Source organism: uncultured Pontibacter sp., assembly GCF_947492645.1.
Lineage (GTDB): Bacteria > Bacteroidota > Bacteroidia > Cytophagales > Hymenobacteraceae > Pontibacter.
The window spans coordinates 402,712-633,397 of the sequence record NZ_CANLMZ010000006.1 but is presented as its reverse complement, the minus strand read 5'-3'; the positions used below and the strand labels follow the sequence as shown (position 1 = coordinate 633,397).

Annotated in this window: 206 protein-coding genes and 3 tRNA genes (2 of these 209 running past the window's edge); 129 read left to right on the top strand and 80 right to left on the bottom strand. The window is 44.7% G+C overall.

Annotated elements, in window-relative coordinates; all coding sequences use genetic code 11:
• The 9 genes from Q1A23_RS09335 to Q1A23_RS09295 form a co-directional block, all read left to right on the top strand.
• Positions 1-276, top strand: partial view of a ParA family protein gene (locus Q1A23_RS09335; RefSeq protein ID WP_299822281.1) — the final stretch only. Its footprint begins 474 nt before the window's first position; 276 of the gene's 750 nt are visible here — the last part of the coding sequence; its start codon lies off the left edge, out of view; the stop codon is at positions 274-276.
• A gap of 136 nt (positions 277-412) precedes the next feature.
• Positions 413-4,912: a HAMP domain-containing protein gene (locus Q1A23_RS09330; RefSeq protein WP_299822279.1), complete on the top strand. Its 4,500-nt coding sequence runs from the start codon at positions 413-415 to the stop codon at positions 4,910-4,912.
• Positions 4,912-5,499 carry a chemotaxis protein CheW gene (locus tag Q1A23_RS09325; protein WP_299822277.1) on the top strand — a complete coding sequence of 196 codons (588 nt, stop codon included), beginning with the start codon at positions 4,912-4,914 and terminating at the stop codon, positions 5,497-5,499. Before Q1A23_RS09330 ends, Q1A23_RS09325 begins: the two co-directional genes overlap by 1 nt.
• Positions 5,500-5,524: 25 nt before the next feature.
• A complete protein-coding gene (locus Q1A23_RS09320; RefSeq protein WP_299822275.1) occupies positions 5,525-5,887 on the top strand; it encodes a response regulator in 363 nt (120 codons plus the stop codon).
• A 116-nt stretch (positions 5,888-6,003) separates the two neighbouring features.
• Positions 6,004-7,638, top strand: a complete 1,635-nt coding sequence (locus tag Q1A23_RS09315) for a chemotaxis protein CheA (RefSeq protein WP_299822273.1) — start codon at positions 6,004-6,006, stop codon at positions 7,636-7,638.
• 11 nt (positions 7,639-7,649) lie between these two features.
• Entirely contained in the window at positions 7,650-8,324 is a 675-nt protein-coding gene (locus Q1A23_RS09310) for a chemotaxis protein CheC (protein ID WP_299822271.1), read from the top strand.
• Between the two features lie 750 nt (positions 8,325-9,074).
• Positions 9,075-10,406: a polyamine aminopropyltransferase gene (speE, locus tag Q1A23_RS09305; RefSeq protein ID WP_299822269.1), complete on the top strand. Its 1,332-nt coding sequence runs from the start codon at positions 9,075-9,077 to the stop codon at positions 10,404-10,406.
• Positions 10,399-11,469 carry an agmatinase family protein gene (locus Q1A23_RS09300; RefSeq protein WP_299822267.1) on the top strand — a complete coding sequence of 357 codons (1,071 nt, stop codon included), beginning with the start codon at positions 10,399-10,401 and terminating at the stop codon, positions 11,467-11,469. The genes speE and Q1A23_RS09300 overlap by 8 nt, the downstream gene beginning before the upstream one ends.
• A 138-nt stretch (positions 11,470-11,607) precedes the next feature.
• Positions 11,608-11,940, top strand: coding sequence for a phage holin family protein (locus tag Q1A23_RS09295; RefSeq protein WP_299822265.1), 333 nt, complete (start codon positions 11,608-11,610; stop codon positions 11,938-11,940).
• A 109-nt stretch (positions 11,941-12,049) separates the two neighbouring features.
• Here the strand turns inward: Q1A23_RS09295 and Q1A23_RS09290 are convergent, their stop codons facing one another.
• Positions 12,050-12,376: a four-helix bundle copper-binding protein gene (locus Q1A23_RS09290; RefSeq protein ID WP_299822263.1), complete on the bottom strand. Its 327-nt coding sequence runs from the start codon at positions 12,374-12,376 to the stop codon at positions 12,050-12,052.
• Positions 12,377-12,611: 235 nt separating this feature from the next.
• On the opposite strand from Q1A23_RS09290, the gene recQ reads away from it, so the two are divergent.
• Positions 12,612-14,753, top strand: a complete 2,142-nt coding sequence (recQ, locus tag Q1A23_RS09285) for a DNA helicase RecQ (RefSeq protein ID WP_299822261.1) — start codon at positions 12,612-12,614, stop codon at positions 14,751-14,753.
• Between the two features lie 69 nt (positions 14,754-14,822).
• Here recQ and Q1A23_RS09280 read toward each other — a convergent pair whose 3' ends face one another.
• Positions 14,823-16,361, bottom strand: coding sequence for a S8 family serine peptidase (locus Q1A23_RS09280; RefSeq protein ID WP_299822260.1), 1,539 nt, complete (start codon positions 16,359-16,361; stop codon positions 14,823-14,825).
• Positions 16,362-16,903: 542 nt separating this feature from the next.
• Here Q1A23_RS09280 and Q1A23_RS09275 point away from each other — a divergent pair.
• Positions 16,904-17,677, top strand: a complete 774-nt coding sequence (locus tag Q1A23_RS09275; protein WP_299822258.1) for a LexA family transcriptional regulator — start codon at positions 16,904-16,906, stop codon at positions 17,675-17,677.
• A 170-nt stretch (positions 17,678-17,847) separates the two neighbouring features.
• Positions 17,848-18,567: a pirin family protein gene (locus tag Q1A23_RS09270; protein WP_299822256.1), complete on the top strand. Its 720-nt coding sequence runs from the start codon at positions 17,848-17,850 to the stop codon at positions 18,565-18,567.
• A 209-nt stretch (positions 18,568-18,776) separates the two neighbouring features.
• On the opposite strand, the gene Q1A23_RS09265 is transcribed toward Q1A23_RS09270, so the two are convergent.
• A tRNA-Met gene (locus Q1A23_RS09265) sits at positions 18,777-18,850 on the bottom strand.
• Positions 18,851-18,985: 135 nt separating this feature from the next.
• Between Q1A23_RS09265 and Q1A23_RS09260 the strand changes: the two genes are divergently transcribed.
• The 8 genes from Q1A23_RS09260 (at position 18,986) to bshB1 (ending at position 27,597) form a co-directional block, all read left to right on the top strand.
• Positions 18,986-19,390, top strand: a complete 405-nt coding sequence (locus Q1A23_RS09260; RefSeq protein WP_299822254.1) for an START-like domain-containing protein — start codon at positions 18,986-18,988, stop codon at positions 19,388-19,390.
• A 105-nt stretch (positions 19,391-19,495) separates the two neighbouring features.
• Complete coding sequence (locus Q1A23_RS09255; protein WP_299822252.1) at positions 19,496-20,905, top strand: LptF/LptG family permease; 1,410 nt, start codon at positions 19,496-19,498, stop codon at positions 20,903-20,905.
• A gap of 113 nt (positions 20,906-21,018) precedes the next feature.
• Positions 21,019-21,294: a 30S ribosomal protein S15 gene (rpsO, locus tag Q1A23_RS09250; protein ID WP_299822250.1), complete on the top strand. Its 276-nt coding sequence runs from the start codon at positions 21,019-21,021 to the stop codon at positions 21,292-21,294.
• A 132-nt stretch (positions 21,295-21,426) separates the two neighbouring features.
• Positions 21,427-23,556, top strand: coding sequence for a polyribonucleotide nucleotidyltransferase (locus tag Q1A23_RS09245; protein WP_299822248.1), 2,130 nt, complete (start codon positions 21,427-21,429; stop codon positions 23,554-23,556).
• A gap of 188 nt (positions 23,557-23,744) precedes the next feature.
• Complete coding sequence (locus Q1A23_RS09240; protein ID WP_007656436.1) at positions 23,745-24,608, top strand: sigma-70 family RNA polymerase sigma factor; 864 nt, start codon at positions 23,745-23,747, stop codon at positions 24,606-24,608.
• Positions 24,609-24,752: 144 nt separating this feature from the next.
• Positions 24,753-25,691, top strand: a complete 939-nt coding sequence (gene trxB / locus Q1A23_RS09235) for a thioredoxin-disulfide reductase (protein WP_299822246.1) — start codon at positions 24,753-24,755, stop codon at positions 25,689-25,691.
• 129 nt (positions 25,692-25,820) lie between these two features.
• On the top strand, positions 25,821-26,867 hold the full coding sequence (locus tag Q1A23_RS09230) for a M23 family metallopeptidase (protein WP_299822244.1): 1,047 nt from the start codon (positions 25,821-25,823) through the stop codon (positions 26,865-26,867).
• Positions 26,868-26,877: 10 nt separating this feature from the next.
• Complete coding sequence (bshB1, locus tag Q1A23_RS09225; RefSeq protein ID WP_299822242.1) at positions 26,878-27,597, top strand: bacillithiol biosynthesis deacetylase BshB1; 720 nt, start codon at positions 26,878-26,880, stop codon at positions 27,595-27,597.
• Positions 27,598-27,679: 82 nt separating this feature from the next.
• Here the strand turns inward: bshB1 and accC are convergent, their stop codons facing one another.
• Complete coding sequence (gene accC / locus Q1A23_RS09220) at positions 27,680-29,185, bottom strand: acetyl-CoA carboxylase biotin carboxylase subunit (protein ID WP_299822240.1); 1,506 nt, start codon at positions 29,183-29,185, stop codon at positions 27,680-27,682.
• Positions 29,186-29,399: 214 nt separating this feature from the next.
• Between accC and Q1A23_RS09215 the strand changes: the two genes are divergently transcribed.
• On the top strand, positions 29,400-30,638 hold the full coding sequence (locus Q1A23_RS09215; protein WP_299822238.1) for an aminotransferase class I/II-fold pyridoxal phosphate-dependent enzyme: 1,239 nt from the start codon (positions 29,400-29,402) through the stop codon (positions 30,636-30,638).
• A gap of 106 nt (positions 30,639-30,744) precedes the next feature.
• Positions 30,745-30,936, top strand: coding sequence for a histone H1 (locus Q1A23_RS09210; RefSeq protein ID WP_299822236.1), 192 nt, complete (start codon positions 30,745-30,747; stop codon positions 30,934-30,936).
• A 78-nt stretch (positions 30,937-31,014) separates the two neighbouring features.
• Here the strand turns inward: Q1A23_RS09210 and tyrS are convergent, their stop codons facing one another.
• On the bottom strand, positions 31,015-32,319 hold the full coding sequence (gene tyrS, locus Q1A23_RS09205; RefSeq protein ID WP_299822234.1) for a tyrosine--tRNA ligase: 1,305 nt from the start codon (positions 32,317-32,319) through the stop codon (positions 31,015-31,017).
• 162 nt (positions 32,320-32,481) lie between these two features.
• On the opposite strand from tyrS, the gene Q1A23_RS09200 reads away from it, so the two are divergent.
• The 10 genes from Q1A23_RS09200 (at position 32,482) to trmB (ending at position 44,284) form a co-directional block, all read left to right on the top strand.
• A complete protein-coding gene (locus Q1A23_RS09200; RefSeq protein ID WP_299822232.1) occupies positions 32,482-32,937 on the top strand; it encodes a GNAT family N-acetyltransferase in 456 nt (151 codons plus the stop codon).
• Between the two features lie 124 nt (positions 32,938-33,061).
• Positions 33,062-34,108 carry a DNA polymerase III subunit delta gene (holA, locus tag Q1A23_RS09195; protein ID WP_299822231.1) on the top strand — a complete coding sequence of 349 codons (1,047 nt, stop codon included), beginning with the start codon at positions 33,062-33,064 and terminating at the stop codon, positions 34,106-34,108.
• Between the two features lie 232 nt (positions 34,109-34,340).
• A complete protein-coding gene (locus Q1A23_RS09190; RefSeq protein ID WP_299822229.1) occupies positions 34,341-37,403 on the top strand; it encodes a tetratricopeptide repeat protein in 3,063 nt (1,020 codons plus the stop codon).
• Between the two features lie 42 nt (positions 37,404-37,445).
• Entirely contained in the window at positions 37,446-39,128 is a 1,683-nt protein-coding gene (locus Q1A23_RS09185; protein ID WP_299822227.1) for a hypothetical protein, read from the top strand.
• A gap of 6 nt (positions 39,129-39,134) precedes the next feature.
• Positions 39,135-40,298 (top strand): HU family DNA-binding protein, encoded by a 1,164-nt coding sequence (locus Q1A23_RS09180; protein ID WP_299822225.1) that lies wholly within the window; start codon positions 39,135-39,137, stop codon positions 40,296-40,298.
• Between the two features lie 55 nt (positions 40,299-40,353).
• On the top strand, positions 40,354-41,004 hold the full coding sequence (locus Q1A23_RS09175; protein WP_299822307.1) for a MotA/TolQ/ExbB proton channel family protein: 651 nt from the start codon (positions 40,354-40,356) through the stop codon (positions 41,002-41,004).
• A 2-nt stretch (positions 41,005-41,006) separates the two neighbouring features.
• Positions 41,007-41,405, top strand: coding sequence for a biopolymer transporter ExbD (locus Q1A23_RS09170; protein ID WP_299822223.1), 399 nt, complete (start codon positions 41,007-41,009; stop codon positions 41,403-41,405).
• Between the two features lie 9 nt (positions 41,406-41,414).
• A complete protein-coding gene (locus Q1A23_RS09165) occupies positions 41,415-42,323 on the top strand; it encodes a hypothetical protein (RefSeq protein WP_299822221.1) in 909 nt (302 codons plus the stop codon).
• 5 nt (positions 42,324-42,328) lie between these two features.
• Positions 42,329-43,621, top strand: coding sequence for a folylpolyglutamate synthase/dihydrofolate synthase family protein (locus tag Q1A23_RS09160; protein WP_299822219.1), 1,293 nt, complete (start codon positions 42,329-42,331; stop codon positions 43,619-43,621).
• A gap of 6 nt (positions 43,622-43,627) precedes the next feature.
• Positions 43,628-44,284: a tRNA (guanosine(46)-N7)-methyltransferase TrmB gene (gene trmB / locus Q1A23_RS09155; protein ID WP_299822217.1), complete on the top strand. Its 657-nt coding sequence runs from the start codon at positions 43,628-43,630 to the stop codon at positions 44,282-44,284.
• A 147-nt stretch (positions 44,285-44,431) separates the two neighbouring features.
• Here trmB and Q1A23_RS09150 read toward each other — a convergent pair whose 3' ends face one another.
• Positions 44,432-45,055: a hypothetical protein gene (locus Q1A23_RS09150; protein ID WP_299822215.1), complete on the bottom strand. Its 624-nt coding sequence runs from the start codon at positions 45,053-45,055 to the stop codon at positions 44,432-44,434.
• A gap of 238 nt (positions 45,056-45,293) precedes the next feature.
• Here Q1A23_RS09150 and mnmA point away from each other — a divergent pair, with 238 nt between their 5' ends.
• From mnmA to Q1A23_RS09125, 5 genes are read left to right on the top strand one after another with little or no spacing between them, the layout of a single operon-like run.
• Positions 45,294-46,439 carry a tRNA 2-thiouridine(34) synthase MnmA gene (gene mnmA, locus Q1A23_RS09145; RefSeq protein ID WP_299822213.1) on the top strand — a complete coding sequence of 382 codons (1,146 nt, stop codon included), beginning with the start codon at positions 45,294-45,296 and terminating at the stop codon, positions 46,437-46,439.
• A 6-nt stretch (positions 46,440-46,445) separates the two neighbouring features.
• Positions 46,446-47,177 (top strand): hypothetical protein, encoded by a 732-nt coding sequence (locus Q1A23_RS09140; protein WP_299822211.1) that lies wholly within the window; start codon positions 46,446-46,448, stop codon positions 47,175-47,177.
• A gap of 2 nt (positions 47,178-47,179) precedes the next feature.
• Positions 47,180-48,838: a S8 family serine peptidase gene (locus tag Q1A23_RS09135; RefSeq protein ID WP_299822209.1), complete on the top strand. Its 1,659-nt coding sequence runs from the start codon at positions 47,180-47,182 to the stop codon at positions 48,836-48,838.
• A gap of 48 nt (positions 48,839-48,886) precedes the next feature.
• Complete coding sequence (gene rpe / locus Q1A23_RS09130) at positions 48,887-49,543, top strand: ribulose-phosphate 3-epimerase (protein WP_299822207.1); 657 nt, start codon at positions 48,887-48,889, stop codon at positions 49,541-49,543.
• Positions 49,544-49,555: 12 nt separating this feature from the next.
• Complete coding sequence (locus Q1A23_RS09125) at positions 49,556-51,991, top strand: carboxypeptidase-like regulatory domain-containing protein (protein WP_299822205.1); 2,436 nt, start codon at positions 49,556-49,558, stop codon at positions 51,989-51,991.
• Positions 51,992-52,129: 138 nt separating this feature from the next.
• Here Q1A23_RS09125 and Q1A23_RS09120 read toward each other — a convergent pair whose 3' ends face one another.
• Entirely contained in the window at positions 52,130-52,993 is an 864-nt protein-coding gene (locus Q1A23_RS09120; protein ID WP_299822203.1) for a DUF2911 domain-containing protein, read from the bottom strand.
• A gap of 379 nt (positions 52,994-53,372) precedes the next feature.
• Here Q1A23_RS09120 and hisG point away from each other — a divergent pair, with 379 nt between their 5' ends.
• The 4 genes from hisG to hisB all read left to right on the top strand — a co-directional run bounded on the left by hisG (position 53,373) and on the right by hisB (position 57,731).
• On the top strand, positions 53,373-54,224 hold the full coding sequence (gene hisG, locus Q1A23_RS09115) for an ATP phosphoribosyltransferase (RefSeq protein WP_299822201.1): 852 nt from the start codon (positions 53,373-53,375) through the stop codon (positions 54,222-54,224).
• The gene (hisD, locus tag Q1A23_RS09110; RefSeq protein ID WP_299822199.1) at positions 54,221-55,513 is read left to right on the top strand and encodes a histidinol dehydrogenase; all 1,293 of its coding nucleotides are present in this window, start codon (positions 54,221-54,223) and stop codon (positions 55,511-55,513) included. Before hisG ends, hisD begins: the two co-directional genes overlap by 4 nt.
• A complete protein-coding gene (gene hisC / locus Q1A23_RS09105; RefSeq protein ID WP_299822197.1) occupies positions 55,506-56,552 on the top strand; it encodes a histidinol-phosphate transaminase in 1,047 nt (348 codons plus the stop codon). Before hisD ends, hisC begins: the two co-directional genes overlap by 8 nt.
• Positions 56,553-56,636: 84 nt before the next feature.
• Positions 56,637-57,731 carry a bifunctional histidinol-phosphatase/imidazoleglycerol-phosphate dehydratase HisB gene (gene hisB / locus Q1A23_RS09100; protein ID WP_299822195.1) on the top strand — a complete coding sequence of 365 codons (1,095 nt, stop codon included), beginning with the start codon at positions 56,637-56,639 and terminating at the stop codon, positions 57,729-57,731.
• Positions 57,732-57,807: 76 nt separating this feature from the next.
• On the opposite strand, the gene Q1A23_RS09095 is transcribed toward hisB, so the two are convergent.
• Positions 57,808-58,209 carry a hypothetical protein gene (locus Q1A23_RS09095; RefSeq protein ID WP_299822193.1) on the bottom strand — a complete coding sequence of 134 codons (402 nt, stop codon included), beginning with the start codon at positions 58,207-58,209 and terminating at the stop codon, positions 57,808-57,810.
• A 654-nt stretch (positions 58,210-58,863) separates the two neighbouring features.
• On the opposite strand from Q1A23_RS09095, the gene Q1A23_RS09090 reads away from it, so the two are divergent.
• The 13 genes from Q1A23_RS09090 (at position 58,864) to hisIE (ending at position 69,523) form a co-directional block, all read left to right on the top strand.
• On the top strand, positions 58,864-60,276 hold the full coding sequence (locus Q1A23_RS09090; protein WP_299822191.1) for an anthranilate synthase component I family protein: 1,413 nt from the start codon (positions 58,864-58,866) through the stop codon (positions 60,274-60,276).
• 1 nt (position 60,277) lies between these two features.
• Positions 60,278-60,859, top strand: a complete 582-nt coding sequence (locus tag Q1A23_RS09085; protein WP_299822189.1) for an aminodeoxychorismate/anthranilate synthase component II — start codon at positions 60,278-60,280, stop codon at positions 60,857-60,859.
• A gap of 57 nt (positions 60,860-60,916) precedes the next feature.
• The gene (gene trpD, locus Q1A23_RS09080) at positions 60,917-61,924 is read left to right on the top strand and encodes an anthranilate phosphoribosyltransferase (RefSeq protein WP_299822187.1); all 1,008 of its coding nucleotides are present in this window, start codon (positions 60,917-60,919) and stop codon (positions 61,922-61,924) included.
• 38 nt (positions 61,925-61,962) lie between these two features.
• Positions 61,963-62,781, top strand: coding sequence for an indole-3-glycerol phosphate synthase TrpC (trpC, locus tag Q1A23_RS09075; protein WP_299822185.1), 819 nt, complete (start codon positions 61,963-61,965; stop codon positions 62,779-62,781).
• 23 nt (positions 62,782-62,804) lie between these two features.
• Positions 62,805-63,428 (top strand): phosphoribosylanthranilate isomerase, encoded by a 624-nt coding sequence (locus Q1A23_RS09070; protein ID WP_299822183.1) that lies wholly within the window; start codon positions 62,805-62,807, stop codon positions 63,426-63,428.
• 125 nt (positions 63,429-63,553) lie between these two features.
• Entirely contained in the window at positions 63,554-64,744 is a 1,191-nt protein-coding gene (trpB, locus tag Q1A23_RS09065; protein ID WP_299822181.1) for a tryptophan synthase subunit beta, read from the top strand.
• On the top strand, positions 64,734-65,510 hold the full coding sequence (trpA, locus tag Q1A23_RS09060; protein WP_299822179.1) for a tryptophan synthase subunit alpha: 777 nt from the start codon (positions 64,734-64,736) through the stop codon (positions 65,508-65,510). Before trpB ends, trpA begins: the two co-directional genes overlap by 11 nt.
• Position 65,511: 1 nt before the next feature.
• Positions 65,512-66,522 carry a bifunctional 3-deoxy-7-phosphoheptulonate synthase/chorismate mutase gene (locus Q1A23_RS09055; RefSeq protein WP_299822177.1) on the top strand — a complete coding sequence of 337 codons (1,011 nt, stop codon included), beginning with the start codon at positions 65,512-65,514 and terminating at the stop codon, positions 66,520-66,522.
• Between the two features lie 84 nt (positions 66,523-66,606).
• Positions 66,607-66,774 (top strand): hypothetical protein, encoded by a 168-nt coding sequence (locus tag Q1A23_RS09050; protein ID WP_299822175.1) that lies wholly within the window; start codon positions 66,607-66,609, stop codon positions 66,772-66,774.
• A 29-nt stretch (positions 66,775-66,803) separates the two neighbouring features.
• The gene (gene hisH / locus Q1A23_RS09045; RefSeq protein ID WP_299822173.1) at positions 66,804-67,385 is read left to right on the top strand and encodes an imidazole glycerol phosphate synthase subunit HisH; all 582 of its coding nucleotides are present in this window, start codon (positions 66,804-66,806) and stop codon (positions 67,383-67,385) included.
• The gene (hisA, locus tag Q1A23_RS09040) at positions 67,382-68,104 is read left to right on the top strand and encodes a 1-(5-phosphoribosyl)-5-[(5-phosphoribosylamino)methylideneamino]imidazole-4-carboxamide isomerase (protein ID WP_299822171.1); all 723 of its coding nucleotides are present in this window, start codon (positions 67,382-67,384) and stop codon (positions 68,102-68,104) included. The genes hisH and hisA overlap by 4 nt, the downstream gene beginning before the upstream one ends.
• The gene (gene hisF, locus Q1A23_RS09035) at positions 68,098-68,862 is read left to right on the top strand and encodes an imidazole glycerol phosphate synthase subunit HisF (protein ID WP_299822169.1); all 765 of its coding nucleotides are present in this window, start codon (positions 68,098-68,100) and stop codon (positions 68,860-68,862) included. Before hisA ends, hisF begins: the two co-directional genes overlap by 7 nt.
• Positions 68,863-68,914: 52 nt before the next feature.
• Positions 68,915-69,523, top strand: a complete 609-nt coding sequence (gene hisIE, locus Q1A23_RS09030; RefSeq protein ID WP_299822167.1) for a bifunctional phosphoribosyl-AMP cyclohydrolase/phosphoribosyl-ATP diphosphatase HisIE — start codon at positions 68,915-68,917, stop codon at positions 69,521-69,523.
• Positions 69,524-69,629: 106 nt separating this feature from the next.
• Here hisIE and Q1A23_RS09025 read toward each other — a convergent pair whose 3' ends face one another.
• Entirely contained in the window at positions 69,630-70,496 is an 867-nt protein-coding gene (locus Q1A23_RS09025) for an alpha/beta fold hydrolase (RefSeq protein WP_299822165.1), read from the bottom strand.
• A 131-nt stretch (positions 70,497-70,627) separates the two neighbouring features.
• On the opposite strand from Q1A23_RS09025, the gene Q1A23_RS09020 reads away from it, so the two are divergent.
• A complete protein-coding gene (locus Q1A23_RS09020; RefSeq protein WP_299822163.1) occupies positions 70,628-72,334 on the top strand; it encodes a DUF748 domain-containing protein in 1,707 nt (568 codons plus the stop codon).
• A gap of 67 nt (positions 72,335-72,401) precedes the next feature.
• On the opposite strand, the gene Q1A23_RS09015 is transcribed toward Q1A23_RS09020, so the two are convergent.
• Positions 72,402-74,180 (bottom strand): chloride channel protein, encoded by a 1,779-nt coding sequence (locus Q1A23_RS09015; protein ID WP_299822161.1) that lies wholly within the window; start codon positions 74,178-74,180, stop codon positions 72,402-72,404.
• Between the two features lie 205 nt (positions 74,181-74,385).
• Here Q1A23_RS09015 and Q1A23_RS09010 point away from each other — a divergent pair, with 205 nt between their 5' ends.
• Entirely contained in the window at positions 74,386-75,198 is an 813-nt protein-coding gene (locus Q1A23_RS09010; RefSeq protein ID WP_299822159.1) for a metallophosphoesterase, read from the top strand.
• Here Q1A23_RS09010 and mnhG read toward each other — a convergent pair.
• From mnhG to mbhE, 7 genes are read right to left on the bottom strand one after another with little or no spacing between them, the layout of a single operon-like run.
• Complete coding sequence (mnhG, locus tag Q1A23_RS09005; protein ID WP_299822157.1) at positions 75,176-75,622, bottom strand: monovalent cation/H(+) antiporter subunit G; 447 nt, start codon at positions 75,620-75,622, stop codon at positions 75,176-75,178. The two genes, Q1A23_RS09010 and mnhG, sit on opposite strands and share 23 nt — an antisense overlap.
• Position 75,623: 1 nt before the next feature.
• On the bottom strand, positions 75,624-75,893 hold the full coding sequence (locus Q1A23_RS09000; RefSeq protein ID WP_299822155.1) for a monovalent cation/H+ antiporter complex subunit F: 270 nt from the start codon (positions 75,891-75,893) through the stop codon (positions 75,624-75,626).
• The gene (locus tag Q1A23_RS08995; protein WP_299822153.1) at positions 75,890-76,387 is read right to left on the bottom strand and encodes a Na+/H+ antiporter subunit E; all 498 of its coding nucleotides are present in this window, start codon (positions 76,385-76,387) and stop codon (positions 75,890-75,892) included. Before Q1A23_RS08995 ends, Q1A23_RS09000 begins: the two co-directional genes overlap by 4 nt.
• Before the next feature lie 16 nt (positions 76,388-76,403).
• Positions 76,404-77,915: a proton-conducting transporter membrane subunit gene (locus tag Q1A23_RS08990; protein WP_299822151.1), complete on the bottom strand. Its 1,512-nt coding sequence runs from the start codon at positions 77,913-77,915 to the stop codon at positions 76,404-76,406.
• A gap of 14 nt (positions 77,916-77,929) precedes the next feature.
• On the bottom strand, positions 77,930-78,280 hold the full coding sequence (locus tag Q1A23_RS08985; RefSeq protein ID WP_299822149.1) for an NADH-quinone oxidoreductase subunit K: 351 nt from the start codon (positions 78,278-78,280) through the stop codon (positions 77,930-77,932).
• A 5-nt stretch (positions 78,281-78,285) separates the two neighbouring features.
• Positions 78,286-78,831 carry an MnhB domain-containing protein gene (locus tag Q1A23_RS08980; protein ID WP_299822147.1) on the bottom strand — a complete coding sequence of 182 codons (546 nt, stop codon included), beginning with the start codon at positions 78,829-78,831 and terminating at the stop codon, positions 78,286-78,288.
• Positions 78,828-81,146: a hydrogen gas-evolving membrane-bound hydrogenase subunit E gene (gene mbhE, locus Q1A23_RS08975; protein ID WP_299822145.1), complete on the bottom strand. Its 2,319-nt coding sequence runs from the start codon at positions 81,144-81,146 to the stop codon at positions 78,828-78,830. Before mbhE ends, Q1A23_RS08980 begins: the two co-directional genes overlap by 4 nt.
• A 139-nt stretch (positions 81,147-81,285) precedes the next feature.
• Between mbhE and Q1A23_RS08970 the strand changes: the two genes are divergently transcribed.
• On the top strand, positions 81,286-82,206 hold the full coding sequence (locus Q1A23_RS08970) for a universal stress protein (RefSeq protein ID WP_299822143.1): 921 nt from the start codon (positions 81,286-81,288) through the stop codon (positions 82,204-82,206).
• Between the two features lie 126 nt (positions 82,207-82,332).
• Here the strand turns inward: Q1A23_RS08970 and nhaA are convergent, their stop codons facing one another.
• The 6 genes from nhaA to Q1A23_RS08940 form a co-directional block, all read right to left on the bottom strand.
• On the bottom strand, positions 82,333-83,673 hold the full coding sequence (gene nhaA, locus Q1A23_RS08965) for a Na+/H+ antiporter NhaA (protein WP_299822141.1): 1,341 nt from the start codon (positions 83,671-83,673) through the stop codon (positions 82,333-82,335).
• Positions 83,674-83,786: 113 nt separating this feature from the next.
• Positions 83,787-84,413, bottom strand: coding sequence for a carbonic anhydrase (locus Q1A23_RS08960; protein WP_299822139.1), 627 nt, complete (start codon positions 84,411-84,413; stop codon positions 83,787-83,789).
• Positions 84,414-84,518: 105 nt separating this feature from the next.
• Positions 84,519-85,592, bottom strand: coding sequence for an alanine/ornithine racemase family PLP-dependent enzyme (locus Q1A23_RS08955; RefSeq protein WP_299822137.1), 1,074 nt, complete (start codon positions 85,590-85,592; stop codon positions 84,519-84,521).
• Positions 85,593-85,595: 3 nt separating this feature from the next.
• The gene (locus tag Q1A23_RS08950; RefSeq protein ID WP_299822135.1) at positions 85,596-86,048 is read right to left on the bottom strand and encodes a GNAT family N-acetyltransferase; all 453 of its coding nucleotides are present in this window, start codon (positions 86,046-86,048) and stop codon (positions 85,596-85,598) included.
• Positions 85,988-87,724, bottom strand: a complete 1,737-nt coding sequence (locus Q1A23_RS08945) for a sodium:solute symporter family protein (protein WP_299822133.1) — start codon at positions 87,722-87,724, stop codon at positions 85,988-85,990. The genes Q1A23_RS08950 and Q1A23_RS08945 overlap by 61 nt, the downstream gene beginning before the upstream one ends.
• Before the next feature lie 333 nt (positions 87,725-88,057).
• Entirely contained in the window at positions 88,058-88,180 is a 123-nt protein-coding gene (locus Q1A23_RS08940) for a hypothetical protein (protein ID WP_299822131.1), read from the bottom strand.
• A 318-nt stretch (positions 88,181-88,498) separates the two neighbouring features.
• Between Q1A23_RS08940 and Q1A23_RS08935 the strand changes: the two genes are divergently transcribed.
• Positions 88,499-89,755 carry an aspartyl protease family protein gene (locus tag Q1A23_RS08935; protein ID WP_299822129.1) on the top strand — a complete coding sequence of 419 codons (1,257 nt, stop codon included), beginning with the start codon at positions 88,499-88,501 and terminating at the stop codon, positions 89,753-89,755.
• Here Q1A23_RS08935 and Q1A23_RS08930 read toward each other — a convergent pair.
• Positions 89,752-90,054 carry a hypothetical protein gene (locus tag Q1A23_RS08930; protein ID WP_299822127.1) on the bottom strand — a complete coding sequence of 101 codons (303 nt, stop codon included), beginning with the start codon at positions 90,052-90,054 and terminating at the stop codon, positions 89,752-89,754. The two genes, Q1A23_RS08935 and Q1A23_RS08930, sit on opposite strands and share 4 nt — an antisense overlap.
• A 572-nt stretch (positions 90,055-90,626) precedes the next feature.
• Between Q1A23_RS08930 and Q1A23_RS08925 the strand changes: the two genes are divergently transcribed.
• The 8 genes from Q1A23_RS08925 (at position 90,627) to argH (ending at position 99,257) form a co-directional block, all read left to right on the top strand.
• Positions 90,627-91,328, top strand: a complete 702-nt coding sequence (locus Q1A23_RS08925; RefSeq protein ID WP_299822125.1) for a GNAT family N-acetyltransferase — start codon at positions 90,627-90,629, stop codon at positions 91,326-91,328.
• Positions 91,329-91,341: 13 nt separating this feature from the next.
• Entirely contained in the window at positions 91,342-92,550 is a 1,209-nt protein-coding gene (locus Q1A23_RS08920) for an argininosuccinate synthase domain-containing protein (protein ID WP_299822123.1), read from the top strand.
• Complete coding sequence (gene argC, locus Q1A23_RS08915; RefSeq protein WP_299822121.1) at positions 92,535-93,542, top strand: N-acetyl-gamma-glutamyl-phosphate reductase; 1,008 nt, start codon at positions 92,535-92,537, stop codon at positions 93,540-93,542. The genes Q1A23_RS08920 and argC overlap by 16 nt, the downstream gene beginning before the upstream one ends.
• A gap of 250 nt (positions 93,543-93,792) precedes the next feature.
• The gene (locus Q1A23_RS08910) at positions 93,793-94,947 is read left to right on the top strand and encodes an aminotransferase class III-fold pyridoxal phosphate-dependent enzyme (RefSeq protein ID WP_299822119.1); all 1,155 of its coding nucleotides are present in this window, start codon (positions 93,793-93,795) and stop codon (positions 94,945-94,947) included.
• Positions 94,947-95,897: an acetylornithine carbamoyltransferase gene (locus Q1A23_RS08905; RefSeq protein WP_299822117.1), complete on the top strand. Its 951-nt coding sequence runs from the start codon at positions 94,947-94,949 to the stop codon at positions 95,895-95,897. The genes Q1A23_RS08910 and Q1A23_RS08905 overlap by 1 nt, the downstream gene beginning before the upstream one ends.
• 114 nt (positions 95,898-96,011) lie before the next feature.
• The gene (gene argB / locus Q1A23_RS08900) at positions 96,012-96,806 is read left to right on the top strand and encodes an acetylglutamate kinase (protein WP_299822116.1); all 795 of its coding nucleotides are present in this window, start codon (positions 96,012-96,014) and stop codon (positions 96,804-96,806) included.
• Positions 96,807-97,871: a M20 family metallo-hydrolase gene (locus tag Q1A23_RS08895; protein ID WP_299822114.1), complete on the top strand. Its 1,065-nt coding sequence runs from the start codon at positions 96,807-96,809 to the stop codon at positions 97,869-97,871.
• A 54-nt stretch (positions 97,872-97,925) separates the two neighbouring features.
• Positions 97,926-99,257 (top strand): argininosuccinate lyase, encoded by a 1,332-nt coding sequence (argH, locus tag Q1A23_RS08890; RefSeq protein ID WP_299822112.1) that lies wholly within the window; start codon positions 97,926-97,928, stop codon positions 99,255-99,257.
• A 221-nt stretch (positions 99,258-99,478) separates the two neighbouring features.
• Here argH and Q1A23_RS08885 read toward each other — a convergent pair whose 3' ends face one another.
• The gene (locus Q1A23_RS08885; protein WP_299822110.1) at positions 99,479-99,847 is read right to left on the bottom strand and encodes a hypothetical protein; all 369 of its coding nucleotides are present in this window, start codon (positions 99,845-99,847) and stop codon (positions 99,479-99,481) included.
• A 6-nt stretch (positions 99,848-99,853) separates the two neighbouring features.
• Positions 99,854-100,360, bottom strand: a complete 507-nt coding sequence (locus tag Q1A23_RS08880; protein WP_299822108.1) for an NAD(P)H-dependent oxidoreductase — start codon at positions 100,358-100,360, stop codon at positions 99,854-99,856.
• 165 nt (positions 100,361-100,525) lie between these two features.
• On the opposite strand from Q1A23_RS08880, the gene ispG reads away from it, so the two are divergent.
• From ispG to Q1A23_RS08855, 5 genes are all read left to right on the top strand, one after another.
• Positions 100,526-102,499, top strand: coding sequence for a (E)-4-hydroxy-3-methylbut-2-enyl-diphosphate synthase (ispG, locus tag Q1A23_RS08875; protein ID WP_299822106.1), 1,974 nt, complete (start codon positions 100,526-100,528; stop codon positions 102,497-102,499).
• A 197-nt stretch (positions 102,500-102,696) separates the two neighbouring features.
• Entirely contained in the window at positions 102,697-102,861 is a 165-nt protein-coding gene (locus Q1A23_RS08870; RefSeq protein ID WP_299822104.1) for a DUF6728 family protein, read from the top strand.
• Positions 102,862-102,969: 108 nt separating this feature from the next.
• Positions 102,970-103,467 carry a hypothetical protein gene (locus Q1A23_RS08865; protein WP_299822102.1) on the top strand — a complete coding sequence of 166 codons (498 nt, stop codon included), beginning with the start codon at positions 102,970-102,972 and terminating at the stop codon, positions 103,465-103,467.
• A 9-nt stretch (positions 103,468-103,476) separates the two neighbouring features.
• A complete protein-coding gene (locus Q1A23_RS08860) occupies positions 103,477-103,836 on the top strand; it encodes an MmcQ/YjbR family DNA-binding protein (protein ID WP_299822100.1) in 360 nt (119 codons plus the stop codon).
• A 263-nt stretch (positions 103,837-104,099) separates the two neighbouring features.
• Positions 104,100-104,591: a MarR family transcriptional regulator gene (locus tag Q1A23_RS08855; RefSeq protein ID WP_299822098.1), complete on the top strand. Its 492-nt coding sequence runs from the start codon at positions 104,100-104,102 to the stop codon at positions 104,589-104,591.
• Between the two features lie 192 nt (positions 104,592-104,783).
• On the opposite strand, the gene leuS is transcribed toward Q1A23_RS08855, so the two are convergent.
• Positions 104,784-107,552, bottom strand: a complete 2,769-nt coding sequence (gene leuS, locus Q1A23_RS08850; protein WP_299822096.1) for a leucine--tRNA ligase — start codon at positions 107,550-107,552, stop codon at positions 104,784-104,786.
• Between the two features lie 166 nt (positions 107,553-107,718).
• Between leuS and Q1A23_RS08845 the strand changes: the two genes are divergently transcribed.
• Together Q1A23_RS08845 and Q1A23_RS08840 are read left to right on the top strand one after the other, a co-directional pair.
• Positions 107,719-108,390 (top strand): DsbA family protein, encoded by a 672-nt coding sequence (locus tag Q1A23_RS08845; protein ID WP_299822094.1) that lies wholly within the window; start codon positions 107,719-107,721, stop codon positions 108,388-108,390.
• 99 nt (positions 108,391-108,489) lie between these two features.
• Positions 108,490-109,197 (top strand): DUF1003 domain-containing protein, encoded by a 708-nt coding sequence (locus Q1A23_RS08840; protein ID WP_299822092.1) that lies wholly within the window; start codon positions 108,490-108,492, stop codon positions 109,195-109,197.
• Between the two features lie 8 nt (positions 109,198-109,205).
• On the opposite strand, the gene Q1A23_RS08835 is transcribed toward Q1A23_RS08840, so the two are convergent.
• A complete protein-coding gene (locus tag Q1A23_RS08835) occupies positions 109,206-109,844 on the bottom strand; it encodes a spheroidene monooxygenase (RefSeq protein ID WP_299822090.1) in 639 nt (212 codons plus the stop codon).
• Positions 109,845-110,045: 201 nt separating this feature from the next.
• The gene (locus tag Q1A23_RS08830) at positions 110,046-110,549 is read right to left on the bottom strand and encodes a pyridoxamine 5'-phosphate oxidase family protein (RefSeq protein WP_299822088.1); all 504 of its coding nucleotides are present in this window, start codon (positions 110,547-110,549) and stop codon (positions 110,046-110,048) included.
• A 138-nt stretch (positions 110,550-110,687) separates the two neighbouring features.
• Between Q1A23_RS08830 and Q1A23_RS08825 the strand changes: the two genes are divergently transcribed.
• Together Q1A23_RS08825 and Q1A23_RS08820 are read left to right on the top strand one after the other, a co-directional pair.
• Complete coding sequence (locus Q1A23_RS08825; RefSeq protein WP_299822086.1) at positions 110,688-111,272, top strand: ACP phosphodiesterase; 585 nt, start codon at positions 110,688-110,690, stop codon at positions 111,270-111,272.
• Positions 111,273-111,281: 9 nt separating this feature from the next.
• On the top strand, positions 111,282-111,449 hold the full coding sequence (locus tag Q1A23_RS08820; RefSeq protein ID WP_299822084.1) for a hypothetical protein: 168 nt from the start codon (positions 111,282-111,284) through the stop codon (positions 111,447-111,449).
• A gap of 20 nt (positions 111,450-111,469) precedes the next feature.
• Here Q1A23_RS08820 and Q1A23_RS08815 read toward each other — a convergent pair whose 3' ends face one another.
• From Q1A23_RS08815 to Q1A23_RS08800, 4 genes are all read right to left on the bottom strand, one after another.
• The gene (locus tag Q1A23_RS08815; protein ID WP_299822082.1) at positions 111,470-111,985 is read right to left on the bottom strand and encodes a peptidylprolyl isomerase; all 516 of its coding nucleotides are present in this window, start codon (positions 111,983-111,985) and stop codon (positions 111,470-111,472) included.
• Positions 111,986-112,077: 92 nt separating this feature from the next.
• A complete protein-coding gene (locus Q1A23_RS08810; protein ID WP_299822080.1) occupies positions 112,078-114,024 on the bottom strand; it encodes an AAA domain-containing protein in 1,947 nt (648 codons plus the stop codon).
• 129 nt (positions 114,025-114,153) lie between these two features.
• Positions 114,154-114,750 carry a hypothetical protein gene (locus Q1A23_RS08805; RefSeq protein WP_299822078.1) on the bottom strand — a complete coding sequence of 199 codons (597 nt, stop codon included), beginning with the start codon at positions 114,748-114,750 and terminating at the stop codon, positions 114,154-114,156.
• A gap of 55 nt (positions 114,751-114,805) precedes the next feature.
• Entirely contained in the window at positions 114,806-117,070 is a 2,265-nt protein-coding gene (locus Q1A23_RS08800) for an MMPL family transporter (protein ID WP_299822076.1), read from the bottom strand.
• 112 nt (positions 117,071-117,182) lie between these two features.
• On the opposite strand from Q1A23_RS08800, the gene Q1A23_RS08795 reads away from it, so the two are divergent.
• The 5 genes from Q1A23_RS08795 to Q1A23_RS08775 all read left to right on the top strand — a co-directional run bounded on the left by Q1A23_RS08795 (position 117,183) and on the right by Q1A23_RS08775 (position 121,070).
• Entirely contained in the window at positions 117,183-117,452 is a 270-nt protein-coding gene (locus tag Q1A23_RS08795) for a hypothetical protein (RefSeq protein WP_299822074.1), read from the top strand.
• Positions 117,453-117,572: 120 nt separating this feature from the next.
• Entirely contained in the window at positions 117,573-118,367 is a 795-nt protein-coding gene (locus Q1A23_RS08790) for a thymidylate synthase (protein WP_299822072.1), read from the top strand.
• Positions 118,368-118,371: 4 nt separating this feature from the next.
• A complete protein-coding gene (locus Q1A23_RS08785) occupies positions 118,372-118,590 on the top strand; it encodes a hypothetical protein (RefSeq protein ID WP_299822070.1) in 219 nt (72 codons plus the stop codon).
• Between the two features lie 81 nt (positions 118,591-118,671).
• Positions 118,672-119,370 carry an MBL fold metallo-hydrolase gene (locus tag Q1A23_RS08780; protein WP_363322033.1) on the top strand — a complete coding sequence of 233 codons (699 nt, stop codon included), beginning with the start codon at positions 118,672-118,674 and terminating at the stop codon, positions 119,368-119,370.
• A gap of 287 nt (positions 119,371-119,657) precedes the next feature.
• Complete coding sequence (locus Q1A23_RS08775; RefSeq protein WP_299822068.1) at positions 119,658-121,070, top strand: hypothetical protein; 1,413 nt, start codon at positions 119,658-119,660, stop codon at positions 121,068-121,070.
• A 61-nt stretch (positions 121,071-121,131) separates the two neighbouring features.
• Here Q1A23_RS08775 and Q1A23_RS08770 read toward each other — a convergent pair whose 3' ends face one another.
• Complete coding sequence (locus Q1A23_RS08770; protein ID WP_299822306.1) at positions 121,132-121,953, bottom strand: aminotransferase class IV; 822 nt, start codon at positions 121,951-121,953, stop codon at positions 121,132-121,134.
• A gap of 245 nt (positions 121,954-122,198) precedes the next feature.
• Here Q1A23_RS08770 and Q1A23_RS08765 point away from each other — a divergent pair, with 245 nt between their 5' ends.
• Positions 122,199-122,948 (top strand): tetratricopeptide repeat protein, encoded by a 750-nt coding sequence (locus tag Q1A23_RS08765; RefSeq protein ID WP_299822066.1) that lies wholly within the window; start codon positions 122,199-122,201, stop codon positions 122,946-122,948.
• A gap of 13 nt (positions 122,949-122,961) precedes the next feature.
• On the opposite strand, the gene dprA is transcribed toward Q1A23_RS08765, so the two are convergent.
• Both dprA and Q1A23_RS08755 read right to left on the bottom strand, forming a co-directional pair.
• Positions 122,962-124,083 carry a DNA-processing protein DprA gene (gene dprA / locus Q1A23_RS08760; RefSeq protein ID WP_299822064.1) on the bottom strand — a complete coding sequence of 374 codons (1,122 nt, stop codon included), beginning with the start codon at positions 124,081-124,083 and terminating at the stop codon, positions 122,962-122,964.
• A gap of 23 nt (positions 124,084-124,106) precedes the next feature.
• Positions 124,107-124,454, bottom strand: coding sequence for a MerR family transcriptional regulator (locus tag Q1A23_RS08755; protein ID WP_299822062.1), 348 nt, complete (start codon positions 124,452-124,454; stop codon positions 124,107-124,109).
• A gap of 201 nt (positions 124,455-124,655) precedes the next feature.
• On the opposite strand from Q1A23_RS08755, the gene alaS reads away from it, so the two are divergent.
• From alaS to Q1A23_RS08735, 4 genes are read left to right on the top strand one after another with little or no spacing between them, the layout of a single operon-like run.
• On the top strand, positions 124,656-127,286 hold the full coding sequence (gene alaS, locus Q1A23_RS08750; RefSeq protein ID WP_299822060.1) for an alanine--tRNA ligase: 2,631 nt from the start codon (positions 124,656-124,658) through the stop codon (positions 127,284-127,286).
• Between the two features lie 5 nt (positions 127,287-127,291).
• The gene (locus Q1A23_RS08745; protein WP_299822059.1) at positions 127,292-127,603 is read left to right on the top strand and encodes a hypothetical protein; all 312 of its coding nucleotides are present in this window, start codon (positions 127,292-127,294) and stop codon (positions 127,601-127,603) included.
• A 60-nt stretch (positions 127,604-127,663) separates the two neighbouring features.
• Entirely contained in the window at positions 127,664-129,121 is a 1,458-nt protein-coding gene (gatB, locus tag Q1A23_RS08740; RefSeq protein WP_299822057.1) for an Asp-tRNA(Asn)/Glu-tRNA(Gln) amidotransferase subunit GatB, read from the top strand.
• 9 nt (positions 129,122-129,130) lie between these two features.
• Positions 129,131-130,243, top strand: a complete 1,113-nt coding sequence (locus Q1A23_RS08735; RefSeq protein ID WP_299822055.1) for a TlpA disulfide reductase family protein — start codon at positions 129,131-129,133, stop codon at positions 130,241-130,243.
• Between the two features lie 145 nt (positions 130,244-130,388).
• Here the strand turns inward: Q1A23_RS08735 and Q1A23_RS08730 are convergent, their stop codons facing one another.
• The 4 genes from Q1A23_RS08730 to Q1A23_RS08715 form a co-directional block, all read right to left on the bottom strand.
• Positions 130,389-131,033: a hypothetical protein gene (locus tag Q1A23_RS08730; protein WP_299822054.1), complete on the bottom strand. Its 645-nt coding sequence runs from the start codon at positions 131,031-131,033 to the stop codon at positions 130,389-130,391.
• A 6-nt stretch (positions 131,034-131,039) separates the two neighbouring features.
• Positions 131,040-131,573 carry an acyl-CoA thioesterase gene (locus tag Q1A23_RS08725; RefSeq protein ID WP_299822053.1) on the bottom strand — a complete coding sequence of 178 codons (534 nt, stop codon included), beginning with the start codon at positions 131,571-131,573 and terminating at the stop codon, positions 131,040-131,042.
• A gap of 95 nt (positions 131,574-131,668) precedes the next feature.
• Positions 131,669-132,619, bottom strand: a complete 951-nt coding sequence (locus tag Q1A23_RS08720) for a DUF2268 domain-containing putative Zn-dependent protease (protein WP_299822052.1) — start codon at positions 132,617-132,619, stop codon at positions 131,669-131,671.
• Positions 132,620-132,717: 98 nt separating this feature from the next.
• Entirely contained in the window at positions 132,718-133,380 is a 663-nt protein-coding gene (locus Q1A23_RS08715) for a protein-L-isoaspartate(D-aspartate) O-methyltransferase (RefSeq protein ID WP_299822051.1), read from the bottom strand.
• A 198-nt stretch (positions 133,381-133,578) separates the two neighbouring features.
• On the opposite strand from Q1A23_RS08715, the gene Q1A23_RS08710 reads away from it, so the two are divergent.
• Positions 133,579-134,166 carry a riboflavin synthase gene (locus tag Q1A23_RS08710; protein WP_299822049.1) on the top strand — a complete coding sequence of 196 codons (588 nt, stop codon included), beginning with the start codon at positions 133,579-133,581 and terminating at the stop codon, positions 134,164-134,166.
• Positions 134,167-134,199: 33 nt separating this feature from the next.
• Here Q1A23_RS08710 and Q1A23_RS08705 read toward each other — a convergent pair whose 3' ends face one another.
• Genes Q1A23_RS08705 through hemF form a run of 4 tightly spaced genes read right to left on the bottom strand, consistent with a single transcriptional unit; the run spans position 134,200 to position 139,047 of the window.
• On the bottom strand, positions 134,200-135,141 hold the full coding sequence (locus Q1A23_RS08705; protein WP_299822047.1) for a DUF4249 family protein: 942 nt from the start codon (positions 135,139-135,141) through the stop codon (positions 134,200-134,202).
• Between the two features lies 1 nt (position 135,142).
• Positions 135,143-137,518 (bottom strand): TonB-dependent receptor, encoded by a 2,376-nt coding sequence (locus Q1A23_RS08700; RefSeq protein ID WP_299822045.1) that lies wholly within the window; start codon positions 137,516-137,518, stop codon positions 135,143-135,145.
• Between the two features lie 50 nt (positions 137,519-137,568).
• Positions 137,569-138,141, bottom strand: a complete 573-nt coding sequence (locus Q1A23_RS08695; protein ID WP_299822044.1) for a phosphatase PAP2 family protein — start codon at positions 138,139-138,141, stop codon at positions 137,569-137,571.
• A gap of 6 nt (positions 138,142-138,147) precedes the next feature.
• A complete protein-coding gene (gene hemF / locus Q1A23_RS08690) occupies positions 138,148-139,047 on the bottom strand; it encodes an oxygen-dependent coproporphyrinogen oxidase (RefSeq protein WP_299822042.1) in 900 nt (299 codons plus the stop codon).
• 260 nt (positions 139,048-139,307) lie between these two features.
• Between hemF and Q1A23_RS08685 the strand changes: the two genes are divergently transcribed.
• Complete coding sequence (locus Q1A23_RS08685; protein ID WP_299822040.1) at positions 139,308-141,386, top strand: alpha-ketoacid dehydrogenase subunit alpha/beta; 2,079 nt, start codon at positions 139,308-139,310, stop codon at positions 141,384-141,386.
• A 66-nt stretch (positions 141,387-141,452) separates the two neighbouring features.
• On the opposite strand, the gene Q1A23_RS08680 is transcribed toward Q1A23_RS08685, so the two are convergent.
• Both Q1A23_RS08680 and Q1A23_RS08675 read right to left on the bottom strand, forming a co-directional pair.
• On the bottom strand, positions 141,453-147,863 hold the full coding sequence (locus tag Q1A23_RS08680; protein ID WP_299822038.1) for a T9SS type A sorting domain-containing protein: 6,411 nt from the start codon (positions 147,861-147,863) through the stop codon (positions 141,453-141,455).
• A gap of 403 nt (positions 147,864-148,266) precedes the next feature.
• Entirely contained in the window at positions 148,267-150,702 is a 2,436-nt protein-coding gene (locus Q1A23_RS08675) for a BamA/TamA family outer membrane protein (protein ID WP_299822036.1), read from the bottom strand.
• A 13-nt stretch (positions 150,703-150,715) separates the two neighbouring features.
• On the opposite strand from Q1A23_RS08675, the gene Q1A23_RS08670 reads away from it, so the two are divergent.
• Positions 150,716-151,462: an RNA methyltransferase gene (locus tag Q1A23_RS08670; RefSeq protein WP_299822034.1), complete on the top strand. Its 747-nt coding sequence runs from the start codon at positions 150,716-150,718 to the stop codon at positions 151,460-151,462.
• 93 nt (positions 151,463-151,555) lie between these two features.
• On the opposite strand, the gene Q1A23_RS08665 is transcribed toward Q1A23_RS08670, so the two are convergent.
• The 4 genes from Q1A23_RS08665 to Q1A23_RS08650 all read right to left on the bottom strand — a co-directional run bounded on the left by Q1A23_RS08665 (position 151,556) and on the right by Q1A23_RS08650 (position 155,230).
• The gene (locus tag Q1A23_RS08665) at positions 151,556-152,686 is read right to left on the bottom strand and encodes an outer membrane beta-barrel protein (RefSeq protein WP_299822032.1); all 1,131 of its coding nucleotides are present in this window, start codon (positions 152,684-152,686) and stop codon (positions 151,556-151,558) included.
• Between the two features lie 12 nt (positions 152,687-152,698).
• On the bottom strand, positions 152,699-153,583 hold the full coding sequence (locus Q1A23_RS08660) for a hypothetical protein (RefSeq protein ID WP_299822030.1): 885 nt from the start codon (positions 153,581-153,583) through the stop codon (positions 152,699-152,701).
• 16 nt (positions 153,584-153,599) lie between these two features.
• Complete coding sequence (locus Q1A23_RS08655; RefSeq protein WP_299822028.1) at positions 153,600-154,133, bottom strand: sigma-70 family RNA polymerase sigma factor; 534 nt, start codon at positions 154,131-154,133, stop codon at positions 153,600-153,602.
• Positions 154,134-154,522: 389 nt separating this feature from the next.
• Positions 154,523-155,230 (bottom strand): arylesterase, encoded by a 708-nt coding sequence (locus tag Q1A23_RS08650; RefSeq protein WP_299822026.1) that lies wholly within the window; start codon positions 155,228-155,230, stop codon positions 154,523-154,525.
• Positions 155,231-155,356: 126 nt separating this feature from the next.
• On the opposite strand from Q1A23_RS08650, the gene Q1A23_RS08645 reads away from it, so the two are divergent.
• From Q1A23_RS08645 to Q1A23_RS08635, 3 genes are all read left to right on the top strand, one after another.
• The gene (locus Q1A23_RS08645) at positions 155,357-156,061 is read left to right on the top strand and encodes an ABC transporter ATP-binding protein (protein WP_299822024.1); all 705 of its coding nucleotides are present in this window, start codon (positions 155,357-155,359) and stop codon (positions 156,059-156,061) included.
• A 36-nt stretch (positions 156,062-156,097) separates the two neighbouring features.
• Positions 156,098-158,677: an FtsX-like permease family protein gene (locus tag Q1A23_RS08640; RefSeq protein ID WP_363322032.1), complete on the top strand. Its 2,580-nt coding sequence runs from the start codon at positions 156,098-156,100 to the stop codon at positions 158,675-158,677.
• 142 nt (positions 158,678-158,819) lie between these two features.
• Positions 158,820-159,650 (top strand): SDR family oxidoreductase, encoded by an 831-nt coding sequence (locus Q1A23_RS08635; RefSeq protein ID WP_299822022.1) that lies wholly within the window; start codon positions 158,820-158,822, stop codon positions 159,648-159,650.
• A gap of 165 nt (positions 159,651-159,815) precedes the next feature.
• Here the strand turns inward: Q1A23_RS08635 and Q1A23_RS08630 are convergent, their stop codons facing one another.
• From Q1A23_RS08630 to Q1A23_RS08620, 3 genes are all read right to left on the bottom strand, one after another.
• A complete protein-coding gene (locus Q1A23_RS08630; protein ID WP_299822020.1) occupies positions 159,816-160,178 on the bottom strand; it encodes a CoA-binding protein in 363 nt (120 codons plus the stop codon).
• Between the two features lie 125 nt (positions 160,179-160,303).
• On the bottom strand, positions 160,304-161,884 hold the full coding sequence (locus tag Q1A23_RS08625) for an FAD-dependent protein (RefSeq protein ID WP_299822018.1): 1,581 nt from the start codon (positions 161,882-161,884) through the stop codon (positions 160,304-160,306).
• A gap of 165 nt (positions 161,885-162,049) precedes the next feature.
• Complete coding sequence (locus tag Q1A23_RS08620) at positions 162,050-163,015, bottom strand: tryptophan 2,3-dioxygenase family protein (protein WP_299822016.1); 966 nt, start codon at positions 163,013-163,015, stop codon at positions 162,050-162,052.
• A 333-nt stretch (positions 163,016-163,348) separates the two neighbouring features.
• Here Q1A23_RS08620 and sdaAB point away from each other — a divergent pair, with 333 nt between their 5' ends.
• From sdaAB to Q1A23_RS08600, 4 genes are read left to right on the top strand one after another with little or no spacing between them, the layout of a single operon-like run.
• Positions 163,349-164,026: an L-serine ammonia-lyase, iron-sulfur-dependent subunit beta gene (gene sdaAB, locus Q1A23_RS08615; protein ID WP_299822014.1), complete on the top strand. Its 678-nt coding sequence runs from the start codon at positions 163,349-163,351 to the stop codon at positions 164,024-164,026.
• A gap of 15 nt (positions 164,027-164,041) precedes the next feature.
• Positions 164,042-165,517 (top strand): TolC family protein, encoded by a 1,476-nt coding sequence (locus Q1A23_RS08610; RefSeq protein ID WP_299822013.1) that lies wholly within the window; start codon positions 164,042-164,044, stop codon positions 165,515-165,517.
• Between the two features lie 6 nt (positions 165,518-165,523).
• On the top strand, positions 165,524-166,918 hold the full coding sequence (locus Q1A23_RS08605; RefSeq protein WP_299822011.1) for an efflux RND transporter periplasmic adaptor subunit: 1,395 nt from the start codon (positions 165,524-165,526) through the stop codon (positions 166,916-166,918).
• A 15-nt stretch (positions 166,919-166,933) separates the two neighbouring features.
• Positions 166,934-167,923 (top strand): NAD(P)H-dependent glycerol-3-phosphate dehydrogenase, encoded by a 990-nt coding sequence (locus Q1A23_RS08600; RefSeq protein WP_299822009.1) that lies wholly within the window; start codon positions 166,934-166,936, stop codon positions 167,921-167,923.
• A 59-nt stretch (positions 167,924-167,982) separates the two neighbouring features.
• On the opposite strand, the gene Q1A23_RS08595 is transcribed toward Q1A23_RS08600, so the two are convergent.
• Complete coding sequence (locus Q1A23_RS08595; RefSeq protein ID WP_299822007.1) at positions 167,983-168,489, bottom strand: hypothetical protein; 507 nt, start codon at positions 168,487-168,489, stop codon at positions 167,983-167,985.
• Positions 168,490-168,576: 87 nt separating this feature from the next.
• Here Q1A23_RS08595 and Q1A23_RS08590 point away from each other — a divergent pair, with 87 nt between their 5' ends.
• From Q1A23_RS08590 to Q1A23_RS08580, 3 genes are read left to right on the top strand one after another with little or no spacing between them, the layout of a single operon-like run.
• Positions 168,577-169,581, top strand: coding sequence for an acyltransferase family protein (locus tag Q1A23_RS08590; protein ID WP_299822005.1), 1,005 nt, complete (start codon positions 168,577-168,579; stop codon positions 169,579-169,581).
• Between the two features lie 27 nt (positions 169,582-169,608).
• Positions 169,609-170,019 (top strand): (deoxy)nucleoside triphosphate pyrophosphohydrolase, encoded by a 411-nt coding sequence (locus Q1A23_RS08585; protein WP_299822003.1) that lies wholly within the window; start codon positions 169,609-169,611, stop codon positions 170,017-170,019.
• A gap of 39 nt (positions 170,020-170,058) precedes the next feature.
• Entirely contained in the window at positions 170,059-171,447 is a 1,389-nt protein-coding gene (locus Q1A23_RS08580; RefSeq protein WP_299822001.1) for an rRNA methyltransferase, read from the top strand.
• 116 nt (positions 171,448-171,563) lie between these two features.
• Here Q1A23_RS08580 and Q1A23_RS08575 read toward each other — a convergent pair whose 3' ends face one another.
• The 4 genes from Q1A23_RS08575 to pdxH all read right to left on the bottom strand — a co-directional run bounded on the left by Q1A23_RS08575 (position 171,564) and on the right by pdxH (position 175,400).
• Positions 171,564-172,748, bottom strand: a complete 1,185-nt coding sequence (locus Q1A23_RS08575; protein WP_299821999.1) for a class I SAM-dependent rRNA methyltransferase — start codon at positions 172,746-172,748, stop codon at positions 171,564-171,566.
• Positions 172,749-172,860: 112 nt separating this feature from the next.
• Complete coding sequence (locus Q1A23_RS08570; protein ID WP_299821997.1) at positions 172,861-173,442, bottom strand: Maf family nucleotide pyrophosphatase; 582 nt, start codon at positions 173,440-173,442, stop codon at positions 172,861-172,863.
• Positions 173,408-174,706 (bottom strand): DUF1015 domain-containing protein, encoded by a 1,299-nt coding sequence (locus Q1A23_RS08565; RefSeq protein ID WP_299821995.1) that lies wholly within the window; start codon positions 174,704-174,706, stop codon positions 173,408-173,410. Before Q1A23_RS08565 ends, Q1A23_RS08570 begins: the two co-directional genes overlap by 35 nt.
• Before the next feature lie 43 nt (positions 174,707-174,749).
• Positions 174,750-175,400, bottom strand: a complete 651-nt coding sequence (gene pdxH / locus Q1A23_RS08560) for a pyridoxamine 5'-phosphate oxidase (protein ID WP_299821993.1) — start codon at positions 175,398-175,400, stop codon at positions 174,750-174,752.
• Between the two features lie 251 nt (positions 175,401-175,651).
• Here pdxH and Q1A23_RS08555 point away from each other — a divergent pair, with 251 nt between their 5' ends.
• From Q1A23_RS08555 to Q1A23_RS08535, 5 genes are all read left to right on the top strand, one after another.
• On the top strand, positions 175,652-176,221 hold the full coding sequence (locus Q1A23_RS08555; protein WP_299821991.1) for a YqgE/AlgH family protein: 570 nt from the start codon (positions 175,652-175,654) through the stop codon (positions 176,219-176,221).
• A 34-nt stretch (positions 176,222-176,255) separates the two neighbouring features.
• Positions 176,256-178,394: a DUF349 domain-containing protein gene (locus tag Q1A23_RS08550; protein ID WP_299821989.1), complete on the top strand. Its 2,139-nt coding sequence runs from the start codon at positions 176,256-176,258 to the stop codon at positions 178,392-178,394.
• 128 nt (positions 178,395-178,522) lie between these two features.
• Positions 178,523-178,595: transfer RNA gene (locus Q1A23_RS08545), tRNA-Thr, on the top strand.
• Between the two features lie 60 nt (positions 178,596-178,655).
• Positions 178,656-178,728, top strand: a tRNA-Thr gene (locus Q1A23_RS08540).
• A gap of 134 nt (positions 178,729-178,862) precedes the next feature.
• Positions 178,863-180,032 (top strand): hypothetical protein, encoded by a 1,170-nt coding sequence (locus Q1A23_RS08535; protein ID WP_299821988.1) that lies wholly within the window; start codon positions 178,863-178,865, stop codon positions 180,030-180,032.
• A gap of 1 nt (position 180,033) precedes the next feature.
• Here the strand turns inward: Q1A23_RS08535 and Q1A23_RS08530 are convergent, their stop codons facing one another.
• Positions 180,034-180,900, bottom strand: coding sequence for a potassium channel family protein (locus Q1A23_RS08530; RefSeq protein WP_299821986.1), 867 nt, complete (start codon positions 180,898-180,900; stop codon positions 180,034-180,036).
• 284 nt (positions 180,901-181,184) lie between these two features.
• Between Q1A23_RS08530 and Q1A23_RS08525 the strand changes: the two genes are divergently transcribed.
• A complete protein-coding gene (locus Q1A23_RS08525; RefSeq protein ID WP_299821984.1) occupies positions 181,185-182,210 on the top strand; it encodes a metal-dependent hydrolase in 1,026 nt (341 codons plus the stop codon).
• A 110-nt stretch (positions 182,211-182,320) separates the two neighbouring features.
• On the opposite strand, the gene Q1A23_RS08520 is transcribed toward Q1A23_RS08525, so the two are convergent.
• Positions 182,321-183,049 carry a hypothetical protein gene (locus Q1A23_RS08520; protein WP_299821982.1) on the bottom strand — a complete coding sequence of 243 codons (729 nt, stop codon included), beginning with the start codon at positions 183,047-183,049 and terminating at the stop codon, positions 182,321-182,323.
• A 136-nt stretch (positions 183,050-183,185) separates the two neighbouring features.
• Between Q1A23_RS08520 and Q1A23_RS08515 the strand changes: the two genes are divergently transcribed.
• The 5 genes from Q1A23_RS08515 (at position 183,186) to Q1A23_RS08495 (ending at position 189,044) form a co-directional block, all read left to right on the top strand.
• On the top strand, positions 183,186-183,953 hold the full coding sequence (locus Q1A23_RS08515) for an SDR family oxidoreductase (protein WP_299821980.1): 768 nt from the start codon (positions 183,186-183,188) through the stop codon (positions 183,951-183,953).
• A gap of 123 nt (positions 183,954-184,076) precedes the next feature.
• Positions 184,077-184,316, top strand: a complete 240-nt coding sequence (locus Q1A23_RS08510; RefSeq protein WP_299821978.1) for a hypothetical protein — start codon at positions 184,077-184,079, stop codon at positions 184,314-184,316.
• An 82-nt stretch (positions 184,317-184,398) separates the two neighbouring features.
• Positions 184,399-186,939, top strand: coding sequence for a DNA gyrase subunit A (gyrA, locus tag Q1A23_RS08505; RefSeq protein WP_299821976.1), 2,541 nt, complete (start codon positions 184,399-184,401; stop codon positions 186,937-186,939).
• A gap of 75 nt (positions 186,940-187,014) precedes the next feature.
• Entirely contained in the window at positions 187,015-188,148 is a 1,134-nt protein-coding gene (locus Q1A23_RS08500) for a tetratricopeptide repeat protein (protein ID WP_299821974.1), read from the top strand.
• Positions 188,149-188,783: 635 nt separating this feature from the next.
• Positions 188,784-189,044 carry a zf-TFIIB domain-containing protein gene (locus Q1A23_RS08495; protein ID WP_299821972.1) on the top strand — a complete coding sequence of 87 codons (261 nt, stop codon included), beginning with the start codon at positions 188,784-188,786 and terminating at the stop codon, positions 189,042-189,044.
• Positions 189,045-189,129: 85 nt separating this feature from the next.
• On the opposite strand, the gene Q1A23_RS08490 is transcribed toward Q1A23_RS08495, so the two are convergent.
• The 6 genes from Q1A23_RS08490 to Q1A23_RS08465 form a co-directional block, all read right to left on the bottom strand.
• Positions 189,130-189,534, bottom strand: a complete 405-nt coding sequence (locus Q1A23_RS08490) for a phage holin family protein (protein ID WP_299821970.1) — start codon at positions 189,532-189,534, stop codon at positions 189,130-189,132.
• A gap of 75 nt (positions 189,535-189,609) precedes the next feature.
• Positions 189,610-190,272: a peptide-methionine (S)-S-oxide reductase MsrA gene (gene msrA / locus Q1A23_RS08485; protein WP_299821968.1), complete on the bottom strand. Its 663-nt coding sequence runs from the start codon at positions 190,270-190,272 to the stop codon at positions 189,610-189,612.
• Between the two features lie 107 nt (positions 190,273-190,379).
• Positions 190,380-191,357 (bottom strand): cation diffusion facilitator family transporter, encoded by a 978-nt coding sequence (locus Q1A23_RS08480; protein WP_299821966.1) that lies wholly within the window; start codon positions 191,355-191,357, stop codon positions 190,380-190,382.
• Between the two features lie 205 nt (positions 191,358-191,562).
• Positions 191,563-191,847, bottom strand: a complete 285-nt coding sequence (locus Q1A23_RS08475; protein WP_299821964.1) for an excinuclease ABC subunit C — start codon at positions 191,845-191,847, stop codon at positions 191,563-191,565.
• 98 nt (positions 191,848-191,945) lie between these two features.
• A complete protein-coding gene (locus tag Q1A23_RS08470) occupies positions 191,946-192,380 on the bottom strand; it encodes a hypothetical protein (protein WP_299821962.1) in 435 nt (144 codons plus the stop codon).
• 103 nt (positions 192,381-192,483) lie between these two features.
• A complete protein-coding gene (locus Q1A23_RS08465; RefSeq protein ID WP_299821960.1) occupies positions 192,484-192,684 on the bottom strand; it encodes a hypothetical protein in 201 nt (66 codons plus the stop codon).
• 229 nt (positions 192,685-192,913) lie between these two features.
• On the opposite strand from Q1A23_RS08465, the gene Q1A23_RS08460 reads away from it, so the two are divergent.
• On the top strand, positions 192,914-193,660 hold the full coding sequence (locus tag Q1A23_RS08460; RefSeq protein ID WP_299821958.1) for a pseudouridine synthase: 747 nt from the start codon (positions 192,914-192,916) through the stop codon (positions 193,658-193,660).
• Here Q1A23_RS08460 and Q1A23_RS08455 read toward each other — a convergent pair.
• The 7 genes from Q1A23_RS08455 to Q1A23_RS08425 form a co-directional block, all read right to left on the bottom strand.
• Positions 193,647-193,997: a hypothetical protein gene (locus Q1A23_RS08455; RefSeq protein ID WP_299821956.1), complete on the bottom strand. Its 351-nt coding sequence runs from the start codon at positions 193,995-193,997 to the stop codon at positions 193,647-193,649. The two genes, Q1A23_RS08460 and Q1A23_RS08455, sit on opposite strands and share 14 nt — an antisense overlap.
• Before the next feature lie 37 nt (positions 193,998-194,034).
• Positions 194,035-194,964, bottom strand: coding sequence for a J domain-containing protein (locus Q1A23_RS08450; protein ID WP_299821954.1), 930 nt, complete (start codon positions 194,962-194,964; stop codon positions 194,035-194,037).
• A gap of 124 nt (positions 194,965-195,088) precedes the next feature.
• Positions 195,089-195,244: a YqaE/Pmp3 family membrane protein gene (locus Q1A23_RS08445; RefSeq protein ID WP_299822301.1), complete on the bottom strand. Its 156-nt coding sequence runs from the start codon at positions 195,242-195,244 to the stop codon at positions 195,089-195,091.
• A gap of 576 nt (positions 195,245-195,820) precedes the next feature.
• A complete protein-coding gene (locus Q1A23_RS08440; protein WP_299821952.1) occupies positions 195,821-196,549 on the bottom strand; it encodes an N-formylglutamate amidohydrolase in 729 nt (242 codons plus the stop codon).
• Positions 196,543-197,799 carry a glutamate-cysteine ligase family protein gene (locus Q1A23_RS08435; RefSeq protein ID WP_299821950.1) on the bottom strand — a complete coding sequence of 419 codons (1,257 nt, stop codon included), beginning with the start codon at positions 197,797-197,799 and terminating at the stop codon, positions 196,543-196,545. The genes Q1A23_RS08440 and Q1A23_RS08435 overlap by 7 nt, the downstream gene beginning before the upstream one ends.
• Positions 197,792-199,261, bottom strand: coding sequence for a RimK family protein (locus Q1A23_RS08430; RefSeq protein ID WP_299821948.1), 1,470 nt, complete (start codon positions 199,259-199,261; stop codon positions 197,792-197,794). The genes Q1A23_RS08435 and Q1A23_RS08430 overlap by 8 nt, the downstream gene beginning before the upstream one ends.
• A gap of 3 nt (positions 199,262-199,264) precedes the next feature.
• Positions 199,265-199,987, bottom strand: coding sequence for a peptidase-C39 like family protein (locus Q1A23_RS08425; RefSeq protein ID WP_299821946.1), 723 nt, complete (start codon positions 199,985-199,987; stop codon positions 199,265-199,267).
• A gap of 184 nt (positions 199,988-200,171) precedes the next feature.
• Between Q1A23_RS08425 and Q1A23_RS08420 the strand changes: the two genes are divergently transcribed.
• Positions 200,172-200,855, top strand: a complete 684-nt coding sequence (locus tag Q1A23_RS08420) for an MCP four helix bundle domain-containing protein (RefSeq protein WP_299821944.1) — start codon at positions 200,172-200,174, stop codon at positions 200,853-200,855.
• Between the two features lie 62 nt (positions 200,856-200,917).
• Here the strand turns inward: Q1A23_RS08420 and Q1A23_RS08415 are convergent, their stop codons facing one another.
• Positions 200,918-203,110 carry a glutamine synthetase III gene (locus Q1A23_RS08415; RefSeq protein ID WP_299821943.1) on the bottom strand — a complete coding sequence of 731 codons (2,193 nt, stop codon included), beginning with the start codon at positions 203,108-203,110 and terminating at the stop codon, positions 200,918-200,920.
• Positions 203,111-203,376: 266 nt separating this feature from the next.
• Here Q1A23_RS08415 and Q1A23_RS08410 point away from each other — a divergent pair, with 266 nt between their 5' ends.
• The 5 genes from Q1A23_RS08410 to Q1A23_RS08390 all read left to right on the top strand — a co-directional run bounded on the left by Q1A23_RS08410 (position 203,377) and on the right by Q1A23_RS08390 (position 208,505).
• Positions 203,377-205,218: an alkaline phosphatase family protein gene (locus Q1A23_RS08410; protein WP_299821941.1), complete on the top strand. Its 1,842-nt coding sequence runs from the start codon at positions 203,377-203,379 to the stop codon at positions 205,216-205,218.
• Between the two features lie 140 nt (positions 205,219-205,358).
• Positions 205,359-206,678 carry a tRNA (N(6)-L-threonylcarbamoyladenosine(37)-C(2))-methylthiotransferase MtaB gene (mtaB, locus tag Q1A23_RS08405; RefSeq protein ID WP_299821939.1) on the top strand — a complete coding sequence of 440 codons (1,320 nt, stop codon included), beginning with the start codon at positions 205,359-205,361 and terminating at the stop codon, positions 206,676-206,678.
• A 77-nt stretch (positions 206,679-206,755) separates the two neighbouring features.
• Positions 206,756-207,382: an OmpH family outer membrane protein gene (locus Q1A23_RS08400; protein ID WP_299821937.1), complete on the top strand. Its 627-nt coding sequence runs from the start codon at positions 206,756-206,758 to the stop codon at positions 207,380-207,382.
• 135 nt (positions 207,383-207,517) lie between these two features.
• Positions 207,518-208,006: a GyrI-like domain-containing protein gene (locus Q1A23_RS08395; protein WP_299821935.1), complete on the top strand. Its 489-nt coding sequence runs from the start codon at positions 207,518-207,520 to the stop codon at positions 208,004-208,006.
• A gap of 46 nt (positions 208,007-208,052) precedes the next feature.
• On the top strand, positions 208,053-208,505 hold the full coding sequence (locus Q1A23_RS08390; RefSeq protein ID WP_299821933.1) for a GNAT family N-acetyltransferase: 453 nt from the start codon (positions 208,053-208,055) through the stop codon (positions 208,503-208,505).
• 127 nt (positions 208,506-208,632) lie between these two features.
• On the opposite strand, the gene Q1A23_RS08385 is transcribed toward Q1A23_RS08390, so the two are convergent.
• On the bottom strand, positions 208,633-209,874 hold the full coding sequence (locus Q1A23_RS08385; protein ID WP_299821931.1) for an ABC transporter permease: 1,242 nt from the start codon (positions 209,872-209,874) through the stop codon (positions 208,633-208,635).
• 138 nt (positions 209,875-210,012) lie between these two features.
• Here Q1A23_RS08385 and Q1A23_RS08380 point away from each other — a divergent pair, with 138 nt between their 5' ends.
• Entirely contained in the window at positions 210,013-211,278 is a 1,266-nt protein-coding gene (locus Q1A23_RS08380) for an asparagine synthetase B (RefSeq protein WP_299821929.1), read from the top strand.
• 104 nt (positions 211,279-211,382) lie between these two features.
• Here the strand turns inward: Q1A23_RS08380 and Q1A23_RS08375 are convergent, their stop codons facing one another.
• The 3 genes from Q1A23_RS08375 to lpxK all read right to left on the bottom strand — a co-directional run bounded on the left by Q1A23_RS08375 (position 211,383) and on the right by lpxK (position 215,145).
• Positions 211,383-211,991, bottom strand: a complete 609-nt coding sequence (locus Q1A23_RS08375; protein WP_299821927.1) for a tRNA-(ms[2]io[6]A)-hydroxylase — start codon at positions 211,989-211,991, stop codon at positions 211,383-211,385.
• 120 nt (positions 211,992-212,111) lie between these two features.
• Entirely contained in the window at positions 212,112-214,007 is a 1,896-nt protein-coding gene (locus tag Q1A23_RS08370; RefSeq protein ID WP_299821925.1) for a putative porin, read from the bottom strand.
• A 76-nt stretch (positions 214,008-214,083) separates the two neighbouring features.
• Positions 214,084-215,145, bottom strand: a complete 1,062-nt coding sequence (lpxK, locus tag Q1A23_RS08365) for a tetraacyldisaccharide 4'-kinase (protein ID WP_299821923.1) — start codon at positions 215,143-215,145, stop codon at positions 214,084-214,086.
• A 70-nt stretch (positions 215,146-215,215) separates the two neighbouring features.
• Between lpxK and Q1A23_RS08360 the strand changes: the two genes are divergently transcribed.
• The 11 genes from Q1A23_RS08360 to groL all read left to right on the top strand — a co-directional run bounded on the left by Q1A23_RS08360 (position 215,216) and on the right by groL (position 227,294).
• Positions 215,216-216,319, top strand: coding sequence for a Nif3-like dinuclear metal center hexameric protein (locus Q1A23_RS08360; RefSeq protein ID WP_299821921.1), 1,104 nt, complete (start codon positions 215,216-215,218; stop codon positions 216,317-216,319).
• Between the two features lie 3 nt (positions 216,320-216,322).
• Positions 216,323-217,054, top strand: coding sequence for a C4-type zinc ribbon domain-containing protein (locus tag Q1A23_RS08355; RefSeq protein WP_299821919.1), 732 nt, complete (start codon positions 216,323-216,325; stop codon positions 217,052-217,054).
• Between the two features lie 43 nt (positions 217,055-217,097).
• A complete protein-coding gene (locus Q1A23_RS08350; protein ID WP_299821917.1) occupies positions 217,098-218,576 on the top strand; it encodes a tetratricopeptide repeat protein in 1,479 nt (492 codons plus the stop codon).
• A 10-nt stretch (positions 218,577-218,586) separates the two neighbouring features.
• Positions 218,587-219,876 carry an anthranilate synthase component I family protein gene (locus Q1A23_RS08345; RefSeq protein ID WP_299821915.1) on the top strand — a complete coding sequence of 430 codons (1,290 nt, stop codon included), beginning with the start codon at positions 218,587-218,589 and terminating at the stop codon, positions 219,874-219,876.
• 123 nt (positions 219,877-219,999) lie between these two features.
• Positions 220,000-221,433, top strand: coding sequence for a tRNA (N6-isopentenyl adenosine(37)-C2)-methylthiotransferase MiaB (gene miaB, locus Q1A23_RS08340; protein ID WP_299821913.1), 1,434 nt, complete (start codon positions 220,000-220,002; stop codon positions 221,431-221,433).
• Between the two features lie 85 nt (positions 221,434-221,518).
• The gene (locus Q1A23_RS08335) at positions 221,519-222,796 is read left to right on the top strand and encodes a sigma-54 dependent transcriptional regulator (RefSeq protein WP_299821911.1); all 1,278 of its coding nucleotides are present in this window, start codon (positions 221,519-221,521) and stop codon (positions 222,794-222,796) included.
• The gene (locus Q1A23_RS08330; RefSeq protein ID WP_299821909.1) at positions 222,780-223,307 is read left to right on the top strand and encodes an LptE family protein; all 528 of its coding nucleotides are present in this window, start codon (positions 222,780-222,782) and stop codon (positions 223,305-223,307) included. Before Q1A23_RS08335 ends, Q1A23_RS08330 begins: the two co-directional genes overlap by 17 nt.
• Positions 223,308-223,342: 35 nt before the next feature.
• Complete coding sequence (locus Q1A23_RS08325; protein WP_299821907.1) at positions 223,343-224,677, top strand: hypothetical protein; 1,335 nt, start codon at positions 223,343-223,345, stop codon at positions 224,675-224,677.
• A 1-nt stretch (position 224,678) separates the two neighbouring features.
• The gene (gene secG / locus Q1A23_RS08320; protein ID WP_299821905.1) at positions 224,679-225,065 is read left to right on the top strand and encodes a preprotein translocase subunit SecG; all 387 of its coding nucleotides are present in this window, start codon (positions 224,679-224,681) and stop codon (positions 225,063-225,065) included.
• Between the two features lie 258 nt (positions 225,066-225,323).
• Positions 225,324-225,614, top strand: a complete 291-nt coding sequence (groES, locus tag Q1A23_RS08315; RefSeq protein WP_219877071.1) for a co-chaperone GroES — start codon at positions 225,324-225,326, stop codon at positions 225,612-225,614.
• 39 nt (positions 225,615-225,653) lie between these two features.
• Entirely contained in the window at positions 225,654-227,294 is a 1,641-nt protein-coding gene (gene groL / locus Q1A23_RS08310; RefSeq protein WP_299821902.1) for a chaperonin GroEL, read from the top strand.
• Between the two features lie 119 nt (positions 227,295-227,413).
• On the opposite strand, the gene Q1A23_RS08305 is transcribed toward groL, so the two are convergent.
• The gene (locus Q1A23_RS08305) at positions 227,414-228,022 is read right to left on the bottom strand and encodes a hypothetical protein (protein WP_299821900.1); all 609 of its coding nucleotides are present in this window, start codon (positions 228,020-228,022) and stop codon (positions 227,414-227,416) included.
• A gap of 339 nt (positions 228,023-228,361) precedes the next feature.
• Positions 228,362-229,783 carry a peptide MFS transporter gene (locus tag Q1A23_RS08300; RefSeq protein ID WP_299821898.1) on the bottom strand — a complete coding sequence of 474 codons (1,422 nt, stop codon included), beginning with the start codon at positions 229,781-229,783 and terminating at the stop codon, positions 228,362-228,364.
• A 227-nt stretch (positions 229,784-230,010) separates the two neighbouring features.
• Here Q1A23_RS08300 and pckA point away from each other — a divergent pair, with 227 nt between their 5' ends.
• On the top strand, positions 230,011-230,686 hold the 5' end (the start) of the coding sequence (gene pckA, locus Q1A23_RS08295; protein ID WP_299821896.1) for a phosphoenolpyruvate carboxykinase (ATP). It continues 935 nt past the right edge of the window; only the first 676 of its 1,611 coding nucleotides appear in the window; the start codon lies at positions 230,011-230,013; its stop codon lies off the right edge, out of view.

Sequence of the window (230,686 nt, the reverse complement as noted above, 5' to 3'; positions counted from 1 at the left end):
AAAACAGTTGACAGAGTAAAAAAAGCGTTCAATTCGAAACTTAAGGTAAAAGGTATCGTAGTGGTGATGTTTGATATGCGCAGAAAGTTGAGTTTGGAAGTGCTGCATTACCTACAGGAGAATGTGGAGGAAAAGATATTTAAAAGCCAAATCAGGTTGAATGTTAAACTGGCTGAGGCTCCGTCTTTCGGTAAAAGTATCTTAGATTATGATCCAAACTCTAATGGTGCGAAAGATTACCAAGCACTTTCAGAAGAGTTTCTCTCATCAGATTAAGTATAAAACACTACGCGACAGTATTTATTTTAATTAAGTATATTGCAACTATATAAAAAGCATCAACCAGGGATTCACGTGCCCTGTTCGACATACACTCAATCCAACCAACAAATTTATGGCCTTAGGTAAAAACTTGAAGCTGAGTAAAGATAAGCTTATTAGTGATGTGGAAGCCAAACCCGAAAAGGCTTCTGTTACCAAAGCAAAGGTAGATGAAGAAAGCCCTGTAGCCAAGGTAAATGAGATGGACCAGAAAACGCAAACTATCGCTGACAAAGCTGCAGGTAAAATGCCAAACTTGCCAGATGTGCCGGGCAATGTGAAAGAGCGGGGAAATAAAAAGCAAATTCTGCCTAACAACCCTGAGTATATTAGTGAGCAGCTAAATAAAGTGCTTTATGCTCTCGATGCCTTCAAGAAAGGGGATATTTCCGTTCGCCTTACAAAACAAAACAACGACATTTTTGCCGAAATAGCTGAAGCCTATAACTCGATGGTGGAAATGATCGGTGGTGTAGGTGGCGAAGTATCTCGTATTTCTAAAGTTGCCGGAGTAGAGGGAAACTTAAAAGCCCGGGCTTCTGCTGAAAGTGCATCCGGTTTCTGGAAGGATATGATCAATAATATTAATGGTCTTGTTGATTCGATTGCAGTTCCGGTATTAGAGGTGGGCAAGGTTCTTAAAAACATCTCGCGCGGTAACCTGGATGAGACATTCCAGATTCCGGTTTCCGGTGACTTCAAAGTGATGGCCGAAACCATTAATCGCACCATCGATAATCTAAACCTTTTTGCAGGTGAGGTAACGCGTGTGGCACTTGAGGTGGGTACCGAGGGTAAATTGGGTGGCCAGGCTTCTGTTCCAAACGTAGCCGGTGTATGGAAAGACCTGACCTATAATGTGAATACCATGGCCTCTAACCTAACTTTGCAGGTACGAGACATATCTAGTGTAGCAACTGCGGTTGCGAAAGGAAACCTGGCTCAGAAGATTTCGGTGGATGTACGCGGTGAATTTGCCCAGTTAAAGGACAACATGAACCAGATGGTTGACTCCCTGAACGTATTTGCAGATGAGGTAACACGTGTTGCACGTGAAGTAGGTACCGAAGGTCGTTTAGGTGGACAGGCAAAAGTGCCTAACGTTGGTGGTGTATGGAAAGACTTAACGGACAACGTGAACACGATGGCCAGCAACCTTACCTCGCAAATGCGCGACATTGCCAACGTATCTACTGCTGTTGCAAAAGGTGATCTAACCCAGAAAATTACTGTAAATGTAAAGGGAGAGATGGCCGAGTTGAAAAACTTCATCAACCAGATGGTTGACTCCCTGAACGTATTTGCCGGTGAAGTAACCCGTGTGGCACGAGAGGTTGGTACCGAGGGTAAACTGGGCGGACAGGCAAATGTGCCAAATGTTGAGGGAACCTGGAAAGAACTGACCGACAACGTGAACCTGATGGCCGGTAACCTTACCAGCCAGGTGCGTGACATTGCCAATGTAGCAACCGCCGTGGCAAAAGGTGATTTAACACAAAAAGTATCTGTTGACGTGAAAGGCGAACTGGGAGAGTTGAAAGACATCCTGAACGCCATGGTGGACAGACTGAATGTATTTGGTGCGGAAGTAACGCGTGTGGCACGAGAGGTTGGTACCGAGGGTATACTTGGCGGCCAGGCAAACGTACCAAACGTAGCAGGTATCTGGAAAGAACTGACTGATAACGTGAACCTGATGGCCGGTAACCTTACCAGCCAGGTGCGCGACATTGCCAACGTAGCAACTGCGGTGGCAAAAGGCGATCTAAGCCAAAAAATAACAGTTAATGTACGTGGTGAGCTAGCCGATCTGAAAGAGAACCTGAACCAGATGGTGGACTCGCTCAACATCTTCGCTGACGAGGTAACCCGTGTGGCCCGCGAAGTAGGTACCGAGGGTAATCTGGGCGGCCAGGCGACAGTACCAAATGTAGGGGGTGTATGGAAAGACCTGACGGATAATGTAAATACCATGGCTGCGAATCTTACCAGCCAAGTGCGAGATATAGCTAACGTGGCAACTGCGGTGGCCAAAGGCGACTTGACTCAGAAAGTGTCTGTGGATGTAAAAGGAGAGATGGCTGAGTTAAAAGTGAACCTTAACCAAATGGTGGACTCGCTCAACATTTTTGCAGGTGAGGTAACCCGAGTTGCCCGTGAGGTGGGTACCGAGGGTAAACTAGGCGGCCAGGCGACGGTGCCGAACGTAGGAGGTGTTTGGAAAGACCTGACCGACAACGTGAACACCATGGCATCCAACCTGACAACACAGGTAAGAGGTATAGCCAATGTGGCAACTGCGGTGGCAAAAGGCGACCTGACACAGAAAATTACAGTAGAGACACGCGGAGAAATGGCAGACCTAAAGGAAAACCTGAACCAGATGGTGGACTCGCTAAATATATTTGGTGATGAAGTAACGCGAGTGGCCCGCGAGGTAGGTACTGAAGGTAAACTAGGAGGCCAGGCCAATGTGCCAAATGTTGGCGGTGCCTGGAAAGACCTGACAGAGAACGTAAACTACATGGCACTTAACCTTACCTCTCAGGTGAGGGATATTGCTAAAGTTGCAACCGCTGTTGCTAAAGGTGACCTGACACAGAAAGTATCCGTTGAGGCACGTGGTGAGATTCTTGATTTGAAGGAAAACTTGAACCAGATGGTAGACTCGCTCAACATCTTTGCTGATGAGGTTACCCGAGTTGCCCGCGAGGTGGGTACCGAGGGAAGACTGGGTGGTCAGGCCAATGTGCCTAAAGTAAGAGGTACCTGGAAAGAACTCACCGACAATGTGAACACCATGGCCTCAAACCTTACCAGCCAGGTACGTGACATTGCCGCGGTAGCAACTGCCGTTGCCAAAGGAGACCTTACCCAGAAAGTATCTGTGGATGTGAAAGGTGAGCTTGGCGAACTTAAAGAAAACATTAACCGCATGGTTGACTCACTCAACATCTTCGCAGGTGAGGTAACGCGTGTGGCACTTGAGGTGGGTACAGAGGGTAAACTGGGTGGCCAGGCAACGGTGCCGAACGTAGGCGGTGTTTGGAAGGACCTGACCGACAACGTAAACACCATGGCATCTAACCTGACAACGCAGGTACGTGGTATTGTGAAGGTAGTAACAGCCGTATCAAAGGGTGACCTAACCCAAAAACTAACCCTGGAGGCAAGAGGCGAAGTTGCTGAACTTGCTGAAACAATCAACACCATGGTGGTGGACCTGAACAGACTTGCTGGCGAGGTAAGCCGCGTGGCAAGAGTTGCTGGTATCGAAGGTAAATTAACAGAACGTGCTACTCTACAAGGTGTAGGTGGCAGCTGGAAAGAACTAGTAGATACACTAAATGACTTGCTCGAGTCTATTGTGACGCCGGTATTGGAAGTATCACGCGTAGTAAGAGCAATATCGGAAGGTGATCTAACTCAAAAAGTTGAAACTCAGACAGCAGGAGATATCCTTGACATGGCTAATGCGCTTAACCTTGCTGTTGATAATCTTAACTCCCTGCTCGGTGAGATAAACGACTCGTCCCTGGTTGTTGGAAGCTCTTCTGAGGAAATGGCTTCTCGTGGTTTAGATATGAACCGCGTAACACTAGATGTTGCACTTGCAATGCAGCAAATGGCCGAAGGTGCTCAAAATCAAGCGCTTAAAACCGATCAAGCCTTTAAGTTGATTGAGGAAATCATGAAAGCTACGAAGGAAACAGCCAACAGAGCAGAAGTAGTGAACAAGTCTGCAAAAGTAGGTGAGGAAACTTCTCAGCTTGGTCTTAAAACTGTTGCGGAGGTGGTAAAGAACATGGAAGAAATATCAAGTTCTGCTTCCCTTACATCTAAAACAATCGAAGTATTGAGCACGCGTTCTCAGGAGATATCAAAGTCTCTTGGTGTAATTACAGATATTGCCGCTCAAACAAACTTGCTTGCATTGAATGCTGCCATTGAGGCGGCACGCGCCGGCGAAGCGGGTAGAGGTTTTGCGGTTGTTGCCGAAGAAATCAGGAAACTGGCAGAAGGCTCCCGTAAATCAGCAAGCGAAATTTCTACGTTAGTTGATGATGTTAAGAAAGATACAGCGTCTGCTGCGATGGCGATTTCAACCATGGAAGGACGCGTATTGAAAGGTAAAAACGCCACTTTCGAAGCCTCCGGAGCCTTTAAAAACATTGCAGCTTCAAGTGGTGAAACTTTACGTACTGCACAGGATATCCTAACAGCTACCGAAGTACAGAAATCATCTATCGGCGACGTAGTGAAGTATGTGGAAGAAGTGGTTGCCATCGCTGAGCAGACAGCTTCGGGTACACAGCAAGTTGCAAGTACAGCAAAACAATTGTCAGCTTCGATGCAGGCACTTACATCATCTTCTCAGAACCTGAACGATATCGCTGCAGACCTGCAGATCAGTATTTCAGCATTTAAACTGATTGACGGTAACTTGATTTTCAACTCCAAAAACCGTCGGATGATGTCTATCCCTGTGCAATCTAAATCAGAGAGAGTATCTACCGGAAATAAGCGGCTTGCAACAAAAACTAAACCCGGTAGCAACCCAAGAACAGGAGGAGAACAAAACTCTAAGTAATGGCTAAGAATATCAAAAAGGCAGAGGCTGTTGAGCCTGCTGCCAATACCCCTGAAGCTGTAACTGAGACAAATACTGCGCCAGCCCAACCTGCCGCCAATGATGCACCAGGTAAGGAAGAAAAGGTGCATCTCATAGTCTTTAAACTTGGTACTGAGTACTATGCTATCAAAATTGAACAGGTAAAGGAAGTTACAGTAACGCCTACTATAACCCGTATGCCACGCACACCTGAGTTTGTACAGGGGGTAGCCAATATACGCGGTGATATCATAGCTATTGTAGACTTGGAAAAGCGATTTAGCATCAGGCCCGAACCCATGACAGACAGCATGCAGCCCAATACAACTTATACTTTGGTAATCGAAGCCAAAGAGTATAGTATAGGAGTTGTGGTAAAAGAGGTTCCTCAGTCACTTAATCTGCCAATGTCGAAAATAGACAGGACACCATCCTTTTTACAGGACACTAACATTAAGGATAATTACATTGAGGGAATCGCCAAGGTAGATAATCGGCTGATAATTGTGCTAGACATGCTCCGAATATTATCCAGCGATGAGATAAAACAGCTTACCGGTAAGTAATCGACTAAAAAAGGAAAAATAAAGTATGAAAAGGATACTGATTGTAGATGACTCTTTCTACATGCGCACCATGCTAAAGAACATGCTCACAGATGCAGGCTATGAAGTGGTGGGCGAAGCCCCTAATGGCCAAACGGCGCTTGAACTGGCTAAAGAAACGAATCCGGATTTGATTACGCTGGATGTTATACTTCCGGATAATACCGGTTTAGATGTACTGAAAGGTATAAAGAAGGACCAACCAGACATGAAAGTTATTATCGTTAGCGCTGTAGGGCAGGAGGTTATTGTAAATGAGGCACTTGAGTATGGAGCTTTATCCTATATAGTTAAGCCATTCTCAGAAGAAAAAGTGCTGGAGGCGGTAAACAAAGCACTAGAAGAGTAATTAAATAACACTATTTTAAAGCGTCTGATTTCGGTTTTCAGATTATTATAAAACCTGGAACTATTGAAGTTAGAAGCAGATAAAGCTATTGGGGCTGGGTCTTCGGACAACGTTGCATGAAATCGAGAGAACAGGAATACAAGGAAATATTTATTGCTGAGGCACTAGAGTACTTTGACTCTTTAAACAGGCATATCAGCGAACTGGAAAAGCAGCCGCAGGATGATCGTGTTCTGGCGGAGATTTTCCGTTTGCTCCACAACCTGAAAGCTAACGCTAAAGCCATTGGTTACCTGCAAATATCGGATTTATCACACAAGCTTGAAACCGCCTTTAGCCTCATCAGAAACAGAGAGCTGCAGTTCAGCGACGAGGTGGTAACGGTGCTTTTTGATGGCATCGATATGTTGGGTGATCTTATCTCAGGCATTGATAACCCAACACCTGTTGAGCCTGATCCTGTTCTGCTGAGAAACCTCGACATTATTGTAGATAACCTTTCTGACAGCACAATAGAGCTGGCGAAGGTGCAGCGTTTCACCAATAGTAAAAACCTGTCGCTTTCAGATCTGATTTACATTCAGATTAAGAAACTGGACCACATGCTAAACCTCGTCGGAGAGTTGATCATTGACAGAGACAGGATTATGTCGTTGAGCAAGGAATTGAACAACGATGACCTTAAAACGGTGAGTTCGCACCTGTACCGCATTACAGAGGAGTTGCAGTACAGCGTTATGGATGCCCGCCTGGTTAACATCGGTACTTTATTTAATAAATTTCCGAGAATCGTGCGTGACATTGCATTTGCCGAGCATAAGGACATAAACCTGGAACTTAGTGGCCAGGATATACAAATTGACAGGAATATACTTCAGATTATAACCGACTCGTTGCTGCACCTGGTAAGAAATGCCATTACTCATGGCATTGAAAAGCCAGAGCAACGCGCAAAAAGTAATAAGCCCAATGCTGGTTTGCTTATACTTAGCGCCCAAAACGATCGAGATAATGTGGTAATTAAACTGAAAGATGACGGCAAAGGAATTGACTTGAAGCAGGTACGCAAAACTGCAGTAAAGAAAAACCTTGTATCTGCTGAACTGGCTGATGGATTGCCAGATTCTGAAGTTTTCTCATTTCTGTTTGAGCCTGGTTTCTCTACTGCAGCAGAAGTAACAGAATACTCTGGTAGAGGGGTTGGTTTAGATGTAGTTAAAAATGCCATCGATTCGATTGGCGGAAGGTTGCACGTAGATTCTGAATTAGGGCAGGGCACCACCTTTACGTTACATTTACCTACATCAATTGCCGTTAAAGGAGCCTTACTATTTGAGGTTGATAATATTTTCTATGCCATCCCGCTTATACACACCGAGCAGGTACTGGCACTCGACAAAGACGAATTACATGAAGTTGGTGATGTTATGGTTGCCGACTTAAAAGGAGAGACCGTGACGGTAGTTTACCTGAATGAGCTTTTAAATGCTGACGAAGCGACAATGAAACTCGGAGACAAGACCCGGCTTAAAGGACAAGTACAGAATATTGTGGTAGTTTCTTACAACAATAGAAAGCTTGGGTTGATTGTAGACAAACTATACAGGCAGCAGGATATCGTGGTGAAGGCACTAAGTAAGCCACTTGATAAAATTGACCTGTATGGTGGCGTGACGCTTTTAGGAACTGGCAAAGTATGCCTGGTACTTGATGTGCCGGCTATTACCCGTTACTTTATCCAAAAAAGATAAGGCTCGAGGCGATGGAGCATCAATTAAATAAAACAGAAACCATGATTGAACCTCAAATTTCTGAACTAGAGAGGGACATTATAAAAGAGATTTTAAACATTGGTCTCGCTAGAGCAGCCGATTCTTTTGCTGCGATAGCCAAAGATAAGGTTCTGCTTAAAGTTCCGGATATTGAGTTGATAGAACTTAGTAATTTGCTTCAGCTGGTTTCTCATTACGCTGATACACATAATATTATCCAGTCTGACATAAAAGGGGACTTTAATGGGGCTACCTTAATGCTGTTTTCGGATGAACATATCGTGCGCTTATCGGAAGTTTGCCTGAGTATGCTGGATGTAAATAAAGGTGAATTGTCTGTAATGCAGGAGTCGCTTTTACTTGAAATCAGTAATATAATTACAGGAGCCTTGGTTACACAATTAGCAAATATTCTGAAAGCAGATATTTATGGATCTCCGCCTAAAGCTCCTAAATCTCATATTGCTGATTCTCTTAAAGAGATACTAGTGGAGAATCCGCTTTTTAAGCCCTTGGTATTCACCGTGCTCACCCGCTTTACACATAACTCCAAGAGTGTAGAACTTCCTTTGTTCCTGTTCTTCGACTCAAACACATTGATTAAGATGCTTGAGATAATCAGGACGTTTAAATTAGGTAAAAACAACCTTACAGAAACGGAATAGAAGTTTTAAGAATACATACACCTTAAGTTTATTGCATCTGCCAAAACGTAAACTGATCATGTGCAGAGACTAAACTGAAATTTTTATACTTGTAAAAAAGAGGCGTAGTTTGCTCACTTTAAACTTTAAATGCTTGGTTACAGCTTTTCATATCATACTTTATATGGAACAAGCTAACGGCAGCGTTTTATGATGCTCTAATAATTTATACTTTCATCTACAGCAATACAGCAAATTTTCTTCAGGTGTAACAACAAGTATAAGTAGGCATGTAGAATAAAGCCTTCGTTAAGTCAATATTTTCTTCTTCCAAAATTATACTTAACCTAATACCTCAGCATCCTCGCTGCAGGGCATTACTGTGCATCTGGCAATAAGTACCTATAACCCATACTTCCTGCTTCAACACTTCCTATCCAAAATTATTAATCACTTGAAAGTACTTAAGGTGCCTTCACGTTACAAGGGTACTTTCTCTATTATCACTTCATCAAGTATAAGCTTCCCTGATGACTCTGTTTATCGGTTAAGTTTTCATGATGGTCAGGGCTTAGAACTCACAGTACGCAGGGCAGCAAAAAGAAAGGTAGAGACACGTTCCATAAATGTACAGCCTCATAATAATAAATTAAAAACTAACACATTGGTATGCAATACAGTATACTTATGTGCTGCTACATCACTTTTGATTATAGCGCTATATTTCGTTTTTTTGCTGACTTAATTATTTTTAACCTTTCATACCCATTGATGAACGCTTTAGGTAGACACATTTTAGTTGAATTTTACGATTGCTCGCCTGAGCTTATGAACGACGTGGTTCATATCGAAAACAGTATGGTTGCCGCTGCTGAAACAGCTGGCGCTACTGTCATCAACAGCACATTTCACCATTTTTCGCCTTATGGTGTATCTGGCGTTGTTGTTATTCAGGAGAGCCACCTGGCTATACATACTTGGCCGGAATTTGGCTATGCAGCCGTGGATCTTTTTACCTGTGGTGATTCTGTGGATCCTTGGGTATCCTATTCTTTCCTGAAAGAAGCTTTTGAGGCTGGCCATGGGTCGTCAATGGAGTTGCGCCGTGGCCAACTTAACCTATTAAAACGTAACGACTTTAACCTGGACTCGCTTCGTGATGTTACACAAAGACCCAAAGATGTTCCTGGCACAATAACCAGAGATGTTTGGTTTACAGAGCGTGATGAGAACATTGCGTTATCCTTGAAACATTCAGGCAACCAGTTATACAAGAAAGACTCTGACTACCAGCGTGTAGAGATTTTCGAAACATTGGCTTACGGCAACATGCTAACGCTGGATGGTATGGTAATGTGCACGCAAAAAGACGAGTACGTTTATCATGAGATGATTACGCACGTGCCTATGTTCAGCCATCGTAAAGCTAAAAGAGCCCTTGTAATAGGTGGTGGTGATGGCGGTACTGTAAGAGAATTGCTACGCCATGAGCAACTGGAAGAGGTGACTCTTGTAGAAATAGATGAACTAGTGATAGAGGCCTGTAAGCTGCACTTACCTGAAACAGCAGTTGCCTTTGATAACCCGCGTTTAAACCTGCTTGTTCAGGATGGCATTGAGTATATTAACAACTGCGAAGATGGCCGTTACGATTTAATTATCATTGACTCTGCTGATCCGGTAGGCCCGGGTGAGGGCTTGTTTACAGCTGAGTTTTACCAGCAAGTATACCGTTGCCTTACTCCAGATGGTGTAATGATCACTCAGTCTGAATCACCGAGGTTTAACAGCGGCGTATTTGTAGAGATTTACGATACTTATAAAAAGATTTTCGGTAAAGATAAAGTGCATTGCTACCTGGCGGCTATACCAACTTACCCGACAGGTACTTGGAGTTTCTCTTACTCTTCTAAGGGTGATTCCAGTCCGTTAAACTTTGATGAAGTTGCTGCTGCTCAATTCTCTAAAGCCCAAGGCTTAAAGTATTACAACGAAGACATTCATGCTGCAGCTTTTGCCTTACCTAACTTTGTAAAAGAGCTTTTGAATAAAGGATCACAGGAAATAATAGAACAATATTCTGCAGAACCTACAAATGAATAGCAAAGAGCAAAAGATAGCCAGCTTCGACCCAAATGGAGTAGGTGATATAAGTGGAGGCCTTTTCGGGCTTCCATTCACGATCGAAGAATCAGAAATAGTAATCATACCCACTCCATGGGAGGTAACAGTTTCTTATAGCGCAGGTACAGCACAAGGGCCACAGGCAGTAATGGATGCTTCTCCTCAGCTTGATTTGTTTGAACCCTCGATTCCAGATGCCTGGAAACTGGGCATTGCCATGGAGGAAGTATCTGATGAATGGCTGGCAGTAAGTGATAACCTGCGTCAAAAAGCAGAGGCTTATATTAACTGGCTGGAAGAAGGAAGCCCGGAAGAAAGTGCTGCCCAATTCGGAAACATCACAACAGAGGTTACTACAAAAGGGGAAGAGTTCCTGCAATGGTTAAAGCAAAAGTCGCTTGCTTACCTTAATCAAGGTAAAATGGTAGGCGTACTTGGCGGCGACCATAGCACCCCGCTGGGCCTGATGCATGCGCTGGCCGAAAAGCATGAGGAGTATGGTATACTTCAGGTTGATGCTCACGCAGATTTACGCGATGCCTACGAAGGCTTTGAATATTCTCATGCATCCATCATGTTTAATGCGCTTAAATTACCGCAAGTCAAAAAACTGGTGCAGGTGGGTATTCGCGATTTGTGCCAGGCAGAAGCTGAATTGGCATACCAGTCTAACGGGCGCGTGGCTATATTTTATGATGCTACTTTAAAAGAGAACCTGTATGCCGGCGATAGTTGGAAAAAAGAGTGCAAGAAAATAATTGCTCAACTACCGCAGAAAGTATACATCAGCTTTGATATTGATGGCCTTGATCCGAAGCTTTGCCCTGGCACAGGCACACCTGTTCCGGGTGGTTTGGAGTTCGAGCAAGCTGTGTATCTAATTAAACAGTTAGTGAAATCTGGCAGAGAAATCATTGGCTTCGACCTATGCGAAGTTGCTCCTGGAGAAACTGAGTGGAATGGAAATGTGGGAGCACGTATGTTGCAGAAGCTTTGTAACTGGATGGCTGTTTCTCAAGGCAAACTAGAGGCTCAGTACTAATATCAAGTATAATGGTATGATTTAATAGCCCGTAAGTATAGCAGCTTACGGGCTGTTTGCATATGTATAAAGTATACGGATTAATCTTTATATATCAATTTTCGTACGTGCGAATGTGTAACTGAAACAGCGGACACTATGGGATTTGTAATAAAACTTTTGATAACCGGGGCAGCAGCCATGCTGGCTTCCTATATACTGCCAGGTGTAAAAATAGATGGCTTTATAACAGCAATTATACTTGCGCTTGTGCTTGCTGTATTAAATGCGATTGTTCGTCCGGTGCTTGTTTTCTTAACTATACCGGTTACAATACTAACGTTAGGGCTGTTCTTGCTGATAATTAATGCTCTTATTATTTTGTTAGCAGATTACCTGGTGACAGGATTTGATACAAGCGGATTTTTTACTGCTTTACTCTTCAGTTTGGTGCTGACAATAATAGAGTCCATTTTAGATCTGATATTTTAACGTAAGTATATAAAGGCGTTTAGTTTACAATATAACGCTTAAAGTATAACTCTATAGCAAGGCGGCTACCCCAATTGGGGTAGCCGCCTTGCTATAGAGGGTACTAACGTTACATCCAAGCCTCACAGGCTTCGGCACATTCGCGGCAAGCATCAGCACATTTCTGGCAATGTTCATGTTCATGCTTTCGGCACTCCTCTTCGCAAAGTCTGCATAGCTCAATGCATTCTTTCATTACGTGTTTAGCATGTGCTGAGTCTCGGGCAACAAATCTTGCAGTTAGTGCGCAGATGTCAGCACAGTCTCTGTCCAGCATAATACAGCGAACCATCATTTTCACGTTGTCTTCCTGGAGGCATGCTGTAGCGCAGGCCTCACAGGCAGTAATGCATTTAATCAGTACATGTTCCAAATCGTTTGTTCTTTCAGATTTCATAGCTTTTCTATTTCGTTTGATGTTTTTAAAATACGGGACTCAACCGCTAGTGTTATTTAACGTCAAAATAATCGTTGTTGCGAAGCTTCAGATCAATTCTAAATTAAAAGTTAATCTCTTACTTGTGCATAAGTTTTAGAAAAGTATAACTCGTAATTGCGGTCAGTTATGGCTAACTTTGAGAGTTAAATTAATGCAGATGAAGCAGGTACCTACCTGCGCTTGAAGATAAGGTATGGTTACGATACGTGAAGCGAGAGAGGCTCTAAAGTTATACTTTGGTTATGAGCAGTTCCGGCCTATGCAGGAGCAGATTATAGAAGGAGTATTGGATGGTAAAGATGTTGTTGTACTTATGCCTACCGGTGGGGGTAAATCGGTTTGCTACCAAGTGCCAGCCGTTGTGCTTCCTGGGCTATGTGTAGTTATTTCACCGCTTATCGCATTGATGAAAGATCAGGTTGAGGCGCTTTTGGCTAATGGTATTCCTGCTGCCTATATTAACAGCTCCCAAACTGCAGAACAACAATACTTAATAGAGAATGAATGCCTGGAGGGAAAGCTAAAATTACTTTATGTGTCTCCTGAAAAACTACTGTCTTCAGGTTTTATGTCGTTCCTTAAGCGCATCAAGGTCTCTCTTTTTGCTGTTGATGAAGCGCACTGTATTTCGGCATGGGGGCACGATTTCAGACCTGAGTATACGCAGTTAAAGGCTCTAAAGCAGCAATTCCAAACTGTGCCAGTTATTGCCTTAACTGCAACTGCAGATAAACTAACTCAGAAAGATATTCAGGAGCAGTTATACTTACACAACCCTCAAGTATATGTAGCTTCATTTGACAGGCCTAACATAAACCTGATGGTAAAGCCGGGCCGTGACAGGTTCAATAAAATTACGGAGTTTCTGGACCGCCATCATAAGCAGCCAGGCATTATCTACTGCCTGAGCCGCAAAGGAGTGGAGTCTTTAGCTGCCAAGTTAAAAGGGAAAGGATACAGCGTTACATTTTATCATGCAGGCATGTCGGCTGGGCAAAGGGCAAAGGCGCAAGAGGATTTTCTGCGCGATAATGTACAAATTGTATGTGCCACGATAGCTTTTGGTATGGGTATCGATAAATCTAATGTGCGTTGGGTAATTCATTACAACCTGCCAAAAAACATTGAAGGGTACTATCAGGAAATTGGCCGCGCCGGTAGAGATGGTGCTAAAGCAGATGCACTCTTGTTTTATAGTTTTGCTGATGTAATGAACATGCGTAACATGTTACAGGAAAACCAAAGCAGGGAGACGCAAACAGAATTACAACTGGTTAAGTTGGAACGGATGCAGCAATTTGCAGAAGCCTCGGCATGTCGGAGGCGTATACTTTTGCAATACTTCGGCGAGACAATGCAAAAGGACTGCGGCAACTGCGATATTTGCCGAAATCCACCAACTCGTTTCGATGGTACGCTGCTCGCGCAAAAGGCTTTATCAGCTATTGCCAGAACGCAGGAGCAGGTAAATTTAGGTTTATTGGTAGATGTGTTACGCGGTGCACGCACAAATCAGGTTATACAGGCTGGGTTTGATAAAGTGAAAACCTACGGCGCCGGCCGCGATATTAATCCCTTGGACTGGCACCGTTATTTGCATCAGCTCTTGAACGAGGGCTATATGGAGATGGCCTATGACCAAGGCTATACTTTAAAGTTAACAGAACACAGCAAGCAGGTGCTATTTGAAGGACGCAAGGTCCAACTTGTCAAGTTTGAGGATGCAAGGCAGGAGGAGCCTACTATCAAAGCACGCCCTAAGCGGGAATTAATAAAAGATGCATTATTTGATCGTTTAAGGCAACTGCGTAAAAGTATTGCCGATGAGGCAGGAGTTCCGCCTTACGTTGTTTTCACAGATACAACCTTACAGGAAATGGCCGCTGAGCGCCCTACAACTAAAATTTCAATGCTTGCGATTTCAGGTGTAGGTGCACAAAAATTTGATAGGTACGGAGATTTATTTATCAATGAAGTGATCGACTTTGTTAATGAAGAGCAGGCAAAAGGCAATAAAATGAAAGGGGCTACACATCTGGCTACCTTTGAGCTGCTAAAGCAAGGTTATTCCGTTGAACAAATTTCGATCCAGCGCAGTCTAAACCCTGTTACGGTGTATTCGCATTTGGCTACGCTTTCTGAGCAAGGTTATGATGTAGACTTGTACAGGTATGTAACCAAAGGTGAATTCAAAGAAATAAGTAAAGCAATTGCGAAACTTGGGGTAGATGCTAAATTGAAAGATGTATTTGAGCACTTGAACGAGCAATTTGAGTATCATAAAATCAGGCTGTCTATAGCGCTTTACAAGAAAGAGTATAGTTGGCAATTATAAAATGAAGTATAAAATAGAAAGGGCAGCCATTATTGGCTGCCCTTTCTATTTTATACTTCACAAATGAATTTACTTTATAGAAGCAATTGGATCTGGTGTGGCGTCTTTGTCTCCGGTAACAGTTCCTTGGCTATAAACTGTACCTCTAAGCAGAAGAATACCTGCAACATGCGGTGCTGCAAATGAGGTGCCATTACCACCACTAGCAATTCCGCCTCCTACTGATGTTACTGTAACGTTGGCTCCCGGGGCCGCAAAATCAACAGAGGCGCCATAATTCGATGAAGCCCATAAGCGGTTATAAGTATCAATCGCTGATACAGTATACACGCCGTTTGCATCTACTCGTGCAGGGGAAGTGCCAGAGCAATCCACGGCGCTATTGCCAGCTGCTATAGCGAACAGTATTCCTTTAGAGGCAGCAGCTTTAACAGCATTGTCTAAAGTAGAAGATATGCCGCTCCCAAGGCTAATATTGACTACATCACCTGCTTTAGCATTCGTGCTTATATAGTTTACAGCAGCTATAGCTCTTGATATTGAGCCAGCTCCATTGTTATCAAACACACGCAATGCCACAACTGATGCATTAGAAGCAACACCTACCATACCTGATCCATTGTTTTTAGCTGCGATAATACCCGCAACTGATGTGCCATGTCCAAAACCGTCTTCTATAGAAGCAACGCCATAAATGAAAGATGAGCTTCTGTCAAAGTCTATGTTAAGATCAGGATGATCTGTATCAATGCCAGAGTCAATTACCCATACGGTTTTGCCTGTTCCATCGCCATAACCTACGCGTTCAATGTTCCAAGGTAGGTTTTCTCCAGCTAAAGGAATAATTGTCTGATACCCGGCCGGTTGAGAAGGTGCAGGCGTAACGGGTGCGGGTGGAGCAGGTTCTGCAGGTGTAGGTTCAGTTGGTGTAGGAACAGGTGCAACTGGTTCTTCTGGTGTTGGTACAGGCAGAACTGGTTCTGATGGAGTTGGTTCTGCAGGCGCGGGCTCTGATGGCAAAGGTTCAGGTTTGGGTGCTGGTGCTGGAGACGTATTATTTTTAGGCCCTTTAGGTTTATCTGACTTTCCGTTGCCACCCGTAGAAAGGTCCTTGTCTATACCGTTGCCTAGTGTAGGAATATCTTTAAATGGGCTTTTACCATTGTTACTGAAATCACTATTATTTCCTCTGTTTAAAATTACAATTCGATCCTGCTCAATGTAGGCAACATCTGGGTTTTTCTTTAGGCTTTCAAGCTGAGAACTTGTTAATTGTGCTGCAAAACCATTTACCACACCATCAAAATTATGTACTATGTTAGCTGATGCAATGCTCGCTTCATTAACAGTGCGTTCACGTAAACTTTTAAATGAAGCACGCTCAGTTGAAGACATATCATGAGAGGCAGCAGCACTCATACCAGAGGAATGGTTTTTAAATACCACAATGTACTGTCCTTCAATAGCATAACCGTGTTCGGAAGGGGAGGCATTTATACTTGGTTCAAACTGTTTCTCTAGCAGCTCTTCCTTTTGGCAACCTGTAAGGGTAACAGCGAAGGCAAGTGCCAGGCAGGGCACCGTTCTCCTCAGGTGAGTAGTAAACATAAATTTTGGCTAAAAGTTAAATTATTTTCAGATTTCGCAACCTTAGTTCATGAAATTCGTAACTGGCGGGTTATTTAAAAAGTTCATCATGTGCCAAAAATAATGGCTAAAAAATAATTTGACTTTTTTAAGAATAATGAAATCGGTTGAATATTATAACAAAGGGTAAATATCGATTTAAAAATTGGATATGAACGGATAAAATTAAAAATGCCTGGAATCTCGCTTTCAATTTACAATGCCGACTATGCATGAAAAAGGGTTGTTAATCATTAAATATATGGCTTTTACACAAAATGCTATACTATTAAGGATGTGTTTAATAATTTAAAACCATATACTTTTAAAGTAATTATCAAATATGTAAAAGGAATGGTATTTATTTAATTTAAAGTTTAATTAATTGTACTTATACCAGTTGTTTGTAATATTGCTAATTAAATTAGTAATTATTGATTAGTATTCTTATCTTTACAAATGGATACTAAGATTTTATCCAGAAATTCTAATTTATTCGCTAAAAGGATTGGCAGATTAATGGTATGGTGACATCAAACATTAGGCATTTAAGAAAAAACGCTGGTTACACGCAGGCGCAACTTGCCGATAAACTGGATATAAAAAGATCATTGGTTGGTGCTTATGAAGAGGGAAGGGCCGAACCGAAGCTAACTACTCTGGTTAATATTGCCAGGTTATTTGATATTACGTTAGATGACTTTGTAACCAAAGACTTATCTGATCCATCTACTAAACTTGAACCAGCATCTGCTTCAAATGGAGGGAAACTTCGCGTTCTTGCCATAACTGTAGATGAAAATCAACGCGAAAATATTGAGCTTGTACCTTATAAGGCTAGCGCCGGATATTTAAATGGCTATGCCGACTCTGAATTTATAGAGGAGCTGCCGCGTTTTAAACTTCCTATGTTAGGTACAGGCGGAACATACCGGGCTTTTGAAATTAGCGGAGACTCTATGTTGCCTATAGCATCAGGTACCGTTATTGTAGGTCGTTTTGTTGAAGACTGGGCATCCATTAAAGATGGAACACCTTGTGTTATCGTAAGCCAGAAAGAAGGAGTAGTTTTCAAACGCATCTATAATAAAATTAAAGATGCCTCAGTACTGCGCCTGCACTCCGATAACCCCATATACTCGCCTTACGAAATTGGAGTAGAGGATGTAATCGAAATCTGGGAAGCAAAATCCTATATAAGTTCTTCTTTCCCTATAGCCGATTTGTCTTTAGATAAGTTGTCATCTATCGTTTTAGACCTGCAGAAGGAAGTGCAGAAACTTAAGAAGGTAGACTAAGCATTAACATACGCTTTATAAACGACCTGTTCCTGCCAATGCGGCAGGAACAGGTCGTTTATGGCTTATACGCTATGGTAAAGCATACAAATTAACTAGCTATATAGTTTATCCGTAAAGCATAGCGGTTAACATTGCAGATATACATTCGGATAAATTATAACATAACTATGATAAAACTTATAACCGCCAATGAACGCCATCAGTCAAATATCGGAGACTGGCTTTCGTCCTCTTATCTTTTCTCATTTGCGGACTATTATGATCCGACCAATGTGCAGTTTGGCCCTCTGAAGGTTTTTAATGATAATTTACTAAAGGGTAAGTCGAATTTACCTGAACACCCCCAGGCGGAAATGGAAGTTGTTACCGTTGTACTAGACGGTGAGGCAACACACAGGGATAATTTGGGTAATGAAATTAAGCTGAAGGCTGGGGATGCACAACGAATTTCTGCAGGAACAGGCATTTCAAGTTCATTAATTAACGATGGCGATGACGACGCACATTTTCTCCAAATTTGGTTTTTGCCTAATAAAAAAGGAATTGCGCCTGCTTATGAGCAAATGTCAGTTGATTTTTTAGATAAAGATGATCGCCTTACACCCGTTGTTACCGGCCAAAGGGTGCTGGAGAATGTGCTTTATATGAATTCTAACGCTACGGTATACTTTGGCAAGCTGGGCCAGGGAAATGATATCGATTTTAAAACGTATAAAATAAGGAAAACCTTAGTCTATATTTTAAAGGGTAACTTGCTCGTGAACAATCTAGAAGCTGATCAGTTTGACCAGGTGCGAATGGAGGATTACGACTTTGTTAGTCTACATGCTGTTTCGGATGCTGAGTTTATCTTAGTGGATGTACCAGCTCTTGAAGTTAATTACTAGTTATAATACCTTTAGGCACTAAAATTACTTTGTGAACAGTAGCATCGGTTGGTATATTTTTTAGCGATACCGCATTACATCATCTACTGCAAGGGGCATAACTTAAAGATAAGTCATTTATAATTAAGCAATAATTAGTTACAAGCTTATACTTTAAAAACCGAACTAAAACAAAAAGCCTGCTGATATAAACCAGCAGGCTTTTTTAGTAGCGGGGAGCAGAATCGAACTGCCGACCTCAGGGTTATGAATCCTGCGCTCTAACCATCTGAGCTACCCCGCCGAATTGTGGTGCAAATATAGCTGTTTGAAATTCAAACTTGCAAGCAAAATGTCAAAAAAAAATATTTTGTTTTTCAGATATATATAGAATCAAAAATAAATACTATAATTACTCAGACACTTACATTTTCTATTTATGACTAGAGCTACTAAAACAAAGTTTGTGCGCGAGTATCCGATTAACGCATCTGCTAAACTACTGTACCCTTACCTTAGCACGCCAAGCGGTTTGTCACAATGGTTCTGCGACAATGCAATTATTGACGAAGACAAAGTTTTGAATTTTATTTGGGATGGCAGGAGTCATTATGCTGAGATGACCGGTCAGCGCACAAACAAGTCGGTAAGGTTTCTTTTTCTGAGCGATAAGAAAGACCATGTAGCTGATGGTTCTTATGTGGACTTTTCAATAGAGTCGAGTGAGGTTACCCAGGAGCAGTTTCTTAAGATAGTAGATTATACTGACGAAGAGGATGTGGAGGAACTAGAGGAGCTGTGGGATAACTTATTTCAGAATCTGAAGGAAATAGTAGGAGGGTAGTTCTATTACAACTCTGTCTGCTTATCTTTGCACGATTTTTGGAAGACCAATGTTTACTAAAGCATTGGTATGTTCCAAGAGCTACTATGCCTATAACTGGCCCACATGAAGAAACTAGATAAGCTTATAATCAGGTCATTTATTGGCCCTTTTTTACTTACGTTTGCTGTAGTAGAGTTTATACTGTTAACGCAGTATATGCTTAAATACCTTGATGAACTGGTTGGTAAAGACTTGGGTGCTGAGATATTCGCGGAACTCCTGTTTTATTTCAGCCTCAACATGGCCCCGGTAGCATTACCTCTGGCTGTATTGCTTTCTTCGCTAATGACTTTTGGCACAATGGGAGAGCATCACGAACTTACAGCCATTAAAACATCCGGTGTTAACCTTACACGTGTGCTGCTCCCTGTGTTTCTGATGGTATCGGGACTGACAGTCGGAGCTTTTTTCTTCAATAATGTTATCGTTCCTAAAGCAAACCTAAAGGCCTACAGTTTACTGTGGGACATTAGGCAGAAAAAGCCTGCCATGAATTTTAAAGAGGGAGCTTTTTACAACGGTTTACCAGGCTTAAGTATCAAAATAAACGAAAAGGTAAATGATGATGGTGCCATGAAGGACATCATGATCTATGACCATACCAAAGGTGGTTCAAATTCCAGGGTTATACTTGCGGACTCAGGTAGAATGTATACAGACTTTAATGACGCTTACCTGGTGATGGAGTTGTATGAAGGCAATACATACGTGGACGAGCAAACCGGTGGAATGCGGAACTCAAATGAGCAGTTTGTAAGGCAGGAGTTCGAAGAAAGTAAGATAGTGGTAAGTCTTGCCTCTTTTGATCTGGACAGAACCCGCGAAGAGCTTTTCTCAGACAACAAAATGATGAAGAATATCCAGCAACTCGATGTGGTAACTGATTCGTTGCGGAGGTATGCTACGCGCGAAAAAAGTTTGTATTCGCCCAATGTTGATCCATTCTTTATGTACTTTAAAGCGGATACAGGTAATGTTAAGAATGGTATTCCGATAGGCAAGGTAATGCAGAAAAACCTTCCGGAGGTGAGCTCTGACGTTATGGCCCTGGCTACAAATAAAGCCCGTAACATCAAGCAGTTTACTGCAGGTTATGTTGAGCGCCTGAACAACACACTTCGCGATGCTAACAATTATGAGATTGAAATATGGCGTAAGTATACTCAGTCTGCCGCGGTGTTGGTTATGTTCCTGATTGGGGCTCCTTTAGGCGCCATTATTAAAAAAGGCGGACTAGGAGTGCCTGTTATTATCTCTATTATATTTTTTATCCTGTTATATGTTATGGGTATACTTGGTGAGAAATGGGCCCGCGAGAGCTTAATACCAGTAGGAGCCGGCATGTGGGGCGCAAATCTTATACTACTTCCTATAGGTTTGTTCTTTTTATACCAGGCACGCAACGATTCAAGTTTACTTGAAGTCGACTTCTGGCGTAAACTTATGACCCGTATGCGCAGAAATAAGCTGTAATGTGCTCAAAGAAGTATAGGGCAATAGTTTTTATTTAAAAATTATTTCTATATCTTTGCGCCTTATACAGCAGTCTTACGAACGAAAAAACACAGATTGATATTTTATACGCAATGAAATTAACTACTGAAGCGAAACAAGAAATTTTTGAAAAGCACGGCCTTGCAAAGTCTAAGACTGATACTGGTTCTCCAGAAGCTCAGATTGCACTTTTCACTACGCGCATAGCTGATCTTACAGAGCATTTGAAAATTCACAAAAAAGACTTTTCTACTCGTTTAGGTCTTTTAAAGCTGGTAGGTAAAAGAAGAAGACTTCTTAACTACCTTCAGAAAAATAATATTGAAAGATACAGAGCAATTATTGCTGAGTTAGGTATCAGAAAATAAAGCTTTTGTATTAGGGAATTCACACAGGGGATTCCCTAATCTTTTTTAAATGCCCCCTTCTTCCCCCTTTTGCCAGTACCTTACAGCGGCCGCAATGGGCAGCCCTGTTTTTAGATGAAAAAATAATCAAAGATGTCTTATAACGCGATAACCAAAACCATACTTCTTCCTGATGGCAGGGAGATAACAATTGAAACTGGTAAATTAGCCAAGCAGGCTGACGGATCTGTAGTGGTGAAAATGGGTAACACCATGCTTCTTGCCGCTATCGTTTCGAATAAAGATGCCCGTGAGGGAGTTGATTTCTTGCCACTCTCTGTAGATTATCAGGAGAAATTTGCCTCTTCAGGTAAAATTCCCGGAGGATTCCTGAAGAGAGAAGCAAGATTATCTGATTACGAAGTATTAGTGTCTCGTTTAGTTGACCGTGTGTTACGTCCGTTGTTCCCGTCTGACTACCACGCTGAGACACAAATGACAATACACCTTATCTCAGCAGATACAGAGATTATGCCTGATGCACTAGCGGCACTAGCGGCTTCTGCAGCATTAGCAGTATCTGATATTCCATTTAACGGCCCGATTTCAGAAGTACGTGTTGCACGTATCGACGGGCAGTTGGTGATAAACCCGACTGTTACAGATCTGCAAAGAGCAGATATTGACATGATGGTTGGTGCCTCTATTGATAGCGTAGTAATGGTAGAAGGCGAAATGAATGAGGTTTCTGAAGCTGAAATGCTTGAAGCTATTCAATTTGCTCACGAAGCTATAAAAGTTCAATGCCAGGCGCAGCTGGAGTTAACTGAAATGGTTAATAAAACTGTTAAGCGCGAATATTCTCATGAGACTCATGACGAAGACCTGCGCCAAAAAGTGTACGAGGCAACTTATGCCAAAGCATACGAAGTTGCTAAGCGTGGCAATAATGTTAAATCTGAGCGTAAAGAAGGTTTTGCTGCTGTTCTGAATGAATTTGTAGCTTCTCTTGGCGAAGACCATGGCTATGATCTTAATCTCATCAAGGTTTACTACCACGATGTGGAGAAAGAAGCTGTGCGTAACATGATCCTTAACGACAGAGTTCGTTTGGATGGCCGTGCACTTGATCAAATTCGCCCTATATGGTCTGAAGTCAACTATCTGCCTGCTACACATGGTTCAGCTGTGTTTACACGCGGTGAAACACAGTCTTTGACAACGGTAACCTTAGGTACTAAGCTAGATGAGCAGCTGATTGATAGTGCCATGGTATCTGGTACAAACAAATTCTTATTGCACTACAATTTCCCTGCATTCTCTACTGGCGAGGTTAAGCCTAACAGAGGTCCGGGTCGCCGTGAAATTGGTCATGGTAACCTTGCATTGCGTGCTCTTAAGAAAGTGCTTCCAACTGAGAATCCATATACTATCCGTATTGTATCTGATATATTAGAGTCTAACGGTTCATCATCTATGGCAACTGTATGTGCGGGTAGCTTAGCGCTAATGGATGCTGGTGTACCAATCAGAGGTGCCGTTTCTGGTATTGCGATGGGGCTTATTACAGATGAGAAATCTGGTAAATTTGCTGTTCTTTCAGATATACTTGGAGATGAAGACCATTTAGGCGATATGGACTTTAAAGTAGCTGGTACCAAAAACGGTATTACTGCTTGCCAGATGGACATCAAAGTTAATGGGTTATCTTCTGATGTATTACAGCAAGCGCTGGCGCAAGCCAATGCTGGTCGTCTACACATCCTGAACGAGATGAGTAAAACCATCTCTGAACCAAATGCTGATTACAAACCACATACTCCACGTTCTTTCAACATTGTTATTGATAAAGAATTTATCGGTGCGGTGATTGGACCAGGCGGTAAAGTGATACAGCAGATACAGAAAGATACAGGTGCCACAATCATTATTGAAGAAAAAAATGAGAAAGGCCATGTAAGTATCTTTGCCAGCAACCAGGATGCAATGGATAGTGCTATTGCTAAAATAAAAGCTATCGTTTCTCAGCCTGAGATCGGAGAGATTTATATTGGTAAAGTTAAGTCAATCCAGCCTTACGGTGCATTTGTTGAGTTTATGGCTGGTAAAGATGGTTTACTTCATATTTCTGAAATTAAGCACGAACGCCTGGAAACAATGGATGGTGTGCTTGAAATAGGAGAGGAAGTTAAAGTAAAACTTATCGATGTAGATAAGAAAACAGGTAAATTCAAGCTTTCTCGTAAAGCGATTCTTCCAAAAACTGAAGCTTCAGAGCAATAGTAAATTTTAATTACTCTTGGTGCCGCCCGTAAAAGGAAAACGGCGCCAAGAGTTTTTTCTTTTACTGCGCAGCCAATTACCTCTTGATTTTATTTACAAGAAGTAAGAACTTTGCGCGGTTTTTTGATGTTAAGTCACCGAGCCAAATTCTTAATTTTTAACAATTTTTGCAATAATAATATACTCTGATGAGACAACTCAAGATAAGCAAACAGATTACGAACCGCGAGAGCCAATCGCTTGATAAATACCTACAGGAGATTGGTAAAGTAGATTTGCTTACTCCGGATGAAGAGGTGTCCTTGGCACAGAGAATCAAAGAAGGAGATCAGTTTGCGCTTGAGAAGTTAACAAAAGCCAACCTGCGATTCGTTGTATCGGTGGCTAAACAGTATCAGAACCAAGGCCTATCTTTAGGTGACCTTATTAATGAAGGTAACCTTGGTCTCATAAAAGCGGCTAAACGTTTCGACGAAACACGTGGTTTTAAGTTTATATCTTATGCCGTTTGGTGGATTCGCCAATCTATTCTACAGGCATTGGCGGAGCAGTCTCGTATTGTAAGGCTTCCGCTTAACCGTGTAGGCTCCCTTAATAAGATCTCAAAATCATTTTCTGAGCTTGAACAGAAGTTTGAGCGTGAGCCATCGCCTGAGGAAATAGCGGAAGTGCTGGAACTGACAACTGCTGAAGTAGTTGATACCCTTAAAATATCTGGCCGCCACGTATCTGTGGATGCACCTTTCGTGCAAGGTGAGGAAAACCGTTTACTAGACGTTCTTGAAAACGAAGACGAAGAATCACCTGATACAGGTCTGATGAACGACTCGCTTCGCAAAGAAGTACAGCGCGCACTTTCTACACTTACTAAAAGAGAGGCCGATGTTATTACTTTATACTTTGGATTGAACGGAGAGCATTCGCTCACACTCGAAGAGATAGGTGAGAAGTTTAACCTTACCCGTGAGCGTGTAAGACAGATAAAGGAAAAAGCAATCAGAAGACTTCGCCATACATCCAGAAGTAAAGCCCTAAAGCCATACTTAGGTTAAAATATCCTAAAAGTGCAGGAGCCCTGACAGAAATGCCAGGGCTTTTTTATGCCTTCTGCAGTATACTTTTGCACCTCTTGATGCAGGCTTAGGGCTAGAAATTTTGTATACTTGCAACCAAATTTGATTGAGCACATAAATCTAATGGAAATAGAAAAAGTAAAATGCCTTATCATCGGCTCTGGACCTGCCGGTTATACAGCTGCCATCTATGCTTCAAGAGCAGGACTAAATCCTGTTTTATATCAAGGACTACAACCAGGTGGCCAGTTAACAATCACTAACGACGTTGAGAATTATCCGGGTTACCCTGAAGGAGTTATGGGCCCTGAGATGATGGAAGACTTTAAGAAACAAGCAGAGCGCTTTGGTACTGATGTACGCTACGGTATTGCTACAGCTGTTGATTTTTCCTCTCAGCCTCACAAAGTAACGATTGATGATCAAAAGGTTATTGCAGCAGATACTGTCATTATTTCAACTGGTGCATCTGCTAAGTGGCTTGGCCTTGACTCTGAGTCAAGGTTGAATGGTAGTGGCGTTTCTGCCTGTGCTGTTTGCGACGGTTTCTTTTACCGCGGCCAGGAGGTAGCTATTGTAGGTGCCGGTGACACAGCGGCTGAGGAGGCTACTTATCTTTCAAATCTTTGCACGAAAGTATACATGATTGTGCGAAGAGAAGAGATGCGTGCTTCAACGATTATGCAGGAACGTGTAAAGAAAACGAAGAACATCGAGATACTTTGGAATACTGTAACCGAGGAAATTCTGGGAGATCAGACGGTAGAAGCGGTTCGTGTTAAAAATGTTGTAACAAATGAGATGCGCGAAATTCCTGTGAAAGGCTTCTTCGTTGCTATTGGCCACAAACCTAACTCTGATATTTTTGCCGAATACCTTAACCTGGACGAGAATGGCTATATACGTACTATTCCAGGAACCTCAAAGACAAATATAGACGGGGTTTTTGCTTGCGGCGATGTACAGGATTTTACTTACCGCCAAGCCGTTACAGCAGCCGGTTCAGGATGCATGGCTGCCCTTGATGCAGAGCGTTATTTGGCAGCAAACGATTTGCACTAAAAATAATATATAAAGTCCCCATTAATTGCACTATTTTTTAGCGTTTAGGCTTGGGGAAATTACAATAAAATAGCAGAGGTGCAGTTTAAAGTGCGAATGCAAAATATGCCCCCAGCTAAATTTGATGGTATGTCAAAATTAAGATTGCCCTTATTTTTGGTGTTTTACTTACTCTGCAATTTTAGTGGAGTTAATAGTGCTGTAGCACAAAGTAAAGTAAAAGACCTTTTTAAAACTAAGTCTCCTAAGATACAATACGTTAGGCCTGACACCACCATACTTATAAAGTATGACGAATTCCCTGATGATGATTCAGACGCAGATCAATCTATCTTCTTCAACCCGAAGAAAGAGCTCTCTATTGTAAGCGAAGATACCTCAGAACTTGATTTAGGTGAACAACATATCGTGGAAATGTCTGAGGAGGTGCTAGTTGATTCTACATGGGTTAAAATTGCGGGCTACTATTCTATTTGGGATACGCGTAACATCAATCCCTACCGTATGGATGGGCGCCAATTAAAGGATACAATTGACATTAAACTGTACGACCCTCGTAATAACCGAAACTACAAAATGCCTTTGTCTGAAACTCCTATTACAAGTCATTTTGGTAGCAGAGGGGGCAGATGGCATTATGGTACCGATATAGACCTTAACACAGGTGACTCAATATTTGCGGCTTTTGATGGTGTAATAAGAATAAACAAGTGGGATGGCGGTGGCTACGGTAATTATATTGTTGTGCGCCACTACAATGGCTTGGAAACACTTTACGGCCACATGAGCAGAACTATTGCCCAGACGGGGCAGTTTGTTAAAGCAGGCGACCTGATAGGCTTAGGTGGTAGCACAGGCAGGAGCTCCGGGCCGCATTTGCATTACGAAGTGCGATATCAGGGTAACCCCATAGACCCCGAGAACATGTACGACTTCCCGGATTATCTGCTTAAAGGGGAGAGTTTGGTGATAACATCTGCTCTGTTTAATTACTATAACAGAGCAAAAGGCTCAAGTAGCGCTGGCCGCAGAACTGCATACCACACAGTACGAAGCGGAGATACATTATCAGGTATCAGCAAGAAGTATGGCGTTTCTGTAAGCCAGATTGCGAAGCTAAATGGTATGAGCACGCGTACCACATTAAGAGTTGGCCGTAAGCTACGTGTTAGATAAACTGTTAGAGATGAAATTAGATATACTTGCTTTCGCCTCACACCCCGACGATATTGAACTGGGCTGTTCGGGCACATTGATTGCACACATTGCGGAAGGTAAAAAAGTCGGGATTGTAGACCTAACTCAAGGGGAGTTAGGTACACGCGGTACACCGGAAATCCGGTTACAGGAAGCTGAAGAGGCTGGCAAGATTATGGGTTTAGCTGCTCGTGAGAATTTAGGATTTGCAGATGGTTTTTTTCTTAATGATAAAGAGCACCAGCTACAGGTGATTCAAAAAATTAGAAAGCATAAACCTGAGTTAATAATCATCAATGCTATCTTTGATCGGCATCCAGATCATGGCAGGGGCTCTGAGCTGGTTTCTGAATCTTGCTTTAAATCTGGGTTGAAGATGATAAAAACACAGAATGAGGCAGGAGAGGAGCAGGAGGCCTGGCGCCCTAAAGCAGTCTATCATTACATTCAGGATAGGTTTATATCCCCTGACGTTGTAGTAGACGTTACTGCGTACTGGGATAAGAAATTAGAAACAATTCGTGCTTTTAAGTCGCAGTTTTACAACCCTGATGATACGTCCTCGAATACCTACATTTCTTCCCCTGAGTTTTTAGAGTTTATAGAAGCCAGAGCTAAAGAAATGGGGCACTCTATCGGTGTTACTTACGGAGAAGGCTTTACCAAGGAGCGTAATATTGGGGTTAGGAGCCTCTTCGATCTTATTTGATGCATACACTACACATATAAGTATAAAAAGAGGGGCCGCAATATACTTGCGGCCCCTCTTTTTATACTTATATGTGCACCTTTTAGGTTCTGTTCTTTCGCCAGTTAGAAACTTGCTCTGTTACCTGTGCGCCATTCTGGGGCGCAGTTGCAGCTTTACTCTTTTTTGTGTTTAGCAACATCGCTGCCAATGCCACGCCAATTTCCTCTGCTTCATCTGTTAGGCTTAGATCAAGCATTTCTGGGGTATAATAACGTTCAATAAATTTTGTGTCGAAATTTCCACTTACAAAAGCTTCGTGTTGTAGCACAAATTTACCGAAAGGAAGTGTGGTTTCTATTCCTGTGATCTGGTATTCATCGATGGCACGTAGCATCTTATCAATAGCTTCTTGCCTGTCTTTACCAAAAGTGACCAGCTTTGCTATCATCGGGTCATAGTATATCGGAATATCCATGCCTTGCTCAAAACCATCATCAACGCGCACGCCTAATCCCTGAGGACGCTTATAAGTTTCAAGTCTTCCGATATCAGGCAGGAAGTTATTTGTAGGGTCTTCGGCGTAAACACGCAGTTCCAGAGAATGACCATTAATCTTAAGATCATCCTGGGTAAAGGTTAAAGGGTTTCCTTCAGCAACTTTTATCTGCTCACGCACCAGGTCCAGGCCAGTAATTTGTTCAGTTACCGGGTGCTCCACCTGCAGGCGCGTATTCATCTCCAAAAAGTAGAAGTTAAGATTTTCATCTACCAGAAATTCTACTGTACCGGCACCTACATAATCGCAGGCTTTCGCGACATTCACGGCGCAAAGTCCCATTTCGGCTCGCAGTTCCGGTGTAAGAACAGCCGATGGCGCTTCTTCTATAACCTTCTGGTGGCGGCGCTGGATGGAGCACTCCCTCTCAAACAGATGCACAATATTGCCATGTGTGTCGCCTAATACCTGTATCTCGATATGGCGCGGCGATCCGATGTATTTCTCGATAAAAACAGAGCCATCACCAAATGCAGAGGTAGCCTCACTTACTGCCAGTTGCATTTGCTCCTCAAACTGATCCACGCTTTCAACCACGCGCATGCCTTTACCGCCACCGCCTGCACTTGCTTTTATCAGAATAGGAAAACCAACCTGCTGCGCAATATGCTTTGCTTCTTCCACATCGGTTATCGCGCTTTCGGTACCAGGTACCATAGGTATGTTATACTTGGCAACAGCAGCTTTAGCAGCCAGCTTACTTCCCATCAGCTCGATTGCTTCCGGAGAAGGTCCTATGAAAATAATTCCGGCTTCTTCTACTTTTTGAGCAAATCCTGCATTCTCAGACAAAAAACCGTAACCAGGGTGGATGGCATCAACGCCTAGTTGCTTGCAAACATCAATTATCACATCACCACGTAGGTAAGACTCATTTGACTTAGGTCCTCCCACGCAAACTGCCTCATCAGCAAATCGCACGTGAAGGGCATTTCTGTCAGCCTCACTATAAATTGCTACCGTGTTGATTCCCATTTCTTTAGCGGTGCGCATTACTCGCAAAGCAATCTCGCCACGGTTGGCTATCAGTAACTTGTTTATTTTTTTCATACAGGTGCTATTATCTTTCTGTCTTCAAAGAAAACGCTTTACAGGCAAAGTTAAAAGCCGCACGAATAAAAAGGTGCTTCTGATATAGTATATATGCATTGTATATGATGTTGTAAAAGCATAAATTTGCGAAACTTGAAACTATACTTTAGTTTATTAGGTGTAGTATGCAATTATAATCTGAAATTATTCTGATAACCAAATTATTACACAAGTGGATTTATTTGAAAAGTTGTTGACCAACAGAGGTCCATTGGGAAGCCACTCTCATTATGCGCATGGCTATTTTACATTTCCGAAGTTAGAGGGGGAGATTGCGCCACGCATGAAATTCAGGGGAAAGGATGTGCTAACCTGGAGCTTAAACAACTATTTAGGGCTTGCAAACCACCCAGAAGTACGTAAAGCTGATGCTGAAGGAGCTGCGACATGGGGTATGGCTTATCCAATGGGTGCCCGTATCATGTCTGGTAACTCAAACCTGCATGAGCAACTGGAGTCTGAGTTAGCTGAGTTTGTTAGCAAGCCTGATGCATTGTTGCTTAACTTTGGTTATCAGGGGGTAGTATCGATTATTGATGCACTAGTTGACAGACACGATGTGATTGTTTATGATGCTGAGTCTCATGCCTGCATTATCGATGGTGTTCGTTTACACCAAGGTAAGCGCTTTGTGTATGCGCATAACGACATGGAAAGCCTTGAGAAGCAGTTAGAGCGTGCTACACGTTGGGCTGAGAACACAGGCGGTGCCATTCTTGTGATTACAGAGGGTGTGTTTGGCATGTCCGGTAAGTTGGGCAGCCTTGATAAAGTTGTTGCGCTTAAAGAGAAGTTCAATTTCCGATTGCTGGTAGACGATGCCCACGGGTTTGGTACAATGGGTAAAACCGGTGCCGGCACAGGGGAGCACTTAGGTTGCCAGGACGGTATCGATGTATACTTCTCTACATTTGCTAAGTCTATGGCTAGTATTGGTGCGTTTGTGGCATCAAACGAGCAGGTGGTTGAGTATCTTCGTTACAACATGCGTTCTCAGATATTCGCAAAGTCTCTGCCTATGCCTTTGGTGGTCGGAGCTATCAAACGTTTGGAGCTGTTGCGCACAAAGCCAGAGCTTAAAGACCAGCTTTGGACAGTTGTGAATGCATTGCAGTCTGGTTTGCGTGAGAAGGGCTTTAACATTGGTGGTACAGAGTCTCCGGTTACCCCGGTTTTCCTGAATGGCCAGATTCCGGATGCCACACAATTAACGCTTGACCTGCGCGAAAATTATAGCATTTTCTGCTCTATTGTAGTGTACCCTGTAGTACCGAAAGATGTGATCATGCTACGCCTTATTCCGACGGCTGCCCATACTTTAGCTGACGTGGAAGAGACAATTGCAGCATTCGAGAAAATTGCACAAAAATTGGACAAAGGCTTGTATGCAAGCCCTGCAGTTACCGCATAACTTGCTCCAAAGGCATATATTAAAATTTGCTAATTTTTGCTTGTTTGTAACAAATGTGTATATTAGAGCAGTAAAAACAAATGTTTCACTATAACAAATAGCTCTAATGAACAACAACTTTAGCAAACTGAGAGACCTAGTAATGTCGTTGGAATCTGATTTCGAAAAGTTCTACGATAAAGGTAACGCTGCTGCAGGTACTCGTGTACGTAAAGGTATGCAGGATCTTAAGAACATGGCTCAGGACATCCGTAAGGAGGTTCAGGACGCAAAAAACAGCGCTGCTGAGAAGAAATAAGTTTCAAACAAGCTTATCCAAATAAAAAAGGTGACCTGAAAAGGCCACCTTTTTTATTTGCAACAAATTTAAAATCAATTACTTAACTGTTATTAAGTAATAGTTCTTCTTTCCTTTCTGCACTACCAGGTGCTTTTCCTGTAGCAATTCATAAGTTACAGCGTCATCAGCCCCGGCAACCTTCTGGCGGTTTATACTTACCCCACCGTTCTTGATCATTCGCTTAGCTTCTCCTTTCGAATCAAAGATTTGTCCGCCTGTGATGTCTGATAGCAAATCTGTAACAGTACCTGCTGTTTCAAAGCTTTCTTTCGTGATTTCAATTTGAGGAACACCTTCAAACACCGAGAGCAAAACCTCCTCTTTCAAGCCTTTCAGGGTATTAAAATCACCTTTGCCAAATAAAATTTCTGATGCTTCTGTGGCTGCCAGGTAATCTACTTCAGAATGTACACGAATTGTAACATCTTTAGCTAATGCTTTCTGTAAAACCCTTAAATGAGGGGCTTGTTTGTGCTCTTCTGTCAATCGTGCAATTTCATCTTCCGGAAGCAAAGTATAAACCTTTATGAGCTTCTCCGCTTCTTCATCCGATAAGTTAAGCCAGAACTGGTAGAACTTGTATGGAGAAGTAAGTTCAGCGTTTAGCCAGATGTTGCCACCCTCAGATTTTCCGAACTTCGTACCATCTGCTTTGGTCACAAGTTTGCCTACCAAAGCAAAGGCTTTGCCACCATCTATTCGGCGTATCAATTCGGTGCCGGTGGTAATATTTCCCCACTGATCCGAAGCACCCATCTGCAGCCTTACGCCTTTGTTTTTATATAAATGGTAAAAGTCATACCCTTGTATCAACTGGTATGAGAACTCCGTAAAAGATAACCCTTCTGCACGGTCGCCTTCTTCGTCAGCGCTGATGCGTTTCTTAACAGAGTCTTTGGCCATCATGTAATTTACAGTAAGATGTTTGCCCACCTCACGCAAAAAGCCAAGGAAACTGAACTCCTTAAACCAATCGTAGTTATTTACTATCTCAGCAGAGTTTGCACCGCTGTTAAAATCCAGGAATTTCTCTAACTGCTTCTTAATCCCTTCCTGGTTGGCACGCAAAGTCTCCTCATCAAGCAAATTACGTTCTGCTGACTTACCTGAAGGGTCACCGATCATACCGGTTGCACCACCAACCAATGCTACCGGCTTGTGGCCTGCGCGCTGTAGGTGCACCAAAAGCATTATGGTTGCCAGGTTGCCTATATGTAAAGAGCTGGCCGTTGGGTCGAATCCGATATAGCCAGTTGTCATGCCAGAAGCTAGCTGCTCTTCAGTACCGGGCATGAAATCGTGGAGCATGCCTCTCCATCTTAATTCGTCAATAAGGTTCATTTACTGCTGTTTCGTCTGTTCAAGGCAAATATAAAAAAGAGTTGGCAGTTTATCTGAAGCAATTGGCAAATCAACGTAATACCAGAGTTGTTTCGCACTATAGACTACATTAGGTAAGTATACTTTACCTTTGCCCAAAGGAGTCTTTTATAAATCAAATTTATGCAACTGCATATCAGAACAGCAACAGTTCAGGATTTACGGCAAGTTAAACATATAGATGAGGCGCTTTTTAAGGAAGACGCTTACCCGATGTTTGTTTTAAGGCAATTCTTAGATGTGTCCGGACATTTGTTTAAAGTAGCTGTGCTTAATGAAGCAGTAGCCGGTTATGTGCTGGGCAGTTATAATGTTGCTGATACTACAGCCTGGTTTCTGTCTTTGGGGGTGCTCCCAGAATATCGTGGCAAAGGCATAGGGGAGGCACTAATGCATACTTTGATGAACGATGTAAAAGGAAGAGGTGCAAATGCGGTTTACTTAACAGTACATCCTGAAAATGCATCGGCCATCAAACTATATGGAAAGCTAGGTTTCCGTACCGAGTTTACGGACCCTGATTATTACCTGGACGGAAGCCCACGGTTGGTAATGCGAAATATAATACCTCAAGTATAAAATCTAGTTGCATCAGCGACAGAGTTTAAAATAAACTAAGGCTTTTATTTTATTCCTGATGCTTTAAATTTGTAGTAGTAGGGCTAAATCTCAACTGTAAATCAAAATACCTAAGTATAAACTCATGTCGCATACCCCCGAGAGCATTTTAGAGCAATTAAAGCAAAAGCAATTCGCCCCAGTATACTTTCTGCAGGGCGAAGAGTCTTTCTATATCGATACTATTGCAGACTATATAGAACAAAATGCTTTACAGGAGCACGAAAAAGGCTTTAACCAGGTAGTAATTTACGGTAAAGATGTAGATGTATCTACAGTATTGTTGCAAGCCAAGCGATTCCCGATGATGTCGGATAGGTCTGTAGTAATAGTGAAAGAAGCTCAAAGCATACATGATATTGAAAAGGAAGAAGGAATGAAGCAACTGGAAGCTTATCTGCAGAAACCTCTTCCCTCTACCATACTTGTATTTTGCTATAAGCACAAAACGCTGGATGGACGCAAAGCCTTAGCAAAAGCTATAAGCAAGCATGCAATACTGCTTACAACCAAAAAACTGTACGACAATCAGGTTCCGGCATGGGTAACGAGTTATTTAAAGCAGAAAAACATTAGAGCCACGCCACAGGCGGTGCAGTTACTGAGCGAGTATATTGGTGCTGACCTGTCCAGGTTAGCAAATGAGATAGACAAATTGCTGCTAAACCTGAAGCCTGGTGCTACCCTGGATGAAAGTGTTGTGCAGGAAAATGTTGGCATCAGCAAAGAGTATAATGTTTTTGAACTACAGGCCGCTTTGATAGCACGCGATGCTCTTAAGGCCAACCGCATTATACATTACTTTGAATCAAACCCAAAAAACAACCCGCTCATCCCGAACCTCTCCATGTTGTTTAACTTCTTCACGAAATTACTGACGCTGCACACGCAGGCAGACAAATCGGAAGCGGGTTTAAAGAAAAGCCTGGGCAACCAAGCCTGGAAGCTAAAAGACTACATGCAGGCTATGCGTGTATTTCCGGCGCAGCGCTGTGTTGATATTATTCATTTTGTGAGGGTGGCAGACTTACAGGTGAAGGGTATAACAGGGGGAGATATGGCTGAAGCCGACATCTTGCGAGAACTTGTTTTTAAAGTATTGCACCCGGTGCCCAGGGCATTGGCCTCATAATTTTCAAATTTGCAGCAAGGCACACAATATTTTATACTTTGCTACATTCTATAGTTATTATACTATAAACGCTGCCAAACTACTTTTCAAGAAATGCGTTAAAGGCAGCTTGCCCTGCTATTTTTTTAGTAACTTTGAGAATGGCATATACTGATTAAACCCAGTTTTTACCTATAGTAAGAGTATACATCAACGACCAAACCAAATTATCCCGATGGGTAATAAAAAACATATGAAATTTGCTTACAAAGTTGCGCTAGCATCCGTTTTGGCCGGCGGCTCTCATGTGGTAGTGGCGCAGCACTCGCAGGCGTTTACTTCCGAAGAGAGATATTTTCATGAAGGCGTGGAGCTTTTCGACCGTGCAAAGTATGGCGCAGCACAGGAGGCCTTCCGGAAGTATATTGCCATGATAGGCGATAACGCGAAAACTGCTGATGCCCAATATTACTACGCACTAAGCGGTTTATACTTGCTGCACCCAGATGCAGAGCAGTTAATCTTAAACTTTGTACGAAACTACCCGACGCACCCTAAAACGGCGCTGGCAAACTACGAACTGGGTTTATACTATTTTGAGCAGAAGAACTATAAGCGTGCCGCAGAGTTGCTGCAACTGGCACCAACGCACCTGCTTAGTTTAAAGCAGAATAAAGAACTGGAGTTCAAGCTTGGTTATTCATACTTTGCCACCAAAGACTTTGATAACGCTAAAATCTGGTTTGACAAAAACAAAACAACCGGCTTTAGGGAAGATGAACACCGCTTTGCCTATGCCTCGAGTTACTATGCCGGTTATATTTCTTACCGTAAAGGCGACTATGCAGCAGCTAAAGCAGATTTAAAGGTAGCTGAGAAAAACGAAGCCTATGCCAGAATTGTGCCTTACATGATCACAGAGATTCTTTATAAAGAGAATGATGTGTATGAGGTTATCCGCTACGGTGAGGCTGCCCTGGCAATGAAACCCGCTGTACAACAGGCTGATGAAATTGCCTTACTAGTTGGCGACGCTTACTACCAGAAAGCTGATTACAGAACAGCAGACAAATACTTTAACCAGTATGAAGAAGGCAAAAAGACATTAGACCCGGTTGTACAGTACAAATTTGCTTTTACAGATTACAAAAACAATAATTTTAAAGCTGCCATTGTCAATTTTAAGGCAGTAGCGCTTAAAAAGGATGCACTTGGGCAAAACGCGGCTTATTACTTAGGTTTAAGCTACTTAAAAGAAAACAACAAACAATTTGCTTTAACTGCTTTTGACCAGGCTCGAAAAAATGATCATGACAAGGATGTAACCGAAGCTGCGACGCTTAAATATGCGCAGGTAAGTTATGAGCTTGGCAACTTTAGGGAGGTTATCAATTCTTTAGCTGACTTCAACAAAAACTATCCTAACTCCTCTCAGGCCGAAGAAGCAGATAAACTGTTGAGCGAATCATACTTTGGCTCTAACAATTACGCAGATGCTATCCGACATATCGAAAGCCTGGAGAAAAAAAGCTGGCGTATACTTCAAACCTATCAGCGGGTAACGTACCATCACGCTGTAAATCTGTTTAACGATGCTAAGTTTCCTGCTGCAGTAGCAATGCTGGACAAATCGCTGCAGTACCCTTATGATAAAGAAGTAACTGCTGCCAGTCATTTTGTTAAAGGAGAAGCGTATTCTATTGGGCAGCGTTATAACGATGCGATCAACAGTTACGGCGCAGTTTTCCGTACAACTCAAAACGCTAAAGAAGATTACTATACAAAGTCCCGCTACGGCATTGGCTACGCGTACTACAACACGAAGCAGTACGACAAGGCAATGACGCATTTCAAGGCTTATCTGGATGCCATCAAGCCTAGCAACCCAAATTACAACGATGCTACTTTACGCCTGGCAGATACTTACTACGTAAGCAAAAACTATAACGAAGCACTTAGCTTGTATGAGCGAGTACTTTCTTCTAGTTCGCCTGATCGTGATTACGCTTTGTTTCAGAAAGGTGTAATAAACAGTATTGCAGGTCGTAACGATAGAGCAGCTCAAGCTTTACAAGAGGTAATTACAAAGTATCCGCAGTCGCGTTACGTGGACGATGCGCAGTACCAGCGTGCCATAATTGATTTTGAGGGTGGCAACTACAAGGCAGCTGTAAGCGGCTTTACGGCGCTTATCGATAATATGCCTACCAGCCGTTTAGTACCTAATGCCTTGCAAAAAAGAGGTATAGCATATTCCAACCTGGGTCAAAACAACCTGGCCATCGCAGACCAGCAACGTGTACTAAATGAGTTTCCAAACTCTAAGGTAGCAAGTGGTGCACTATACAGTTTACAGGAAGTATTGGGCGCGGAAAATCGCACAAATGAATTTGATGCTTACCTGGACAAGTATAAATCTGCAAACCCAGAAAGCGATGCCCTAGAAAGTATAGAATTCAACTCAGCTAAGAACTTATACTTTGCTCAGAACTACGAACAGGCACTTCCTAAGTTCGAGAAGTTTATAGTGCAGTATCCTAAAAGTTCCTTTGCTTCTGATGCCCGCTATTTCCTGGCAGACTCTTACCTGCGCCTGAACAGAATGCAGGAAGGACTGCAGCGAATGAAGGAGGTGGTTACCGAAAATAAATCCGAATTCGTGAACCGTGCCATCCAGCGTGTTGCTGACTTAGAGTTTGAAGCTAAAAATTATCCGGAGGCTATCAAGTACTATGGCCGCCTGAGAGACCTGGCCACAAACCGAAAAGAACAACAGACCGCGCTTACAGGATTGATGCAAAGCTACTACCGCACCAATGACTATGCCGCAAGCAAGCGGGTAGCGGGTGAGTTGATAAGCCAGGGCAATGCTTCACTAAATGCTTACAATTCTGCTTTACTTTACAGAGGTAAATCAACTTACGGCCAGGGTAATATGGAGCAGGCATTAACTGAACTCCGGGAAACCGCCAAGGAGGCTTCTGATGTGAATGGGGCAGAGGCACAGTACCTGGTAGCGGAGATCTTGTATAAGCAGAAGAAGTATAAGGAGTCGCTTGATGTGGCCTTTGACTTTAACACCAAGTTTGCCAACTACGATTACTGGTTAGGTAAAACGTTTATACTTATAGCAGATAACTATGCTGCACAAAACGAGATATTCCAGGCAACATCTACGCTTAACTCTATTATAGAGAACGCGCCAAACCAGGAGATCGTGGAAGAGGCGAAGCAGAAGCTAGCAAAGCTGGAAGGTCGTAGCACCCAAGGGCAGCAGCCAAAGCAGACACCGGCAGATACTACAGGCCAGCAGTAAACAGTTCGTCCTAGTCAGATTATCAAGAACAGAATCATCAAAATGAGAAATAAATTAAAATTAGCCTCTCTTGCCATCGTTTTAAGCGTTGGCTATAGCTACCTGAACCAGGCGCAGGCCCAAGGCTGGGGCGAAGGTGCTAAACTGGAAGATGCAGAAGTTGTGGTTGAGAAAAACCGTGTTATTGAGTTGCCGCAGGCTGCCCGTAATTTCGAGAAATTCAGAATACCGGCACCAGAGGCAGGAGACAGGAATGTATATTACCGCTTTGTCGATTATCGCTTACCATCGCAGGACATTAATCTGCAGATGAAAGTGCTCACTATAAAGCAGGATGAACTAACAAAACTGTATGGTAACTATCTGAAAGCAGGTATCGGCAATTATGGTAGTTTATACTTAAAGGGCTACTTCCATAACAAGCGCAGCAAGGATACAGACTATGGGGCAGAAATTAGCCACATCAGTTCAGCGCGTGGTCCGGTAGATAAAGGAAACTCGGCAGTCTCCAACAGTTCTATTGGCGTGCACGGAGAGCGCTACCTTAAAGGTCTTACGCTAGGCGGCAGACTTAGCTATGGCCGCGATAAGTATCATTTTTACGGTTATGCACCTAACCAGGAAACGGAGGTTGACAAAGACAACATACAGCAGCTTTTTAACAGAGTAGCTGCTGAAGGTACGCTGCATAACCAAACTTCTGGTGCCCCTTTTCTCTACAATGCTAACCTGAAAGCCACTTACCTCAAAGACCATTATGACAAGTCGGAGGTAAATGTAGCTTTAGGCATGCGCAGCGAGTATGGCATTGATGATGTTTCTGCTTTTAAAGTAGATGCAGACCTTTCATTTCTTACGCATAAGGATGAAGAAAGCGTAACCCGCAATTTCGTGAAAGTTCACCCGCAGTACCAGCGCCAGTTTAATGCGGTACAGTTAACCTTAGGAGCCAATATTGCCTATACCGGCGATACAATCAATGATGCTCGCAAGTTTAATGTATACCCAACTGCCAGGTTAGCAGTAGAGCCAATTAAAGATAACTTGCAGATCTACGCAGGTTTAGGTGGCGGTTTAGAAAGAGTTACTTTATATGGTTTAACTCAGGAGAATCCTTGGTTGGCGCAAAATGTACAGGTAGCCGATATTAACAAAGGATTAGAAGTATACGCTGGTTTCCAGGCTAACATTGCCAATTATGTACACCTAACAGGCCGTGTTGCCTACCAGAACTTTAGAAACCTATACTTCTACAACAACTCTGTTACAGATTCTACCAAATTTGATCTGCTTTATGACGACGGAGTAACAAATGTTTTAAATTTTTATATAGAGGGCTCTTTTAATTATTCTGATGAATTAAGAATCGGATTAAAGGCTGATTATAACAAGTATAACACAAATGACTTGGAGCATCCGTTTCATCGCCCCGAGCTGATGTCGAGTGTTTTTGCCACCTACAACTTCTACGATAAGATTCTGTTTAATTCAGAACTTTACTATATTGGTAGTTCATTTGGCCGTATTACTCGCCCTGATGGAACAACGGTGCTTCGCGAAACAGATTCGATCGTGGACCTGAACCTGAAGGCGGACTATAAATTCACGAATAATTTTACCATTTTTGTGATGGCCAACAACCTGTTTGGGCAGAAATACGAGCGGTTCGTAAATTATCCGAGTAAAAGTATAAACGTGTTAGGTGGTATTACCTATTCATTCTAAAAGCCTATGGTAGAAAAGCACATAAAGTCATTGCTCTATGATCATGACTGTGTCATCATTCCCGAGTTCGGTGGTTTGATTACACGTTATGTGTCTGCCCGAATAAATCCGGTTAAGCACTCATTCCTGCCACCTTCCAAGAAGGTTGCTTTTAACGAGAAACTTGTTTTAAACGATGGTTTGCTGATAAGCACGATCGCGTTCAGAAACAATGTATCTAAAGAAGAAGCGCAGCAAATGGTGGCGGATTTTGTACACCACGCTAAAACAACCTTACAGCAGGATAACAAATTTATACTTCACGATATCGGAGTGTTTAAGTATAACACAGAGCGCCGGCTGGAGTTTGAGTATGTGGAGTCTGATAATATGCTGGAGGCAAGCTTCGGTTTACCAGAATTAACAGCCAGGCCAATCAGGTTTGAAGAGCCTGCGGTGCTGCGCACTCTGAAAAAGGAAATACAGCCCGAGAAGACACAAACAAAACAGCCGTTTAAGAAACGCCTTAAAAGAGCTTATAACGTGGCGGCTGGTCTTGCCTTAACTGGACTATCGGTTTCAGCTTTATACTTCTTGTCGTTGCAGGCCGATTATAACCTAAGCAGCCTGAATCCTATTATGTTGTTCAACCAAAGCTTTAACTCAGGAGCTACGGCAGCAGCTGATAAATATGCACCCGACTATATTCCTTTTACGGAAGAAGAAAGGATGCTAAATTATCAAGTTATACTTCCTGCAACTCAGCAGCCTGTGGCAGTTGCTGAAGAAACGTTGATAGAGGAAGAACTGCTTCAGGATGAGGTTTATAATTGGGATGCAAGTGATGCTTCAGAGGAAACAACAGATCTAGTTGCTACTGAAGTTGTTACAAACGAAATAAACCCAGTTGCTGTGGTTGAAGAACCTGAAAAGGAGAAGACAACAATTAATAAGCAGACCAATCGTTTTTATATTATTACTGGCGGTTACTCTACTTATTTAAGCGCTGAAAATGCCCGTTACGAAGTACAGACAAAAGACTTTAACGATGCTAAAGTGCTGGAGCCTGGCCGTGGAAGCAAATTATACCGCGTTTCTGTAGCGGATTTTGAAACAGAAGAAGAAGCGCATGCCGCTTTAGATAAGTACAGAAGCACATTCGGAGAAACAATTTGGGTATTTAAAAAATAAAATGACGTCACTCTTATTACAAATCACAACTACACCGGTTGATACAACTACTGCCATGGCTGAGGGAGCCGGAGCTGCAGAAACATCTGTATCACTATTAGACCTGGCTATTAATGGTGGCTGGGCCATGTACCCACTAGCTCTTTTATCTTTAGCTGCTTTGTACATATTTTTTGAGCGTTATCTTACGCTTAAAAAAGCAGCTAAAAACCCTGAGGGCTTTAACGACAGAATTAAAAGCATGGTATTGGCAGGTGACATAAACGGTGCTAAAATGCTTTGCGCCCAGGCTAACACACCAGTTTCCAGGATGATCTCCAAAGGTGTTTCCCGCATAGGTAGCCCATTAAAAAACATCGAGACATCAATTGAAAACGTTGGTAAAATCGAGATCAGCCGTTTAGAGAAAAACCTATCTGCGTTGGCTACTATTGCAGGTGCTGCGCCTATGCTTGGCTTCCTGGGTACTGTAACTGGTATGATCGGTGCATTTATCGCTATTGCACAAGCCGAAGGTTCAGTTAGCCCTAAGCTTTTATCTAGTGGTATCTATGAGGCCATGGTAACAACAGCTACCGGTCTTATTATTGGCTTGCCAGCTTATGTAGGCTATAACTACCTAGTTTCTAAAATCGACAGCATTGTGCATTCTATGGAGTATTCATCCATCGAGTTCCTTGATCTGTTACAAGAACCACAACTGTAAGAATGAACCTACGCTCTAAAAACAGGATTAACCCAGAGTTTAGTATGTCGTCTATGACGGACATTATCTTCCTGTTACTTATATTTTTCATGCTTACCTCAAATTTTGTTACACCTTCTGGTTTACCAGTAAGTTTGCCAACAAGCAAAGCTTCTGACATTACAATGCAGAAGATCAGCGTGACAATTACAGAGGACCTGCAATATTACCTGAACGACAAACCAATTGCCCTGGAGCAGATAGAACCACAGTTGGCAACATTGTTGCAGGGAGGAACAGAACAGGGAGCAGTAGTGTTACACGTAGACAAGACAGTACCGGTAGAGCATCTTGTAAAGGTGGCCGGAATCGCTAAGAACTTGAACGCGAGTGTTACATTAGCTACTGTACCAAGCGAATAAGATAAAACTATGGCATTTGCCCAAACACAAGAGGAAGAAAAAAATAAGCGCATTGCAGCCGGTGTCAGCATTGGGGTGCATGTGCTTATCTTGCTTTTCCTGATATACATGTTGGCATGGAGAGCACCTGATCCTCCGGCACCAGAACTAGGAATTGAATTGAATTTTGGCTTAGATGCTGTTGGTAGTGGCGATGTACAGACACAGGCAACTCCAAACGAATCGAAGAATACGGAAGACAGCAAGCCCGCGCCAACGCAGCCAGATCCGCTTCCTGAGCCTGAACCAACGCCTACACCTTCGCCACCTGTTAAGTCGGTAGAGGCGCCTAAAGTTACGACTACTACTGCCGATGCACCTGTTGCAGTTAAAGAAGTAGTTAAGCCACAGCCTAAGCCACAACCTGTAAAAGAAGAGGTTAAGAAGCCAGTAGAACAGCCGCCTAAAGAGGAGGTAGTAAAGAAAGAACCAGAAAAACCTAAGTCTCTTTACCCTGGCAACCCTAGCAATAACACGGGTACAGGTAAGAGCGGAACATCTAATACAGCTACCGGCAACAATAACGGCGATGATGCGAATACTGTAGGCGATAAAGGAGACCCTAGAGGTATAATGCGCTCAAAAAATTACGAAGGAAACTCAGGAGGTGGAAGTGATGGTTTAGATATGCCTGGCTGGAGATTTGATATAAAACCACAAAAAGATCCTTACGAAAATGAGTCAGGTATTGTAAGATTTAGAATTAAAGTCGATTCAGAAGGGAATTTGATTAGTGCTGAAGTTATTGAGTCTACAGTAACCCCGCAAGTTGTAAATTGGTATAAGAATCAACTTTTTACTAAAGCATCCCTTACTCGCACAGGCACAGGTTCAGCTGGGGCTACGGGAGTTGTAACGTTTAAAATAAGTACACGATAGTTTTAATGACGTATCAAGATTGTCTTGATTATTTATACCAGCAATTGCCGATGTACCAACGCATCGGCAATGCTGCTTTTAAGAAGAGCCTGGACAATATTATCGCGCTTTGTGAGGCACTAGGGCAGCCGCAGCATCAGTTCAAAACCATCCATGTGGCAGGGACAAATGGCAAGGGCAGCAGTTCGCACATGCTGGCGGCCGTGCTACAGCAGTCCGGGTACAAAACAGGACTTTATACTTCGCCACACCTAAAGTCTTTTACAGAGCGTGTAAAGATCAATGGCCAGGAGTTGCCGCAAGGTTACCTTATCGACTTCGTTGAACAAAACAAGAACTTATTTGAAAGTATAAAGCCTTCGTTTTTTGAAATGACGGTGGCCTTAGCATTTAAGTACTTCGCAGATGAACAGGTAGATATTGCAGTAATAGAGGTCGGGTTGGGCGGCAGGCTTGACTCCACCAATATCATTACTCCGGAAGTCTCTCTTATAACTAATATTGGCTATGACCACCAGGCATTGCTCGGCGACACGATCGCTGCCATTGCCGCTGAGAAAGCCGGTATTATAAAGCCGAAAGTGCCTGCAGTAATAAGTACCAAACAACCAGAGGCAGAAGAGGTATTCATAGGCAAAGCCAAAGAAGAAGCGGCCCCCCTATACTTTGCTACGGATACGTTTAAAGTTGAATTAACAGAAGGCAACCTGAACCGCCAGGTATTCCAGGTATACAGCAACAATAATTTATACTTATCTAACCTCGAAATAGACCTTACAGGTATTTACCAGAAGTATAATTTGCCTGGGGTGCTTAAAACTTTGGCCTTACTTCAGGAGAAAGGGTATGCTGTTACAGAAGAAACGTTGCGTTCGGGACTAGCGCATGCCAAAGAATTAACCGGATTGAAGGGGCGCTGGCAAAAGCTTAATGATACACCTTTAACTCTCTGCGACACAGGCCATAATGAAGATGGAATTAAACAAATAGTTGCACAACTGGCAGCCCTACAGCCTAAGCATGTGCACATGGTGTTTGGTGCTGTCAACGACAAAGATATTACCAAGGTATTACAGCTTTTGCCTCAAAACTATACTTATTACTTCTGTCAGGCAGCTATACCGAGGGCCTTACCAGTAGAGGACCTTGCAGCAAAGGCACAAAGTATAGGATTACATGGTAACGTTTACACCACCGTAGCGGATGCCATAAAAGCTGCAAAAGCAAATGCTGCTACAGATGAGGTTATATTTATTGGAGGTAGTACCTTTGTAGTCGCAGAGATTGAAGAATTATAAACTTAGATGGGAAGATCAAAATTAGAAAAGTTTAGTGTGATTGCAGCGCGCGAAAACGTAGTGCAGGCAGGCGACGAACTTTATGGCCAATTGGCAGGCAAATGGAATGCGCAATTCTTCGAAAACGATAACCCGATCGTACTGGAGGTAGGTTGCGGGCGCGGTGAGTATACTGTAGGTATGGCTCGCCTGCACCCTGAAAAGAACTTTATCGGCACAGATATAAAGGGCGCCAGAATCTGGAAAGGCAGCTCTATGGCAATAGAGGAGGAGTTAGATAACGTTGCCTTTCTGAGGATTTTTATTGAGCAATTAGAAGAGCACTTTGGTCAGCATGAAGTCGATGAGATATGGATCACTTTTCCGGACCCGCGTCCTAAAGATCGTGACATAAAGCGCCGCTTAACATCACCAAGGTTCTTGGACATGTATAGCCGTATTGTTAAGCCAGGCGGTACTATCCACTTAAAAACGGATAATGAAGGGTTGTATGCCTATACGCTGGAAGTGTTACAGGAAAGAAAAGCAGACAACCTGATTTATACTTCAGACCTTTACAATTCTGATTTGCAGGAGCACACCATGGGGATTTATACCACCTACGAAAAGCGCTACCTTGCCGAAAACATACCAATTAAATACTTGCAGTTTAAAGTAAACTAATCCTATAAAAAGAAGTGGAGTAGATGGTGTTTACAGCATCATTATACTTTAGCCAAAAGGTGCGCTAGTAACAGAAGGGCCTGCTGAAGCATTATTCAGCAGGCCCTTCTGTTATTTTATTAGTGTTGAGCTCTTATAGAGCAAAGCTTAATTTTCCTCTATTTCTTCGAAAATATCCTGTAACTCGTCGAAATCTTTTAAACCTGGCTTTATTTCGTGGCCACCCTGCAATCCAATCCCTTTGGGCTTCACAAGCTTTAAGGTTGCATTTATGTTGTCCTTATCTAACCCGAAGCCAATGTATACATTAAACTGTTTGGCAATCTCTTTCAGGAACTTTGTATTGGTCTCATCAACAGATTTAAAATCATCTGAGTAGATGATAAAAGAGTCAACAACAGAACTGTAAAGCTCCATCATCTCCAGTAATTCGCTGTCAACTGTATCTTTATTGATAAAAACTTTCTGAATAACGGGCCGGTCGATTTCCTCAATCTCATCAATCAGGTAAGGTGTGTTTAGCTGAATGTAGTCCAGGTTAAATTCATTCGCCAGGTCATTGATGATGTCAGGTTTAGCACGCTCGAATTCACCTGCCAGTTTTACTCCCGAAACCCATCCGCTTATTTCTTTCAGCGTATCAGGCTGTACACGCTGTGGGTCATCCAGCATTAGGTTAAAACCTATAATATCAACGCCCATGCCTGCGCAATATCGCGCATCGCTTAAATTATTTATTCTATTAACTATAACTGAGGTACGTAGGGCCATTGCACTATTTTTAAGATCTGTTAATCAATTTATCTGCGTTTTGATATTTCAAAGTAAGTCCCAAAACCAAAACAAAGCTACCTTTTTTGCATATTTTTTATACTTGTTGAAACGTAAAGTCGGGGCGTTTCTTATTTGTAGCTACAATATTTGGGCTCCTGAATCTTTATTACTCTGTTGTTGTTGCTATATTTGTGAAAATTTAATAAAAAATTCGCATTTTAGATTACCTATATAGATGAGTACAAAAGGAAGGGTGTTGGTAGCCATGAGCGGAGGTATTGATAGCTCAGTGGCAGCAGTAATGTTACACGAGCAGGGATACGAGGTAATTGGCATGACCATGAAAACCTGGGATTATGCCTCTAGTGGCAGCAGCAAAAAAGAAACCGGTTGCTGCAGCCTGGACTCTATAAATGATGCCCGTAATATTGCCGTTAGCCTTGGTTTTCCGCATTATATTATTGATATCCGGGAGGAGTTTGGCGATTATGTAATTAATCACTTTACAGACGAGTACCTGGCCGGCCGCACGCCAAACCCGTGTGTGCTATGTAATACGCACATTAAATGGGACGCCTTGTTAAGACGTGCCGACCAGTTAGGCTGCGAATTTATCGCGACTGGGCACTATGCCAACATTCGTGAAGAGAATGGCCGTTATGTTATCTCTAAAGGTCTGGACGAAAATAAAGATCAATCATATGCCTTGTGGGGTATTTCGCAACAAAGCCTGAGCCGAACAATATTCCCGTTAGGCAAGCTGCATAAAACTGAAATACGCCAGATGGCTCTTGACCGTGGCTTTACTGAATTGGTGAATAAGCCGGAGTCTTATGAGATCTGCTTTATTCCGGATAATGATTACCGTGGCTTTTTAAAGCGCCGCGTAGATGGCCTGGAAGAAAAAGTAGCTGGAGGTGAGTTTGTGTTAGAAGACGGTACCGTAGTAGGCACGCACGAAGGCTATCCATTTTATACTATCGGGCAGCGTAAAGGATTGGGCGTAGCCCTGGGTTTCCCGGCGTATGTTACCAGCATCGACAAAGATAACAACAGGGTAGTGCTTGGCAATTATGAAGAGTTAGCCAAAAACGCCATGACGGTTGGAAAGCTTACCATGGGTAAGTATGAAAACCTGATAGACAGGCCATTGGCAACTATTACCAAAGTACGTTACAATGACGGTGGTACAGAAGCTATAGTTGAGCAGGAAGGAGACAAGATGAAGGTGCATTTCCTGAAAGGTGTACATGCGATTGCCCCAGGCCAGGCTGCTGTTTTTTACGAAGGCGATGACGTTGTTGGAGGAGGCTGGATAGAGACAAACTATAACGCTGAACAAGACATTAACTTCGAGTTTAAGCTAAATGTTATTCAATAACTAAAGATGAGAAAAGCGCTGTTATACTGCTTGTTACTATTGGCAGGAGGCCTTACCGCTTGCGAGACCACTTACGTAGAGCAAGACCGCGCCGCTCTGGGGCTTGATTACTTTCCTATTGAAATAGGTGATTACAAGATATATAAGGTTATTGACATCAAGTATCAGTTTGACATACCGGCTAAAGACAGTTTTGAGATGAGAGAACTGGTGGATACCAGTTTTTATGACCAGGCTAATACGCTTCAATACAAGATCATACGTTCTATAAAGCGCTACGGCCAAAGCGAATGGGTAGATGACTCAGTAATGGTGGTAGCTAAAAATGACCAGAATGTAATCCTTACAAAAGACAATACAAAATATGTAAAGCTTGTTTTCCCGGTACAGGATAATAAAGTCTGGTTAGGTGATGCTTTTAACGACCGCGTAGTTAACCCTCTGGAAACTGGCCCTTACGACCGTAAAGAACCTTATACGTATCAGCATGTAGGCGCTCCGTTTAAGTATGGCGATATTACCTATACTAATACAGCAACTGTAGTGCACGGCAGGCCTAAGAATACACCTTTGCAGTTAGATGACCGTAAGGAGGTTTATGCAAAGGGCATTGGCCGCGTTTACAGGCTTTTCAACCGGGTGGTATACTGCAACGACAGTTCTTGCCCACAAGGTGTAGGTTTTAAACAAAACGGCCATGAGCGCCACGAAATCCTTATAACTCACGGTAGCAGATAAAAATGCGTCAGTTATTGCTCTACATATCTATTCTGGTGCTTTCTATAACTTATGGAGCACAGGCACAGGATGCTGAAATAGAGCAAAAAAGACTGCTATACTTTACCGATAAAGCTGACTCGCCATACTCTTTGCAACAACCGCAGGAGTTCCTGTCGGCTAAGGCTGTTGAGCGCAGGCAGAGGCAAAATATAGCATTGGCACAAAGAGACCTGCCAGTTAACCCGTCTTATGTGGATGGGGTGAAAAACAAGGGCGTGAAAGTATGGTATACCTCCAGGTGGTTTAATGCCGCTGTAGTACAATGCTCTGATGCGAAACTGGCAGAATTAGAGGCGCTGCCTTATATAAAGGCTAGCAGGACTTTGAATCGCATGGCCGGCGGCAAATCAACCACCCCTAATCCTAAAACTAATCTAGCATCCCAAAGTATCAGCCAGATTCAAGTTACTGCCTTAGAGGCAGAAGATTATGGGCGTTCTTTCCACCAAACCAATATGCTTGGAGCCGTTGAACTGCATAACAATGGTTTTAGGGGGGCAGGTATGACCATTGCCATTTTTGATGCCGGCTTTCCTGCTGTAAACACAATCAATGCTTTTTCACACCTCTTTCAGGATGATAAAATAAAAGGCACTTTTGACTTTGTATTGAGGCAAGAGAACGTTTTCGGTGAAAGCACCCATGGCACGGCGGTGCTGTCTACGATGGGTGCCTATGAGCCTGGCAAGTATATAGGCACAGCCTACGAAGCAAACTACCTTTTGCTTAGAACAGAAGATGCCGCAACAGAACATAACATCGAAGAGATAAACTGGCTGATTGCTGCAGAGTATGCCGATAGCGCCGGTGCTGATGTAATTAACTCTTCTCTAGGGTATAATTTGTTTGATGCACCATCCAGAAGCTATACTTACAGCGAAATGGACGGTAACACAACATTAGTGGCAAAGGCCGCTGACATTGCGGCGGCAGTAGGTATTTTAGTTGTTACCAGCGCCGGCAATGATGGAAATAACGCATGGCGTTATATTGCCTCTCCAGCCGATGCTGATTCTGTGCTGGCAGTAGGTGCCGTGGATTCATTAGGAACAAAGGCCTTGTTTAGTTCTTTTGGCCCAACTGCAGATGGGCAGGTAAAACCAGATGTGGTGGCGCTTGGGCAGCGGGCTTACGTGCTATCTACTTCAGGAAATGTGGCCAGAGCAAATGGCACTTCTTTTTCGGGGCCGATTATAGCCGGGTTTGTAACAAGTTTGTGGCAGGCCAACAGAAACAAAACTAATTACGATATGATCAGGCTTATGCGCCAGATCGGTAGCCAGGCAGGTATGCCCGACAATAACATTGGTTACGGTATACCACATTATAGCCGTACACTTACTTCTATACCCAAATTATCGGCTAAGAATTCGGTATTAATTACCAACCCTGTAGCCACAGAGCCTATAATACTTGTGTTAGGCCAGGACTGGCATAAGCAACCGCTAGATGTTCAGATAATGGATGCAACAGGCAAAGTAATATACAAGCAGCGTATAACGAACCCAGCGCAGGAGCAGCGCCTTAATCTACAGCCGCAGTTGCTCAGTAGTGGGTTATACTTGTGTAGGATTGGGGCCGGAAACGCTGCCGCAACTGTACGATTTGTAAAGCTTTAAGCCAAATTTCATACTTTACCTTTAACCAAAAAAGTTACCTTTGCAGGTATGAGACCAATTATTGCCCCATCTGTACTTGCTTCCGACTTTGCTAACCTGCAGTCGGAGGTGGAAATGCTAAACAAAAGCCAGGCCGACTGGCTGCACATCGATATCATGGATGGCCGCTTTGTGCCAAATATTTCTTTTGGCTTTCCAGTAATGGAAGCTATCAAGAAGTATGCGCAAAAGCCAATGGATGTGCATCTGATGATCGTGGAGCCAGAGCTATACATTGAGCGCTTCCGTGAGGCGGGTGCAGAAACTATCACCGTACACATAGAGGCATGTAACCACCTGCACCGCACTATTCAGCAGATAAAGGCTACAGGTGCAAAGGCAGGAGTGGCTGTAAACCCGCATACTTCAGTTCAGTTGCTGGACGATGTAATAGAAGATCTGGATCTTGTTTGCCTGATGTCGGTTAACCCGGGTTTTGGCGGCCAAAAATTTATACAGAATACCTATCGTAAAATAGAAGCGCTCAAAAATCTGATCATCAGCCGCAATTCGAACGCTTTAATTGAGATTGACGGCGGAGTTAACGAAAATAATGCACCGCAACTGCTTCAGAAAGGGGCAGATGTGCTCGTAGCAGGCAGCTTTGTTTTCTCATCCGCTGATCCTATCCAAACAATTGCCAACCTGAAGAAATCTTCTATTTAATACATACTTCTGATGCTGAAATACCTGTCGGTATGGTTCTTAATGCTTTTGCCGTTAGGTGTTTCAGCGCAGCAGGCTACTGTTGCAGGTAAAGTTTCTACTACTCTCGGCGAGCCTCTGGAATTAGCCACCGTAAGTATAAAAGGCACTACCACCGCCACCCAAACCAATTCGCAAGGCAGTTACAAAATAACAGTTCCGGCAAACCAGGACTTTATACTTGTTGTGCGCTTTATTGGCTATAAAACGCTTGAGCGTACACTCACCCTAACTGCTAATCAAACTTTAGCTTTAGATGTACAAATAGAGCCAGACCCGCAGCAGTTAGGTATGGTTAATGTACGTGGCAAAAATGCTAGCGACACACGTGATCAGGTAAGCGTAACGAAATTAGATCCGCGCCTTACCCGTAATCTGCCATCTGCCTACGGTGATTTTAATAAGATTTTGGTAACGCTTCCCGGCGTGAGCAGCAACAACGAGTTGTCCAGTACCTATTCTGTGAGAGGTGGTAATTACGATGAGAACCTGGTATATGTAAACAACATCGAGATTTACAGGCCATTCCTGGTTTCAGCGGCGCAGCAGGAGGGGCTCAGTTTTGTAAACCCGGACCTTGTACAGGATATAGAATTCTCTTCTGGTGGCTGGCAGCCCAAGTATGGCGATAAACTTTCGTCAGTTCTAAGTATAAAGTATAAAACACCGGAAAAATTTGCAGCCTCAGTAACGGGTAGTCTAACTGGCGGTTCATTGCACCTGGAGTCTGCCTCAAAAAACAAGAAAATTTCCTACCTACTGGGTGTACGCCACAAAAACGGGCAATACATGCTGCAAGGCCTTCAAACTGAAGGAGATTACCGTCCTAATTTTTCTGATGCGCAAGCTTATATAACATTTGACTTGAGCAAAAGTGGTCGCCAGGCGGGTACAACCACTCTTAATTTATTAGCCGGTTACGCCCGGAACAATTTCCTGGTGATACCAGAAAACCGCGTAACTACTTTTGGAACCAGGCAAACGCCTTTGCGGCTTTATGTTGCTTTTGATGGGCAGGAGCTGATGGAGTATCGTACGTTTCAGTCGGGGCTTAACCTGAACCATCGCTTTACCGATAACTTCACAAGTGAAATTATACTTTCAGGGGTACATTCCAGGGAGCGTGAGTTTAGGGATCTGGAGGCAGGCTACAGGTTAAGCGAGGTAAGCGTCAATTCAAATAACCTGGGCGAAGACGAACGAACCCGCGGTGTTGGCAGTCAGTTTGATCATTCCCGAAATACACTTTTAGCCCGTTTTGGTACGGCAGAATCCCGCAATGCATGGCAGGTTAGCCAGCGTAGCAATGTGCAGTTTGGGTTAAAGGCGCGACTTGAGCGCATCTCCGACGAATTAGCAGAATACGGCTTTGTAGATTCTGCTGATTATGTAACGCAAACATATCATTTAGAATCCGATGTAAACCTGAACAGCCTGCGCTACAATGGCTATGTGCAGCATACTTATGATCTGGATTCCCTGAAAACAATAACCTATGGTATCAGGGCCAGTTACTGGGATTTTAACAAAGAGTTTACCATCACACCGCGTTTACAATATTCATTTATAACCAGGCGCAACCCGGATTTATCCTTCAAAGCAGCAGTAGGTTTATACTATCAGCCCCCATTTTACAGGGAATTGCGTGATTTTTCTGGAAACCTAAACAGCGAATTGGAAGCACAGCGGTCTGTTCATGCCATTGTTGGATCTGATTACTTATTTAAAGCATGGGGCCGCGATTTTAAGTTTACCGCTGAGGCGTATTACAAGCACATGACCAACGTGATACCCTATGATATAGACAATGTACGTTTACGCTATTATGCTAAAAATAATGCTAAAGCCTATGCTGCGGGGCTTGATATGCGAATAAACGGTGAGTTTATTGAAGGGGCGGAGTCTTGGTTGAGTTTTGGCTTAATGCAGACAAAGGAAAATGTCGCCGGCGACTCAACCTTTACGTATTCACAGACGGGAGAAATATCAGGTAAACAGGAAATAGGTTATCTACGCAGGCCTACCGACCAATTAATGAATATCGGGGTTTTCTTCCAGGATCACTTACCAGACAACCCGACCATCAGAATGTACTTAAACATGGTGTATGGCTCAGGTTTACCGTTCGGGCCACCCAGGCAACCCGAATTCAGAAACTCGTTTAACGGCAAATCTTACAAACGCATTGATGTTGGCTTCTCGAAAGTGATTGTTCTGGAGAGTGAGCTAGTAGAGCGTAAAAAAGTATCTCTACAAAGCCTTTGGGTAGGGCTGGAGGTACTCAACCTGATTGATGCAAACAACCGAGTGTCTTATACTTATGTGCAGGATGTTAATGGCCTTACGTATGCTGTACCGAACTTTCTTACCGGCAGGCGTTTAAACCTTCGCTTTGTAGCTACTTTCTAGGTTTTTTATAAATAAGATTTCTACTAGAACACCTAAGATGTGCTTATACTTACCTAAAACAGCTCAAATGCTATAAGATATTAACCTTAAGTATAACCTTAGATAAAGAAGCGCTCTCTAGTTATACTTCCTGCTTATTTAGCGCCCTTTCTTCCATACTTTGTAAGCCGATTCTATCTCTCTGGCATACGTTTTATAACTTTCGGGCTCGGAGCTTCCCAATTGCATCGCTTTAGAAGTTAGATTAGCGGCCATCTCATACTCTTTATTCTGTGCATACAGCCTGGCTTTAATCCAATTATTAAAGAAGTTCTCCTTTATAGCTATCGATTTGTTTATCCACTCCAAAGCCTTTTGATGGTGCTCTTTGCGGGGCAGCATGTATTCTGCACTCTGTGCCCAAATGTACCAATCATCAGGTTCGGCTTTAGCCAAAGCTGCATTAATATTAGCTAGGGCCTTTTTCTCAACCTCTGTTTCAATATTAAGAGTAACTGTTATGTTTTCCCAACGCAGGTTTAACTTACCGGTATTAGGGCCAATATCGGAGAACTGAAACTGCAACGTTTCCTGAAAGCCGGATGCTACAGGTTTTACTTCAAGGTAAGCTACATCCTCCAACTCATTGTAGCCCTCCAAGCCCCAAAGCGTTGTATCCCTATTCAATACTACATTCCAGACTGAATCGCTTTTTGGCAGCAAGAAAAAAGAGTAGGTACCTGCCGGTACGCGTTCATTGTTCAAGAAAAGTTCGTCTGAGAAAGTAATTAAGGTAGCTTCGTTTGCGCCGGCGCGCCAAAGTGTACCATACGGAACCAGCGATCCAAAAATCTTACGCCCCTTTACGCTAGGTGCATGGTACTTTATCTTGATATCCGTCAGCCCGATTGTCTGCTTAACAAAGGCCTCTGGGCTGGCCTGTGGTAATTTTAACTGTGCCTTGGCCGTAAAAGTAGCGAAGGCTGAAAACACAATTATAAGAAGTATAAGGTGGCGATGCATACAAATTTAGTTTAAGCTCATTCTGACAAAATATCCTGAAAAAACTATGCCAGAGAAAGCAGATAGGTGCTTATCTATACAAAAATAAGAACTATTTAAGTCAGGATTCAAGAAAACTTTTCATTCAAAATATAGTTTAAAAGAAAAACCTGCTACCTTTGCTTCCATACATGAACATCACAAAGAGCCATATTATCCTTTCTACCTGTGCAGCTCCCGCTGTTACTGGCTCTACTGTGCATTTCCATCACATCCATCATTCCTCGTAAGAGGAATAAAATAAACATATGGCCCCCGTAGGGTTTCGGTACCCTGTTCTACTTTGCTATTCAGCAAAGTGCTTAAATCATTTGTTTACTTACACCAAAAATCTATACATATGCTTCGTATTGCCATACAAAAGTCAGGCAGACTTAGTGAAGAATCTCTCAAGCTGATAAAGGAATGTGGTATTTCCTTTATTAACAGCAGCCTAAAGCTAAAAACTGAATCAACTAATTTTCCGCTTGAAATTTTATACCTGCGCGATGATGACATACCAGGCTATGTAGCTGATGGTGTTGCCGACATAGGTATTGTAGGCGAAAACGTGTTAGTAGAAGAAGGAATGCAACAACTTGCTGTAGAGCAGTTAGGGTTCTCTAAATGCCGTTTATCCCTGGCTGTTCCCAAAGCCGATAGTTACACAAACCTTTCTGACCTGGAGGGTAAAAACATTGCCACCTCATACCCAAAACTGCTGCAAGCATACCTGGATGAAAACGGCGTGCAAGCGCACATTCACACCATCAGCGGCTCCGTGGAAATTGCCCCAAGCATTGGTCTTGCTGATGCGATCTGCGATATTGTAAGCTCAGGAAGTACACTTATAAGCAATGGTTTAAAAGAAGTAGAGCGCGTATTTAAATCTCAGGCGGTACTTATAGCCAACCAAAGCCTTTCAGAAGAAAAGCACGCCATACTGGATAAGCTCTTGTTTAGAATCCATGCGGTACAGCGTGCCCAGCGGGCTAAATATATTCTACTGAATGCGCCAAACGATAAAGTAGACACCATCATCAAATTGTTGCCTGGCATTAAATCTCCAACTATACTGCCTTTAGCTGAAGAAGGCTGGAGCTCGCTGCACTCTGTTGTAAACGAGGATGATTTCTGGGAAATCATCGAAAAGCTGAAAGATGCCGGTGCTGAAGGTATATTGGTGGTGCCTATAGAAAAAATGATCAAATGATACGCAAAATTGTAAAACCAGCCCAAGACAGTTGGGCAGATTTGGCAAAGCGCCCTGTAAAAGACCTAGAAGAACTGGAGCCTGGCATAAAGCAAACCTTTAAACTGGTGCAGAAACTCGGGGATGAGGCACTTTTGCAACTAGCCGAAAAGTTTGATGGCGTAAGGCCTGCGCAACTGCTAGTCGACTCCTCTGAACTAGTTGCTGCTGAAGATCAGCTTTCTAAAGATCTGAAAGAGGCCATACAACAAGCTTATCAAAACATAAAGGGGTTTCATGCGCAGCAAGCCGAGGCCTCAAGGCCCGTAGAAACGATGCCTGGCGTGGTGTGTTGGCGTAAAAGCGTAGCCATTCAGAACGTTGGATTATACATTCCGGGTGGAACGGCTCCGTTATTCTCTACCTTGTTAATGTTAGGTGTGCCTGCTAAGCTTGCCGGCTGCCAGAATATCGTGCTTTGCTCGCCTCCCGCTAAAGATGGCAGTATACACCCAGCTATACTTTACACTGCGAACCTTTTAGGAATTTCTAAAATCGTAAAAGCAGGTGGTGCACAGGCAGTAGCTGCCATGGCTTTTGGTACTGAAAGTGTACCTGCGGTAAGTAAGATATTTGGGCCCGGAAACCAGTATGTAACAGTAGCAAAGCAGCTTGTAAGCAGGCTGGGCGTTGCCATTGATATGCCAGCGGGTCCTTCTGAGGTGCTTATAATGGCTGATGAGAAGGCAAATCCGGCTTTTGTTGCTGCCGATCTACTTTCTCAGGCAGAACATGGCACAGACTCGCAGGTTGTGCTTCTGACCACCTCTGAGCGTTTACTGGATGCTGTAGGTGAAGAGCTAAGTAAACAACTGGAGCAACTGCCACGTGCAGCCTTTGCATCGCAGGCACTACAGAAGAGTATGGCCATTGTGTTAGACGATGCGGAGCAGATGCTGGCATTCTCTAATTTATATGCACCAGAGCACCTGATACTTGCCATGGAAGCTTATGAAAGTATAGCAGAGGGCGTTATTAATGCAGGATCTGTTTTCCTGGGCAACTATACCCCTGAGTCTGCCGGCGATTATGCCTCCGGCACAAATCATACTTTGCCAACCAATGGCTACGCCAGATCTTACAGCGGAGTATCACTAGATAGTTTTGTAAAGAAAATTACGTTCCAACACATTAGCCCATCAGGTTTACAGCAAATAGGTAAAACTGTAGAGGTGATGGCAGCTGCAGAAGGCCTGGATGCACACAAAAACGCAGTTTCAATCAGACTTAAGCAAATCCGAAATGTTTAATTTAGAAAGTTTAGTACGACCGAATGTACTGCGGATGAAACCTTACGCATCGGCAAGAGATGAATTTAAGGGTGCTGCAAGCGTGTTTCTGGACGCAAATGAAAATAATTTAGGAAGCTTGGCCGGAGAGGATTACAACCGCTATCCCGATCCGCACCAACTGAACCTAAAAGCCACAATTGCAGAAATAAAAGGCGTAAGGCCAAACCAGATATTTTTAGGCAATGGCAGCGATGAAGCAATCGATTTGCTTTTGCGTGCTTTCTGCAACCCTGGTACCGATGCGCTACTATGCCTGCCGCCAACTTACGGCATGTACGAAGTATCGGCCAACCTGAATGATGTACGTATTGACTCGGTTCAGCTAACAGCAGACTTCCAGATTCCGGTAAAGGATGTTATGCAAAGTATAAAACCAGAGACAAAGCTACTTTTTATTTGCTCACCGAATAACCCAACCGGTAATAGCCTCGATCAAGAGAGCATCGAAATGCTGCTTCGGCAGTTCAATGGCATTGTTATCATAGATGAGGCTTATATAGACTTTGCACATTCTCTTAGCTGGACTACGCGTTTAGATGAATTCCCCAACCTGGTAGTGCTGCAAACCTTCTCTAAGGCATGGGGCATGGCTGGTCTACGTTTAGGTATGGCTTTCGGCTCTGAAGCACTTATCGCTGTATTGGATAAAATAAAGCCTCCTTACAACATCAACGCTGCTACACAAGAACTAGTGATACAGGCTTTAGACAAAACGGAGGTGCTGAAAGACATGGTAGAGGAGATCGTACAGGAGCGCGAATTGCTGATGCAGGCGCTGCCACAATTGTCGGCTGTTGAACTTGTGTATCCATCTGACGCCAATTTTATACTTGTTAAAGTAAAGGATGCAAACAGGCTATATAATTATTTGTTAGATAAAGGTATAGTTGTCAGAAACAGATCAGCCTTGAAAGGTTGTGAGGGTTGCTTGCGCATATCTGTGGGCACATTAGAAGAGAACCAGGAATTATTAAACGCAATTGCAGCATTCAACTAAAACATGAGCACATTCCCGCTAAAATTGGCCTTTTTAATTATTAAATAGTCAGGTGGCGGGTAATTTAAGTTACATACTTCAAATATGAAAAAAGCATTATTCATAGATCGTGACGGAACCATACTAGTAGAGCCAAAAACAGACTACCAGGTAGATTCCTTTGACAAGTTTGAGTTCTTACCCAAAGTTATCCGAAATCTATATAAAATATTTACAGAGTTAGATTACGAATTTGTAATGGTGACAAACCAGGATGGGTTGGGCACAGACGCTTACCCGGAAGAAACGTTCTGGCCTTATCAAAACAAAATGCTGCACATCCTTAAAGGCGAAGGAATAGAATTTTCGGACATACTGATTGACCGCAGTTTTGAGCACGAGGGGCTGGAAACGCGTAAGCCAGGCATCGGCATGATGAAAAAGTATCTGTCTGGTACCTATGATCTGGAGAACTCTTTTGTGATTGGCGATAGACTAACAGACGTGACATTGGCAAAAAACCTTGGGGCAAAAGCGATCCTTCTGGCTGATGAACAAAATACGGAGGCTGCGCTTACCACAAATGATTGGGATGAGATTTATACTTTTCTGAGGCTGCCACAGCGTACGGCCACCATTCAGCGTAAAACTTCTGAAACCGACATTATGGTGTCTTTAAACCTGGATGGGAACGGGAAGATGGACATTGATACCGGTTTAGGCTTTTTTGACCACATGCTGGAGCAGTTGGCGAAGCACGGGAAACTGGATGTAAGTATAAAAGTTAAGGGCGATCTGCATATTGATGAGCATCATACTATAGAAGATACCGGCTTGGCACTTGGCGAGGCATTTTTACAGGCACTTGGCGATAAAAAAGGTATCAGCCGCTATGGTTTCCTGTTGCCTATGGACGATGTGCTGGCGCAGGCAGCTATTGATTTTGGAGGCAGGCCCTGGATCGTGTGGGACGCGACATTCAAAAGAGAGAAGATAGGGGACATGCCAACCGAAATGTTCTTTCACTTTTTCAAATCTTTTAGTGATGCCTCTAAGTGCAACCTGAACATAAAGGCCGAGGGAGACAATGAACATCATAAAATTGAAGCCATTTACAAAGCCTTTGCACGCGCTATCAGAAAGGCTGTAGAACGAAACCCAAATGATGCTTCTATACCAAGCACCAAAGGCATTTTATAAATATTACAGTAGCCATAAAAGCAGGAAAGGGAGCCATACTTTGGCTCCCTTTCCTGCTTTTATGGCTTTTTGCACGCTATATTTTAGATCGTAACCAGTCTTTTGCCAGATCAATATCATCAAACACCTGGATGTAATCAGGTCTTTCAGCTAATTTAAGTGTTTTATCTGCAGAAAGCCGGCTAAGTATGCTCGGAGAGTATACCCAAACAAACCATTTTAAGCCAGCTTCACGAAGTGCCGGAAACCAGAACTCGGCCACCCATTTAGCAGCAGCTGACCATTGGCCCTCCACTTGCGAGTTATCATTAAGAATACGATAGCACGCATGTGTCTTCATCACCTCCAACATTTTCTGGCAGCCGTTAACTACCGTATCGTAGTTTTGATAACCACGCCAGTTCACATATATCCAATCGCCAATAGAGTTGTATTCTATGGCTAAATGATCATCGCGATAAAGAAGCTCGTTTCTCATCAATTACTAATTTTATTTACTATGCTTGATGCGAATAGGGGGCACAAAGCTACAACCCATGTGCTCTTAAATGCAACTTTATTTATGAATTTATAACAAAAGGGGTCACAAAAATTGTACTGTCCTGCAAAGGAATTAATATTTAATATATGTAATATGAAATTTTAAGATTTATCAGTTTGTGGCTTCATACGAAGCATTATAGTATAATGAGCTTTGTTTTAAGTTAAATTAAGATGGCGCGATTTGACGGTTAATCTCAGAATATTACCTCCTAGCATGTAACGATGATTTAAGGCTGTATTATACAAAATTTACAATAATTAATTTTGCGGGTTAGGGGCTTGTGTTTAAAAGCAGCGAAGTTCCTATAGAAGCCGCTTCATGTTATGGCAGCATAAAAAAACATTAAAAATTTGCATTTCCAATTTCAGCCACTACATTTGCAACAGGAGAAAGTATAAACTCCGTCAAAAACAGAACAATGATTCAGAATCTTCATATGGCATGGTGGTGGCACGTTACTAAAAGTATCGTGAACAGCCATTGTATGCCTTGTATGAAGTAACGTATATAGCATTAACCCAAAGGTATAAAAGGCCTGCTGTTCACATGAATAGCAGGCCTCTTTGTTTTACATCACCTCAAAGCAAGATGAGCAAGTATAAATTAAGAACAACCTACAAGCAACTTCTGGCTGATACCCTAACCCCGGTTAGTGTATACCTTAAGTTACGCGATAAATTTCCAAACAGCATTCTGCTCGAAAGCTCCGACTACCACGGTGCCGAGAACAGCTTCTCCTACATTTGCTGCAAGCCGATAGCAAGCATAAAAGCACAGAATGAGGAACTGACAGAATCTTTTCCGGATGGCAGCGTACGCACTACCCAAATCAATAAAGAAACAGATGTACCCAATCGGCTAAGCCAATTTTCTAACAGCTTTGAGGTAGCAGAACAAAAGCAGTTCAACTTTATCCATAACGGCTTGTTTGGTTACATGAGCTACGATGCAGTACGCTATTATGAGGATATAGACCTGGCCATAAGAGAGGGCGGTGCGGATATTCCAGATTTATACTACGCTGTTTATGGTCATATCATTGCCATCAACCACTTCACAAACCAGGCTTACATTTTTTCCCATACCTATAACCAAGGCAACGACGATGGCATACTGCAGCTAGAGGCACTACTAAATAGCCGCAACATACCAAGTTATACTTTTAAACCTGTTGGCGAGGAGGAGCACAATATATCAGGCCAGGAATTTCTGGAGAACATCGAAAAGGCCAAGCAGCATTGCTACCGCGGTGATGTTTTCCAGTTAGTGCTTTCGCGCCGCTTTACACAAGGTTTCCAGGGAGATGAGTTTAATGTATACCGAGCCCTTCGTTCCATCAATCCGTCGCCATACTTGTTTTACTTCGACTACGGAAGTTTCAGAATATTTGGCTCATCGCCGGAGGCACAATTGGTTATAAAGGACAAGAAAGCCAGTATTTTCCCGATTGCCGGCACTTTTAGAAGAACAGGAGATGACGCAGCCGATGCTGCCCTCGCTGAAAAGCTTTTAGCTGACCCGAAGGAAAACGCAGAACATGTTATGCTGGTAGACCTAGCCCGTAATGATTTGAGCCGTAACGGCCATAGCGTTGAGGTAGAAACATTTCGCGAAATTCAGTTTTACTCGCACGTAATTCACCTGGTGTCTAAAGTATCGGGTACGTTGCATAGCCAGGAGGACGCGCTGCAGATGGTTGCCAGCACTTTTCCTGCCGGTACGCTCTCTGGGGCACCCAAATACAAAGCCATGCAGCTGATCGACAAGTATGAAACAACCAATCGGTCTTTTTACGGAGGCTGCATCGGCTTCCTTGATTTCAATGGCAATTTTAACAGCGCCATCATGATCCGCTCTTTCCTCAGCAAAGACTATAACTTATACTTTCAGGCAGGTGCAGGCATTGTGGCAGCCTCTATCCCCGAAAACGAACTGCAGGAAGTAGACAACAAATTAATGGCACTACGCCGTGCTCTGGACCTGGCTCAAAACATTAACTGATATGGAAGTACTGGTAATCGACAATTACGACTCATTCACCTATAACCTGGTGCACCTGCTGCAGGAACTAGGGGCAACTGTAACCGTTCGGCGAAACGACAAGACTACGTTAGAAGAGGTAGGCAAGTATGAGAAAATATTACTCTCACCTGGCCCAGGTATACCTGATGAGGCTGGCCTCCTGAAGGAAATCATACGAACCTACGGCTCCAGTAAAGACTTGTTTGGTGTCTGCCTCGGGCATCAAGCAATCGGTGAGGTGTATGGCGGCATGTTAGTGAACAGCAAAGAAGTATGGCATGGTATTGCCACACCTGTAGAGGTAATTTGCAAAGAAGAACTCCTTTTCAAAAACCTTCCTCAGCAATTTGAAATTGGCCGCTACCACTCGTGGTTGGTAAATCAGGAGCTGCCGGATTGCCTTATTCCTACGGCCATTGATGCACAAGGCAACCTTATGGCGCTGCGCCACAAGGAACACCAGGTGCGGGGCGTACAATTTCACCCGGAGTCGGTGTTAACTGCGCACGGCAAGGAAATGATGAAGAACTGGCTAGAAAGCGATAGCCAAAAGAATAGTTGATTAGAACCTAGAAGCTGCAAACCATACTTTGCAGGTGTTCCTTTAACAGAATTTAACATGAAAGATATACTTAATTACTTATTCGAGCACAAAACCCTGACCAAAGCACAAGCGCAGGAAGTGTTGTCAGACATTACCAAAGGCAATTATAACCAAACCCAGATAGCCAGTTTCCTGACTGTTTACATGATGCGCAGCATTACGGTAGAGGAACTGGAGGGCTTTCGGGATGCTTTGCTAGACCTTTGCCACCGCGTGGACCTGGATGCTTATGACCCGATTGACCTGTGCGGCACCGGCGGCGATGGAAAAGACACCTTTAACATATCCACCTTATCCTCTTTTGTAGTAGCGGCCAATGGAGTGGCTGTAGCCAAGCATGGCAACTACGGTGTGTCCTCGTCTTGCGGCTCTTCAAATGTACTGGAGGCGCTGGGCATTAAGTTTACAACCGATACAGATGCCTTAACGCGCAGCATTGAGAAGTATAACATTTGCTTTCTGCACGCACCGCTGTTCCATCCGGCCATGAAAGGAGTAGGGCCTATAAGAAAAGAACTTGGCGTTAAAACTTTCTTTAACATTCTGGGGCCCATGGTAAATCCTGCTTTACCGAAGCGCCAGTTGGTTGGTGTGTTCAGCCTGGAGCTTGCCCGCATGTACAGCTATCTGTACCAGCAAACAGACACGCGTTATACCATTTTGCACAGCTTGGATGGCTACGACGAGGTTTCGTTGACCAGCCCATTTAAAATGATCTCTGACAGCAAAGAGACTTTATTGGAACCGGCAGCACTTGGTTTGCCAACATTGCAGCAAGAGCAAATAAAAGGAGGCGGAAGTATAAACTCGGCTACTGCCATATTTATGAATGTACTGAAAGGAGAGGGCACCGAAGCGCAAAGTGCTGTGGTTACCGCTAATGCAGCCTTGGCACTACAATGTGCACGCCCGGAACTGGCATTAACAGACGCTGTGGCTTTAGCGAAAGAAACACTTCTATCAGGAAGGGCTTACCAGCTGTACAGTAGGCTTATAAACGATCAGAAGTTGGTAGTAGCTTAAACATTTGCAGCACAATTCTAAAAATTAAATCTGACACCATGAACATACTCGATCAAATCATCGCCAATAAGTATAAAGAAGTAGCTGAGCGCAAAGAACTGTATCCGGTAAAGCTGCTGGAGAAAAGTTTATACTTCGAAACACCTTGCATATCGCTGGAGCGCTACCTGCTGCGCCCCGATAAAAGCGGCATCATAGCTGAGATTAAACGCAGGTCTCCTTCTAAAGGCGACATTAACCCTTATGTGTCGGTAGAGAAAACCTCTATTGGATACATGCAAGCCGGTGCTTCTGCGCTATCAGTTTTAACCGATGGGCCATACTTTGGCGGTAAAAACGAAGACCTGACAACAGCACGCAAGTTTAACTATTGCCCGATCCTGCGAAAAGATTTCACCATGGACGAATATCAGATTGTGGAAGCTAAGTCAATAGGGGCAGATGCCATACTTCTGATAGCCGCTGCCCTGGAGCCTGCACGACTTAAAAACCTGGCTGCTTTTGCGCGCTCACTCGGCCTGGAGGTGCTCCTGGAAGTGCATCATCTGGAGGAGTTACAGCAAACACTCTGCGACGAAGTAACGGTAGTTGGGGTTAATAACCGCAATCTGAAGGATTTCGTGACGGACATCAACACGTCGCTGGAACTGGCCAGCCACATACCAAAAGGCATTACCAAAATATCGGAAAGCGGCATCAGTAAACCTGAAACACTTTGTATTCTTCGTGAGGCAGGCTACAATGGCTTCTTGATCGGGGAGACATTTATGCAAAACAGTCGTCCCGGGCAGGCTGCAGCAGCCTTCATCAAAGAATTCAGGCAGCTGCTGGAAGAGCATGAAACATACGTAGCCTAGTGTCCAACTTTTAATTTAGATTGATGAAAATAAAAGTATGCGGCATGCGCAACCCAGAGAATATCCGGCAAGTGGCGGCGCTGCAACCCGATTACATGGGCTTTATCTTTTACGAAGGCTCTAAACGCTATGCTGAAGGTTACATTACACCTGAGTTGCTGGCTGAGCTTCCGGTAAGTATAAAAAAGACCGGCGTATTTGTAAATGCCCCCCAGGAAAGTATAGAAGCCACCATCCGCAAGTATAAATTGGACGCCGTACAGTTGCACGGACGAGAAACTCCAAAAGTATGCGCTGCAATTCAATCCATGGGTATAGAAGTGATCAAGGTCTTTTCTGTGAATGATCGGTTTGTTTTTGAAAACACGCTTCTCTATGAATCCTGCGCCGATTATTTCCTGTTCGATACACGCGGGCAAGCGTATGGCGGCAATGGCATCCCTTTCGACTGGGAATTGCTTAAAGGGTATCTTTCTCCTTTGCCATACTTCCTGAGCGGTGGCCTGAACCTGGAAAATGTTAAACACCTGGGCCAAGTGCGCCCCAAGCCCTATGCCATTGATGTGAACAGCGGGTTTGAGCAGGAGCCAGGCCTGAAAAACATCGACAGCCTGAAGGAGTTATTCCGCCAAATCAGGAGCAAATAAATTACCATTTAAAGCAAAGGGAATGCAAGCTCTAAAGCGATCTGCATTCCTTCCGAAATTTAAAATATGAAACAGCAGGCACGCCATCTTGTGCCTTTCATCAAAAATTTAACGTCTCGAAATACATGAGCTATCACGTTAACGAAAAAGGGTTTTACGGCAAATTTGGTGGTGCTTACGTGCCCGAAATGCTGTACCCCAATGTAGAGGAGTTACGGCAGCATTACCTCCGTATTATGCAGGAACCGGGTTTCCAGGCGGAGTTGCAGGTGCTACTGAAGGATTACGTTGGTAGGCCATCGCCCTTATATTTTGCTCCCCGCCTTTCTGCCAAGTATAATACGAAAGTGTACCTTAAACGCGAAGATCTTAACCATACTGGCGCACATAAAATTAACAACACCATCGGCCAGGTGCTACTTGCTAAACGATTGGGCAAAAAACGCATTATCGCTGAGACAGGTGCCGGACAACATGGTGTGGCCACAGCTACAGTTTGCGCGCTTATGGGCCTGGAGTGCATTGTGTATATGGGCGAGGTAGACATAGAAAGACAAGCACCGAATGTAGCCAGAATGAAGATGCTGGGGGCGCAGGTAGTGCCGGCCACCAGCGGAAGCAAAACGTTAAAAGACGCTACCAACGAAGCCATCCGTGACTGGATTAACAACCCGGAAGACACCTATTATATCATTGGGTCTGTAGTTGGCCCGCACCCGTACCCGGACATGGTAGCGCGTTTCCAGGCAGTAATTTCAGAGGAAATTCGTGCCCAGTTGTTGGAGAAAGAAGGTACCGAACTGCCCAATTATGTCGTAGCCTGTGTGGGTGGGGGCAGTAATGCTGCAGGTGCTTTTTACCATTATTTAGATGAGCCAACAGTACAATTAATAGCCGTAGAAGCTGCCGGGAAAGGAGTTGACTCTGGTGAGTCGGCGGCAACATCTATACTTGGCAAAGATGGTATCATTCATGGCAGCCGTACCTTGCTCATGCAAACAGCTGACGGGCAGGTAACTGAGCCATACTCCATCTCTGCTGGCTTGGACTATCCCGGCGTTGGTCCATTGCACGCCCACTTGTTTGAAAGCAAACGCGCACGCTTTATGAATGCCACAGATGATGAGGCCTTACAAGCAGTACTGGAACTGACAAGGCTGGAGGGCATTATTCCGGCCCTGGAGAGCGCACATGCGCTGGCTGTGCTGGAACGGCTTCAGGCTGCGCCAGATGACATTGTAGTAATTAACCTTTCCGGGCGCGGCGACAAAGATTTATCTACCTATCTAAAGCACTTCCATTTTGATGAACAATAGATTAAAAACCCTGTTTGCAGCAAAGCAAAAAGGGCTACTGTCGGTATACTTCACAGCTGGTTTTCCGGCACTCAATGATACCGAAGAGATTATACTGGAGCTGGAAAGAAATGGCGTGGATCTGATTGAGGTGGGCATGCCATTTTCTGACCCTCTGGCTGATGGGCCGACCATACAAGCCAGTAGTGCCGTGGCATTGAAAAACGGTATGACCATTACAAAACTGTTTGAGCAACTACAGCACATCCGCCAGAAAACGCAGGTACCGCTGGTGCTCATGGGCTACCTGAACCCGGTGATGCAGTATGGTATGGAGCGTTTTGGCCGGAAAGCAAGCGAGATTGGCATAGATGGCGTTATACTGCCTGACCTGCCGTTGCACCAGTATGTGGAGGAGTACAAGGAACTGTTTGAGAGGTATAACCTAAGCAAAATATTCCTTATTACCCCACAAACACCCGAGCAGCGCATACGCGAAATCGATAGCCAAAGCAACGGCTTCATTTACATGGTTTCATCGGCATCCACTACAGGCAAAACAGTTGGGTTAGGTGAACAGAGCCAGGCATACTTCCGCCGTGTGGCAAACATGCAGTTGCAGAACCCGGGAGTGATCGGCTTCGGCATCCATGACAAGGAATCGTTTGCATCGGCCTGTAACCACGCCAGCGGTGCCATTATAGGTAGTGCCTTCGTAAAGGCGCTGCAGCAGGAGGGAAGCCTGCAGAAAAACATCCAATCATTTATCCAAAGCATAAGAAACTAACATGATCATACAACTGCAGCAAGGGATTCCCGCTGAGCTTAAGGAGAATATTCTGAAGCAGGTGCAGGAAATAGGTTACAAAGCCAACGAAGTTAAAACGCAGGAGGCACACTACCTGGTAGCCATCGGCAAGAAGGAGTTCGACATTCGACGGATTGGCCAGTTGCCGGGCGTGGCTGACATACACCGGGTATCGGAAGAGTATAAACTGATCTCGCGCAAGTGGCGCGTAGAGCCGACCCGCATCGATTTAGGTGATGGTGTGGTAGTAGGCGAAGGCAGTTTCAGTATCATGGCTGGCCCTTGCTCTATCGAAAGCGAAGAGCAGATTGAGCGCGTGGTAGCGCACCTGAAGGAAAATAACGTGAAGATTATGCGCGGTGGCGTGTTTAAGCCGCGCAGTTCGCCGTACGCCTTCCGGGGCATGGGCATGGATGGCTTGAAAATGTTCCATCGCATTTGCCGCGAAAACGACATTAAGGTGATTACAGAAGTAATGCAAGTATCGCAGATTGATGAAATGATCGATTATGTGGATGTCTTCCAGGTTGGAGCGCGCAACAGCCAAAACTTTAACTTGCTTGACTCGCTGGGTGAGGCGCAAAAACCGGTATTGCTGAAACGTGGTATTTCCGGAACCATTGAGGAGCTTTTGCAGGCGGCGGAATACATCTTCTCGCATGGCAACGAAAAGATAATGCTTTGCGAACGCGGCATTCGTTCGTACGAAGGTGCTTATCGCAACGTGCTGGATCTAAATGCAGTACCGGTACTGAAAGAGAAAACGCACCTGCCGGTAATCGTGGACCCATCGCATGGCATTGGCCTGCGCGACTACGTGGAAAGTATGGCTTTGGCAGCAGTAATGGCAGGGGCAGACGGCGTGATTTACGAAACACACTATACTCCTGAAAAAGCATTTTCTGATGGTCAGCAAACACTTAACTTTCAGGAATCAGAGCGTGTAATCAAGCGTATGCGTAAAACTTATACTTTGCGGGAAAGCTTTTAATAGATAAAATTAATATTGATTTATACTTCTGATGCTCTATATTTGCACTAATGAAAGGCACCATGGCTCATAAGCATCATCATCATGCACGAAGCATTAGTTTCGGAGCCGTATGCCTATGGATTAGCCAATAGTATAAATACTATAGATATTCAAAAGCCTGACTCCGGAAAGAGTCAGGCTTTTTTGTTTCTGGCTCGGGGCGTTAGGGTTGAAATGTTTACAGCGTTTATACTTAGGCGCATTCCGTAATTGCAGTTAGTCATTCATAATTAAAAGATATGAACCTGGTAATAGTAGATTATAAAGCCGGAAATGTACAGTCGGTGCAGTTTGCATTGGAACGCCTGGGTGTGCAGGCCACACTTAGCGCCGACGCTGAAACAATAAAGGCAGCTGATAAAGTGATTTTTCCGGGTGTGGGGCAGGCAGCAGCTGCCATGGCACAACTAAAAGCACGCAACCTGGATAAACTCCTGCCCACGCTGGAGCAACCGTTTTTTGGCGTTTGCCTGGGTATGCAGCTTTTATGCCAGCACTCCGAAGAAGGAGACACGGACTTGTTAAACATCATTCCGCTGCCGGTTAAGCATTTCGATACAGAACTGAAGGTGCCGCACATGGGCTGGAACGAGATAGAGCAGTTGCAATCACCGCTGTTCGCTGGCCTGCAGGAAAAGGACTATGTATACTACGTGCACAGCTACTACGTGCCGCTTAGCCAGTACACGATTGCCCAAACATATTATCCAGCGCCTTTTTCGGCGGCTTTACAGTACAAAAACTTTTATGCTGCGCAGTTTCACCCTGAAAAAAGCGGACCTGCCGGCTCACAAATACTTAAGAACTTTCTTGCATTATGATGGAGATTATTCCCGCTATCGACTTGATCGGGGGCCAATGTGTGCGCCTGACAGAAGGCGATTTTGCCCAGCAAACTACCTACGACAGTAACCCGCTTGATGTAGCCAAACGCTTTGAAGCTAATGGCATTAAGCGCCTGCACCTGGTAGACCTTGATGGTGCCCGCGCCAAAAAACCGGTAAACCTGGCTGTGCTGGAAAGTATAGCTGCCCATACAAAGCTTACAATTGATTTTGGTGGCGGTTTACAGTCAGATGAGGCCGTGAAACAGGCTTTTGATGCAGGAGCCTCGCAAATAACTGCAGGAAGTATAGCCGTTCGTGAGCCTGAAAAGGTAAAGGCGTGGCTCTTAAAGTATGGCTCTGAAAAAATTATTATTGGCGCTGATTTCAAAGGCACTAATATCGCCATCTCCGCCTGGACGGAAGAAAGCAAGTATCCCTTACAGGAGTTTATTTCAGGCTATGTGCAAACGGGTGCGAAGCTTTTTATTTGTACCGACGTTAGTAAAGACGGCAAGCTGCAAGGCCCATCCACGAACACTTACCGCCACTTAAAACTGACTTTACCTGATGCCGGCATTATTGCCAGCGGTGGCGTAACCACAATAGACGACCTGGAGCAGTTACAGGAGATTGGCGTAAAAGGAGCCATCATTGGCAAGGCCATTTACGAAGGCACTATTCAGTTAAAAGATTTACAGCGATTTGTATGTTAACCAAACGTATTATACCCTGCCTTGATATTAAGAACGGCCGGTGCGTAAAAGGCGTGCAGTTCGAGAACATACGTGATGCCGGCGACCCTGTAGAGCTTGCCAAATGGTATGCCCGGCAAGGTGCCGACGAACTGGTGTTCTTGGATATTACCGCTACAAACGAAGGCCGCAAGACTTTTGCCGAACTTGTGCGCGACATTGCCCGCCACATCGATATACCGTTTACGGTAGGTGGTGGCATCAGTAGCGTTGCGGATGTGGAGGTGCTGTTGCAAAATGGTGCCGATAAAGTTTCCGTGAACTCATCAGCCATTAAAAATCCTGCATTGGTTGCAGAACTAGCCGGGCATTTTGGCAGCCAGTGCGTTACGGTGGCCATCGACACTAAGTATACCCAGGAAACCGGCTGGAAAGTATACACGCGCGCAGGCACCATCGAAACAGCCTATAAAACAGTTGACTGGGCAAAGCAGGTGGTAGAATTAGGTGCAGGCGAAATTTTACTTACAAGTATGAATAACGACGGTACCAAAGCAGGTTTTGCGCTTGATATTACAGGAGAGGTTGCCAAAGCTGTATCTGTGCCTGTAATTGCCTCAGGTGGCGCCGGAAGCATGGAGCACTTTGCAGATGCCTTTCATGTGGCACATGCTGATGCAGCGCTTGCAGCAAGCCTGTTCCACTTCCGGGAACTTGAGATTCCGGTACTGAAGGCCTACCTTCAAGATAAAGGTATAGCTGTTCGTGTAAATAAATAAAAGCACGCATATTTGTTTAAATAAACTGCTTTAACGCTCTTAACTTATAAAAGTGAATTTAGATTTCGATAAAACAGGCGGCTTGATACCCGCTGTGATACAGGATAACGTAACAAGCCAGGTACTAATGCTGGGGTACATGAACCGGGAGGCCCTGGAAAAAACGCAGCAGGAAGGGGTGGTTACATTTTTTTCCCGTTCCAAAAACCGCCTCTGGACCAAGGGCGAAACCTCTGGCAATACGCTGCAGGTTGTAAGCATAGCCGAGGATTGCGACGCAGATGCTCTGCTTATAAAAGTAAACCCTGCAGGCCCGACCTGCCATACCGGTAGCACCAGCTGTTTTGGCGAAGAGGCCACGGCCAAGCGAATAGCTGCCATACAGTTTATCGCGCAACTAGAGCAGGTTATACAAGCGCGTAAAGAAAATCCTGTTCCGGGGTCTTACACCAATTTCCTGTTTGATAAAGGTATAAACAAGATTGCCCAAAAAGTAGGCGAAGAAGCCGTAGAAACCGTTATTGATGCCGTAGCTGGCAAACTTGACACCATGAAAGGCGAGGCGGCAGATTTACTTTACCACCTGCTGGTTTTACTGGCCGCTTCAGGGCTTGAGTTGAAAGACGTTGTTGGCGTTTTAGAGGCCCGGCATAAGAAATAAACCATACCTCTACCCCAATGCTATACTACTGCAACTTTGGGGTAGAGGTACAACTTCCAAGTATGGTGGCTATACATTACTGGTTAGCAGTTGTTAACGCTATACTTTAAATAAACTTCTTTATCTCCTCCGACACATCGCTGCCTTTCTCTTCCTGTAAAAAATGCCCGGCCTTTACCCTAACTACCTTCGCATCCGGAAATTCCTGTGTCCATTTATCCAGGAAATGTAGTGGCAGCAATGCATCTTTCTCACCCCATAGTATAAGTTTAGGTATACTTTTAAGGTTTTCACGGTGCTGCCACAGCGCACTAAAGTAATCATTTGACGCATGTAGTGCCTTTGCGAAATGCCAGGTTCCCAAACGCTTTGCCGCCGATGCCAGGGGTTTTGTATAATGCTGATGCACCTCTTTGGTAAGATGTTTACGTTCGTGGTATCCTTTTCGGAGCAGCACCTTAGCTGAAAAACCTAACTGCAAGTATAAAAAGCGCCCTACTGCACCACTTAGAAACTTACTGGCTTTCATCATGTTGGCTTCGTCCTCTAATGGCCACATCCAGCTGTTAAGTATAACTATCTTCTTTATTTTCTCCGGATAGCGTTCTGCGTAGCGTAATCCGATGGGGCCGCCAAAATCGTGTACTACCAATAGTATGTTTTGCAGTTGGAGGTGGTTCAGAAGTTCTTCCAGGTTTTGGGCATGTGCCGCCGGGGTATAAGCAAATGCATGTTCTGTGGGTTTATCAGATAAGCCAAAACCAAGATGATCGGGGGCAATGCAACGGTAATTCCGGCTGAGCGATTTTATTTGCTGCCGCCACACAAAGGACCAGGTAGGCGTACCATGCACGAATACGATGGGGTCACCGGCCCCTTCATCAACATAATGCATGTTGCCGCCTTGCACCAATGGCAATGTATGGTGTTTAAAAGGATAAAGGAGGGTATCGAGCCAGTTGGACGTTTTCATGGGTCAGGGCTTTTATACATTACACAAAGAAAGCTGCTTTAGATACAAGAAATGAGTAAAAGTAAAGTCCACTATTTAAGAACGCACCTCTCCCTGATGCGTACACATTCCGAAACGAAACGCAACGATACGTGTTTATTAAATCTTTACTGCATAAATGGTGGGTATGGTTATTACTTGCCATCATCATATTACTGCTTATACTTTCCGTTGTCTCCGCAACCTTGTTTTCGCCCTGGCTTAAAAATAAGCTGGAAACTACGGTGCACCAGCAAACCAAAGGAGTTTATACTTTGAAGCTGCATGGCTTAGACGCCGGAATACTTACTGGTAGCATCAGCGCCGATAGTTTATTGCTGACTCCAGTTTTTGCGGCGTGGGAGAAGCTAAACACAGCAGCAAAAACAGACACATCTATCGCCAATGAGGTACCCCGTTCCCTATTACGGTTGGCAGCAGAAGAAACGCAACTGAAAGGCATAAACCTGTTAGGGATAGTTAGAGGTAAACCCTTGAATCTAAACCGGCTGCAAATTAACAGGCCTGTTCTGATATTAACAACAATGCGCCCAGATACAACCAATACGCATGAGCCTTTGCATGTTTCGCTGCAGGGCATTGCTAAAAATCTGAAGATTGGGCGCATCGACATAACCGGAGGCACCCTGGCCATAAGGGAAAGTAAAGAGGCTGAAACGGATGTTTTATCCCTTCAGGATTTTACAGTTAAGGTAAAGGATCTCCAACTCGACAGCACTTCCTTTCAGGATAAAAGCAAGGCATACTATGCACAAAGTATGGAATTTGCATCTGGCAAGGCAACGTATAATCTTCCTGGCAAAGCGTATCGCCTGCAGGCATCAGCACTTAAAGCAAACACTTCGGATGGAACACTTAACGTAGGCAACCTTAAACTTATACCGTTAGTTAATAATGCTGCTTTGGCACAACGTAAAAGTATGGCCGTTACGAGTTTTAATATTGATGTGCCGGAGATAAACATAAGCGGCCTAGACTACAGCCTACATTCCAGGTACAATAATATTGAGGCGGGTAACATGGTTATCAAAAAACCTTCGTTAAGCGCATACATGGATAAGAAAAACTTTAACCCAAAAGGGGAGAAGCCATTACCGCACGACCTTGTACAGCAACTTAAAACGGGACTAAATGTAAGAAAAGTAACTGTGCAGGATATGTACATAAAGTATGAAGAGTTGTCTCCGGAAGCCACAGAAGTGGGTGCGATAACATTTCAGAATGCCGATGCTACTATCACCAATATCACGAACGATAAAAACCTGATGTCGGCTAAAAACCCGGCTGTGATAAATTTTACGGCAAGTATAAACGGTGATGCGCCTCTTTCAGTTGAAGCACGCCTCAACCTGATAGACCCAAACGCTTACCACACGTTACAGGGAACTGCAGGGCCTGCCAACCCCGCTACGCTTAACAGCATACTGGAGCCAACAGCTTTTATAAGTATAAAAGAAGGCAAATTGCAACGCAGCGATTTTAAGATCGAGCTCACACGCAACAAGGCAACCGGTAATTTAAATGTGCGCTACCAAGACTTTAAAGTGGATATCCTGACAAAGGATGCAGACAAACGCCAGTCGTTAGGTAAAAAGATAATCTCTAAAGTGGCGAACAAGGTGGTCATAAAATCGGATAACCCGAAAGAGGGAGAAAACCTGCGGCCAGGTAAAATAGAAGTGGTGCGTGCGAAGTCAAACTCTTTTTTAGCTTACTGGAAAGACTGCCTGGTAAGCGGTTTTAGAACTGCAGCAGGTGTAGAGGGTATTGGCAAAGATTTAAGCGACCCTCAGAGGTGATCGGTGTTAACTAGTAGAAACAGGAGTTAGCAACACAATTAAAGCCCTAACACCAGTCTGCCATACATTAGTTTGCAGTAGTTTTAATGAGCAGTTTTCTATACTTGGTAAAAATGCTTGATTTTGATACAAACCCCAAGTATGATTCACCTTCTAACACAGGTAAGTTCCAGGCACCGGATTCATCGAACTTCTTCATCACATCAGCCATACTATCATCATGCTGCACAAGGGCGGGTGGTTTCAGCATCAGCTCTTTTACTTTAACAGTATCGTATTTCTCGGTTTTAAACATAATCTCCCGAACGTTCTCCAGAAGTATAACCCCTTCCAGATGCTGCTTGGCATTTACTACCGGGAACAGATTTCTGCGGGAGTGGGCTATAACCTGCACCAACTCGCCAAGTGTGGCATCCGGGGATATTTCCTGAAAATCGGTTTCGATCAGGTGCTTAATCTGCATGATGCGCAGTATCGTTCTGTCTTTGTTATGCGTGAGCAGTTGCCCTTTCTGCGCTAGTTTTTTGGTGTCAAGGGAGTATGGCTCAAAGTATTTTACAACTGCAAAAGATGTTGCGGCCACAATCATCAACGGTATCATCAGCATATACCCCCCGGTAATCTCCGCTATCAGGAAAACCGCTGTCAGGGGGGCGTGCATTACCCCGCTAAGTATACCTGCCATGCCCACCATCGAGAAGCTGTTGATGGGCAGGTTGCTCACCTGCAGCATGTTCATCAGCTTTGAAAAAAAGTACCCGGTGCTGGCACCCACAAACATAGAGGGCGCAAAGTTACCACCGTTACCACCAGATGAAATGGTTATAGTTGTAGCAAACACCTTTACAAGCGCCAGGGCACCTATAAAGCCAAGTATAAGCCACTCGTTTGTGCCAAAAAAGGCCAGCCAGCTATCTTGCAGCAGCAGCGCGGCATTGTTGCTTTCCAATAGACTGATGCTGTCGTAGCCTTCGCCAAACAGCGGCGGAAAGAGCATGATTAATAAACCTAAAAGCATGCCGCCAACTATTGCACGCGTGTATACTTTACTTTGATACTCCTCGAATAATTCCTCTACGTGCAAAGCCATGCGTGTGTAATACACCGATATGATTCCGGTAAGCAGGCCAAGCAATACATAAAACGGCAGGTGCCCCGCTTCAAAAAACTCCCGTTGCCCCAGGCTAAAAAGTATGTCCTCGTTAAGTATGATTTTAGAGCAAAGGGCACCAACTACGGCAGAAATAATTAAAGGGATAAAAGCTGTTATACTTATGTCGATAAGCAAAACCTCTATGGCAAACAACACTCCAGCTATTGGGGCGTTGAACACCGCGGCAATACCTGCAGCGGCACCTGATGCCAGCAGCAACGTTCTGTCGCGGTAGTTTAAGTGGTATTCGCGACCAAAATTAGATCCGATGGCAGAACCAGTAACCACGATAGGAGACTCCAGGCCAGCAGAACCGCCAAAACCGGCTGTTATACCGCTTGTTAGTACATGAGAGTACATTTTGTGCCGCTCCACCATACTTGATTTTTGCGAAATATTGAAAAGTATGTTTGCTGTGCCCCGGTCAATTTTACCGTTAAACATCACCCTTACAATAAATACCGTAAGTAAAATACCCACCAACGGGAAAACCACTAACCAGTAGGGCTGGTCGAGCAGGCGGTTGCCATAAGCCAACAACAGGTGTATGTAGTGCACCAGCGTTTTAAGCACAACTGCGGCAAGGCCAGCAGTAAGCCCCACCAGCGCACTCGATAGTAGCATGAATTCCCTGTCGGAAGTATGGCGGCGAAGCCAGAGAAGTGGAATCTTTATTTTTTTAAAGTAGGGCATTTCAGAGGGTACGCCTGAAAAATATATAGAATGAAGTCTGCAAATTAAGCAGAACAACGGCTAAGGCCAATTAAAAGTTGGCAAAATTACCAACTGCTATACATAAAAATACCAGCTTACAGCCTAACCTAAATTGCTGATTTCTGTTTAATTACTGGATAAAGCGATCCTAAACCTAAAATGCAGTAAAAGGAGAGAAGAGTTTATGCCTAGAAAACAAGCAGCTACACAAAGTATTTTAGAGCTACCGCACCTGCAAGGGCCCTTTCATATAATAGGCGATGTGCACGGCTGTTTCAGGGAATTAGTGTCTTTGCTGGAGGAGTTGCATTACAAGGTTGCGTTTGACGAACAAAAGCAACAATACCACATCACACGGCCTGACAGCAGCATTGTGCTGTTTGTAGGCGACCTGGTGGACCGTGGCCCCAACTCGCCGGAGGTGGTGCGGCTGGTAATGAACATGGTAGATGCCGGCCTTGCGTATTGCGTAAGCGGCAACCACGACGACAAACTGTTTCGCATGCTTTCGGGGCGAAGCGTTAAAATTAGGCACGGCCTGGAAATAACAGTAGCGCAGCTCAAAAAATACGACAGCAGCTTCAGGCAAAAAATAAAGAATTTCCTCGGGAGCCTGCCACACCATATCATACTTGACCATGGACGCCTTGTGGTTGCGCATGCCGGACTGGAAGAGGAACTGCACGGGTTAAACACCAAAGGCGTGAGGGAACTGTGCCTTTACGGCCCCACTACAGGCGAGATCGATGATAAAGGGCTACCTGTGCGCCTGGACTGGGCAGCTGAGTATTGCGGAAATGCCATTGTAGTATACGGCCACACCCCGGTACATGAGCCCCTGTGGCGCAATAACACCATTAATATTGATACCGGCTGTGTGTTTGGTGGCCGGTTAACGGCGCTGACTTATCCGGACCATCTGGTGCACTCCGTTGACGCACTTGAAACCTATGCACAGTCAATAAGGCCCTTCATCAGGTATCACCACCACCATTAGGCTTTTGCTCCACCTGCGCCTCCGCCTCCGCTCTGTACATGTCGTGGTTCTTTACCTTTTCAAGGTGTTCCTTATCTAAGTATGGCTTAAATTCTTTCAGGTTGGTTTTGCTCCAGAACGGAGAGCGATTCCTGACTGCTGTTCTGGCAATAACATGTGCTGCTACGGGTGCTGTGATAAAGGTAAATGCAATTATGGCAAGCACCTTCAGCATTATATCCGGTTGGTTAAAATATATGCCGAGGCCAATCAGAATAAGGCCCACACCCAACGACGAGCCCTTTGTGATGGCGGACATGCGCGTATAAAAGTCGGGGAAGCGCAACAGGCCGATGGTGGCAATAAACATAAACGTGACGCCGCCCAATATAAGTACGCAGCTAACAACTTCTTTAATTACTTGTAATTCGTAGTCTTGCAGCATGTCAATGATTAATTCTCATGATATAATAGGCAAACGTAATGGAGCCCAGGAAACCGAATACAGAAAGTATGATGGCCACATCCAGGAAGTCTTCGTTTCCGCTGTACTCTGTGTAAATTGCTATAATACCGATCACATTAGCGACAATTAAATCAAAAGCGGTAATTCTGTCCGGCAGGGTGGGGCCGATGGCAAACCTGATGGCTGTAAGCAGGAGGCACAAACTTAAAACGGCCATCGCGATAGTAAGCGTAATCTGGAACAGGCTCATGATGTTAGCTCTAGTAAAGGCCTTTCAAATCCGTCTTTTATTTTATGTTTCAGGTGTTCTATATCATTTCCTTTTACATACAAAGCATGTATGTAAAGCACTTCCTTGTCTTCACTCACATCTATTGACAGCGTGCCAGGTGTAAGCGATATGATGCAGGAAAGCAATGTTATCTCCAGGTCTGTTTTGGCGGCGAGCGGAAAGGCTATAACCGTGGGCCGCATGTAAAAGTGTGGTGTAACAATATCAAATGCGATCTTTAAATTAGCAACGATCAGCTCTTTTATGAAAAACGCACCGAAAGCAATCACCTTTGGCATTTTTCGGAAGTATACCCGGTTGTAGAAATACGTTGTAAGCCAGAGCATCCAGAAAATAGAAAGGAACACAAACGCTGCCGTAAAAGCATTGTAAGGCAAAGGCGGAGGGTCCCGGTGCGTGATCAGGTACGCAGCGATAAAGGATAGGGCACTATGCAGGTAAAAAGTATTCATTTCGTATAAATTTCAGTCAGTTTGCTCTCTCCGGATTAAGTACGGCATCTATGTAAATTTCGCTGTTAAAGAGCTGATCCGCGGAAAGCTTTGCCATTTGTATAACAGGCTCGGCACTTACTCCCAGTAATAGTATAAACACAAGCAAATAGATAATAGACAGGTACATAATGTAGCTTTTGCCCGTTACTACAGGCTGCTGCTTTAGTTGTCTGGGCCGGGGTTTCCAGAACACTTCGTTCCAGATTTTTGTCATCGAAAACAGCGTCACTAAACTTACGCAGAGCGATGTGCCCACCAGCAAATAATGGCCTGCCTCAAAGCCACCTTTTGCCAGCATCAGCTTGCCCCAAAAACCCGACAATGGCGGTAAACCTGCCAGCGATAAGGCTGATATCAAAAACAAAAAGCTTAGTGTCGGATGCCGCAGGTATACCCCTCCAAGTTTTAACAGCGAAAATGAATGATGCCGGTGTGCCACAACCCCGCTAACCAGAAACAGGTTTGTTTTAACGAGCATGTTATGGATGATAAAGAAAATGCTGCCAGCAACAGCAAGCGGCGTATAAATTGCAAGGCCCATCAGCATATAGCCTATCTGGCTGATAACATGGAAGGATAAGATCTTACGAAAATCTACCTGTGCGGCTGCCCCAACTACCCCTATCGCCATGGTAAGTCCTGACAGCAGGAGCAGGAGCGGCTGAGCAGCTTCGAGCTCTATGGAGAAAATCAGGGTATACAAGCGGAGCATCGTGTACATCCCGATTTTAGAGATAATACCAGCTACAAAAGCAGATATACTTATAGGTGGCGCATGGTAGGAAGCAGGCAACCAGAAAAACAAAGGAAAAATTGCTGCCTTGATGCCAAAACCTGTCAAAAAGAAAATACCAGGCACCAGCAGCAGGTCCAGGTTAGGGTGGTCTGATCGTACAATCCTGGCAAGCTCTGCCAGGTTAAGGGCCCCATAAAGTGAGTACACTACACCAATGCCCGAAAGCAGCAAACCGGAAGCTACAAAGTTTATAGTCAGATACTTCAAAGCACCTTCCAGCTGAGATTTACGGCTACCCAGGGCAATTAAGGCAAAGCAACAAATAAGCAATACCTCGAACCATACATACAAGTTAAAAATATCACCTGTAAGGCAAACACCACTAACACCCATTTGCAGCAGCAGGAACAGCGGGTAATAACCAAAGTGCTTCCGAGACTGATCGAGGGCTGTATGTGAGAACATAAACACACCAAGGCCCGCTATACTTGTAGTAAGCAGCAGCAGCGAACTAAACACATCTGTTACCAGGCTAATACCAAATGGCGCTGGCCAGTTCCCAACCTGCGTTGTAAGTATGCCTGCTTGCAGCACCTGTTGCAGCATGATAACCGAAACAGATATAAAAGCCAACTGCACCACGGCCACAACCACTGCCTGCCATCTTATGCTGTTCCATAAAAACACACTTATAATGGCACCAAGCAGGGGCAGGAGTAAGGGTATAACAAGTAACTGGTTAGCAGGCATGTCAGGTTTCAGGGTCAGATCTTCTCGTTGTTGTTCAGGTCGTCCAGGTTATTGGATTTAAAGGTTTGGTACACCCGCTTGATAAGTACGATGGCAAAGGCCTGTATACCAAAGCCAATGACAATAGCTGTAAGTAAAAGGGCCTGGGGCACAGGGTCTGCATATGGCTCTGAGGGCAAATCGTTTCCTTGGGCTATAATGGCAATCCCGCCACGGGTCATGCCGCCAACCACGAACAGGAAAAGATTTGTGGCCAGCCCGAAAAGTATAATCCCAAGTATAAGCTTGAACAGGTGCCGGTGCAGTATAAAGTATAAGCTTACAGAAAAAAGTATACCGGTTAAAAAAGGAAGTAATATCTCCATTGCGCCTAATCTTTTGAAATCGTAAAAACCATTTTCAATACCATGCCCAACACCAGCAAGTATACGCCGGCATCAAACATAAGCGGTGTGCCTAAGGAGCCGATTACCGGTATTTTGCCCTCTACCCAATAGGCTGTCATAAAAGGCTTGCCTAAAACAAGGCCTACCATGCCACTTGCTACCGCCACCAGTAAGCCTACAGCCATCAGGTAAGTGGGCCGCAGCCGGAGCAGGTAGTAATTCCATATAGATTTTGGCTTCTCTTTTTGCTTGCGCCGGTCTAAATTCTTCCGGAGAAGCCGCAGCGCATGCCGTATAGTGCCGTGGTGCGGTTTTCGGTCATACTTGTAAAATGTTATGCTGAAGTATGATTTAGCTGTTTGCCGGGTTCCAAGCCCCAGTATATGAAAAACAAAGGCAATAGAACCGATAAGGCCACCGATAAAACCGCCGCCGGGGTGGTTGTGCCCCCGAAACAAAATGTAGATCGAAAAAGCCAGGAATACCGGTGTCAGCATGCGGATGGCCGTTGCAAAGATCAGCGTTCTCATGGCTTTTCTCCTTTCTCCGGGTGCAGCCGCATCAGGGCAAAAATACCCAAGGCAGCCACCGCTAAAACCGTAATTTCACCCAACGTGTCAAGCCCTCTGAAATCCACCAGAATCACATTTACGATATTGCGCCCATGTGCCTCTGCCAGGCTTGCTTTGCCATAGTAATCCTTTAACTCAGATGCCACCGCGTGGTCCTGCACCAGCAGCATGGTATAGGTCATCACCGCACCAAAAAGAAGAGCTATGGCTATGTAGTTATACTTCTTAAACTGATGGGATAAATAAATAAAAGCGGGCAGCTTATGCAGCAACAGCACAAATATGACAACTGTAAGCGTTTCAATCAGCAGTTGCGTGGCAGCGACATCCGGTGCGCCAAACAAAATGTAAATCAAAGCAGCGGAATATCCCACCAGCCCCATCACGACAATGGATGTAAGCCTGGACCGGGTACCAAGCAAGTATAAAAGTGCAGCGGCAACTAAAACAAACAAAACCACCTCATGGAAGGATATCAGCTGCAACAGGTGTAGCCTTGACGAGAACAGCACATGGGGAGTTTTAAACCAAAGTACGTACAGCATCAGGCCAGAAAAAAACAGTATAATGTAGATCACGTAACGCCGCAGGTTACCATCCTGGATAGCAGAAGTAAATAATTTGGCTTGATGCAGGAAACCCTGAAATAAGCGGCGGTATAGGCTATCAGGCCCCAGCGCGTAAATGCCCTTAAGCTTGCTGCTGTGTCTTAGTATCCGGTCGTGAATAAGGTATAGCAAGAGTCCCAGCAATAAAGTCAGGATGCTAAGAGCCAGCACTTTCGTAAAGCCATGCCAGATGTGTAGCTCGAGCTCAGTATGAAGGCTGCCGCTTATACTTTGCGCTGCACGCTCCAGCACCGGCGTGATGAGGAGGTTAGGAGCCAACCCAAGTATAACTCCTATGATGCCAAGTATAAGGGGAGGCCCGTAAAGCTTTGGAGTAGGAGCATGGGTAATGGGCATTTGCTTTTTCGTATTCTTCCAGAAAACCTTGTAACCTAATGCAATAGCCACAGCTACGTAAGCCACTCCAGACAGAAATGTGGCTGCAAACAGAAGAGGTACCAGAAAACTGCTCTCCAGGGCAGCCTCATAAAGTAGCTCCTTGCCGATAAAACCCAGAAATGGCACTATGCCAGCCATGGATAAAGTAGCCAACGTAGCTGCTATGGCTACTGCAGGCATACTTTTAGCCAACCCGTGTAGTTTGTTTAGGTTACGGCTACCAGTACTGTGGTCTATTGTGCCTGCTACCAAAAACAAAGTGCCTTTATACAGCGCGTGAGCAAGCAAGTATACCACCATGGCTTTTAGTGCCGCCGGCGTGCCAATGCCCAGCATGGCTACCATCTGCCCAAGAGCACTAATTGTAGTGTAGGCCAGTATAGCTTTCATGTCGGTGTGCTGTAAGGCCAGAAAAGCACCTAGCAATGCAGTTGCCGCTCCAACTCCGGCCAGGGTAAGCTGCCATACTTCTGAGCCTGAAAACACCGGCGAAAGCCTGGCCAATAAATAAATTCCCGCTTTAACCATTGTAGCAGAATGCAGGTAGGCACTAACAGGCGTTGGTGCGGCCATAGCATTTGGCAACCAGAAATGAAATGGGAACTGCGCCGATTTAGTAAAGCAACCAAGGAGTATAAGCAGCAAGGCCGGCGCAAAAAAGGCATGTTGGCTAAAGTCACTTTCCTGCCGGAGCAACTCGCTGAACGTATAACTTCCTGTTCCTATACTTATAAGTATAAAAGCACCCATCAAAGCCAGGCCGCCCATTCCGGTTACAAGTAAAGCCTGCCAAGCTGATGTTCTGGCTGTTTTGTTCTTGTTATCAAACCCGATAAGCAGGTAAGAACTTATGCTTGTGATCTCCCAAAAAAGGAAGAGGGAAAAGAAGTTGTCTGCCGTTACCAAACCCAACATGGCAGCCATAAATAGCGTCAGGAAAAGATAAAACCTGCCCAGTAAAGGATTGTCTTTTAAGTAAGCTGCTGCATAAATCATGATCAGGCCGCCAAAAAAGGTGATGAGCAAGGCAAAAAGCAAGCTCAACCCATCCAGCCTGAAATCGAGGTTAATACCCAGGGAAGGAACCCATGTATGCGTTTGCACGACAGGCACATGATGAAGTACATCAGGGAGCAAAGTGGATAAATAGGCCATTACGCCAAACGGCAGCAATGCCATCGGAATAACAACATGTTTACCTAGCCATTTATAGAGCCAGGGCGCAGAAAAGGCAATCAAAAAACATGTTGTTAAAGCTATAAGCATTTAAATATTATTTTTATATATATATTTAATACATACACTACGTAACTAGAATGTAGTACATAGTTACAGGCAATAAGTTGCGCTAATACGGCCGCAGCCTGTAAATGCCTTTTAAATTTTTCACCACAACCACAATACCATGAATACGCTCAAACGACTAATGGTAGGCCTCGACCTAACTCCCATGGACGACACTCTTATCACCTACGCAGCATTTTTAAGTGCTGAGTTGCAGATAGAAAAAGTCTATTTTATACATGTAGAGAAAAGCCTAGAGATTCCGCAGGAAATTATGGAGGGCTTGGTTCGCAAGGACTTGCCTGCCGATGAAAACATCCGCCAACTTATAGCAGCTAAAGTTGATGCCGCCTTTGGTGGCGCTAACACAAGTGTTGAGGTGCTGGTAGAGGAGGGGGCACCGCTTAAAACCTTACTGCATTGGGCTAAGGTAAAGCAAGCAGACCAAATGCTGGTTGGTCGTAAATTGCGCTTAAGAGGTAGCGGTGTGCTGGTGCAGAAGTTGCTGCGTACTGGCAAGGTAAGTGTTTTGTTTGTTCCGGAAACAGCTGTACCGCGGTTAAATAATGTGATGGTCAGCGTTGATTTCTCAGAGTACAGCGAAATGGCTCTAAACAGGGTGCTCGGTTCTGCGCTTAATAAGCCAAACATCCGGGTAATGTGCCTGCACGTATACGAGGTGCCTACTGGCTACCGCACGCTTGGCATTAGTTACGAAGACTTTGACCAACGTATGCGAGGCTTTGCCCAGCAAAAATACGATAGATTGTTAAGCCAATTTCCGGAACTGCGTGACAGGGCTGAGTTTGTACTTGTTAAGAAAGAAGATGAAGACGATATTGGCGAACTGGTAGTGTTGGAAGCAAAACGTGCCCGCACCGACCTGTTGGTGATAGGTGCGAAAGGCATGACGGCAGCAGCTCATTTTGTGCTAGGCAGCGTTACCGAGAAAGTGCTGCGCCACGACATGGACATTCCTCTGCTTGTATTTAAGGCTGAAACCGAGGAAGTAGGCTTGCTTGACGCTATATTAGGGTCATAGTAATTTAACTTGAAGGAAAAGAGCAGCACAAGCTATATTACTATAGGTTGTGCTGCTCTTTTAATTAGCTCAACAGGTTAATTGTTTTCAATGCCCTAACTGGCTTCTACACCTCTGAAACAGTCTCTACACATCATCCTCAGTTTCTTTTTTACTACCGAAGCGAAGCAGCAAATACCCTAGCAAGCCTGCAGCAAAGGAGGCGCAAAGTATGGCAAGTTTAGCTTGTGGTAGATAGGTGGAGTTTACAAAAGCTAGGTTCGCAATAAATATGGCCATGGTAAATCCGATGCCGCCCAAAAAAGCAACCCCGATGAGTTGTGTCCAGGAGTAAGCTGCCGGCTTACGGGCCAACCTGCTCACAGAGGCCAGAAGCGTGAAGAGAACTATACCAACAGGTTTACCCACCACCAGGCCTAGTATAATGCCCCAGGTCAGCGGGTTCGAAAAACCATCAGTAAGCTCCGAATTGATTAATATGCCGGCATTTGATAGAGCAAATACCGGCATGATGGCATAAGCCACCCAAGGATGCAGCGCGTGTTCCAACCTGTGCAACGGCGATCTCACTTCTTCGCAATTAGTTTCGATGGTGCGCACGGCAGCCTGAAAGTCCTCCTCTTTAAAATTTTCTTGTGGCGGTTTATGTGCAGCGTGGGTAGCGTGTAGTTCGCCAAGTATAGTATCGGTACTGCTGATAAAATCCTGCTCCGAAATTTTTGAACGGGCCGGTATGGTTACAGCCAATAAAATGCCGGCTACTGTGGCATGCACCCCGGATTTGAGAAAGGCGACCCACATAATTAACCCGAACAAGGAATAGAACAGAATATTACGCACTCGCAGCGCATTAAATATTAGCAGCACACCAAAAACAAGTAGAGCAACCCAGAGAGCCAGTAAGTTTAAATCTGCGGTATAAAAAAGTGCGATTACCATTACAGCGCCAATATCATCTACAATGGCATAGGCAACCAAAAACAGCTTAAGCGAAAGCGGCACACGTGGGCCTAATAACGAAAGTATACCTATGGCAAAGGCGATGTCGGTGGCCATGGGTATTCCCCAGCCGTCAAAGCTATCCAGGCCCTGGTTGAAAAGCACAAAAATACCGGCAGGCACCACCATTCCGCCAATGGCTCCCATCACCGGAAATGCAGCGCTCCGGAACGTAGACAATTCTCCTGTTAAGGTTTCCCGTTTAATTTCCAGGCCCACCACAAAAAAGAAAATGGCCATTAAGCCATCGTTAATCCAAAGTATGGCTGCCTTAGATAAACCAAACGCCCCTAACTGAATGGTAAGTACCGTATTCCAGGTTTTAACGTATGACGCGCCCCACGGTGAGTTTGCCCAGGCAAGTGCGATAAGCGTAATAATAATGAGTAAGATTCCGCTGAAGGCCTCGGCGCGGAGAAATTCTTGAAACGGATAGGCAATGCGGCGAAACAGCGTTTTCTTAGGCATGTATCAGGGTATTTCTATATGAATCTATATTCCTGATAAAGACGAGAAAGTATGGCTTTGGGTTTGAATAGCATCCAAACGATCATTTAAACCCAAGGCCATACTAAAATGCTTTACGGAATTATTCCCAATGCACGCCAGTCGTGTATGGGTAATGGTAAATCGATAATGCGCCCTTTAGAAATATCCAGCACCCAGCCGTGCACAGCAGGAGCGGTGCCCGCCTTATTGGCCCGGTGCATAACAGATGTTTTGCAAATGTTCTTTACCTGCTCCACCACATTTAACTCTGATAACTTGTTGGTGCGTTCGGTTATAGTGGGCAAAGCATCAATTTCAGCACGGTTTTTAAGGTATAACTCCCGTATAGGGTTTACCCAGTTTTCTACAACACCAGTTGCGCTGTTTTTATAAGCTGCCTCTACACCACCACAGCAATAGTGGCCACACACTACAATGTGTTTTATCTGCAAGCCTTCTACGGCGTATTCGAGCACGGCCAAAAGGTTCATGTCTGTAAGCGATACCTGGTTGGCCACGTTACGGTGTATAAACAGCTCTCCTGGTTCGGTTTTAGTAAAGCTGTTTAAGGGCATGCGGCTATCAGAGCAGCCTATAAACAGGTAAGGTGGTTTTTGCCCTTTCGCCAGGTTGACAAAGTACTCCGGGTCCTGCTGTTGTTTCTCTTCAGCCCATAGCAGGTTGTTCTCAATTAACTCATGATATTCATGGTAGTGCATAGGCTAAAGATCAAATGTGTTTTTAAAAATTCCCGGTAAATATAATCATATGAAAGTATTTACCGCACAATTGTGCTAGCGGCCCATCGCAGCACCAGAAATAAGTTATTTTACCACCTCCTTCGCAATATAGCGCGAATTAAGTATACTTAGCGCGCCCATATAGCGCAAACCAAACCGAAGCACATCGCCAACTTTATAGTTGTGCTCATTTTCGCCGAGCTCTACTACCAACATATCAGAACTGGCACCAATCACGCTTAGGCTTTCATCTTTCGGTATAAGGAATTTCGGGTTGATGTCGAGCAGCCCCACATCCAGGATAGCACGGTGAGAGGATTTGCCATACAGGCTTTCATCTATCTCGAAACTCTCGCCACTTGGGTTCTCTGCCATTATTCCGCTCGGAACCATAGGTTTTTCTGTCAGCTCTATAATTTCGGTGTAAAGCTCAAACACATCGTCGTGCATGCCCTCAAAGGTTTCGCCTGTAAACAGGTTAAGCCCAAAGAAAAGCGCCTCTCCAATCCTGAAATGGTTTATGCCCTGCGGCATCTGGTGGTTGAACAGCAGCGGAATAGTGACAGATGTGCCTCCCGATACCCAAGGTATTTTGCGGTTAAACTTGGCCTCAATGATCTGCTTGTACAAACTGAGCTGTATGAGTTTATCGCGGGTGGGCATTACACCGTGCAGGCAGTTAAAATTGGCACCTAAACCAATAACTGAGATACCTGGCAATTGGAATACTTTCTCGTAAAAGTTAATCAGGTCATCGCCCATTACACCTTCGCGCAAGTCACCCATTTCAATCATAATAATGATTTTGTGCAACTTACCCTGGTTTACAGCCTCATCTGATAAAAGCTTGATTATTTCAAACTCCGTCTGGAAACTCACATCAGCAAACTGTATAATATCCGGTATACTTAGCTTAGGAGCCGGCTTTATGTATACGGTTTGCACCTGCGGGGCCATGTTTTTGATAACCTTCAGGTTAGTGACCCTGGAGTCATGCACTTCCTGTACGCCAAGCTCCAGCACCTCTTTTAGAAACATTTCGTTGCCGCATAATAACTTTGTTACTATACCCCAATCAATTTCGTGTTGCTTAAATACTTTATCGAGGTGGTTGTAGTTGTGTTGTAGCTTCTGTTTATACAGCTTTAAAACTGCCATCTTTTATCTTTGTAGTCTGTATTCTAAATACTTGTTCGTGAAACCAAGCTTTTCGTAAAGGTGCTTTGCAGGGTTCTGCGGCTCCACGTGCAAGGCAATGCTGCCCTGTGTGTTTTCGATAGCCAGCTGAACAAGCTTTTTACCTACGCCTTTTCCACGCTGACTGTTGTGTACTGCCACATACACAAGTATATTTTCTGGAATGTAGCCGCTCATGCCGGTGTTGTTCAATATCAACGCACCAACCACTTTGCCGTTTTCGCGTGCAACCTCCACAGAGCCTCCTTTACCTTCAGCAGAAGAGAGAGCATAATCCATACACTTCGCGATATCTGCGCGCTGATCACCGTATTCATCCAGGTGCTCAAACAAGAAATCAAGTACTTCGTCGCGGTTTAATTCTGAATCGTTTCCGGGTTTGTAGATCTCGTAGCTGACCGTGTTGTTTTCTGCCATGTTTTGTTTTTTGGTTTATCAGGATATAAATGTGTTAACGTAAAGTATAAAATTGCGGAAGTGATTAGTCCGAATAAATTAGGGTCGAGGTTATAGGGCAACCTAAAGGTCAGGCCCAGCACAGGTATGTGTACTATGCTGTTTGCTGCAATTGTTTGCCTAACTAACTCCTGCAACTCTAGTGTGCTAAGGGCGGCAAATTGGACACCATCGTTGAAATAAGCCTGTAGCTGCTGTGCCAGCATAGCAGCCTCATTTTCTGCTGCCGCTGTACTTAGCATAAATACCTGCAACACAACTGTTACCAAACCGCCCATCAGCATGGCCCAAAAAGCAGCCACGCTGCTGCGCTTGCTCCAGAACAAGGCTCCCAGCACCGGCACAAACAACCCCGACACCATGAAAGCATAGGAGTACAGCATCAGGTCAAGCACGTTCGTCATCATGGTGGCCAGCCACAGCGCAAAAGCTCCAACAAGCAAAGTAACCAGCTGCGAAAGGCGCAGGGTAGAAGGGTGGTCCTGGTCTATTTTCCTGAAATGGCTGATTACATCGGTTACAATGTTACCCGAAGAAGCCATCAGGCAACTGTCTGCTGTAGATAGTATGGCCGAAAAGTATGCTGACAGCATAAGCCCCATTAAACCGACAGGCAACACGGAGCGCAACAGCATGGGCAATCCCGTTTCAGGGTCAACTACTCCGCCTGTTCCCAAGGCATCAAACATGCCCTGCTCGGCAGCAACGCGGGCCAGTATTCCTAAACTAACGCCCATAAAAGCCATGATTGGCCACTCAAAAAAACCGGCAATGTACCAGGCACGCTTTGCTGTTTTGACATCACGGCAAGCGTATATGCGCTGATAAAGAGTCATGCCTACAAACCAAATAGGTATAATCGTGATAGCCCAGTTTACAATCTGCTGCCAGGTTATATTTGTGAGACTCAGGAATTCTGCGGGTAAGGTAGTGCGAATGGCAGCCATACTTTTAGAAGATTGCGCCGCTATAAAATCCGGGTTTATGATCTGGTCAAAGCTCAAACCTTCCATTCCACCGCCGATAGCCAGAAATGAAACAGGTATCCCGATAAAAATCAACCCGCCCATCAAAACAGCCCATTGTATGGTGTCCGTATAAATTACCGCTTTAAGGCCACCCATTACAGTATAAACTACTGCCATAATGCCCATTACAAGTAAGGCGGTATTAAGATCTAAATCAACGAAGGTGCCGCTGGCCAGTTTAGCGCCGGCCAGTATCTGGGAGCTAGTAAAGCCGGTGTACCCAATAGCAGAAATAAGACCGGCAAGCAAAGCGACTCGTGCATTAAAATAATGCCCAAAAATTTGTGGGAAAGTAAGGAAGTTGGCAAACGCTGGGTTCTCTTTAACCTTAGGAATAAGGAAAACTGCCGCCAACCAAGCGCCTAGTAGGCCTGTAAAAAGCATCCAGGAGCCTGATAAGCCCATGGCAAACCCCAAGCCTCCAAGGCCAATAGAAAAGCCACCGCCAACATCAGTAGCCACTACAGAAAGCCCTATGTGTCCGCTGCTCATGGAGCGTCCGCCAACATAGTAATCTTCTGCGCCCTGGTTCTTTTTTAGAAAGTAAAATCCGACTCCCAGCATTGCCAGCATATAAGCCGCAAAAATGGAAAGATCTATGTAGTGCATGTATTAGAAAAGTATAAGTTGTTCGTAAGCGTGGTTTTTACGTTATACTTTAAGATACTTAAATTTTAAGGAAAAAGTAAGTTTTGCCAGGCTTTTAGGTACGCTAGCTGCTTAAGGGGAGTTTTTACTTGCTGAGATTTGTGCAAATTCAATAGTAGCGAGTATATCGGCAGCGGCTTATACTAAGGCTGTAAAGTTGCTGTTATATTAGCTGAGTTCAATTTAACCGAAACATGAATCAGGCTGCAAAAAAAGCGATGTACATGTTGACATTATACATGCCCTGAGGATTTAAATCTAAAGGAAACTTGGAGCTATCACCGCACCAGGTGCTTACCAATAATGATCGTAATGCCTGTTTCGTTTTTTCTTTCCTTTCGCTTTAATATAAACGGCATTGACCAGGTAAGCAACAGCTGCCAGCACGATGATGAGGAAAATTATCAGGACTTCCATCTACTGTTCTACGCAAAAGTATAGCAGCAAGAGGTGCTGCCTATGTAAATTGCTGATATTGTAAAAGCTGCTGCTTTTGTTTATTTGTGCCTCATAAATAATGTAACTATCTCCATCTACTGTTGCGCTTCAAAACAAAGTTAGTTTGTTGCCGGGTTTCCAAATGCATAGCTGTTTATATAAGCAAGCAGCTATATGCGATGTTATACTAAAACCACATAAATTATTAAAGATCAGATTAGAGCATGTAATCAGTTTGGAGTTTTTTACGTATTATTAGGCATAAGCTAATATTAGCAAAAAGTTAAGCGCCATACTATGACAAGAGCCGGTTTCCTCATACTGCTTTGTCTGCTACTCACTCTTCTGCCCGAAACCTCACTTGCCCAGGCACAGTCTAAGTTCGAGCATGATACGGTATACTTTACTTCTAACCGCAAAAAAATAAACATTCCATTTAAGCTCGTTCATAACCTGATCATCATTCCGGTTCAGATAAACGACTCCAGGAAGCTCAATTTTATACTTGACTCAGGGGTTAGGAACACCCTTATCACCCGTCTGTTTTACTCCGACTCGCTAAGCCTGAACTCTGCTGATAAAGTAGCCATTCGCGGGCTCGGCTCCGGCCACGATATAGAGGCCTTGTATTCAAGTGGAAACACCATGAATATGCCCGGCATTCAGGGAGATAACCACCAGGTGTATGTGCTGTTGGAAGATGTGTTTAACCTATCGCATCGTATGGGAATGCCTGTGCACGGTATTATTGGCTATGATATATTCAAGAACTTTATAGTTAAGATAAACTACGGAACCAAAGTGCTCACACTTTACCGCCCCGATGTAAAACTGAAGAAAAAGCGTAAAGCAGAAGAGTTTCCATTACACATAGAGGAAACAAAGGCTTATGTATACGGTAACGTGCGCCAGCAAAACGGGGATACCCTGAAGGTTAAACTGGTATTAGACACCGGAGCCAGCCATACGCTATCGTTGTACCTGCCTACAAACAACAGGCTCACATTGCCATCTAAAGTAATGGAGGCTTATTTAGGGCGAGGCCTCGGCGGGGACATCCATGGTAAAATAGGACGCCTCGATGCTTTCAGGTTGGGCCGTTATGAACTCTCTAATTTACCGGCATCTTACCCAGACGAGGAAGCGATCAAGCTTGCCCTTAATATTGCGAACCGCAACGGCAACCTGGGCTCCGATATTTTAAACAGGTTTACGGTTATACTTGATTACCCGCACAACAAACTAACCTTATTGCCCAACAGTAAATTTAAAGATCCATTTAACTACAACTTAGCTGGTTTCGAAATTACCACACCATTGCCTGGCACCAACATCTATGTTATCTCTAATGTAATTGATAACACACCTGCCAAACTGGTAGGCCTAAAGCCCGGAGACCAGATATTGACCATCAATGGCCAGGAATGTAAAGACCTGCAACTACCCGAGATACTAGATATGATAGACAGCCGGCCAGGCCGAAAGATTCGGATGAAATTGAAAAGAGAGCACCAGGTGTTTAATGTAGATTTTGTACTTGAAAACCGAATTTAAGGCTGAGGAACTGCAGCGGGAGTTGCCTGTTGGAAGTCAAGAAAAACCTGGAATAAAAGAAGCAGCACCGCAAATACAATTAAAAGTATAGCCGTTATTGTTCGCGCTCTCGGGATAGGCTTTTCAAATGTATTTCCGTTTTTGTCTATACCTGACAGTCTTAAATCAGAAAGTATAAGCCCATTACCAAAGCTTAACCAAACAGCGGCCGTAAGTGCTTGTTTAGAGATAAGCAGCGACGCTAGACCAATGGCGGAAAATAAAATTCCAATGATAACCCGGATAGAAATGTTTTTCATGTTTAAGACAAAATTTGATCAGCCGATCTACGGGCAGCTGTTAAAATGTGGCTGCAATTTAAGTATTTTAAACAATTAGCTACAGCCTAAAAAGAACTTGCCAATCATACTGCTAGCTATAAAAAAGCCCTTGAGTTAAAACAAAAACAATAGAGCATATAAACTTTAAAGGTTTTTTAAGAAAGCATTTGGATTTAAAAAAACTTATCTGAAAACTTTGCAAACAAATAAGGGTATAACATTACCTTACCATTTATAAACAGAAATGAAAAAAATGTCGTCTTTATCAACTTTGATAAATCATGCTCCAGCCATGGAGTGTGCGACTTTTTCTATCCTATTAACCAGGATAGTTTTTAGGGCCAACATACTTACGGTCCGCTACAGGCGGTAGCCTACAGCGTTTTTGATTACCTATGCGGTAATCTTCAGTCCCCCTACATATTTTACGTTTACAGTTTATGCAAAGGCAAATTTACAATTGCCGGTAATAACTGTACTTATACTTAAATCAATTTAACTTATTGTGCTGCGTTTAGGCGCAGCTGGGTATATTTATCTTACCATTTAAGATGGATCAATCAGCATTTGTTGTAAGCGTTGCTAACGGGCAACATATCATTCATGCGTTACAGATCTGTAACGAGATGGAGTCTTCTGCTAAGGCGCGTGGCACCGGTATAGCCAAAAGATCACCCGATTACATTGCCCAGAAAATGCTGGAAGGAAAGGCCGTTATCGCGCTCCACCCGGATGGTACCTGGGCCGGTTTCTGTTATATCGAAACGTGGGGCCATGGCAAATATGTAGCAAATTCTGGTTTGATCGTATCGCCGGAGCTTCGCAAGAGCGGACTGGCACGTCAGATTAAACAAAAGGTATTTGAACTATCCCGTACCAAGTATCCGGATGCCAAGATCTTCGGTTTAACAACTGCGCTGGCTGTTATGCGCATTAACTCAGGCCTTGGTTACAAGCCCGTAACATATTCTGAACTTACCGATGACGAAGAATTCTGGAAAGGCTGCCGCAGCTGCGTAAACTTTGAGATTCTGCAAAGCAAGAACCGCACAAACTGCCTGTGCACCGCCATGCTTTACGATCCTGCCAAGGAAGAGAGTTTTATGGCGTTACCAGTAGTCCAAAAACAGGAGGCGCCAAAAGCTGAAAAGCAACCCACAGCTAAAATCATAAGTTTAAACGAACGCTGGATGCGCCACCGTGTGCGTCCTGGCCAGCAAAATATAAACAACAACGAGCGTAACGCTTCTTAAGTAACTCAGCCAAATGAAAAAAGTAGTTTTAGCCTTTAGTGGCGGTTTAGATACATCGTATTGTGCTATTTACCTCGCGCAGGAATTGGGCCTGGAAGTATACTCTGCCATAGTAGATACTGGCGGTTTTTCAGATGAGGAGCTGCAGGAAATTGAGCGCCGAGCCTATGCCATGGGTGTAAAGCAGCACACGCACCTGAACGAGACACAGCACTTTTACAACAGCTGCATTAAGTACCTGGTGTTTGGCAACATACTTAAGAACAACGTATACCCGTTAAGCGTGAGCGCAGAACGCGTGACGCAAGCCATCGCCATTGCACAGCATGCTAAAAGTATAGGTGCAGATTACGTGGCACATGGCAGCACCGGCGCCGGCAACGATCAGGTTCGGTTCGACATGGTATTCCAGGCGCTGATACCAGAGGTGGAGATCATCACACCTATTCGTGATAAGCGTTTATCTCGTGATGAGGAGATTGAGTACCTGAAGCAGCACGGCGTTGAGATGGATTTTGCTAAAGCGCAGTATTCTATCAACAAAGGCATCTGGGGAACATCGGTAGGCGGAAAAGAAACGCTTACATCTAACCTGCCATTGCCCGAAGAGGCTTATCCTACACAACTTAGCAAGCATGAGCCGGAGCGCGTAACGCTGCACTTCGAGAAAGGCGAACTGGTTGGCATCAACGACGAGAAGTATGAAACTCCCGTACAGGCCATTCAACATTTGCAGGCTTTGGCTGCACCCTTTGCCATTGGCCGCGACATCCACGTAGGTGATACGATCATCGGCATCAAAGGCCGTGTAGGATTTGAGGCGGCTGCTCCGCTGGTAATCATAAAGGCGCACCATACGTTGGAGAAGCATGTACTTACCAAGTGGCAACTGTACTGGAAAGACCAGCTTTCGGCATGGTACGGTAACTGGCTGCACGAAGGTCAGCTGCTGGACCCGACAATGCGCGACATTGAGGCTTTCCTGGAGAGTACGCAGCAAAACGTTACCGGTAAAGTATATGTTTTGCTGGCGCCTTACCGCTTCCAGGTAGAGGGTATTGAAAGTGCACACGACCTAATGAGTGACAAGTTTGGCAGCTACGGCGAAATGAACCGCGCCTGGACCTCCGACGACGTGAAAGGATTCGCCAAGATATTCGGCAACCAGACAAAACTGTACCACAGCGTGAACAATACCGAAGAGGCATGGACAACGAAATAAGTATAAAAGCAGGTATAGTAGGTGGCGCTGGCTATACCGGTGGCGAACTGCTGCGCCTGCTCGTAAACCACCCTAACGTAGATATAGCGTTTGTGCACAGCAAAAGCCAGGCAGGAAAGCCGGTTTATGAGACGCATAAAGACCTGCTGGGTGATACCGAATTATACTTTACCGATGCGCTGCAGACAGATGTAGATGTATTGTTTCTGTGCGTAGGCCACGGCGAAGCGAAGAAGTTTGTGGAAGCTGAAAACCTGCCGAAAAGTATAAAGATCATCGACCTGAGCCAGGATTTCCGTTGGAACGAAAGTATAACAAATGCTACAGTTGAGGGTTACGGAAGAACATTTACCTACGGCTTACCAGAACTGCAGCGCAACGAGATAAAAGAGGCACAGAACATAGCCAATCCAGGTTGCTTTGCCACGGCTATACAGCTGGCGCTATTGCCTTTGGCAGAGCAGCAACAGCTACAGCAGGAAGTGCATGTAAGTGGCATTACCGGCAGCACTGGGGCAGGGCAGAGCCTGAGCAGCACATCGCACTACAGCTGGCGCGACGGCAACATATCCAACTATAAAGTACTGCAGCACCAGCACCTGAACGAGATACGACGTACATTAACCGTTATGCAGAAGCAGGAGCTGCCAAGTATAAATTTTGTGCCATACCGTGGACCGTTTACACGGGGTATACTTTGTACGAGCTACCTCAAGTCTGATTTAAGCCTGGAAGAGGCAAAGCAGATGTATAAAAGTTATTACAGAAGCCACCCTTTTGTTACAGTAGTAGACGTAACACCAGACCTGAAACAGGTAACGAATACAAACAAATGCCTGCTGCACCTGGATAAACAAGGGGAAAATCTAGTTATAACCAGCCTGATAGATAATCTGCTGAAAGGTGCATCGGGGCAGGCAATACAGAATATGAACCTGATTTTCGGCCTGAAGGAAACTGCCGGTTTGAAGCTGAAGGCAAGCGCTTTTTAATGGTTTGATGCTCGTTATTGGTTTATGACAAAACTAAAAGCCTGCATCGGCAGCAAAAAGCACAACCTCATTTCGAACGCCTGTGAGAGATCTGAAATATTGCGGGGCTATGAAATGCTCCAGATTTCTCATTGCATTCGAAATGACATAAACCGAAAACAACAATTTAACAATACAACAATCAACAATTAAAAATATGTACGTCGAGTACTTTATTTACTGTCTTACTTCTTACATCTAATTATCAAATATGAATCTGTTTGATGTATATCCGCTTTTCGACATAACTCCTGTAAAAGCACAGGGTGCTTATGTTTGGGATGAGAACGGCAAACGTTACCTGGACCTTTACGGAGGTCATGCCGTTATCTCAATCGGTCACAGCCATCCGCACTACGTTAAAAGAATTGCCCGTCAGCTCTACGACATTGGCTTCTATTCCAACTCTGTTAAAATGCCGCTGCAGCAGGAACTTGCCGATAAGCTAGGCAAACTGAGTGGCTACGACGACTACAGCCTTTTCCTGTGCAATTCCGGAGCCGAGGCAAACGAAAATGCCCTTAAACTGGCATCTTTTCATACAGGCCGAAAAAAAGTAATCGCTTTTAAGGGAGCTTTTCACGGACGCACGTCTGCTGCTGTAGCCGCTACCGACAACCCAAAGATTCAGGCTCCCATCAACGAAACGGATAACATCATTTTTCTTCCATTAAATGATCTGAGCGCTTTTGCTAATGCGCTACAGGAGCATGGCCATGAGTTAGCAGCTGTTATCATAGAAGGTATACAGGGTGTAGGTGGGGTGCAGATACCCGAAGTAGCCTTTATGAAAGCGCTGGCAGCTGGCTGCGACAAAGTTGGCGCGCTGCTGATCCTGGATGAAGTGCAGTCTGGCTATGGCCGTTCAGGCAAGTTTTTTGCGCATCAGAACAAAGATGTGAAGCCGCACCTGATCACGATGGCGAAAGGCATGGGTAATGGTTTCCCGGTGGCTGGCGTACTCATCTCTCCTGAAATTGAAGCAAAACACGGCATGCTGGGCACTACATTTGGCGGTAACTATTTGGCTTGTGTAGCGGCTTTGGCTGTGCTGGAGGTAATGGAGCAGGAAAACTTAATGGAAAATGCCGGGAATATCGGAAATAGATTAATGTCTGAATTGCGTCAGATGCCTGGTGTAAAAGAAGTGCGTGGCAGAGGCCTGATGATTGGCGTGGAGTTGAACCAGCCATGTGCCGGGATACGCAAGCAATTGCTGGATGAGCACGGAATATTTACAGGATCCTCATCAGATAAAAATACGCTGCGCCTGTTGCCACCACTCTGCATCGGGATCCGCGAAGTACAAAAGTTCCTGGAGGCATTCGAAGCAGTTTTATTAAAAGCAGAATTACAGACAGTTTAATGAAGAAGTTTACATCGGTACAAGACGTTGCAAACGTTGAAGAATTGGTAAATGAGGCGCTGCACCTAAAGCAAAACCCCTACAAGTATAAACACCTCGGCGAAAATAAAACGCTGGGGTTGATTTTCCTGAACCCAAGCCTGCGCACCCGCTTGAGCACCCAAAAAGCGGCTTTAAACCTGGGCATGAACGTGATGGTGATGAACCTGGACAAAGAAGGCTGGGCGCTGGAAACTCAGGAAGGCGCCATCATGAACGGCACCACCGTAGAGCACATCAAGGAAGCTGCTGCCGTAATGGGTGAGTACTGTGATATTTTGGGTATCCGCTCTTTCCCGAAGCTGCAGAACCGTGATGAAGACTACAACGAGGAGTTGCTGCAGCAGTTTATCCATTACGCAGGTATTCCAATCGTTAGTTTAGAGTCTGCTACGCGCCACCCGCTGCAAAGCCTGGCAGATTTACTAACGATTACAGAGCAAAAACAAGCTGGTAAAAAGCCTAAGGTAGTTTTAACCTGGGCACCGCACGTTAAATCCATACCGCAATGCGTGGCAAACTCTTTTGCAGAATGGATGGGCCAGGCTGATGTGGAACTGGTGGTAACGCACCCTGAGGGCTATGAGCTAGCCGAAGAATTTACACAAAATGCTACCGTAACCACTAACCAGGACGAGGCGCTGCATGATGCAGACTTTGTGTATGTGAAAAACTGGTCGAGCTACAACGACTACGGTAAAGTGCTGACAGACGGCGAGGGCTGGATGATGAACAACAAGAAGCTTTCGCTCACAAATAATGCAAAAGTAATGCATTGCCTCCCGGTGCGTCGCAACGTCGAGCTCAGCGATGAGATTCTGGACGGACCTAACTCGCTGGTGTTGCAGCAGGCGAATAACCGGACCTACGCAGCGCAGGCTGTGCTGAAGCGTATGCTAGAAGCTCTGTAAGTATACCTGACAAAGGAATTTTTGATAAAAGACAAAGGCGCAGATTTTGTAAATAGAAAGTCTTTTGTCCTTTGTCATATTGTCTTATGTCCAACAATCTTTTGTCAAGAATAAATGATCATAGTAAAAATAGGCGGTAATATACTGGATAACCCTGAGCGGCTTCGTCGTTTTTTGGTTGATTTTTCGAAGCTGCAGGGGCCTAAGTTGTTGGTGCATGGCGGGGGCAAGATAGCCTCTGCTATTGGCCAGCGGCTGGGAATTACACCCGTTATGGTAGAAGGCCGCCGCGTAACAGACGCTGAAACTTTGGAGTTAGTAACCATGGTTTACGGTGGTTTGGTTAATAAGCAGGTAGTAGCGCAACTACAAGCAGTAGGATGTAACGCCATCGGCATGACGGGAGCCGATGCCAATGCCATACTTGCCACTAAACGCCCTGTAAGAGAAGTAGATTATGGTTTTGCAGGCGATGTGGCCGGAAAAGAAAGTATAAATATTACTGCAATCGTTGCCATACTTCAGGCCGGTTTAACACCTGTTTTCGCACCGCTTACCCACGATGGCAATGGCTCTTTATTGAATACAAACGCAGATACCATTGCCTCTGTTTTGGCCACAGCTTTAGCTACAAAGCATAAGGTTACGTTGGTGTACTGTTTCGAAAAAAAGGGAGTACTGGCTAATGCAGATGACGATGATTCCGTGATTGCGCATATCAACCCAGAAAAGTATAAAGAGCTAAAAGAGGAAGGTGTGGTAACAGCTGGCATGGTACCTAAATTAGATAATGCCTTTGCTGCGCTGCACCAGGGAGTAAGCGATGTGCTGATAGGAGAGGCCGAAGCGCTGTTAAGTATAAAAGAAACCGATAAACCATACGCTGGCACTACTATCAGCCTGGAGTAAATGGAGCAGAAAAACTTATATCAGCAGGCAGTACAGCTCTTGCAGCAGCTTATTCAAACACCCTCTTTCAGCAAAGAAGAAGATAAAACGGCTGCCATACTTTCTGACTTTCTAAAACAGCATGGAGTGGAGGTGCACCGGCAGCTGAACAATGTCTGGGCTTTTAATAAGAACTATAACCCAAAGCTGTCTACTATACTTTTAAACTCACACCACGATACAATAAAGCCAAATCCCGGCTATACCCGCAATCCCTTTGAGGCAAGTACAGAAGATGGTAGATTGTACGGCCTGGGCAGTAACGATGCAGGAGGATGTCTGGTCAGTTTGATCTCAACGTTTTTATACTTTTATGCGCAGCCAAACCTAAAGTATAACCTGGTGCTAGCTGCTACAGCCGAAGAAGAGATATCCGGTAGAAATGGTATAGAACTTATACTTCCGGAGTTGGGCAAGCTGGATGCTGCCATTGTAGGCGAACCAACCGAAATGCACCTGGCTGTGGCCGAAAAAGGCCTGCTGGTTTTGGATTGTATAGCAAAAGGAAAAGCCGGACATGCTGCCCGCGAAGAAGGAATAAACGCTATTTACGAGGCGCTGGAAGATATCAGCTGGTTCCAAAAGTATAGATTTGAAAAGGAATCGGAACACCTGGGGCCGGTGAAAATGAGCATTACTATGATCAATGCCGGTACGCAGCATAATGTGGTGCCGGACAATTGTCTGTTCACCGTAGATGTGCGCTTAACAGATACTTATACGATGGATGAGGTGCTGCAAACGATACAGCAGCATGTAAAGGCGGAGGTAAAGCCGCGCTCAACCAGATTAAAGCCATCTTCAATACCGTTGGAGCACCCGCTGGTGCAGGCTGGTTTGCAGCTGGGCCGTAAAACCTATGGTTCGCCAACCACATCTGATCAGGCACTTTTACCGATACCGTCGCTTAAATTAGGACCAGGTTTCTCAGGGCGTTCTCACATGGCCGATGAGTTTATTTACCTACACGAAATTGAAGAAGGTATTAACTTATACATTGAGCTACTCGAAAGAGTAATAAAATAAAGTGAGTGTTTAGCACCCATTCATAATTTGTAATTCTTAATTCATAATTAAAGTATGAAGCTCTGGCAGAAAGAAATCAGCGTAGCAGCAGAAATAGAAAGATTTACAGTAGGCAAAGATGCAGAACTGGACATGGAACTGGCACGCTTTGATGTGCTGGGCTCTTTGGCTCACACGCGTATGCTGCAAAGTATAAACCTGCTTACTGCCCAGGAGCTGGAGGTGCTGCGGGCGGAGCTGAAGAAAATCTACCAAAGTATAGAAGCTGGCGAGTTTACCATTGAGGCAGGAGTGGAGGATATTCATTCGCAGGTAGAACTTGAGCTGACCCGTAGAGTAGGCGAGGCAGGCAAAAAAATACACAGCGGCCGCTCACGCAACGACCAGGTTTTACTGGACCTGAAGCTATACTTCCGCCACCAATTGCAGGAAACAGTACTGGATACAAAAGCGCTGTTTGAAGTGCTGCAGGCGCAAAGCGAGAAGTATAAGCATGTGCTGTTGCCAGGTTATACGCACCTGCAAATTGCCATGCCCTCGTCTTTTGGCCTTTGGTTTGGTGCCTACGCCGAGAGCCTCGTAGACGACATGCAACTGCTGCTGGCGGCGTATAAAATTGCTGATAAAAATCCGCTGGGCTCTGCTGCCGGCTATGGCTCATCGTTTCCATTAAATCGGCAGATGACAACTGACCTGCTCGGTTTTGAAAGTATGAACTACAATGTAGTGTATGCGCAGATGGGGCGAGGTAAGTCTGAGCGTATAGTGGCTACGGCCATGGCCTCTGTGGCGGCCACACTTGCCAAAATGAGCATGGATCTCTGCCTGTACATGAGCCAGAACTTTGGCTTTATTACGTTACCCGCCCACCTTACGACCGGCTCCAGCATTATGCCGCATAAAAAGAACCCGGATGTGTTTGAGTTGCTTCGTGGCAAGTGCAATAAACTTCAGGCCCTGCCAACCGAAATTTCTATGCTGCTGATTAACCTGCCATCAGGCTACCACCGCGACCTGCAGTTACTGAAAGAAAACCTGTTCCCGGCTTTTGCTGAGCTAAAAAGCTGCCTGCAGATGATGGCTTACATGATGCAGGAAGTACAGGTAAAGGAGAATATCCTGGAAGATGAGAAGTATAGATACCTTTTTAGTGTAGATGCCGTGAATGCGCTGGTACTGGAGGGGATGCCATTCCGGGATGCTTATAAAACTGTTGGCGAAAGTATAGAGGCCGGTAACTTTGCAATGCCTGATGCTGTAACCCACACCCACGAAGGAAGTATAGGGAACCTTTGCAACGCAGAGATAGCTGCTCAAATGCAGCAGGTGCTAAATGCTTTCAACTTTAAAAAGGTGGAGCAGGCCTATGAGGCGCTGCTTAAGTAAATATTGCTGCTAATTCACCATCTCCCCGAATTCATTCAAACCTGAAAAGAAGCTGTTAAAGCGAATTCTTGTCAGGTTTGAATGAATATCTTTCAGAAAACAGCTGCCCTTATCTTCAGAGGTTGTTAAGGTAGCAACACCATAGCATTACCAGAATAGTGTGCCAGAGGGCAAGCTGTGTGCTAGCAATTCAATTACAGTAGCGTTAATTTAAGAGGCTGCTAATGCTTTTTAATTGTCCGTACTGCTTCGCCGGCAACTTTGGCAAGTATAACCGGCACCAGAACAAGCGCTATCCCTACAGCAACTATGCGTCTAAGCCCCAGGCGCATCATCAGCGTAGACACAACTTTCCCTCTTAGCTCATTATAGAAAAACTTACCGGCTTTCGTCATGGGTTTGCCTTTTAGCACATCCTGTACTTCTTTCCAGTTGCCTTTTTCGAGTTGCCGTTTCAGAAAACCTACGATACAATCTTTTGTGATGAAGATGGCTTCGCTAAGCTGCTCCTGCCGCAGGTTAGACCAACTTTTAAGCTGCTCTATTTTTAAAGGAGTAAGGTTAGGAATAAAATTGCGCATATGGATCATACGTTCTCAGTTAAACTTAAGTAGTTGCATAAAATCAACAGCACCAGGTAAAGGCCCTATTAAAGCGTTAGTCTGAGCATAATAGCAGCCTTTGTATTGCATATCAAAATAATGGCAGGTCAACTTAAACGGTACTTCAAAGCCTTCAGGCAAAACCGGGTCAGAGCCAACTGCCACGACAAAAGCCTCTTTCCCAGCCATGCGTCTCCCTAATGGTTTTTGCACCGTCACAATATCAGTCAGCCTGTCAAAAAAAACTTTTAAAGGCCCACTCATGGCATACCAGTAGACAGGCGTTGCAAATATCAACTGCTCATGCTGCAGCACAACCTCCAATAGCTCTAAAAACTTATCAGAGGCGGGGTAGTTATTTTCGTATTGATAAGGATAGACCTCATAATCAAGCAAATCAAGCAGCACGAAATCTCTGTTTCCGAACAGCTTATCTATCAGTTTACGTGTATCGCTTTGTTTTCGTGCACTTGCAAGTATAACAAGGGGTTCTTTTATCATCCTCTAATACGATTTTGGCCAGGAATGTGCTTTAAAGTATAAAATTGCATTACTAAGGCTATACTTGTGCCTGATTAAAATAATGATGCTAATTTTACGTAGTTTATCAGTTGAACAAACCTAGCTTAACTTTAGTTAAAGAAGCAAGCTGACGCACACTTTCTTATGAACAAAACGTATTGCCCTAGCCTTACAGCCTATAAACGCAGAAAAACCCGTGTAGTAAACATTGGCGGTATTCCAATGGGTGGTGATAACCGCATTCGGGTACAATCTATGACAACCGTGGATACCATGGATACGGCAGGATCTGTGGAGCAATGCATCCGCATGATTGAAGCGGGCTGTGAGTATATCCGTATTACGGCGCCAAGTATAAAAGAGGCCGAAAACCTCCAGCATATAAAAGAGGAGCTGCGGAAGCGTGGCTATGCTGTTCCTCTTGTAGCAGACATACATTTTACGCCGAATGCAGCCGAGGTGGCAGCACGCATTGTAGAAAAAGTGCGCATCAACCCGGGTAATTATGCTGATAAAAAGAAATTCCAGGTAATTGAGTATGATGATGCCTCTTACCAGGCAGAGTTGGACAGGATCAGAGAGCGTTTTGTACCGTTGGTGCGCATTTGCAAAGAACATGGTACAGCCATGCGTATCGGCACCAATCATGGCTCTTTATCAGACAGGATTCTGAGCCGCTATGGCGATACCCCACTAGGTATGGTAGAAAGCGCCCTGGAGTTTTTGCGCATTTGCGAAGACGAACAATACTATAACATAGTAATCTCGATGAAGGCCTCTAACACACAGGTAATGGTGCAAGCGTACCGGTTACTTGTGCAGAAGCTGGAAGAAGAAGGATTGCAGCCATACCCGCTTCACCTGGGTGTAACGGAGGCCGGCGAGGCTGAAGACGGCCGTATAAAATCAGCGGTTGGTATCGGCACTTTGCTTGAAGATGGCTTGGGAGATACCGTACGCGTATCTTTAACCGAGGCCCCAGAGGCGGAGGCACCAGTTGCCAGGGCCCTGATAGACCGTTATATAAACCGCGCAGAAAAGGCTCAGCCAATCAAAGACATTTGTCATGTGCCGATTGATCCGTTTAAGTACCACCGTCGGGATACGTTTGAGATCGGTAACCTAGGCAATACAAACGTTCCGCGTGTTATAGCAGACCTGAGCAGACTGGATGATATAAAGTATGCTGACCTGAAATGCGTTGGCCACCTGTACTCGATGCTACTGGATAAGTTTAACATGAACGACCTTGGGGCAGATTATATCTATACCGGAGATAAGCCGATCACGTTTATGTTGCCAAATGGCCTGAAGGAGATCGTGAATTTTACGGCATGGCAAGATGCTGAGCAACGCGAAGACAGGCACCCACTCATACCTGCTGCAGTATATGTAAGCGCCCCTGAACGCCATTTAGCCCTAAATTTTATACTTGCCGGCCTAAGCGATCTTACTCCAGCATTATTAGCGCTGCTGAAGGAGGACCCGACTGCTGTACTGATGCTGCAAACCAAGAACGAGCACGCTATGCCAGAGCTGCGTAAATGCTTTTTCAGGCTGATGAACAATGGCGTGCTTAACCCATGCGTCATTAAGCGGGAGTATGGCAACCTTACAGCAGACCAGGTGCAGTTATATGCCGCTACAGATGTTGGAGGCTTGTTGATTGACGGTTTGGGAGATGGCGTGATGTTAAGTACAGAATTATTGCCAGAGCTGCCAAAACAAAACCTGTTAAGCCATATAGAGCAGCTGAATAACCTTAGTTTTGGTATACTGCAGGCAGCTCGCACACGTATGAGTAAGACAGAGTATATCAGTTGCCCGAGCTGTGGCCGTACACTCTTTGATCTCCAGGAAACCACCGCCATGATCCGTAAAAGAACAGACCATTTGAAAGGTGTGAAAATCGGTATCATGGGCTGTATTGTAAACGGACCCGGCGAAATGGCTGATGCTGATTACGGGTATGTGGGCGTAGGTAAAGATAAAATTGCGCTGTACAGGGGGCAAACCGTCATCAAAAAGGCAGTTCCCGCCGACAGAGCTGTGGATGAGCTTATTGAGCTGATCAGGGAAGATGCGAAGTGGATTGAACCAGTAGTACTGGAGGAGTAAAAATTCAATTTTAAATTCTTACATACCAGCACAAGGCAAGTACGAAGTTTGCTATTGCTTGATTACCAGGAGCAAAACTGTTTGGTAGCAGACTGCTAGCCTGACTGATGGTATTAAAACCCGGGGTAACAACGCTACTTTTGTTTCATACTAGATACAAGCAATGCGTTAAATTTTGAAAATGAGGACTTATATACATGAAAGGATTATTTGATTTTACAGAGGTTGCTACTTACTTTTTCCGTAAGAAAGACCCTAACCGCAAAACCAATTTTAATTTGCGTACAATGCACGTCATCAATAAAATTTCTATTTTGATGTTTTTGGCAGGCGCAATATATTTTATATTTACGCACTTGTAAATCTATAACTTTCTTTAAAAGAGAAGTTTAAGATTTTAAATATCATGAGGAGAATCAGCTGATTCTCCTTTTTGTGTATACAGAGAAATTTTACGCCACCCTAAAACTATGAAACTAATAGTCCATCTTGTATATGCCATACTGCTGCTTGCCTTTATAGCATCCTGCGAGCAAAAAAAACGATCTAATGCCGAGCTAGTTGTAATGGAACTGCCGCATTGGTCGCTAGCTGCATTGGAGGCGCCAGCCTTCAAAAACAGTTATGATTTCGATACTTCCATCAATCCGTTTTACTTAACCCTGGATATAGATGGCAACTGCTCGATGGATATGGCAGCTGTGGTGGTTGAGAAAGCATCCGGTAGGAGGGGAATTGCTCTATTGCACCACGAATCAGACTCTGCGCTGGTTTTTGGAGCAGGAAACCCGAACACTTTTGGGGGCATTAACTGGAATTGGCTTGTTGGCTGGAAAGCAGAAGAAAGACTTACAGCCGGAGCTAAGGTATCTGCTCATAAAGGTACGGCCCTAATACTTTACACCGAAACGTCAGGTGCGAACTGGATGTACTGGAATGGCAAGGAGTGGGAGTGGGTAGCGCAATAAACGAACAACATGAATATTGAAGATTTCAGAGAATACTGCCTGGCTAAGAAAGGTGTGACAGAAGAGCTTCCTTTTGATCAGGATACATTGGTTTTTAAAGTATGCGGAAAAATGTTTGCGCTCTGCAGCTTATCGGCATACGAACAAGGCATTGCTTTAAAGTGCGACCCCGAAAAAGCAGTTGAGTTGCGCGAAGCCTATCCTGAAAAAGTAAAGCCAGGCTACCACATGAGCAAAGTACATTGGAATACTGTATTGCCAGAGGCCGGCCTAGCAGATAGCCTTATTAGAAATTGGATCGATGACTCCTACCATTTGGTTGCATCTAAGCTAACGAAAGCACAAAAAGCCACTATCGATTTGCCATAAGCAATACTTGCCGCAGGTTGGTTGGGCATTGCTTTAAACTTTACTTAACTCTCTTTTAGCTGTAGTGGTAGCATCCACATACTTTCTGATCTTAAATTTCATCGAAATATAGGTCTAGTCACTTTATCTTAACATAGTATACAAACAGCATTTTTCTAATGTAGAACGTTGATAAATAAGCATGATATTTTGAAAAATATGGCCTAAAGTGCTGTAAAACCAATTTTTATTTTTATTATTGGTAAAAACTCACCACCAAGCAAATGACTTTAGAGAATGAAGTTGGGTTAAAATCCTTTCGAAACGAATGGCAGAAAGCCGGCATGAGTATCTTATACACACAGGGCTTCTTGTTTAACACCTATGAGAACTTCTTTAAGAAGTATGGCATGACTACCCAGCAATATAATGCAATGCGCATTTTACGAAACCAATATCCTAAACCAGTCTCAACGTCTTTTTTGAGAGAAAAAATGCTGGATAAAATGTCTGATGCATCAAGGCTTGTAAGCAGGCTTAGTGCAAAAGGCCTTGTTGAAGTAACGCAAAATGCCTCTGATAAACGACTGGTAAACATACTTGTATCCGAAAAAGGATTACAGATACTGGAAGTGATAGATGGCACGCTGGAGGACTTAGATGCTAAGCTTCATGGTATAACCGAAGAAGAAGCCGCTACCCTTGTAGAACTACTGGCTAAATTAAGAGGCTCGCTGAAAGAGGCGGCAAAAAATGAACCGGCAAACCTGAACTAGGCTTATGCACTAACGCATACTATCCCATTTGTGAAGCGGTTAAATAAGAAGCTAATGCTCTTGTTTAACCGCTTTTTTTATACTTGCTTCTGCCTGCTGGTGCAGCTGTAAAAAGCATAGAAAAACACAAAGCCGCCAAGTTTGGGGCTTGTGCGGCTTTGTGCTATAGTTAATTGGTAAGATGGAATACACTTATACTACCACGTTGATGATTTTGTTCTGAACAATGATGATTTTTTTCGGAGATTTTCCTTCCATAAACTTCAACACTTGCTCATCATTCAGTACAGCCTTCTCCATTTCATCTTTAGGTGCATCAAGGGCAAAAGTAAGCTTCGCGCGCATTTTGCCATTAACAGAAACCGGGTACTCAAATGAATTCTCTGTCAGGTGTTCCTCTTTCCATTCCGGAAAAGCAGCATGGCTTATACTTTCTGTATAGCCTAGTTTCTCCCAAACTTCCTCGGTGATGTGCGGTGCATAAGACGAAAGTATAATGGTAAGTGGCTCAAGTATGGCGCGCTTATTCGATTTTAGCTGCGTGAGTTCGTTTACGCAGATCATGAACGTAGAAACAGAAGTGTTAAACGAGAACCGCTCAATGTCTTCTTCTACCTTTTTGATCGTTTTGTGCAGCGCCTTCAGTTCCTCTGCGGTTGGTGCATCTTCTGAAACCGAGAAGTAGCCATCATTGTCGTGGAATAGTCTCCAATATTTGCGCAGGAACTTGTGCACGCCGTCCATACCGTTTGTATTCCAAGGCTTAAACTGCTCTAGCGGCCCTAAAAACATTTCGTACATACGCAGCGTGTCGGCACCCATTCTTTCAACAAGGTCATCCGGATTTACTACGTTATACTTCGACTTAGACATTTTCTCGATCTCTACGCCTACGTTATACTTGTCATCCTCGAGTATAAATTCTGCATCGGCATTCTCTGGTCTCCACTTTTTAAAGGCTTCCAGGTCCAGCACATCATTCTCCACAATGTTTACATCTACGTGCAGCTGCGTAGTCTCATGCTGGTCCTTCAGTCCAAAAGACACATACTTATTGGTGCCGTTAATGCGGTACACAAAATTAGAGCGTCCCTGGATCATACCCTGGTTTATCAGCTTTTTGAACGGCTCCTGCTCCACAACCAATCCCATATCGAACATGAACTTGTTCCAGAAGCGTGAATATAGCAAGTGACCAGTTGCGTGCTCCGATCCGCCAATGTATAAATCTACATTTCTCCAGTACTCGATTTTATCTTTTGCAGCAAACTCAGCGTTGTTCTGCGGGTCCATGTAGCGGTACCAGTACCAGCTGCTGCCTGCCCAGCCAGGCATGGTGCTAAGTTCATACTCATATTGGTTTTCGTGCTTCCAGTCTACGGCGCGGCCTAGTGGCGGCTCTCCGGTTTCTGTTGGCAGGTAGGCATCAATTTTGGGCAACTCCAGCGGTAATTCATTTTCCTGGAGTAGCTGCGGAATGCCGTCTTTAAAGTATACCGGTACAGGCTCGCCCCAGTAACGCTGGCGGCTGAACACGGCATCGCGCATGCGGTATTGCGTGCGGCCTTTGCCAACGCCCAATTCCTCGGCTTTGGCTATACCTGCTTTTATAGCTTCTTTAACATCCAATCCATTTAAAAAGCCGGAGTTGATGATCTTGCCCTCTTTAGCAGCATAGGCTTCTTCTTCTAAGTTTCCGCCTGCAACTACTTCTTTAATCGGCAGGTTAAAGTGTTTGGCAAAAGCGTAGTCGCGGCTATCATGGCCCGGAACGGCCATAACGGCTCCAGTACCATAACCAGCCAGCACATAATCTGCAATCCAGATCGGCACTTGCTCTTCCGAGATAGGATTGATGGCATAAGTGCCTGTAAACACGCCGCTAACCGTTTTTACATCCGTCATACGCTCGCGCTCCGAACGGTTTTTGGCTACATTCACATAGGCTTCAACCTGCTGCCGTTGCTCTTCTGTTGTGATCTGTGCTACCAGCTCATGCTCTGGGGCCAGCACAACAAACGATGCACCATATATTGTATCAATGCGGGTGGTAAATACCTTAATCTTATCTTCAATGCCTTCTACAGTAAAATCCAACTCAGCGCCAACCGATTTACCGATCCAGTTGCGTTGCATTTCTTTTACCGGTTCCGGCCAATCAATAGCCTCTAAACCCTGCAGTAAACGCTCGGCGTAGGCTGTGATCCGCATCATCCATTGGCGCATTTTCTTTCGCTCTACCGGATAACCCCCACGCTCTGACACACCACCCACTACTTCGTCGTTAGCCAATACAGTACCCAAAGCAGGGCACCAGTTTACGACTGCTTCCGCTACATACGTTAACCTATACTTCAACAGCATTTCAGATCGCTGCTGCTCGTTATAATTAGCCCAATCCGCAGACGAAAATGCAGGGGTGTCTTCGTCGCAAGCAGCATTCACTTTTTCGTTTCCGCTTTGCTCAAAAACGCGCACTAACGCATCAATCGGTTCAGCTTTATCTGTACTGTAATTATAGTAGCTGTTATAAAGCTGCATAAAAATCCATTGCGTCCACTTATAGTAAGCAGGGTCTGATGTGCGTACTTCACGCTGCCAGTCAAAAGAGAAGCCAATATTCTTTAGCTGCTCCACGTAGCGGGTAATGTTCTGCTCTGTGGTAATAGCCGGGTGCTGCCCGGTTTGGATGGCATACTGCTCGGCTGGCAAACCAAACGAGTCGAAGCCCATCGGGTGCAACACGTTAAACCCTTTCAGGCGTTTGTAGCGGCTTACAATGTCAGAGGCGATATAACCAAGTGGGTGGCCCACATGCAAGCCGGCACCTGACGGATAAGGAAACATATCCAGGGCGTAGTACTTTGGTTTGTCGTTGCTTTCTTTGGCTTTAAACGTCTGGTTTTCTTCCCAGTAGCGCTGCCATTTCTTCTCAATCTGGTTGAAATTATACTCTGACATAGTTGTATCGTGTATTCGCTTGTGCTAAGTTAAGCTGCTAAGATAATCGTTAATCTTGATTGTTTAATTGTTGTTAGGCTGATTTGTTCCATGGTTTGAGCCTGAAGTCCAGAATTTTCAAATCAACGGGCAAGCAATTGAGCAAACGGATAGCTACCTTTGTGCCATGGAAAAGCAGAAACAAGACTTACTGGACGTACTCCACCTGATCTATGTAATGGACCCGATGTGCTCGTGGTGCTATGGCTTTGCGCCTGTTATTAAGAGAGCTGTAAAAGAGCAGGAGGGAACCATGCAGTTTAAGCTGGTGATGGGTGGTTTGCGCCCCGGCACAGAGCAACCCCTTCAGGAAGACATGAAACAAAGCATAAAGCAGCATTGGCAGGACGTAGAAAAGGTAACGGAACAGCCATTTGACTATAGTTTTTTTGAGCGGGATAATTTTGTGTACGACACCGAACCTGCCTGCCGCGCGGTAGTTACCATGCGCTACATGCACCCGGAAAAGGAGTTGGCTATGGCAGCAGCCATACAAACCGCTTTTTATGCCAAGAACAACGATGTTACAAAACCAGGAGTACTGGCAAGTATAGCCTCCCAGTTTGGTATTGCAGAAGAAGATTTTCTGGAGAAGTTTGATTCTGACGAACTAAAGGAGAAGACAAAACAGGACTTCGTGATTGCACGGCACTTACAGGCAACTGCATTTCCGAGCCTATACATTTTGAATGGCACCAACGTACACCTTGTTAACAGAGGCTACAGGCCGTACGATGGTTTAGCAGCACATTTGCAGCGGGTCATAAAAGAGATCGCACCAGACCAAACTCCGTTATAATCATCTAAAAAAGCTGCCTGCACCATCAGGTAGCTTTTTTATTTTAGCTGTTCAATGGCGTCTGGCTTTTACGCGTATGTAAAGCTAAGTCCATGCCACATGAAAACGCATCACAAAACAGGCTATTGCCAGGTTACTAAAAAACAGCTTCCAATGCAGCAGTTGGTAGCCGCCACAAGTATACGCTCCAGCATCCTCAACCTTATCAAAGCAGAACACCCCGATTTTTCTGAGCACCATTTCATATCGCTGGCTGCACTTAACCACTATCGGAAATTATACCTCGAGCAACTGCTAAAGCGCGAAATAGGCGAAATTTCTAAGCTGGAAGATGAGGTTTTACAAAGTATAAACAAGCATGAACTGCTCTCCAGCAACATAGAAGACGAACTTGCGGAGAAGCTGACACTAGGGCAACGCCTATCAGATACTATTGCTTACTTTGGAGGTAGCTGGACGTTTATCAGCCTCTTTTTTCTATTTCTGTTTAGCTGGATGGCTGTCAACGTATTCCTGTTCTCCACAAAACCCTTTGACCCTTACCCTTTTATACTCTTAAACCTCATACTTTCATGCCTTGCTGCCATACAAGCCCCTATTATCATGATGAGCCAAAACCGCAAAGAGGCCAAAGACCGCCAGCGCTCAGAGTATGATTACCAGGTAAACCTTAAAGCGGAACTGGAGATAAGGCTACTGCACGAAAAAATTGACCACCTGATCATTCAGCAGAACCAGCGCCTGATTGAGATACAGCAGATACAGGTAGATTTGCTTGAGGATATCGCTCAGCGGATAAGAAAGTGAGCGACTTACTACAACATCAACTGCGCCAACGGATCTGTTCCATTCCAGGTTCCTTGGCTGGCAATGGGCTTAAAGCGCGCAAAAAGCTCTTCGCTGTACCAGTTCTCGCTTCTGGTGCGGCGCATCACTTCCTGATGTAGCGGGTTTTTATAGGCATACTGTCGCATGGCGTCCATACTTTCCCAAATGCTAAAGGTAGCCTGCCTGATAAAAGGAAGTTCCCCCAAACCAATAGAGCAGATTAAACCCTCTGCAGCATCTAAGGCTTTACTTGTTTTAGGAACAAAGCGCCAGAAACCGGGAAGCGCCATCCAGTTTATACTTGCGCGGGTAAGCACCGCTAGAGGACCATCTGTATAGTTATCTGTTAAAGTAGGAGAGAAAGGCTCCTGCTTGTCCCATTGCCCATGCGCTTGAAAAGGAAGTAGCTTTACAGTCCATGACTCAGAAGTATGGCTTTTGTAATTCTCCATCAAATCAGAGGTGTTGAGAAAAGCATCAGCTGCCTGCTCGTTTTCCCAGGTGCAAAGCAAACCATAACGCTTAAAATTTGGCTTTATGCTGAAGCCCTTCCCATGGCCGCTGCCCAGTAATTTGTAAAAAAGCAAACCGGGTGTTTTGTTAAGTACTGGTACGGACGTTCCCATTTGGGAAAGGCCCCACCGTATATGGCCATCTTTTACTTTAAAAAGAGTTAGGGTAGTAAGGCGTGCTGAAGCGGGTGATGGCGTAGTCAAGTCAGGTTAATTTACAGGGTATGGTCATATAAATGTATACAACAAAAAAACACCTGCCAAACGGTAAAGTTTAGCAGGTGCTGCTTTCAAGCTATAGGCCTCTAGTTATACTTATAAATTTATCTTTTCGTTATCTCCTGGTCTTGCCCTGTCGCCGGTAATAGCTGCTTTAGCCATGCCATAAAGCTGCACAAGAGTACTGTTTGGCGCGTCCCAGTATTCAGCCTTCTCAATCTGCACTCTAATTAAGCTAACATTCGGGTCGTCTTTTCCATTCGGAAACCAGGCCTTCAGCACAGGGCTCCACAACTCCTCAATCTTTTGCTTGTCTTTGGTAAGCGTAGCTTTTCCAGATACCGAAACATACAATTCGTCGCTTGGTTTTGCATAGCTCAGGTTTACATGTGCGTCGTTGTCCTTTATTTCGTGCGATTTGCCAGAGGCATAGCCTGTAAAAAACCAAAGGTCGCCGCTAGCATCCACTTTGCTTGTGCGCATAGGTCTGCTTCTCAGGCTGCCGTCATCGTCAATTGTAGTCATCATAGCAATGTCTACGTCTTTGATCATATCTATTAGTTTGTTCAGGCTTTCTTGTGTGTTTTGATTGTTATCCATAGTTATATACTTTGTAGTAGTGTGTTTTGATTACGCGCCTATACTCGTAAGGGTTTATATTATGGCTTACTGAAGCATGTTGCGCGTTAAACATACGTTACACATATAAGTTTATACTTTAACTAACCACCAACGCCTGTGAATTTTCTGGCACACGCATTTTTATCCGGCGATAACCCTGAGTTGCTTTTAGGAAACTTTATTGCAGATACTGTTAAAGGCAAGCAGGCAACGCTTTACGCCCCTGAAGTGGCAAAGGGCATTAAGCTGCACCGCCTGATTGACAGCTACACCGACAACCATGAAATAGTGGCAGAGACAAAGGCCCGCCTACGCCCTCAGTACCGAAAATTTGCGCCTGTAATCGCCGATATGTATTACGATCATTTTCTGGCATCCAGGTTTGAGACCTATGCCCAGGAGCCTCTTAGAGCATACACCAAAAAAGTATACGCCATTGTAAATGTGCACTACAACTTACTGCCTGAGCGAATGAAGTATACATTAACGCACATGATGCAGCACAACTGGCTGTTAGGGTATGCCGAGTTGGAGGGCATCGGTCGGGCCTTAACTGGTATGAGCAGGAGGGCAGCCTTTGCATCCGGCATGGAGACTGCAGTATATGAACTGGAGCAAAACTATACTTTATACGGCGCCGAATTTGATGCCTTTTTCCCTGAGTTAATGCAGTATGTAGCGGAAGTGAGGCCGCATCTTTAAACAGTAAGTATGGGTAAGGAATCGAAAGCCGAAACTGCAAAGTATAAACCTACCTCAAATTATACTTATTGCTATTATACAGACACAGGAGGGGGCTTAACAAAAAAAGCACAGGAACTATACCTGTGCTTTCTTGTGGCAAAACGAAACTCAACGCAGCGTATTAAGCCAAGTTGAAAGTTTGTTTATTGTATTTCTTAATGATGGTGCACACCGCCTTCGCCGTGTACGTGTCCATGGTCAAGTTCTTCCTGGGTAGCCTCGCGTACTTTGGCAACGGTGCCTTTAAAGTATAACTCCTTGCCAGCCAGCGGGTGGTTAAAGTCCATGGTAACCGCATCAGCCTTAATTTCTTTAACACGGCCCTGCAATTGGTTGCCCTCGCTGTCGGTCATCGGAATAAAGTTACCTTCCTCCAGCATGTTATCCGGCACGCTGCCTTCAATTTCGAATACGCTAAGCGGCAGATCTACCACAGCTTCAGGATTAATGTCGCCGTATCCTTCTTCTGAATCAAGTTTAAAATCAAATGTATCACCGGCACCTAAGCCCGCCAAACTATCTTCGAACTGATCTGGAAGGCCGCTCATGCCATATATAAACACCATTGGATGCTCTTCGTTGGCAGTTTCAACCAGGTTCTGCTCACCGTTCTCGTCTAAGATTCTTAGCTCGTAGGTGAGCGTAACCACTTTGTTTTTCTCTATTTTCATGTTTTAGAGGTTTTGTTTCTCAATTTGTGTAAGGTACAAAAAATATGGACCTTGGTCTAATTTATACTTATGTTTACCTGTAATTGATACTGCTAAGGCATAATTTCTGTTAATTCCCAGGCGCTTCGGTATGCATTTATACTTTCGGCGTAAGCCAGAAAAGCTGCGTAAAACGGGTGGTTGCTTAACGTGGCGCTGTCGCCGACTATCACCAGTTTCTTTTTAGCGCGTGTCATGCCTACATTCATACGCCTGATATCAGCAAGGAATCCGATTTCGCCCTGCTCGTTGCTGCGTGTCATGCTGATGTAGATGATGTCACGTTCCTGCCCCTGAAAACTATCTACGGTACCCACCGATAAAAGGCGCTTTTGCCTAAGTTCGTGCAGCTGCGGAATATGCTCTACTTTGTCCTCCAGGTAGTTTATCTGGGCCCGGTATGGGGCAATTACGCCAATGCGCAGGTGCTCCACCTCTTCATCAGCATGCGTGTAATCTTTAAGTAAATGCACCAGGTGGTTCAGCAGCAGGTCAGCTTCATCGGGGTTGGCAGAGCTTTGCGCCTCTGGGTTCACGATTTCGTTGTAGCCGCATCCGGCCGTATCTACAAACTCCACAGCCAGGCCGGGAGCGAAGTGTGCATTAAACTCATGCAGGTCGCTGCTGTGCACGCTTTCGTGAGCCAGCAATTCGCTGTGGTAAAACTGCTGGTTAGAAAACTCCATGATGTGGTGGTGCATGCGGTACTGCGTCTTCAGCATCACAGCCACATCGGGTTGCCGCTCAATGCACTTCTCAAATAAAGTTTTACCCAAACCGCCCTTCTCAGCCTCAAAAGATTTAACAGTAGGAGGAAGCTGACAATGGTCGCCGGCCAGCACAACACGCTTGGCGCGCGTAATAGGCACCCAGCAGGCTGGTTCCAGGGCCTGTGCCGCCTCGTCAATAAACACGGTATCGTACTCCAGGTGGCGGATGGCTTTGTTAGCTGCACCTACCAACGTACAGGTAATCACCTGCACATTATTTAAAAGATCTTCCGTGATATACTCTTCAATGCGATCGGCTTCTACCAGCATGCGGTGGCTTTCAGCCTTAAAAAACTGGCGTTGTGCCCGTTCCTCGTGGCCGAATTTACGCTTATACTGGTAAGCCATGCGTTTGTATTCTTCAGCTGTTTTGCGGTGGTCTTTCAGGCTTTTATAAGAACGGTGGCTCATGATCTGCGCGTCCAGCGTATGCTCCAGCAACACATCAGACACACGCGACGGGTTGCCAATGCGAATCACGTTTACACCTTCGTTAGCCAGCTTTTCTGTCAGCAGGTCAACAGCTGTATTGGATGGCGCAGTAACGAGCAGGCGCTTTTGTGTTTCAAGTGTTGTAAGTATAGCCTGCACCAGCGTGGTAGTTTTACCGGTACCCGGGGGGCCATGTATGATAGCCACATCTTTTGCCTGCACAATCTTCTGCACCGCCTCGTTCTGCGATGGATTTAGCACAGGAATAGAGGCCATTGTAACGTCTGTAAAACGGGCAGGCAGATCGCCTAAAAGTATATCGCGTAGCTCAGCAAGGCGGGTTTTATAGGCCTCGGTCACTTTTTTCATGGCTATCTCCATTTCCCGATAGCTCATTTCGTCAAAAGTAAGGTCTAAGCCCAAACGGCCATCGTCTACCCATTCCGGCAGGTCTTCGCGGTTGGTGGCAAGTATAACTTTGTTACGCTTAATGCCCACAATCACACCGTTTAAGGTTTGCCGCTCGCCACTCGAATTGCTGAACAGCGCTGCCGTTTTACCAGCCTGAAACAGGTGAAGATTGTCTCTGTCTTTGGTGCGCTCTAACTCTATGACCACCTTGCTTCCAAAGCCGATTTCTTCTTTGGTGATTGTAACAGGATACCAGCAAAAGCCCATGGCTTTACGCTCTGCAATAGTGCTCTTAAGGCTCTTGATCTTGTATTGCTGGCGATCTTCCTCTTGTTCTATCTTCAGCAGTTCCTGTACCTGCTTTAGTTCTAATAATATTTCGCTCATGTATGTAAACAAGAAAGGCTGGTTTTGTCTCGCCAGCCTTCTCTTAAATCTATGTTAATTATTTAATGCAATGCAGTAAGCTAAGTATAACATTGGCCTTGCCTGCAAAATTCAACAAACCGGCTTTGATTATACTTTTTTGCGCGCTCTTGGTTTAGCCGCCGCTGCTTTTGCCTTGCCTAAGCGCACCTGCAAAAACACCGCGTACAGCAGCAGTATAAAACACACCACCGCAAGTATAGAAATCACTTTGTCTTTTCCGTACCGCAGTTCAGCAGACGCATTAACCTGTTCTTCCAGGTCCTTTATCGTGCGCTCACGTTTTTTTAGCTGCGATTGCAGCGTTTTTACCTGGCTCTGCAGATTAGCAAATCGAGCATCAATAATGCGTTGGTCTTCGCGAATGATTTTGCCCTCGCGCTGGGCACCCACGGTGCTCTCGGCTATCTTTTTTATACTTGCCTCTTTAACAGCGGCTATAAGTTCGGTGTCTTTGTTGATGATCTTTTTGAGTGTTTCTACGATACTGAGCAGATCGCTTTTAGACTTTTTGCCCCAGAAATTACTGTTTTGCTGGTTGTAATACTGGTACTCCATTACGAGCTGCTCCCGCTCTTCCATTAAGCGTGAAAGTTTATCTTCCTGCACTTTCTGTTTAGCATCCTGCGCCTGCACGCCTGCAAAAGCCAGGCTAAACAGCACCGCCATCAAAAATCTTCTCATCATACACTCCAATAACTAAGTCTCACAAATTATCTACAAATATGAGCATCTTATCCGATTAACGCTTCACTTTTTTGGCTGGCTTATAAAAATACAGGATAAGCAGGGGCAGTAAATAAAGGTCAGCGACGACAGCAAAAAGCAGCGTGAGGCTCACAAACAACCCAACATAAAACGTTGCATCAAAGGTAGATAGTATAAGCGTCATAAAGCCCCCCATTAAAATGCAGGAAGTAATCAGGATTGCTTTACCTGCAGAGATAAAAGTGCGTTTGATGGCGTAGGGCAACGACCTGCCTGCAGCAAGCTCGAGCTTTAGCTTACTCAGGAAATGAATGGTGTCGTCTACAGCAATACCGAAGGCAATCGTAAAAACAATAGAAACCGATACTGTCATGTTGATGCCCATAAAGCCCATAATTCCGCCGATCATGAGCAATGGTATAATGTTGGGCACCAGCGAGATCAGCACCATTCTCAAGGACCTGAAAATTAAACCGACAATCAACGCAATCACCCCGAAAGCAATCAGCAGGCCCTGCATCATGTTTAGCGTCACGTACTCGTTGTTTTTGTCAAGCAATAAGGCACTTCCGGTCAGGCGTGTCTGCAGGTATTTCGGGTTTATATTCTCAGCTATGAAACTGCGGAGAGAGTCGTTTAATACAGTAGCCTTTGCGCTGCCTATATCTGTCATTTTACCGGAAAGGCGCCCTTCAGTAGCAGCCGGAGTTACAATGCTTCGCAGCTCGCTTCTGTTTTTGAAAGCCTGTAACTGGCGATTTACCCGCTGCAGTTGCTCCGGATTTTCAGGCAAGGTGTAATATTCATTCAGGCCTCCGTTCTGTGCTCTGTTTATGGTCTTTACTATAGTGGCAGGAGAGCTTATAAAGTTGAGGCCGTAGGTAGTATAAAGGTAATTTTCAATCTCATCAATCTCTTGCAGCACTTCTTTATCATACATGGTATGGCCGGGAGCCGCGAGCAGGTGAAGCTCAAACGGGCGAACGCCAGAGAATTTATCTTCAAAGTACTTAAAGTCAAGTATGATCGGGTCATCGTCGCCAAGGTCTTCAAGTAAGGTTGTGTCAACTTTAATCATGCTGATGCCTACCAGGCTGAGAACCGTGACAACAGCACTTAATGATAGTATAATGCCTGGCTTTCGGAAAACGAAGCGCAGCATACGGCGCAGCAGGATGGGCCAGGACAAGCTGACCTTTCGGGCTTTAACCGGGTTGGGTTTCTTGAGGAGCAAAAGTATGGCAGGCAGTACAGAGAAAGCAAGTATAAATGCCAAACCAATGGAGATGGCGGTATACAAACCGAAGTTACGAATAGGTACAATAGCGGTAGTAAGCAGCGTAAGAAAACCTACTGCCGTTGTAACAGAAGTTAGCAGCGTGGCCATACCCACTTCTTTTAAAGTAACCTTCAGCGCTTTTATTTTGTCAGCTCCCTGGCTTATCTCGGTCATGTACCGGGAGAGTATGTGGATCACATCAGACATGCCTACTACAAACATGATTGTTGGTAGCAGCACCGTCATAATATCGATGGGTTTGTTAAACAGCCCCATCACACCAAGGCTCCAGATAACAGATAGCAGCACTACCACCAAAGGCACCAGCACCCCCAAAAGCGTACGGAAAGTGATCCAGAGAAAAATGATCACCAACAGGATGGAAGCAGACATAAAAATGGCCAGTTCCACCTGCATCTTATCTACAAAAACTGACTGTGCCAATGCCTTGCCAGCCAGGTGGTAATCCTGTAATTGTAACTCCTGCAGTTTAAGGTTAAGCGCGGCAATAAGGGTATCGCTTGCTTCTTTTGATAAGTCATCGGTTGTCTGCACAAAAAGCGAGACAGCGGTGGCATCCTCAGAAAACAACGTGCCCACCAACTCTCTGGAAGCGTAAATAAGTATAGAATCCTGCTCAAACCGTTCGGGCTCCGCCACATGCAAGTATGGAATCTCGAAATAACCGAATTGCTCTATAACCGGACTTTTTATGGTAGTAGGAGAGAGCACCGACTCGATATGCCGCTGCCGCTGCAGAAAAGCGGTGAGACTGTCTACTTTCGTCAGGAATTCCGTATCGAAAATGCTTTTCTTATTATCCAGACCGATGAGCAGGTAATCGTTGTCGTTGCCGAACTTATCACGATAGTCAAAATAGTACGTCAGGTCGGGATCACCTTTCGGGAAAAAGTTGTCGAAGTTATAATCGAAGCGCAGCCGGGAGGCAAAAAATATACTTGCAACAGTAAGTATGGCCACCAGCAGCAGCACCAGGTAACTTATTTTTCTGTAGTTCAAGGCAATTTAATAACTGATGAATATCATTTGGCGTATTGCACACTATTTGTACATTTACGATCAAGAAACTAAAGGTAGTTTGTTTTGTTTAAAGTAAATTAAGCTGGTACACATGAAGAAAATAATTCTTGCCCTTGCTGTTGTTGGTTTACTAGGCTCTGCTGCGCCTGCCATGGCCTGTGAAGGCGTTAAATGCACGATGGAACATGCCGCAAAAGATGGCGGTAAAAAGAAGAAAAGCAAAAAGGCCGAGGCCAAAGCCGAAAGCTGCCACATGGCTAAGGAAGCAACTGCTACAGCCGGTACTGCAGCCAAGTCCTGCTGTGCAAAACCTGATGCTGCTAAAGCAGATACATCAAAAGAAGTAAAGAAAGCGCAGTAATTTATACTTTGCTGATCTGGGAGAAGCCTTTTGCCGTTGCGAAGGGCTTTTTTATTTCCGGCATTTAACCAAACTTTATTTATCTTTAACACATCACAATTTTAGGAGAACAAAATTACTATGAAGCAATATTTAGACTTAATGCAGCACATTCTGGATAACGGAGTGAGGAAGGAAGACAGAACCGGAACTGGTACTTTGAGCGTATTCGGTCATCAGATGCGTTTCAACCTTGCAGAGGGATTTCCGTTGGTAACCACCAAAAAAGTGCATTTAAAGTCTATTATACATGAGTTGCTTTGGTTCCTGAAAGGTGATACAAACATTGCATACCTGAAAGAAAACGGTGTGAGCATCTGGGATGAATGGGCAGATGAAAATGGTAACCTGGGCCCGGTTTACGGATCGCAGTGGCGCAGCTGGCCAACACCTGATGGCCGCCACATCGATCAGATCACGCAAGTGGTAAATCAACTTAAAAACAACCCAGACTCGCGCCGGATCATAGTTAGCGCCTGGAATGTAGCCGAGATCGAAAACATGAAGCTACCGCCTTGCCATGCTTTCTACCAGTTTTATGTAGCTGAGGGCAAATTGAGTTGCCAACTGTATCAGCGCTCAGCCGATGTGTTTCTAGGTGTTCCGTTCAACATTGCTTCGTATGCTTTGCTTGTGCTGATGATGGCGCAGGTTACAGGATTGGAGCCAGGAGAGTTTATCTGGACCGGTGGCGATACACACCTGTATACTAACCACCTGGAGCAGGCGCAGCTGCAACTTACACGCGAGCCGCGCCAATTACCAACCATGCTTCTAAACCCAGAAGTAAAAAATATATTCGATTTTAAATTTGAGGACTTTGAATTAGTAAACTATAACCCGCACCCTGGTATAAAAGCGCCAGTAGCAGTTTAAGCTTATGGAAAGAGATATTACCCGTAAACCTAACAAGGCGAACCTGGCGTTCCAGGTGCTGACATGGCTTATTGGCTCGGGGCTTTTGCTTTATGTTACCACCAATAATTTTCAGGTAAGCCCTTTACAAAAGAAAAATTTCCTGCTAGGCATCTTATTTTTGATATCAACTGCATCCACGCTACAAGCAGTAAGAAATTACTTTAGTGTAAAAAAGGTGTAGCATCAATAGGGCTTGCTAACTTTTCGTAAACAAATTGTTAAGGTTTATACTTTAGTGTAAAATCATAAACTAATTTATACTATGAAATTAAAAGCCATTTTATCCGCTATGCTTTTATTGGCGTTTGTACAGGTAAATGCCCAAAAGCAGCAGGCCCAGCAGCAAAAAAAACCTACCCCAGACCAGATCAAAACAGATAAGGGCGCCCTCTTGGTGCAGCCGGTTACACATGGTTCGGTTGTTTTGAAGTGGAACGGCAAAACCATTTATGTTGACCCATACGGTGGTGCCGAAATGTACAAAGGCGTGAGTAAGCCCGACCTGATTCTGATCACCGACATTCACGGCGACCACATGGACCCAAAAACGTTGGACGCTATTGAAACGACAGGTGTAAAGATGGTCGTGCCACAAGCTGTAGCAGATGCTTTGCCAGAAAAGTATAAAGCCCAGACTGTCGTCATCGCCAACGGAGAATCTACCACCCAGCAGGATATCCAGATTAAAGCTGTACCGATGTACAATTTACCCGAAACCGAAGACTCACGTCACCCGAAAGGCAGAGGAAACGGGTATATCCTGACCATAGGAGGCAAGCAAGTATACTTTTCCGGCGATTCAGAGGATATCCAGGAGATGCGCGACCTACAGAACATAGATGTTGCCTTTGTAAGTATGAACCTGCCATACACCATGGACATTACCAGGCGGCCAGCGCCGTACTTGCCTTTAAACCAAAAGTTGTTTACCCTTATCATTACAGAGGAACCGAAGGTTTAGCCGATGTAGCTTCTTTCAAAAAGATGGTAAATGACAAAAACAAAAGTATCGATGTGAGGCTACGCGAGTGGTACCCGCAACAAAAATAACGGTAATAGCAAAAGGCCTGAGCATATTACTCAGGCCTTTTTTAATTTATTATTGAGAAATAAAAAGATACCAATACATTTAGAACCGATCTTTAAATAATTCTTTCTGAACTCAGTTGCAACAACATTTGATTTCATCTACATTAGTGCCAACAATTCCGCCGGTTCTACAGCACATAATCATAAATAATATTGCTCTTGAGGAAGTTTAAGCAGACTTCGCCTTTTATACTGTTCTTCATTGTTTTAACTGTTTTAGTAGGCAATAACGGTTTTTTCTGGGATAGCATTGTTTTAGGTTCAGGGTACGGTCATTGGTACTATACAACCGACTTTAAATACATTTTTGTCCCTGATGATTTGGCAGGCTATCCGCCATTATTTGGCTTCTATGTTGCTATAGGGTGGAAGTTATTGGGCAAAACCCTTCTGGTAAGTCACCTGCGTGTACTGCCTTTTTTGATTGGAATAGTATTGCAAGTACAGTCTCTGGTTAGCAGATATACACCACAACCTTTCCACTTCTGGGTCATACTTCTTCTTTTGATAGAACCTACTTTCTTAGCACAAGCCACACAGATTGCCCCGGATATTGTTTTGGTATTCTTATACCTTTTCGCTCTTAACAGTATCTTAACTGGCAAAAGAATTTACTTAGCGTTGATACTTATTGCTCTTGCTATGTTAAGCCCCAGAGGCACTATCATGGTCGTAGCCTTGTACTTAACAGATTTGCTCTTTGGTTTGCTAAGCACAGGAAACAAGCTGACAGATAATTATTTATTCAGTAAGGCGATTGCATACTTGCCAGCATTTTTTGCTACCTGTATTTGGCTGTACTTGCATTACGAACATTTTGGATGGATTTTTTACAATAAGGAATCTACCTGGGGGAAGGGATCTGAAATAGTCTCATTTGTAGATTTCTTTAAAAACATACTTGTTATAGGGTGGCGCTTCGCTGATTTCGGTAAAGTTATTGTCCTCCTGTTATTGACGTTATCTTTAATTAATGTTTACATAAGCAAACAATTAAAGAGAGAGACTATTGAAGTCTTGTTAATGTTATTGATGCCTTTACTTATACTTAGCAGCTTACTTGTCTTCTTCCAAAACCCTATTGCGCATAGATACTTCATAGTGGTTTTTATGCTGCTGATAGTTCTATTTGGCCATTTATTACAGTTCCTGCCGAAGGTTAAAAGATTAACTTTTTACTGCATTTCAGTTATTTCACTTTTAGCCGGACACTATGTTGTAGCACTTTACCCGGACTGGATGTCTAAAGGATGGGATGCCACGTTAGCTCATTTGCCTTACTATCAGCTTAGAGAAAAAATGATTGATTATATAACAGTAAATGATATACCTATAGACGAGGTCGGTTCAGCTTATCCAAATTTGCGCACATTCAAACTTACAGACCTAGTAAACAGCTCAGAAAAATTTGCAGAAAAGGATTTAAAAAAACACGAGTATATATTTTATTCTAATGTTTTCAACGATTTTTCGGATCATGAACTGGATGAATTAAATAGCAAATGGACAGTAAAGAAGGAGTTTAAAAAGGAATTAGTAGTTGTAAGATTATATCAAAAGGAAACAAAGTAAAGTATTAACTCATAAATGCCCTGGCTAGGAGGCTCAAAAGGAAATACTATACTAAATCATACTAAACTCTCATATCTAAGTCCAGTCTGAGTTGCTCGATGAAGCGCTCGTTTATACTTACTGCTTCCCCGTTTATACTATTAATGCTTTTAATTCCGGTTACGTTAGCGGCAAACACAGCCTCTGCCTGGAGCAAACGCTGCGGAGTAAAGTATGCCTCCTGTAGCTTTATGCTGTTGCTATGGCACCACCTTACTATATTTCGCCGGACAATGCCATTGACACAACCTGTATCTAAGGCAGGAGTGAAAAGCTTGCCATCCATCAACCAGAAAATATTAGAAGAAATCAGCTCTGCTACCATACCCTGAGCGTTCAGCAAAAGCATGTCGTTGTAGTTAGTTTGCTGCTTCTCTACACCAGCCATTACGTAAATTGCTGCATTAGGGCCTTTAAAATGGGAGAGTGGAGAGGAGATGGTTTTTATACTTTGGCAGATACCAATACTTATACTTTTGCCAGAAGTTGGCACAGTTGGAGCAACTGTGGCTAACCATTCAACAGTACTGGTTTCAGGAGTATACAAGCCAGCGCCTGAACGCCATATTTTTAATTTTAAGCGTCCATATTTTCCAGCCCCATTCTGTTCTGCTAATTGTAAAAGTTTATCCTCGAATGCAGCTTCAGAGAAGGAAGAAGGCAATTGCAGTTTCATACTTTTGGCAGCGTCATGTAAGCGGGCCACATGGTCTCCCCAGAAACGCAGTTTACCATTTACGACTACCACCGTTTCAAAAAAACCATCATTATACTGGAAAGCGCGGTTTGATAAAGGAAGCGAAAGCTCCTTTTCAAGTATAAAATCGCCGTTATAAAGTAACATCAAGCAGCATTTGGTTAGGAGTATAAAGTTATGATTTAATTTGAGCACCTGGTATCTTTAAATCACCAATTGCCAGAAGATAATGCCGGTTGAAGGCTAAGGTTTTTGTAGTTCTGATTACGCCTCTTTAACAGAGCCACTTAAAAGATGATCTCTAAAATGCATCGTTAAATTCTATACATTTTCTGCCTACTTTTGTAAGCTCGAATTCATTAACCGCATTTCACAAAACCGCAACAAATAACATGAAACGTTTTAGGCTACATTTTGTAATAGCACCTCTTATTGGCCTGTCGTTGATTGGTTGCAAAGCAACTAAAACTGCCGCATCTAAACCTAAGCCAAAAGTACAAAAAGAAGCAGGAGTGGTAGAACCCACCGTAGGCAAGCAGCCTGAGAAGTTGGCAGAAGATGGCGTTCTTTTACAAATAAAAGCCGACTCGCTGCTGGCAGCAGCAGAAACTAAACTGCAGGAACAGGAACCTACGTCTGCCATAAAAGACCTGGATGCCATCATCATCCTAAATCCTTCAAATGAAGATGCTTATTATACTCGTGCTGAAGCAAAGCTATACCTCGAATATTATGCCGGCAGCTTACGTGACATAAATACGGTACTAGACTTAAATAAAAATTACATGCCTGCTTACCTGCTGCGTGCCGATATTTTTACGTTTATGGAAGATTATGAAAAAGCTATCGCAGATTATACTTATTTACTTGAAAACGCACCGGCTGATCCGATTGCTTTATACAGAAGAGGCCTGGCAAGACTTGAATCAGGTGCACACGGAGAGGCATTAAAAGATTTTAACCAATTTATAAACGGAAACGAAGAAACAGAGGGTATAGACTTTTGTGGTGACTGCTACCTGAACCGTGCACAAACCCATCTATATTTAGGAAACTTAACAGAAGCCTGTGCGGATTGGCAAACGGCCGCAGCACTCGGTAGCCAACAGGCAACTGAAAAATTGGAGCAGCATTGCAAATAATGCTACATGGCATCTAAATTATCAAACCAAACTTCTTCCCCGGCTTAGCTTTAACTATTCCTTTAAACTCCAGCCCCAACAGCACCGAGGCCAGCATACTTACCGGAATCTGCGACTTCCAGCTCAGGTTGTCCATTTGCTCTTCCCCGTTTTGCTGAAGTACCTCTAACACTTTCAATTCATCTGGAGTAAACTCGGCAGGATCAAAGGCTGGGGCTGCGGCCTTTTTAGCAGCAGCTTCGTCCTGCAGGTCCCAGTTTAACAACTCTACCAGGTCCTGCACCGAAGTATAAGCTACTGCTTTAAGCGATTTGATAAGATAATTGGTGCCCTCAGAGACTGGTGAGGTAATATTACCCGGCACGGCCATCACTTCCTTATCGTAGCCATGTGCCAGGTCAGCGGTGATCAGCGTTCCACTTTTTAAAGCTGCCTCTACTACAATTGTGCAGTCCGCCATGCCAGCAATAATACGGTTACGAGCCGGAAAACGGGGAGCATCTGGTCTTGTCCCGAATGAGTTTTCAGTTAGTAAGCCGCCTTGGGTTAGCATCCTTTCCGCATACTTTCTGTGAACGGCAGGGTAAACAGTTTCAGGTCCGCTGGCCATAACGCCAATGGTAGGCAAGCCAGCCTGTAAAGCAGCACGATGGGCAACTACATCAACGCCATAGGCCAGTCCGCTTACAATCAAGGCATTGTAAGGTTTTATACTTTCGATGATCTTTTCAGTTACCGAAGTGCCATAACTGCTTATCTGCCTGGTGCCTACAATGCTGATGATGCGGCGCTGGTTCAGGTTGCTGTTACCACGAAAGTATAAAAGAGCAGGTGCATCGGCAATCTGTTTCAGTCGGTCCGGGTACTTTGGCGAAGTATAAAACAGCAGCTGCACATCCAGTTCCTGGGCCTTTTTAAGTATCTCATCTGCCTGGTACAGCGCCTGTTTGCGGCCTTCCTGAATGTTCTTTAGCGATACAGTTCCTACACCAGGAATCTTACTTAGTTTGGCCGCATTGGCTTCAAACACAGCTTTAGGTGAGCCACAATAACTTACCAGCTGGCGCGTGAGTTGCGTGCCAACCCCGGGCAGCTTCGTAATGGCTACTTCATATAAATTATGCTCCTCTACCATATGGTAAAGTGCTTACGTAGCTTTTAGGCTTTGGTATTCAGCTGTTCTTTTATACCAACCAAAAATGCACGTACCTTCTCCAACGACTCAATAATCTCGATCTTATCCTTTGTCTGAACAGACTTGTTTTTGAGTACTTCTTTTGCTCCCTGTATGGTATAGCCGCGCTCTTTTACGAGGTGGTAGATGGTGCGGAGGGTTTCGATGTCCTTGGCAGTATATTGGCGATTGCCTTTCTTGTTCTTTTTCGGGCTAAGCTGTTCAAATTCAGTTTCCCAAAAACGAATCAACGAGGCGGCTACATCAAACATTTCGGCTACTTCGCCTATCGTGTAATACTGCTTTTCAATTTCTCTTTCTTTATAAGGCATGGCTTTGGTTCTGTTAAAGTATGGCACCTGTGTAATTTTCGCACAGATGCTACTGAATAAGGCTAAAATATGCTACTTTTGCCTTACATGTGCTTTTTGAGCTTCACAAAATAAGTGTGTTTCTCTAGGGCAAAAATTCTATATTTTTTGTTATTAAACAACAAGTATAGCCATAAGTATCTAAAGGCCTAATAATCATACATGAACTCAGCTGAGATTAGACAAAAGTTCCTGGATTTCTTCGCTTCGAAGCAGCACCAGATCGTGCCTTCGGCTCCAATTGTGGTAAAAGACGACCCAACCCTGATGTTTATCAACTCGGGTATGGCGCCGTTCAAAGACTACTTTCTGGGCAACAAACCTGCCCCTCATAAGCGTATTGCCGACACCCAGAAATGCCTTCGCGTTAGCGGCAAGCACAACGACCTGGAAGAAGTAGGTTACGACACCTACCACCATACCATGTTTGAGATGCTGGGCAACTGGTCGTTTGGTGATTACTTTAAGAAAGAGGCGCTGGAGTGGTCGTGGGAACTGCTGACCGAAGTATACGGGTTGCCAAAAGACAGGCTGTACGTTTCGGTTTTCCAGGGCGATGAATCTGAGAACCTGCCAATGGACCAGGACGCCTTTAACATCTGGAAAAGTATGATCGCTGAGGATCGTATCCTGATGGGCTCTAAAAAAGACAACTTCTGGGAGATGGGTGATACCGGACCATGCGGTCCTTGCTCCGAGATACATGTTGACTTACGTACCGATGAAGAACGTGCACAGGTAGACGGTAAATCACTTGTGAATAACGATCACCCGCAGGTAGTGGAGATCTGGAACAACGTATTTATGGAGTTCAACCGACTGGCCGATGGCTCGTTGGTAAAACTGCCTGCGCAGCACGTAGATACAGGTATGGGCTTCGAGCGTTTGTGCATGGCTATCCAGGGCAAGCGTTCCAACTATGATACAGACGTTTTCCAGCCGCTGATCCAATATGTGGCGAAAGAAGCAGGCGTAACGTATGGCGAAAACGAAAAAACAGACATTGCCATCCGTGTAATTTCTGATCATATCCGTGCTATTGCCTTTACTATTGCCGATGGTCAGTTGCCATCCAACAACAAGGCCGGTTATGTTATCCGTCGTATACTTCGTCGTGCGGTGCGTTACGGTTTTACGTTCCTTGATTTCAAGAAACCATTCCTGTATAAACTGGCTGAAGTGTTGGCTGAGCAAACGGCACATATCTTCCCGGAACTAAAGCAGCAGCTGGGCTTTGTGCAGCGTGTGATCGAGGAAGAGGAGAATGCTTTCCTGCGTACGCTGGAAAACGGCTTGAAGCGTTTAGATGCTTTAGAGGAAAACTTTAAAAAGAACAACAATACCATCGATGGCAAAACAGCCTTCGAACTTTACGATACCTTTGGTTTCCCGCTTGACCTGACTGCACTAATTGCCCGTGAAAAAGGCTTTACAGTAGATGAGGCTGGTTTTGGTGTGGAGATGGAGCAGCAGAAAAATCGTTCTCGCAACGCTTCTGCCACCGAGCAAACCGATTGGGTTATACTTCAGCCGGACGTGGTGAACGAGTTTATCGGCTACGACTGTGATACATCGGAGTCTCATATCGTGCGCTACCGCCAGGTAAAGACCAAGAACAAGAGCGAATATCACCTGGTACTGGACAAAACACCGTTCTATGCTGAAAGCGGCGGACAGGTAGGCGATACCGGTTATCTGATATCTGACAACGAGCAGGTAGAGGTATTAGACACGAAAAAAGAGAACGACCTTATACTTCATATCACGGCAAAACTGCCGCAGAACGTCGAGGCTGGTTTTAAAGCTGAGATAGATGCAGAACGCCGTAACATGATCCGCAGAAACCACTCTGCTACGCACTTACTGCATGCCGCTTTAAGGTCTGCTTTAGGTGAACACGTACAGCAGCGCGGCTCTTTGGTTAACGAAAAACTGCTTCGCTTCGACTTTTCACACTTTGCAAAAGTAGAGGAGGCGGAACTACGCCAGATCGAGCACATGGTAAACAAGCGTGTACGTGAGTCTATACCTTTAGAGGAGAGCCGCAATGTGCCGATTGAGGAAGCAAAGAAAATGGGTGCCATGGCCTTGTTCGGTGAGAAGTATGGCGATTTTGTGCGTGTGATCTCCTTCGGCCGCGACCATTCGGTAGAACTTTGCGGTGGTACACACGTGCTGAACACAGGGAATATCGGCTACTTTAAAATTGTATCTGAAAGCTCTGTAGCGGCAGGTGTACGTCGTATTGAGGCCATTACCGGTGACGCAGCTGAAGACTTTATGCAGCAGCAGGTTAATGAGCTGAACGCTATACGTGAGGTGCTGAACACGCAAAGCAATGTATCGGGTGCGGTACAGAAACTGCAGGAAGATTACAAAACGCTGCAAAAGCAACTGGAAGGTTTCGAACTGAAGCAACTAGGTACACTAAAAGATACGCTAGCGCAAAATGCACAGCAACTGAACGGCATTAACCTGGTAGCTGCAAGGGTAGAGGTTAGCTCTGCTGATTACCTCAAAAAACTGGCCTTTGATATGCGACAGGTAGTCGATAACTTAGTGCTTGTACTTGCTGCTGAAATCGACGGGAAACCACAAATTGCCGTGATGCTATCAGATAACCTGGTCTCTGAAAAGAATATGAATGCCAGCCAAATGGTACGTGAATTGGCTAAAGAGATTCAAGGCGGCGGCGGCGGTCAGCCATTCTATGCAACAGCCGGCGGTAAGAATGCAGCTGGTTTGGCAGTAGTGCCTGGCAAAGCAGTAGAACTTGTTAAAAGTTTACTTTAAAATATATGAGTGTGGGGGTGCAAAAATATAATGCTAAGTGGTTTTATAAATACGTAGTGTATTTATTTGGCACATCTATACTTCTAGGACTAGCAGCTAGAGTATTTACTCTTGATAATGATTGGTTTAAATTACTCTTGTCTGCTCCATCAATGCTCGGGTTTATTTTGGCCCCTTTTGGTTTATACTTTGCTTTAAGGCAGTATTTTCAAAATGGAAGAAAGGCTGGTAAAGAGATATTTTATATTTCGGTGCTGGCACTATTAAGCTTAATTGGTGTTACTGCACTTACAATACTTATATTTGATTTAGTATAATTAAGGTATGAACATTTTAAAATTCATGCTACAATTATAATGCTAAAAGAAAACCATATAATGGATAAAGCGATAAGAGATAAATACCAGGCAATCATTGGTCTGGAGGTACACGCACAGCTTTTAACAGAAAGCAAAGCCTACTCATCTGACTCTACGGAGTATGGCATGATGCCGAACACCAACCTGAGTGCCATCACACTAGGCCACCCAGGAACGTTACCGCGTGTAAACAAAAAAGTAGTGGAGATGGCTGCTAAAATGGGTATAGCCACTAACTGCGAGATTACGCGCTACAACATTTATGCGCGTAAAAACTATTTCTACCCCGATCTTCCAAAAGGCTACCAGATCACGCAGGATAAAACTCCGATCTGCACCAACGGCCACATCGATATCAAAGACGCTGAAGGAAACGACAAGCGCATCGGTATTACGCGCATCCACATGGAGGAAGATGCTGGTAAATCAATGCACTTACCAGGCGAGATTGAGACACTAGTTGACTTTAACCGTGCCGGTGTGCCTTTGATAGAGATTGTATCAGAGCCAGATATCCGTGACTCTGTAGAAGCTTATAACTACCTGATTGAGATCAAGCGATTGGTAAAGTACCTGGACATCTGCGATGGCAACATGGAAGAAGGCTCTTTACGATGCGATGCCAACATTTCGGTGATGTTGAAGGATTCACCGCTGTGGGGGACCAAGGTAGAGGTAAAAAACATGAACTCTTTCCGTAACGTGCAGCGTGCCATCGAGCATGAGATCGAGCGCCAGATTATGGTGCTGGAGAATGGCGGCAAGGTGGATGGCGAGACGCGTAACTTTGATGCAAATACCGGCTCGACAACGGCGATGCGATCTAAGGAAACGATGAACGATTATCGCTACTTCCCGGAGCCGGACCTGCAGCCGCTGGTTATTGAGCAGGAGTGGCTGGAAAGCGTAAAAGCATCTATGCCTAGTCTGCCGCAGGTACTTTATAAACGCTTTGTAACTGAATTAGGCTTACCAGAGTATGACGCTGCTGTACTTACAGACGCAAAAGAAATAGCTTTATACTTTGAGGAGCTTTGTAAAAAAACTAGCAATTACAAGGCTGCCTCTAACTGGATGATGGGCCCTGTAAAATCATACCTGAACGAGTTACAGCTGCATATTAACGACTTCCCACTCGCACCTGAACAAATTGCACAGTTAATTGCGTTAGTAGATGGTAATAAGGTTAGTCATTCCATAGCATCTAAACAAATCTTCCCGTACATGCTCGAGCACCCAGAAACTACACCACAGCAGGTAGCAGAGGAGCAGAACTTGTTACAGGAGTCTAATACGGATGAGTTGACGCAGATCGTTAATGAAGTACTGGCTGCTAACCCCGCAAAGGTTGCAGAGTATAAAGCCGGTAAACAGTCGCTGGTTGGCATGTTTATGGGGGAGATCATGAAGAAAACAAAAGGCAAAGCAGATCCTAAAGTAGCTAACCAATTACTTCAAGCAGGTTTGAACGCTTAAAACCAAAAAATGGAATTCAGAAAGATTGTATTCGCTGCATCTGCCGCTGCTTTGATGGCAGCTTGCCAGGGCAAAGAAACCACTTCTAACAATACCGATGGCTTTACCATTGAGGGTAAATTTGAGAATGCGGCAGCAGGACCGGTATATTTATATGAGTTGGGTGAGCAGCAGTTTGAGCCACGCGATACCGCCCAAATTGGCGCAGATGGTTCTTTTACTTTTGAAGGCAAAGTAGCAGAGCCTACTTTTTACCGCATTGCTCTTAACCAGCAAAACGGCCTTATGGTTGTGCTTGACAGCGGAAAAATAAAGGTTAACGCTGACGCCCAGGATTTGAACGGTACAGTAAAAGTAGAAGGCTCAGAAGAATCTGCATTGTTCCAGGATTTGAACAAGCTGGTAAATGAGAATCGCTTAAAACAGACTGAACTGGAGCAGCGCTTTAACCAGGCCATGCAAAACGGGCAACAGGAAGAGGCCGAGAAAATAAGACAGGAGTTTCTGGCAATGCAGAAGGAAACAAAAAAATTCCTTGCACAGCATCCTGCTTCTGTAGTTTCTGCTTTTGGTACCGCCAGTTTAATTGATCCGGTTAATGACTTTGCTTTTGCCGATAGTATGGCTGCTCTTTTTACGCAGAACATTCCGAACTCAAAGTATACAGTTAAATTGAATGAGATGCTGAAGCCGCTGCGTTCTACCGCTGTTGGCCAAATGGCACCAGATATTTCGTTGCCTACGCCAGAAGGCGGCTCCCAGTCGCTGTCGTCGTTGCGTGGCAAGTACGTATTAATTGACTTTTGGGCTAGCTGGTGCGGACCTTGCCGTGTAGAAAATCCAAAAGTTGTGAAAATGTACAACAAGTATAAAGGCAAAGGATTTGAGATTTTTGGTGTATCGCTGGACCAGAACAGAGAGAAATGGTTGGCAGCAATCGAAAAAGACAAACTGACCTGGCCACATGTATCAGACCTGAAAGGTTGGGAGAGTAGTGCCGCTGTACTTTATAACGTAACTGCTATTCCGCAAACTGTACTTGTTGGCCCGGATGGCAAAATCATAGCAAAAGGCTTACGCGGTGCAGACCTGGAAGCTAAATTGGCAACCTTGCTGCAGTAAAAAATTGCTATACTTTAGGGGCCTGATCTGGTAAAACCCTAAGTATAAATAAAAAAGAGAGCGGCCTTTCTAATGGAAAGGCCGCTCTCTTTTTTATTTATTTGTAGTATAAAATTGAAGCTCAATTTAGAGTAGCCAATATATACTAGCGGTTAAAAACTTTTTGCAATGCGCCCCACAGCTGCTTTTTGTGCTCCACATCATTTTCGAGTATGGCTAGTGCCTGGGAGAATAGCACAGGAACAGATCCAACCATAACCGGATTGTAAAGCGTGAATTTATCGTGAGGCAAGTCGGTATCGAGTCGGCTGGCAAAACTGATGATGTAATTTACCTGCAGTTCCTGCTGCATATCCTCAAACCTGGCAATAGCACCAGACACGTTGTTCAGATAAGCTACATCAGTCGGTTTAAGACCTATTGCTCCCAGAATCTTATTTAAGAACTCCAGCTGCGGCAGCTTCGAAAACTGATCTTCGGGCAGCGTTACAAGTATAACTACACCTTTTTTGTTTTCGCCAATTGTTTTATACTTACCCGGAGTGCCAAACAGCTCTTTATCAGCAATCTTTGGCAAAGCAGGAGTAGCCTTTGGTTTGTGCAAGGCAGGTGGAACCGGTGCAGAGGCCGGGCTTACAGGCGCAGCAACTGTTGTTGCGGGAGCAACTTCCGCTTGCTCAGCAATAGGAGCAACAGGCACAGCAGCATCTCCATCTACCAGGTAAATAGTTTCAGAAATAAAATTCCTGAAGAATTCGCTGTTCAGCTCATCTGCCTGTAAACCTGCCATACTTGTTTATCCTTCTGTTTCTTCTTTGATATCAAATATTGATCTAAGCTCGTTTGCTTCGCTTGGCTTCATACGTCCGGCAAGCACAAGGCGTAACTGGCGGCGGCGCAAGGCCCCGTCGTAAAGCTTAACTTCCTCTTCAGTTTCCGGAATAGCGTCAGGCACATCAATAGGATTGCCCAATTGGTCTACGGCCACAAACGTAAAAAATGCCTGGTTCGATTTTACTTTCTTGCCACTTGGTATATCCTCGGCGTACACTACAATGTGCACCTCCATCGATGAATTAAAAGCGCGGGTAACTTTCGCCTCCAGGGTTACTACATTACCTAGCTTTATACTTTCTGAAAAGGAAACGTTATCTACTGATGCTGTTACAACAATACGGTTAGAGTGCTTTTGAGCAGCAATGGCAGACACGATATCCATCCAATGCATCATGCGGCCCCCCATCAGGTTGTGTAGGGTATTGGTATCGTTGGGCAATACCAGCTCCGTCATGATAACGTAAGAGTCTTGTACTTTCTTTTGTTTACGCATTTTGATTATGCTTTTTTGATAGGGCAAAGATACGCGCAGCAAGCCGAAGTAGAAAATATACTTGCAATGTCAGCAAAAAATACAATAAAGCTGCGCTACCTGCTGGCCTGTCCTAATTTTAACTCGTAGCCGCTCCTGGCCAGAAATACATCGTAATCAGAAATGTTTAAAATCTCTTTTATGGCCTGCTTCTTATTTTTTGAGCTTTGATAATAAGCCTCACATATTTTGTAGCCTACATAATATCCAAGGTCGCCGGGCCGGTTTTTGCTGGTTAAACCATTGTATAACCAGTTGCTTATATCGGTATCATGCATCTGCCTTTTAAATTCGTGCCACAGTTCACGCTCGTGCGCATTGCCATAGTCATGAATGTGCTTGTTGATGTTGCTATTTGTTACGAGCTCGCCCACAAAATCTGCGGCACCTTCGCCTATACTTTTTTTCAGCAGCGTGTTCTCCGTATCCTCGTTTCCTTTCTGCAGCATGTGCACCAATTCGTGCATCACCACAACATCAATTTCTTCGATAGGTCTTAACACAGATTTTAGCCACGGACTCAATTCCTGCTTTGGGGTTTCGGGGTAGTACCCAAACATATCTACTCCCACAATAGGGTCCTGCTGAATAGTACCAGCTGAGTTGAGCGCACCAATTACAAAGTATACTTTGGGAATATCTGTGTCAGGATACAACTTTTTAAGGCGCTTGTAATGTTTATCCAGGCGCGGCAATATCTTATTTAATTTGGTGGTGTGGGAGCGGAGGTAAGTATAGTAATTGGGGTGCTGGCTGATTGTTTTCTGAAGATATTTGCCGCTGCTAATACGGCCTTGCAAAAATTGCTGAACACCCGCCGAGCCCTTATAGATGTACTCCTGATCTAATATTCGGATAGAGTCTTCTTTGGACTGTGCGTGCTGCAACTGGTCAAAAGCGTGCCAGAACAAGGCAACATCAGAATAGATTGCCTCAAGCTTGCGCTGTGCCGTACAGGTGTAGGAAAGTAACAAGCAGCATGCCAGGGCTGTAATAGTTCTTCTCATAGTTCATGTCCTTTTTCTGAAGGACACATAAGCTTACATACGGTTGCACCTGCTCCAGGAAACCATGCTCAAAATAATATAAATAGTCGATTTTGGATTTAGAAACGCTCCGATTCCCAACCTGATTTGCCTAATAGCGGCACAAACTTAAAGCTGGTAAATTCCTCTTTAGTAAACTCGTTTTCTTCAACGCGTGTAATGCGCAGCATTTTCTGACTGCTTTCGTTGCCAACAGGTATAACCAGGCAACCCCCAACAGTTAGTTGCTGCACGAGCGCTTTTGGCACCCCGGGGGCACCGGCAGTTACTATAATCTTATTATAAGGCGCGTGCTGCGGTAAACCCTGCGAGCCATCCCCATGGAAAGTGTAAGGCTTAAGGTTATACTTCTTAAAAAACAACAAAGCCTTTTCGTAAAGTGCGCGGTTATACTCTATTGTATAAACGTGAGGTGTAATTTGCAGCAATACTGTGCATTGGTAACCAGAGCCAGTGCCAATTTCAAGAACTTTATCGGTAGGCTTTAGCTGCAGCAGCTCCGTCTGGAAAGCAACGGTATAGGGCTGAGAAATGGTCTGGCCCTCGCCGATGGGAAATGCCTTGTCCTGGTAGGCTTGTTCAAGAAATGCTTTTTCGAAGAAGAAGTGGCGGGGTACAGCATCAATGGCAGCCAAAACTCGTTCATCGCGTATGCCTTTTTCGCGCAATTGAGTTACTAATGCACGGCGCATGCCACGGTGTCTGTATGAATCTGTCTGCATCTTTGTTTTTACGTTACTTATACTTTGGCACTAAGCTGATCCTTTTCTATCTTACTTACTCCGGATAAAAAAGGATTTGTATGCGAAAATAAGCATATACCGTATAAATCGGGCATCATTTTAAGTATATCTGCTGCAAAAGCGATGTTCTTCGTGCAGAAACCTGCTAAATTTGAAGTATAAAATTGAGGTATAACCATGTTTACAGGAATAATTGAGGCTTTAGGCCAGGTAACAGCAATCCGTGAGGAAAACACAAACAAGCACTTTACCTTAACCAGCCCATTTACAGATGAGCTTAAGGTAGACCAAAGTGTTGCGCATAATGGTGTTTGCTTAACGGTAGTAAGTATTTTGGATGATAGCTACACGGTAACAGCCATTGACGAAACGCTGAAAAAAACCAACCTGAACAGCCTGAAACCAGGAGACAAGGTAAACCTGGAGCGTTGCATGCAAGCCAATGGACGCTTTGACGGGCACGTGGTGCAGGGGCACGTAGACCAGACTGCCATTTGCGAATCGGTGGTGGATGAAAACGGAAGCTGGATTTTTACTTTCCGCTACGACCCTGCCCAGGGAAATGTAACAGTAGAGAAAGGCTCCATCTGCGTGAACGGCATTAGTTTAACTGTTTTCAACTCTCAAGAAAATACTTTTTCAGTAGCCATTATACCGTATACTTACGAGCACACAAACCTGCACCAGGTAAAACCCGGCGACACGGTAAACCTTGAATTTGATATTATTGGCAAGTATGTGGCCCGGTTGTTGGGCAAAAAGTAAAGGGCATTAGCCGGAATTACTTGCTGCCATACTTTATTCTATAACTAAAGTGTGGTACGTAACGCCATAGCCACCCCAGATGCCAAGGCCGCCGTTTATGTTGCTTCGTGTAGTGTTTGGTGAACCGATGGGGCTGCCGTTACTGTTCTGTTCGCTCTCCAGGGTACTCCAGAAACGAAAATGTGCTAAGTCGATGGCTGCCCAGCGTACTGTTACGGTGTCGCCTTTGCCAAAGTAACCATACAAATCCTCGTCTATTTCTGCTTGTCCTTTAGGCTCGCCACGGTCCAGGGGAAAGGTAATTGTAGCGCCATTTATAAGCTCATCATTAAAAACAGAGGCAAAAACCCCGGTATAATAGGGCTCGCTGTTACGTTTGGTAAAGTAACGCACGCTGTTACCGAGCGTGTCGGGGTCAGCGTATCGGTACATTAAAATCCGAAGGCTATCCTGCTCAGGTTTTGGGTGTGGCACCGTCCATAGTTCTGTAATCGGGTTAAGGTGCGGAATGGTGGTACTGGCTGTGAGCACTTTACCCTCATGGCTGATGCGTAACTTATAGCTTCTCCCGACTTCTCCTGTTAGTCCATCAGAAGTATAAACATAAAAGGGAAAGCCTCCGGCACCGTTAAGCAGATCTGGCGGTATGCCAAATTGCAGCGCCACCTGCTCTTTTTGTTTAGCTGATAATGATGCAGAACTGACCTCTTGCAACGTATAAGTTTGCTCTCCTGTACTTACAGTTACTCGGGCGTTACGCACAAAAGCATTCGCCAAGGTTTCAAAAGACACATTGGCAAAAACAGGAACCGTTTGTGTAAGTATAACATAAGGAGGAGCACCTTGCTCAATGTGCCCTTCTACCACCAGTTGGGCTTCGCCTTCCGGTATTTGCAGCGTTATACTTTCCTCACAACCAGAGAGCAAGAGCAGCAGCATCGATAGTATAAGAAGTATAAAGTTTGGCTTCCTCATGTTATTTCCAGCTAAAGTTCCAGGTTACTGATGGTAAGGGGAAAGGAATAATTGATACCTTTTTAGCCTGCAGCTTAATGTCCTGGCTGTAAGATTCGCCCTCGTTGTCGATGTAGTATAAAAAAGGATTGCGGCGGCCATACACATTGTAGATGGAGAAGGTAAAGCTGTTTTGGATGTTTTTAAACTTTTTCCCCTCTAATGTTGCTGCCAGGTCGAGGCGGTGCGTCGGCTCCATCCTGAAGCTATTTCTGTCGCCATACTGGTACACCACATTTCCTTCTATCGCATAGCGCCTGACAGGCATGGTCGTGGCTTGTCCTGTGCCGTAAATAAAGGTGCCTCCAAACGTCCATTTATCATTTAACTTATAGTTGGCTACCACAGACAAATCGTGTCGCCTGTCGAAGCGGGCCGGGAAAGTGGCGCCCTGGTTTAAAGCCGGAAACTGGCGGGTGGTGCGCGACAAAGTATAGCCAACCCAGCCTTGTAAATCTCCAAAGTTCTTGCGCAGGAAAAGCTCTACACCATAAGATTCCCCGTCGCCGCTCACAAATTCATACTCCAGGTCGCGGTTGCTTGGGCCCACAGCGTAGCCTTCGCGGTATTCCAGTTGGTTTTGCATGGTTTTATAGTATACTTCCACAGAGCCCTCGTATTGGTTTTCCAGCATATTCCTGAAGTAGCCCAAAGCATACTGCGTTGCGCGTTGCGGTTTAACAATGGCCGAGCTCGGCACCCATACGTCCAGGGGCAGCGTAGTATAAGCATTCGAGACAAGATGCAGGTATTGTGCTGACTGCGTAAAAGCAGCTTTAACAGATGACTGCTTATCTAAAGTATAACGCAATGCTGCCCTAGGTTCCAGGTTATGGAATGCTTTCACTTTCTGATTATCGCTATAGTATACAGAATCGGTAACCTGCTCATTCTGGTTAAAACGGTAGTAACTAAACGGCCCAACCTGCATAAAATGGCTGCTTCTAAGCCCCAGGCTCAGTAAAAGCTTGTCTGTCAGGTTCCAGTCATCAGACACGTAAAGGGCTAAGGCATGAGCATACTTAGGATTGATGCGGTTTGTGCTGAAAGCATCTCCATCAAGGCCTTCTGCTTCGCCGGTTCTTGGCCGAAGGGTATGGTAAGTGTATTGCGCGCCATACTGCACATGATGCCTTACGTTTGGGGTATAGTCGAAGTCAAGGTTAAAGCTGTAGTCGCGCACGCCTGTTTCCAGTACCGTAGTATAGCCGCCATACTCCCATGTAAATTCAAAATTATAGTTACTGAGTAGCGCGGAGGCATTCATAAAAAGCTTATCGCTGAAAATACGGTTCCAACGGGCAGCTGCGCTTGCATTACCCCAGTAAAAGTCAGAAGTAAACCGGCCATCGTTCAGTCTTAGCGTACCTTTGTCGCGGCCATAGTAACCACTTAAATACAGCCTGTCTTTGTCTGATAAAGTATAGGCTAGCTTAGCATTCAGGTCGTAAAAGTAGTAGGGCACACCACCTTGCTCGGTATTCTTCAATAAAGGTTCTGTCAGCACATCCATATAGGTTCTGCGCCCGGATAGTATAAACGAAGCCTTTTCCCTGGCAATCGGCCCTTGCAACGTTAAACGTGAAGCAATCAACCCTACACCACCATCCACCTCATAAGCTGTCATGTTGCCGTCTTTCATTTCTACGTCCAGCACCGACGATAACCGGCCACCATACCTGGCAGGCATATTGCCTTTAAGCAGGGTAGTGGTTTCGATGGCATCGCTGTTGAATACCGAAAAAAAGTTGAGCAGGTGGCCTGGGTTATAAATAGTCGCCTTATCCATTAAAACAAGGTTCTGGTCGGAGCCACCGCCACGCACATAAAAACCCGTATTGCCCTCACCACCCGACTGCACACCCGGCATCAGCTGTACCGTTTTCAGGATATCTGTTTCGCCGAAAAGCACCGGAAGGGTTTTAATAGTTTCAAGCGGAATGTCGAGCTGGCCCATAGCAGCGGTTTGTGTCATGGGTGGCTGGCGGGTGCCAAATACTTCTACTTCCTTCACGCCATAGGCTTTAGCGGATAACCTTACGTTTAGCTGCCTGTTCTGGTCCAGTAGTAGTTCCTGCTCCAGGTCGTTGTAGCCAAGGTAGCGCGCAACTAAAGTATAGGTGCCTGGCGCCGCTATAAAAGTATACTTACCTGTAGCATCTGTTACTGCTCCGGCCCCTGGTCTTTCTTTAAGAAATAACGATGCGCCCGCCAAAGCCTCACCGGACTCAGCATCCAGCACATGACCAGACAATGTATAAAACTGCTGCGCAACCACGCGGTTGCCTGTAGCCAGCAGCAGAAGCGAAAGTATAAACGTATAAAGTAGTATGCGCAAACCTAAGGGCTATAATGAACACAAAGGAAACAACACTTCCCGGGAAAGGTTTAACGCACCAGACGAGGATATTTGTTCAGGAGAATAGTATAGCCAAGCGAACTCAGGTATGCCAGAAAAGAACCTAGCAGAGCACCTCCGATAATATCGCCCGGATAATGTACGCCAAGGTAAATGCGGCTGTACGAAACAACAACGGCCCAGACTACCAGCACAATCTTAAAGATAAAGTACCTGTCGGGAAGTATAAGGTTGAAGAAGACTGCCAAGGCAAAGCTGGTGGAGGCATGCGACGACATAAAACCAAACTGGCCACCGCAACCTTCCACAATATTCACAAACTCAGCCAGCGAAGGGTCGTGGCAGGGACGCAGACGCAGAAAATATGGTTTAAAAATGCCAGAGGCCACAAAATCAGCCAAACCAACAGCTGCGATTGCCATTCCCAGCATGGCCATACTTTGCCTGCGGTAACGCCAGACCAGGTAGCCTATCAGGCCGAGGTAGAACGGTATCCAAACATACTTGTTAGATACAAAAATCATGACAGCATCCCAGAAGGGGCTTTGCATATCGTTCAGATAAAGGAAAATCTCTTTATCCAGTTGCTCTAAAGTCTCCATAAAGGCTTACTGCACTTGCAGCCAGTCGATGTCTTTTTTCAGATACTGTTGTGTGATTGCTTCTGCGCTGCCCGGTTCTGGGGTAAAGTTGTAGTGCCATGAGGCATGTGTAGGCAAACTCATCAATATAGATTCTATTCTGCCTTTGGTAAGCAAACCGAATTTCGTGCCACGGTCATATACCAGGTTAAACTCTACGTAGCGGCCACGGCGTATCAGCTGCCATTGCTTTTCCTTTTCTCCGTAAGGCAGATCGCGGTTCTGGTTAATGATAGAAGTATAAAAAGGAATAAACGCATAGGCTACATCATGCACAAAAGCCAGGCGGTCTTCCATACTTATCTCGTCGGTGGCCATCAGCCTGTCGAAGAAAATACCGCCAACGCCACGTGTTTCTTCGCGGTGCTCGTTGTAGAAATAATCATCGGCCCACTTTTTAAACTCCGGGTAATAGCTTGGGTGGTGCTTATCGCAAACAGCTTTCATTTGCTCATGAAACTCCCGTGCCTGTTTCAAATCAAGATAAATAGGAGTGAGGTCGATGCCGCCGCCAAACCATGCCTGTCCGTTGCCGGCTTCAAAGTAGCGCACGTTCATGTGTGTGATGGGCACCATCGGGCTGTGCGGATGCATGACTACTGAAACGCCCGTTGCGAAGTAATTAGGATCGGGCATCTGCAGCATTTTGAGGAACTGGGGAGACAACTCGCCCTGCACCGCAGAAAAGTTTACACCGCCCTTTTCCAGCACAGCCCCGTTCTCAATCACGCGCGAAATACCGCCACCGCCGCCTTCGTGCTGCCACTCATCGGCACTAAACATGGCACCACCGTCGCAGTCTTCTAATGCTTGGTACAGGTCTTTCTGGAACTGGCGCATAAACGCCTCTACTTTATCTCTGAACATTTTTCTTCTCTTTGAGTGATCGTATCTAGAATCACGTATCACACCCATTAGAAAAGACAATAAGACAATACAAAGGATAAGTTACTATGTTCAGAACCAACCTATCAGGTAAATATCAAAATGTCGTGCTACGTGTGTCGTGCTACGTGATACGGCTAAAGCATGCAAAAATACCGATTATTACCGGAGTAGCGAAGCCAAGCCAAGGATTTTAGAAAAAGGCCAAAATTTCTTATTTTCGGGCAAAAGATATGCACTATATGTCAAAAGATACATTGGAAGCCGTTAAGCTGGACATCGATCTGCTTAAAAAAGCTTACCGCCTCATGATTACTGCCAAAACCATGGCAGATACCTACGAAGAAAACAAAGCTATCTGCAGCAAGTATGTGCACAGCACCTCGCGGGGCCACGAAGCCATACAGCTTGCAGCTGCTTTCCAGCTTAAACCCTACGATTACGCCTCGCCGTATTACCGCGATGATTCTATTTTGCTGGGCATCGGCATGCAGCCGTACGAGCTGATGCTGCAGCTGATGGCAAAGGCTGATGATCCTTTCTCTGGAGGTCGCACGTATTATGGCCACCCATCTTTGAAAAGAGAAGGTTTCCCGACGATTCCGCACCAGAGTTCAGCTACAGGCATGCAGGCTATTCCGGCTACAGGCATGGCGCATGGCATTGCGTACCTGGAAGGGCAGGGGCTACTAAAAGGTGATGAGAAGCCGGTGGTGCTTTGCTCGCTGGGTGATGGCTCTGTAACAGAAGGAGAGGTGGCAGAAGCGTTCCAGATGGCAATACTGAAGAACCTGCCTATTGTGTACCTGATCCAGGACAATGACTGGGGGATTTCGGCAACTGGTAAAGAAATGCGTGCCATGGATGCCTACGAGTATGCCGCTGGTTTCAAAGGCATGGAACGCCTGCGCGTAAATGGTTCTGATTTTGAGGAATCGTATGAGGGTATGCGTGTAGCCTTTGAATATGCACGTAAAGTGCGTAAACCTATACTTGTACATGCCAAAGTTCCTTTGCTGGGCCACCATACTTCCGGCGTTCGCCGTGAGTGGTACCGTGGCACAAACCTGAACGAACATGCCGTAAACGATCCGATTCCGAAGCTACGGCAGGCACTTTTAGATGCCGATGTAAGCCTGGATGAAATTGACCAGCTGGAACAAGAGGCGTTAGCAACTGTAGCAGCTGACTATCACAAGGCCCTTGAAGCACCCAACCCTGAGCCGAGTACTTTTGACCAGCATGAGTTTGCACCTACACCGGTAACTGAAGAGAAAGGCCAAAGAGCACCTGCCGGAGCAGAAAAAGTAATCATGGTGGATGCTGCCCTGCATGCGGTGGATGACATACTTCGCACGTACCCGGAGGCCTTGTTCTACGGACAGGACGTAGGCGGTGAACTGGGTGGTGTGTTCCGTGAGGCAGCTTTGCTGGCTAAAAAGTATGGCGATGCCCGTGTGTTTAATACGCCTATTCAGGAAGCTTACATTGTGGGCTCAACGGCTGGCATGTCGGCGGTAGGAGCAAAAGCTATTGTAGAAATCCAGTTTGCAGATTATATATGGCCTGGTATCAACCAGCTGGTGGAAGAGCTGTCTAAAAGCTGCTACCTGAGCAACGGTAAATTCCCAATCCAGTCTGTTATTCGTGTTCCGATTGGGGCATACGGCGGCGGCGGCCCGTATCACTCCGGAAGTATAGAATCTACACTCCTGAACATCAGAGGCATAAAAGTAGTGTTCCCGAGCAACGCTGCCGATATGAAAGGCCTGATGAAAGCTGCTTTCCTGGACCCGAATCCGGTGGTGATGCTGGAGCATAAAGGTATTTACTGGTCTAAAGTTGCCGGTACAGAAGATGCCAAAACGGTGGAGCCGGACGAGAATTATATCCTGCCACTTGGGAAAGCCAACATTGTGCAGAAAGCCGATGAAGAAGAAATCCGAATGGGCAACAGCTTAACGGTGATCACCTACGGCATGGGCGTATACTGGGCAAAAACAGCCGCTAAGCAGTTTCCGGGAAGTATAGAAATTGTGGACCTGCGTACGCTTAACCCGTTGGATTACGAAACTGTGAAGGCCTCTGTAGAGCGACATGGCAAAGCATTGGTATTAACAGAAGAGCCATTGATGAACTCCTTTGCAGAATCGCTTGCCGGGCGTTTATCCAAAGATTGCTTTAAAAAGCTGGATGCGCCTATTTATACATTGGGAGCTGTAAATTTGCCTGCTATTCCGCTTAATGTTGAACTCGAGAAGATGATGCTGCCAAACCCTGAGAAAGTAGCCAAGATGCTGGATGAGTTGCTGAACTACTAGACAATATCGGGTATAAAGTATAAAAGCGAAAGCCTCTCCAAATTGGAGAGGCTTTCGCTTTTATACTTACTGCTTTATAAAATTTATACTTTGCTGGTGCCGGTTTCCTGTTATCCGAAGTATATACTTGCCACTGGATAAGTAGGATAGGTCCAAAGTATGCTCTACATCACTTCTTAATGTATGCTGCTTTATCATGCGCCCATCTACGCTGTAAATACTTATCGTATAAGTATCAGCAGGTAACTGCGACATCTGCAAATAGCTTGTGCCCTTTGTTGGGTTTGGGTAAAGCACAGCAGCAGGCGCTTTGAGTGCCATTCCGCCATTTAAAGAAACCGAAACAACAGCACTATAGGTAAATGTACCATCCAAATCAATTTGCTTCAGGCGGTAATATACCATAGTATAAGGGGGATTTTTATCAATCAAAGTATAGCTTTTTGCCGTGTTGCTGTTGCCAGCGCCCTTTACAGAGCCAATGGCCTCAAAAGTGCGTGCATCTATACTGCGCTCCACTACAAATTTATCGTTGTTCACTTCCGTTGCTGTTTCCCAATTTAGTACAACCGTAGTTGACTTTACCTGAGCCGTAAACTTAGTTAGTGTAACAGGTAACGGTGAAATAATAGCGGCGTCGCGGTAATGCATCTTATTATTTGAGTTAAGCTGGTATACTACGCTCTCGCCACCGGATGCCGGGTCGAAAAGATCTACCAGGCCATTGCCATTCGTATCTTTATAATAGCTGTTGCCGGGTTCCAGAAAATTAGGGATTCCATTTTTATTGTCGTCTTTAAGCCAGTTAGGCAAGTCTCCGGCAAAACGAACTATATCAAGGTAAAAGCCTTTACCGGTTGATTCTTCGAATCTGGCAGCCCGCTCAATTAAATCATCATAAGATGCGCCGTCAGCATTGTCATCAAACGACTCTACAAAATCTGATGTAAGATCCTCATCACTATCTCTGTCCAGGTAATCCGCAAGGCTATCACCGTCTGTGTTTACAGGAAGCACAGCGGTACCTTGATTTGTGCAGCCACAACTCGCATCAAAAGCGTCATCCAGGCCATCCATGTCTGTATCTGTGTAGCTTAATAAAGTATAGGTTAAGGTTGCTTGCCCCTCCATCAGGTCAGGCAAACCATCATTGTCAGCGTCTATATCTGTGTAATCAGCCAACCCGTCTTTATCTGTATCGGGCATTGCAAAAGCGCTTATCCCGCTGTTGCTGGTTGCCTGCGCTAAAACTGGCATGCCATTAGTTGATACGCTTCCTTCTAAAATACCTTTACTGCTGCTATAACCATATCCTACCGGTATTATACCGCCATTGGCCTCTATGGTATTTGTGATGCCGTCTCCGTCAATGTCTATATCCAGGGAGTTGATGATTCCGTCATGGTCTGTATCAAACCAATCATTAATACCATCTCCATTTGCATCTGAAAAGGCTTTGCCGCCCGGGTAAATAAAATCAAGGTCGTAATAGTTTAACTTTCCGTCTCCGTCTTCATCACCGTATGGATCGGCTCCGCCAGATACTATTTTATCTGGAATACCATCGTTGTTATCATCAACATCGTCAAAATCACTAACACCGTCACCGTCTCTGTCGCCGGTAATAGTTAACGCCACTCCGCTAATTAAACTGATGTTGCCAAACTCGTCATAAGTTTCGACATTAAAAGTATAGACGCCTGGCCGAAGCGCAAAGGCATCTGTCGCGACAACCTGCCCATTGTTTCGCATGGTTATGCCAGCGGGCAGCGTGCTGCTCTCAAGCCTGGCAAGCGTAATTACACCATCCGGGTCTATAGGATAAGCCAGTACAGCGCCGTTTTTATAGTCATAGAAATTTTTAGCAGCTGCTACGGTATAGGTAGCTTTTCTGTCGGTGATAGTTAAACCAACTGTTGTGCGGTTATTGCCTGCTTCCAGGTTCTGCCCATTCGGGTCGTACTCTGCTGAGGATAGCTTGTACACATAGTTAGTGAAAGTTCCCGTACCAGTAGGTGTAAATTTTATGAGTAAATCTGCTGTTTCACCACTTTCTAAGGCAGGTATAGCCCAGATTGCAGTAGCTGGATTGTATGTACCGTGCGATGGAACAACAGAAATATTTGAGAAGCCGACAGGTAGCTTTTCCTGTATACTTATACTTGTGGCCTTATCCGGACCTAGGTTAGATGCATGAATTGTGAAAGATGATTCTATTCCAACATGTCGTGTTTCTGAGGGTACAAAAGCATGCAGACGAATATCGGCCACTTTTTCTGTTGTAATAGTAGCAGACGCTGTATTATTAGCAACAGCGCTATCGAACTCATTTGAAGTATAAACGCTGGCAATGGTCGTTATTTCTGCTGAGGTTACGGGCTTAACTATTATTTCCAGAACCTGTGGTTGGTTTGGCAATACATCCGATTCAAGATTCCAAATGCCAGTTGTGGCATTGTATGAGCCCATCGATGCCGTCGCGCTAACAAATACTAAGCCTGCAGGTAGTTTGTTATCAATGGTCACGCCAGAGGCTGCATCAGGGCCAAGGTTTTCTAAAGTTACAGTAAAGGTTGTATTTTGGCCATTGTAATACGGACCCGGTGCCACTATATTAGTTACTTTAAGGTCTGAAACTGGCAATACATTAAGTAGCGCAACGGCTTTGTTATTTTCCACTACGCCATCATACTGTTCCTGGCTTGTAATCCAGCCACCCAGGTTAATTCTACCTGTGGTATTCGGGATGCCTCTAACTTCAATAGTCTTACTTTGCCCTGGCTCAAGGTCTCCAACTGTCCATATTCCTGTGTATGGATTAAATCCTTTACCCGTCTCGATATAAGTAAAATCAAGCAAACCGGTTCTGGTGTCGGAGCCTACGAGGTTGGTTACTTTATCGGGCCCGTTGTTTGTAACATTCAATATAAAAGTAGCTTCTGTTAGGCCGTTATAATATTTGCCTTCCGGGTCGCTGCTGGAAACGGTCATGGTAACACCAACTTCTGCCATTTTATTTACTTCAATGGTTTTGCTTCCGGTATTGGCGCCTACATCAGTTCCCTGGTACTGCGATAAACTTCTGACAGAAGCTGTAAGTGTATGTGCAATAGTTGCTTTAGGTGCAGTAGCAGGGTCTGCTTTAGGTTTTACAACCAGTACCAACCTGGTATCCGCACCGGATGATAGCGAACCTATATTCCAGATACCTGTGGCTTCATCATAAGTACCCCCGCTAAATGATTTGCTAACAAACTCAAAAGTAGCTGGAAGCAATGCATTTAAACTTAAGCCAGTTGCTAAGTCGGGGCCTAAATTTTTTGCCGTAACGGTAAAGGTTGTTTGCCTGCCGGTATAGTAAGGACCAGGTGATACAGAAACACCTACTTCCACATCTGCCACAACCTGTCCTGTACCTGATATAATTGTATTTGAGGCGCGGTTATTTTCGCTTACATTATCAAACTCGGTATGTGTTTGCGTAGCAGTAGTCGTTATAACGGCACTTTGGTTTACAGCGGCCGTGATTGCAAGCGTCTGAGATGCTCCAACCGCTAAGGTGCCTACAGTCCAGACGCCAGTAGTAGCATTATATGCCCCCGTAGATACAGTCTGATTCATGAAGATTAGCGAGGAAGGCAACTTATCAGTAACAACTACATTGGTGGCGCTGCTCGGGCCGTTGTTTCTAACAACCACAGTATAAGTTACTATATCACCATTTATGTAGTTTTCCTTTACCGGCGCTACAACATTCGAAACAGCAACATCGGCAGTAGCACCTACATTGATGGTAGATGTCGCACTATTGTTGCTGCTGTTTGAGTCGAATTCTGTGTGTGTTTGCGAAGAGACAAGCGAAATTTGACCTGTAACTGTAGGTCTGGCATATAGCGTTAATGTTTGGGAAGTACCGTTAATTACAGTCCCTACATTCCAAACGCCGTTCGCAATATCAATGGCACCTGCAGTAGTAGTATAATTTGTGATAGTCAATCCTGCCGGTATTTGGTCTGCAACAGAAACGTTTGTTGCATTGTTGGGCCCGTTATTTGTTACTCTGATGGTGTAAACAATGTCTTCTCCCTGGTATGGGGCGGCGTTATTTACGGTGTTTGTGATAGCCACATCTGCAGCAGGATTCACGTTTATCGTATTCGAGGAAGAGTTATTTGCCGGGTTTTCATCTAGCTCTGCACCTGTTCTGCTGTTTAGAGAGGCTGTGGTTGTAATAGTTCCAAGCCTGTTTATTTTAGCTTTCAACGTTAATGTAGCTGTTTGGCTACTCCCCAGATTACCAACACTCCATACTCCAGTAGTGCTGTTGTAGGTACCTGTGGTTGCTGTGGCACTTTCAAACACAACTCCTGTTGGCAGTACATCAGTTATGGCTACGCTTGTAGCATTGTTTGGTCCCAGGTTTTTGGCGGTGATCGTATAAGTTACAATATCTCCGTTGTTGAATGTAGTTCCGGATGCAACGTTTTTCACTTCAATATCAGCTGCTGCCTGTACATTGATGGTCGCTGTAGCTGTGTTGTTTACTGGATTGCTATCCGTTTGTTGAAGGGAATTTATACTTGCAGTTTGGTTGATAGTGCCGATCACTTTAGGTGAAGCAGTAATAGTTAAGGTACGGGTAGCACCTACACCCATATCAGTTACAGTCCAGATGCCGGTTGTAGCATTGTACGTGCCATGCGAAGGTGTAGCACTTATAAAATTGAGGGTGTTATTATCGATGAGGTCTCTTAAAGTAATACCGGTGGCGAACTGAGGCCCATTGTTTGCTATGCTTACTGTGTATGTAAATGGTTTGCCAATTATGTAGTTGCCTCCAGAGGCTGTATGTGTTACCGCTAAATCCACGGAGCAATCATAGGTGTAAGTATGGGTTTGCTCCACTTCATTGGTATAGCCATAGGTCCAGGTGTTTACGGTATAAAGGTCGCCGGCAAGTGCGTTGGTGCTTGTATTACCCCACCGGTGAACGCCTCCGCTTGTATTCGTATAAATGCCTGTAGAAGCAACGCCAAAAAGTTGAGTCTGCGGTGCAGGAAACCGGCTTGTGGCCAGGTTCGAATCATCCCAGAAAAGTTTACTGGCATAATTTTGAGAACTAACGTTTGGTGGGAGAGGCCTGACTTCACCTACTCTGAATCCATCCAGGTTGGTTTCTGCATCCCACATCGGAAAGTTAACAGCACCGCTGCCATTCTTAAAATAGTATTTGATTGTTGTGCCTTTTGGTACGATCTGGTTTAAGCCATTCAAGCCATCCCAGGTAATCACTTTAGCTCCGGCAGGCCCGGTTCGCTCTAGTAATACATCTGCTGTGTTCGGGTCGTAAATACCATTGTTACCGTGCAGGTCTATCAAAACAATGAAAGTGCTACTCTCCGAACTGGTACCCGTAAAAGTTACGCCACCCCGGCCTGTCACAGAGTTGCTACAAAAGGCGTTCACATTAACACTAAAGGTTGGTGCGCTAGCAGTAGGCCAAATAGCCGGGTCCGGATTGTTTACAAAGTTAAAATACTCCGGATAATCAGAATTGGTGACCTGGCTTTTACGCCTTTCTTCAAAAGTACTGCCTGCGGTAGTACCCATACTATTGGTAACAAACCGGAAAAAGTTCTGAGGGGCAAGGCCGGCAAGTTCTAACACTTTCACGAAGTATTTACCACTCTGGTTTTCGCTAGGTACAAGAGGGTACATATCAAAATTACGCGAGAACACATTGTTTGCGCCTCCTGCAGAAAAAGCCCATAATTTGGAGTATAAGCGACCTGGTTTCTCCACGTTATTAGCATCTAAAACAGTAAAGTCCCAGAAGTCATAAACTGAGAAACGCTGGTCCTGAGTCATGTTCGCCTCGCCAACCTGGTTGAATTCAAAGAAGAAGTCAAGTGGAACGGTTAAGGTGTTTCTTATACTTAAGCTTTGATAGCCGAGCGGATTTAGCACAGCTGGTCCTGCTGCAGCTTGCGCAGCACTACCAATTACACCTGCTTGACTCGTGATCAACTCTGAATGACGTGCAGAATTTGTGTTTCTTCGTAGTGTTACTACCCCGGCGCTCATCTCTGCACCTAAACCATCAGCGTTTCGGTACCTAACGTTAATATTCAAATCTCCTTGATTACCAGTTCCCTGATCATGAGAGGTACGGTGCACACCAAAGTGAAGGGTTTCGCCTGGCAGTACTCTTACATACAACCGATGATCAGGGGAGTAGGTCGCTCCATTGTAGTTGAAACCCGGGGACTTGAGAAAGCTTAAAGATGTTGGACCTACACCTGCTGCTGAGGCAAAATTAGCATCGTGCGCCAGGAAACCTGCTCTAGTATTGCCTGGGTTTGTAAGGTCTGTTGTGGTTCCGGTTGTATTGGGTGTTAAATTTTTAGATCCTTCCGATACAGCAACGTATGGAATCAAAAAGTAAGTTAGAAACAAAAGGCGTACAAATACTTTCATAAAAGGAACAAAATAAATTTATACTTCCCGCTATGTCAGCAATTGCACATTAAGAGCTTATTAACAGGACTTTGGCTAGAACTTTCGTCAAAATCCATTAGTTCCAGCACTAAAGTGCCTGAGTCCATCATAATTTTAAAATAAAGTTGATGCTATCCAAAACAGTCAATTAAACAGTCCTAAGATGTTTAAACACATATTTGAAAACATAAAAACACGCCAATAACTAATTGCATTAAAACAATTTTTACATCAACTGTTGTAAACCGTAATAATACAATAGGTATCTACTAAAAGTGGAAAAATAAAATTCAACCGAAACCGAAAAAAGTTTGAAAAAATTAAAAAAACGAAAGCCCGCTTCACTTCCGTTTAAACAAAAACTTAGAGCAGAAAATGCTTTTTAGAAAGGATACCCGATACCGATATTAAGCGAGGTTTGGTTATTACGGGTAAAAATTTGAGAGAATTTGAAGTTGTCGAGTACAAAGCGCTCACCACGGAGTTCAGCGGGGTCAATAACCTTTGTGGCGATATCAAAGCGAAGCACCACTACTGATAAATCAAAGCGGATACCAAAGCCAGTACCTATTGCCAACTCTTTATAAAAGCGATTAAACTGAAAATTGGCACCTGGTTTAGACGGATCTTTTTGGAGCTCCCACACGTTGCCTGCATCGACAAAGAGCGCCCCGTTTATAAAGCTGAACATGTTAAATCTGTACTCTGCGCTTCCTTCCAGCAAAACCTCACCGGGCTGCTCAGCATTAAAATTTCTGGTCACTACTGTTTCGCCATCAACGATTGTTTCTGTAGTAGCTGCATAAGACCCCAGCCCTAATCTCCTGGACTGCCAGGCTCTGACACTAGATGCACCCCCGGCAAAAAAGTGCTTGTCGTAGGGCAATACATTTGAATCAAACAGGGGTTTAGCAACACCTGCGTTTACTCTGTAAGCAAATAAGCGCTTACCACCCAAAGGTATATAGCGGCGGTAATCGGGGTTAATTCTGCCGTACTGGAACGTTCTGAGGTCACCTACATTCAAGTCAAGGCCCGCTAACTGGCTCAGGCCGCCTAGCTCTACCTGTGTTCGGAAATAGCGCGCATTCCTGGTCTGTGCAAAATCGTTTGTATTGTAAATAAAGTTAAACGACATGAATGACAGCAGAGCACTTTCAAAGCTTTCGGCTAACGATCTGCTGTTACTAAACCTGGTAAGGTAATCAACAAAAGTGGAGTCAACGCGGCTTACCTGAATAATATTAAAGTTAACAGGGGAGTAAGTAAACTGCATTACAGGCGGCTGTGAAGGTCCCCTGTAACGTTGCCAGATATAGTCAAGGCCTAACTGATAGCTTAGCCGCTTATACTCTGTACGATCTTCTGAAGAGAAACCTGTGTAGAAACGCGTTCTTGGGTTTAAATCTGCCAGCAGGCTTTTGTTTGTAAACGGCACAAGTATAACCGGAAACGTAAGCGACACGTTGCCGCCATACTCCTTAATCATAACTGTTTCTGCTCGCTCAGTTAAAGCGATCTGCCCTTCCAAACCACCATATAGGCCAATATCCAGGTTCTCGGCTCCGCTAAATATATTACGAACGCGCAGGCGTATACTTGTGTATGGCCCAGGCCGGCGCTCCGTAAAGTTTACGCCAAGCTCGGTAGTTTCCTGGTACTTTTTAGCCGGTGAGGCATTGATAAAGGCATTAAGCTGGTAAACAGAATCTACAGGAGAATTTACCTTGTTGTAGAGCACATTATTAAACTGGAAGACATCAAGGTTGGAGAGCTTCCGTTGCGTGATAGTGGTTAACAGTTGGCTGTACGGCTGCCCTGGCTTGATATCAATCTTCTTATCAAGGATTTCAGTTGAGTAGCGGTGTTTGTAAGCCATGTAATTGATGCCGTTATACTTTATCGTATCACGGGCAATTCCAAACCTGTCGCGGTCAGATTTAAAGTATACATTCTGGATGGTGTACTGCTTGTGCTTTCCTCCCTGTTCAGGGTTTTGAATGATCGTATTTACCTGCGCATAGCTGCCGGCTTTAGTGGTGTCTACTAAAAAGTCGATGTAAGCCCGTGCAAACTCATAATACCCACGGTTACGCAACAGATCATTTAGTCTGTCTCTTTCCTCTGACAACACATCCTCATCATAAATATCGCCCAGCTTTAACAGCGACCTGTTTGTAGAGCTGAGCACAAGCCGCCTGATTGTAGTATCGGGAATTGTATAGGTAAATGCGGAGTATCTGTAAGGTGTGTTTTCTTCGATGTTGATAGTAACATATACCAGCTTGTCATTTTTAACTTCTTTTGTAAAGCTGGTCTGGCTGTTAAAAAAACCTTTGGAGTTAAGGTAAATTCCAATTTGGTCTACTGTTCGCTGCATCTGCAAGGAGTCGTAAATTGCCGGGGGCTCGCCTAGCTGCATCAGGAAGTTTCCTTCTTTTTGTTTCGTCTCCAGGCGTTCAATCTTATTTTCAAACCTGTTGCGTATTCTTACAATTTTGGAGGTATCCGTACCCGCTTCGGTTATTTTCCTGTTAAGCTTTACTTCCTGCTCCTCTATTTTTTGCTGTATTTTAGGAGGATCATAAAACTTTTTGCCAAAATTATAGAGTGCCAGGTATGGGGCAGACCCCAACACAAGGCGGTTAGGGTTTTGCCGGTAAAGTGCCTGTACTGCAGCCTGATCCACTAACTGTAGCCCCTCAGGCTTTATACTTACCAGCAGCTGTTCGTTCTCGCCAAGGTAGGCAGTCGGAATGCAGCCTGTAAAGAACAGCATTGTAATTGCGAGGGCGTATATGTATACTCGTGGTGTCAAACGTTTATTTTCTATGTTCTCGAAAGCAGTTGTAAAGTACATTAAATCGTTGCAAGTAAAAAAATACCGCAGCCAACACCAAGCCTTTGTTGTAGAGGGCGCTAAAAGTGTGCTGGAACTGCTGCACTCTGATTTCGAAGTGCAACACCTGTTTGTTACCGCATCATTTGAAGATGAACACGCAGCCATACTTGCTAAAGGCTTTAAGTATGATGTAGTTACAGAAGCAGAACTTGTTGCTGCAGGTACGTTTGCAAGTAACAACGCCGCATTGGCAGTTGCAAGTATGCGTAAATTACCGGCTCTGCATTTAAAAGAAAAAGACTTTGTAATTGCACTCGATGATATACGCGACCCCGGTAATCTTGGTACAATTATCCGGATTGCCGATTGGTATGGTTTAAAAAATGTAATATGCTCCGAAACATGCGCTGACTTCTACAACCCCAAGGTAATTTCATCCACCATGGGCTCTTTTACAAGGATAAATGTTTACTATTTAAACCTGCCGGAGTGGCTAGCGCAGCACACCCAGCGTTTTGATATTTACGGGGCATCATTAGCAGGGGAGAACCTTCACCAAATGCAACTTAAGCCGGAGGGTATTGTAGTATTGGGTAACGAAGCAAACGGCATCAGGCCAGAAGTTGCAAACCAGGTAAACAAACTGATCAAGATACCGGCCTTTGGCAAGGCAGAGTCGCTAAACGTGGCAACGGCAACAGCTATTATAATAGATAATTTTAAGCGCAATGCTTAAGTATAAAACCTTTAAGCAGGAAGTATAAAAAAAGAGGAGCAGTAACGCTCCTCTTTTTTTCACCTTAATCACAAACAGTTACTTTATACTTACTTACTCTAGGATGCGTATGCCGAAACTGATGACGTTAGCCTGCGGTCCGCGATTATCCTTAAAAAGATCATTCATGTTATACTTGGCAAATAATGTTACGCTACCGTAGCCTATAACACCTTCTAAGCCATACTGGAAATCGCTCAGGTTAAAGTTATCGCGTGTCTTGTCCTTTTCAGTTTTGCCGTTCTCCTGGTACTTCAGCTTGGTGTGGGCACCCAAGCGGTAACCCGCAAATCCACCAGCACCAATCAGGAAGCCGTCTTTTCCATTCTCACGCTTAAACTGTAGCATCGGCATGATTGGAATGTTCACAGAAGAGTAGGTTAGCTTAGACTTTTCCATGTTGAAATCAGGAACCTCTGTAAAGGTGGTTACTCTGTTTACATCACTCACAATAATGTTATCATCAAACATCAGGTTGTTGAATGCGAACTCAAAACCAGATACGATGTAGAATGGACTCTTGCGGCCACCAACCTGGGAGTTAAGGTGCAGGTTTAAACTTACATAGCGGGAGCCAAGCGTTTTCAGATCCGGAACCTCAAAGTCTTCTGTGTTTAGCAGGTTGTTGTAGCCCAGGTCTATGTCGAAGTTAAACTTAGAGGCTTTGTAGTTTCTCTCTTTCTCCGCGGCTTTCAAACTGTCACGCTCAGCCTGGTCTGGCACATTCACGTTTATTTTAGTGTCATTGCCATCTTCCTCTACTTCTACATCCACTTTAAAGGTTTTACCTATCTTAATCTCGTGGCGCTCTTTGTTTACTTGCCCGGTTTTCTTGTCTTTTTCCTGCACCGTTACCGTAATCTGCTCTGCCTTACCGTCCTTAGATTTTTCAGTATTAAAGGTTACTGTCATATCCTTGTCACCGGTTGTAGTGTTCTCCATTTGGTCAACCTGCGCTACATATTTGTTTAGTTCCAGCATCAGGGAATCCAGGCTATAGTTCTGGAAAGCTTTTAGCTGCTCAATGTTTTGCAGTTGCAGTATCAGTTTGGCGCCATTCGCCATCTTAACAACAATGGTATCCTGCTCCGAAGTTAATCGCTCTTTCACGGTAAGACCGCCTTTGGCAGACACACCGGTAACGGTGGCCATAAAAATGGCCATGATTAGTAGTACTCGTTTCATGGTTTTGAAGGGTTAGAGATTAATAACTTTTGAAATTTTTTGTTTCCCGATCTGTGTCTCCAGCGCTACTCTGTCGGCTCTTATGCCAAGGTCTGCCAGTTGTACCTGCTCGCCGTTTGCCAGATTGCGGGCCTGCTTAAAAATGTTTTTGGCAAGCTTAGCTTTCTTTTCAAGGCCACCTGTTTCTTTTTCCTCTGCCACAGCTGTTGCTATTGCAGGGGCCGCAGAACGTACAATGGTGATCTCTACAGGCTTCGCATTCATGTCGGCGCTGGCAGCCAGGGCAGATGGCATCACAGGTTTTCCGGTAGGAATAACTGTTGCAGCTTCTGCTGGGCTTTCAGTTGTCGGGGTGTTTTGGGCAAGTGCCTGCTGCACCTGTGCCGTTGGTTGAGATGCTGTGTTAGCGCGGGCTGCTTTTGTTTGCTGTACAGCTTTTGTTTTTGCCTTTGCTAGTGTAGCAGGTCTCTCAACCGCTTCTGTAATGTTAGATGCAGGGCTTGCTTCTTTGGTTGCCCGGGGTTCAGAAATTATTTCAGATTTTTTTTCTGCCGGTTTTTCTATAGCTTCTACCTGTGCTACTGCCTCCTCAACTGGTGCATTGTACATAGGTTCTTCCAGAAGTATGGTTTTATCTTTTAAAGCCAACGTGTCGCTTACCTCAGGAGTAGATTTAATATTGTAAAACACAACACCTACTGTAAGCAGCAAAGACAGCGTGGCCGCAACAGAAGAGTAAATCCACATAAAGCTTTTCTTTTCTTCTTTTGGTTTTAGCTGCTGTGGCATTTCTGCTTCCATTCTATCCTGTAGTCTGTTCCACAGGTCAGCTGGTGGAGTAGGAGTAGTGCTTCCTAATCTTTCCTTAAAAATCTTATCTATTTCTTCTGGTCTCATTTTATCCTCCTTATACTTAAACAGCAATAGCACTTTGTCCTTCTAACCTGCGCTGCAGCATGGCGCGTGCCTTGCTTAACTGCGATTTAGATGTGCCCTCGTTTATTCCTAGCATGTCTGCTATTTCTTTGTGTGAGTATCCTTCTATGGCGTACAGGTTAAAAACGGCCCTGTAGCCTGCGGGCAGACTGTGCAGCAACTCCATCAACTCTCCCTCTGCCAAATCCTGGTCTGCTCCGGTACCGCCAGCCAGTTGTATGTGGCTGTCATCTATAGCCAGGTGCAGGGGCTCCTTTTTCCGAAGAAAAGCCAGCGCCTCGTTAACCATAATGCGGCGTATCCAGCCTTCAAAGCTGCCTTTGGCTTCGAAGCGGTCAATGTTTTTATAAATTTTCATAAACCCATTCAGCAGCGCCTCTTCTGCATCCATATCATTTTTGAGGTAACGGAGACACACCCCGTACATTTTTGAAGCATACTGCTCGTATAGCACTTTCTGTGCTTTACTGTCAGCCTTCCGACACCCCGCTATTAAATCTGCTTCCGACACGCTGTGTAAAAGTTTATCAAATTTTGCTCTTTCGTTTAAATCAATGGCAGAGCTTTGCGTGGCTCTGTAAACCTTAGATGTAGGATACTATACCTGAGGTTGCCTGAGGATAAATAAATTTCTATATTTTTTTTCCGACGGCCAATCAGTTTGCTTTAATTACCTGGCCGTTGACTATATTTTTGAAAGATATCAGAATAAAGTATAAATAGAAAAAGAGTTAGAAAGAGTAGCCGAAAAATCACGACATACTTTCTAACTCTTTTTTACCGGCAATACTATGTTGTTTTAGTAGTGTCCTATACTGTAAAACGGGTTAAATCAACACATTACTTTAACCTAAAACCAACCTTTGAATTACATTTAAACTTCGAAACCAGGTTAGTTTACTAGCTGTTATCTTTGAGTAAATCTTCCATAACTTCCCAAACATTATTAGCGAGTATTTTCTGACCCTCTACAGTTGGGTGTATGCCATCGCCTTGGTTTAGTTTCGGATCGCCAGCCACGCCTTCCAGTAAAAATGGGATCAAAGTAACACGCTCATCTGCAGCCAGTCGGGTAAACACTTCCCTGAATTCTGAAGCATAGCGTTGGCCCATACTTGGGGGCATTTGCATACCGGCAAGTATAATTTCAGCATCAGGATTCTTTTCTCTCACACGCTGTATGATCTCCCTTAAGTTTGCGTAGGTTTCTGTTGGGTCTATACCCCTAAGGCCATCATTTGCACCAAGCTCTAGCACAAAAACATCAACAGGCTGCTTTAAGAGCCAGTTTATTCGGCTTTTGCCACCTGCAGAGGTTTCTCCGCTCACCCCCGCATTTACAACTTTATAGGGCAGGTTCAGGGAGTCAAGCTTTTGTTGTATCAAAGCCGGGAATGCCTGGTCTGGCTCCAGACCATAGCCTGCAGTTAAACTATTACCGAAAAAAAGAATCGTCTTGGTTGTAGTGGCTTTGTCAGCTACTGTGTCCTGGTCTGTGCCAGCTTCCTGGGTGGCCGTGTTGTTTGCTGTACGGTCGGCCTCGCTACAGCTGTAAAAGCTAAACGCCGCGGCCGCAAACAGCAGGAAAAATTTTTGTTTTATCTTCATCTACACATGTTTTTCTTAAATTTATACTTGGCTTTGCGTTAAACATAAACGTAAAACCCCTGTTGATTGATATTTACAGGCTATCGGCCAAACTGAACATTAACGTACTACTTAAACCTACTATCTGTGTCCATTATACTCGACATCAAAGATCTCCAGAAGACCTACAACAGCGGAGGGCATCCGCTAACCGTACTGCAAGGTATAAATTTTTCGCTTCAAGCCGGAGACACCTGTGCCATTGTAGGACCATCCGGTAGTGGCAAAACAACATTACTGGGCCTCTGCGCCGGGCTCGACAGAGCGTCCTCTGGCTCTGTTATACTAAACGGTGTTAAGCTGGACAATCTATCTGAAGATGAGCGGGCGCAGGTGCGCAACCAGTACGTAGGGTTTATATTCCAGAACTTTCAGCTGATTCCTACTTTAACAGCCATCGAAAACGTGATGGTGCCGCTAGAGTTGCGGGGCGAGCGCAATGTGCACCGCCAGGCAATGGAGTTGCTTGAGCGCGTAGGCTTGGCTGAGCGGCATGATCATTACCCCACACAATTATCAGGCGGAGAGCAGCAGCGTGTTTCGCTGGCGCGTGCTTTCTCAAATAAGCCGGCCATACTTTTTGCTGATGAGCCAACAGGCAATTTAGATGAGGAAACAGGCCAACGGGTTGAGAAGCTGTTATTTGACCTGAACCGCGAAACCGGAACTACGCTTGTACTGGTAACACATGACCTGGAGCTGGCCGAGAAAACTGATCGTATCATCCGCATTAAGGGAGGTACTGTTGTATCTGATCAATTTACTTCTTCGGTAGGCAATGTTCAACGCTGATTTTTTAGATAACGCAAATCACCAAAACTAACCTTCGTGTCCGATACCATCATACATCTAAATAAAAAAAGGCCGCTAAACCTGCGTTGGCTCCTCAAAATGGCCTGGCGCGACAGCCGCCGCAACAGGGGCAGGCTGGCATTGTTCATCTCTTCTATCGTACTGGGCATTGCAGCCCTTGTGGCCATCAACTCTTTTTCGGATAACCTGCGCACCGACATCGACAAGCAAGCAAAATCTTTGATAGGAGCTGACCTGGTGGTTGCCTCCAACAAAGAGATAGAACCCAAAATGCAGCAGCTCCTGGATTCGCTTGCTTTGACCGGAGACCGCTCGGATGAAGTACGCTTTGTATCCATGGTGTTTTTCCAGGCATCCCAGGGAACGAGGCTTGTGCAGGTAAGGGCCCTGGAACAGGGCGGTTTTCCATACTATGGCGCAATTGAAACAGAACCCCAAAGTGCCAGCAAAGCGTTCCGGGAAGAAGGCCGCAAAGCTTTAGTAGACCATACGCTGCTACTTCAGTATAACACAAAACCCGGCGACTCCATTAAAGTAGGAAACTCAACTTTTGAGATTGCCGGAGCCCTGCACAGAATACCGGGCCAAACCGCTATGACAGCCACCATAGCGCCTGCTGTTTATATACCACGCCATTATTTAGAAGAAACCGGTTTGCTGCAAAAGGGCAGCCGCATCAACTATTATCACTATTATAAACTGCCTGAAACTACAGATGCCGATAAACTGGTAAAGAAACTAGAACCGCGATTTGAAGAAGCAGGCTTTGGTTTTGACACCGTTAACAGCAGAAAAGAAGGCACGGGCAAGGCCTACGAAGACCTCGCAAGTTTTCTCGCCCTGGTTGGTTTTGTGGCATTACTCCTAGGTTGTGTGGGGGTGGCAAGTGCGGTACACGTATACATCCGCGAAAAGCTGGCAACTATAGGTGTGCTTCGCTGCCTGGGCGTAAGCGGCAAGCAGGCGTTCCTGATTTATCTTTTCCAGGTGATGGCGATGGGATTGATAGGCTCTGTAGTAGGGGCCATACTTGGCAGCCTGATACAATTATACTTGCCCGAACTGTTCCGTACGTTTTTGCCTGTTGAGGTGACAGTTGCCGTGTCGTGGTTAGCCATACTGGAGGGTATAGCCATTGGCCTGGTAGTGGCGGTGCTGTTTGCTTTGCTGCCTTTGCTTACCATTCGTAACGTGTCGCCGCTAATAACCTTACGTGCCGGTGTAGAGCATCTTACCTCACAAAAAGACAAAGTACGCTGGGCGGTATACGTTCTTATACTTGCTTTCATTTTTGTGTTTGCTTATTTCCAGCTTAACACCTGGTTGCGTGCGCTGGCTTTTACGGGTGGCGTTATAGTTGCCTTTCTGGTACTTGCCTTATTGGCCAGAGCTATGATGTGGTTTGTGAAAAGATTTTTCCCGGTAAGCTGGGGCTATGTATGGCGCCAAAGTCTTGCAAACTTATACAGGCCTAACAACCAGACGTTGCTATTAACAGTATCCATCGGACTAGGAACGGCCTTGATCTCCACGCTATTCCTGATGCAGCGGCTGCTGCTAAGCGAAGTAGCCATTGCCGGAAGCGAGAACCAACCTAACCTGGTTTTATTTGACATACAGAATGCACAGAAAGAAGAAGTAGCCCGTGTTACACAGGACGCTGGCTTACCGCTGCTGCAGTATGTGCCCGTTGTTACCATGCGCTTAGAGGAGATGAATGGCTTGCGTGCCGCCGATGTGCGCGAAGACACCACACTTGGCATACCAGATTGGGCTTATACCCGGGAGTACCGTGTCACTTACCGAGACAGCCTTATAAGCTCTGAAAAAGAAGTGGAAGGAACCTGGCAGGGCACAGTTACAAACCCAACGGCACCTGTACCTATTTCCCTGGAGGATCGATATGCTGAAAGGCTTAAAGTTGAACTAGGGGATACGCTGGTGTTTAACGTGCAGGGTGCTCTGGTTACTACTGTTGTCAACCATTTACGGGAGGTGGAGTGGAACCGTGTGCAAAGCAATTTCCTGGTAGTTTTTCCGAAAGGCGTGCTGGAAGAAGCACCGCAGTTTCACGTACTCATGACCCGCACCGACTCAACGGCGCAATCTGCAGCGTTTCAACAAAATCTGGTTAAACGTTTTCCTAACGTATCTGCCATTGATTTAGACCTTATACTGCAAACCCTGGATGACATACTGGGCAAAATATCCTTTGTTATCCGGTTTATGGCTTTGTTCAGCATCATCACAGGTATATTGGTGCTCATTGGCTCCATCAATATAAGCAAGTTTCAGCGGGTGCAGGAAAGTGTGCTGCTCCGCACGCTGGGTGCCAGCCGAAAGCAGATCTTAAGTATAAATGCATTTGAGTATTTGTTGCTGGGTGCCTTGGCTGCCGGCACGGGCGTTATACTTTCGGTTGCAGCTAGTTGGGCCCTGGCCGTATTTAGCTTCGAGGTAAATTTTGTGCCTGACTTTTTGCCGCTACTGCCGGTTTTTATAGGAATAACGGCTTTAACTGTTTTCATCGGTATGCTTAACAGCCGGGGCATCCTGAACAGGCCGCCGCTGGAAGTTCTTCGCCGGGAAGCTTAAATTTATACTTCTTATCAGCAAAAAAGGTCTCCATTCAATTTTTTATGGAGGCCTTTTTTATGCTTATGGTTTCTGTCAGATACAACTTAAACTTACCCAAAGAGGTAAATAAGATGATATACTGGAAATTAAAATACAACCTATGAGAACAAATCAAGCTGAAAACAAGCAAAAAACAGTACTGATTACCGGGGCTTCGAATGGTTTTGGAATGGAGTTCGCCAAATTGTTTGCCAGAGATGGCTATAACCTGGTACTGGTGGCCCGGAGCACAGAGCGCCTACGTAAACTTGGTTACAAACTACAGGATAAGCATCAACTGCAGCATGTATGCATTATAACCGCCGACCTGGCACAACCAGGCGTTGCAGGCGAAGTTTACCAGCAGGTTAAAGAAAGCGGCATACACGTGGATATACTTGTAAACAATGCAGGGGCAGGCATACACGGGTTCTTTTACGAAACGGATCTTGACAGGGAACTGGCTATTATTCAGCTTAACGTAAACTCACCGGTAGAGCTTACCAAGCACTTCCTCAAAGACATGAAACGCAAAGGCGAAGGGAAAATATTGAATGTTGCCTCTATTGTTTCGTTGATGCCTGCCCCGCTGATGGCAATCTACGGTGCCACCAAAGCATTTATACTTTCTTTTTCAGAGGCACTTACAAACGAGTTGAAAGATACAGGCATTACTGTAACAGCCTTATGCCCGGGTGCCAGCAATACCATGTTCTTCAGGAGAGCAGGGGCAGCTCATACCAGGGCAGCACATGGCCAGCTTTCAGAACCCGCCGAAGTAGCGCTGGATGGCTATAATGCACTCATGAATGGCGAAGCAAAAGTCGTAAGCGGCCTGATGAATAAACTGCAAGCTACAAGCTCAAGCATTTTACCAGATAAAGCCCTTGCTGCCACCATGCGCTACCAGATGGAAGAAGAGGAAGGTGAATGGAAAGAAAGCAAACTTTAAATTGATGGCGGCTACAGCACTTGCAAAACAGGAAAGCCATAAAACGAAAGAAGGAATCTTTAGCAGATTCCTTCTTTTTTAAGCATAGACAACAAATGCCATCTGCTTGATATTTATTCTTTATACGATGCTATTTAACGGAGGTTATACCTTCTGTCAAATTTTTTAATAGCTATCTGTTGCCAGCATCACCAGCGTACAATGGTGCAAGGTCTCGATGTTAGCATCAGCAGCCATTTGCTCAAATTCGTGGTTTTCTGTGCCTGGGTTAAATATAATGCGCTTCGGCTTTAACGAAAGAATGTAATCATACCAATAAGGTTGGTTACGAGGCCCCACATACAAGGTAACCGTATCAACACTAGCAATAGGCTGGCTCAGGTCTGTAACAATAGGCTGGCCTCCAACTTCAGATTTACGGATGCCTACCGGAACTACCTCATGGCCATGTTGCTGCAAACGATGTACAGCTTTATATGCATAACGGGATGGGTTATCAGTAGCTCCCACAACAACTGTCTTTTTCATCTATCTCTGCTTTTATCAAACTACAATTTAAAATATGTACTGCCACTAAAAATATTAACAGCACATGTACGAATTTATACTTACGGATAAAGTGCCGATGTAGTCCTGCTCAAATATAAAATGCGCTAGCCCACTTGCACACCTGCTTTTAAAGCGGCCATCTCAGCACAACGCTCACCGTCCATTGCCGCTGATACAATACCCCCGGCATAGCCGGCGCCTTCACCGCAAGGGTACAGTCTTTTTATGCTAACGTGCTCTAAAGTTTCACGGTTTCTAGGTACCCGAACAGGAGAAGAGGTGCGGCTTTCCACGCCTACAATCTGAGCTTCGTTTGTTAAATATCCGCGCATCTTGTTTCCAAACGCCTTGAAGCCCTCACGCAGGCGATATGCCATTTCTTCTGAAAAAAGCTGGTTTATGTCTACAGAAACCAAACCTGGCTGGTAAGATGTTTCCAGTAAATCCTTACTCTTTTTCCTGTTTGTAAAGTCTTTTAGCAACTGGGCTGGTGCAGCTTGTGTACCGCCAGCCATTTCACAGGCTTTTTGCTCCAGCGCCTGCTGCATGCGTAACCCTGCCAGAGGGCCATACTTGTCAAGCTCCATATCTTCCAGCTCGATGGCAACTACAATACCCGAATTTGAAAAACGGGAGTCGCGGCGGCTCGGAGACATCCCATTGACTACAACCTCGCCGGGTGCCGTTGCTGATGGCACGATGAAGCCACCGGGACACATACAGAAAGAGAAAATGCCGCGCTGCTTGTTATTATAATGTGTTTGGTGCACAAGCGCGTAAGACGATGCCGGCAAGTATGGGCCGCGGTCTTCGCACTTATACTGTATACTATCTATAAGTCGTTGCTGATGCTCTACGCGAACGCCCATTGCAAAAGGCTTGGCCTCTATGGTAATGCCTTTTGTATGCAGCAACTCAAAAATGTCGCGGGCGCTGTGCCCCGTAGCAAGTATAACTGACTCGCCTAAATAGGTATGCCCATCGGAAGTCACCACACCGCGCATCTCATCCTGCTCAAGTATAAAATCAGAAACGCGTTGATCAAAGTGCACTTCGCCGCCGGCCTCACGAACAGTTTCGCGGATAGCCTCTATAATTTTAGGAAGCTTGTTGGTGCCGATATGCGGGTGGGCATCAAATAGAATGTCTGGTGTAGCGCCATGCTGTACAAAAATCTGCAGTATACGCTCCAGGTCACCACGTTTCTTAGATCGGGTATAAAGTTTCCCATCAGAGTAAGTACCTGCACCGCCTTCGCCGAAACAGTAATTTGAGTCTGGGTTAACAGTATGCTCTTTGTTGATGGCAGCCAGGTCGCGGCGGCGGCTGCGCACGTCTTTGCCTCGCTCCAGCACAATTGGTTTAAGGCCAAGCTCAATGCAACGCAAGGCAGCAAACAAACCGGCAGGTCCGGCGCCAACAATTACCACCTGCTTCGCATGGCTGACATCTGGGTAAGTATAAATAGGAGAGGTTACACCGGCAGGAGGATTGTCTAAGTATAAATCAGCGCGAACACGCACCAATACCTGCCTGCCACGCGCATCAATAGAGCGCTTTACCCGGTGCACATACGTAACATCTTTTGGATTTAAACTGGCACTTTTAAAGATTTCGTGCTCTAATTGTGCTGCATCAAAGGCAACCTCTGGTGCTAACACCAGGTCAAGTTCTTTTTTTCTCATGTTGTGATGGGTAAGGTAGTTAGCCTTAAACCTATTTTGATAGTTTTGTTAATATCTGCTTAGCAACAAGTATAACGTGTAGCTGGTTCGAAGTGAGCATAAAGATAAGGGAGCGCAGCTAAAATAAACTGCGCGGCCAAATGCTTACCTTATACTTTTTTAAAATTAAATATCGCCGTTCAGCACTTTATCTACCCAGCCTTTTCCCCATTCTTCAATTTCCTGTTCGCTCCAGAGCTCGGGGTAAAAAATACGTTTCTGAAATTTTGGAGGCAGGTACTTCATCCAATTTGTACCGCCTGTGGCAGCAATTACATCCGGGTCGCGTTGCAGGTAACGTACTGCCGATTTATAATGCATCAGCGGCCAGTTAACGTTTACATTGCTGTCTAAGGCACGCATGGCTTTTATAAGCTTCGCATCTTGCTGGTCAGCCTCGGGTAAGCGCTTGTAAACACTCCAAAGGTTAGTATGCTCGTACTGTTTAGCGAATTTAATTAACGTGTCGGTGTATTTTTCTTCAAATTGCAGCAGCGTCAGCGTTTTAGCACCAGAAGCCACCTCCGTAGCACCTTCTTTCCAGTAAATACACCCGATCATTTCTTCCTGCGTGCTTTGCAGGCCAAGTATGGCTCTTTTGTCTTTTGCCACCAGGTTGCGCAAATCCGTAGAGGCTATCTCTATCATACGGTACTGTGCCGACTGGAAACCGCTTGCTGGCATCAGCGCCATCCTGAACTGCAAAAACTGCTTCGGGTCCATGCCATCCACCATCACATCAAAAGAGTTGATCAGGTTGTCGAAGTAGCGGTTTATGCGTATCACGCGTTTGGTGAGCCACTCTAACGTAATGTCTTTATCCTCTGCAATTTGTTTATACTCTTCCAGGCAAAGCTTAAAGTATAACTCTGTTATCTGGTGGTAGATGATAAATATCTTTTCGTCCGGAATATTTGTGCGCGGGTTCTGAAGGCTAAGCAGCGTGTCCAGGTGAATATAATCCCAGTAATTAACAAAGTTTGTGTAATAAAGACCCTCCAGGTAAGCCGCGAGGTCCTGACCCAGCGGCACATACTTTTCTTCCAGTCTTTTTAGTTGCTCCAGTACTTCTGGTTTAAATGCATGCTCCATTTAAAGCGCTTTAACAAGTGTACGATTATAAAACTTACTGCAAATTAACTAAATTAACTGCACCACCGGGCCATATATCTTAAATTTAACGACATCAATTGCCTTATTAAGGCTCATAAACTTAAAGTGGCGGATCGGTAGCATGGATTAAATAGCTGAGCAGCAACATGGCTCGTCTGCACAAATGCCGGCTTGCTAGAAGTATAACGCTGATTAGTAGAATAAACAGAGCGATTTGTAGAAATAAAGCTATTTTAGCATGCTAATACTGCAAAACTGGCAGTTAATTCTTAAATTTGATTTTTACGATATTTCTTCGATTGGTAACTCTCTATGGCTGAAAAAAGTAGCGTTTTTGATATGATAGGTCCTGTAATGATTGGACCTTCGAGTTCACATACAGCTGGTGTGGTACGCATAGCCCGTGCAGCCATTCGGATATTGGGAGCAGCCCCGGAAGAGGCTATTATTACCTTTTACAACTCGTTTGCCCGAACCTACGAAGGCCATGGCAGCGACCGGGCAATTGTAGCCGGTTTACTGGATTTCAAAACGGACGACAAGCGCATTAAAGAAGCCTTTGACCATGCAAAAGAGCGTGGGCTGAAGTATACCTTCAAGTCAGTAGGCAATGCCTCTACCATGCACCCTAATACTATTAAGCTAAACCTGAAGGCAGGAGACAGAGAGGTTGAAGTGATTGGCCAGAGCAGGGGTGGAGGTGTCATCAATATTGTGGAAGTAGACGGCTTTTCGGCAAGTTTCTCGGCTACGCTGCACACACTTATTATTGATGCTGCCGATATGCGCGGAAGTATAGCTTTTATTGCATCGGTACTAGCCCATGATGATTGCAACATAGCCACCATGAATGTATCCAGGAAGGGCAGAAACGAGATGGCCCGCCAGTTTATAGAAATGGACTCTGGTATTAAGCCAATTACACTTGAGTACCTGAAGCAGTTGAGCTGGGTAAAAAACGTGGTTTATATCCCTAATATAGATCTTTAACAACATATAGTTACTATGAAGAAAACATCCAGACTTTTACTGCTGGCTCTTGGGCTTGCCTGTTCTGCTGGTATCCAGGATGGTGTTGCGCAACAAGCTCCTGCAGATGGAACATGGTCCTTACAGGAGGCAGTAGCCTATGCCTTAAAAAACAACCTGCAGGCACGCCAGAGCCTCATGAACCAAAACTTGAACGCAGTAGACCTGAGGCAGTCAAAGTTCAACCGTTTGCCAAGTATAAATGGCGGAGGTAACTATAATTACAATTCAGGATCGTACCAGGACCCAGTAACTTTCAGCCTGGTAAACGAAAGCTCTCAAACCTCAAACTTTTCGATAAACGGCTCTATACCGTTGTTCATGGGTTTTCAGCAGCTTAATACTATTAAGCAAAACGAGTTAGAGTTACAGGCAAGCGAACAGAATGCCCTGGCTGTTCAAAATGATATTACACTTCAGATTGTAACAGCTTACCTTAATATACTCTTTGCTGACGAGTTAATAAAAACTTCCACGTTACAGCGCGACCTCACAAACCAGCAGCTAAAGCGCAACCGCATTTTGTTTGATGCCGGCAGCGTGGCCGAAAACACAGTACTGGAACTGGAGTCTCAGTTTGCATCTGATGAGGTAGCGATAATAAATGCCCAGAACCAACGCGATATTTCAAGGGTTAATTTAATGCAGATGCTTAATATCCCTGTAGGCCAAGGCTTTGAAATTGAAATACCTGAAATACCGGAGCCAGACCAGAGCCCGGTACTGATGAACGGTGACCAGGTGTATGATGTGGCTGTGCAAACTCAGCCAGCTATTAAAGCTGCAGATTTACGTTTGCTTAGTGCCGGCAAAGGGTTAGATATAGCCAGAGGCACATATTACCCTCGCCTGAGCATAGTGGGTGGCGTCAGCAGCAGGTACTCCAGCACATCCCGCTTCCTTACAGGCCGCTCTACAGTTGATAATGGCTTCTTAAAGTATGAATTCTATGAAGATGAACAGGGAATAGAACCAAAACAGACGGTGTTTTTACCTAGTGTAATCAACACACCGGTATATGGCGATTACCCATTCTTTGACCAGATAGGCGACAACATTTACAAACAGGTGGGTGTTCAGCTAAACGTGCCGATACTTAATGGCCTGCAGGCGCGCAGCAACGTACAACGAGCCAAAATTGCACAGGAAAACGCTAAACTTGATGCTGACATAGCACGCAATAACCTGCGCCAGACAATAGAACAGGCTTATGTAGACGCCCTGGCAGCCCAGCGTAAATATGTAGCCGCCAGAGAGCAGCTGCGTGCAGCCGAAAAGAACTACCGCAACGCAGAACTGCGCCTAAACAATGGCGTCATCAATACTGTAGATTTTAATGTGATAGCGAACTCATTCCGCTCAGCACAATCAAGCCTGCTTCAGGCAAAGTACGAATTTACGTTTAAACAAAAGGTATTAGACTTTTACCAAGGTAAAGACATCTCTTTCTAAAAAATTATGGCTAAGAAAAAATCGAAACTGATCCCGATACTTGTTGGAGTACTTGTATTCTTACTAGTTGGTATTATTGTAGCAAAAAAGGCCGGTTGGCTTGGTAAAGACGAAGGAACTGAAGTTGTGTTGGCAAAGGCCAGCAAAGCAGAGATTGTAGAGAAAGTAAGTGCGTCCGGCAAAATTCAACCAGAAACAGAAATCAAAATCAGCCCGGACGTATCCGGAGAAATTATTGAGTTGAACGTAGAGGAAGGCGACTCGGTGGTAAAAGGCCAGTTGTTGCTTCGCATTCGCCCTGACAACTACCAGTCGTTTGTGGATGCGCAGCAGGCAAGTGTAAACTCTGCCAGAGCCAATTTAGGCCAGACCAAAGCCAGGCTTGCCCAGGCACAGGCCAGCCTTACGCAGGCAAAACAAAACTACGACCGCAACAAAACCCTTTACGACCAGAAAGTTATCTCTCAAGCCGATTGGCAACAAATATCTGCTACATATTTAGCAGCACAGCAGGAGGTAGAGTCTCTAAAGCAGAGTGTAAAAGCATCGGAGTTTAACATCCAAAACGCACAGGCAGCCTTGAAAGATGCGCGCGAAAACCTGAACAAAACAACCATCTATGCTCCTGTAAGCGGTATCGTTTCTAAACTGAACGTAGAGCGTGGAGAGCGTGTGGTGGGTACATCGCAAATGGCAGGTACAGAAATTATGCGCATTGCCAACCTGAACAACATGGAGGTGAGGGTAAATGTAAACGAAAACGACATTATTCGCGTAGGCCTTGGCGACTCTGTAATAGTAGAGGTAGACTCTTATGCAAGCAAAGACGAGAAATTTAAAGGCGTTGTAACTGCCATCGCAAACACAGCAAAAGATGCTGTATCCCTGGAGGCAGTAACAGAGTTTGAGGTTCGCATTCGTTTGCTTAACGAGTCGTACAGCCACCTGGCAGAGCAAAATGCGCGTCCATTCCGCCCGGGAATGACAGCTTCTGTAGATATTATCACGGAAAGGAAAACTGGTGTTTTATCTGTTCCGCTATCAGCAGTAACCACCCGATCTAACGAGAAAGAAAAAACTGCAAATGCCACGGAAGAAGGCGAAGGTGAGCAGCAGCAAAATACGGATGATACTAAAGCCAAAGCACCTGCCGCAAAAGTGGAGGAAGTTGTATTTGCTTATGATAAAGCAACAAATACTGTAAAGGCAGTTAAAGTTAAAACCGGTATCAGCGATTTCGAGAACATCGAAATATTAAGCGGACTCTCAGCCGGCCAGGAAGTAGTAACCGGTCCGTTCAGAGCAGTATCAAGCACGCTGAAAGACGGCGCGAAAGTAGCCGTTAAAGATGCGGGCTCGATAAACAAAACAGCAGCTATAGCAGCAGAGAATAACGATTAAATTAGATTACCCGATTTGGAAAAAGTAGCCGTTTTAGGGGGAGGAAGCTGGGCATCAGCCTTAGTTAAGATTCTCTCCGAGAACAAATCACAGGTTCATTGGTGGATGCGCAATAAAAACGATGTGCAGCACCTTATCAACTTTAAGCATAACCCCCGCTATCTTAGCGGGGTGTCTTATGACCTGAACTATGTAAAACCGTCTTCTGATATACAGGCTGTAGTGGCTGTGGCAGATTGGGTTATACTTGCTGTGCCGGCGGCCTTTGTGCAACAGGCTCTTGAGGACTTAGGAGAAGATGCGCTTAGAGGCAAAGTAGTTGTTTCGGCAGTTAAAGGCATGATCCCGAAGGAGAATATCCTTATATCAGATTATGTGGAGCGGGTGTACCAGGTGCCCAATACGCACCAACTCGTAATTGCCGGCCCCTGCCATGCCGAAGAAGTAGCCCTGGAGAAGCAATCATACTTAACTATTGGTTCTCACGATATGGGCACGGCAGAACGCTTCTGCGAATTGCTGCGCAACCGTTACGTGAAGGCCAATCCATTGGATGATTTAGATGGCATAGAATATTGCGCTGTCATCAAAAACATTATTGCGCTGGCTTGCGGTATTGCCCGTGGTTTAAACTATGGCGATAACTTTCAGGCGGTGCTGGTATCAAATGCTATGTTCGAGATAGAGCGGTTTTTAGATGCTACGATGCCAATTCACCGCGACTTGAGTGGGTCTGCTTATTTAGGTGATTTGCTTGTTACAGCTTACTCTCAATTTAGCCGCAACCGCACTTTCGGAAATATGATAGGCCGTGGCTACACCGTAAAATCAGCTCAGATAGAGATGAACATGGTGGCAGAAGGCTATTATGCTGTGCAAAGTATACAGGAACTTAACAGAAAGATGGGTGTGGCAATGCCTATCACCAATGCTGTTTACAATATACTTTATGAGCGTATTGCGCCGGCAGTTGAGTTTGAGATCCTGAAAGAGAAATTTAAATAACAATACTTCTTATTCCACAAAAGCACACTTAGCAGCAGCAAGTGTGCTTTTGTTTTATACTATACTTTAAACTGCTTCAGCACATCGTCGCCCATGGCCCTATACGCCGACATAACTGCCATTGCCACCGAAAGCATAGAGAAGTATACAATGCTGAAAGCAGCAAACTCATAATAGTAAAAGGCAGTAAAATTTTTATAGTTAAGCAAAAAAATTGTCAGTCCGGCCATTAAAGCTCCTAGTATGCTAAGTATAAAAGCTCTGTGCACCGTAGGTACCGGCAACTGATCTATGATAGTCTGGCTTTTCAGGTGCCAGTGCAACGGCAGGATTTGCTGCGTGCGTAGTGCTTTGCGTGCCGCTTTGGTTACGATTAACGTTATACCAAAGCTAAATACCATACTTGCCGTAGTTAAGTAACTGGCGATACATTGCGGCCCCCAAAGCGGAATAAGATCATAGTTGTACCATAGTGTACGTGAAATGGCCAGGTTTATAACAGAAGTAGCCAGGGCCGACAGCACACTTGCCTGCAACAAGAATTTATAGTTTAAACTGATGGGCATAGGAGCTACATGGTTATATAATGTTGTATACTTCAGTTATCCAAAATTAGATTTCAAACTACTGTTCAGCAGGTTATAGCAATTTAAATGAAGAAGCACTTTTTGCAGATAGACATACTGAAGTGTGCTGCTATTGTAGCTGTAATTGCGCTTCATTCGCTTACAAAAACTGAGTTGGTAAGTACTTATGCCATTTACCATATTTGGCAGGCAGTACCGGTATTTATGATTTTGATGGGGATAAACTTAGGCTTAGGACTGCGCAAGGAAAACCAGCAGGTAGATCTGCTTTACAAGCGCATCTACTTTACTAAAAAAGCTACCCGCATTGTTTTCCCGTTCCTCCTGATCTTTATCGTTTCAGTTATACTTGGCTTGCTGTGGCAACAGCTGTACCAACGCGATGTGCTCAGGTTCTCAACCTTTACCTGGGTTGGGGTACTGCCTGTCTCTGGCAAAGGCAACTACTTTATTACCTTGCTGCTGCAGTCTATATTTATACTTCCGTTGGTAGGATATTGCTTTTATAAACGCCCTGTACTTACTACGCTTGCTCTGATCTTTCTAGAAGTATTTTTTCTGGTAATTTGCAAGCATTACGAACTGGTACAAACCGATGATGCAGAATACCTGTACAGCGCAGCCTTGCCACGATACTTTTCAGCCTTTGCCTTTGGCCTGTGGCTGGCGAAAGCAATAAAGCAGCAAATGAAATTTACAACGTTGTTTGCCTTCGCTGTGCCGGCTGCGCTAAGTATAACCTACTTATACTTTATAATTTACGGCAGCCTGCATCTACCTTTTATTTACGAAAGCTGGGATATGCAAAATGTGCTTTCGTTTGGATATGCTGCGCTGCTTATACTTGTAACGGTGTATTTTTTACCTGCAAGTTCTGGCAATAGTATACTTAAAAGCTTAGCGGAGATTGGCTCAGCTTCTTACCACATTTTCCTGGTGCAAGTGTTATACTTCGGCCTTGTAAAAAACCACAGCAACCTGGCCCTCAATTTAGCCATTTGCCTTGTACTCGGGTATGTATTTTATAAACTTGAAACAAAACTTAGCACTAAATACCTTAAAGGCAGCTGAGCATCAAACATCTTACAATTAAAGGTAATGAGCGCGAAAGAGATTAAAGTACTTTGCGGTATTATTGAGCGGCATGGCCTGGTGCTTATCACGCAGCGCAGCGCCTCCATGTCGCAGCCGCTGCTTTGGGAGTTTCCGGGTGGCAAGTTAGAACCAGGAGAAACAGAAAAAGACTGCCTTAAACGTGAGATTAAAGAAGAGTTATGTATAAACATTACACCGAAACTGCGTTTAAAATCCGTACGCCATACTTACCCTGACAAAACAGTAGAACTAATTGCTTATAGTTGCTCATTTGATAGTGGTTGTATCGTTTTGCTGGAGCACCTGAAGTATGCATGGGTTAAACCAGAAGATTTATTAAAATATGCCTGGTGCCCGGCAGATGTGCCGCTTGTACACGCCTACCTGCAACTACAGCAAAGCCAAAACACTTAACTTTTACCGTGGTATTAATTGCCGTACCTTTGCCATACTATGGAATTCCCGATCAGTTTTAAAGAGCGCATGCAGCGGTTGTTAGCAAATGAGTACAACAGCTTTGAAGCAGCATTTGAGCAGCCAGCACCCGTAAGTATACGCCTTAACAAAAATAAAACGGCAGCCTTACCCGACTTACCCGAAGTGCCATGGGCCCAAAACGCGTATTATCTACCTGAGCGCCCCGCCTTTACGTTAGACCCATTGTTGCATGCCGGCTGTTATTATGTACAAGAGGCAAGTTCTATGTTTCTGGAGCAGGCGCTGCGGCAAGCTGTCGATCTTTCGCAACCTTTGCATGTACTGGACCTTTGCGGTGCTCCCGGGGGCAAATCCACACACCTGGCCAGTTTAATTTCTGGTGACAGTCTTTTAGTGTCGAATGAGGTAATAAAAAGCAGGGCCAATATACTGGCAGAGAATATAGCAAAATGGGGTAGTGGCAATGCAGTAGTTACAAGCTCCGACCCAAGCAACTTTTCGAGGTTGCCAGATTTTTTTGATGTGATGGTGATTGATGCGCCATGCAGCGGAGAAGGTATGTTCCGTAAAGACCCACAGGCGATTAATGAGTGGTCGGAGGAAAACGTAAAGCTATGTGCACAGCGGCAGAAGCGTATTTTAATGGATGTATGGGACGCTTTGAAACCGGGCGGTTTGCTTATTTACAGCACCTGCACCTGGAATGAGCTGGAGAATGAGCAGAATATTGCCTGGCTGGCAGCACAGGAGCAAGCGGAAAGTATAAAACTGGACTTGAACCCATCCTGGGGAGTTGTTGCCGCTCAGCTTAATGGCGTGGAGGGGTATCGCTTTTACCCGCATCGCATTCAAGGGGAAGGTTTTTTTATGGCTGTACTTCGCAAAACCAGCGAGCCTGAAATTGGGCATCGCACAACTAAAAAGAAGAAGTATAAACTGCAGCAGGCAGGTAAAAAAGAAAAAGCGTTGGTGCAGGACTGGCTGCAAGACGCTGAGAAGTATGAGTGGCTGCAATATGGCGAAGTAATATCTGCTTTACCAGCTCACCTTTTCGAAGCAGCCGACGAGTTGTACCAGAACCTGCACGTTATCTATGCCGGGACAGAGGTAGCCGAAGTAAAGGGGAAAAAACTGAAGCCCATGCACGCGCTAGCCGTTTCTCAGCACCTGAATAAAGATCAGTTTAGCACTATAGAGCTAAATCTTGAATTGGCTTTGAAGTACCTGCGCAAAGAAGACATCAGCCTGGAAAACGGTGGCAACGATTGGGTGCTTTTGCAGTACAAAGGCGTAGCTCTTGGGTTTGCAAAGCAAATAGGCAACAGAGTAAACAACTATTACCCTAAAGAGTGGCGCATTCGGATGGAGTTACCTTCTGAACTACCAGGCACAAGTATCTTCTAATACATGCTTAGCAAGCGGATAGGAGAAGACTTTAGTAGTTTACCAGAAAAATAAAACATAAGGGCCGAAGCTATTAATTAAGTATAGCTTCGGCCCTTATGTTTATAATCAAGTTGTTACTCTACAAATAATACTAATCCTTTCAGATATTCGCCCTCCGGATGAAAGATCGAGATAGGGTGATCTGCAGGCTGAGACAAATGGTGCATGATTTTTATGTTACGCCCAGCATCAATGGCAGCGGCCATTACTGTATTGTTAAATAAATATTTATCTACCACCTGGGAGCAGGAAAAGGTAAACAATATACCCCCAGGTTTAATCTTCTTCATTGCTTCAGCATTAAGGCGCTTGTAGCCCATTAATGCATTATGGCGCACGTTCTTGCTTTTCGCAAATGCCGGAGGGTCCAATACAATTACGTCGTAACGGTCTTCTTTGCCTTTCAAAAAGTCAAAAGTGTCCATTGCATAAGCTTCGTGCTTCTCGGGTGCATTGCTAAGTTCACCATTCTTCACAGTCAGTTCGATTGCCTTTTTAGAAACATCTACTGAGTGCACTTCTTTAGCGCCTGCATTCAGGGCATAAACCGAAAAACCGCCGGTATAGCAAAAAGTGTTAAGCACAGACTTGCCTTTTACATAGCGCGCCAGCAAATCGCGGTTTTCACGCTGATCAATAAAGAAACCTGTTTTCTGGCCGCTTTCCCAATCAATAAAAAACTGGTTTTCGTTTTCAGTTACCACTACGCCGCCAGCTGATTGCCCAAACAGGTAACCGTTTACAGGGTTTATACCTGCTTTGGCAGGAAGCGACTCTGCACTTTTATCATAAACGGCAATCAATGTATCGCCGTAAATTTCCTGAAGAGCTTTAGAAATATACTCACGCACATTGTACATACCTACCGTATGTGTTTGCACAACGGCGGTATTTTTATAGAAGTCAACAATAAGACCCGATACGCCATCGCCTTCCGCATATACCAAACGGTAAACATCTGTGTGCGGGTTATCTACTAAACCAAGGCTTTTGCGGTACTCATAGGCCTGCTGCACTTTACTTTTCCAGAAGCTATAGTCAGGCTCAACCTGCTCAAAAGAGAAAATACGTACCGCAATGGAGCCCGGCGCAAAATGGCCCATACCTAAAAACTCGCGTTGGCTGGAGTATACTTCTACTATGTCGCCTTCAGCAGGCTCACCGTCCATTTTGCGTATTGCCCCAGAAAAAACCCACGGATGGAAACGTTTAAGCGAATGCTCCTTGCCCGGAGCGAGGTATAACTTAATAAAAGACATTTCTTGTTGCTAGTTATTGATAATCTATACTTCTGCAGTACTGCAAGCACAAACAGCGTGCAAAGGTAGTTAATTCAATTGTATCGGTTAAGCAAAGTATAAACTGCCACAACTAAACTGTAACAATGCCTAACGCTACAAGGTGGGTATAAAGCTTTTGCACCGGCAGGCCCACCACGTTAAAGTATGAGCCTTCTATTCGTTCTATCCCTACCATGCCAATCCATTCCTGTATGCCGTATGCACCAGCTTTATCAAACGGCTTGTAATGGTTGGTGTAAAAATCTATTTCTGATTGGCTTAGCGCTTTAAAGTATACTTTGGTGATGTCATGAAATACAGTTTTGCCTTCTCTGGAAAGCAGACATACACCGGTTATGACATCATGTGAGGTACCGGATAAGGCACGAAGCATTTCGGCTGCTTCGTGGTGGCTTTGCGGCTTGTTCAGCACCCTGTCTCCGAGGCAAACAATGGTGTCGGCTGTTATGATAACCTCATCCTGCAAGGCATCCAGGTAAGCGTCTGCTTTATGCGAAGCCAGAAACTCGGCAACCTCTGCGCGTTTTAAATGAGCAGGAAACTCCTCGTGCACCTCCTTCACCCGGACAGTATATTCCAGGCCTAAGCCGGTCAATAATTCTTTGCGCCTCGGTGAGTTAGAGGCAAGCAGCAGGGGCCGTGATAAATTCATTTTCTTTGATTGATCCGAATAAGAAACCGCAAATAACTTTTGGGTAAAAGAACGTAGACTTTTGAGGCATGATGGCACCGCTGTAACATACACGCTTTACCTGCTCCATCGACACCTCATTTGTGATAAGCGCCATACGAGCCGCACCTGTATCTACTTTACTGATGCAAGCTGTAAAGTTGCGCTCATAACTAAGGCCGGGCATGTTGCGCTGTGCCTCGCGGTAAACGCCCAACACTTTCTCAAAGATAAAATAATGCATTACAGTAAGGTCCAGGTCTTTTACCTCATCCGGAAATTTCCAGCCAATTTGGGAGTGCACCTCCGGCTTTAACCTGATCTTGTAGGCATTTCCGCTTAAGTATAAACCAAAAGCCCACTTCTTGCCAAGTATAACCTCATTCAGTTCGTAAGGGTCTTCTTTAGGCATTACAATAAAGTATGGCTCCAGTTGCTTTAGAAACTCTTCATCTGACATCTCAATGTGCTGCAGCACGCGGTGTGTTGGCAGTATGCGCAGATCATCGTGCTCAGAGTTGGTAAGGTACATCAGGTGGTAGTTATAAGCCTCGAAACCGGTGTGGTTTGGGTTGAGGGCCGTCATCTTCTTACGATACTCCAAAGAACCTTCGTAGCGATGATGGCCATCGGCAAGAAGTATTTGCCTGTTAGCCAGCGTTTTCAGGAACAGCTCTATGATAGTATGGTCATGTATAACGGCCAATACATCGCGCACCCCCTGGTAATCTTCTGTTTCATAAACCGGCGACTTTATACTTTCATCCATAAAAGGCTCAAGTATAAACTCGGGGTCGGTGTACAGGCCATGCGTGGCGCTGCTGTTTAGTTCTGTTTTCTCCAGTAGCTCAATGCGGTCGTTAACGGCAGCCGGAATCGTGTTCTCGTGCCGAAGCAGCACACACTCGTTCCAATCGTAAGCTTTTATGTTGCAGATAAACCCTTTGCGGCAATACTCTTTATCGCTGCCGGGCAGCCTGAAATACTGGTAATAAACATAAATGCCCGGCAAGGCGTCCTGCACGAGTGTACCGTTGTCTTTCCACTCTTGCAAAAGTATGGCTGCATCCTCGGCAGCTGCGTTGCCGCGTGGCACGGACAGGTGTATACTGTTGATGTTGTTACGGTACAGAGCCTCGCGCTGCTTCGCTGACACTACATCGAAAAGGGGAGACGTAAGTTCTTCAATGTTTGAGGTAAGTAACTCGTTATATCGCCAGGCTTTTAAGGGTAAAATCTCTGCCATTTCTATACTCTAGCTGTTAGAATTTTTTATTTATACTTGCTGATCAGGGTGCCAGGCGGTTTAATTGCCAGTTACCGTCAGTTAGCTTGTACACAATGCGATCGTGTAAGCGGTTGGGGCGGCCCTGCCAGAACTCAATTCGGGTGGGCACCAAGGTGTAACCTCCCCAATGTTCGGGCCTGGGTATAACTTCAGTACCAGAGAACTTCGATGCGTAGACTTCTTCTGTTTGCTGCAGCTCTTCGCGACTCTTAATCACCTGGCTTTGCGGCGATGCCCAGGCCCCAATCTGGCTGCCAACAGGCCTGCTATGGAAATAAGCATCAGAAACTGCTGCCGGTGCTTTTACTACGCTTCCCTCCACACGCACCTGGCGCTCCAAGGCTGGCCAAAAAAATGTGATACTAGCATAGGGGTTTTGCTCCAGTTCCTGCCCTTTGCGGCTGCTGTAGTTCGTAAAAAAGGTAAAGCCGTTCTCGTTAATTTCCTTTAGTAGCACCACCCGGGCCGATGGCTTGCCTTCAGCGCTTACGGTAGAGAGCACCAGCGCTGTCGGTTCCTGCACCTCAGCAGAAATGGCCTGCTCAAGCCAAACCTGGAACTGCTGTATCGGGTGTTGTAAAACAGATGCTTCTGTAAGTTCCTGCTTAGTGTAATTAGTCCGGATATCGGCTATATTTTGAGAAAGAGCCATAACGTTATTAGGATTTTGTCAAAAATATGAAATAATTCTGTGCCTGGTAAATTAGCGGGGAACATTAGGCTGATGTTAATACTCCCGATTGTCTTTAACCCGGGCAAATTGTACCACGTAACCCAAATATTACCGGGCAATGATACAATATTACTTTCTTTGCGTAAGAAGACATAAAAGTAAATTTACAGTTTACATCTGATTTACGTAACAAGGCAGCACCCTTTTGAAACTAAGGAACACACGACTACATGGAAGATACTAGTTTGACAAAACCGCAGAATGGCAGCTTGCTTATTTCTGAGCCATTTCTGGGAGATCCTAATTTTGAGCGAAGTGTTGTGCTACTCTGCAGCCATAATGAAAAGGAGGGTACTTTCGGGCTTGTACTTAACCGCAAGTCTAACCTGAAGCTGTCTGACGTTATTGATATCTACAACGACTCTTTTGACGCTGAATTAGGAATAGGCGGACCTGTGCAATACAACACGCTGCATTACGTACATAGATTGTCAGAATTGCCTCAAGCCATCAAATTGGGCGATAACCTTTACTGGGGAGGCGACTTCGAAATGCTGCGTACCATGATCGGTTCTGGTATCGTATCAACATCGGATATTAAATTTTTTTTAGGCTACTCCGGCTGGACTCCGGGGCAGCTACAGGAGGAAATAGATAAAAATGTTTGGATAGTAAATAACAATGCTGCTAATAAATTATTTAATTTAGAGGCAGATAAGCTTTGGCGAAGTGTTTTAAGGCAAATGGGAGGCAAGTATAAAGTCCTGTCCAATTACCCGCTGGACCCTCGTTTAAACTAATTCGCGCTAACGTTATACTTATTTTAAAGTAGCCATGACAACAGAAAACAGAAACATTGACTCTGCCGGAGCTGAGGCAAACAAGCCCGAGAATCAAAACGATGCTAACTCTACAAACGGAAACCCGGAGTCGCCGACAAATATTACCGAGCAGGCCCAGCCTGATGCGCAACAAGCAGATGCAGCAGCGGAGGTGCCGAAAGAGGAGCAACCTGAGATTAAGCCGGAATTGAAAACAGAGCAGGAATCTGAGTCATCTGAAAGTATAACAGAAGTATTTGCAGAGGCCAACACAGGAGTAGCAGATCCAGTAACCACGACTACACAACAAGAACCTGATGCGGTACAGGAGCCTGCACCAACTGCTGCCCCTGAAACGCAAAGCATTGCAGCACCTGTTGCCGAAGTACCTGTACCAGGCGAACACCACGAAGCAGAAGAGCATGAAATTGACGAAGACCACACAGACTACAGCCAGTTATCGCTGGACGAGCTTCGCCAACAGCTAAATACTGTATTAAAAAGTGGTGATGCTGATAAGCACCACCGAACCATAAACGAATTGCAGAAGCAATACGACCTTAAATTTCAGGCAGAAAGGGCAGAGGCCTTAGAGAAGTTTAAGCAGGAGGGAGGCGCAGCAGAGGATTTTGACTATCATACTTCGCCAGAGCACCAAAGCCTCGAATCGCTTTTAAGCTCTTACAGGGATTCTCGCCATAAGCAACGCCAGAATGTGGAGGAGCAACGCCAGAAAAACCTGGAACGAAAGCAGGAGCTACTTTCTCAGCTTCGAGTATTGGTAGAATCAGCGGAAACAAAAAATAGCACCGAAGAAGTTAAAAGAATACAAAACGAATGGAAGAACCTGGGACAGGTACCCGCTGGTACTGCACAGGAGCTTTGGGATTCTTATCACGCTTTACTGGATATCTTCTACAATAATCGCAGTATCTTTTTTGAGCTTAAAGAGCTTGACCGCAAACGCAACCTGGATGCGAAAATGCAGCTTATTGAGCGTGCCGAACAGCTAGCCTCTGAGCCATCTATAAACAAAGCGCTGCAAGAACTGCGGCACCTGCACGAAGAGTGGAAACATATTGGGCCGGTTCCGAACGAACACCGCGACCCGATTTGGGAGCGCTTCATACAAGCCTCTGAAAAAGTGCACGAAAAGCGCCGTGCTTACCAGGAAAATCGCCGCGATATTGAGATGGCTAACCTGGAGAAGAAGCGCAACATCCTGGAACGTTTGCAGGCTTACCAGGGCTTTAATACGGACCGCATAAACGAATGGCGCGATAAAACTGACGAGATACAGAAGCTGAAGGAAGAGTGGGATGCAGCTGGACTGGTGCCAAAAGAGCATGCAGACGAGGTAAATAAAAACTTCTGGGGCAACTATAAAGCTTTTTTCCAGCACAAAAACCATTTCTTTAAAAGCCTGGATGAGCAGAAATTGCAGAACCTGCGCCTGAAAACAGAACTATGCGAGGAAGCCGAAAGCCTGAAAGAGAGCAACGACTGGAACAGCACAAAGGAAAAACTGATACAACTACAGAAAAAATGGAAGACAATAGGCCGTGTTCCGGATAAACATTCTGATAAAATCTGGCAACGCTTCAGAGCTGCCTGCAACGAGTTCTTCGATCGCAAGCAAGCAAACGAGCAACAGAAAAGTGCGGAGTTAGACAAGCTCTCAGCAGAGAAAATGGAACTTTGCGACAGAATAGCAAGCAAACTGGCACAGCCCACTAGCACAGGAACCGTTAATGAGTTTGAGCAGTTTAAGCAGCAATGGGCTGAACTTGACGCCACAACTAAACGCACCAGCCCTAAAGCGGAGGACAAATTCCTTGCCTTGATGGAGAAGTACCTGGAGCGTGTACCGGAACTATCGCTGGAGCAGCGCACCGATTTACTTGTAGCATTACAGGTAGACCGCATGAAGCACAGCCCGGACGCAGGCCAGAAGTTGCACCAGCGCGAAAACACGATTCGCAGGGAAATAGCACAACTGCAAAACGACATCCAGACGCTACGCACAAACATCGAGTTTTTTGCCCGTTCTAAAAATGCCGATAAGCTACGCGAGGAGTATGAAGGACGTATTGCAGAGGCACAAAAGCGTATAAGTATGCTGCAACATCAACTGAATGCCTTCCGAGGTTAAAATTTTTCAGTCTGACTTTCAAAATCTTATAAAAAGCGTTGCAAATATTTTGAGCGAGGTGTTGCATCATATAAAACTTCGCTATACTTTTGCAACGCTTTAAAACACTAAAGCACACCAGATAGTAAGCCTCCTTAGCTCAGCTGGTAGAGCAACTGACTTGTAATCAGTAGGTCGCTGGTTCGATCCCGGCAGGGGGCTCACTTACGAAAAGCAGCTGTTTGTACTTCATCTGCTTTTTTAGACAAACATAAAGTACAAGCCTCCATAGCTCAGCTGGTAGAGCAACTGACTTGTAATCAGTAGGTCGTTGGTTCGATTCCGACTGGGGGCTCACAAGAATAAAAAGCCTTCAGAAATCTGAAGGCTTTTTGCATTTAAGGGCTTTGCTAAATACCCCTGCAACGTTCCCGATTATGTTTTATCTGGCAGATTGATTTATTTAGCACTTCGATACAACACAGAACTATGCAACTGATTGAAGTAACCACCCCCGAACTTGCCCAGGAATTTTTAATGGTGCAGGTAAGACTCTATAAAAACGATCCAAACTATATCCGCCCTTTAAACAAAGACATTAACAACGTTTTTGACCCCAAAAAGAACAAGCTGCTACGGGACGGCGAGGCCATACGCTGGATATTGCAAGACGATAAAGGAGAATCAGTTGGGCGGGTTGCTGCTTTTATAAATAAGAAAACAGCCAAAACCTTTGAGCAGCCTACAGGGGGCATGGGCTTTTTCGACTGTATCGATAACCAGGACGCTGCCAACATACTTTTAAATGCCTGCAAAAGCTGGCTACAGGAGCGCGGCATGGAAGCCATGGACGGTCCGATAAATTTCGGAGACCGCGACAAGTGGTGGGGTTTGCTTATAGATGGCTTTTACCCGCCTAACTATGGCATGCACTATAATTTCCCGTATTACCAGCAGCTACTCGAAAATTACGGCTTTGGCTTATACTTTAACCAATACACTTATTACCGCAAGGTAGATGATCCGTTACCGCAAAAGTATAACGACAAAGCAGAGCGTATACTTGCCGATCCGGCATACAAATTCCAACACATGGATAAAAAGGATCTTAAAAAGTATACAGAAGATTTCAGGACGGTTTACAACAAAGGGTGGGCAAAGCACGAAGGCGTAAAAGAAATGACAGAAGCACAGGCTGCCAGCATCATGAACACGCTGAAGCCTGTGATTGACGAGCGCATCATCTGGTTTACTTATTACGATGAAAAGCCAGTTGGTTTCTTTATCGCTATTCCAGAATTAAACAAGCTGTTCCGGTACATCAACAATGGCGAGATGGACCTATGGGGCAAATTAAAATTTATATTTCATAAGTGGCGCGGTGCCTGCAAAACGATGTATGGCATTGTGTTCGGGATAACACCGGAGCACCAAAGCAAGGGAGTAGAGGCAGCCATGATTGTGCAGGCAGGCAAATTTATCCAGAATAACCCAAGCATGCCCTATGTTGACCTGCAGATGAACTGGATAGGGGACTTTAACCCTAAAATGATGCACCTGGTAGAGCAGATCGGAGGCCGCATATACAAAACACACGGCACGTTCCGCTATCTGTTCGACAGAACAAAAGAATTTAAGCGCGCTACTATAATTCGTTAAGCTAAGTCAGTTCCGGAAGGTCTAGCTTTTTATTGAAAAGCGTCTGTGGCGCATCACTCCACGACCATCCATCTTGTTCTGTCATCACTTTAAGTATTTTACGTCTGTTTTCCAACTTATACAGGTCTTCAGGCTTTGCGGACAGCAGGGGCAGGTTTCGCTCCTGCAATTGCCCTACGTCTATTGGTGGCACCTCTACTTTAGCAATTCTAGGGTCGGCTACATTCAGCGACTCCAGAAAAGAGGTGATCGCCTTTCGAACCGGGTTCAGGTGCTGTTGGCCCGGCTGTAAATCCTTGGGAAAGTATAAAAGTATAATGCTTATAGCCTCATCAAGGGAAGCAATATTAGGAAAAAGTGCAGTAGCTCTTTGGTTGTGATGAAAGTACTGTAACACCGGGTAAGACAGGTGCATCTGCCCTTGCAAAGCAATATCCTGCTCCAGGCTATCCAGCTGCGATTCTAATTGCTTCAGGTTAGAACCATTCCAGTTGTCGAGTATAATCTTTTGTGCCGAGCCTCCTATGGCAGCCAATTTTATACTTAAGGCCCGGCGCTGTGTTACCGCAGACAGTACCGGGACCATATAAGAAATCGCGATCGTGATCAGCATCAATCCCGTGAAGGACATAAAAGACGAGAAGACTGAAAGTATATCAGTTCCGGCCTTAAAATCTCCATTACCCATCGTAGACAGCATATAACCTGTAAAGTAAAACCGCTCCAGGCTACTGGCTGGCTGATTGTTGCTACTGGACAGCACAGCATTATCGGTGGATGAAAAAATAAGGAAAACGCCTATCCAGAGCAGCATCACCCAACCAAACAAAGTTAAGCTTACAATAGTAGGCCCGGCGATGCGCAACATTGCGTGGCTGCCTGTTATTTTATACAGGCCATGCAATAAAGCCCATACCGATTTAGTAATTAAACCACTTATAAAACCAGCGCCGCGAGGCGCGAATGTTGTATATATTAAATCTATAGCACATAAAATTGTTATGAGTGTGCCAGAGATTGCGAGTAAGTAAGACTCCATAGAGGGGGGCGGGTTTGATGTACAAAGAATTTATACTTTTGTAGCTGTATAGGAGTTGCCGCAGATTAAAAACGTAAAAGCATTAACTAACCTGTGGCAAAAGAAAATTAACGATGGATTCACTTACACAGATTGTTTTGGGGGCTTCGGTGGGGGAGCTTGTAGCTGGCAGGAAATTAGGCAATAAGGCATTGCTGTGGGGCGCGATAGCCGGTACTATTCCAGATCTGGACGTACTGGTTAACCCCTGGTTGGATACGGTCCAACAACTAAGCTTTCACCGGTCATTTACCCATTCTTTTTTCTTTGCCCTAGTAATGTCGCTTATACTTGGTTGGTTACTACACAAAGCCTACCAAAAAGCTAATGCCGGCTTCTGGGCGTGGGTGCAGCTGTTCTTTTTGGGTTTTACAACGCATGCTTTGCTTGATGCCTGTACAACTTGGGGAACGCAACTCTTCTGGCCTTTCAGTACTTATGGCGTTGCCTTTTACAATATTTTTGTAATTGACCCGATGTATACGGTACCGTTTCTTGGCTTTACCCTGGCTTGTGCATTTTACACCCGCACAAGCAACAAACGCCGGGTGCTAAATTACACAGGCTTGGCCATTAGCACCACATACTTACTTTTAAGCTTTGTTTTTAAGGCGCAGGCTAATAAAGTTTTTGAACAGAACTTCGAGGCACAACAACTACAACCGGAGTCATACATCAGCAAACCAACACCCATGAATACGGTGTTTTGGTCGGTTACGGCAAAGGCCGATAGTGGATTTTACAATGGGTTTTACGCGTTAGCCGACAAAGAAAAACAAATAAAATTAAGTTACGAGCCGCAGCAGAAGCAGCTTTTAGCCCCATACTTAGGCCCCGCAAAACTCAACCGGTTACTAGAAATAACCAAAGGGTACTATACTGTTGAGCAAGCTCCTGACAAGGGAATTTACATAAATGATTTGCGCTTCGGTAAATTTGATGACTGGCGCAGGGAAGGAGGCGGGTATGTGTTTGTTTATCACATTTGGAAAAACGAAGCTGGTGAACTGCAGTTTGATGAAATCAACAACCGCCCAAAAGTTGATAAAGCATATCTTTTAGACTATTGGAGCAGAATAAAAGGCAATAAAGTAAAATAGCCTTGTTGCTGCCAGTCACTTGGCTTTGAATTCATCAGAACAGCAACTTCAGCTTAAGCACCTCATAAACAGGAAGTATAAAAGACGCTTCCTGTTTATGATCTTATAACTTAAAGCGTTTCGTAGTAGGCCAGTACCTTAACCCAACCACTTTCAGAACCTGCATCTATATTATTCTCTTTTATAAAATGAGATACTGCTTCTTTCTGATCAGCAATCGCCTCCAGCAGTTGTTTTTTTGAAAGCTTCACTTTCTCAGCAGTTTTACCTGGCTTATGAAGGTAATAAACGTTTTGAGTTACAATTTCATCATAAGGCCTGCCAGCAGAATACCCCCCTTTGAAGTCAGCTTTAAGAATATGTTTGTCCTGCCTCATGGCAAGCAAAATTTTAGGGCCTTCGTGCAAAACCAAGTAGAACTGGTCAGGAGTTTTAGCAGGTGCATCAAGCTTTTTGAAAGTATAAGATGCAAGGCCCAGCGAATCTTTAAGCGTAAAACGATCTACGATAGTAGCAGCTAGCACATAAATTACCCCTTTGTTGTTTTGGTAAACAAGGGTGTTCTCTAAAGCATTATACTTTAACGGAACACTCGCATAAACTTTATTATCAACAGACGTAATGACAGCATCGCCCCAATTCTGGAAAAAATAGGGACTACCCTTTACGCCCTCATACCTGTTATCAAATGTTTGCACCACACCAGATAAATTGCCGCTGTTCCCGATTTCATGCAGGTTTCGTTCTGCAGCTATACCTGTTGGCTGTGATGTGGTAGCCTGGCTGAAAACCGCATGACAACCTAGTGAGAGAGAAATAACAAGGAATGCCTTTTTCATTATAATAATTTGTTTGATTGAGAAAGCTTTGACTAGCTAAATATAGTGCATCTGGTATTATATCTAGTTATGCTTAGATTAGCATTTTCAAAAAAGGATCTAAATTTTAATAGAAGTAAAAACCAAGCGATATAAAATGGACAAAAGCAGATGGTTACTTACAGGAAAAAAAGCTGTAGTTACAGGTGGCTCCAAAGGTATTGGAGAAGCCATTGTGGCAGAATTTATTGCGATAGGCGCTGAAGTGCTGGCTGTAGCACGCAAAGCCGAAGACCTTGAAAAACTACACCAACAGCACCCCGAAAGATTAACAACATTAATTGCAGACGTAAGCACTCCTGAAGGCAGGGCAAAGGTGCTGCACGCAACGCAGGAGCTATGGCCTGTACTGGACATACTTGTAAACAACGTTGGCACAAACGTTCGTAAACCAACCGCTGATTATACTTCTGATGAGTATGATTTTGTAATGGACACCAATTTGAGATCTGCTTTCGAATTAAACAGGATGCTGTATCCGGAGCTTAAGAAATCGGGGCAGGGGAACATCATACATGTAACATCAGTAGCTGGCCTGGTGCATGTGCGCACAGGAAGTATTTACGGCATGACGAAGGCAGCACTTGGGCAACTCACCAAAAACCTGGCTGCTGAATGGGCACGGGATGGGATTCGCGTTAATGCTGTGGCTCCCTGGTACATCAGCACTCCCTTAGCCCAAACAGTACTGAATGACCAACAATATTCCGAAGCCGTTATCAGTCGCACACCTATGCAGAAGATCGGAAATCCAGAGGATGTTTCAGCTGCTGTAGCCTTTCTGTGCATGCCAGCTGCTGCTTATATAACAGGCCAAACCTTAGCCGTAGATGGCGGATTTACAATCAATGGTTTTCAGCCCTGAGATAACCTCAAAACACCTAAAGTACAGGCCTAAAAGCTGGTTTTTTAAAGCAAATTTGCTTACTTTTGTATGATACGGATATAATGGCAGATGCCCTGTGGCGACGCTTTAAACCCTTTTTACATGGCAAAAACCAAATTGCTTTTTTTTATCGGCATTGCATTCGCTTTAGCTTTTTTAAGTTCTTGTAAAACTTGCCCTATTTACTCCTGTAAAGTGCGTATGGTGCATGCCCACGGCGAACAACAGTTTAGGGGCCAGCCCATCTGGAAAAAACAAAACCCTAAAGTAGGTGAAAAGCTGCCAAAGGCATCGAAAGAAAAAGCCCCGACCAAATCGAACAAAAGCAAAAATAAGGATTAAGCTATATAGGCCTTAATGGCTTTTTTGCGTAACTTGCCCTATCTAAAACACGAACAAATAATAATTATTTCAGACCTTAGACATGAATGAAGGCGACCGAATAATACCGATCAACATTGAAGACGAAATGCGCGGTGCGTATATCGACTACTCAATGTCTGTTATCATTTCAAGAGCCTTACCCGACGTTCGGGATGGACTTAAGCCAGTACACCGCCGTGTACTTTACGGAATGTCCGAACTGGGGGTATCGTACAATAAAGCTTATAAGAAATCAGCCAGGATAGTAGGAGAGGTGCTTGGTAAATACCACCCGCACGGTGACTCTTCTGTTTATGAAACAATGGTGCGTATGGCCCAGGAATGGTCTTTGCGCTACCCGCTGGTAGATGGCCAGGGTAACTACGGCTCTATAGACGGTGACTCACCGGCAGCCATGCGTTACACCGAGGCGCGCTTAAAGCGTATTGCCGACGAGCTGCTCAACGACCTGGATAAAAATACAGTCGATTTTGTGCCTAACTTCGATGACTCTTTAAAAGAGCCAAGTGTAATGCCATCAAAACTGCCAAACCTGTTGGTTAACGGCACTTCGGGTATTGCGGTAGGGATGGCAACTAATATGGCTCCGCACAACCTTACCGAAGTTGTTGACGGCATTGTAGCATACATCGATAACCGTGATATTACCATTGCAGAGTTGATGCAGTTTATCACAGCACCAGATTTCCCGACAGGTGGTATCATTTATGGCTATGATGGCGTTAAGGCTGCCTTTGAAACCGGCCGTGGCCGTGTGTTGATGCGTGGACGCGCTATCTTTGAAACTACGCCAACCGGAAAAGAGCAGATTATCGTAACGGAAATTCCTTACATGGTTAACAAAGCCTCTCTTATCGAGAAAACAGCTGCGTTAATCAACGAGAAGAAAATCGAAGGTATCTCTGACCTTAGAGATGAATCAGACCGTGACGGTTTGCGCATAGTATACGACCTGAAGCGCGATGCCATACCTAATGTGGTTTTAAATAACCTGTACAAGTATACCGCATTGCAATCTTCGTTTGGTGTAAACAACGTGGCGCTGGTTAAAGGCCGCCCGTTAACGCTGAACCTGAAGGATATGATCCACCACTTTGTGGAGCATAGGCATGAGGTTGTTATCCGCAGAACGCAGTACGAACTTGAGGAAGCACAGAAACGTGCTCACATACTTGAAGGCCTGCTAATTGCCCTTGACAACCTGGATGAGGTAATTAGCATGATACGTTCGTCGCGCGACCCTGAGGTGGCCCGCAACGGCTTAATGGAGCGATTCCTGTTAACAGAAATACAGGCTCGTGCCATACTTGATATGCGTTTACATCGCCTTACTGGCCTTGAGCGCGACAAGATACAAGCAGAATATCAGGAGCTTATGAAGTTGATTGATGACCTGAACGACATTTTGTCTAACGAAGACAGAAGAATGCAGATCATTAAAGATGAGCTTATTGAAATAAGAGAAAGATACGGTGATGCACGCCGTACCAGTATTGAGGCCAGCACAGGCGATATCTCTTATGAAGACATGATACCTGAAGAGAACATGGTGATCACCATTTCTCATGAAGGATATATCAAGCGTACCTCTCTTAACGAATACCGCAGCCAGAGCCGTGGAGGTGTTGGATCGAGAGGTGTGGCTGCTTCGAAAGAAAGTGACTTTACCGAGCACTTATTTATTGCCAGTACACACCACCACATGTTGTTCTTTACAGAGTTTGGTAAAGTATTCTGGCTTAAAGTATACGAGATTCCGGAAGGAGGGAAGACCACCAAAGGACGTGCTATTCAGAACATCATCCAGATAGAGAAAGAAGATAAAGTACGTGCTGTATTAAATGTGCATGACCTTAAAAACCAGGACTTTGTACTGAACCACAACCTGGTATTTATTACAGAAAAAGGCACTATCAAGAAAACAGTATTAGAGTCTTATTCACGTCCTCGAACGAATGGTATCAATGCCATTACCATTAACGAAGGCGACAGGCTACTGGATGTGCAGATGACGAACGGTAACAGCGAAATTATTATCGCTTTACAGTCTGGCAGAGCAATTCGCTTTAACGAAACGCAGGTAAGACCGATGGGACGTAACGCAACTGGTGTGCGTGCCGTAACCCTTGGCGGAGCCAACGATATAGTAGTTGGTATGGTTTGTGTACAGAATGAAAACACAGAACTACTGGTTGTTTCAGAGAACGGCTTTGGAAAACGCTCATTACTAGACGAGTATCGTATTACAAACCGCGGAGGTAAGGGCGTTAAAACAATGAACGTTACTGATAAAACAGGTAACCTGGTTGCGATCAAAGGTGTAATAGACACAGACGACCTGATGATCATTAACAGATCTGGTATCACTATCAGGCTACGAGTTTCTGATATCCGGGTAATTGGACGAGCCACCCAAGGTGTGCGTTTGATTAAGATAACAGAAGGAGACCAAATATCTTCGGTAGCTAAAATAGAGATGGAGGATGAAGAGGAGATTGTACTGGAGCAGTCTGAGATCACCCCGGAAGACTCTTTGCAACCTGATACCATGATCGACCCTGAAGTAACAACTGAAGAGTAGCAGCTGTTTTTAAGAGGAATTTATTTTTAATTAATATTCGTTAAACAGACAAACAAACCATTTTCACTAACTAGTATGAAAAAAATACTTTTAACTGCCTTTGCCGCAGCAACCGTAACAGTTGCAAGCGCGCAGAACTCAGCTGTGAATAGTGCTATACTAAACCATAAAAACGGTACTTTAGACAAGGCACAGACTGATATAGACAAGGCAATTCAGCACGACAAGACAAAAGAAAAGGCAAAGACCTGGTTTTATCGTGGTGTTATTTACCAGGACATGATCGGTAACCCGATCTATGGCAAATTAACCAATGATAACACACCAACTATTGTCTTAGAGTCGTTTGACAAAACATTGGCTATTGATGGTAATAATGGCGAATTTGGTAAACTGGTGCCAGAGCGTAAGCAGTTGCTTTATGGCCAGGTGCTAAACCAGGCAGTTGAGTTCCACAACAACCAGGATTGGGACAATGCCATTGCCAAGTATAAGTTAGCTTCTCAGATTCAGCCAACAGATACAACGGCTATACTTTATGCAGCCTATGCATCAACTGCAAAGCAGGATTACCCTCAGGCTATCGGCTTCTATGACAACCTGATCAAGATTGGTCATAAATCAGAAGATGTCTATAAAAACAAAGTACAGTTGCAGCAAGCTACTGAAGCCAGCGATGAAGCTGTAATGGCTACACTATCTGAGGCTCTTAAAGAGCATCCGAACAGCGTATTCCTGATGCAGGAAGAACTTAAGTATTACCTTAAAAACGACCGTGCTGACGAAGCAATGACGAAATTGGAGAATGCCATTAAAGCAGATCCTTCAAATGCCAGCCTTCATGCCGTATTAGGAAACTTACAAGAGCGTAAGAATAACCTGGAAGGTGCTACGGCCAGCTATAAAAAAGCAATCGAAATCGATCCAAACAACTTTGATGCTTACTACAACCTTGGTGTTCTGGAGTATAACAAAGGTAGCGAAGTGAACAACAAAGCAGCTAAAATGGACTATGCAACTTACCAGAAGAAAGGTAAAGCACTAGAAGCGCAAGCGAAAAAGCACTACGAAGCTTCTTTGCCATACTTCCAGAAAGCATTAGAAGTTCAGCCAAACGACCAGGCCACCATGTCTACGCTTGTAAAAGTGTACACACGCTTAGGACGTAAAGCAGAAGCTGACAAAATTTCAAAGCAACTTGCTCAGTAGTTTCTTACAAAGCATAAAAAAAGAGGAGCAGAAATGTTCCTCTTTTTTTATGCTTAAATTCCTTATTATGTTAAATACAATCATTACAAAAGGGCAAAGGAACTACAATAGGAGATTGTACAGCATACTTACACCATCTGAAAGTATAAATAACTACTAGGTATAGCAGCATGTGTTAAAATTGTATAGCTATACTGTGTGGGGCAAATAACTTACTATAATGAATACAAGTATCTCAGGTTTGATAAAAGACATACTTAAATTATCTGTTATACTATAAATAACTTGGAGTTGTGGTTTAGCTTAAGAAGTAAAGGAAGTGGAGCAGAAGCCGTTAGTGCCAATAGTATGCAGGAAACATTGATCAACGGTAATTTATATCTCAAACTTAAAGCAAGTTGAATTTATAAGACCTATTAGAGTATCTATACTTACTACTTAACATAATATATATTATAAGACTTATAATATACGATAATAATTATCTAATTAAAGTGTCACTCATAATATACTTTATGTTAAGTAGTAGTCTGAGAGAGACATCGCTTACCAAGGTGCTAGCACATTCTATTTAGCTGTAAACTAGTGTTTATGCGTTAATTTAATTATATTGAAGTATACCAAAAGATTACAGTATGAAATGCCCTACTTGCGACGAAACGCTATTAATGAGTGATAAAAATGGAGTTGAAATTGATTATTGCCCCAAGTGCCGTGGTATCTGGTTAGATCGTGGCGAGCTTGAAAAAATAATTGAACGCTCCGGAGACCACTACGCAAAAAAAGAAAATTATGAATCTGATTACAAGCGCTACGGCTACGGTGATCAGATTCACAGCAAAAAGCACCCGCACAAGAAAAAAGAATCTTTTCTAAGCGACTTTTTTGATTTTTAATCTTTAAAGCAAAGGCATTTACTTGCCTATTCTCATTAAAAAAGCCTCTGCAGTATGTCTGCAGAGGCTTTTTTAATGAGAAATGTTATGCTAAATATTGTGCAGTTAAGGCACGTATAGGCTCAACAAAAATCATAGCATACTCATCGTCTCCGCCAGTAAGCCAGCCAACTGCAGCAACTGCAACAGCTGTAGCTAGTGCAATTATAATGGCAGGTAAAAAGCCGTCTACTTTAAAATTACCTACTAATTTATCTACCAGCTTTATCATCAGCGCTGTTACAATTAAGCTTACAATTGCTTCGAGCAGGAAAAATGAAACTAAATTTAATACGCCACGAAGAATCCAACCTATTGTTGCGTTGACTATCGCAATTAGAAATGCTACCCAAAGCGCCGTCCAGAAACTTTTAACATGCACACTAGACATGGCATAAGAAAGCAAAAGTATAACACCTGCTGTTACGAGTAAGTTAATGATGAAGTCCATAGTTTTACATTTTGTCGTTAAATAGCTTAGACTTCATCTTACGTGAGCTGTAAGTATTTTGATAGGAAAACAGCTTTACTCTAAATATTCCGGCTTAACTATCGACGCATATTCCTTCTCAAATTTCTGTACTTTCGGCTTGGCAACAGCTACTACATAAGGGTCTGTCGGGTTCAACTTATAGTAATCCTGGTGGTATGCTTCGGCCACATAAAATTTAGTAAGTGGCTGCACATAGGTTACAATCTGGTTTTTATACTTACCTGATGCCGAAAGCTTATTTATATGCTCCTCAATCGTTTTTTGTTCTGCAGGTGTTCGATAAAAAGCTACGGACCTATATTGCTCTCCGTAATCCGGGCCTTGCCTGTTTAATGTGGTCGGATCATGTGTTGCGAAAAAGACTTCAACTAATTTTTCAAAGCTCACTACATCCGGCTTATAGTACACCTGCACAGCCTCCGCATAATCAGTCTTACCAGCACTTACTTCCGCGTACGTCGGATTTACCCCCGTACCACCTGCATAACCAGAAATAACTGCCTCCACTCCTACCACACGCTCAAAATACGCTTCGGTGCACCAGAAGCAACCACCAGCAAACGTCGCTTTAGCTAAACCTGTGGTATCAACATTAATTACTGGTAAGTGCTCTTGTTGTGCAGTTGCAGTATCAGAGGTGCCTTGCTGGCAGGAAGCAAACAACATAAGTAAAGGCAGAAGCAGGTATGTATACATGATATTGTGTTGATTGAGGTTCATACACTTCCCTAACAGTTGTTTTATACTTTTGTTACGCACAAAGCTACTTAACATAATATCCAAACTAAAAAACTAAGTATACTCTAATCAAGGCTGTGCATCCTGTCCGCAATAACTTTATCAAAGTCCCACTCAATTCGTTCTTTAAAATCATGCCGGCGCACCTGGCAATCTTGCTTTGAGCAAATATGGCAAGAGGCTTCTCTGCATGGATCTGTGTGAATGAACATTTCTATACTTGGGTCAATTTTATTCCTGATAAGTTTGCCCACCTCCTCTACTTCCTCGTGCGCCTCCTGCACATTCAGGTACCAGGGTACTGTTAAATGGCAATCAATGTGAAGGGTTGAACCATACTTTATAACACGCAGGTTGTGTATATCAATCCAGTTTTCGCGGCGGTTTTCGTTTAGCACCTGCACAATGCGCTTTAACAGTTCATAATCGGCTTCATCCATTATACCGGCAATGGCAGAGCGCAGAATTTTATACCCTGTAAACCCAATCATGATACCGAATACAATGGCAACTATACTATCAAGCCATATCAGACCAGTTAGATAAATCAATAAAAGCCCTATAAGTATACCTGCTGTTGAGTAGGCATCTGTTTTCAGGTGCTTGCCCCCTGCCAGCAAAACCAACGAATTGCTTTTTTCGCCGTGTCGCTCGGTAAGCACCCCTACCCCATAATTTATTATGCCAGCAATGGCAACAAGCACTATACCGATATCTAACTGGTACAATACCTGTGGGTGAAAAATGTTGTAGATTGATTTTACGATAATGGCACCGCCCGCTATAACAATAAGCGAACCTTCGAGGGTGGCAGCTACGAATTCTATTTTGCCATGCCCGTAAGGGTGGTTTAAGTCTTTGGGGCGCGACGAAAGCACAAGGCTGTACAAAGAAAAGGCACCAGCCACCACATTGATAATAGATTCTAACGCATCTGTAAGTATAGCATTAGAGTTTGTAAGAAAGAATGCCACAAACTTGGCCACCAGCAACAGCACGCCAACAAGCACCACAAAAATCTGCAGCCGGATATTTTCCCTCAAGCTATTTATTTTATTCTTCAACGGGTATTTTGCTTGTGTTAAGGGTAAGTGTCAGGGTTCTCCGCCCTCTGCTAATCTAAAATTATACTATTAACAGTAGAATGACTAATACCGTTTTATTATGCCGCACTATGCACTAAATTTAGTTTTAAAAAGCAAAGGCGATGAATCGATTCATCGCCTTTGCCCGCTTGTAAAGCATCTGCTATAAAGTATCGCTCAAGTCTAACCAGTTGGGGTTCATCGAAGCAATAAGGCTATAGGTTGCATTTTGGTCACCGCTTTTAATCTGGCGCTCTCTGTTCAAAGCAATCTCTTCTACGTCGTAGTGCTCATAGTATACAAGCTTATGCTTATTGCTCTGCGGTTCGTCTTGCTGCCGTACCTGAGCAACATGCTGCTGCAAATCGTCTGCAATGCCAACTCGTACAGCAGCACCTGGTTCCTCACCAAATATGTATACGAAATAGTGTGGGTGTTTATCTTGCATAATATAGTCTCCTAGCAGTTATAAAGTACATTTAGTATACTGTGTACCTATGTGTAAGGTTAACGAAATAGCTATATAGGTATTGCAGTAGAAGGCTATTAATTAAGATCATTTAAACCGAAGGCTGCAATCCATTGCTGGGCTGCGTCCAGATCGTAAAAAGTCTCTATCTGTACCTGCGAGCTAAGCCTTATGACATGATCGGTATTAATCTGTGTGTAAAAGTCAGAGGAGTAAACCCAGGCAAACCATTTAACACCAAGCGCAAACATCGATGGAAACCACACAGTCCCAACCCAATCGAGCGCGCCGGGATAATGGCCAGTAACTTTGGAATTATTGTTTAACACCTTGCTGCACGGGTACTCCTGAAGGCATTTTAACACAGCCGTACAACCTGCCCTGGCTTTAGCTGCATCTAAAACACCAGACCAATCAGCATACAATTGCTTTTCTTCCGGAATCACGTACACAGATAGGTATTCGCTTGTAAATACTGCCTTTACTGACTCAGTTAACTTCAAATCATCCATTTGTATAAAAGGTAATTGAATTTAGGCTATACGACTGGATAGCGGCATTCGTTCCTGATGGTGGCTTTTGTTAAACATAAGCTATTATTAGCAAGACTACAAACTACATCTCCTCTAAATCAAAGTCTTTGCCTTTGCCATACTTCACCAGGTCGTGTAGCTTGTACAAGTCTAGCGTATGCAGGTCTTTCAACACAAAAACTTCTTCATCCGCAATATCCATTACCTGAAACTCAAACTGCTCTCCGTAGTTTGTTAATCTATACTTCTTCCCTCTGCGGAGATTATCAACTGAAATGGCCATCTTGTTACCTTTACCTGTGCTGTGTAACTGCAAATATACGTGTTGTGCCTGTTTAGTTGTTCCATATTTATCTCCAGCCCTAATTTACTTACCAACTCTAATAAATGCAGCAGCTTCAAATTTGATCCCGGGTTTTGATCCTGAAAGTATACTTTGAGGAATACATCCGTCCATCATACAGCTATAGCGAGGTCTTTCTTTTATCTTTGCATAAAAATATGGAATACCTGTGCTGGATATAATTTACGAAGACAATTATTACGTTGCCATAAATAAGCCAAATGGTTTACTGGTGCACCGTACGCGAATTGCAGAAGAGAAAAAGGAGTTTGCCCTGCAGATGCTGCGCGACCAGTTAGGATACCGCCTGTACCCGGTGCATCGCCTTGACAGAGGCACCTCCGGCGCTTTACTGTTTGCTAAAACACCGGAAGCGGCTGCACCCATGTTCAAAGCATTTGAAGAAAAGCAGGTAAGCAAGACCTACTTTGCCATAGTAAGAGGATACACACCGGAGGCAGATACGATTGACAACCCCATAAAACCTGATAAAGACCACAAAAATAAAGCGCCTCAGGATGCAGTAACGCATTATAGCAGACTAGCTACAATAGAGTTACAAATACCCGTCGGGCGCTATCAGACTTCGCGTTATAGTTTAGTAAGTATAAGCCCTGAAACTGGGCGCATGCACCAGATACGCAAGCATTTTGCTCATATACGGCATTACATAGTTGGTGATAAGCGGCATGGCGACTGGCGCCATAACAAAATGTACCTGGAGGAACTAGAAAGCCCATACCTGTTGCTGCATGCTGCTGATTTAAATTTTGTCCATCCGTTTACAGGTGAGGCTATAAGTATAAAAGCACAAATGCCAGAAAATATGCTGCGGCTATGTTATCGCTTTTGCTGGGATACTGTACTTCAACGGCAAAGGGCATTGCCTCAACCTATACCAGCTATTCCTGGTTAAGCGCGCGTTTTACCATTTCTACCTGCAAGTGTGCCACCACGTCGTTATGCGCGTCAGAGTTTAACACCAGCAGCATATAGGCCATCGGAGACAAACGCCAGTCCTGCACCAATTCTCCGTTTTGTGGTCTGAAGACAACCTTAAAATTCTCACGGAGCGGAATGTGCATGCAGTTACAAACTTCTGTTGCTCTTCTGAGTGCAGCCCCTAGCGCATCTATACTTTCACAACCGGTCAGGTGCACCAGGTCCGAGGCGTAGTAAGTCAGGTTCCTATCTGCGATACTGTCCATAAATCGCTCAAGCGGGCTGTTTAAGTTTGTATTTTCGATGGTCATTAGCATGGCTATAAGTCAGTTAAGTTCTCTAAAAGTATCAGCTTGCCTTTGCATGGCGCAGCTCCCGGAGCCTTTCCAGCAAATCACGTTCTTCTTTGCTCAGATCAGCAGGCAGCAATACATTTATTTTTACGTAAAGATCGCCGTGTTGGTCAGGCTTCCCGTAGTGCGGCATGCCTTTACCACGCAGGCGCAGGGTTTTACCATTCTGTGTGCCTGCTGGTATGTTTAGCTTTAGTTTGCCACTCATGGTATCAACATGCGTTTCTCCGCCAAGTATGGCAGTATACATGTCCAGGTTAAGGTCTGCATAAAGGTCATCGCCCTTGCGCTCGAATTTTGAGTGGGGCCTTAGATGCACTTTAATGTATAAATCCCCGTTATCGCCACCGCCTGCAGCTGGGCCTCCCTTACCCTTGATGCGTAAAGTTTGCCCATCGGCTACACCAGGTTTTGTTGTGATGCGTAATTGTTGATTGTCAGTAGCTATCAACCTTGATGTGCCTTGGTAAGCTTCGTCTAAGGTTATCTCCATCTCAGCCTGGTAGTCCTGGCCTTTGCGCGTACGGCCTCTTCCTGCTGTACCTTGCCCAAATCCGCCGCCGCCTCCAAAAAATTGCTGAAAGAAATCAGAGAAGCCTCCTCCTCCACCGCCAAACATATCGTTTATGTCTTCCTGAGTAAAACCTCCGCCTGGCTGACCCTGGTATGCTCCTCCGCCTGGCCTGCCCCCTTGCTGAAACTGTCTCCAGTTTGACCCCAACTGATCATACTGGCTGCGTTTATCTTTGTCGCCTAGCACTTCGTAAGCTTCACTTATGTCTTTAAACTTGTTCTCTGCTGTTGTGTCGTCTTTGTTCTTATCCGGGTGATACTTTTTAGCCAATGCGCGATAGGCTTTTTTTATGTCAGCCTGTAATGCATTTTTCTCTACTCCCAGGATTTTATAATAGTCCTTGTATTCCATTTATGCGCTAATCAAGAGCGTTGAAACCTATTTAGCTTTACTATACGCTGTTTTATAAGTTACATAAAGCAAAGAAGCACCACAAAATGCGGTGCTTCTTTGCTTTATGTCGATATGCTGTTACTTAAATAGAATCTGTCACAACTAACAAGGCATGTATAATACCTGGCAGGAAGAACAGCAGCGTCAGGATAATATTTATCCAGAAGGAGGTGCCTATACCATCGTGTAAGAATACTGCCAGCGGAGGAAGTATGATGGCAAGTATAATCTCTACAATAGAGGTTCTGCTTCCGCCACGGTCCTGCTTTATGGCTTCTTTCAGTTCTTTCTTCAGCTCTTTTTTCTCGGCTTTGGTCATACTGGCAATGCGTTCTTTAGCCATTTCCAAAGCTTCTGTCTCTGTAACTGTTTTAGCTTCTGCAGCACCAGCTTCTTTCAAAACATTTGCTTTTACAGCTTTCTTAGGTGTTACAGTTGTTACGGTAGCTACAGCATTTGCCTCTAGTACAGGGGCAGCTTCTTGCTTGGCTGCCTGCTCATCAGCAGCCTTTAAAGCCAATTCTGTTAAAGAAGGAGTTGCCTCCTCTGCAGCAGGAGCCGGTTTAGCCTTGTTGTAAGCTTCTGGTTTGTGCGCGGCAAACTCATAATATTTAGCTGAGTTACAGGCAAAAAGCAGCTGCCCTACAATCAAAACAATAGCGAGGTTAAGTAAACTTTTCAATTTCATAGTTGAGGTAATTATGTAGACAAATAATTAAATTAAAAGTATAAAAAAGATGTGAAATGAATCAGTCTAATGAACAATACTTCATATATAAGAACTTTGTTGTATTATAAGGCCTTTTTTAGTTTGTCAAGCAACCTGCTCTTCGTGCTCATCTGGTCTTTTGTTCTTTAAAGCCACTTCTAAAGAATACCTGATTGCGTTCTTAACTTCCTTCCAACGCTGCGGGTCGCCCAACGGAAACTTCTGATTAACCTCCAGCTCAATGCCCAGGTACTCGTCTTCTTTAAAGCGTTTGCGCAGGTATGTAGGTAAACCATCCGATATACCCAAGTATGGGTAATTGTTGCGTACAAGTAATTCTGGACTTCCCTTATACAAAGCTTGCCTCCATTCACGGCAGAAAGCCTGCTCGCGCTTACGTTTGGGGTCATAAAGCAAACCGATGTCAGCATGCCTTTCCTCGCCGTTAAGCACAGGGGTAAAGCTATGAATGGCAATGTGCAAAACAGTACGCCCAGCCATAACAAAATCGTGCACCAACTGCTCTACCTTGTCGCGGTATGGGTAATAGTAATTTTTAAGTATGAAATTCTTGTCGCTATCAGCCAGGTAGCGGGTATAATCAGAAAACAAGCGTTTGTGGTGCAGCGAGCGGTTAAGCTCCACAAGCAGGCGCGATGTTTCAGCATAGAAGCTGATGTCTCCCAAATCCTCTAATTCCCGGAACAGTTCTAAAGCTCCGATATCATATCCCTGGTGAGACTTTAATTCTTCCTGATGTTCCTGAAACAAAGACTGGTATGCAACAGGAACCTGGTTACCTCCGTGCTCGCAGGTCAGCAGTAATTTTAGCATGGTTTTTCAGGTAGAAACACGCCTCCGTTCTGAAGGCAGATCGCTAAATTTTGATAGACTTCTTTTATCTTTTCTTCTGAGGGAGCATCGCCAGCAGCTTCCGAGATGCGCCTAGATAAATTGCCTCTGGATAAGATCACATGCAAGGCATAAGCCACCTCCGGTTCGTCATCAAGTGTAAGGGTTTCCTTAACCAGGTGCTTCCACAGTTCACCTACCGTACAGTTTTCGGTGCATTTAAATCCAAACAGGCCTATAAACTCCAGGTCAGTAATAATGGCTTGCTGCCCCTTGGCAATAACCTGGTGCAGTATGCTTGCCAGTCTTTTCTCATCCCACTTTTTAAGTTCCGATATTTTAGCCCAGCGCTCAGCCACCAATGCCTGTAGCACCCCCACAACAGCCTGTACAATTGCCAGATCCGCCACGGGGCTTTCCTGGATATCCAGTAACCGGATTTCGATGGCATTGCGCTGGAAGCGGGCAATGGCGCCACGCGAGTTCAAAAACTCATCCTGAAGTATACCTTCTGCATCGTATGGCTTGATTGCCTCATAAATAGGGTTAAGGATTATCGCTTCGTATGCTGCTTTGCTGAATGCCTGTTCCGGAATTATACTTCCAGCAATGGCAGGAATTCGATCCTGGTTGTGGCGGTATACTTCCAGTCTTGTATCATCCAGGCCGGTAAGCCTGCCATCAAGTATAGGAGACGATGCACTTAGCGCAGGCATGATGGGCAACAGCACCCGGATAGCAGCATGCAGTTTCTCAAACTCTTCGTCGTTGGCAAACGGCAGGTTAAGGTGCGTGCTCTGCAAGTTGGCCCATCCGTGGCCACGGCAATCAAAAACTTTGTTGTAAGCCTCATAGATGGCATTGTGCTCGTGCGGCCACAGTTGCGTGTCGGTATCTGGGTTCATAAGCGGGTGCGCACCGGTAGGCAACAGCATGGCATCATACTTCTGCAGCATCTGGTTTATTTTACGCACATGCTCCAGCATTTTCCATTGTAAGCCAGCCAGGTTCTGAACCGGCCCTTGTGTTTTAAGCTCCACCACGTGTAGCACCAGTTCGTTGCTCCAGGCGATGTCTCCAAACTCAACATCAGATAGATATTCCCCGACCTGGTCGTAAATCAGTTTATCCGTGATAGGCTTTACCTTCAGGCTGTCCCGCTCCACGATCATGTACTCCAGCTCCACGCCAAATGCCTCAAAAAGGTGCAGCGGAGTTTTTCTTTTACTCATCTGTCCTGATGTTTTTGTGATTGTCGATACGACGCTTAATGGACTTAACAATGGATGCATAAAGTTCTTTCTTTAGAATTTTGTCTTCACAACCTGCTTCGATGCTAGGGTTGTCATTTACTTCTATGATATATGCTTTTCCGTCAATCTCTTTTACATCAACTCCATAAAGGCCATCCCCTATTAAGTTGGCGGCTTTAAGAGCTGTGTGGAGAACCACAAACGGAACATCTTCGAATGGAATTGTCTCTACGTCTCCGGATGTGTCTTGTTTCTTACCTTCCCAATTATATATCTGCCAATGCCCCTTTGCCATGTAATATTTGCAGGCAAAAAGCGGTTGTTTGTCTAAAACACCTATGCGCCAGTCAAAGTCTGTTGGAGAAAATTCCTGCCCTATTATCAATTCTGATTCAGAAAGCATCTCATCCAGGTTCTTTTTCAGGCATTCCGGGTCTTTTGCCTTCACCACACCTTGCGAGAAAGAACTGTCAGGCTTTTTAAGCACGCAGGGCAAGCCCAATGCAGCCTCTACCTCATGCCGGTTATCCTTGTGGATGATCATGGTTTTAGGTGTAGGCACCTTTGCTTTTGCCAGCAGCTCGGCCAGGTATACTTTGTTCGTGCATCGCAAAATAGAAACCGGGTCGTCTATCACAACCAGTCCATCGGCGTAAGCCTTACGGGCAAACCTGTACGTGTGGTGGTTTACAGAGGTTGTTTCCCGGATAAACAAGGCATCAAATTCTGCCAGCCTTCGGTGGTCGTCCTTTGTTATAAGCTCTACATAAAAGCCCATTGCGTCAGCCACTTCCATAAAATGCTGTAGGGCCTTTTTGTCTGAAGGTGGCTCCTGCTCCTCTGGGTCTACAAGTATGGCCAGGTCGTAGGTTTTGCGGGTAATGCGCGCCCCGGAAAAGCGATGCCTTGCAAAGTATGCCTTAGCGAAGCGTACCAGGTAGCTCTGGTGGTTATCGGGTACTTCGTTTACAGGTATGGGCGTTATACTTTGCAGCACCCACTCTTCTTTAAAAACAAACTGGGCTCGCAGCAAAGGCGCCTGAAACAGGTCGTGAAGCTGTTTACACAACTTTTCGTATTTCTTGGCTACGTTCTGCCCGAAATATATACTTAAGGTAAAGTTTTTAGAGCGCAGGCTTGCAAGGCTTTTCTGAATAAGCTCATTCAACTCAACGGTTATGGCACGTACAATGGTAGGGCTTTTCAGGTCCTGCATGGTGGTAACGCTAGGTATAGGCTTGTGCCCGCGCGCCTCTGCCAGCAACGACACATAGTATCCCGCACTCTGATATTTGTAAGAACGGCAAAGGTTAAATATCCGGGCATTCCGGATGTCTGTGTAGGTGGTGTCGGTAAGATAGCTTTGAGCCTCGATTACCTCTATGTCTTCTATCGCCGCATCCCAATCTTTGAGATAATCAACAACAACAATTTTTCGCATGTTTTATACTTGCACAGGGTCTTTAACAGCTGGTTGAATGGCAAGCAGATTTGCATCGAACGTGGCCATGCCCAGCATAATTGAATTGATAAGGTGAGATGCTTTTACCTCGTAATAATTGTTTTTAAAGTATGGGTTCTCCCGGTAAGGGTCGGCCACCACTATACTTTTCATGTCTTCGCCGAGGCCGCAAAGCACAACAAAATGCCCCATAGGGAAACCCCGCACATCATCGTAAACAGAATTTCCGTGCTCATCACCAAATTCTCTGGAGCTTCTGTACAGGTAAGTGGCACTTAAACCGGTAAGCAAGGGTATGCCCTGGTCAAAGTATTCAATTAAAAGTGATTTTGTGAGGTCTCTGCTTTTAAGCTCTCCGCCAAGCTTCAGGAAATCGATGTAAGCCATGGTGGCCCTTCGGAACTTGCTGCCCTTTTTAAACTCCAGCTGCTGCTCCAGTTTGTGAATGATTTCTTCGTTGCTCAGGCCAATCCAGGTAGGATCGAAAATGTGCAGGTTATACGTATAAATACTTGCCCGGTATCCTCTTTTTAAGGCATGGCAGGCTAGTAAAACCTCTAACGTACCACCTTCATCCAGGTAAGGCACTTCCTTTATGACATCGCTTAGCGTAATTGGATCCTTAAAATATCGGTACACAGCGTGCAGGCTGGTTGGCCCGCAGGTAGAATCATCTGGTTGTGTGTGTATTTTTATCGGAATCACAATGTATCGCGTTTATTAAGGTTCAGCAGGTTGTGCCTTTTATACGCGTGTGGTTCTTTAAGTTTTAGTATTATTAAATGAAATTATTGGCTGAACATGCAAGTATGGCTCGAATTATGCAGGCGTTTTACTTGCAATACTTTTAAAATTTGTTAGATTTAGGTTAAACAACCACAAGTGAGGTATGGATTGGAGTATAAATTTGAAGCAGCGCGATAAAATTGCCTTGGCCTTAGGCTTTATATTTTTGGTGATAGTGTTGTCAAACTGGTTTATGAATTACAGCATGAAGCAGGTTAGTGGGCAGTTTAAATCGGTTTACGAAGACAGACTAATTCCTGCGCTGGATATAGCAGCGATTATGGAGCGCAGCTATAAAAACCATTTACTGCTTGAGGAGCATATACTTGAGGGCGATAGAAACACGAAAAATGAGCTTAACCTGGCTATTAAAAACAACCAGTACGAAATAGATTCCATACTTGTAAAATTTGAGGCCACCTACCTTACGGACAAGGAACGCCAGAACCTGGAAAGTTATAAAAAGGCCCAGCACAGCCTGGTAAACGTGCAAAAGGCCATACTTGCTGAAAGCAGTAATTTTGATACCGCCGCCAGAAAAAGCTATAATACGACAGGCAAAGCCGCTTTCCAGCAGGTACTTAATCCTTTGCACGACCTCAGCGAAATTCAGGAAACCGTTGGCCATGAGCTTCTGGACTCTGCGGAGCGGCAAATGAATACAATCAAAGTGCTGTCGAGGCTTGTAATAGCCATGGCTGTTATTATAGCCTTGCTTGTAGCTACTTTGCTGCAAACCTCCCGTAAATTAAACTCCATTAAGCAGCAGAATTACCATCTCAACTAGCCCATTAACGCAGCGAGGGCACCCAATGGGTGCCCTCGCTATATAAATCACTCTTTAAAAGCCTAACGTCGGAACATAAGTTCGCGGTACTTGATCAACGGCCAATCTTCGTCATCTACCATCAGTTCCAGCTTATCTACGCTATAACGGATTGTATCGAAGTAGCCAAACACCTGCTCACGGTACATAATGGCACGTTCACGCACATCGTCTATTTTGTTGGCTACTTTGCGGGCATCAATCATCGCGTCCACATTCTTTTGGATTGTGGTGATGTGGCGCGACATTTTCTTTATAGCCTCAAGGGTTGTTTGCGTATACTCATCTTCCAGGCCAAGATCTTTTAAGCCACGGATGTTTTGGATAAGCTTGTTCTGGTAAGCTATTGCCGTCGGGATAACATGGTTTACAGCAAGGTCGCCCATCACACGCGATTCGATCTGGATCTTTTTAATGTACTCCTCCAATAGAATCTCGTGACGCGCCTTCAACTCTTTCTCAGTTAAGATGCCGTGCTTTGAGAATAACTCCACCACATCTTCACGGTCATACACATCCAATGCCATCGGCGTAGACTTCACGTTGGATAAGCCACGACGCTCAGCCTCTTCTTCCCACTCTTTAGAATAGCCATTCCCCTCGAAACGGATGCGCTTGGACTCTGCTACATATTCGCGCAGCACCTGTATAATCGCCACCTCTTTTTTAACGCCCTGGTTGTCTATCAATTCATCAACCGTTTTGCGGAACTCGATTAGCTGGTTGGCAACAATGGTGTTAAGCACCGTCATGGGTGACGATGAGTTGGCAGACGAACCTACCGCACGGAACTCGAATTTATTACCTGTAAAGGCAAACGGAGAAGTACGGTTGCGGTCTGTGTTGTCGCGAAGTACTTCCGGTATTCTATCGATGCCAAGCTTCAGGTACATATTGTCTCCTTTCTCGATTGGCACCTTGGAGGTACGCTCAAACTCATCAAGTACAGCCGTTAGCTGCTGACCGATAAACACCGACATGATAGCCGGAGGCGCTTCGTTAGCCCCCAAACGGTGGTCGTTGCTGGCAGAGGCTATACTTGCACGCATCAGGTCGTCGTACTTGTAAACAGCTTTTATTGTGTTGATGAAGAACGTGAGGAACTGCAGGTTCTCTTTTGGTTTTTTACCCGGGCCTAACAGGTTTACGCCTGTGTTGGTGCTCATGGCCCAGTTATTATGCTTTCCGCTGCCATTCACACCTTTAAAAGGCTTCTCATGCAGCAATACTTTAAAGTTGTGGCGCTCAGCTACGCGGTCCATAATATCCATCAGCAACTGGTTGTGGTCTACCGCCAGGTTTGCATCCTCAAAGGTTGGGGCGCACTCAAACTGGTTTGGTGCTACTTCGTTGTGGCGCGTTCTAAGCGGAATACCCAATCGTAGGGCAGTTTTCTCAAAATCAACCATAAATGCGTGTACCCGGCTCGGAATGCTGCCAAAGTAGTGGTCTTCTAACTGCTGGCCTTTTGCAGGCGCATGGCCAAACAAGGTACGGCCAGAAACTATAAGGTCTGGGCGGGCCTCATAAAGCGCTTTGTCAACTAGGAAGTACTCCTGCTCTATACCTAAGGTAGTGATAACTTTTGTTACCTCTTTATCAAAGTACTGGCACACAGGCACAGCTGCATCGTTCAACAGCTTCAACGACTTTAACAATGGTGTTTTGTAGTCAAGGGCTTCGCCTGTGTAAGACACAAAAATGGTAGGAATACAAAGTGTTTTTGTACCGGCATTCTCAATCAGGAAGGCTGGTGAAGAAGGATCCCAGGCGCTGTAGCCACGGGCTTCAAATGTGTTTCGGATACCGCCACTCGGGAAAGAAGATGCATCCGGCTCCTGCTGTACAAGGGCGCTGCCTTTAAAACTCTCAATGGCATCTCCGTCAAAAGTAAGATCAAAGAATGAGTCGTGCTTTTCGGCGGTAGAGCCTGTTAACGGCTGAAACCAATGGGTATAATGGGTGGCACCTTTACTGATTGCCCATGTTTTCATGGCAGCTGCAACAGCATCAGCCAAGTCACGGTCAACTTTCTCTCCTGCTTCTGTTGTGCGCACCAGGCGCTTAAAGAAGTCAGAAGACATAGTGGCACGCATGGCCTCAAAACCAAATACGTTCTCGCCGAAAAACTCAGATATTTTGTGGGAAGGAAGTACTACCTCACCTGGTTTACGCTGGCTAACAAGCTCAAGCGCTTTAAAACGAAGTATTGCCATGGGTATAAAAGGGGTTGGGTCTTAAATTCGGACCAAATATAAGCATAAAATCATACCATCAAGAAAAAGGGGTGTAATTTTTAAGGGGCTGAGACGACAAACTGCAAATTTTTAGTAACACCCCCTATATTTAAGAGGGTGTTACTATATACTACAAGTTTCATGAACTGAAGTTCTAATAACATCATCCTTGAAGGATTGTGCAGGAATTATCTTTAAGAGGCTTTCGTTAAGTATGGCTGGTGTAATACGTTTATATTTGCGCTGTGAAAAAACGCGTTTACTTTCAACCCCTATACTTTCTGTTCTGGTTGCTATACTTTATAGTTGCCCGTGGGCTGTTTCTGCTTTACCACCACGATAAATCAGAGCAATTAAGTGGAGGCGATATATTTTATACTTTCCTGTATGGTCTCCGACTGGATGCCTCTTTTACCGCCTACATTTGTGTACTTCCATTTCTGCTTAGTTTGGTTGCTACTTTATGGCCGGCTTTTAAGCCCTCAGGCATTATCAGGGTCTATACTTATACTTTACTTATACTTATTTCTGTGCTGCTCTCAGCAGATTTGGAGCTTTATACTTTCTGGGGCTTCAGGCTGGATGCAACACCGCTGCAATACCTTAACACACCCGGCGAAATGGTGGCCACAGCTGCAACTGCGCCAGTTTTCTTACTTAGCCTGGTCACGCTGGCCCTTAGCGCATTTTTTATCATTTTATACTTAAAGGCATTCGATAAGAAAAAGTATAGTTTAGGTAATACTAAGGTAGTAGCCGGAAGTTTATCGTTTGCTTACCTGGTGCTGTTGGTTTTGCCGCTGCGGGGCGGATGGCAGCAAATTCCCATAAATCAAAGTGTGGCGTATTTTTCTGAGAACCCATACGCCAACCACGCTGGCCTGAACATGCCCTGGAACCTGATGCACGCCATGCTAAAGTACAGCAAATCGAGCAGCAACCCTTATCAGTACATGCCAGAAGAAGAAGCGGAGGAAAAAGTAAACAGCCTATATGCCGCTTCCGGAACCGTTGATACAACAGCCATACTTAAAACAGCAAGGCCTAATGTGCTTTTCATTATACTAGAGAGTTATACCGCTAAACTCGTAGGCCACTTAGGTGGAGAGCCGGGCGTTACACCAAACCTTGATAAACTGGCAGCAGAAGGCATTGCTTTTACAAACCTATACGCCAGCGGCGACAGAAGCGAGAAAGGTATGGTGGCTCTGCTGAGCGGTTACCCTGTACAAACCATCACCTCCATCATCAAGACGCCTAAAAAAACAGAGAAGCTGCCACAACTAAGCAAGGTATTTAAAGACAAAGGTTACAAAACAAGCTATTACTACGGCGGCGAACTTGAATTTGCAAACATTAAATCATACTTGCTGAATGGCGGTTATAATAAACTGGTAGATAAGTATGACTTCGACCCGAGTACTTATAACTCTAAATGGGGCGCTCACGACCACGTATTGTTTGACCGGGTGTTAAGTGAACTGAAACAGGAAGAACAGCCTTTCTTTTCTACGGTTTATACTTTAAGCAGCCATGAGCCTTTCGAAATCCCGATTAAGCCAAAATTCCCTGGTTCAGATAATGAAGCCTTGTTTCGTAGCAGCGTGTACTATACAGACTGGGCTTTGGGTAAGTTTATAGCGCAGGCGAAAAAACAGCCCTGGTGGGATAACACGCTGGTTGTGTTAGCGGCAGATCATGGGCACCCGCTCCCGGGCAACGACGCGAACCACCTGCCAAGCAAATTCCGCATCCCCTTTATACTTACCGGAGGTGCTCTAAAATCAAAAGGCTTACAGGTAAATACCATCGGCTCTCAAACAGATATTGCCACCACCCTGCTCGCCGCTTTAAACCTGCCGCACCAGGACTTTACCTGGGGGCAAAATTTACTTTCACCGAAGGCTGATTCATTTGCCTTTTATGTGTTTAATGATGGGTTTGGATTCGTTACGCCGCAAGGCGCGCTGACATATGATAACGTGTCTAAGCAAGTGATAACGCAGGATACCGCTGTTACAGCAAATCAACTTGAGTTAGGCAAAGCTTATATGCAGCACTCGTTCGGTGACTTTGTAAAGAAGTAAGGCAACTACAGCACATGTATAAATGGCGCAGCTTATTAGGCTTTGATTTTATATAATAACCACCTGACGGGCAAATATTTACAAGCTTATACTATCGTTCACTCATTCACAATTAAATTTCGTACCTTTGCGCTCTGATTATGAAAAAAGTAGCTTTTTATACCTTAGGCTGTAAGCTGAACTACTCTGAGACCAGCACCATCGGGCGTATTTTCCAGGAACGTGGTTTCGAAAAAGTAGAATTCACCGACACACCGGATATTTACGTCATCAACACCTGCTCGGTAACCGACAACGCCGACAAAAAATGCCGTAAGATTGTAAAAGAGGCCCAAAAATACGCGCCTAACGCCTTTATTACCATTGTGGGCTGCTACGCACAGCTAAAGCCGAAGGAAATTTCCGAAATACCCGGTGTAGATGCTGTACTTGGTGCCGCTGAGAAATTCCAGTTAGTGGATATTTTAGAAACTTTTGAGAAAAAAGACAAAGCCGAAGTATACGCCAGCCCAATTTCCGAGGCAAATACCTTTCATAATTCCTATTCCTTTGGAGACCGTACCCGCACTTTTCTTAAAGTACAAGATGGCTGCGACTACTCCTGCTCCTTCTGCACTATACCATTGGCCCGTGGCAACAGCCGCTCCGATAGTATAGCCAACGTAGTTAAATCGGCACACGAAATAGCAGCATCTGGCGTAAAAGAGATTGTATTGACCGGCGTAAACACAGGCGATTTTGGCTTGCAGAACGGTAATCGGGTAGAATCTTTTTATGAGCTGGTGCAGGAGTTGGATAAGGTGCAGGATATTGAACGGTTCCGGATTTCATCTATTGAGCCAAACCTGCTGAAAGACGAGATCATAGCGTACGTATCGCAGAGCCAGCGCTTTATGCCGCACTTCCATGTGCCGCTGCAATCGGGCTCGAACAAAATATTAAAGCTGATGCGCCGCCGCTACCAGCGTGAATTGTACGCTGACCGGGTAGCCAAAATAAAGGCTTTAATGCCTCATTGCTGCATCGGCGTTGATGTGATAGTAGGCTTCCCGGGCGAGACAGAAGAAGATTTCCTGGAAACGTATAACTTCATCAACGGCCTGGATGTAAGCTACTTGCACGTGTTCCCTTACTCTGAGCGCGAAAACACGCTGGCCCCTGAAATGCCAGGCAAAGTAAGTATAAAAGAGCGCAACCGCCGCGCCGATATGCTTCGCATCCTCTCAGAGAAAAAGAAACGCCACTTTTATGAGCAAAACATTGGCCGTGAGTTTACGGTGCTTTTTGAAGACGACGTGAAGGATGGCGTAATGGAGGGTTGGACCGAAAACTATGTGCGCGTAGCTGCCAAGTATGACCCGGTGCTGGTAAACGAAACGAAACATGTACGCCTGACTGCTATTGGTGCCAACGGTTTGATGGAGGCCGAAGAAACTTACCAGGAGATACTAAAACATTAAAAAAATTAGGCTTAATCTAAAAATCAGCTATATTTAAAGTTGAAAACTTCCAACCAAGTAAAACAATTAAACTTACTGTGAAATTATTAAAACTAACCTTGGGCCTTGCAGTAGCATCTGCTTCCCTGGCAGCCTGTAACCCGAATGGCGAAAAAGCTACAGTAGTCTCAGAAACTGGCGCAACAGAAAGATCTGAAGCAGGCGTGCCTGATATTGTGTATGTAAATTCTGACTCTTTACTAGCCAACTACGAATACTTTAAAGATGTGAGAACCAGGCTGCAAGGCAAAGCAGAGGCAAAGGAAAAAAGCCTTCGCTCCCAGGCTGAGTCTTTCCAGAAAGAGGTGCAGCGTTTCCAGCAGCAGGCAGGCGGCATGACGCAGCAGCAGGCACAAGCTACAGAACAACGCCTGATGCAAAAACAGCAGCAATTACAGGCTTTACAGCAAAGCTCAGGCAACGAGTTGATGTCTGAAGAGTCTGAGGAAATGAAAAAGATTTACGACCAGGTTGAAGCTTACCTGAAAAAGTTAAGCGAAGAGAAAGGTTATAAAATGGTATTAACTTACCAGCGTGGCAACAGCGCCATCCTTTACAGCGACTCTACCAGAGATATAACAACTGATGTTGTATCCGGGCTTAACCAAGAGTACGAAGCGGAGAAAGCTGATACAACGAAGACAAACACTCCGACAAAGAAGTAATACGCAATTACTCTGCAAGAAGAAGGCAAGCCTAACAGCTTGCCTTCTTCTTTTACCTCCAAGCTTAATCAGGTCATAACTTAGTAGCCTTAAAGTATAAATTCTATTGTTAACGCTTACCCGTCCCGGATTGAAATGAAGTTGCTACCACAAATAAAAACTTTCTCAGAAACAACTTTAGTAGGTATTAGGATTAAAACATCTCTTGCCGAAAATAAAACGCAAGAATTGTGGCAACGCTTTATCCCCATGCAAAAAAGTATGAGAAATACCATAGGGGCGGCACTTTTCTCAGTAGAGGTTTATGAACACGACTTTTTCGACACCTTTCATCCTGCCAGGGAATTTGAGAAGTGGGCAGCTGTGCAAGTAGCTGATGCGATACCACAAAGCATGGAAACTTTAACTATACCTGAAGGACTTTATGCCGTGTTCACCTACATAGGAAAAGCAAGTGAGGCATCTACAATTTACCAGTATATTTATGGTACATGGATTCCAGAATCTGATTATACACTAGACAACAGGCCTCATTTTGCCATAATGGGCGCTAAGTATAAAAACGAAGACCCTGCCTCTGAAGAAGAACTTTGGATACCGATCAGGAAGAAAAACCACAAGTAGTACGGCTAAAACTGCAATCGATGTTAGTTTATATACTTTCGATACCATGCTTATAAGAGAAGCGCAGGCCACAGATATACCGCAAATTCAAAGTGTGAGGCATGCTGTAAAAGAAAACGTGCTGTCAGACCATAGCTTAGTTACTGACAAGCATTGCGAAGAATACCTGACAAAAAGAGGCAAGGGTTGGGTGTGTGAGATAGAAAATGAAATTGCAGGCTTTGCTATCGCGGACCTGGTTTCGCAAAATGTATGGGCTTTATTTCTGAGGCCTGAGCACGAAGGAAAAGGCATTGGCAAAAGGCTGCATAACATTATGCTGGACTGGTACTTTAGCCAAACAAATAAAACCATCTGGTTAAGTACAGGATTTAAGACGCGCGCCGAAAAATTTTACCGCTTACAAGGCTGGCAAGAAGTGGGGCTGCATGGGAAAAAAGAAATCAAGTTTGAGATGAGTTCTGAAGCATGGACAAACAGGAAGTATACTATAAACTAAAACGTCTGAACGTACACCTAAGGTAATACCTGCAAGAATAAAAAGCACAAAGTCCACAAACACGCTCTATTGTAAGTTAAGCGTTTTTGCGGGCTTTGTTTAAGTATAAAGTTATACTTAAGTCGTGTTATTCGTAACGCAAAGATTCGATTGGATCTAGCTTTGAGGCTTTGAAAGCAGGATAATAACCGGAAATAACGCCGACCGCCACGCAAATGCTAAGGCCAACAATAACCCAAAGCCACGGCACTATAAAGCCGCCCTCGCCGATAAGCGATGCGATGCCGTTACCCATCATTATTCCTAAAAATATACCTACTAAGCCCCCAAGTATACAAATGACAATGGCCTCGATAAGAAACTGCTGTCGTATTTGATGCGCTGTGGCACCTAAAGCTTTTCTCACACCGATTTCGCGGGTGCGCTCATTTACCGATACCATCATGATGTTCATCAGGCCAACAGAGGCACCAAGCAGCGTAATAAAGCCAATGATAAAACCGCCGGCCTTCAGGTAACCGGAAATTTCGTTCAGGCTTTGCATCAGCGAGTCGCTTCTTCTTATTTCAAAAGACTCTTCCTGCCCCAAAGGGTCCTGCCGCACGCTGCGCATAATACCTGTAGCCTCACCCATCACATAATCCACTTCGTCAGCGTTTGCGATGGCTGTTTTAATATCGTAAGTTAAATCAGAGCTACCCTGGCGTGGAATCTGCCGGCCTGTTTCCAGCGGAATAATTATTCTGCGGTCGCTGCCACCGCCCATGCTGCTTCCTTTGGTTTCCAGGAGGCCTACAATCTTAAACCTGCGGCCTAAAAAAGTGATGTGCTCCCCGATGGCATCTTTATTTTTAAACAAGGTTGTCTTCACCTCATTGCCAACAATCGCCACATTAGAACCAAACTCATGCTCAAAATTTGAAAAGCCACGGCCACTTGCCAGGTTTAGGTTCTGCGACTGCAGGTAAAATTCATCACCGCCAACTACACTAATGTTTGGGTTTGTTTTCTCAGTATCGCTTTTCACGACGGTAGCACCCGAAATAAACGCTGATAAACTAACGTTGGCTTTATCAGACATCATGTCTTTATACTTGCTGGCCTGAACATACGTAATGTTAGGATATACTTTGCCTGTGCGCCCCTGCTGGCTGCCACGATTGTTTGATCCTTTTTTACGGATGTCGAAAGAGTTGGCGCCCAGGCTCGAAAAGGTTTGTGTAAGCGAGTATTTCATGCTATCAACCGCAGTTAAAATGCCCACTAGCGACATAATGCCTATCGATACAATAAGGCCGGTTAGTACAGTTCTTAGTAAATTACCATGGATAGCCCGCAGGCCCTCCCGAATATTCTCTATCAGGTTCATCCGTCTAAAAAGATTTTTGTGCGCTTTACGCTATTTTCCCGTTAAGTATAAAAACAGCTGCTAAACATCTAAGATAGATGCTTTCTTTGAAAAAAGAATCAATTTTATACATTTGATAATATTTTAAAGACGAACTGAATGTTTTTCCGTACCACGCTACTTTTTGTAACCCTGCTCTTACTTGCCTTTTCAGCGGGGGCCAACACCATTTTAGTGCCTATGGATGAGTCGCAGAAAGACCACCTGAAATCGTACGGCCTGGCGTATTGGGTACTTAGCAAAAACGTGCCCGTAGATTGGCTACTGAATTACCGTGGCGGCAGCTTCGCATTTCAGCAGGGGCAGCAACTGGAAAACGAACTGGTGGTACGGGGCATTAGTTACTCGGTGCTCTCTGATGCGCAGTATAACGCCATACTTACCGAGATAAGCAACCCGGAGGCTAACATGGATATCATGAAATTGGAAAAGGTGCCGAAAGTGGCTGTTTATACTCCAAAATCCAAAATGCCCTGGGATGATGCCGTAACGCTGGTGCTGACCTATGCCGAAATACCATACGATGTAATTTACGATGAAGAAATAGTTACCGGTGGTCTGCCAAAGTATGATTGGCTGCACCTGCACCACGAAGACTTTACAGGGCAGTACGGTAAGTTTTATGCCAGCTACCGCCATTACCCCTGGTACCAGGAGCAGCAAAACGAATCGGAGGCATCAGCAACTAAGCTTGGCTTTGCTAAAGTATCGCAGTTAAAACTGGCGGTAGTAAACAAGATAAAGGATTTTTGTGCCGGCGGAGGCTTTTTATTTGCCATGTGCTCTGCCACCGACACCTACGATATTGCACTTGCCGCTGAAGGAGTAGACATAGTGGAAGCCATGTTTGACGGTGATGCCGCAGACCCTAATGCACAAAGTAAACTGAACTATGATAAGACTTTTGCTTTCAAAGACTTCAGGATATCTAAAAACCCACTAGAGTACGAATACTCGAACATAGACATGCAACCGCAGGAACGCCCTGTAACCGAAGCAAACGACTACTTTCAGTTGTTTACCTTCTCCGCCAAATGGGACCCGATCCCAACCATGCTCACACAGAACCATGCCAAAACCATAAAAGGTTTTATGGGGCAGACAACAGCCTTCAGGAAAAGCACGGTTAAGCCAGAGGTGGTAGTGATGGGTGAAAACGGTGAGCTTGGGGAGATTCGGTACATGCATGGCACCTACGCCAAAGGCACCTGGACATTTTATGGCGGCCACGACCCCGAAGACTATCAGCACCTTGTAGGCGAAGAGCCAACAGACCTGGCGCTACACCCTAATTCGCCCGGCTACAGGTTAATATTAAATAACATTCTGTTTCCGGCTGCCAAAAAGAAAAAGCAGAAGACGTGAGTTTGACTGCCCGTTTATACTATAGGTTTAACAGCTCAGCAAAGTATAAGCTTTCAGTAATTCGTACTTAAACCAAAAGAAAGGCTTACTAATCAGCGTATGGTTTAGTGCATTCTGTCTGGGCGCGGCTCCAGGCTACGTATTATTTCAGATTCTATTTGAAGTAACTCTTTAAAGCGCGCATCTACAACATCGGCAGGCATGTATTCTTTTGCAAGTTTAACAAAGCTTACATAATGCCCTGCTTCAGAAACCATTAACTCATAATAAAACTTCTGAAGCTCTTCGTCCTCAATATTTTTCCAGAGCAGTTTAAAACGTTCGCAGCTACGGGCCTCAATTAAGGCGTTCACCAGCAGGTGGTCCATTAACTGTCGCTCACGTTTGTCGCCCTTGCGGATGTGCTTGCTTAACTCTACCACATATTCATCAGGGCGGTTGCGGCCAAGGCCATAGCCACGCTTCTTCAGTTGCTGCAGCACACGCTCAAAATGGCTCCACTCCTCTGCCACCAAATCAGTTAGCTCTTCTACAAGCCTGGTTTTATCCGGATACTTTACAATAAGCGATATGGCTGAAGTAGCTGCTTTTTGTTCGCAGTAGGCATGGTCTACCAAAATTTCTTCGATGTTCTTCTCTGCAATGTTTACCCAACGCGGGTCGGTTGGCAACTCCAGGCGAAGTATGGTTTTATTTGGCTGTAGTTCAGACATGAGGGATAATTATTTTTGAATATTTTATGCCAAACAAGCGTGTGAGTGGATGTTATACATAGTACCCTATTGATTTAAATTGTAAATCAGAATGCTATACATGCACTCACTTCCTTGCTGTTAGTCGAAGAACATCCATTTAATACCGAAAATAAAGCTGCGGCGCATACCCGGGTAATACGGTGTAGTGAAGTAACCTGGCTCCCAAAGTTGATCGTTTACATGGCTCATCTTCAGGAAAATATTCAGCGACTTTATATCAGCGTTTACAAAAACATCGATCACCGGGTATGTCGTTAACTGAATATCGTTTTGCAGGTAAAATTGCTGTGTAACAGGCATATAAGCATCCGTAAAATAACCTGTAGGCATGTAAGCCTGCACGCCAAACTGCCCATATAAAGCTTTCTTAAATATAAAGCCTTGATAATATACTTTAGAGTCCAGCACCCACTCCGGAATTCTGACTCTATCTGCTTCTTCGGTATTGGTGTAGGCAACAAAGTTTTCGAAATGAACCGGTCCAAAATTGATGTGGTGCTTAAGCTCTGCCCCCCAAAAGCGTTGGTTGCCGCTTAACTGCTCCGGTACAGCCTGCTCGTTAAAGAAAATATGGCGTTTGATGTTTGTATAGTGTACTCCTAGCTTAAGATGTTGCCTGTCTCCTACTTTACCGGCATAAGCCACTTCCGACCTGTCTATCACCGAGCTGTTAAAGTCTTCGTTGTCCCACCTGAAGTGGTTGCTTAGCATAAACTGCTCTACCAGCGATGGCGAACGAAGTATACGCTCCTGTGAGGCTGAAAAACCTGCAAGCGCACCTTGGGCCCTTACGCGGTAATCCGTTGATATCTGAAATTCACCATCTACCAGCAACTCGGCTTTGTTTTCGTAGAACAGTTTTAACTGGCCGCCTACAAAAACCTGGTTATACGTTGCCTTATCGCCTCTCTCTATCTCAGTAGAAAGGGAATCGTTGCGCATAAAATCTAAAATACTATACTCCACATTTGCGCGGCGATGCTTTAGGTAGGCTTTGTAGAAAGAGATGCTGCTGTTGCCTGTAAAGCCAAACTGGTTCTGAAGTTCAGTATAAGTGTTTCTGTCCCGCGTCCGGACATTTGTATAGTAAAAATTGGGGTAAAAAAGGGGACTGCCAGCATCATCCGTCGGGTAACTGCCGTCGCTGTACTCATTTGCCTGGCGCCTCCAGTTGGTTGTACTGTACAGCTTCAGGTTTTCGCCGGCCAGTTTAAATATGTTTGTTAAGTGTAGCCCACTTCGCGACTCTTCGGTGGCTGCCTGCTGCAGAAAAATACTTTCGGTTTCGTAGTCAAACAATTCTTCGTAAGGAGTGTCTTCAGTTTCGGGCCTGATACCTCCGGATTCGATCTGCTCCACCTTCATGAGCGTGTAATTGAAGAACAAGTCGTATTTCTTATTCTTGGATGTGTAGTGCGAGAAAAGCTTTACAGCCTGATTATCAATTAAGCCCTCTTTTGTGGAGGTGCCAATCTGCTTGTTAGCCGACAGTATGCGATAGGCCACACCCGCATTCCAGCGTTCGTTTATGTTACGGGCGTAGATACCCTCGAATACCTGCTCGCCCCGCTGCCCCTGCACATAGTATAAATGAGAGTATGGCGAACGCGTATCGTAGTAGTTGATCGTTTCCGGGTTGTAAGCATAGCGGTCAAAAACGTTTTTGCCGAACCGCACCCCAATTTTATCGGATATAGTAAAGAACAAAGGCTTGGCCGAAGTACCTACGTTGCCTAAATGCTGAAAGTAGGAAGTGTCGTTAAACCAGAAACGCTCGTTCTGCATGTTTAAGATGGAAGTATCTATAGGGCTGCGTTGCAAACGCCCCTCCAGTACATCTTTCTCAAACAGCTGAAGGGTAGTTTTAGGGCTATACAATACTTTCGTAGAGTCATCTATGATCTGGGCAGCTGCACCGTGGCTTACCAACAGACATATAACGAGGAGTAATCCGGATAGTAACTTTATCTTCACAGTTCAAAATTAATAATTTTCGCGCAACAAGTATACGTACGCGTAAGCTATACTTTCCTAAAGTATAAGTACCAGGCTATATTTGGTTAGCCTCTGCCATCTGCTTTACGTGTTCCTCCACCATCGCATCAAATAAATCCCCCTTCCCCAGAAAAGAAACCTCAATGGGCAGGTAAAATACTGGCAGCTTTGTAACTTCCTCCACAAGTGCCGGTTCCGTTAATTTTACAGCGTCCTTGCTTGTAGTTATAATGCTTATACTTTGATTTTTATACTTGGTCAAATAATCTTTTACTTCACGCACATCTTCTAAAGTATAAGTATGATGATCTGGGAACGTAAACGCTTTGCTAATGGTAAGCCCTTGCTCCTGCAAATACTCCTGCAATGGTTTAGGGTTGGCGATGCCAGTTAACAAAACAACCTTACCCGCTACCTCCCTGCTGTTTCCTATACTTACTGGCATGCCATACTTAAAAGTTGAAAAGAAGACAGGCGCAGCAGGTGCAGTATACTTTTTAATGCGTTTGGTATACGCTTCCATCTGGGATTGGCTCATCTGTTGCGGGCATTTGCTCACCACCACCACATCGGCTCTGCCGGCCCCGTACCTGCTCTCGCGCAATAAACCGGCAGGAAGTATAAAGTCCTTAAAAAATGGCCTGCCATAATCAGTAAGCATGATCATCAGGGAGGGCTTGATTGGCCGGTGTTGCATGGCATCATCCAGAATAATCACCTCCACTTCCGGTACCAGCTGCTTTAGCGACTGTACTCCTTCAACCCTTTTTTCAGATACCGCTACGGTAAGGTTTGGGTGATCACGGTGGTACTGAAAGGGCTCGTCGCCTAGTTGTGCCGCTGTAGAGGAGGCATCGGCAAGTATAAAACCCGTTGTTTTACGTTTATAACCACGGCTGAGGGTAGCTAAGCGATACTTGTGCAGCAACCGGATAAGATATTCTACATGAGGTGTTTTACCTGTGCCGCCAACCGTTAAGTTACCTACTGCGATAACTGGGAATCCAAAGCTGGTGCTACTTAAGATGCCCTTATTATATAGTATGTTGCGCAGGCCGGTAATAGCGCCATAGAGCACCGCAAATGGCCAGAGCAGTAATTTGAGATATTTCACCATATAGTTTTAGCTAAAGCAAAATTAGAATTAATTTTAAACCGAGTCGCCAAAAACAGGAATTAATCAACCTATGATAACCAGAGTAAAAGACGTAACCGACCATTTAGAGCAACTAGCCCCGCTCCGCTACCAGGAAAGCTACGATAACGCAGGCCTGCTGACAGGCAACCCAAACGATGAAGTCAGATCCGTATTGATAGCACTTGACTGCACCGAAGAAGTAGTAGACGATGCCATTGCGAAAGGCTGCAACCTGATTGTGGCACATCACCCCATTATTTTTAAAGGGCTGAAATCACTAACTGGTAAAAACTACGTAGAGCGCACCATTATAAAGGCTATCCAAAACAACATTGCCATCTATGCCAGCCACACAAACCTGGATAGCGTTGTAGATGGCGTAAATACTAAAATTGCAGACAAGTTGGATTTGCAAAAACAGCGCATACTTGTAAATAAGCCACAAACCCTAATGCAGTTAGTTACCTTTGTGCCTGTAGGGCAAACAGAGCAAGTGCTCGCTGCTTTACACCAGGCCGGAGCCGGCAATATTGGGCAGTATAGCGACTGCAGCTTCAGCACAACAGGTACAGGTCGTTTTACTCCATCAGAGCTTGCAAACCCAACCATCGGCGGCGCCAATAAGCCGGAGCAGGTACAGGAAAACAGGATAGAAGTGATTTTTCCGGCTTACCTGCAAGGTAAAATAATGGCTGCACTACAGGCAGCGCACCCTTACGAAGAAGTTGCCCATTATCTTTACAACCTTGAAAACCAGAACCAGGAAGTAGGCATAGGTATTATCGGGGAGTTAAGAGAAGCAATGCACGAAGAGGAATTCCTGGCTTATTTAAAGGAGAAAATGGAGCTCCAGGGGCTTCGTTATACTACCGTAGGCAACAGGAGCATCAAGAAAGTGGCTGTTTGTGGTGGCGCAGGTAGCTTCCTGATAAAAGATGCCTTGCGGCAGGGTGCGGATGCGCTTGTTACCGGTGACTTAAAATACCACGAGTTTTTTGATGCAGAAGGCAGGATGATGCTCGCAGATATCGGCCACTATGAAAGCGAAGTATTTACAAAGGAGATTTTTTATGATACGATTTCCAAAAAGTTTGCTAATTTTGCAGTCTATTTAACAAAAGTAAACACAAACCCTATCAGATACACTTTTTAATACATGGAAAGTACTGTAGCCAGCAAATTGGACGCATTATTAAAGCTCCAAAGCATCGATTCGCAGCTTGATGAAATTAGACGCGTAAGGGGTGACCTCCCCGAAGAGGTTCAGGACCTGGAAGATGAGATTGAAGGCTATGAAGTGAGGGTTCGTAAGTTTGATGACGAAATCGCAGCGCTTAACGATTCAATCGCACAGCGTAAGCAAGCCATCAAAGATGCTGAAGGCCTTATCCGTAAGTATGAAGATCAGCAGCAGAATGTTCGCAACAACCGCGAGTATGATGCCATCACCAAAGAAGTTGAACTTCAGAAACTGGAAATCCAAATCGCTGAGAAGAAGATCAAAGAAGCTCATTACCACATCGAGCAGAAAAACAACGATATTGAAGGCACTAAGCACCGCTTGGAAGAGCGCCGCAAAGACCTAGAGAACAAGAAAAACGAGTTGAACCAGATTGTTTCTGAAAGTGAAGAAGAAGAAAACAAGCTGGAAACTGAGCGCCAGGAGGCATCAACAAACATCGAAGACCGTTTGCTGAGCGCTTACAGCAGAATTCGTAAAAACGTGCGTAACGGCCTTGCTGTAGTAACTGTTAAGCGTGATGCTTGCGGTGGTTGCTTTAACACAGTTCCGCCACAGCGCCAGGCTGATATCGCAGCTCAGAAAAAAGTTATTGTGTGCGAGCATTGCGGCCGTATTCTGGCTGGCGTAGAGCAGCGCATTTACTAACAAGACCTTGAGCGGAAATCGCTTTCATATACTTTTAAAAAGGATGGCTCAACCCCATCCTTTTTTTTTGGTGCTCATGCTTCAGCTGCTGTGCACTATGTCGCTGCATGCCGCTTCTGTTTATAGCCATACCACGCTTCGGGCACACCAGGAATACCTGAAACTTAGAATAGCAGCTGGCCAGCAGCTAACAAAACAAGACCTTAAACAAAACGCTGTAAATGCCGCCGCCCTACTTGTTGCAAACTATGGCGACTTCCTGACGCTGTGCGTGCAACAGGATGCCACCGCCTACGAAGCGCTGCTGCAAAACCAGGAAAACAGGCTAAGCCAGATAGAAGCGTTAAAAGAAAACAGCGCCTGGAAACGCTATGCACAAGCTGAAGTAAGAATGCAGATAGGTGTAAGTAAAATTTTGTTTGGCAACAAGTTATCTGCTGCATGGGATATCCGCCAGGCTTACTTACAGTATACATCCCTTGCAAAGCAACACCCGGATTTTATTCCTAACAAGAAAACATTAGGCGTGCTGCAGGTGCTCATTGGGTCAGTACCGGATAACTACCGCTGGTTCCTTAACATCATCGGCATGAAAGGAAGTATAAACTCAGGGCTTGCCAACCTAAGATCCGCCGCCACCAAAGAAAACCCTTTTCAGGATGAGGCTAAAGTGATTTATGCCTTAACACTACAGGTAGTAGACCAGCAAAACGAAAAGCAGGCTCTACGAATACTTGAAAATGCCGTAAGTCAGCATCCCGATAACCTGCTTTATAGGTTCGCTGTTGTTCACGCGCTCAAAAAGGCAAAGCAAAGCGAGCAAGCGTTAAAGTATTACCGCAGCCGCCCGATAAGCAGCCAGTATTTACTTTTCCCATACCTGCAGCATATGGCCGCAGATTTATACTTGTACCGAGGCGATTTTGACGAGTCCGTAGCTCAAAACACCGCCTTTCTGAAACAACATAAAGGAAAGCATTACGTCAAGGCTGCCCATTTTAAATTGCACCTGGCCTATTACCTAAGCAACCACCACCCACAGGCACTCTGGCACTACAATAAAGTAAGCGAAGTAGGCTCCCAGGAAATAGAAGAGGACAAATATGCCGCTAAGTATGTGTTAAAGCAGGAAAAAGCACACAAACCCCTTTTGCTGGCCCGGTTAAAGTCTGATGGGGGCTATTACCGTGAAGCGCTGGCAGCTATCAAAACCCTTGATACTACACAGGTTTCTTTGCCTGTAAAAGCAGAATACACTTACCGCAGCGCCCGGATTTACCATGGTTTACAAGACGCTACACAAGCCATCAAACTCTACAAAAATACAATCGCTGTGTGCGCCGGCACAGATTTATACTTTGCACCACACGCTGCCTTGCAACTTGGCTACCTGTACAAAGAGCAGCAACAGGAGGCTCTTGCCAAAGTATACTTTAATAAGGCGATAAGCTACAAAGACTACGAGTATAAAAACAGCATCGATGCCAAAGCAAAGCTTGCCCTTGCTACCTTACAGCCTTAAAACTACCTGAATGTTTACCGCAGTTTTACAAGCAAAAGACCTCCCAGTATCTTTAAACGGCTTCAGGCTTAAAGCACTTGCTTGGGCCGGCACCTACCCCTTGGTGGCCTATTACAACCCCAACAGCATTGCTTATCCTCATGGCGGGTTCCAGCATTTATTAGCCGTTTCTGCTAACCACCCCATTAACCTGGACGAACAAAATGTGCTGGAAAGTATACAGGCAAAACTAGCGGGCGGGCATAACCTGTGGTGCGGCTATTTAACCTATGATCTGAAAAACCAGATCGAGAAACTCAGCAGCAGCAACCACGATGGCATAGCTTTTCCGACTGCGCTTTTCTTTGAGCCACAAGTATACTTATACTTTAACGATGATAGCGTAGACATCAGCAGCTCAGACAATAATATTGATAGTATACTTGCTGCCATACTTCAGTCAACTTTACCGTGTGCTGCAACGCCGGCGCATGTAACGCTAAAACAAAGGGTAACACCTGAGCAGTATAAAACCAATGTAGAGAAGATAAGGAACCATATTTTAGAGGGGAACGTGTATGAACTAAATTACTGCATGGAGTTCTTTGCAGAAGATGCAGAAGTAGTGCCGCTACCTTTATACTTAGCTCTTAACGAGGCGTCTCCTACCCCATTTTCAGGTTACTTAAAGTATAACGACAAATACCTTATGTGCGCTTCGCCGGAGCGTTTTCTAAAAAAAGAGGGGCAGAAATTAATTTCACAGCCCATTAAAGGCACCATAAAAAGAGGACAGACACCCGAAGAAGATGCAGCGCTACAGCACCAGCTGCGCCACGACGAAAAAGAGCTGGCTGAGAACATGATGATCGTTGACCTGGTGCGAAACGACTTAAGCCGATCCTGTAGCACAGGAACCGTGCAGGTAGAGGAAATGTTCGGGATATACGGTTTCAGGCAAGTGTCGCAAATGATCTCTACCATAACAGGCGAGCTTAAACCCGAAAACGATTTGACGGATGCTTTAAAAGGCGCTTTTCCGATGGGAAGCATGACAGGGGCACCCAAGATAAGCGCGATGCAGCTTATAGAAGAGCTGGAAGCCACGAAGCGGGGGCTTTACTCCGGCACTTTCGGTTACATTACCCCTGATAATGACTGCGATTTTAATGTGGTAATCCGGAGCATACAGTACAACGCTAGTGCAAAATACCTCTCTTTTATGGTGGGAAGCGCTATCACCTATGATTCGGAACCAGAGCGGGAGTATGAAGAATGCCTGCTAAAAGCAAAGGCCATTCTGAAAGTGCTGGGCAATTAGTTAAGCTACAGGCTTATACTTTAGCTGAATAAAAAGCCTAAATCAATAAACCTTACATCTTCCTGTCATTCTGTCACGATTGTGAAGAGATTATAGTATATTTGCAGCAGTAAAATAATTAGCATGGATCCGATAGTAGATTTAGATTTTATAGACAACCGCACGCCAGAACAAGCGGCAGCTGCCGATACTACCCATATTACGCAGGAAACGCAGACCGGAAAAAGTCGCAAACTGTACATAGAAAGCTATGGCTGCGCCATGAACTTCTCTGACAGCGAAATTGTGTCTTCGATCATGTTTGAGAACGGCTTTGATACCACTTCAGACATTGCACAGGCAGACCTGGTTTTCCTGAACACTTGTTCTATACGTGAGAAAGCTGAGCAAACCGTGCGCAACCGCCTGGGGCAGATCAATTTTCATAAAAAGAAAAAGCCTGAAATGATGGTGGGTGTGCTGGGCTGTATGGCAGAGCGACTAAAAAAATCATTACTGGAAGAAGAAAAAATTGTTGACCTGGTTGTAGGCCCGGATGCTTACCGCGACCTGCCAAACCTGATAAACGAGGTAGATGGCGGACAGAAAGCTGTAAACGTACTCCTGTCGCGTGAAGAGACATATGCCGACATTAACCCTATCAGACTGAACAGCAACGGCGTGAGTGCCTTTATTTCGATCATGCGTGGTTGCGATAACATGTGTTCTTTCTGTGTGGTGCCGTTTACCAGAGGCCGTGAGCGCTCCCGTGATGCACATTCTATAGTTCGTGAGGCACAGGCGCTGGTTGATCAGGGATATAAAGAAGTAACGCTGCTTGGCCAGAACGTTGACTCCTACAAGTGGGCATCTGAAGACGGAACAGAGAGCGTAAACTTTGCGCAGCTACTGGAAATGGTGGCCTTGCTTTCACCTGATTTGCGTGTGCGTTTCTCAACATCGCACCCAAAGGATATTACAGATGAAGTGCTTTACACAATGAAAAAGTATGACAACATCTGCAAATACATACACCTTCCGGCCCAGAGCGGTAACTCACGTGTGCTTGAACTGATGAACCGCACTTACGACCGTGAGTGGTACATTAACCGCGTCGATGCTATCCGCGCTATACTTGGCGATGACTGCGGCATTTCTTCTGATATGATTGCCGGCTTTTGCACCGAAACTGAGGAAGAGCACCAGGATACGCTTTCGCTGATGGATTACGTGCAGTACGACTATTCCTACATGTTCTTTTACTCCGAGCGACCTGGAACTTTGGCAGCCCGAAAACTGGAAGATGACATTCCGTTGGAAGTAAAAAAACGCCGCCTGGATGAAATTATCACCAAGCAGCGCGAAACCTCGCTTAACCGCAACAAGCGTGATATAGGCAAGATGCACAAGGTACTGGTAGAAGGCACGTCCAAGAAATCAGAAGAGCAGTTAAGCGGCCGCAACGACCAGAACAAAGTTGTAATTTTTGATAAGAAACATTACAAAAAAGGCGATTACGTAAACGTGCTGGTGCACGATTGCAGCGTAGGCACCTTGTTCGGCGAAGCAGTTGATTAATTGATTTGGGGACCTGGAGAAGATGAGATAAACCGATTTCGCATCTTCTTCAAGCCTTCACAATTCCAAATCTCCAAATTGAAGTATGCGCAACATCGATATACAAAGTATAAAACAACGTTTTGGCATTATCGGTAACTCACCCTTGCTAAACCACGCCATACAGGTAGCAGCCCAGGTGGCCCCTACCGAAATGACGGTGCTTATAACCGGTGAAAGCGGTAGTGGCAAAGAATCTTTCTCAAAAATCATACACCACATGAGCCCGCGCAAACATGGCCAGTTTATTGCCATTAACTGCGGTGCCATACCTGAAGGCACTATTGATTCGGAATTATTTGGCCACGAAAAAGGCTCATTTACGGGTGCAACCGAAACGCGAAAAGGTTATTTTGAAGTTACAGATGGCGGCACGATCTTTTTAGATGAGATTGGTGAAATGCCCTTAAGCACCCAGGCCAGGTTGCTGCGTGTGCTGGAAAACGGGGAATTTATAAAAGTCGGCTCATCTAAAGTGCAGAAAACGGACGTACGTGTAGTAGCCGCCACGAATGTAAACCTGATGAATGCAGTCGAGAAAGGCCGCTTCCGAGAAGATTTATACTATAGACTGAACACCGTACCGATTACCGTACCCCCTCTGCGCGAGCGCGGCGACGATATTTACCTGCTGTTCCGCAAATTTGCCTCCGATTTTTCCGAAAAGTATAAAGTTAAGCCGATCACGCTTACCCATGATGCTGTGCAGGAACTGCTGGCATTCAGATTCCCGGGCAACATTCGCCAGTTAAAAAACATTGTAGAGCAGATTTCGGTGCTGGAGTATGACCGTGACATTGACGGAACAAAGCTGAGGCATTACCTGCCCAGGCAGCAAAGCAACCTGCCTGCCCTGCTGCATAAAGAGGCTACCACAAGCGAACAATCGTTTTCGGAGCGCGATATACTTTACAAAGTGCTGTTTGATATGCGCCGCGATGTATCGGAGTTAAAGAAACTGGTGTTTGACATCATGACCAACCAGCACAACGACCAGGACCTGATAAAGGAACACGGACACCTTTTCGACAATATCGAAACGATAAACGGACGCACAACTTACCAGCAACAGGAGCCCAAGCATTCCGAAGCGTTTTACTTACCAGTAAAGCAATCGCAGATGCAGGACTACGAGGATCAGAAAGTAGAAGATATCACACACGAAACAGAAGAAGAAAGCTTATCTTTAGAGGATAAAGAAAAAGAGCTTATCCTGAAGGCGCTAAAAAAGCACAACAACAAACGCAAGTATGCAGCCCAGGATCTTGGCATTTCAGAAAGAACACTTTACCGCAAATTAAAGCAGTATGATATTGAGGATTAGTAAAAGCGTTTGGGTGTATGCGTTATCGCTACTGCTACTAACATGTGGCGGCTGCGGCGTTTACTCTTTTTCAGGCTCTACCTTACCACCTGATGTACGCACTATTTCTATTCAGAACTTCGACAATAGTACAGGAGAAGGCCCAGCCAACCTGACACAGCTTGTAACAAACAACTTTAAGCAGTTTTTTCAGCGCAACTCTAACCTGAACATAGTGCAGCGCGACGGAGACTTGCAATTGGAAGGGCAGATTGTTAGCTTTACCTATACGCCTGCCGCCATACAGCGCGAAGGCATTAATGATATTGCAGGATTAAACAGACTTACCCTTGGGATACAGGTGCGCTTTACACACGCCAAAGACCCGGATAAAAACTTTGACAGGTTATTCAGTATCTCTCAGGATTTCCAGCAAGGCAGAGATGTAACACAAATCTCCCCTGCCGAAATTGATGCCTTAACAGAGCGTTTGGTAACAGACGTTTTCAATAAAACAGTAGCAGACTGGTAGTTATATACTATCACCCTAAGTATTACTAGCACCAAATGAATAAATCAGCTTTCCTTAAACTGATAAAACAGGTAGCGAACATCTCTGACCAGCAAACAGAAGAGCTGGAAAAGGTGGCCGCCACGTTCCCTTATTGCCAGACTGCTCATTTACTTCTCGCTAAATCCGCTTACGATAAAGGCAGCATGCTTTCGACGCAGCGTTTGCGCAAAGCATCTTCTTACGCCACAGACCGGCAGCTGCTTAAACGCATTATTTATACTTCTACCATAGCCGAACCTGTATACGAGGAAAGTATAGCTGCTGAAAAAGTTGAAACACCACCTATCGCAGAACAGGCAGCTCCTACACAGGAGGCCACTCCTGTTGTTACAGCAGAAGAAGTAATTTCAGATGAACCGGTTATAGTAGTGCAGGCAGCAGAAGAAACAGATGCAGCAGTTTTTGAGGCTGCAGAATTTGTGGAAGCAGAAGTTGTAGAAGATAATGTTAAAGTAGAAGACCAGGCACAGGAGCCGGAGGAAAGTATAACAGCCACTTTAGAACCAGAACAGGACGAGCCTACTCCTGCGGCGCTTGAGGAAGAGCAGCAGCAACTAGACTCAGAACTGGCCATGCTGCTTACCATTAACAGCCTAAGCTCTTCGTTTACAGACTTGCTTGCACAAAAGCCTGACCCAGATCCTGTGCAGGAGCCAACTGATGTTATTGAAAGTATAGCAGATGCGTTAACTGAAACTGAAGCCGCTCTGTCTGAATTAGAAGCAGAAGAAGAACCTGAAGTAAGTATAGCACAGCCTGTTCCGGTTACCGGAATGGCTGCACCTACACCCTCTGATGATATTTATGAGGAGGCAGCAGAAAAAGCCGATGCTGCAGATGCCGAGATAAATTATACTTTTGATGAGATCGATCGCCTGTATGCTGAAGATGCCCTGGGTTATTGGATGGGCTCGAGCCGCATGGGCGAAGTGTTGCAACTAAAGGACGATTACACGCGCCAGCGCCCACAAGGCTTCCACCCGGAGCTTATCCTGGAGTACAGCAAAACCCACGAACTAGAAAAAGCGGTGCAAACGCCGCAGCACTCCCTGAGCCAGCAATTAGACCTTATCGACCAGTTTCTGAAGCTGAACCCGCGGCTTAAAACCATGTCTAATTTTAAACTTAAGCCTGAGCCTCAGGAAGATTTATCGCTTAAGAGCACTAAAATAAAGAAAGGAATGGCCTCTGAAAACCTGGCTAATATATTCCTGAAGCAAGGAAAAGTAAAAAAAGCTATTAAAATATATGAGCAACTCCTTTTGAAAAATCCGGAAAAAAAGAGTTACTTTGCTGAACAGATAGAAAAATTACAAAACTTAAGCTAATATGTACATCGCCCTCATCAGTATTATTGTTTTCATTTGCGTGCTGCTAATTTTGGTTGTGTTGGCTCAAAACCCTAAAGGAGGCGGACTTTCAAGCCAGTTTGGTGGTAGCACAAGTCAACTTATGGGCGTTAAGCGCACCGGAGATTTGCTTGAGAAACTTACTTGGGGCTTTGCTATTGCACTAGTAGTACTTACCCTTGGCACACACATGATGGTAAATTCATCTAACGGTGGCGCTGCTGAAAGAACTATCAACGAAGAGCGTGCACGCCAGTCTAACATGCCTGCAGCTCCTGCTACACTACCTGGTGCAACAGAAGAGAATCCGGCTGCTATTCCTGATGCCGCTGAGATTCCTGCCATGATAGATACAGCTAATAACTAAAATTACTTTTTAAAGTATAAGGGAAGCCGGCCGCATAAGCCGGCTTCTTTGTTTTTAGGCAGGTTCTATCCTGTCATAACTGCCCCTGAAAAGTTCCCGGCTTCTGCCAAAAATGTCAAGGCTGTCAGAGTTAACAGCTGTAAAAACTGAAAATTTGGCTTAAAGTGTCAGAAATCAAGCCTTGGCACAAGAAATGATGATACCCCTGTGGTTATAAATTAAACTATCAACCATAAAACTTAAATAACATAACAAACTATGTCAATCAGCATTAAACCATTAGCAGACAGAGTAATTGTTGCTCCTGCTGCAGCAGAAGAAAAAACAAAGTCTGGTATCATTATTCCTGATACTGCTAAAGAGAAGCCGCAGCGTGGTGAGGTAGTAGCCGTTGGCGAGGGTAAAGTATCTGAGCAAGGTTCTTTGATGAAGCCGCAAGTAAAAGTTGGCGACCAGGTGTTGTATGGCAAATACGCAGGTACAGATATCTCTGTAGACGGTAACGACTACCTGATCATGCGTGAGTCAGATATTCTGGCAGTACTTTAATTCAACCCATTTTAAATTAATTATCTAATAGATATAACTATGGCTAAGAACATCACATTTGATGCTGACGCTCGCAGCAAAATAAAGGCTGGCGTTGACAAACTGGCAAATGCTGTTAAAGTTACTTTAGGCCCTAAAGGCCGCAACGTGATCATCGATAAGAAATTCGGTGCTCCTACTATTACAAAAGACGGTGTTTCAGTAGCGAAAGAAATCGAACTGAAAGACGCGATTGAGAACATGGGTGCGCAGCTTGTAAAAGAGGTTGCCTCTAAAACTGCTGACCAGGCTGGTGACGGTACAACTACTGCAACGGTATTAGCGCAGGCTATTTACACAGCAGGTATCAAAAACGTAGCGGCTGGCGCTAACCCAATGGACCTGAAGCGTGGTATCGACAAAGCGGTGCATGCCGTTGTTGAGAACCTGCGTTCACAGTCAAAGAAAATCGAAAACTCTTCTGAGATCTCTCAGGTAGGTACAATCTCTGCTAACAACGACGCTGAGATCGGTAAAATGATTGCCGATGCAATGGATAAAGTTGGCAAAGACGGTGTAATTACTGTTGAGGAAGCAAAAGGTACTGAAACTGAGGTAAAAACTGTAGAAGGTATGCAGTTTGACCGTGGTTACCTTTCTCCATACTTTGTGACAAACGCAGAGAAAATGGAAGCTGAGTTCGACAACCCTTACATCCTGATCTACGACAAGAAAGTTTCTACGATGAAAGAACTGCTTCCTGTGTTGGAGCAGGTAGTTCAGACTGGTAAAGGACTTGTTATCGTATCTGAGGACGTAGACGGTGAGGCTCTTGCTACACTTGTGGTAAACAAACTGCGTGGCTCACTTAAGATTGCCGCTGTTAAAGCTCCAGGCTTCGGAGACAGAAGAAAAGCTATGCTGGAGGATATTGCTATCCTGACTGGCGGTACTGTTATCTCTGAAGAAAGAGGTTACAAACTAGAGAATGCTACATTAGAGTACCTTGGCCAGGCTGAGAAAGTTATCATCGACAAAGACAACACTACTATCGTTAATGGTGCTGGCTCTAAGGATGATATCGTTGCTCGCGTAAACCAGATCAAATCTCAGATGGAGTCTACTACATCTGACTATGATAAAGAAAAACTACAGGAGCGTTTAGCGAAGCTTTCTGGTGGTGTGGCTATCCTTTACATCGGTGCTTCTACTGAAGTTGAGATGAAAGAGAAGAAAGACCGCGTAGATGACGCTTTACATGCTACTCGCGCTGCCGTTGAAGAAGGTATCGTAGCTGGTGGTGGTGTTGCGCTTATCCGTGCACTTGATGCCCTTGATAACATTGATGTTTACAATGCTGACGAGCAAACTGGTGTGCAGATCATCAGAACTGCACTAGAGGCACCACTTAGAACAATTGTATCTAATGCAGGTGGCGAAGGTTCTGTGGTAGTACAGGCTGTGCGTGAAGGCAAAGCTGATTACGGCTACAATGCCCGCGACGACAAGTATGAGAACATGTTTGCTGCAGGTATTATCGACCCAACTAAGGTTACACGCCTTGCGCTGGAAAACGCCTCTTCTATAGCTGGCCTACTTCTAACTACAGAATGTGTAGTTTCGGAAGAGCCTGCTGAGGAAGGTGCTCCAATGGGTGGCGGCATGCCAGGTGGCATGGGCGGTATGGGCGGCATGATGTAATCAGAGACATCCCATAGTATCCTATAAAGAAAGGCCTGAGCTTATTTAGCTCAGGCCTTTTGTTTTTTGCGGCAGAATGTGGTGTAATAGAAAATACTTTCCTGCAAGTATAAAATGTATTAAAGCAAATCCTTTACAGCTATCTTGATATCATGCGGGGCCACTTCATCTCCGCCAAAGTATGGGTACAGTTGGTAGCCATTGCCGGCGCCGCTGCAGTTGCGCGGCATTACTGTTTTCACGCCATCTACCAGAAAAACATACTGCTTGTCCTCCAGCCTTAGCTCATACTTATATGTTTGCCCAATCTCAACCGAACGGATCAGCTTGAAGTCACGCTTTTTATTTACGTAAGTGTAGGCAAGTATTTCCAGTTTCCCGTTATACCACCTCCAGCCAAAGCGGGCGCTGTTGGTATGGTGGTGCGAGCCGCAGTCTGACACGCCATACAGCTTATTAATATCTGCCTGGTTTTCGGGCTTTACTGAAGTATAGATTGCAGAACTGTCAAACGTAGCCTCAAAGCGAATTAACTGCGTGTTTATACTTTTGTGTGGGCTATTGGAGGAATGTTGCCCCTTTTTGATTTGGAAAGCATCTTCATGCTTAACCGGAATAATAAGCTCTTCGGCGGTGTTCAGCACATCACACGATGTCAGAATTGTAGCTAAAGAAAATGTAAGTAACAGCACAAACGTGCTGCAAAATCTTTTGTAATTGTAAAACATACTCGGCTAAAAGTGATAAAGTTTAATACCGGTAGCGCCAGGCAATACAGGTATAATTTAACCTTCAACACATCGTTTTAGCAAAATGGTTTATTTTTTTGGTTAGAAAACTCAAGTATGAAGTCTCCCTGTTTAGAACATGTTTCTATTAATGCATAGACGCATTTTGTTACTGGTTTAGTATCAATATGTTATAACATGAATGCGTAATGCATCAGATAGGAATAATTCAGAATTGTTAAAGACGGAAGCGTATACTCCAGTAAGTAAAGTATAAAACAAAAAGCCCCTGGTTCTGCGATTAGAACCAGGGGCTTCTTGTTTATTAATTGTTTATACTTATCCGCGGCCGTGCATCATGTGCATCAGCTTACGTGTAAGGGCTATCAGGATTAAACCTGCCAGGATAACGAAACCACCAATGGCAGAGAAAATAGTTAAAGCGCCAAGCTCCTCTACATAAGAAGCAATGTAACCACCTGCAATCTGCGCCACAAACGGAGCCAGGAACCAAACCCCCATCAACATAGACACCAATGTAACCGGCGCAAGGCGTGTTACCATAGAAAGTCCGATTGGCGATAGGCAAAGCTCACCGATAGTATGGAAGAAGTACGTAGCGATCAACCAGGCAAGGCTAGCTTTAATGGTATCGTCGGCAACGTTATCGCCACCGCGCTCCATTACAGCACCCACCATGAAGAAGAAACCGACACCAAGTAAAATCATACCCATACCCATTTTAGTAGGAATGCTTAAGTCTTTGCCACGCTTAGCCAGGAACAACCAAAGCTGTGCAGTAAGTGGCGCAAAAAGTACGATAAACAATGGGTTTACAGACTGGAACCAGGAAGTAGGAATAAGGAAACCAAAAACCTCACGGTCTATGTACTGGTCGGTATAGACAGTTAGGGAACTACCCGCCTGCTCAAAACCTGCCCAGAAGAAGATCACGAAAATAGAGATGATGAAGATAACCGATACACGATCGATCTCTTCTTTCGTTAGCTTTTTAGAAGTAGCAGGCATTCCAGTTTCAGCATCGTTCTCAGCTTTAACTGGCTTAAGGCCTAAGTCACCAAGAAGCTTCGGACCTAAGGTGTTAAATACGATCTGGCCGATAACCATACCGATACCAGCTGCAAGGAAGCCATACTGGAAACCATAGTTGGTTACGCGCTCCACGCCATCTACAACTGCTTTAGTTGCAAAGTAATCCTCAGCAAGGTAACCGCACACAAGAGGCGCCAAAAACGCACCAATGTTGATACCCATATAGAAAATAGTGAAGGCAGAATCGCGGCGCGGGTCGCCCTGAGCGTAAAGATTACCAACTATAGAAGAAATGTTAGGTTTGAAGAAACCATTACCTATGATTAACAGTAACAGTCCCAAATAGGTCATCTCAACGCCTACGTAAGGTGTAGAGAACAAACTGAACTGGCCCAACGCCATCAGCACACCACCTATTAAGATAGCACGGCGGTGTCCCAGGTATTTATCGGCCAACCAACCACCTATAATAGGCGTAAAATATACGAAGCCGGTAAAGTATCCGTAGATCAAAGCTGCATCAGCTACACTATAACCCAAACCGCCTTCCAGGGCCGTTTTAGTGAGGTATAGCATTAAGAGGCCACGCATCCCGTAATAACTGAAGCGTTCCCATAACTCTGTAAAGAACAGTAGGTACAGCCCCTTGGGATGCTTTAGATTTTCTTTTGCCACCGCAGCATCAGGGTGTTGTTGGTTAACAGACATAGAAATTAATTAGATTGAATGTTTAGTTTAGTTAAGATTAGTTAAGCAAACATAGAAGGTAAATATATTAGTAAAAATGCATTCCGGCAAATATTTTACATCACGTGAGCCTTTCTGTGCAAGCCTGTGCAATATTTGCATAACGCGATATTATGATAAGCATTTTTTTATACTTTTGTACTTAGTTGTAAAGCAAACCGTTTATAAATAAAACCCAAAAAATTCAAATGAAAGAAACTGGATATAAATCTAAGGTTGGTCTGGATAATCTAGGAATTAAAGAGGCGAAGGAAATCCTTTGGAACCTTACTCCTGCCGAACTTGTGGAAGAAGCCATCAAAAACAACGAAGGTGCTTTAACTGACACAGGTGCTTTAATGTGCGATACCGGCAAATTTACGGGCCGCTCTCCAAAAGACCGCTTCGTGGTGAAGGATGCCAAAACAGAGGATACTGTCTGGTGGGGTGATATCAACATCGCTTTCGACCCAGAGAAATTTGATGCCCTGCAGGCTAAAATGGTTGATTTCCTGAAAGACAAAAAGCTATACGTACGCGATGCTTATGCAGGAGCTCACCCTGACTACCGTTTAAACTTACGCATTGTAAACACGCAGGCGTGGCAGAACCTTTTCTGCAACAACATGTTCCTTCGCCTGACGCAGGAAGAGCTTGCCAACCACAATCCAGAGTTTACAATCATTTGCGCCCCTGAGTTTGAGGCTGACCCGGCAGTAGACGGAACACGCCAGTCAAACTTTGCAATCATCAACTTCACAAAAAACATGATTTTGATAGGTGGTACGGGCTATGCCGGCGAGATGAAGAAAGGTATCTTCGGGGTACTTAACTACATTCTGCCGCAAGAGCGCAACACCCTGTCGATGCACTGTTCTGCTAACG

Excerpts from the sequence above, each read along its gene's own strand:
- Q1A23_RS08585 (WP_299822003.1), top strand. The coding sequence starts at position 169,609 with ATGAGCGCGAAAGAGATTAAAGTACTTTGCGGTATTATTGAGCGGCAT.
- Q1A23_RS09070 (WP_299822183.1), top strand. The coding sequence starts at position 62,805 with ATGAAAATAAAAGTATGCGGCATGCGCAACCCAGAGAATATCCGGCAA.
- Q1A23_RS08635 (WP_299822022.1), top strand. The coding sequence starts at position 158,820 with ATGAGAACAAATCAAGCTGAAAACAAGCAAAAAACAGTACTGATTACC.
- Q1A23_RS09025 (WP_299822165.1), bottom strand. The coding sequence starts at position 70,496 with ATGAAAACGTCCAACTGGCTCGATACCCTCCTTTATCCTTTTAAACAC.
- Q1A23_RS08870 (WP_299822104.1), top strand. The coding sequence starts at position 102,697 with ATGAAAGGATTATTTGATTTTACAGAGGTTGCTACTTACTTTTTCCGT.
- trmB (WP_299822217.1), top strand. The coding sequence starts at position 43,628 with ATGGGAAGATCAAAATTAGAAAAGTTTAGTGTGATTGCAGCGCGCGAA.
- Q1A23_RS09270 (WP_299822256.1), top strand. The coding sequence starts at position 17,848 with ATGATAAAACTTATAACCGCCAATGAACGCCATCAGTCAAATATCGGA.
- Q1A23_RS08910 (WP_299822119.1), top strand. The coding sequence starts at position 93,793 with ATGAATCTGTTTGATGTATATCCGCTTTTCGACATAACTCCTGTAAAA.
- Q1A23_RS08510 (WP_299821978.1), top strand. The coding sequence starts at position 184,077 with ATGGCAAAAACCAAATTGCTTTTTTTTATCGGCATTGCATTCGCTTTA.
- Q1A23_RS08420 (WP_299821944.1), top strand. The coding sequence starts at position 200,172 with ATGGATTGGAGTATAAATTTGAAGCAGCGCGATAAAATTGCCTTGGCC.
- mbhE (WP_299822145.1), bottom strand. The coding sequence starts at position 81,146 with ATGCTTATAGCTTTAACAACATGTTTTTTGATTGCCTTTTCTGCGCCC.
- Q1A23_RS08555 (WP_299821991.1), top strand. The coding sequence starts at position 175,652 with ATGGAAGATACTAGTTTGACAAAACCGCAGAATGGCAGCTTGCTTATT.
- Q1A23_RS08470 (WP_299821962.1), bottom strand. The coding sequence starts at position 192,380 with ATGGATGATTTGAAGTTAACTGAGTCAGTAAAGGCAGTATTTACAAGC.
- Q1A23_RS08835 (WP_299822090.1), bottom strand. The coding sequence starts at position 109,844 with ATGGGAACGTCCGTACCAGTACTTAACAAAACACCCGGTTTGCTTTTT.
- tyrS (WP_299822234.1), bottom strand. The coding sequence starts at position 32,319 with ATGAACCTTATTGACGAATTAAGATGGAGAGGCATGCTCCACGATTTC.
- Q1A23_RS08575 (WP_299821999.1), bottom strand. The coding sequence starts at position 172,748 with ATGTCTTTTATTAAGTTATACCTCGCTCCGGGCAAGGAGCATTCGCTT.
- nhaA (WP_299822141.1), bottom strand. The coding sequence starts at position 83,673 with ATGCCTAAGAAAACGCTGTTTCGCCGCATTGCCTATCCGTTTCAAGAA.
- Q1A23_RS08475 (WP_299821964.1), bottom strand. The coding sequence starts at position 191,847 with ATGCAAGATAAACACCCACACTATTTCGTATACATATTTGGTGAGGAA.
- Q1A23_RS08685 (WP_299822040.1), top strand. The coding sequence starts at position 139,308 with ATGTCAAAAGATACATTGGAAGCCGTTAAGCTGGACATCGATCTGCTT.
- Q1A23_RS09255 (WP_299822252.1), top strand. The coding sequence starts at position 19,496 with ATGAAGAAACTAGATAAGCTTATAATCAGGTCATTTATTGGCCCTTTT.
- holA (WP_299822231.1), top strand. The coding sequence starts at position 33,062 with ATGTCGCATACCCCCGAGAGCATTTTAGAGCAATTAAAGCAAAAGCAA.
- Q1A23_RS08880 (WP_299822108.1), bottom strand. The coding sequence starts at position 100,360 with ATGATAAAAGAACCCCTTGTTATACTTGCAAGTGCACGAAAACAAAGC.
- bshB1 (WP_299822242.1), top strand. The coding sequence starts at position 26,878 with ATGAAATTAGATATACTTGCTTTCGCCTCACACCCCGACGATATTGAA.
- Q1A23_RS08815 (WP_299822082.1), bottom strand. The coding sequence starts at position 111,985 with ATGAAAATAGAGAAAAACAAAGTGGTTACGCTCACCTACGAGCTAAGA.
- Q1A23_RS08765 (WP_299822066.1), top strand. The coding sequence starts at position 122,199 with ATGAAACGTTTTAGGCTACATTTTGTAATAGCACCTCTTATTGGCCTG.
- Q1A23_RS08495 (WP_299821972.1), top strand. The coding sequence starts at position 188,784 with ATGAAATGCCCTACTTGCGACGAAACGCTATTAATGAGTGATAAAAAT.
- trpA (WP_299822179.1), top strand. The coding sequence starts at position 64,734 with ATGAACAATAGATTAAAAACCCTGTTTGCAGCAAAGCAAAAAGGGCTA.
- Q1A23_RS08435 (WP_299821950.1), bottom strand. The coding sequence starts at position 197,799 with ATGAGTAAAAGAAAAACTCCGCTGCACCTTTTTGAGGCATTTGGCGTG.
- pdxH (WP_299821993.1), bottom strand. The coding sequence starts at position 175,400 with ATGGCTCTTTCTCAAAATATAGCCGATATCCGGACTAATTACACTAAG.
- Q1A23_RS08440 (WP_299821952.1), bottom strand. The coding sequence starts at position 196,549 with ATGCTAAAATTACTGCTGACCTGCGAGCACGGAGGTAACCAGGTTCCT.
- Q1A23_RS09325 (WP_299822277.1), top strand. The coding sequence starts at position 4,912 with ATGGCTAAGAATATCAAAAAGGCAGAGGCTGTTGAGCCTGCTGCCAAT.
- Q1A23_RS09280 (WP_299822260.1), bottom strand. The coding sequence starts at position 16,361 with ATGTTTACTACTCACCTGAGGAGAACGGTGCCCTGCCTGGCACTTGCC.
- Q1A23_RS08885 (WP_299822110.1), bottom strand. The coding sequence starts at position 99,847 with ATGATCCATATGCGCAATTTTATTCCTAACCTTACTCCTTTAAAAATA.
- Q1A23_RS08380 (WP_299821929.1), top strand. The coding sequence starts at position 210,013 with ATGTTTTTCCGTACCACGCTACTTTTTGTAACCCTGCTCTTACTTGCC.
- Q1A23_RS09085 (WP_299822189.1), top strand. The coding sequence starts at position 60,278 with ATGGAAGTACTGGTAATCGACAATTACGACTCATTCACCTATAACCTG.
- hemF (WP_299822042.1), bottom strand. The coding sequence starts at position 139,047 with ATGTTCAGAGATAAAGTAGAGGCGTTTATGCGCCAGTTCCAGAAAGAC.
- Q1A23_RS08735 (WP_299822055.1), top strand. The coding sequence starts at position 129,131 with ATGGAATTCAGAAAGATTGTATTCGCTGCATCTGCCGCTGCTTTGATG.
- Q1A23_RS08985 (WP_299822149.1), bottom strand. The coding sequence starts at position 78,280 with ATGGAGATATTACTTCCTTTTTTAACCGGTATACTTTTTTCTGTAAGC.
- Q1A23_RS09295 (WP_299822265.1), top strand. The coding sequence starts at position 11,608 with ATGGGATTTGTAATAAAACTTTTGATAACCGGGGCAGCAGCCATGCTG.
- Q1A23_RS08980 (WP_299822147.1), bottom strand. The coding sequence starts at position 78,831 with ATGAGAACGCTGATCTTTGCAACGGCCATCCGCATGCTGACACCGGTA.
- Q1A23_RS09135 (WP_299822209.1), top strand. The coding sequence starts at position 47,180 with ATGCGTCAGTTATTGCTCTACATATCTATTCTGGTGCTTTCTATAACT.
- Q1A23_RS09160 (WP_299822219.1), top strand. The coding sequence starts at position 42,329 with ATGACGTATCAAGATTGTCTTGATTATTTATACCAGCAATTGCCGATG.
- Q1A23_RS08865 (WP_299822102.1), top strand. The coding sequence starts at position 102,970 with ATGAAACTAATAGTCCATCTTGTATATGCCATACTGCTGCTTGCCTTT.
- Q1A23_RS08660 (WP_299822030.1), bottom strand. The coding sequence starts at position 153,583 with ATGAGACCAGAAGAAATAGATAAGATTTTTAAGGAAAGATTAGGAAGC.
- Q1A23_RS09310 (WP_299822271.1), top strand. The coding sequence starts at position 7,650 with ATGGAGCATCAATTAAATAAAACAGAAACCATGATTGAACCTCAAATT.
- Q1A23_RS09125 (WP_299822205.1), top strand. The coding sequence starts at position 49,556 with ATGCTGAAATACCTGTCGGTATGGTTCTTAATGCTTTTGCCGTTAGGT.
- hisD (WP_299822199.1), top strand. The coding sequence starts at position 54,221 with ATGATACGCAAAATTGTAAAACCAGCCCAAGACAGTTGGGCAGATTTG.
- Q1A23_RS08665 (WP_299822032.1), bottom strand. The coding sequence starts at position 152,686 with ATGAAACGAGTACTACTAATCATGGCCATTTTTATGGCCACCGTTACC.
- mnmA (WP_299822213.1), top strand. The coding sequence starts at position 45,294 with ATGAGTACAAAAGGAAGGGTGTTGGTAGCCATGAGCGGAGGTATTGAT.
- Q1A23_RS09170 (WP_299822223.1), top strand. The coding sequence starts at position 41,007 with ATGAACCTACGCTCTAAAAACAGGATTAACCCAGAGTTTAGTATGTCG.
- Q1A23_RS08345 (WP_299821915.1), top strand. The coding sequence starts at position 218,587 with ATGTTTACCGCAGTTTTACAAGCAAAAGACCTCCCAGTATCTTTAAAC.
- Q1A23_RS08810 (WP_299822080.1), bottom strand. The coding sequence starts at position 114,024 with ATGAGCGAAATATTATTAGAACTAAAGCAGGTACAGGAACTGCTGAAG.
- Q1A23_RS08730 (WP_299822054.1), bottom strand. The coding sequence starts at position 131,033 with ATGGCAGGTTTACAGGCAGATGAGCTGAACAGCGAATTCTTCAGGAAT.
- Q1A23_RS08895 (WP_299822114.1), top strand. The coding sequence starts at position 96,807 with ATGGAGCAGAAAAACTTATATCAGCAGGCAGTACAGCTCTTGCAGCAG.
- ispG (WP_299822106.1), top strand. The coding sequence starts at position 100,526 with ATGAACAAAACGTATTGCCCTAGCCTTACAGCCTATAAACGCAGAAAA.
- Q1A23_RS08535 (WP_299821988.1), top strand. The coding sequence starts at position 178,863 with ATGCAACTGATTGAAGTAACCACCCCCGAACTTGCCCAGGAATTTTTA.
- Q1A23_RS08695 (WP_299822044.1), bottom strand. The coding sequence starts at position 138,141 with ATGGAGACTTTAGAGCAACTGGATAAAGAGATTTTCCTTTATCTGAAC.
- Q1A23_RS09095 (WP_299822193.1), bottom strand. The coding sequence starts at position 58,209 with ATGAGAAACGAGCTTCTTTATCGCGATGATCATTTAGCCATAGAATAC.
- Q1A23_RS08300 (WP_299821898.1), bottom strand. The coding sequence starts at position 229,783 with ATGTCTGTTAACCAACAACACCCTGATGCTGCGGTGGCAAAAGAAAAT.
- Q1A23_RS08805 (WP_299822078.1), bottom strand. The coding sequence starts at position 114,750 with ATGATGAGAAGATTTTTGATGGCGGTGCTGTTTAGCCTGGCTTTTGCA.
- Q1A23_RS08430 (WP_299821948.1), bottom strand. The coding sequence starts at position 199,261 with ATGCGAAAAATTGTTGTTGTTGATTATCTCAAAGATTGGGATGCGGCG.
- Q1A23_RS08530 (WP_299821986.1), bottom strand. The coding sequence starts at position 180,900 with ATGTTGCGCATCGCCGGGCCTACTATTGTAAGCTTAACTTTGTTTGGT.
- Q1A23_RS08720 (WP_299822052.1), bottom strand. The coding sequence starts at position 132,619 with ATGAGAAGAACTATTACAGCCCTGGCATGCTGCTTGTTACTTTCCTAC.
- sdaAB (WP_299822014.1), top strand. The coding sequence starts at position 163,349 with ATGGCTGAAAAAAGTAGCGTTTTTGATATGATAGGTCCTGTAATGATT.
- argB (WP_299822116.1), top strand. The coding sequence starts at position 96,012 with ATGATCATAGTAAAAATAGGCGGTAATATACTGGATAACCCTGAGCGG.
- Q1A23_RS08330 (WP_299821909.1), top strand. The coding sequence starts at position 222,780 with ATGATATTGAGGATTAGTAAAAGCGTTTGGGTGTATGCGTTATCGCTA.
- trpD (WP_299822187.1), top strand. The coding sequence starts at position 60,917 with ATGAAAGATATACTTAATTACTTATTCGAGCACAAAACCCTGACCAAA.
- Q1A23_RS08945 (WP_299822133.1), bottom strand. The coding sequence starts at position 87,724 with ATGCACTACATAGATCTTTCCATTTTTGCGGCTTATATGCTGGCAATG.
- Q1A23_RS08940 (WP_299822131.1), bottom strand. The coding sequence starts at position 88,180 with ATGGAAGTCCTGATAATTTTCCTCATCATCGTGCTGGCAGCTGTTGCT.
- Q1A23_RS08395 (WP_299821935.1), top strand. The coding sequence starts at position 207,518 with ATGAAGTTGCTACCACAAATAAAAACTTTCTCAGAAACAACTTTAGTA.
- Q1A23_RS08670 (WP_299822034.1), top strand. The coding sequence starts at position 150,716 with ATGTTCTCGAAAGCAGTTGTAAAGTACATTAAATCGTTGCAAGTAAAA.
- Q1A23_RS08930 (WP_299822127.1), bottom strand. The coding sequence starts at position 90,054 with ATGAAAAACATTTCTATCCGGGTTATCATTGGAATTTTATTTTCCGCC.
- Q1A23_RS08950 (WP_299822135.1), bottom strand. The coding sequence starts at position 86,048 with ATGGCAGAAAACAACACGGTCAGCTACGAGATCTACAAACCCGGAAAC.
- Q1A23_RS08490 (WP_299821970.1), bottom strand. The coding sequence starts at position 189,534 with ATGGACTTCATCATTAACTTACTCGTAACAGCAGGTGTTATACTTTTG.
- Q1A23_RS08415 (WP_299821943.1), bottom strand. The coding sequence starts at position 203,110 with ATGGCAATACTTCGTTTTAAAGCGCTTGAGCTTGTTAGCCAGCGTAAA.
- Q1A23_RS08970 (WP_299822143.1), top strand. The coding sequence starts at position 81,286 with ATGAATACGCTCAAACGACTAATGGTAGGCCTCGACCTAACTCCCATG.
- Q1A23_RS08780 (WP_363322033.1), top strand. The coding sequence starts at position 118,672 with ATGAAATTAAAAGCCATTTTATCCGCTATGCTTTTATTGGCGTTTGTA.
- Q1A23_RS09320 (WP_299822275.1), top strand. The coding sequence starts at position 5,525 with ATGAAAAGGATACTGATTGTAGATGACTCTTTCTACATGCGCACCATG.
- Q1A23_RS08715 (WP_299822051.1), bottom strand. The coding sequence starts at position 133,380 with ATGCAGACAGATTCATACAGACACCGTGGCATGCGCCGTGCATTAGTA.
- miaB (WP_299821913.1), top strand. The coding sequence starts at position 220,000 with ATGGATCCGATAGTAGATTTAGATTTTATAGACAACCGCACGCCAGAA.
- Q1A23_RS08790 (WP_299822072.1), top strand. The coding sequence starts at position 117,573 with ATGAAGCAATATTTAGACTTAATGCAGCACATTCTGGATAACGGAGTG.
- Q1A23_RS08515 (WP_299821980.1), top strand. The coding sequence starts at position 183,186 with ATGGACAAAAGCAGATGGTTACTTACAGGAAAAAAAGCTGTAGTTACA.
- accC (WP_299822240.1), bottom strand. The coding sequence starts at position 29,185 with ATGAAAAAAATAAACAAGTTACTGATAGCCAACCGTGGCGAGATTGCT.
- Q1A23_RS08390 (WP_299821933.1), top strand. The coding sequence starts at position 208,053 with ATGCTTATAAGAGAAGCGCAGGCCACAGATATACCGCAAATTCAAAGT.
- Q1A23_RS08580 (WP_299822001.1), top strand. The coding sequence starts at position 170,059 with ATGGAATTCCCGATCAGTTTTAAAGAGCGCATGCAGCGGTTGTTAGCA.
- Q1A23_RS08745 (WP_299822059.1), top strand. The coding sequence starts at position 127,292 with ATGAGTGTGGGGGTGCAAAAATATAATGCTAAGTGGTTTTATAAATAC.
- Q1A23_RS08350 (WP_299821917.1), top strand. The coding sequence starts at position 217,098 with ATGGCTCAACCCCATCCTTTTTTTTTGGTGCTCATGCTTCAGCTGCTG.
- Q1A23_RS08755 (WP_299822062.1), bottom strand. The coding sequence starts at position 124,454 with ATGCCTTATAAAGAAAGAGAAATTGAAAAGCAGTATTACACGATAGGC.
- Q1A23_RS08360 (WP_299821921.1), top strand. The coding sequence starts at position 215,216 with ATGATAACCAGAGTAAAAGACGTAACCGACCATTTAGAGCAACTAGCC.
- Q1A23_RS08935 (WP_299822129.1), top strand. The coding sequence starts at position 88,499 with ATGACAAGAGCCGGTTTCCTCATACTGCTTTGTCTGCTACTCACTCTT.
- mnhG (WP_299822157.1), bottom strand. The coding sequence starts at position 75,622 with ATGCTGCAAGACTACGAATTACAAGTAATTAAAGAAGTTGTTAGCTGC.
- Q1A23_RS08450 (WP_299821954.1), bottom strand. The coding sequence starts at position 194,964 with ATGGAATACAAGGACTATTATAAAATCCTGGGAGTAGAGAAAAATGCA.
- Q1A23_RS09140 (WP_299822211.1), top strand. The coding sequence starts at position 46,446 with ATGAGAAAAGCGCTGTTATACTGCTTGTTACTATTGGCAGGAGGCCTT.
- dprA (WP_299822064.1), bottom strand. The coding sequence starts at position 124,083 with ATGGTAGAGGAGCATAATTTATATGAAGTAGCCATTACGAAGCTGCCC.
- Q1A23_RS08725 (WP_299822053.1), bottom strand. The coding sequence starts at position 131,573 with ATGCGTAAACAAAAGAAAGTACAAGACTCTTACGTTATCATGACGGAG.
- Q1A23_RS08465 (WP_299821960.1), bottom strand. The coding sequence starts at position 192,684 with ATGGCCATTTCAGTTGATAATCTCCGCAGAGGGAAGAAGTATAGATTA.
- Q1A23_RS09010 (WP_299822159.1), top strand. The coding sequence starts at position 74,386 with ATGCCTAGAAAACAAGCAGCTACACAAAGTATTTTAGAGCTACCGCAC.
- hisG (WP_299822201.1), top strand. The coding sequence starts at position 53,373 with ATGCTTCGTATTGCCATACAAAAGTCAGGCAGACTTAGTGAAGAATCT.
- Q1A23_RS08990 (WP_299822151.1), bottom strand. The coding sequence starts at position 77,915 with ATGCCTGCTAACCAGTTACTTGTTATACCCTTACTCCTGCCCCTGCTT.
- Q1A23_RS09120 (WP_299822203.1), bottom strand. The coding sequence starts at position 52,993 with ATGCATCGCCACCTTATACTTCTTATAATTGTGTTTTCAGCCTTCGCT.
- Q1A23_RS09090 (WP_299822191.1), top strand. The coding sequence starts at position 58,864 with ATGAGCAAGTATAAATTAAGAACAACCTACAAGCAACTTCTGGCTGAT.
- Q1A23_RS09000 (WP_299822155.1), bottom strand. The coding sequence starts at position 75,893 with ATGAGCCTGTTCCAGATTACGCTTACTATCGCGATGGCCGTTTTAAGT.
- hisC (WP_299822197.1), top strand. The coding sequence starts at position 55,506 with ATGTTTAATTTAGAAAGTTTAGTACGACCGAATGTACTGCGGATGAAA.
- Q1A23_RS09150 (WP_299822215.1), bottom strand. The coding sequence starts at position 45,055 with ATGGCCCTACGTACCTCAGTTATAGTTAATAGAATAAATAATTTAAGC.
- Q1A23_RS09050 (WP_299822175.1), top strand. The coding sequence starts at position 66,607 with ATGCACGAAGCATTAGTTTCGGAGCCGTATGCCTATGGATTAGCCAAT.
- Q1A23_RS09180 (WP_299822225.1), top strand. The coding sequence starts at position 39,135 with ATGGTAGAAAAGCACATAAAGTCATTGCTCTATGATCATGACTGTGTC.
- trpB (WP_299822181.1), top strand. The coding sequence starts at position 63,554 with ATGAGCTATCACGTTAACGAAAAAGGGTTTTACGGCAAATTTGGTGGT.
- Q1A23_RS09290 (WP_299822263.1), bottom strand. The coding sequence starts at position 12,376 with ATGAAATCTGAAAGAACAAACGATTTGGAACATGTACTGATTAAATGC.
- trpC (WP_299822185.1), top strand. The coding sequence starts at position 61,963 with ATGAACATACTCGATCAAATCATCGCCAATAAGTATAAAGAAGTAGCT.
- hisA (WP_299822171.1), top strand. The coding sequence starts at position 67,382 with ATGATGGAGATTATTCCCGCTATCGACTTGATCGGGGGCCAATGTGTG.
- Q1A23_RS08860 (WP_299822100.1), top strand. The coding sequence starts at position 103,477 with ATGAATATTGAAGATTTCAGAGAATACTGCCTGGCTAAGAAAGGTGTG.
- Q1A23_RS08955 (WP_299822137.1), bottom strand. The coding sequence starts at position 85,592 with ATGGCAGTTTTAAAGCTGTATAAACAGAAGCTACAACACAACTACAAC.
- msrA (WP_299821968.1), bottom strand. The coding sequence starts at position 190,272 with ATGTATACATACCTGCTTCTGCCTTTACTTATGTTGTTTGCTTCCTGC.
- Q1A23_RS09055 (WP_299822177.1), top strand. The coding sequence starts at position 65,512 with ATGATCATACAACTGCAGCAAGGGATTCCCGCTGAGCTTAAGGAGAAT.
- Q1A23_RS08710 (WP_299822049.1), top strand. The coding sequence starts at position 133,579 with ATGTTTACAGGAATAATTGAGGCTTTAGGCCAGGTAACAGCAATCCGT.
- Q1A23_RS08905 (WP_299822117.1), top strand. The coding sequence starts at position 94,947 with ATGAAGAAGTTTACATCGGTACAAGACGTTGCAAACGTTGAAGAATTG.
- groL (WP_299821902.1), top strand. The coding sequence starts at position 225,654 with ATGGCTAAGAACATCACATTTGATGCTGACGCTCGCAGCAAAATAAAG.
- Q1A23_RS08550 (WP_299821989.1), top strand. The coding sequence starts at position 176,256 with ATGACAACAGAAAACAGAAACATTGACTCTGCCGGAGCTGAGGCAAAC.
- Q1A23_RS09260 (WP_299822254.1), top strand. The coding sequence starts at position 18,986 with ATGACTAGAGCTACTAAAACAAAGTTTGTGCGCGAGTATCCGATTAAC.
- Q1A23_RS08520 (WP_299821982.1), bottom strand. The coding sequence starts at position 183,049 with ATGAAAAAGGCATTCCTTGTTATTTCTCTCTCACTAGGTTGTCATGCG.
- Q1A23_RS08385 (WP_299821931.1), bottom strand. The coding sequence starts at position 209,874 with ATGAACCTGATAGAGAATATTCGGGAGGGCCTGCGGGCTATCCATGGT.
- recQ (WP_299822261.1), top strand. The coding sequence starts at position 12,612 with ATGGTTACGATACGTGAAGCGAGAGAGGCTCTAAAGTTATACTTTGGT.
- Q1A23_RS08830 (WP_299822088.1), bottom strand. The coding sequence starts at position 110,549 with ATGGATAACAATCAAAACACACAAGAAAGCCTGAACAAACTAATAGAT.
- Q1A23_RS08375 (WP_299821927.1), bottom strand. The coding sequence starts at position 211,991 with ATGTCTGAACTACAGCCAAATAAAACCATACTTCGCCTGGAGTTGCCA.
- argC (WP_299822121.1), top strand. The coding sequence starts at position 92,535 with ATGGACAACGAAATAAGTATAAAAGCAGGTATAGTAGGTGGCGCTGGC.
- Q1A23_RS08995 (WP_299822153.1), bottom strand. The coding sequence starts at position 76,387 with ATGAATACTTTTTACCTGCATAGTGCCCTATCCTTTATCGCTGCGTAC.
- Q1A23_RS08620 (WP_299822016.1), bottom strand. The coding sequence starts at position 163,015 with ATGGAGCATGCATTTAAACCAGAAGTACTGGAGCAACTAAAAAGACTG.
- gatB (WP_299822057.1), top strand. The coding sequence starts at position 127,664 with ATGGATAAAGCGATAAGAGATAAATACCAGGCAATCATTGGTCTGGAG.
- Q1A23_RS08840 (WP_299822092.1), top strand. The coding sequence starts at position 108,490 with ATGAAAACGCATCACAAAACAGGCTATTGCCAGGTTACTAAAAAACAG.
- rpsO (WP_299822250.1), top strand. The coding sequence starts at position 21,019 with ATGAAATTAACTACTGAAGCGAAACAAGAAATTTTTGAAAAGCACGGC.
- Q1A23_RS08820 (WP_299822084.1), top strand. The coding sequence starts at position 111,282 with ATGGGTAAGGAATCGAAAGCCGAAACTGCAAAGTATAAACCTACCTCA.
- trxB (WP_299822246.1), top strand. The coding sequence starts at position 24,753 with ATGGAAATAGAAAAAGTAAAATGCCTTATCATCGGCTCTGGACCTGCC.
- Q1A23_RS08525 (WP_299821984.1), top strand. The coding sequence starts at position 181,185 with ATGGATTCACTTACACAGATTGTTTTGGGGGCTTCGGTGGGGGAGCTT.
- Q1A23_RS08705 (WP_299822047.1), bottom strand. The coding sequence starts at position 135,141 with ATGAGGAAGCCAAACTTTATACTTCTTATACTATCGATGCTGCTGCTC.
- argH (WP_299822112.1), top strand. The coding sequence starts at position 97,926 with ATGAAGCTCTGGCAGAAAGAAATCAGCGTAGCAGCAGAAATAGAAAGA.
- Q1A23_RS08770 (WP_299822306.1), bottom strand. The coding sequence starts at position 121,953 with ATGTTACTTTATAACGGCGATTTTATACTTGAAAAGGAGCTTTCGCTT.
- Q1A23_RS08570 (WP_299821997.1), bottom strand. The coding sequence starts at position 173,442 with ATGAATTTATCACGGCCCCTGCTGCTTGCCTCTAACTCACCGAGGCGC.
- hisH (WP_299822173.1), top strand. The coding sequence starts at position 66,804 with ATGAACCTGGTAATAGTAGATTATAAAGCCGGAAATGTACAGTCGGTG.
- Q1A23_RS08795 (WP_299822074.1), top strand. The coding sequence starts at position 117,183 with ATGAAGAAAATAATTCTTGCCCTTGCTGTTGTTGGTTTACTAGGCTCT.
- Q1A23_RS08960 (WP_299822139.1), bottom strand. The coding sequence starts at position 84,413 with ATGCACTACCATGAATATCATGAGTTAATTGAGAACAACCTGCTATGG.
- Q1A23_RS08595 (WP_299822007.1), bottom strand. The coding sequence starts at position 168,489 with ATGCCCATCAGTTTAAACTATAAATTCTTGTTGCAGGCAAGTGTGCTG.
- Q1A23_RS08610 (WP_299822013.1), top strand. The coding sequence starts at position 164,042 with ATGAAGAAAACATCCAGACTTTTACTGCTGGCTCTTGGGCTTGCCTGT.
- hisB (WP_299822195.1), top strand. The coding sequence starts at position 56,637 with ATGAAAAAAGCATTATTCATAGATCGTGACGGAACCATACTAGTAGAG.
- Q1A23_RS08630 (WP_299822020.1), bottom strand. The coding sequence starts at position 160,178 with ATGAAAAAGACAGTTGTTGTGGGAGCTACTGATAACCCATCCCGTTAT.
- Q1A23_RS08590 (WP_299822005.1), top strand. The coding sequence starts at position 168,577 with ATGAAGAAGCACTTTTTGCAGATAGACATACTGAAGTGTGCTGCTATT.
- gyrA (WP_299821976.1), top strand. The coding sequence starts at position 184,399 with ATGAATGAAGGCGACCGAATAATACCGATCAACATTGAAGACGAAATG.
- Q1A23_RS08680 (WP_299822038.1), bottom strand. The coding sequence starts at position 147,863 with ATGAAAGTATTTGTACGCCTTTTGTTTCTAACTTACTTTTTGATTCCA.
- alaS (WP_299822060.1), top strand. The coding sequence starts at position 124,656 with ATGAACTCAGCTGAGATTAGACAAAAGTTCCTGGATTTCTTCGCTTCG.
- groES (WP_219877071.1), top strand. The coding sequence starts at position 225,324 with ATGTCAATCAGCATTAAACCATTAGCAGACAGAGTAATTGTTGCTCCT.
- Q1A23_RS09015 (WP_299822161.1), bottom strand. The coding sequence starts at position 74,180 with ATGCCCTACTTTAAAAAAATAAAGATTCCACTTCTCTGGCTTCGCCGC.
- Q1A23_RS08500 (WP_299821974.1), top strand. The coding sequence starts at position 187,015 with ATGAAAAAAATACTTTTAACTGCCTTTGCCGCAGCAACCGTAACAGTT.
- mtaB (WP_299821939.1), top strand. The coding sequence starts at position 205,359 with ATGAAAAAAGTAGCTTTTTATACCTTAGGCTGTAAGCTGAACTACTCT.
- Q1A23_RS08325 (WP_299821907.1), top strand. The coding sequence starts at position 223,343 with ATGAATAAATCAGCTTTCCTTAAACTGATAAAACAGGTAGCGAACATC.
- Q1A23_RS09210 (WP_299822236.1), top strand. The coding sequence starts at position 30,745 with ATGAACAACAACTTTAGCAAACTGAGAGACCTAGTAATGTCGTTGGAA.
- Q1A23_RS09200 (WP_299822232.1), top strand. The coding sequence starts at position 32,482 with ATGCAACTGCATATCAGAACAGCAACAGTTCAGGATTTACGGCAAGTT.
- Q1A23_RS09300 (WP_299822267.1), top strand. The coding sequence starts at position 10,399 with ATGAATAGCAAAGAGCAAAAGATAGCCAGCTTCGACCCAAATGGAGTA.
- secG (WP_299821905.1), top strand. The coding sequence starts at position 224,679 with ATGTACATCGCCCTCATCAGTATTATTGTTTTCATTTGCGTGCTGCTA.
- Q1A23_RS09315 (WP_299822273.1), top strand. The coding sequence starts at position 6,004 with ATGAAATCGAGAGAACAGGAATACAAGGAAATATTTATTGCTGAGGCA.
- Q1A23_RS08625 (WP_299822018.1), bottom strand. The coding sequence starts at position 161,884 with ATGAGAAAAAAAGAACTTGACCTGGTGTTAGCACCAGAGGTTGCCTTT.
- hisF (WP_299822169.1), top strand. The coding sequence starts at position 68,098 with ATGTTAACCAAACGTATTATACCCTGCCTTGATATTAAGAACGGCCGG.
- Q1A23_RS09275 (WP_299822258.1), top strand. The coding sequence starts at position 16,904 with ATGGTGACATCAAACATTAGGCATTTAAGAAAAAACGCTGGTTACACG.
- Q1A23_RS09165 (WP_299822221.1), top strand. The coding sequence starts at position 41,415 with ATGGCATTTGCCCAAACACAAGAGGAAGAAAAAAATAAGCGCATTGCA.
- Q1A23_RS08920 (WP_299822123.1), top strand. The coding sequence starts at position 91,342 with ATGAAAAAAGTAGTTTTAGCCTTTAGTGGCGGTTTAGATACATCGTAT.
- lpxK (WP_299821923.1), bottom strand. The coding sequence starts at position 215,145 with ATGGTGAAATATCTCAAATTACTGCTCTGGCCATTTGCGGTGCTCTAT.
- Q1A23_RS08605 (WP_299822011.1), top strand. The coding sequence starts at position 165,524 with ATGGCTAAGAAAAAATCGAAACTGATCCCGATACTTGTTGGAGTACTT.
- Q1A23_RS08565 (WP_299821995.1), bottom strand. The coding sequence starts at position 174,706 with ATGGCAGAGATTTTACCCTTAAAAGCCTGGCGATATAACGAGTTACTT.
- Q1A23_RS09230 (WP_299822244.1), top strand. The coding sequence starts at position 25,821 with ATGTCAAAATTAAGATTGCCCTTATTTTTGGTGTTTTACTTACTCTGC.
- Q1A23_RS08855 (WP_299822098.1), top strand. The coding sequence starts at position 104,100 with ATGACTTTAGAGAATGAAGTTGGGTTAAAATCCTTTCGAAACGAATGG.
- Q1A23_RS08305 (WP_299821900.1), bottom strand. The coding sequence starts at position 228,022 with ATGTTTTACAATTACAAAAGATTTTGCAGCACGTTTGTGCTGTTACTT.
- rpe (WP_299822207.1), top strand. The coding sequence starts at position 48,887 with ATGAGACCAATTATTGCCCCATCTGTACTTGCTTCCGACTTTGCTAAC.
- Q1A23_RS08650 (WP_299822026.1), bottom strand. The coding sequence starts at position 155,230 with ATGAAGATAAAACAAAAATTTTTCCTGCTGTTTGCGGCCGCGGCGTTT.
- Q1A23_RS08455 (WP_299821956.1), bottom strand. The coding sequence starts at position 193,997 with ATGACCATCGAAAATACAAACTTAAACAGCCCGCTTGAGCGATTTATG.
- Q1A23_RS09175 (WP_299822307.1), top strand. The coding sequence starts at position 40,354 with ATGGCTGAGGGAGCCGGAGCTGCAGAAACATCTGTATCACTATTAGAC.
- Q1A23_RS09190 (WP_299822229.1), top strand. The coding sequence starts at position 34,341 with ATGAAATTTGCTTACAAAGTTGCGCTAGCATCCGTTTTGGCCGGCGGC.
- Q1A23_RS08845 (WP_299822094.1), top strand. The coding sequence starts at position 107,719 with ATGGAAAAGCAGAAACAAGACTTACTGGACGTACTCCACCTGATCTAT.
- Q1A23_RS09245 (WP_299822248.1), top strand. The coding sequence starts at position 21,427 with ATGTCTTATAACGCGATAACCAAAACCATACTTCTTCCTGATGGCAGG.
- speE (WP_299822269.1), top strand. The coding sequence starts at position 9,075 with ATGAACGCTTTAGGTAGACACATTTTAGTTGAATTTTACGATTGCTCG.
- Q1A23_RS08335 (WP_299821911.1), top strand. The coding sequence starts at position 221,519 with ATGCGCAACATCGATATACAAAGTATAAAACAACGTTTTGGCATTATC.
- Q1A23_RS08785 (WP_299822070.1), top strand. The coding sequence starts at position 118,372 with ATGGAAAGAGATATTACCCGTAAACCTAACAAGGCGAACCTGGCGTTC.
- leuS (WP_299822096.1), bottom strand. The coding sequence starts at position 107,552 with ATGTCAGAGTATAATTTCAACCAGATTGAGAAGAAATGGCAGCGCTAC.
- Q1A23_RS09185 (WP_299822227.1), top strand. The coding sequence starts at position 37,446 with ATGAGAAATAAATTAAAATTAGCCTCTCTTGCCATCGTTTTAAGCGTT.
- Q1A23_RS09240 (WP_007656436.1), top strand. The coding sequence starts at position 23,745 with ATGAGACAACTCAAGATAAGCAAACAGATTACGAACCGCGAGAGCCAA.
- Q1A23_RS08355 (WP_299821919.1), top strand. The coding sequence starts at position 216,323 with ATGGAAAGTACTGTAGCCAGCAAATTGGACGCATTATTAAAGCTCCAA.
- Q1A23_RS08925 (WP_299822125.1), top strand. The coding sequence starts at position 90,627 with ATGGATCAATCAGCATTTGTTGTAAGCGTTGCTAACGGGCAACATATC.